Source organism: Dyadobacter sp. HNCC25DJ183 (assembly GCF_056895175.1).
On record NZ_JBXHAP010000003.1, the window covers coordinates 1 to 230,686 of the forward strand.

The 230,686-nt window shown below is 47.4% G+C and carries 186 protein-coding genes (1 of these 186 cut by a window edge); 108 read left to right on the plus strand and 78 right to left on the minus strand.

Features of this window, described 5'->3' with window-relative positions; genetic code table 11:
• Nucleotides 1-128 precede the first annotated feature (128 nt).
• The 3 genes from infB to AC1XTG_RS07515 all read right to left on the minus strand — a co-directional run bounded on the left by infB (nucleotide 129) and on the right by AC1XTG_RS07515 (nucleotide 5,088).
• Complete coding sequence (infB, locus tag AC1XTG_RS07505; RefSeq protein ID WP_056290432.1) at nucleotides 129-3,203, minus strand: translation initiation factor IF-2; 3,075 nt, start codon at nucleotides 3,201-3,203, stop codon at nucleotides 129-131.
• Between the two features lie 73 nt (nucleotides 3,204-3,276).
• Complete coding sequence (nusA, locus tag AC1XTG_RS07510; protein ID WP_056290429.1) at nucleotides 3,277-4,518, minus strand: transcription termination factor NusA; 1,242 nt, start codon at nucleotides 4,516-4,518, stop codon at nucleotides 3,277-3,279.
• Between the two features lie 87 nt (nucleotides 4,519-4,605).
• Nucleotides 4,606-5,088 (minus strand): ribosome maturation factor RimP, encoded by a 483-nt coding sequence (locus tag AC1XTG_RS07515; RefSeq protein WP_484841524.1) that lies wholly within the window; start codon nucleotides 5,086-5,088, stop codon nucleotides 4,606-4,608.
• Between the two features lie 278 nt (nucleotides 5,089-5,366).
• On the opposite strand from AC1XTG_RS07515, the gene AC1XTG_RS07520 reads away from it, so the two are divergent.
• The gene (locus AC1XTG_RS07520) at nucleotides 5,367-6,344 is read left to right on the plus strand and encodes an endonuclease/exonuclease/phosphatase family protein (protein ID WP_484841525.1); all 978 of its coding nucleotides are present in this window, start codon (nucleotides 5,367-5,369) and stop codon (nucleotides 6,342-6,344) included.
• Between the two features lie 460 nt (nucleotides 6,345-6,804).
• Nucleotides 6,805-7,890 carry a glycosyltransferase gene (locus AC1XTG_RS07525; protein WP_484841526.1) on the plus strand — a complete coding sequence of 362 codons (1,086 nt, stop codon included), beginning with the start codon at nucleotides 6,805-6,807 and terminating at the stop codon, nucleotides 7,888-7,890.
• A gap of 14 nt (nucleotides 7,891-7,904) precedes the next feature.
• Here the strand turns inward: AC1XTG_RS07525 and AC1XTG_RS07530 are convergent, their stop codons facing one another.
• Entirely contained in the window at nucleotides 7,905-8,213 is a 309-nt protein-coding gene (locus tag AC1XTG_RS07530) for a DUF4907 domain-containing protein (protein WP_484841527.1), read from the minus strand.
• 35 nt (nucleotides 8,214-8,248) lie between these two features.
• The gene (locus AC1XTG_RS07535; protein ID WP_484841528.1) at nucleotides 8,249-9,289 is read right to left on the minus strand and encodes a Kelch repeat-containing protein; all 1,041 of its coding nucleotides are present in this window, start codon (nucleotides 9,287-9,289) and stop codon (nucleotides 8,249-8,251) included.
• A gap of 470 nt (nucleotides 9,290-9,759) precedes the next feature.
• Here AC1XTG_RS07535 and AC1XTG_RS07540 point away from each other — a divergent pair, with 470 nt between their 5' ends.
• Nucleotides 9,760-11,172 carry a DUF4270 family protein gene (locus AC1XTG_RS07540; RefSeq protein ID WP_484841529.1) on the plus strand — a complete coding sequence of 471 codons (1,413 nt, stop codon included), beginning with the start codon at nucleotides 9,760-9,762 and terminating at the stop codon, nucleotides 11,170-11,172.
• 75 nt (nucleotides 11,173-11,247) lie between these two features.
• Here AC1XTG_RS07540 and AC1XTG_RS07545 read toward each other — a convergent pair whose 3' ends face one another.
• Nucleotides 11,248-12,009: an oxygenase MpaB family protein gene (locus tag AC1XTG_RS07545; protein ID WP_484841530.1), complete on the minus strand. Its 762-nt coding sequence runs from the start codon at nucleotides 12,007-12,009 to the stop codon at nucleotides 11,248-11,250.
• A 156-nt stretch (nucleotides 12,010-12,165) separates the two neighbouring features.
• On the opposite strand from AC1XTG_RS07545, the gene AC1XTG_RS07550 reads away from it, so the two are divergent.
• Both AC1XTG_RS07550 and AC1XTG_RS07555 read left to right on the plus strand, forming a co-directional pair.
• On the plus strand, nucleotides 12,166-12,624 hold the full coding sequence (locus AC1XTG_RS07550; RefSeq protein ID WP_157474893.1) for an alpha amylase C-terminal domain-containing protein: 459 nt from the start codon (nucleotides 12,166-12,168) through the stop codon (nucleotides 12,622-12,624).
• 379 nt (nucleotides 12,625-13,003) lie between these two features.
• Nucleotides 13,004-16,894, plus strand: a complete 3,891-nt coding sequence (locus AC1XTG_RS07555) for a two-component regulator propeller domain-containing protein (RefSeq protein WP_484841531.1) — start codon at nucleotides 13,004-13,006, stop codon at nucleotides 16,892-16,894.
• 20 nt (nucleotides 16,895-16,914) lie between these two features.
• On the opposite strand, the gene AC1XTG_RS07560 is transcribed toward AC1XTG_RS07555, so the two are convergent.
• From AC1XTG_RS07560 to AC1XTG_RS07575, 4 genes are read right to left on the minus strand one after another with little or no spacing between them, the layout of a single operon-like run.
• On the minus strand, nucleotides 16,915-17,313 hold the full coding sequence (locus AC1XTG_RS07560) for a response regulator transcription factor (protein WP_484841532.1): 399 nt from the start codon (nucleotides 17,311-17,313) through the stop codon (nucleotides 16,915-16,917).
• 35 nt (nucleotides 17,314-17,348) lie between these two features.
• Nucleotides 17,349-19,235, minus strand: coding sequence for a PAS domain-containing sensor histidine kinase (locus AC1XTG_RS07565; RefSeq protein ID WP_484841533.1), 1,887 nt, complete (start codon nucleotides 19,233-19,235; stop codon nucleotides 17,349-17,351).
• Between the two features lie 56 nt (nucleotides 19,236-19,291).
• Nucleotides 19,292-20,548: a sensor histidine kinase gene (locus AC1XTG_RS07570; protein ID WP_484841534.1), complete on the minus strand. Its 1,257-nt coding sequence runs from the start codon at nucleotides 20,546-20,548 to the stop codon at nucleotides 19,292-19,294.
• A 17-nt stretch (nucleotides 20,549-20,565) separates the two neighbouring features.
• Entirely contained in the window at nucleotides 20,566-21,189 is a 624-nt protein-coding gene (locus tag AC1XTG_RS07575) for a response regulator transcription factor (protein ID WP_056290398.1), read from the minus strand.
• A gap of 309 nt (nucleotides 21,190-21,498) precedes the next feature.
• Between AC1XTG_RS07575 and AC1XTG_RS07580 the strand changes: the two genes are divergently transcribed.
• Nucleotides 21,499-25,737 carry a M4 family metallopeptidase gene (locus AC1XTG_RS07580; RefSeq protein WP_484841535.1) on the plus strand — a complete coding sequence of 1,413 codons (4,239 nt, stop codon included), beginning with the start codon at nucleotides 21,499-21,501 and terminating at the stop codon, nucleotides 25,735-25,737.
• Nucleotides 25,738-25,758: 21 nt separating this feature from the next.
• The gene (locus tag AC1XTG_RS07585; RefSeq protein WP_157474891.1) at nucleotides 25,759-26,337 is read left to right on the plus strand and encodes a hypothetical protein; all 579 of its coding nucleotides are present in this window, start codon (nucleotides 25,759-25,761) and stop codon (nucleotides 26,335-26,337) included.
• A 2-nt stretch (nucleotides 26,338-26,339) separates the two neighbouring features.
• On the opposite strand, the gene AC1XTG_RS07590 is transcribed toward AC1XTG_RS07585, so the two are convergent.
• Both AC1XTG_RS07590 and AC1XTG_RS07595 read right to left on the minus strand, forming a co-directional pair.
• Nucleotides 26,340-26,915, minus strand: coding sequence for a DinB family protein (locus AC1XTG_RS07590; protein ID WP_056290607.1), 576 nt, complete (start codon nucleotides 26,913-26,915; stop codon nucleotides 26,340-26,342).
• Between the two features lie 70 nt (nucleotides 26,916-26,985).
• Entirely contained in the window at nucleotides 26,986-27,555 is a 570-nt protein-coding gene (locus AC1XTG_RS07595) for a Crp/Fnr family transcriptional regulator (RefSeq protein ID WP_056290391.1), read from the minus strand.
• A 183-nt stretch (nucleotides 27,556-27,738) separates the two neighbouring features.
• Here AC1XTG_RS07595 and AC1XTG_RS07600 point away from each other — a divergent pair, with 183 nt between their 5' ends.
• The gene (locus AC1XTG_RS07600; RefSeq protein ID WP_056290388.1) at nucleotides 27,739-28,302 is read left to right on the plus strand and encodes a sugar O-acetyltransferase; all 564 of its coding nucleotides are present in this window, start codon (nucleotides 27,739-27,741) and stop codon (nucleotides 28,300-28,302) included.
• A 6-nt stretch (nucleotides 28,303-28,308) separates the two neighbouring features.
• On the opposite strand, the gene AC1XTG_RS07605 is transcribed toward AC1XTG_RS07600, so the two are convergent.
• The 3 genes from AC1XTG_RS07605 to AC1XTG_RS07615 all read right to left on the minus strand — a co-directional run bounded on the left by AC1XTG_RS07605 (nucleotide 28,309) and on the right by AC1XTG_RS07615 (nucleotide 35,452).
• Nucleotides 28,309-30,006, minus strand: coding sequence for a hypothetical protein (locus AC1XTG_RS07605; RefSeq protein ID WP_484841536.1), 1,698 nt, complete (start codon nucleotides 30,004-30,006; stop codon nucleotides 28,309-28,311).
• A 213-nt stretch (nucleotides 30,007-30,219) separates the two neighbouring features.
• Nucleotides 30,220-32,214: a RagB/SusD family nutrient uptake outer membrane protein gene (locus AC1XTG_RS07610; protein WP_484841537.1), complete on the minus strand. Its 1,995-nt coding sequence runs from the start codon at nucleotides 32,212-32,214 to the stop codon at nucleotides 30,220-30,222.
• A 10-nt stretch (nucleotides 32,215-32,224) separates the two neighbouring features.
• Nucleotides 32,225-35,452, minus strand: coding sequence for a SusC/RagA family TonB-linked outer membrane protein (locus AC1XTG_RS07615; protein WP_484841538.1), 3,228 nt, complete (start codon nucleotides 35,450-35,452; stop codon nucleotides 32,225-32,227).
• 235 nt (nucleotides 35,453-35,687) lie between these two features.
• On the opposite strand from AC1XTG_RS07615, the gene AC1XTG_RS07620 reads away from it, so the two are divergent.
• Nucleotides 35,688-39,986 (plus strand): two-component regulator propeller domain-containing protein, encoded by a 4,299-nt coding sequence (locus AC1XTG_RS07620; protein ID WP_484841539.1) that lies wholly within the window; start codon nucleotides 35,688-35,690, stop codon nucleotides 39,984-39,986.
• 24 nt (nucleotides 39,987-40,010) lie between these two features.
• Here AC1XTG_RS07620 and AC1XTG_RS07625 read toward each other — a convergent pair whose 3' ends face one another.
• From AC1XTG_RS07625 to AC1XTG_RS07640, 4 genes are all read right to left on the minus strand, one after another.
• Nucleotides 40,011-40,925, minus strand: a complete 915-nt coding sequence (locus AC1XTG_RS07625; protein WP_484841540.1) for an LEA type 2 family protein — start codon at nucleotides 40,923-40,925, stop codon at nucleotides 40,011-40,013.
• A gap of 175 nt (nucleotides 40,926-41,100) precedes the next feature.
• On the minus strand, nucleotides 41,101-44,325 hold the full coding sequence (locus tag AC1XTG_RS07630; protein WP_484841541.1) for a PAS domain-containing sensor histidine kinase: 3,225 nt from the start codon (nucleotides 44,323-44,325) through the stop codon (nucleotides 41,101-41,103).
• Nucleotides 44,326-44,472: 147 nt separating this feature from the next.
• Nucleotides 44,473-44,868 (minus strand): response regulator, encoded by a 396-nt coding sequence (locus AC1XTG_RS07635; RefSeq protein WP_056290367.1) that lies wholly within the window; start codon nucleotides 44,866-44,868, stop codon nucleotides 44,473-44,475.
• A complete protein-coding gene (locus AC1XTG_RS07640; protein WP_484841542.1) occupies nucleotides 44,852-46,642 on the minus strand; it encodes a PAS domain-containing protein in 1,791 nt (596 codons plus the stop codon). Before AC1XTG_RS07640 ends, AC1XTG_RS07635 begins: the two co-directional genes overlap by 17 nt.
• A gap of 337 nt (nucleotides 46,643-46,979) precedes the next feature.
• Between AC1XTG_RS07640 and AC1XTG_RS07645 the strand changes: the two genes are divergently transcribed.
• The 6 genes from AC1XTG_RS07645 (at nucleotide 46,980) to AC1XTG_RS07670 (ending at nucleotide 53,784) form a co-directional block, all read left to right on the plus strand.
• Nucleotides 46,980-48,212: a DEAD/DEAH box helicase gene (locus AC1XTG_RS07645; protein WP_484841543.1), complete on the plus strand. Its 1,233-nt coding sequence runs from the start codon at nucleotides 46,980-46,982 to the stop codon at nucleotides 48,210-48,212.
• A gap of 163 nt (nucleotides 48,213-48,375) precedes the next feature.
• Nucleotides 48,376-49,098 (plus strand): DUF1361 domain-containing protein, encoded by a 723-nt coding sequence (locus tag AC1XTG_RS07650; protein ID WP_229238778.1) that lies wholly within the window; start codon nucleotides 48,376-48,378, stop codon nucleotides 49,096-49,098.
• A 42-nt stretch (nucleotides 49,099-49,140) separates the two neighbouring features.
• Nucleotides 49,141-49,872, plus strand: coding sequence for a class I SAM-dependent methyltransferase (locus tag AC1XTG_RS07655; protein ID WP_056290356.1), 732 nt, complete (start codon nucleotides 49,141-49,143; stop codon nucleotides 49,870-49,872).
• A 9-nt stretch (nucleotides 49,873-49,881) separates the two neighbouring features.
• On the plus strand, nucleotides 49,882-50,598 hold the full coding sequence (locus AC1XTG_RS07660) for a pseudouridine synthase (protein ID WP_484841544.1): 717 nt from the start codon (nucleotides 49,882-49,884) through the stop codon (nucleotides 50,596-50,598).
• Between the two features lie 40 nt (nucleotides 50,599-50,638).
• Nucleotides 50,639-51,229, plus strand: a complete 591-nt coding sequence (locus AC1XTG_RS07665) for a DUF1572 family protein (RefSeq protein ID WP_484841545.1) — start codon at nucleotides 50,639-50,641, stop codon at nucleotides 51,227-51,229.
• A gap of 191 nt (nucleotides 51,230-51,420) precedes the next feature.
• Nucleotides 51,421-53,784 carry an ABC transporter permease gene (locus AC1XTG_RS07670; protein WP_484841546.1) on the plus strand — a complete coding sequence of 788 codons (2,364 nt, stop codon included), beginning with the start codon at nucleotides 51,421-51,423 and terminating at the stop codon, nucleotides 53,782-53,784.
• Between the two features lie 48 nt (nucleotides 53,785-53,832).
• Here AC1XTG_RS07670 and AC1XTG_RS07675 read toward each other — a convergent pair whose 3' ends face one another.
• On the minus strand, nucleotides 53,833-54,189 hold the full coding sequence (locus AC1XTG_RS07675) for a VOC family protein (RefSeq protein WP_056290343.1): 357 nt from the start codon (nucleotides 54,187-54,189) through the stop codon (nucleotides 53,833-53,835).
• Nucleotides 54,190-54,393: 204 nt separating this feature from the next.
• Here AC1XTG_RS07675 and AC1XTG_RS07680 point away from each other — a divergent pair, with 204 nt between their 5' ends.
• From AC1XTG_RS07680 to AC1XTG_RS07690, 3 genes are all read left to right on the plus strand, one after another.
• Entirely contained in the window at nucleotides 54,394-55,593 is a 1,200-nt protein-coding gene (locus AC1XTG_RS07680) for a DUF4249 domain-containing protein (RefSeq protein ID WP_484841547.1), read from the plus strand.
• Between the two features lie 287 nt (nucleotides 55,594-55,880).
• Nucleotides 55,881-58,991, plus strand: a complete 3,111-nt coding sequence (locus AC1XTG_RS07685; protein ID WP_484841548.1) for a SusC/RagA family TonB-linked outer membrane protein — start codon at nucleotides 55,881-55,883, stop codon at nucleotides 58,989-58,991.
• A 12-nt stretch (nucleotides 58,992-59,003) separates the two neighbouring features.
• Complete coding sequence (locus AC1XTG_RS07690; RefSeq protein WP_484841549.1) at nucleotides 59,004-60,536, plus strand: RagB/SusD family nutrient uptake outer membrane protein; 1,533 nt, start codon at nucleotides 59,004-59,006, stop codon at nucleotides 60,534-60,536.
• A gap of 50 nt (nucleotides 60,537-60,586) precedes the next feature.
• Here AC1XTG_RS07690 and AC1XTG_RS07695 read toward each other — a convergent pair whose 3' ends face one another.
• The gene (locus AC1XTG_RS07695) at nucleotides 60,587-63,574 is read right to left on the minus strand and encodes a ligand-binding sensor domain-containing protein (RefSeq protein WP_484841550.1); all 2,988 of its coding nucleotides are present in this window, start codon (nucleotides 63,572-63,574) and stop codon (nucleotides 60,587-60,589) included.
• 244 nt (nucleotides 63,575-63,818) lie between these two features.
• Between AC1XTG_RS07695 and AC1XTG_RS07700 the strand changes: the two genes are divergently transcribed.
• From AC1XTG_RS07700 to AC1XTG_RS07715, 4 genes are all read left to right on the plus strand, one after another.
• Nucleotides 63,819-65,222 carry a glycoside hydrolase family 30 protein gene (locus AC1XTG_RS07700; RefSeq protein WP_484841551.1) on the plus strand — a complete coding sequence of 468 codons (1,404 nt, stop codon included), beginning with the start codon at nucleotides 63,819-63,821 and terminating at the stop codon, nucleotides 65,220-65,222.
• 110 nt (nucleotides 65,223-65,332) lie between these two features.
• Nucleotides 65,333-65,869 carry an LVIVD repeat-containing protein gene (locus AC1XTG_RS07705; protein ID WP_484841552.1) on the plus strand — a complete coding sequence of 179 codons (537 nt, stop codon included), beginning with the start codon at nucleotides 65,333-65,335 and terminating at the stop codon, nucleotides 65,867-65,869.
• Nucleotides 65,870-65,909: 40 nt separating this feature from the next.
• Nucleotides 65,910-66,671, plus strand: a complete 762-nt coding sequence (locus tag AC1XTG_RS07710; protein ID WP_484841553.1) for an LVIVD repeat-containing protein — start codon at nucleotides 65,910-65,912, stop codon at nucleotides 66,669-66,671.
• A complete protein-coding gene (locus AC1XTG_RS07715; RefSeq protein WP_484841554.1) occupies nucleotides 66,668-67,369 on the plus strand; it encodes a hypothetical protein in 702 nt (233 codons plus the stop codon). Before AC1XTG_RS07710 ends, AC1XTG_RS07715 begins: the two co-directional genes overlap by 4 nt.
• 1 nt (nucleotide 67,370) lies before the next feature.
• On the opposite strand, the gene msrB is transcribed toward AC1XTG_RS07715, so the two are convergent.
• From msrB to AC1XTG_RS07750, 7 genes are all read right to left on the minus strand, one after another.
• A complete protein-coding gene (msrB, locus tag AC1XTG_RS07720; protein WP_056290318.1) occupies nucleotides 67,371-67,937 on the minus strand; it encodes a peptide-methionine (R)-S-oxide reductase MsrB in 567 nt (188 codons plus the stop codon).
• Between the two features lie 86 nt (nucleotides 67,938-68,023).
• Nucleotides 68,024-69,364, minus strand: a complete 1,341-nt coding sequence (locus AC1XTG_RS07725; RefSeq protein WP_157474885.1) for a sensor histidine kinase — start codon at nucleotides 69,362-69,364, stop codon at nucleotides 68,024-68,026.
• 73 nt (nucleotides 69,365-69,437) lie between these two features.
• Complete coding sequence (gene bshB1, locus AC1XTG_RS07730; protein WP_056290312.1) at nucleotides 69,438-70,166, minus strand: bacillithiol biosynthesis deacetylase BshB1; 729 nt, start codon at nucleotides 70,164-70,166, stop codon at nucleotides 69,438-69,440.
• An 8-nt stretch (nucleotides 70,167-70,174) separates the two neighbouring features.
• Complete coding sequence (locus AC1XTG_RS07735; RefSeq protein ID WP_056290309.1) at nucleotides 70,175-71,254, minus strand: M23 family metallopeptidase; 1,080 nt, start codon at nucleotides 71,252-71,254, stop codon at nucleotides 70,175-70,177.
• Between the two features lie 76 nt (nucleotides 71,255-71,330).
• Nucleotides 71,331-72,293 (minus strand): thioredoxin-disulfide reductase, encoded by a 963-nt coding sequence (trxB, locus tag AC1XTG_RS07740; RefSeq protein WP_484841555.1) that lies wholly within the window; start codon nucleotides 72,291-72,293, stop codon nucleotides 71,331-71,333.
• 162 nt (nucleotides 72,294-72,455) lie between these two features.
• Entirely contained in the window at nucleotides 72,456-74,414 is a 1,959-nt protein-coding gene (locus tag AC1XTG_RS07745; protein ID WP_229238772.1) for an OmpA family protein, read from the minus strand.
• On the minus strand, nucleotides 74,369-74,995 hold the full coding sequence (locus tag AC1XTG_RS07750) for a 7-carboxy-7-deazaguanine synthase QueE (RefSeq protein ID WP_056290301.1): 627 nt from the start codon (nucleotides 74,993-74,995) through the stop codon (nucleotides 74,369-74,371). The genes AC1XTG_RS07745 and AC1XTG_RS07750 overlap by 46 nt, the downstream gene beginning before the upstream one ends.
• A gap of 106 nt (nucleotides 74,996-75,101) precedes the next feature.
• On the opposite strand from AC1XTG_RS07750, the gene mnmE reads away from it, so the two are divergent.
• The 12 genes from mnmE (at nucleotide 75,102) to AC1XTG_RS07810 (ending at nucleotide 91,596) form a co-directional block, all read left to right on the plus strand.
• Nucleotides 75,102-76,469, plus strand: a complete 1,368-nt coding sequence (gene mnmE, locus AC1XTG_RS07755) for a tRNA uridine-5-carboxymethylaminomethyl(34) synthesis GTPase MnmE (RefSeq protein ID WP_056290298.1) — start codon at nucleotides 75,102-75,104, stop codon at nucleotides 76,467-76,469.
• 29 nt (nucleotides 76,470-76,498) lie between these two features.
• Entirely contained in the window at nucleotides 76,499-78,163 is a 1,665-nt protein-coding gene (locus AC1XTG_RS07760; protein ID WP_484841556.1) for a S8 family serine peptidase, read from the plus strand.
• A 383-nt stretch (nucleotides 78,164-78,546) separates the two neighbouring features.
• A complete protein-coding gene (locus AC1XTG_RS07765) occupies nucleotides 78,547-78,858 on the plus strand; it encodes a hypothetical protein (RefSeq protein WP_056290293.1) in 312 nt (103 codons plus the stop codon).
• Nucleotides 78,859-78,954: 96 nt separating this feature from the next.
• Nucleotides 78,955-80,019, plus strand: a complete 1,065-nt coding sequence (locus tag AC1XTG_RS07770) for a radical SAM protein (RefSeq protein WP_484841959.1) — start codon at nucleotides 78,955-78,957, stop codon at nucleotides 80,017-80,019.
• A 30-nt stretch (nucleotides 80,020-80,049) separates the two neighbouring features.
• Nucleotides 80,050-81,234: a cyclophane-containing peptide 2OG-Fe(II) oxygenase YhhC gene (yhhC, locus tag AC1XTG_RS07775; protein ID WP_484841557.1), complete on the plus strand. Its 1,185-nt coding sequence runs from the start codon at nucleotides 80,050-80,052 to the stop codon at nucleotides 81,232-81,234.
• A complete protein-coding gene (locus AC1XTG_RS07780; protein ID WP_484841558.1) occupies nucleotides 81,231-82,442 on the plus strand; it encodes an aKG-HExxH-type peptide beta-hydroxylase in 1,212 nt (403 codons plus the stop codon). The genes yhhC and AC1XTG_RS07780 overlap by 4 nt, the downstream gene beginning before the upstream one ends.
• A gap of 68 nt (nucleotides 82,443-82,510) precedes the next feature.
• On the plus strand, nucleotides 82,511-83,074 hold the full coding sequence (locus tag AC1XTG_RS07785; RefSeq protein ID WP_484841559.1) for a hypothetical protein: 564 nt from the start codon (nucleotides 82,511-82,513) through the stop codon (nucleotides 83,072-83,074).
• 1 nt (nucleotide 83,075) lies between these two features.
• On the plus strand, nucleotides 83,076-86,747 hold the full coding sequence (locus tag AC1XTG_RS07790; protein ID WP_484841560.1) for a PKD domain-containing protein: 3,672 nt from the start codon (nucleotides 83,076-83,078) through the stop codon (nucleotides 86,745-86,747).
• The gene (locus AC1XTG_RS07795) at nucleotides 86,744-88,204 is read left to right on the plus strand and encodes a chymotrypsin family serine protease (RefSeq protein WP_056290271.1); all 1,461 of its coding nucleotides are present in this window, start codon (nucleotides 86,744-86,746) and stop codon (nucleotides 88,202-88,204) included. The genes AC1XTG_RS07790 and AC1XTG_RS07795 overlap by 4 nt, the downstream gene beginning before the upstream one ends.
• Nucleotides 88,205-88,207: 3 nt before the next feature.
• The gene (locus AC1XTG_RS07800) at nucleotides 88,208-89,185 is read left to right on the plus strand and encodes a polyprenyl synthetase family protein (protein WP_484841561.1); all 978 of its coding nucleotides are present in this window, start codon (nucleotides 88,208-88,210) and stop codon (nucleotides 89,183-89,185) included.
• A gap of 1 nt (nucleotide 89,186) precedes the next feature.
• Nucleotides 89,187-91,307: a geranylgeranyl reductase family protein gene (locus AC1XTG_RS07805; RefSeq protein WP_484841562.1), complete on the plus strand. Its 2,121-nt coding sequence runs from the start codon at nucleotides 89,187-89,189 to the stop codon at nucleotides 91,305-91,307.
• Nucleotides 91,300-91,596, plus strand: coding sequence for a hypothetical protein (locus AC1XTG_RS07810; RefSeq protein ID WP_056290263.1), 297 nt, complete (start codon nucleotides 91,300-91,302; stop codon nucleotides 91,594-91,596). The genes AC1XTG_RS07805 and AC1XTG_RS07810 overlap by 8 nt, the downstream gene beginning before the upstream one ends.
• Before the next feature lie 137 nt (nucleotides 91,597-91,733).
• Here the strand turns inward: AC1XTG_RS07810 and AC1XTG_RS07815 are convergent, their stop codons facing one another.
• The gene (locus tag AC1XTG_RS07815; RefSeq protein WP_484841563.1) at nucleotides 91,734-92,339 is read right to left on the minus strand and encodes a DinB family protein; all 606 of its coding nucleotides are present in this window, start codon (nucleotides 92,337-92,339) and stop codon (nucleotides 91,734-91,736) included.
• Between the two features lie 346 nt (nucleotides 92,340-92,685).
• Between AC1XTG_RS07815 and AC1XTG_RS07820 the strand changes: the two genes are divergently transcribed.
• From AC1XTG_RS07820 to AC1XTG_RS07910, 19 genes are all read left to right on the plus strand, one after another.
• Complete coding sequence (locus AC1XTG_RS07820) at nucleotides 92,686-93,390, plus strand: polysaccharide biosynthesis/export family protein (RefSeq protein ID WP_484841564.1); 705 nt, start codon at nucleotides 92,686-92,688, stop codon at nucleotides 93,388-93,390.
• A 37-nt stretch (nucleotides 93,391-93,427) separates the two neighbouring features.
• Nucleotides 93,428-95,773, plus strand: a complete 2,346-nt coding sequence (locus tag AC1XTG_RS07825; protein ID WP_484841565.1) for a GumC family protein — start codon at nucleotides 93,428-93,430, stop codon at nucleotides 95,771-95,773.
• A gap of 85 nt (nucleotides 95,774-95,858) precedes the next feature.
• The gene (locus AC1XTG_RS07830) at nucleotides 95,859-97,169 is read left to right on the plus strand and encodes a polysaccharide biosynthesis protein (RefSeq protein WP_484841566.1); all 1,311 of its coding nucleotides are present in this window, start codon (nucleotides 95,859-95,861) and stop codon (nucleotides 97,167-97,169) included.
• Complete coding sequence (locus AC1XTG_RS07835) at nucleotides 97,166-98,014, plus strand: hypothetical protein (protein ID WP_484841567.1); 849 nt, start codon at nucleotides 97,166-97,168, stop codon at nucleotides 98,012-98,014. Before AC1XTG_RS07830 ends, AC1XTG_RS07835 begins: the two co-directional genes overlap by 4 nt.
• 5 nt (nucleotides 98,015-98,019) lie before the next feature.
• Complete coding sequence (locus AC1XTG_RS07840; protein WP_484841568.1) at nucleotides 98,020-98,970, plus strand: hypothetical protein; 951 nt, start codon at nucleotides 98,020-98,022, stop codon at nucleotides 98,968-98,970.
• 14 nt (nucleotides 98,971-98,984) lie between these two features.
• Nucleotides 98,985-100,115, plus strand: a complete 1,131-nt coding sequence (locus AC1XTG_RS07845; RefSeq protein ID WP_484841569.1) for an acyltransferase family protein — start codon at nucleotides 98,985-98,987, stop codon at nucleotides 100,113-100,115.
• 42 nt (nucleotides 100,116-100,157) lie between these two features.
• Nucleotides 100,158-100,697, plus strand: a complete 540-nt coding sequence (locus AC1XTG_RS07850; protein ID WP_484841570.1) for an acyltransferase — start codon at nucleotides 100,158-100,160, stop codon at nucleotides 100,695-100,697.
• Nucleotides 100,694-101,308, plus strand: coding sequence for an acyltransferase (locus AC1XTG_RS07855; protein ID WP_484841571.1), 615 nt, complete (start codon nucleotides 100,694-100,696; stop codon nucleotides 101,306-101,308). The genes AC1XTG_RS07850 and AC1XTG_RS07855 overlap by 4 nt, the downstream gene beginning before the upstream one ends.
• Nucleotides 101,268-102,341, plus strand: a complete 1,074-nt coding sequence (locus AC1XTG_RS07860) for a glycosyltransferase family 4 protein (RefSeq protein WP_484841572.1) — start codon at nucleotides 101,268-101,270, stop codon at nucleotides 102,339-102,341. The genes AC1XTG_RS07855 and AC1XTG_RS07860 overlap by 41 nt, the downstream gene beginning before the upstream one ends.
• 6 nt (nucleotides 102,342-102,347) lie before the next feature.
• Complete coding sequence (locus AC1XTG_RS07865) at nucleotides 102,348-103,226, plus strand: glycosyltransferase (protein ID WP_484841573.1); 879 nt, start codon at nucleotides 102,348-102,350, stop codon at nucleotides 103,224-103,226.
• The gene (locus AC1XTG_RS07870) at nucleotides 103,117-103,380 is read left to right on the plus strand and encodes a LytTR family transcriptional regulator DNA-binding domain-containing protein (RefSeq protein ID WP_484841960.1); all 264 of its coding nucleotides are present in this window, start codon (nucleotides 103,117-103,119) and stop codon (nucleotides 103,378-103,380) included. Before AC1XTG_RS07865 ends, AC1XTG_RS07870 begins: the two co-directional genes overlap by 110 nt.
• Nucleotides 103,381-103,661: 281 nt before the next feature.
• The gene (locus tag AC1XTG_RS07875; RefSeq protein WP_056290202.1) at nucleotides 103,662-104,201 is read left to right on the plus strand and encodes a WcaF family extracellular polysaccharide biosynthesis acetyltransferase; all 540 of its coding nucleotides are present in this window, start codon (nucleotides 103,662-103,664) and stop codon (nucleotides 104,199-104,201) included.
• 32 nt (nucleotides 104,202-104,233) lie between these two features.
• Nucleotides 104,234-105,091, plus strand: a complete 858-nt coding sequence (locus tag AC1XTG_RS07880; protein WP_484841574.1) for a glycosyltransferase family 2 protein — start codon at nucleotides 104,234-104,236, stop codon at nucleotides 105,089-105,091.
• Between the two features lie 98 nt (nucleotides 105,092-105,189).
• Nucleotides 105,190-106,029 (plus strand): oxidoreductase, encoded by an 840-nt coding sequence (locus AC1XTG_RS07885; protein WP_484841575.1) that lies wholly within the window; start codon nucleotides 105,190-105,192, stop codon nucleotides 106,027-106,029.
• Between the two features lie 56 nt (nucleotides 106,030-106,085).
• A complete protein-coding gene (locus AC1XTG_RS07890) occupies nucleotides 106,086-106,328 on the plus strand; it encodes an Atu4866 domain-containing protein (RefSeq protein WP_056290196.1) in 243 nt (80 codons plus the stop codon).
• 27 nt (nucleotides 106,329-106,355) lie between these two features.
• A complete protein-coding gene (locus tag AC1XTG_RS07895) occupies nucleotides 106,356-107,252 on the plus strand; it encodes a helix-turn-helix domain-containing protein (protein WP_484841576.1) in 897 nt (298 codons plus the stop codon).
• A 104-nt stretch (nucleotides 107,253-107,356) separates the two neighbouring features.
• A complete protein-coding gene (locus tag AC1XTG_RS07900) occupies nucleotides 107,357-108,349 on the plus strand; it encodes a bestrophin family protein (protein ID WP_484841577.1) in 993 nt (330 codons plus the stop codon).
• 16 nt (nucleotides 108,350-108,365) lie between these two features.
• Nucleotides 108,366-110,285 carry a sulfatase-like hydrolase/transferase gene (locus AC1XTG_RS07905; protein ID WP_484841578.1) on the plus strand — a complete coding sequence of 640 codons (1,920 nt, stop codon included), beginning with the start codon at nucleotides 108,366-108,368 and terminating at the stop codon, nucleotides 110,283-110,285.
• 41 nt (nucleotides 110,286-110,326) lie between these two features.
• On the plus strand, nucleotides 110,327-112,864 hold the full coding sequence (locus AC1XTG_RS07910) for a glycoside hydrolase family 95 protein (protein WP_484841579.1): 2,538 nt from the start codon (nucleotides 110,327-110,329) through the stop codon (nucleotides 112,862-112,864).
• A gap of 16 nt (nucleotides 112,865-112,880) precedes the next feature.
• Here AC1XTG_RS07910 and AC1XTG_RS07915 read toward each other — a convergent pair whose 3' ends face one another.
• A complete protein-coding gene (locus AC1XTG_RS07915) occupies nucleotides 112,881-114,098 on the minus strand; it encodes an MFS transporter (protein ID WP_484841580.1) in 1,218 nt (405 codons plus the stop codon).
• Between the two features lie 186 nt (nucleotides 114,099-114,284).
• On the opposite strand from AC1XTG_RS07915, the gene AC1XTG_RS07920 reads away from it, so the two are divergent.
• On the plus strand, nucleotides 114,285-114,698 hold the full coding sequence (locus AC1XTG_RS07920; protein ID WP_162242766.1) for a DUF4345 domain-containing protein: 414 nt from the start codon (nucleotides 114,285-114,287) through the stop codon (nucleotides 114,696-114,698).
• A gap of 75 nt (nucleotides 114,699-114,773) precedes the next feature.
• On the opposite strand, the gene AC1XTG_RS07925 is transcribed toward AC1XTG_RS07920, so the two are convergent.
• Nucleotides 114,774-116,285: a glycoside hydrolase family 32 protein gene (locus AC1XTG_RS07925; protein ID WP_056290178.1), complete on the minus strand. Its 1,512-nt coding sequence runs from the start codon at nucleotides 116,283-116,285 to the stop codon at nucleotides 114,774-114,776.
• Nucleotides 116,286-116,416: 131 nt separating this feature from the next.
• On the opposite strand from AC1XTG_RS07925, the gene AC1XTG_RS07930 reads away from it, so the two are divergent.
• On the plus strand, nucleotides 116,417-117,247 hold the full coding sequence (locus AC1XTG_RS07930; RefSeq protein WP_484841581.1) for an SGNH/GDSL hydrolase family protein: 831 nt from the start codon (nucleotides 116,417-116,419) through the stop codon (nucleotides 117,245-117,247).
• Here AC1XTG_RS07930 and AC1XTG_RS07935 read toward each other — a convergent pair.
• Nucleotides 117,240-117,782, minus strand: a complete 543-nt coding sequence (locus AC1XTG_RS07935; protein ID WP_484841582.1) for a DUF4468 domain-containing protein — start codon at nucleotides 117,780-117,782, stop codon at nucleotides 117,240-117,242. The genes AC1XTG_RS07930 and AC1XTG_RS07935 overlap by 8 nt on opposite strands.
• 123 nt (nucleotides 117,783-117,905) lie before the next feature.
• Between AC1XTG_RS07935 and AC1XTG_RS07940 the strand changes: the two genes are divergently transcribed.
• Both AC1XTG_RS07940 and AC1XTG_RS07945 read left to right on the plus strand, forming a co-directional pair.
• Nucleotides 117,906-118,259 (plus strand): DUF6152 family protein, encoded by a 354-nt coding sequence (locus AC1XTG_RS07940; protein WP_484841583.1) that lies wholly within the window; start codon nucleotides 117,906-117,908, stop codon nucleotides 118,257-118,259.
• Nucleotides 118,259-118,732, plus strand: coding sequence for a DUF6644 family protein (locus AC1XTG_RS07945; RefSeq protein WP_056290165.1), 474 nt, complete (start codon nucleotides 118,259-118,261; stop codon nucleotides 118,730-118,732). Before AC1XTG_RS07940 ends, AC1XTG_RS07945 begins: the two co-directional genes overlap by 1 nt.
• On the opposite strand, the gene AC1XTG_RS07950 is transcribed toward AC1XTG_RS07945, so the two are convergent.
• Entirely contained in the window at nucleotides 118,729-120,111 is a 1,383-nt protein-coding gene (locus AC1XTG_RS07950; protein ID WP_484841584.1) for a FlgO family outer membrane protein, read from the minus strand. The two genes, AC1XTG_RS07945 and AC1XTG_RS07950, sit on opposite strands and share 4 nt — an antisense overlap.
• 155 nt (nucleotides 120,112-120,266) lie before the next feature.
• Between AC1XTG_RS07950 and AC1XTG_RS07955 the strand changes: the two genes are divergently transcribed.
• Both AC1XTG_RS07955 and purL read left to right on the plus strand, forming a co-directional pair.
• The gene (locus tag AC1XTG_RS07955) at nucleotides 120,267-120,689 is read left to right on the plus strand and encodes an organic hydroperoxide resistance protein (RefSeq protein ID WP_484841585.1); all 423 of its coding nucleotides are present in this window, start codon (nucleotides 120,267-120,269) and stop codon (nucleotides 120,687-120,689) included.
• Nucleotides 120,690-120,788: 99 nt separating this feature from the next.
• A complete protein-coding gene (gene purL, locus AC1XTG_RS07960; RefSeq protein WP_484841586.1) occupies nucleotides 120,789-124,448 on the plus strand; it encodes a phosphoribosylformylglycinamidine synthase in 3,660 nt (1,219 codons plus the stop codon).
• A 95-nt stretch (nucleotides 124,449-124,543) separates the two neighbouring features.
• Here purL and AC1XTG_RS07965 read toward each other — a convergent pair whose 3' ends face one another.
• Entirely contained in the window at nucleotides 124,544-125,002 is a 459-nt protein-coding gene (locus AC1XTG_RS07965) for a hypothetical protein (protein WP_484841587.1), read from the minus strand.
• Between the two features lie 225 nt (nucleotides 125,003-125,227).
• Here AC1XTG_RS07965 and AC1XTG_RS07970 point away from each other — a divergent pair, with 225 nt between their 5' ends.
• Entirely contained in the window at nucleotides 125,228-125,959 is a 732-nt protein-coding gene (locus AC1XTG_RS07970; RefSeq protein ID WP_484841588.1) for a uracil-DNA glycosylase family protein, read from the plus strand.
• Nucleotides 125,960-125,984: 25 nt separating this feature from the next.
• Here AC1XTG_RS07970 and AC1XTG_RS07975 read toward each other — a convergent pair whose 3' ends face one another.
• Nucleotides 125,985-126,167 carry a hypothetical protein gene (locus AC1XTG_RS07975; RefSeq protein WP_056290147.1) on the minus strand — a complete coding sequence of 61 codons (183 nt, stop codon included), beginning with the start codon at nucleotides 126,165-126,167 and terminating at the stop codon, nucleotides 125,985-125,987.
• A gap of 92 nt (nucleotides 126,168-126,259) precedes the next feature.
• Here AC1XTG_RS07975 and AC1XTG_RS07980 point away from each other — a divergent pair, with 92 nt between their 5' ends.
• From AC1XTG_RS07980 to AC1XTG_RS07990, 3 genes are all read left to right on the plus strand, one after another.
• Nucleotides 126,260-127,243, plus strand: coding sequence for a HEPN domain-containing protein (locus tag AC1XTG_RS07980; RefSeq protein ID WP_056290143.1), 984 nt, complete (start codon nucleotides 126,260-126,262; stop codon nucleotides 127,241-127,243).
• A gap of 281 nt (nucleotides 127,244-127,524) precedes the next feature.
• Nucleotides 127,525-127,764: a hypothetical protein gene (locus tag AC1XTG_RS07985; RefSeq protein WP_056290139.1), complete on the plus strand. Its 240-nt coding sequence runs from the start codon at nucleotides 127,525-127,527 to the stop codon at nucleotides 127,762-127,764.
• A gap of 159 nt (nucleotides 127,765-127,923) precedes the next feature.
• On the plus strand, nucleotides 127,924-128,448 hold the full coding sequence (locus tag AC1XTG_RS07990; protein ID WP_484841589.1) for a dihydrofolate reductase family protein: 525 nt from the start codon (nucleotides 127,924-127,926) through the stop codon (nucleotides 128,446-128,448).
• Between the two features lie 277 nt (nucleotides 128,449-128,725).
• On the opposite strand, the gene AC1XTG_RS07995 is transcribed toward AC1XTG_RS07990, so the two are convergent.
• On the minus strand, nucleotides 128,726-129,712 hold the full coding sequence (locus AC1XTG_RS07995; protein WP_484841590.1) for an OmpA family protein: 987 nt from the start codon (nucleotides 129,710-129,712) through the stop codon (nucleotides 128,726-128,728).
• A 109-nt stretch (nucleotides 129,713-129,821) separates the two neighbouring features.
• Here AC1XTG_RS07995 and AC1XTG_RS08000 point away from each other — a divergent pair, with 109 nt between their 5' ends.
• Genes AC1XTG_RS08000 through AC1XTG_RS08015 form a run of 4 tightly spaced genes read left to right on the plus strand, consistent with a single transcriptional unit; the run spans nucleotide 129,822 to nucleotide 132,154 of the window.
• Nucleotides 129,822-130,334 carry a DinB family protein gene (locus AC1XTG_RS08000; RefSeq protein WP_056290128.1) on the plus strand — a complete coding sequence of 171 codons (513 nt, stop codon included), beginning with the start codon at nucleotides 129,822-129,824 and terminating at the stop codon, nucleotides 130,332-130,334.
• 42 nt (nucleotides 130,335-130,376) lie between these two features.
• Entirely contained in the window at nucleotides 130,377-130,571 is a 195-nt protein-coding gene (locus AC1XTG_RS08005; protein WP_056290126.1) for a hypothetical protein, read from the plus strand.
• Nucleotides 130,571-131,665, plus strand: coding sequence for a 2'-5' RNA ligase family protein (locus AC1XTG_RS08010; RefSeq protein WP_484841591.1), 1,095 nt, complete (start codon nucleotides 130,571-130,573; stop codon nucleotides 131,663-131,665). Before AC1XTG_RS08005 ends, AC1XTG_RS08010 begins: the two co-directional genes overlap by 1 nt.
• Before the next feature lie 6 nt (nucleotides 131,666-131,671).
• Nucleotides 131,672-132,154: a GyrI-like domain-containing protein gene (locus AC1XTG_RS08015; RefSeq protein WP_484841592.1), complete on the plus strand. Its 483-nt coding sequence runs from the start codon at nucleotides 131,672-131,674 to the stop codon at nucleotides 132,152-132,154.
• 4 nt (nucleotides 132,155-132,158) lie between these two features.
• Here the strand turns inward: AC1XTG_RS08015 and AC1XTG_RS08020 are convergent, their stop codons facing one another.
• Nucleotides 132,159-132,752, minus strand: coding sequence for a 2OG-Fe(II) oxygenase (locus AC1XTG_RS08020; protein ID WP_484841593.1), 594 nt, complete (start codon nucleotides 132,750-132,752; stop codon nucleotides 132,159-132,161).
• A gap of 154 nt (nucleotides 132,753-132,906) precedes the next feature.
• Here AC1XTG_RS08020 and AC1XTG_RS08025 point away from each other — a divergent pair, with 154 nt between their 5' ends.
• From AC1XTG_RS08025 to AC1XTG_RS08050, 6 genes are all read left to right on the plus strand, one after another.
• On the plus strand, nucleotides 132,907-133,512 hold the full coding sequence (locus AC1XTG_RS08025; protein WP_484841594.1) for an RNA polymerase sigma factor: 606 nt from the start codon (nucleotides 132,907-132,909) through the stop codon (nucleotides 133,510-133,512).
• Nucleotides 133,513-133,585: 73 nt separating this feature from the next.
• A complete protein-coding gene (locus AC1XTG_RS08030; RefSeq protein ID WP_056290116.1) occupies nucleotides 133,586-134,680 on the plus strand; it encodes a FecR family protein in 1,095 nt (364 codons plus the stop codon).
• Between the two features lie 112 nt (nucleotides 134,681-134,792).
• A complete protein-coding gene (locus AC1XTG_RS08035) occupies nucleotides 134,793-138,242 on the plus strand; it encodes a TonB-dependent receptor (protein WP_484841595.1) in 3,450 nt (1,149 codons plus the stop codon).
• Between the two features lie 33 nt (nucleotides 138,243-138,275).
• Nucleotides 138,276-139,910 (plus strand): RagB/SusD family nutrient uptake outer membrane protein, encoded by a 1,635-nt coding sequence (locus AC1XTG_RS08040; RefSeq protein ID WP_484841596.1) that lies wholly within the window; start codon nucleotides 138,276-138,278, stop codon nucleotides 139,908-139,910.
• A 141-nt stretch (nucleotides 139,911-140,051) separates the two neighbouring features.
• The gene (locus tag AC1XTG_RS08045) at nucleotides 140,052-141,446 is read left to right on the plus strand and encodes an MBOAT family O-acyltransferase (RefSeq protein WP_484841597.1); all 1,395 of its coding nucleotides are present in this window, start codon (nucleotides 140,052-140,054) and stop codon (nucleotides 141,444-141,446) included.
• Nucleotides 141,447-141,541: 95 nt separating this feature from the next.
• Nucleotides 141,542-142,513, plus strand: a complete 972-nt coding sequence (locus tag AC1XTG_RS08050; RefSeq protein WP_484841598.1) for a hypothetical protein — start codon at nucleotides 141,542-141,544, stop codon at nucleotides 142,511-142,513.
• Here AC1XTG_RS08050 and AC1XTG_RS08055 read toward each other — a convergent pair.
• Nucleotides 142,480-143,214 carry a DNA-formamidopyrimidine glycosylase family protein gene (locus tag AC1XTG_RS08055; protein ID WP_056290100.1) on the minus strand — a complete coding sequence of 245 codons (735 nt, stop codon included), beginning with the start codon at nucleotides 143,212-143,214 and terminating at the stop codon, nucleotides 142,480-142,482. The genes AC1XTG_RS08050 and AC1XTG_RS08055 overlap by 34 nt on opposite strands.
• Nucleotides 143,215-143,309: 95 nt before the next feature.
• Here AC1XTG_RS08055 and AC1XTG_RS08060 point away from each other — a divergent pair, with 95 nt between their 5' ends.
• The gene (locus AC1XTG_RS08060; protein WP_056290097.1) at nucleotides 143,310-143,519 is read left to right on the plus strand and encodes a hypothetical protein; all 210 of its coding nucleotides are present in this window, start codon (nucleotides 143,310-143,312) and stop codon (nucleotides 143,517-143,519) included.
• 24 nt (nucleotides 143,520-143,543) lie between these two features.
• Nucleotides 143,544-144,695 carry an AI-2E family transporter gene (locus AC1XTG_RS08065; protein WP_056290093.1) on the plus strand — a complete coding sequence of 384 codons (1,152 nt, stop codon included), beginning with the start codon at nucleotides 143,544-143,546 and terminating at the stop codon, nucleotides 144,693-144,695.
• Between the two features lie 73 nt (nucleotides 144,696-144,768).
• Here the strand turns inward: AC1XTG_RS08065 and AC1XTG_RS08070 are convergent, their stop codons facing one another.
• Nucleotides 144,769-145,764, minus strand: coding sequence for a ScyD/ScyE family protein (locus tag AC1XTG_RS08070; protein ID WP_056290090.1), 996 nt, complete (start codon nucleotides 145,762-145,764; stop codon nucleotides 144,769-144,771).
• Between the two features lie 216 nt (nucleotides 145,765-145,980).
• Between AC1XTG_RS08070 and AC1XTG_RS08075 the strand changes: the two genes are divergently transcribed.
• On the plus strand, nucleotides 145,981-146,562 hold the full coding sequence (locus AC1XTG_RS08075; protein WP_484841599.1) for an O-methyltransferase: 582 nt from the start codon (nucleotides 145,981-145,983) through the stop codon (nucleotides 146,560-146,562).
• Between the two features lie 84 nt (nucleotides 146,563-146,646).
• On the opposite strand, the gene AC1XTG_RS08080 is transcribed toward AC1XTG_RS08075, so the two are convergent.
• The 3 genes from AC1XTG_RS08080 to AC1XTG_RS08090 all read right to left on the minus strand — a co-directional run bounded on the left by AC1XTG_RS08080 (nucleotide 146,647) and on the right by AC1XTG_RS08090 (nucleotide 150,892).
• Nucleotides 146,647-147,471, minus strand: a complete 825-nt coding sequence (locus AC1XTG_RS08080) for a transglutaminase domain-containing protein (protein ID WP_484841600.1) — start codon at nucleotides 147,469-147,471, stop codon at nucleotides 146,647-146,649.
• 129 nt (nucleotides 147,472-147,600) lie between these two features.
• The gene (locus AC1XTG_RS08085) at nucleotides 147,601-148,050 is read right to left on the minus strand and encodes an Hsp20/alpha crystallin family protein (RefSeq protein WP_056290082.1); all 450 of its coding nucleotides are present in this window, start codon (nucleotides 148,048-148,050) and stop codon (nucleotides 147,601-147,603) included.
• A gap of 391 nt (nucleotides 148,051-148,441) precedes the next feature.
• Nucleotides 148,442-150,892, minus strand: coding sequence for an ABC transporter permease (locus tag AC1XTG_RS08090; RefSeq protein WP_484841601.1), 2,451 nt, complete (start codon nucleotides 150,890-150,892; stop codon nucleotides 148,442-148,444).
• A gap of 295 nt (nucleotides 150,893-151,187) precedes the next feature.
• Between AC1XTG_RS08090 and AC1XTG_RS08095 the strand changes: the two genes are divergently transcribed.
• The 3 genes from AC1XTG_RS08095 (at nucleotide 151,188) to AC1XTG_RS08105 (ending at nucleotide 154,885) form a co-directional block, all read left to right on the plus strand.
• Nucleotides 151,188-153,833 (plus strand): DUF7133 domain-containing protein, encoded by a 2,646-nt coding sequence (locus AC1XTG_RS08095; protein ID WP_484841602.1) that lies wholly within the window; start codon nucleotides 151,188-151,190, stop codon nucleotides 153,831-153,833.
• Nucleotides 153,834-154,019: 186 nt separating this feature from the next.
• On the plus strand, nucleotides 154,020-154,472 hold the full coding sequence (locus AC1XTG_RS08100) for an SRPBCC domain-containing protein (protein WP_229238766.1): 453 nt from the start codon (nucleotides 154,020-154,022) through the stop codon (nucleotides 154,470-154,472).
• Nucleotides 154,473-154,495: 23 nt separating this feature from the next.
• Nucleotides 154,496-154,885, plus strand: a complete 390-nt coding sequence (locus AC1XTG_RS08105) for a hypothetical protein (RefSeq protein ID WP_484841603.1) — start codon at nucleotides 154,496-154,498, stop codon at nucleotides 154,883-154,885.
• A 25-nt stretch (nucleotides 154,886-154,910) separates the two neighbouring features.
• Here the strand turns inward: AC1XTG_RS08105 and AC1XTG_RS08110 are convergent, their stop codons facing one another.
• Nucleotides 154,911-155,375, minus strand: coding sequence for a hypothetical protein (locus tag AC1XTG_RS08110; protein WP_484841604.1), 465 nt, complete (start codon nucleotides 155,373-155,375; stop codon nucleotides 154,911-154,913).
• An 8-nt stretch (nucleotides 155,376-155,383) separates the two neighbouring features.
• Nucleotides 155,384-155,737 (minus strand): hypothetical protein, encoded by a 354-nt coding sequence (locus tag AC1XTG_RS08115; RefSeq protein ID WP_484841605.1) that lies wholly within the window; start codon nucleotides 155,735-155,737, stop codon nucleotides 155,384-155,386.
• A 94-nt stretch (nucleotides 155,738-155,831) separates the two neighbouring features.
• Between AC1XTG_RS08115 and AC1XTG_RS08120 the strand changes: the two genes are divergently transcribed.
• Genes AC1XTG_RS08120 through AC1XTG_RS08130 form a run of 3 tightly spaced genes read left to right on the plus strand, consistent with a single transcriptional unit; the run spans nucleotide 155,832 to nucleotide 158,046 of the window.
• Nucleotides 155,832-156,833 carry a quinone oxidoreductase family protein gene (locus tag AC1XTG_RS08120; RefSeq protein ID WP_484841606.1) on the plus strand — a complete coding sequence of 334 codons (1,002 nt, stop codon included), beginning with the start codon at nucleotides 155,832-155,834 and terminating at the stop codon, nucleotides 156,831-156,833.
• A 48-nt stretch (nucleotides 156,834-156,881) separates the two neighbouring features.
• Nucleotides 156,882-157,685, plus strand: a complete 804-nt coding sequence (locus tag AC1XTG_RS08125; protein WP_484841607.1) for a HipA family kinase — start codon at nucleotides 156,882-156,884, stop codon at nucleotides 157,683-157,685.
• Complete coding sequence (locus tag AC1XTG_RS08130; protein WP_484841608.1) at nucleotides 157,663-158,046, plus strand: DUF3037 domain-containing protein; 384 nt, start codon at nucleotides 157,663-157,665, stop codon at nucleotides 158,044-158,046. The genes AC1XTG_RS08125 and AC1XTG_RS08130 overlap by 23 nt, the downstream gene beginning before the upstream one ends.
• A gap of 7 nt (nucleotides 158,047-158,053) precedes the next feature.
• On the opposite strand, the gene AC1XTG_RS08135 is transcribed toward AC1XTG_RS08130, so the two are convergent.
• Nucleotides 158,054-158,809 carry a LytR/AlgR family response regulator transcription factor gene (locus tag AC1XTG_RS08135; protein WP_484841609.1) on the minus strand — a complete coding sequence of 252 codons (756 nt, stop codon included), beginning with the start codon at nucleotides 158,807-158,809 and terminating at the stop codon, nucleotides 158,054-158,056.
• Between the two features lie 5 nt (nucleotides 158,810-158,814).
• Complete coding sequence (locus AC1XTG_RS08140; protein ID WP_484841610.1) at nucleotides 158,815-162,393, minus strand: histidine kinase; 3,579 nt, start codon at nucleotides 162,391-162,393, stop codon at nucleotides 158,815-158,817.
• Between the two features lie 372 nt (nucleotides 162,394-162,765).
• Here AC1XTG_RS08140 and AC1XTG_RS08145 point away from each other — a divergent pair, with 372 nt between their 5' ends.
• The 4 genes from AC1XTG_RS08145 to AC1XTG_RS08160 all read left to right on the plus strand — a co-directional run bounded on the left by AC1XTG_RS08145 (nucleotide 162,766) and on the right by AC1XTG_RS08160 (nucleotide 167,683).
• Entirely contained in the window at nucleotides 162,766-164,631 is a 1,866-nt protein-coding gene (locus AC1XTG_RS08145) for a hypothetical protein (protein WP_484841611.1), read from the plus strand.
• An 80-nt stretch (nucleotides 164,632-164,711) separates the two neighbouring features.
• Nucleotides 164,712-165,743: a T9SS type A sorting domain-containing protein gene (locus AC1XTG_RS08150; RefSeq protein ID WP_484841612.1), complete on the plus strand. Its 1,032-nt coding sequence runs from the start codon at nucleotides 164,712-164,714 to the stop codon at nucleotides 165,741-165,743.
• A 137-nt stretch (nucleotides 165,744-165,880) separates the two neighbouring features.
• On the plus strand, nucleotides 165,881-167,287 hold the full coding sequence (locus AC1XTG_RS08155) for a hypothetical protein (protein ID WP_484841613.1): 1,407 nt from the start codon (nucleotides 165,881-165,883) through the stop codon (nucleotides 167,285-167,287).
• Between the two features lie 45 nt (nucleotides 167,288-167,332).
• A complete protein-coding gene (locus tag AC1XTG_RS08160) occupies nucleotides 167,333-167,683 on the plus strand; it encodes a hypothetical protein (RefSeq protein WP_484841614.1) in 351 nt (116 codons plus the stop codon).
• Nucleotides 167,684-167,852: 169 nt separating this feature from the next.
• Here AC1XTG_RS08160 and glgB read toward each other — a convergent pair whose 3' ends face one another.
• From glgB to AC1XTG_RS08180, 4 genes are all read right to left on the minus strand, one after another.
• A complete protein-coding gene (gene glgB, locus AC1XTG_RS08165; protein ID WP_484841615.1) occupies nucleotides 167,853-169,784 on the minus strand; it encodes a 1,4-alpha-glucan branching protein GlgB in 1,932 nt (643 codons plus the stop codon).
• A 10-nt stretch (nucleotides 169,785-169,794) separates the two neighbouring features.
• Entirely contained in the window at nucleotides 169,795-173,130 is a 3,336-nt protein-coding gene (treS, locus tag AC1XTG_RS08170; protein ID WP_484841616.1) for a maltose alpha-D-glucosyltransferase, read from the minus strand.
• 7 nt (nucleotides 173,131-173,137) lie between these two features.
• Nucleotides 173,138-175,096: an alpha-1,4-glucan--maltose-1-phosphate maltosyltransferase gene (locus tag AC1XTG_RS08175; protein WP_484841617.1), complete on the minus strand. Its 1,959-nt coding sequence runs from the start codon at nucleotides 175,094-175,096 to the stop codon at nucleotides 173,138-173,140.
• 173 nt (nucleotides 175,097-175,269) lie between these two features.
• Nucleotides 175,270-179,481 carry a two-component regulator propeller domain-containing protein gene (locus AC1XTG_RS08180; protein WP_484841618.1) on the minus strand — a complete coding sequence of 1,404 codons (4,212 nt, stop codon included), beginning with the start codon at nucleotides 179,479-179,481 and terminating at the stop codon, nucleotides 175,270-175,272.
• Nucleotides 179,482-179,675: 194 nt separating this feature from the next.
• Between AC1XTG_RS08180 and AC1XTG_RS08185 the strand changes: the two genes are divergently transcribed.
• From AC1XTG_RS08185 to AC1XTG_RS08195, 3 genes are all read left to right on the plus strand, one after another.
• Nucleotides 179,676-180,053, plus strand: a complete 378-nt coding sequence (locus tag AC1XTG_RS08185; RefSeq protein WP_056290024.1) for a response regulator — start codon at nucleotides 179,676-179,678, stop codon at nucleotides 180,051-180,053.
• Nucleotides 180,054-180,121: 68 nt separating this feature from the next.
• On the plus strand, nucleotides 180,122-184,348 hold the full coding sequence (gene treY / locus AC1XTG_RS08190) for a malto-oligosyltrehalose synthase (protein WP_484841619.1): 4,227 nt from the start codon (nucleotides 180,122-180,124) through the stop codon (nucleotides 184,346-184,348).
• 51 nt (nucleotides 184,349-184,399) lie between these two features.
• Complete coding sequence (locus tag AC1XTG_RS08195; RefSeq protein WP_484841620.1) at nucleotides 184,400-184,873, plus strand: hypothetical protein; 474 nt, start codon at nucleotides 184,400-184,402, stop codon at nucleotides 184,871-184,873.
• A gap of 37 nt (nucleotides 184,874-184,910) precedes the next feature.
• Here AC1XTG_RS08195 and AC1XTG_RS08200 read toward each other — a convergent pair whose 3' ends face one another.
• Nucleotides 184,911-186,776, minus strand: a complete 1,866-nt coding sequence (locus AC1XTG_RS08200; protein ID WP_484841621.1) for a YfbK domain-containing protein — start codon at nucleotides 186,774-186,776, stop codon at nucleotides 184,911-184,913.
• A 136-nt stretch (nucleotides 186,777-186,912) separates the two neighbouring features.
• On the opposite strand from AC1XTG_RS08200, the gene AC1XTG_RS08205 reads away from it, so the two are divergent.
• From AC1XTG_RS08205 to AC1XTG_RS08245, 9 genes are all read left to right on the plus strand, one after another.
• The gene (locus tag AC1XTG_RS08205; protein WP_484841622.1) at nucleotides 186,913-187,497 is read left to right on the plus strand and encodes an RNA polymerase sigma factor; all 585 of its coding nucleotides are present in this window, start codon (nucleotides 186,913-186,915) and stop codon (nucleotides 187,495-187,497) included.
• Entirely contained in the window at nucleotides 187,490-188,482 is a 993-nt protein-coding gene (locus tag AC1XTG_RS08210; protein WP_484841623.1) for an energy transducer TonB, read from the plus strand. Before AC1XTG_RS08205 ends, AC1XTG_RS08210 begins: the two co-directional genes overlap by 8 nt.
• Before the next feature lie 400 nt (nucleotides 188,483-188,882).
• A complete protein-coding gene (locus tag AC1XTG_RS08215; RefSeq protein WP_056290003.1) occupies nucleotides 188,883-189,272 on the plus strand; it encodes a response regulator transcription factor in 390 nt (129 codons plus the stop codon).
• Between the two features lie 14 nt (nucleotides 189,273-189,286).
• The gene (locus AC1XTG_RS08220; protein ID WP_484841624.1) at nucleotides 189,287-190,501 is read left to right on the plus strand and encodes a sugar transferase; all 1,215 of its coding nucleotides are present in this window, start codon (nucleotides 189,287-189,289) and stop codon (nucleotides 190,499-190,501) included.
• 46 nt (nucleotides 190,502-190,547) lie between these two features.
• On the plus strand, nucleotides 190,548-191,216 hold the full coding sequence (locus AC1XTG_RS08225; RefSeq protein WP_056289996.1) for a TolC family protein: 669 nt from the start codon (nucleotides 190,548-190,550) through the stop codon (nucleotides 191,214-191,216).
• Nucleotides 191,213-193,396 carry a GumC family protein gene (locus AC1XTG_RS08230; protein ID WP_484841625.1) on the plus strand — a complete coding sequence of 728 codons (2,184 nt, stop codon included), beginning with the start codon at nucleotides 191,213-191,215 and terminating at the stop codon, nucleotides 193,394-193,396. The genes AC1XTG_RS08225 and AC1XTG_RS08230 overlap by 4 nt, the downstream gene beginning before the upstream one ends.
• A complete protein-coding gene (locus AC1XTG_RS08235; protein WP_056289989.1) occupies nucleotides 193,393-194,565 on the plus strand; it encodes a glycosyltransferase in 1,173 nt (390 codons plus the stop codon). The genes AC1XTG_RS08230 and AC1XTG_RS08235 overlap by 4 nt, the downstream gene beginning before the upstream one ends.
• A 5-nt stretch (nucleotides 194,566-194,570) precedes the next feature.
• Nucleotides 194,571-194,714, plus strand: coding sequence for a hypothetical protein (locus AC1XTG_RS08240; RefSeq protein ID WP_484841626.1), 144 nt, complete (start codon nucleotides 194,571-194,573; stop codon nucleotides 194,712-194,714).
• A gap of 11 nt (nucleotides 194,715-194,725) precedes the next feature.
• A complete protein-coding gene (locus AC1XTG_RS08245; protein WP_484841627.1) occupies nucleotides 194,726-196,213 on the plus strand; it encodes an O-antigen ligase family protein in 1,488 nt (495 codons plus the stop codon).
• Here the strand turns inward: AC1XTG_RS08245 and AC1XTG_RS08250 are convergent.
• Together AC1XTG_RS08250 and AC1XTG_RS08255 are read right to left on the minus strand one after the other, a co-directional pair.
• A complete protein-coding gene (locus AC1XTG_RS08250) occupies nucleotides 196,207-196,563 on the minus strand; it encodes an Hpt domain-containing protein (RefSeq protein ID WP_162242765.1) in 357 nt (118 codons plus the stop codon). The two genes, AC1XTG_RS08245 and AC1XTG_RS08250, sit on opposite strands and share 7 nt — an antisense overlap.
• A gap of 141 nt (nucleotides 196,564-196,704) precedes the next feature.
• On the minus strand, nucleotides 196,705-197,304 hold the full coding sequence (locus tag AC1XTG_RS08255; RefSeq protein WP_162242764.1) for an FkbM family methyltransferase: 600 nt from the start codon (nucleotides 197,302-197,304) through the stop codon (nucleotides 196,705-196,707).
• Nucleotides 197,305-197,723: 419 nt separating this feature from the next.
• Here AC1XTG_RS08255 and AC1XTG_RS08260 point away from each other — a divergent pair, with 419 nt between their 5' ends.
• Nucleotides 197,724-198,548, plus strand: a complete 825-nt coding sequence (locus AC1XTG_RS08260) for a hypothetical protein (protein ID WP_484841628.1) — start codon at nucleotides 197,724-197,726, stop codon at nucleotides 198,546-198,548.
• A 12-nt stretch (nucleotides 198,549-198,560) separates the two neighbouring features.
• On the plus strand, nucleotides 198,561-199,766 hold the full coding sequence (locus AC1XTG_RS08265; protein WP_484841629.1) for a glycosyltransferase family protein: 1,206 nt from the start codon (nucleotides 198,561-198,563) through the stop codon (nucleotides 199,764-199,766).
• A 5-nt stretch (nucleotides 199,767-199,771) separates the two neighbouring features.
• On the opposite strand, the gene AC1XTG_RS08270 is transcribed toward AC1XTG_RS08265, so the two are convergent.
• Genes AC1XTG_RS08270 through AC1XTG_RS08310 form a run of 9 tightly spaced genes read right to left on the minus strand, consistent with a single transcriptional unit; the run spans nucleotide 199,772 to nucleotide 207,440 of the window.
• Nucleotides 199,772-200,623 carry a glycosyltransferase family 2 protein gene (locus AC1XTG_RS08270; RefSeq protein WP_484841630.1) on the minus strand — a complete coding sequence of 284 codons (852 nt, stop codon included), beginning with the start codon at nucleotides 200,621-200,623 and terminating at the stop codon, nucleotides 199,772-199,774.
• Between the two features lie 30 nt (nucleotides 200,624-200,653).
• The gene (locus AC1XTG_RS08275; protein WP_484841631.1) at nucleotides 200,654-201,997 is read right to left on the minus strand and encodes a flippase; all 1,344 of its coding nucleotides are present in this window, start codon (nucleotides 201,995-201,997) and stop codon (nucleotides 200,654-200,656) included.
• A gap of 15 nt (nucleotides 201,998-202,012) precedes the next feature.
• Nucleotides 202,013-202,771, minus strand: a complete 759-nt coding sequence (locus AC1XTG_RS08280; protein WP_484841632.1) for a glycosyltransferase — start codon at nucleotides 202,769-202,771, stop codon at nucleotides 202,013-202,015.
• Nucleotides 202,772-202,782: 11 nt separating this feature from the next.
• Entirely contained in the window at nucleotides 202,783-203,673 is an 891-nt protein-coding gene (locus AC1XTG_RS08285) for a glycosyltransferase family 8 protein (protein WP_056289965.1), read from the minus strand.
• 26 nt (nucleotides 203,674-203,699) lie between these two features.
• The gene (locus AC1XTG_RS08290; protein WP_056289962.1) at nucleotides 203,700-204,827 is read right to left on the minus strand and encodes an acyltransferase family protein; all 1,128 of its coding nucleotides are present in this window, start codon (nucleotides 204,825-204,827) and stop codon (nucleotides 203,700-203,702) included.
• A complete protein-coding gene (locus tag AC1XTG_RS08295) occupies nucleotides 204,811-205,404 on the minus strand; it encodes an ATP-binding protein (RefSeq protein ID WP_056289959.1) in 594 nt (197 codons plus the stop codon). The genes AC1XTG_RS08290 and AC1XTG_RS08295 overlap by 17 nt, the downstream gene beginning before the upstream one ends.
• A 3-nt stretch (nucleotides 205,405-205,407) precedes the next feature.
• Entirely contained in the window at nucleotides 205,408-205,746 is a 339-nt protein-coding gene (locus AC1XTG_RS08300) for an STAS domain-containing protein (protein WP_056289956.1), read from the minus strand.
• Nucleotides 205,747-205,752: 6 nt separating this feature from the next.
• Entirely contained in the window at nucleotides 205,753-206,910 is a 1,158-nt protein-coding gene (locus AC1XTG_RS08305; RefSeq protein ID WP_484841633.1) for a SpoIIE family protein phosphatase, read from the minus strand.
• Nucleotides 206,907-207,440 (minus strand): hypothetical protein, encoded by a 534-nt coding sequence (locus AC1XTG_RS08310; RefSeq protein WP_484841634.1) that lies wholly within the window; start codon nucleotides 207,438-207,440, stop codon nucleotides 206,907-206,909. Before AC1XTG_RS08310 ends, AC1XTG_RS08305 begins: the two co-directional genes overlap by 4 nt.
• A gap of 185 nt (nucleotides 207,441-207,625) precedes the next feature.
• On the opposite strand from AC1XTG_RS08310, the gene AC1XTG_RS08315 reads away from it, so the two are divergent.
• Together AC1XTG_RS08315 and AC1XTG_RS08320 are read left to right on the plus strand one after the other, a co-directional pair.
• Complete coding sequence (locus AC1XTG_RS08315) at nucleotides 207,626-208,543, plus strand: glycosyltransferase family 2 protein (protein WP_484841635.1); 918 nt, start codon at nucleotides 207,626-207,628, stop codon at nucleotides 208,541-208,543.
• 3 nt (nucleotides 208,544-208,546) lie between these two features.
• The gene (locus tag AC1XTG_RS08320; protein WP_484841636.1) at nucleotides 208,547-209,731 is read left to right on the plus strand and encodes a glycosyltransferase family 2 protein; all 1,185 of its coding nucleotides are present in this window, start codon (nucleotides 208,547-208,549) and stop codon (nucleotides 209,729-209,731) included.
• A gap of 21 nt (nucleotides 209,732-209,752) precedes the next feature.
• On the opposite strand, the gene AC1XTG_RS08325 is transcribed toward AC1XTG_RS08320, so the two are convergent.
• The 12 genes from AC1XTG_RS08325 to apaG all read right to left on the minus strand — a co-directional run bounded on the left by AC1XTG_RS08325 (nucleotide 209,753) and on the right by apaG (nucleotide 221,281).
• The gene (locus AC1XTG_RS08325) at nucleotides 209,753-210,121 is read right to left on the minus strand and encodes an Hpt domain-containing protein (RefSeq protein ID WP_484841637.1); all 369 of its coding nucleotides are present in this window, start codon (nucleotides 210,119-210,121) and stop codon (nucleotides 209,753-209,755) included.
• A gap of 102 nt (nucleotides 210,122-210,223) precedes the next feature.
• Nucleotides 210,224-211,237, minus strand: coding sequence for an MlaD family protein (locus AC1XTG_RS08330; protein WP_484841638.1), 1,014 nt, complete (start codon nucleotides 211,235-211,237; stop codon nucleotides 210,224-210,226).
• A gap of 3 nt (nucleotides 211,238-211,240) precedes the next feature.
• Nucleotides 211,241-212,005: an ABC transporter ATP-binding protein gene (locus AC1XTG_RS08335; protein ID WP_056289934.1), complete on the minus strand. Its 765-nt coding sequence runs from the start codon at nucleotides 212,003-212,005 to the stop codon at nucleotides 211,241-211,243.
• A gap of 1 nt (nucleotide 212,006) precedes the next feature.
• Nucleotides 212,007-212,795: an MlaE family ABC transporter permease gene (locus AC1XTG_RS08340; protein ID WP_056289931.1), complete on the minus strand. Its 789-nt coding sequence runs from the start codon at nucleotides 212,793-212,795 to the stop codon at nucleotides 212,007-212,009.
• Nucleotides 212,796-212,837: 42 nt separating this feature from the next.
• Entirely contained in the window at nucleotides 212,838-213,605 is a 768-nt protein-coding gene (locus AC1XTG_RS08345; RefSeq protein WP_484841639.1) for an EcsC family protein, read from the minus strand.
• An 83-nt stretch (nucleotides 213,606-213,688) separates the two neighbouring features.
• A complete protein-coding gene (locus tag AC1XTG_RS08350; protein WP_056289923.1) occupies nucleotides 213,689-214,750 on the minus strand; it encodes an endonuclease/exonuclease/phosphatase family protein in 1,062 nt (353 codons plus the stop codon).
• Nucleotides 214,751-214,785: 35 nt separating this feature from the next.
• Complete coding sequence (locus AC1XTG_RS08355; RefSeq protein WP_484841640.1) at nucleotides 214,786-216,822, minus strand: T9SS type A sorting domain-containing protein; 2,037 nt, start codon at nucleotides 216,820-216,822, stop codon at nucleotides 214,786-214,788.
• Nucleotides 216,823-216,830: 8 nt separating this feature from the next.
• Nucleotides 216,831-217,808: a glycoside hydrolase family 43 protein gene (locus AC1XTG_RS08360; protein ID WP_484841641.1), complete on the minus strand. Its 978-nt coding sequence runs from the start codon at nucleotides 217,806-217,808 to the stop codon at nucleotides 216,831-216,833.
• 56 nt (nucleotides 217,809-217,864) lie between these two features.
• Complete coding sequence (locus tag AC1XTG_RS08365) at nucleotides 217,865-219,004, minus strand: hypothetical protein (RefSeq protein ID WP_484841642.1); 1,140 nt, start codon at nucleotides 219,002-219,004, stop codon at nucleotides 217,865-217,867.
• Complete coding sequence (locus tag AC1XTG_RS08370) at nucleotides 219,001-219,966, minus strand: DUF2157 domain-containing protein (RefSeq protein ID WP_484841643.1); 966 nt, start codon at nucleotides 219,964-219,966, stop codon at nucleotides 219,001-219,003. Before AC1XTG_RS08370 ends, AC1XTG_RS08365 begins: the two co-directional genes overlap by 4 nt.
• Before the next feature lie 110 nt (nucleotides 219,967-220,076).
• A complete protein-coding gene (locus tag AC1XTG_RS08375; RefSeq protein WP_484841644.1) occupies nucleotides 220,077-220,850 on the minus strand; it encodes an O-methyltransferase in 774 nt (257 codons plus the stop codon).
• A gap of 44 nt (nucleotides 220,851-220,894) precedes the next feature.
• Nucleotides 220,895-221,281: a Co2+/Mg2+ efflux protein ApaG gene (apaG, locus tag AC1XTG_RS08380; RefSeq protein WP_056289904.1), complete on the minus strand. Its 387-nt coding sequence runs from the start codon at nucleotides 221,279-221,281 to the stop codon at nucleotides 220,895-220,897.
• Nucleotides 221,282-221,398: 117 nt separating this feature from the next.
• Between apaG and ung the strand changes: the two genes are divergently transcribed.
• On the plus strand, nucleotides 221,399-222,064 hold the full coding sequence (ung, locus tag AC1XTG_RS08385; RefSeq protein WP_056289901.1) for a uracil-DNA glycosylase: 666 nt from the start codon (nucleotides 221,399-221,401) through the stop codon (nucleotides 222,062-222,064).
• Nucleotides 222,065-222,124: 60 nt separating this feature from the next.
• Here the strand turns inward: ung and AC1XTG_RS08390 are convergent, their stop codons facing one another.
• Complete coding sequence (locus AC1XTG_RS08390; protein ID WP_484841645.1) at nucleotides 222,125-222,529, minus strand: Dabb family protein; 405 nt, start codon at nucleotides 222,527-222,529, stop codon at nucleotides 222,125-222,127.
• 345 nt (nucleotides 222,530-222,874) lie between these two features.
• On the opposite strand from AC1XTG_RS08390, the gene AC1XTG_RS08395 reads away from it, so the two are divergent.
• Entirely contained in the window at nucleotides 222,875-223,894 is a 1,020-nt protein-coding gene (locus tag AC1XTG_RS08395) for a zinc dependent phospholipase C family protein (RefSeq protein WP_484841646.1), read from the plus strand.
• A 35-nt stretch (nucleotides 223,895-223,929) separates the two neighbouring features.
• On the opposite strand, the gene AC1XTG_RS08400 is transcribed toward AC1XTG_RS08395, so the two are convergent.
• The 3 genes from AC1XTG_RS08400 to ald form a co-directional block, all read right to left on the minus strand.
• Nucleotides 223,930-224,451, minus strand: a complete 522-nt coding sequence (locus AC1XTG_RS08400; protein WP_056289894.1) for a DinB family protein — start codon at nucleotides 224,449-224,451, stop codon at nucleotides 223,930-223,932.
• 63 nt (nucleotides 224,452-224,514) lie between these two features.
• The gene (locus tag AC1XTG_RS08405) at nucleotides 224,515-226,290 is read right to left on the minus strand and encodes a DEAD/DEAH box helicase (RefSeq protein WP_056289891.1); all 1,776 of its coding nucleotides are present in this window, start codon (nucleotides 226,288-226,290) and stop codon (nucleotides 224,515-224,517) included.
• Nucleotides 226,291-226,721: 431 nt separating this feature from the next.
• Complete coding sequence (ald, locus tag AC1XTG_RS08410) at nucleotides 226,722-227,834, minus strand: alanine dehydrogenase (RefSeq protein WP_484841647.1); 1,113 nt, start codon at nucleotides 227,832-227,834, stop codon at nucleotides 226,722-226,724.
• A 177-nt stretch (nucleotides 227,835-228,011) separates the two neighbouring features.
• On the opposite strand from ald, the gene AC1XTG_RS08415 reads away from it, so the two are divergent.
• From AC1XTG_RS08415 to AC1XTG_RS08430, 4 genes are all read left to right on the plus strand, one after another.
• Entirely contained in the window at nucleotides 228,012-228,476 is a 465-nt protein-coding gene (locus AC1XTG_RS08415) for an Lrp/AsnC family transcriptional regulator (RefSeq protein ID WP_484841648.1), read from the plus strand.
• 146 nt (nucleotides 228,477-228,622) lie between these two features.
• On the plus strand, nucleotides 228,623-229,645 hold the full coding sequence (locus AC1XTG_RS08420) for an SPASM domain-containing protein (protein WP_484841649.1): 1,023 nt from the start codon (nucleotides 228,623-228,625) through the stop codon (nucleotides 229,643-229,645).
• A 165-nt stretch (nucleotides 229,646-229,810) separates the two neighbouring features.
• The gene (locus AC1XTG_RS08425; RefSeq protein ID WP_056289880.1) at nucleotides 229,811-230,608 is read left to right on the plus strand and encodes a ParA family protein; all 798 of its coding nucleotides are present in this window, start codon (nucleotides 229,811-229,813) and stop codon (nucleotides 230,606-230,608) included.
• A gap of 21 nt (nucleotides 230,609-230,629) precedes the next feature.
• Nucleotides 230,630-230,686, plus strand: partial view of a ParB/RepB/Spo0J family partition protein gene (locus AC1XTG_RS08430; RefSeq protein WP_056289877.1) — the 5' end (the start) only. 861 nt of this gene lie beyond the right edge of the window; the window shows 57 of its 918 coding nt (coding positions 1-57); it begins with the start codon at nucleotides 230,630-230,632; its stop codon lies off the right edge, out of view.

Genomic DNA, 230,686 nt, shown 5'->3' on the forward strand with positions numbered 1-230,686 from the left:
AGAAAGCCTTTTAGCTTTTGATGAAGGATATCGACCGATAATTTTCTGCCCGAATAATTCAAACGAAAGAGGGTGCCCCGGTTTTAAATTGAGACACCCTCTTTTATAAACGCTGACCGGCTACCGGCTTAGAGTGTTCTCTTTACTTCACGCAGCTCGAAGCTCTCGATGATATCGCCGATTTCGATGTCGTTATAGTTTTTGACACTCAAACCACATTCGTAACCATTTCTCACTTCCTGAACATCGTCTTTGTAACGTTTCAAAGAGTCGATCTCACCTGTGTAAAGAACGATACCGTCGCGGATTACGCGGATCTTATTACTGCGTTTCACATATCCGTCAGTTACGTAGCAACCTGCAATCGTACCTACGCGGCTAATTTTGAATACTTCACGAATTTCGATGTTACCAGTGATAATCTCTTCGATAGTTGGAGCGAGCATACCTGTCATCGCATCCTTAATCTCATCGATAGCCTGGTAAATCACAGAGTAGTGACGAATTTCGATCTGATCCTGCTCGGCCATTTTCTTCGCATTTGAAGAAGGTCTTACCTGGAATCCGACGATAATCGCATCCGAAGCAATCGCAAGGTTCACATCTGACTCAGAAATCTGACCAACCGCTTTGTGGATAATGTTAACCTGAACTTCCGAAGTAGAAAGTTGCAGCAGTGAATCGGAAAGTGCTTCAACAGAACCATCCACGTCACCTTTTACAATCAGGTTCAATTCACGGAAGCTGCCAATTGCCTTACGACGGCCAATTTCTTCAAGCGTAATGTGCTTGCGGGTCCGGATGGATTGCTCGCGCTGGATTTGCTCACGCTTGGTAGCAATGTCGCGGGCGTCGCGCTCATTCTCGAATACATTGAACCTGTCACCAGCTTGCGGTGCTCCGTTAAGTCCAAGAAGCTGCACCGGTGTGGAAGGTCCGGCGGTTTTCAACCTTTTACCAAGGTAATCCGTCATTGCCTTCACTTTACCATAATGCGAGCCTGCAAGAACCACATCGCCCACTTTCAATGTACCTGTCTGAACAAGGATAGTAGTTACATAACCACGTCCTTTATCAAGAGATGCTTCCACTACCGTTCCGACAGCTCTGCGGTTTGGATTAGCTTTCAATTCCAGAAGCTCTGCTTCCAGCAATACTTTTTCAAGCAACTCGTCGATACCCAATCCAGATTTGGATGAGATTTCCTGGGTCTGGTATTTACCACCCCATTCTTCAACAAGCAAGTTCATATTAGCGAGCTCCTCACGAATTTTCTCGGTATTGGCTCCCGGTTTATCTACTTTACTGAATGCAAATACGATTGGTGCACCTGCTACCTGGGCGTGATTGATTGCTTCACGTGTTTGAGGCATTACGCTGTCGTCAGCTGCAATCACAATGATAACAACATCCGTTACGTTCGCGCCACGGGCACGCATCGCTGTAAATGCTTCGTGACCTGGTGTATCGAGGAAGGTAACCTGTTTCCCGGTCTTTGTTTTTACACTATATGCTCCAATGTGCTGGGTAATACCTCCGGCTTCACCGCTCGCTACGTTCTCCTGACGGATATAGTCAAGCAGCGATGTTTTACCGTGGTCAACGTGACCCATAATTGTAACAATTGGTGCTCTTTCAACCAAGCTTTCTTCATCATCAACTTCTTCCTGAACATCGTTCTGAACCTCTTCCTCCGCAGAGATGAATGCAACTTCAAAGCCAAATTCATCAGCGATAAAAGTAATTGCTTCCGCATCCAGACGCTGGTTGATCGAAACGAACATACCCATGCTCATACAAACCGAAATAACTTCCTGAACTGTAACGTCCATCAATGAAGCCAAATCGTTTGCGGAAACGAATTCCGTTACGCGCAATACTTTTGTTTCCTCATCACCGAAGCCATTTGCATCGTTTTGGTCTGCTCTGTCACGGCGACGGCCGCCTTTTCCACCACGTGCCATATTTCTGGTGTTCCCACCGCCCATACGCGCCATTGTGGCTTTGATATTATCTGAAACCTCCTTATCAGAAACTTCTTCGCGCCTGCCACCTCTACGGTTATTGCCGGCTCCGCTTCTGTTGTTGGTGTTTGTATTGTTATTTGGTCTTGCATTTGCCTGGCCTGTTCCCGGTGCGGTTGTACCTGTTGCCGGTGTGCCCGGACGTGCTGTATTCGATGCACTTCCTTCACGTGGTCTGCCGGTGGTAGCGTCACTTGCAGCAGGTGTTGCCGGTTTGTTATCTCCTGGCACGGCAGCTCCGTCACGGATCCGCTTTCTCTTTCTGCGACGCTTTTTGTCAGCAGCAGTGTCGCTGGATGCAACAGGATCTTTCTTTTTCGCTTTATCAGAAGGAAGCTCAATCTTTCCAACTACACGCAATCCGCGCAGCTGTTCTCCGCGTGCTTCAATCAGCTCAGACCCCGCTGGCTCACTTTCAGCAGCTGCAACCGGAGCGGCAGGTGCTGGTTTGGCAGCTTCAACAGGTTCCGCGCCTGGTGCGGGTTCAGCCGCCGCAGGAGCAGATTCCTTTTCTGGTGCAGCTGCTTTCACAGTCTCAACAGGTTCAGGCGTTTTCTCTTGTTTAGGCTGTTGCGGCTCTTCAGATTTTTCAGCCACAGCTGCTGCCGGAGCAGGCTCTTCCTTAGGTTGCGCTGCCACAGGTGCGGGCGCAGTTTCCGGCTCCTTCACAGGTGCCGGAGCAGGTTGAGTTTCTTTGGCTACGGGCGCCGGCGCTGGTTCAGCTGCAGGTTTTTGTTCTTGTACCGGTGCGGGTGCTGCTTGTGCAGGTGCCTGACGTTTCTGGTCCAGATCAATTTTCCCAACTACCTTAATTCCCGGCAGGCGGTTTTCAAAAGCGGGCTGAGCCGCGGCAGGAGCTTGTGGCTCTTCTACCGGCTTTTCCTCTGCCTTCTGCGCATTGCGGAAATACAAGATTCCGTCAACATCGCTTTTAACTTTATCCTCTTTTATTTCAACAGGAGCCTCTTGCGGCGCAGCAGGTTTCTGAGACAATGACGAACGCAGGTCATCGGATTTGAAATCTTTCGCCAGAAACTCAATTTGGTCGGAATTAATTTTGGTATTCGGGTTTGTTTCCACCTTATACCCTTTGGCAGACAGATGATCCACGATCGTAGTTATTCCCACGTTCAGGATCCGTGCCACTTGGCTAAGGCGCATCATTTTATCTTCTGCCATATTAGCAATTAATAGAAAAAAAGTTTTGCATTGTGGCAGTTTCAATCACAGCGATTGATGCCGCCAATTTTTATTATTCAAATTCTTTACGAAGGATTTCCAGTACTTCTTCCACCGTAGCTTCTTCGAGATCAGTTCTTCTTACAAGTTCTTCTCTGCTCAGGGCAAGTACGCTTTTGGCTGTATCCAAACCGATCTTGTGCAGCTCGCTGATGATCCATTCATCGATCTCATCAGAGAATTCAGTCAGGTCAACGTCTTCATCATTTTGTTCTTCAACATCCCGGAACACGTCAATTTCCATTCCAACCAGCTTACCTGCCAGCTTAATGTTCTGACCGCCTTTACCGATCGCAAGCGAAACCTGGTCAGGTTTCAGGAACACCGAAACGCGTTTCGCATCCCTGTCAATCTGCATAGAGCTCACTTTCGCGGGACTTAATGCTCTGCTGATCAACAATTCAAGGTTGTCAGTATAGTTGATTACATCTATGTTCTCGTTTCCAAGTTCACGTACAATCGAATGGATCCTCGATCCTTTCATACCTACGCAGGCACCAACCGGATCGATTCTGTCATCATAAGATTCTACCGCTACTTTCGCGCGCTCACCTGGTTCACGAACTACTCTTCTTACGGAAATGATACCATCATAGATTTCAGGTATTTCTACTTCAAAAAGCCTTTCCAGGAACACTGGTGACGTTCTTGACAAGGTAATTTTAGGAGAACCGTTGTTCATCTCTACCTTGTGTATTACTGCTTTGACAGACTCTCCTTTACGGAACCGGTCTTTCGAAATCTGCTCATTGCGGGGCAGGGAAAGCTCATTTCCTTCCGAGTCCATGATAATTACCTCGTGGCGTAGCGTCTGATACACTTCCCCGGTAATCATTTCACCAACCTGATCCTTATATTTCTCGAACATGATTTCTTTTTCCATGTCCTTGATCTTTTGGATCAAAGTTTGACGGGCAGTTTGAACGAGCCTGCGGCCGAATTCTACCAGCTTTACTTCTTCTGCAACTTCTTCGCCCACTTCAAAGTCACTCTGAATCCTGCGTGCTTCTGCAAGTGGTATTTTATTGTAATCCCAGATATCCTCCGAATTGTCGTCAACGATTTCGCGGGTACGCCACATTTCAAGGTCACCGCTTTCCGGGTTGATAATCACATCGAAATTATCGTCTGTACCATATTTTTTACGAATCATCGTACGAAAAACCTCTTCTAAAACACTGATCATCGTCGGGCGATCGATGTTTTTAGAGTTTGCAAACTCCGCGAATGATTCAATTAATATTCCGCTATCCATTGCTTATTTAAAGAATATTTGCTGATACTAAGTTATACATATTATGTCATTGATTACAAGCCAGCTCCGGCATTCGGGCCTGTAAATCTATTTAAATGAAATTTCAACCAGTGCCTTTGAAATGTCGCTCAGGGCGATGTTCCGGACCAGCTCGCCGGGTTCAACAGGAACCTTTGACTTTTTCTTCGGCAGCGGCAGCTCAATTGTGATGTCCTGCTCGTTTACCTCAGTCAGCTTACCGGTTATTGCCTCACCTGTTTTCAAAGTGACTTTCAGGTTTCTGCCAATATTTTTGGTGTATTGACGAGGCAGGATCAATGGATGATCCAGGCCAGGTGAAGAAACTTCGAGTGTGTAGGCCTCAGTAATGAGATCCAGCTCTTCTAGCTGCTTGGCCAGCTGACGGCTGATAGAGGTGCATTGCTGGATAGTAATGCCCTGGTCACTGTCAACAAGTATCGTTATTTTTTGGCTAAGCTTGGAAGGTTTGTTGATGATGTCAACCAAATAACAATCACCTTTTTCCAGCAGAGGAGCCAGTAAGACTTCTAAATGTTCCTTTATTGTCATGAAAGACCTTAATGCAAATAAAAAAGGGGATTAATGTCCCCCTCAATCAATCGATCAAAATAGAATTGGATGCAAATATATAACTATTTTATCACAACTACAACTGACAGCAACTCTTCAAAATTGATATACAGTGCCTATTTTTGTGAAAATTCGATTTTGTAATGAGAGGGTTGTCAAAGTTTTTGTGGTTTCTATATAAGTGTTTTGTTTTCTACACCTTCCTTGTTTATGGATTGATTTTGTGGACTCCTTTTGACGGTTGGCTTGCCGGCTTTATGATGATGTCTTTTCCGGTCTTGATGATCGTGCACATCGTTTCTGTGCCTGTCTGGTTTTTGATGGATAGAAAGAAGGCGCTCCTGCCAATTGCCGCTGTTGCAGTCGGCTGTATTTTCCTGCCGCGCACTTTTGCATTTGGTAGTGAGGACACTGCAGAAGTTACCAGGCAAAAAACCTTCAAGGTCCTCGGCTACAATGCGCACACATTCATGCTCAACGGGGATCGGCGTAATCCGGAAACGAAGGAACAAATCGCAAGCATGAAGGAATGGATCGCTTCCACCAATGCGGATATCCTGTGCATACCTGAATTCTACGATGAAGATGTCAAGCTGTTCCGCACCACTGAGTATTTCAGCAAGCAAGGATACCGCCACTCCATCAAGTTTGAGAAAACCAGAAAGCGGGACAAAAGCCGGTATTTAGGTCTCGCGCTATTTTCAAAATATCCCATCATCAGCCAGCGTGATACTATTTTTGAGGAGCAAAATGGAATGATCCAGGCAGATATCAAGGTAGGTCAGGACACAGTGAGGATAATTGCGCTCCATTTGTATTCAATGACTTTGAATCTCAGCAGGCTGGCACATCAAAAGAAGGTGGAAGGGATGATGAGAGAAGGCAAGTTTACTGTTGGGAAAATGAAAGACGGGTTCAAAAAGCGGTCGGAAGAGTTGGTAGCTTTACAGTCCTGGGCGCACGATTCACCCTATCCCGTAGTAATTTGCGGCGATTTCAATGAGATTCCATATGGATATGTATATGGGAAATTGCGCAAAGATCTTGCAAATGCATTTGAAGAAAAGGGGAGTGGTTTTGGCTTCACTTTCAATCACATTCCATACTTCATCCGCATCGATCACCAGTTTTATGACGCTGGCAGGCTGGATCTCCTCAATTTTACCACACATAGGAACATCAAGTATTCAGACCATTATCCTATTTCAGGCACTTACAGGTTCACCGACCGATAATTTCCAACCGATACGCTTCCTGGATTCAAGAGCAGCCCGCATTTGGGGGAGCTGCATTGCCCATTCTTCTTCTCACAACCCGCCATTTAGGTAAGGCAATGCAGGTGCTATGCAACGTCTTTAGTGCCCCACAGCCACATTCACCTCATTTTCCCTCAAAAAAGCCTTCGCACCTGATACCCGGTACAGTATTTGCTATGGTCGCGTGCATTCATCAACTTAAATCATGGGGAATATGGAAAAACAAACCAACAACGATTAGGGTATTATACTGATATATACCCAGTCACCTTACACGCTCTGCCACGCATTTCTGGCACAGTGCCTTTTTCCGGCACACACCAACTATTTTCTTAAGCTATTTAAATCCTGAAGAGTTATGCAGATCCAATTACCGAGTAACCTGGTTTGTTTTTCCCATTTACGCTGGGATTTTGTTTATCAACGCCCCCAACACCTCATGAGCAGATTCGCCACTGAATCTGAAGTATATTATGTAGAAGAGCCGATTTTTGAAAAAGATGTTGTTCCCGCGATGGTAGTCAGCAGGAGGTTGGAACATCTTTGGGTTTGTGTACCCCACTTACCGCACGGACTGAGCGCTGAGCAAATCAATTTCAACATCCATAAGCTGCTGGTTTCAATGCTGGCAGACGTCGATATGTCAGATTGTATTTTCTGGTATTACACGCCCATGGCGCTGAAATTTTCAGCCGACTTCGATCCCGCCTGCATTGTTTACGATTGTATGGATGAGCTGTCTGCATTCAAATTTGCACCGGCGGAATTGCGGCAGCTTGAAAAAGACCTGTTCGATTCAGCTTCTGTGGTATTCACAGGAGGGCAGTCGCTGTACGAAGCCAAGCAGCATCAGCACGACAACATTCATCCATTCCCAAGCAGCATTGACAAGCAACATTTTCTGCAAGCACGGGAGGAATGTGAGTGCCCGGCTGATCAGGCTTCTATCGAAGGATTTAAGCTGGGCTTCTATGGGGTGATCGATGAAAGATTCGACACAGACCTGATTGCCCAGATTGCCACAATGCGCCCTGAATGGCAGATTGTATTGATTGGTCCGGTCGTTAAAATAGATCCTGCCATGTTGCCGAGAAATCCCAATATCCATTACCTCGGATCAAAGAGCTACGAAATGCTGCCCAAATACCTGGCTGGCTGGGATGTAGCCTTGATCCCTTTTCTGCTGAATGAATCGACCGTTTTTATAAGTCCGACAAAAACACCTGAGTACCTGACCGCAGGCAAGCCGGTAGTTTCAACTGCTATACGCGATGTGATCTCAGGATATGGAGTAAATGGTGCAGTGTCCATTGCCAGAAATGCAGGGGAGTTTGTACAGGTTATTGACGGGCATGTTGCCCAGCTTCCAGGAGCAGACTGGCTCAAATTCGTGGATGGTCTGCTGGAAGACAATTCCTGGGACAATACATTCAAGCAAATGAAAGAGTTGATTATCGAAAGTGCAAAATCAACGGAGATCATCGAGCTTTACAGTTCGAAACTTCCGGTGCAGAAGACTGTCTGAAACTGGGCGTAGCATTAGTACTTTACGCCCAGGCTGTCCAGCTCTTTAAGTGAAATAGTAGGTGGGAAAATGCCCTGATCAAGCTTTTGAGTGACCAGGGTACCCGTTTTTTTTGCAAGCTCTTCGGAGCGGAATCCGTTGTTACCGGGCACTCCCGGGATTGTTGCCTGCTCGATCACAGGAATTGTATCCTGATAAATCCGGTAAGCCCAGCCGGTCTCTTTCTGAAAGGTTTCGACCCTGAAAGGAGACCGGCCTTCGCCGGTGAAGCTGCTGCCTTTTTTTGAGAAAAGCAGGTAAGCTGCAACAGCGAAGGCCAGCAAACAAATTATTGTAATGATACTAGTTTTCTTCCTGATCACTGGTTATCGTCATCATTTTTAGCGGCAGTAGGATCAAATGCCCAGAAATCATCTCCTCCTCCTGTACCAGATGAACTTCCTGTTCCGAAGTAAATCAGATTACCAATTGAAAAACCTGCGGCATATCCTCTTCCCTGGCCTTCAAACTTTGCTCTCTCAACCCAGCCGTTAGATCCCGGAGTGAATTCCCAAACATCTGATTTGCCATCTCCACCGATAATGTAAGCCTTGTCTCCAAGCGCAAGTGCAATCGCATTGAATCTAGGTTCGAAGTTCTCTTTCACGTCATCATTCGGGAAATCAACGCGTGTCCATCCGCCTTTTCCGCTGCCAGCAGCAGGGTCAAAGCTGTAAATGTCGTTTGTTGCAACTGAAGAATTGCTTCTTCCGCAACCTACGTAACCTTTTCCGCCAATTGTGAATGCGAATGCACCTGCGCGTTTACCGCCGATGAAAGTCGCCATTTCAGTCCATTTATCAGTGGTTGGATTGTATTCGTAAAAATCCTGGTAGTAGTTGCTTCCATTGTAGCCCAACCCAACATAGCCTTTATTATTAACTACGAAAGATGTCGCATACTGGCGCGTTCCGGGGAAGTCAGCAATTCCTTTCCACTTGTTTGTAGCAGGATCGAATTGGTAGAAATCTTTTTTATAACCGTTGTCAATTGTTGTTACGTTGTCATAACCTGTACCAACATATGCTTTTCCGTCAATCACGAATGCAGTTGCATCATTGCGGCCTGTTCCTGGAAAGGGAGCTACCTGCGACCAAATTTTATCAGAGGCATCGAACGCCCAGAAATCCTTAACCCTCGCAACTGTCTCATTCGTGTAGCCTGTTCCCACGTAACCAACATCACCAATCACGAAACTTACAGACCTGGTCCTCGCCGAGCCACCGAAGCTGGGAAGGTCTTTACGGAACCAGTTTCCCTGTAAATCTGCCTCCGGATCATCATCCTTACAGCTGATCTGAGCAAATGCAAGTGAAGCAACTAGAATGGCTAACGAAGTCTTTTTTAAAGTATTAAACATGAAAAAATATAGTTTGACGAATTGTTACAAATGAATACTGATAAAATCTTTCAGGGCTGAGTGCCTGCGCGGATAAAGGTGTTTTTACACAAATTTTTTGCAAACATAATATCTTCAACCTGCTAAGTAAAAATAATAGGGTCTTTTTTGTCCAAAACTTTACCGGTCAGTTACTTTTAACGCAGATACGTTCAGGAATGTTGCCAGCCTCGTTCTGCGGCTTTCTTGTGACAACTTTTATGCGCATTTAGTTGAAATAGCTTTAACTGAAATCGCGTTTGTAATTAGGTCTGCCACTTTTTTGCCGGCCTTGGCGTATAGATCAAAAAGCCCTTCGAAAAGCAATACGTACTGCTCCGCTTGTTTGTTGCAAGTCACGGTCACTTTTGATAACGGCTGCTAATTGTCACACGCATATTGTAAATAAGCTTACATATGGTAGTTTTGCATTTTTTACTGTCTTGCTCTCAATGAAATTCAAGTCTGGTTATTTAAAAGGATTCTTTAAGGCCTCTCCACTGCTATTTATATTGGGAATGTCTGCTTCCATGATTGCCTGCGATCCCACAGGTGATGAAATCGGAGCATTGGTACAGCCCGACCCTGACGATTTTACCGTTGGTTTTACTGATACCGCGAGGGTGCAGCTTTCTACTGTTATTACTGATTCTGTGATGACTGGTTCGGCCGGCCGCATGCTGGTAGGACGGTTTACTGATCCTTATTTTGGGAAGTTGCAAGCCGCCAGCTTTTTCCGTCCTGCAATTAACAACGGACTGAATCTGGCTCAGGAGGCCGTTTATGATTCGTTGGTGCTATCCATGTATTATGATACTTATACATACGGTGATACCACCAAGCCGATGAACCTGAGTATTCACAAATTGCAATCAGATATCGCTGACAAAGGCGTTTATTTCAGTACAAACAGCACTCCTTACGATGCCGTGCCACTGGGTAAGGTGAAGCTTGCACCCCGGCCATTAACGAGCAAGAGATTGGTAATCAAGCTGTCGGATGTATTAGGAAATGATATTTTTTCCAAAGCCAAAGCCAATTTGATACCTTCCAACACGGAATGGATGAATCTGGTAAAAGGATTATTGATCAGAGGAGCTGCGAATGATGAAGGAGCGATCGTAGGTTTCAGGTCAGATAGCGCGGCGGTGAATATGTATTTCCATACGTCACAGGTGGATGGAATAAAGCGAGATTCAGTGGTGATACGGAACTCCGGGATTTACAATCAGGTACTTAGCGATAGGACAGGCACACAGATTGCCAACCTTCCTGTTACTAAAAGAATTTCATACCCTACTTCCCAGACTGGTAACAATGCATTTATACAAGCTGGCACGGGTATCATGACGCGCATTGATTTGCCGACGGTTCGTGACTTGCGAAATCAACAGTACATAGCGGCAAACCGGGCATTCCTGAGAATTACCCCGAAAAGATTTTCGGTGACTGACCAGTTTAAAGCGCCGCCTACACTGTACGCATATCGCGTTGACAGAAACAATGAGTTCTATCTCATATCCTCAGGTGAGGCCGGAGGCTTTCCACTACCGCTCTACACACTAGCTACAGCCAACCAACGGCCTGTTCCTGTCGCGGCACCGTACATTACCGATTTGTTTACCAACAAGCAGTATTATCTCCTGGATATCAGCTCGTATGTGACCGAGCTGTTAACCAGCGAAACAGGAGATATCGGCTCACTTGTGCTGCGCACCTCCCCATTTAATGAGCGGGCCAACCCTGCTTATCCGGCTGAAAATACTGAATTTACAAACTCATTCAATCGGTTGATTTTTGGAGATCAGCAAAGCGATGAGCCAGGCGTGAAACTGGAACTGTACTTCACCAAGATCACACCTTAATTGTTATAGTACTTAATAAGAAAGCCTTGCTGATCAATGTATTAGCAAGGCTTTTTTATTGACAGTTGTCTCAATTCAAGGCTCTATATTAAGCGCTTTGATTTCGGCCTTATACTTCTCAGGCAGGATCAGCGCTTTTAAGAGCCAATCCATTTTCAGGCTTCTGCTTACCTGATATAAACCTAACAGCGGGCTTAACAACGAGAATTTTCTGAATGCAAGGAGCTCCTTAACCCGCGGGGGAACTACTAGGGTTTGTGCTTCTAACAGGATTCTGTAACGGACGCTACCCAGGTGTTTTTTGTATTGCTTGAATAAATCATTCGTATAGTGGCTGTGCGCCAGGTTTCGTGATAAATGTTCCTGTCGCATTCGCTGCCATTCTTCAAAACTGAGCGGTAGCGCTTGTACACCCATTCGGCTCCCCACTTTGTAAAAAACATCAAAAACTTCCTGCTTTTCAACGATGGTTAGCTTCCGTTCCAGCACCTCGAAAGATCGGATCGAGTAGTCAATGAGCATGAACAGCACATCCCGATAAGCCCACTCGGGAATACTTTGGCCTCGTTTTGCTTCTACGCCCGCATGTATCGCCGCCATGGTGTCAATGGCGCGATATGCGGATTCTTTTTCAGAAAAGACAATTTTACGCGCATAAGAAACAGTGGAGAAGAGTCTTCCCAGCGGATCAGACGGAAGACGGTTTGTAAAGTACAGCCAGTCCACCGCCTTGCTGAGCGCGAATTCAGCCGCTGCGCCGGCGAAAATGAAGAGGATAGTGTCGCTCTTTCCCCATATTTGTCGCACAATCGAGTGCTTTTCAACAAAATAGTCCATACCTGTAAAACGGAAAAACCTGCCGGAAGTATCTCACATCCATTTGATAATGAGATTAAAGTCTGGTCTGGTTATTTAAATAAAACCACGCTGCTCAGCGCGAGCGTATCAGGGAAGCAAATTTACCTTCAACGCCCAACGGGCAACCAATCAGCTATGGAAATTACATCAGATTCTTCGTGGGCAAATGCACGTGACCAAGCCGCACTCAGCGGCTTTTTCGAAGAATACAGAGTTAGAAGCGCCGAAATTGAAGCATTATTATCATTAATTCAAAAACAACCTGCTCTGCAGCACGGTACCTATCACTGGCGTGCCATTTCCGAAGATGGAACAGACTTCCGGCTCTCTGGATTGTCAGACGAGCAGGATACCTGTGTACTGGCCTGGTCGCGAATTTTCGAAGCAAGTGAGATCCTGTGCGTCATTAACTTACACCGTAGGAAAGAAGCTGTCGTATACGTGACGGTCGACGATGGGCTGCATGCTTCCGGTACCAGGATGAACCGTATGCTTGGGCCCGGCTCCATTCCCGGCGAGTTGAATGTAGAAGACCGGAATGGGAAGTCCATCAGACTTACAATCCCGCCACGCGGTCTTGTGATGTATGGATAGGCCTTAGTTGAGTTGGCACAATTCAGCAATACAGGGATATGCTCCTTGAAACCGCATACAAATTTATCACTACCCGGGTGAATGGAATTAACCAGCTAGTCGAACAAAAATCTTAGTTGTGTGAGGTGAGTGATGCGCCACCAGTTGCGAGGGAAATCCGACAATTGGTGGCCTTTTTTATACTACAAATCCCGCCTTCTTCAACCTGTGCAATGCTTTCTACAACTATTTGCAATAGCGGGCCAATATCTTACAGTGAATGAGGTGTTCCGAACAATTCTAATTTATCGTAGTGTTAAAGACAAGGCTGTGATTAATCCCATTTTAACCCGTATATTTCTACAAAATCTACAAAGTAATTTTACGCTCCTCTATAAGCATGAAGCTGCGCCTTTGCCCGTTAATTTGTGCCCTGCTGATACAGTTTGTTCCGTTGCTGGCATTTACACAAGGCAGACCCATTCATTTCCGTCACCTTACTACTGAAAGCGGACTTACAGACAACAATGTCAACTGCATATTTCAGGACTCAAAAGGTTTCATCTGGATAGGTACAAATGGAGGACTTAATCGATATGACGGGCATGAATTCAAGAGCTACCAGAATGAGGAACGCGATAATACCAGCTTGAGTAACAATGCGGTGACGGGCATTGCAGAAGACAAAGCCGGAAATATATGGGTAGCAACAAGCGGCGGCGGGCTGAATGTACTTGACAAGGGCAGAAAGAAATTCAAATCGTTTCTGTCGGACTATCATCATAAGAAGACGATCGCCGGGAATTTTGTCAATCGCATTGCCTTTGACCAAAATGGAAAATTGTGGCTCGCTACCACAGGCGGGCTCGACTGTTTTGACACGGAAACAGGTACTGTACTAACCCAGTATAAATTTAATCCTGCCCATCCAGGTAGCCTGAGCGGAGATAATGTTAACACCGTTTTCTGTGACAGCCAGAACAACATCTGGGCGGGGACTTCAACAGGTTTGAACCTGCTTGATCGGAAATCGAATACATTTAAAAAATTCACTTACCAAAGCGGAAATGCGGCTTCCCTGTCAGGGGACGATGTGCGTGCGGTTTTTCAGGATTCGAGGGGAAATATCTGGGTAGGTACTTATCAGGCAGGACTCAATCTTTATCAACGGGAAAAAGGTACATTCCGCCGCTTTCGGCACGATCCGGGCAACGCGGCCAGTCTGTCGAACAACAGCATCACCAGCATCAACGAAAGCGAAGGCGAAATCTGGATCGGTACCGAAAACGGCGGACTGAATATTCTGGATGTTAATGACTGGACATTCACCACGCACCTGCACGACGAAATTGACCTGAGCAGCGTGGTCGGAAATTCGGTGGACTGCATTTACCGCGATCGCCAGAATAACTTGTGGCTGGGTGTGTTTAGCAGCGGGGTGAGCATTTATAAGAAGAGCAACGGATTTGAGCATTTCAGGCGCAATGCCTCTAAAAACAGTCTTACAAACAACGCGGTACTCTGCTTCTATGAAGACGAGGAGGAGAAGATGTGGATCGGCACAGATGGGGGAGGGTTGAACCTTTTCGATATCAAAACCCAGAAATTTATAGAGGAGCCGCGGCTCGCTTTGGCGAGGAATGCAATCAGCAGATTTGTACTCGCGATTGTACCCGACAAGCAGCAGAAGTTGTGGATTGGTACCTGGGGAGACGGCTTTGCTATTCTGGATCCAAAAACAGGTCGGTCAGAGGCATTCCGAAGCAAGAAAAATGCAGCTAACACATTGTACTCCAACAATGTTTACGCCATTGCACATACAGCTGACAACAGGGTTTGGCTGAGTACATACGGCGAGGGACTGGATGTATTTGATCCCGTGAAAAAGGTTTTCAAACACTACCTGAGTAATCCTGACGATCCTAAGACACTCTCCGATAACACGGTAGACTGCTTTCTTGTCGACAGAAAAGGCAATTTGTGGATGGGGACGGATGAAGGTCAGCTTAACCGCTACGATCCCGCTACTGATTCCTTCACTCGGTTTTCCATTTCGGAGGGCAAGCACCTGTTCAATGGCGCCATTAACAGCATTACCGAAGATAAAAGAGGCATTTTTTGGCTTGCTACGCTCAAAGGTTTGATCCGCTTTGATCCTGCAACCCAAAAATTTAAAAAGTATTCAACCAAAAACGGTCTGATCAGCAATGCGACGCAGGCTATTGTGGAGGATAATCGCGGCATGCTGTGGATCAGTGCATCGGGCGGACTTTCCCGACTGGATCCGCGTAGCGAGAAATTTGAGGTATATCCCGTAGAGTATGGTTTGCAGGGACGCGAGTACAAGCAGAAGGCTGTTTACAAAGACCGGAATGGGAATATTTACTTCGGCGGCGTAAACGGTTTTAACAAATTCAATCCCGCCGCAATCCGCCGCGATCACGGCACTTACCCCATTGCTATTACGAATCTCAGAGTATTCAACAGGAATGCAAGTGCAGTTGGCGCCATGAATATGACGCCCGTGATCGATGGCGACATTTCCGACGCAAGCAAAGTGATCTTGTCTCATGACCAGTCTTTTATCACACTCGATTATGCCGCGCTGGACTTCATTTCCACGCGCCGCAACTATGCCTATTTCCTCGAAGGTTTTGACAAGGACTGGAATTTTGTAGGTAACAAAAACACCGCAGTTTACACCAATCTCCCGGCGGGTAAATACCTGTTCAAGGTAAAAGCGCAGAATATATCCGGCGAATGGGTGACGGCGTCGCAGAGCCTTATCATCAGGGTCAGGCCGCCGTTTTGGGCTACGTGGTGGTTCCGTCTGTTGGGCTTACTCCTGATCGCTGGCATCATTTATCTGGTTTATACCATCCGTGTCAAGTCCATTGTAAAACAAAAGGCAACATTGGAGCGGCTTGTTGAGGAGCGCACGATGGTTGTGCAGCGGCAGACAGAGGAACTGCACGCACAAGCCGACCAATTACAGGCATTGAATGAAGAGCTGCAGGCGCAATCGGAGGAACTGCGTACCCAGACAGAAGAGCTGTACGAGCAACACGAAGAGGCACAGCAGGCGCGGGAGGAAGCCGAGCGGGCTAATCAGGCAAAAAGCATTTTCCTGGCGACTATGAGCCACGAAATCCGGACGCCGATGAATGGCGTAATCGGTATGACGGCGCTACTATCGGAGACGCAACTTACTGACGAACAGAAGGATTATACGAGAACAATCGCCGCCTGCGGTGAAACGCTGGTTAACGTGATCAACGATATTCTTGACTTTTCAAAAATCGAATCCGGGAAAATCGACCTGGAAGACTACGAATTCGAACTGCGGCCGAGTATCGAGGAAATGATCGACCTCTTTGCATTGACAGCCTCCCGGAAAGGAATCAGCCTGCGGTACGAAATTGATCCGGACGTTCCCCATTTCCTGGTAGGAGATAGCCTGCGGCTGAAACAGGTATTGACCAACCTGATCAGCAACGCCGTCAAATTTACAGCTTCGGGGGAAGTGACAGTACTGGCCTACCTTCATTCAGAACCCGACAGGGGACAAGTAGGGGTCGGCTTTACCGTGAAAGATACAGGCATTGGCATTCACAAAGATGGTCTTTCCAGCTTGTTTAAGGCGTTTTCTCAGGTCGATTCCTCAGTCAACCGCAAATATGGCGGTACGGGGCTCGGGCTTGCCATTTGTGAAAGACTGATCCGGTTAATGGGCGGCGCGATCCGGGTCGAGAGTGATTACGGAAAAGGCTCCTCATTCCACTTTTACATTACTACGGGCTATACCAACAAAGTTTCGGATGACCGCAAGAGCCGGATCGCGCAGCAAAGCGATGCCCGGGTGCTGGAAAGTGACTTTTCGTCCCAGTACCCGCTCCGGATCCTGGTTGCGGAGGATAATCAGGTAAACCAGAAATTCATTGGATATGTACTGAACAAACTGGGTTACGAAATCCTGATTGCGAATAATGGGCTGGAAGTGCTCACGTGGCTCGCAAAGGGGCAGTATGATGTGGTACTAATGGATGTACAAATGCCTGAAATGGACGGTTTGGAAGCCACGAAAATCATCCGCAAGGAAAATCCTTCACAACCTTACATCATTGCACTCACTGCCAATGCGCTGATTGAGGACAGGAATAAGTACCTCAGCATCGGGATGAACGATTATATGGCCAAGCCGATGAAGCTGGAAGAGATCAAGGAAGTATTAAAGAAAGCTTTTACCAGGATTCACCAGTCCCGGCTGGACGTTCTCTCCGGCCGGGTTTAGTGTAATCAAATGCGAATTTGCTAGTCCTCGTCGTCGCTGATCAGTTTATACAAATTCTCTGCATAACGATCGTAGGCAATGAAGATATCGGGCTTGACCATAAACTCCCGCGCACCCAGGCCCACGCATTTCTCCCTGGTCGAGGATACCGAGGAAGTTGAGGTAATGATCACGGGGATTTGGGGGAAATTGGCTTTTACTCCTGTGATCACGTCATACCCGTTTTTGCCCGGCATGTTGAGATCCGAAAGGATCAATTCCGGCAGAGTATCGGGTTGGCCGTTTAGCCACTCAAATAGCTGATCGCCGTTGCTGAACTCGCCTATAATGTCAAAACCTTTGAAAGCGTTGAACGCATCTGCCATAAAGAAGCGCTCATCCTCATCGTTTTCAACGATAGCCAGTTTGTACTTCTTCATATGTTTACAATTAAAGATTGTGGGGTCTGTTATAATTAGTGATTGTGGGGTAATACTACAAAAAAGGTCGTTCCATTTCCTTCTACTGACTCGGCCCAGATTTTACCGTTGTGCCGCTCAACTACCTTTTTACAGATCGCGAGACCAACACCTGTACCCGGGTACTCACTTGAAAAGTGCAGCCTTCTGAAAATCTCGAAGACCGCTTCCAGTTTCTCCCGCGGGATACCAATCCCGTTGTCGGTGATCATGAACCTGACCTGGTTATTTTCCTCTGAACACTTCACAGAAATCACCGGCGTGCGGCCCCTGGTAAACTTCAATGCATTTCCAAGCAGGTTTTGAAACAACTGAACCAATTGCACGCGGTCGCCGCGCACGCTGTCTACATCTGACTGCAACTTTACCTTTGCGCCGGAAGCTTCAACAGAATCATTCAGGTTTTGGATAGCGGCGTGGAACAGGTCCGCTACCTTAACTTCTTCCTTGATCAGGTCAGACTTGCTGATATGTGAGTAATGCAAAAGGTTATTGATCAGCTCCTCCATACGTTCGGCTGCGGCGATACCTTTTCCGATGTAGGTTTTCATATTCTGAAACTGGTCCTGCTCCACATTACGCGCCATTAAATGCAAAAAGCTCTTCACAGTCCGCACCGGCTCTTTCAGATCGTGTGATACAATGGCCGAGAACTGTTCGAGCTCTTTGTTTGCAGCCGACAGTTCGTCATTGGCAATTGATAATTCACTTGCTAGCTGCCGGTACCTGTTACTGCTTTCCTGCAAAGCCTGCTCACCGAGCTTCCGCTCCGTCAGGTCGCGGGTAACCTTTGAAAAGCCTGACAGCCTGTTTTCCTGGTCGTACACTGCGGTTATTACAATGTTGGCCCAAAACCGGGTGCCATCTTTACGAAGCCGCCAGCCTTCTTCCTCATATTTACCTACTGCCCGGGCTATCCGCAGCTCGCGTTTCGGCTTATCATTGATAATGTCCTCTTCGGGATAAAAAATGGAGAAGTACTTGCCGATCACCTCGTCTGCGGCGTAGCCTTTAATGCGCTTTGCGCCTTCATTCCAGCTCACGATCCGTCCTTTTTCGTCGAGCATGAAAATACCGTAATCGGCGACCTGCTCTACCAGTGAGCGGTACCTGGCTTCACTGTCCCTGAGTACTTCTTCGTCTCTCAGGCGACTCGTGAGATCACGCGTCACTTTCGAAAAGCCGACTAATTTATTTTGATCATTGAACAATGCAGTCAATACCACGCTGGCCCAGAATACCGAGCCGCCTTTCTTCACGCGCCAGCCTTCTTCCCGGTAAATACCCTGCTGCTGTGCAATGCGCAGTTCGTTTTCTGCTTTTTCCGCGATCAGGTCGGCGGACGTATAAAAAATGGAGAAATGTTTGCCGATCAGCTCGCTGGCAGAATAACCGTGGATCAGCTGCACGCCTTCGTTCCATGTTAAAATATACCCTTCCGGGTCGAGCATGAAGATGGAATAATCCTTAACAGCCTCCACCATCAACCGGAAACGCTCTTCGCTGGCTTTGGTTTCGAGCCAGCGGTTTTTCCGCTCCGTAGTATCGCGTAACAGCACTGTAAATCCGGAAAGCTTATTATCGCCGGCAAAAACAGGGGAGAGCGTGGCCTCGGCCCAATATCTTGTTCTGTCTTTCCGGCGCCTCCATCCCTCTGAAACCCATTTGCCATTCTGAACGGCCATGTTCAGCTCGTGCTGGAATTTGATGGTGTCTTCGTGATCTTCGTCCAAAATGAAAAACGGCCGGTTCTCAATCTCGGTCGCGGCGTAACCTGTGATCCTGCAAGCAGCCTGGTTATACGAAAGAATATGACCGGCTGCATCGAGCAGAAAGACTCCTTCCGGAAGGTTGTCAAACAAAATACTGCTGTTTGGTGTCATGCTTATTGTACTGAATGCAAGTATTTAAATGAACAAAATAGATTACAAATTCCGCTTTACTCCACTTCCGTGCTCGTCTCGGCCACGAGACTTTCCTGCAATGTGAGCCTTACCCTCGTCCGCCGCTGGTCGGATTCCATATACAGCCCTATATCCAGCAGCGACGCAATTTCCCTGATCAGTATCAGCCCGATACCCGCGATTTCCACGGTCTCCGCCAGTTCACTTTCGCCATTGGAGTGTCCGTTTGCATTAAACCATTGTACCAGGAGCGCCGGTACGCTGTTCCCACTATTTTCAAGCTCGATAAGTACCGTCTCGTTTTCAGCCGCCGCTTTGATCCGGATGTTTCCGTTACGGGTGTATTTGTTTGCATTGTCAATCAGGTTGTGCAGCACGATTCCGAGCAAATTGGAGTTGCTCATTACAGCGATTTCGGGATCAATATCAATGTGCAGCGTATTGTTTTTTGTCCTGATAATACCCTCAAAAAGCTCTGCCTTTTCCGCGACCAGTTCCGCTAAATTGACTTCATCAGAAATCGCCAGCTTCTGCTGAACAGGGATTTTGGTAAATTCCAGCAGGTTTTTTACATAGCCAAACATTTTTTCAAGCGACTGATGAAGCTCCTGGCTGTACTGCGCCACAGTTCCATAATCCTTGTTTTCCATCATCCGGCAAATCTCCTCCGAAATAATAACCAGGAAATTGAATGGGCCGCGGATATCGTGTGTAATGGACGCAACAATGCGCGACTGTACGTAAATCTGATGTTCGAGTTCCTTCTGGGATTTTTCGAGAGAAACCAGCGCCTGCTGCAATGCCCGCGTCCGTTCCACGACGGCCTGTTCAAGCAGCTTGTTTTCAATCTTGACCCGCTCCATGGCGAGCCGCTCATTTTCCTTTCGCTGGCGGCGTGCCTCGCTATCCCGTTTCAGGTAATAGGCCGCCGGAATGAGGATAATGCTCATGAGTATCCCGCGGCTTGACAGCATCAGTATCTTAATCCCCAACGGATTTTGCGCAGTCCGGAATGGAAAGTCCTTGAAAATGGGATTGAATGTAAAATAGAAAACGTTGGACAGCAGGCAGCAGCAAAGCAGCGACAGGATAAGACCCTGCCAGCGCGCAAACCTTTGCTGGATGTAATGGATGCTGTACCAGCACGCCAGACTCATTAAAAAGATGACGATCTCCGAGCCGATCAGATTAACCGGGTCCGCCCATTGACCTTCCGAAATGCGCGCGGGCAGCACGAAAAGCGGAATCGAGATGGCAACTATAATACCTGCCTTATGAAGATGCTTGTTCATTAAATACTTGGGATTACTTACTCTACTTCTCCTGCATTTATCTTCACAAACAGTTCCATGACACTTGTAACCTGTGTTTTTTCAAAAATCCTGGCCTTGAAAGTGCTGACTGTACTTCCGCTGATATTCAGCATGTGCGCAATTTCTTTTGTCCATTTCCCCTCAATTAGAAGGTACATGATTTCCCGTTCGCGGGCAGATAGACGCACTACTGCTTTCTTGCCCTGCTGCGCCTGTTCAAGCAGCTTGCTTTGTACATGCTCGCTCACGTACTTATTCCCGTTCATAACCGACGAAATAGCGGCCATGGTTTCTTCTTTTGAGGCTGTTTTGGACAGATAACCATCTGCGCCGGATTGCAGATAGCGCCGCGCATGCTGCTCTTCATCCAGGGAAGAGCAGACCAGAATGGCTGTTGCGGGATGTTTTTCCCGGATCAGCACCGGCATTTGTGTGCCCATGCCGCCGGGAATGTTGATGTCCAGCAGAACGAGATCGAATTGATGCTCACCCATTGCTCGCAGTGCTTCTTCAAAGCCTTCCACTTCATGGATGCTAACATTTTTGTCGAGCTCCTGCAGCATGAGCTTCAAACTCATGCGGATCAAAACATGATCTTCAACAATCAGCACTTTATTCATGAATCATCCCGGCAATGTCTGATTGCGGTTTATGCTTAATTGGAAAAGTCATAACGTAACCAGATAGAAAGTGAGTTTTCTGCACCAAAGTAGTACTAAAATGCAATTTCGCCAACAGGTAAGTTAAGCCGGCTCAAATCAGTGCAATTCGATTCCGGTTTAATTCCTACAACCTGACGGAATACTATCAAATGCCAATTTAAAACTGTTTAATAATTTTCCAATAGAATTCCTGCGGCTAGCTTCTGTTTGTCAGATATTTACACTTAATTCAAAAGCGGTTGAGAGAAATACCCCAACAGATCTTCTATGAAAAAATTGCTACGAACTCTTTCCTTTTTATTGCTTCCATTGCTTTCAGCCGTCCCGCTTTTTGCGCAGGTTTCTGTCGAAGGTGACATCCAGGCATTTGTCACACAAACCGGCGCGCAGGTTACCATCGACAAAGCGACCGGCTCAATTAACTTTCTTCACTTCCCCTTGCAAAACCCTTTTCAGCCCAGCGGCGGCGATGTGGCTTCCAAATCTGCCAATTTTTTCAAGGAAAATGGCAAGCTGCTGGGCATGCGGGCCGGAGAGGACGATTTCCGTTTCCGCGCCGAAAAGCAGGGTAACTTCGGTTTGCAGACAGTCACATTGGAGCAGACTTACAAAGGTGTTCCCGTGTTTGACGGACTGATGAAATTTCACTACGCCGGGAACCTCGGACTTACAACGCTGAATGGTAATTACATAGCTGACATCAAGGTTGATCCTGTTCCCACGCTCAGCCAGGCAGATGCCGAGCGTCTGGCAATCGCCTATGTCGGCGGAAAAGGTGAAAAGCCGGCAGACAGTCCGCTGAGGGCGCACAGAAGCTCCATTTATATATTTCAAAAAGGGCTTGCCCAGGGTTACCGAGGCGAAACTTTCCTGGTTTACGAAGTGGAAGTCCGTGACGATGCCGACCTCCGCGAGTTCCTGTATGTGGAAGCCCACGACGGCCGGTTGATCGAGCAATTTACAGGCACGCACGGCATTCAGCGCACCCTTTATGAACGCAGCATTTCGCCGGCCAACATGAAGTGGAATGAAGGAGACGCTTTTCCAGGTACGCTGGATGTTTGGCAGCGCTCGGAGGTAGAAACATCCGGTTTCATTTATAACCTGATGAAAAATACGTTCGGAAGGATTTCTTTCGACGGACTGGATGCGCCCATGATTACGGTGAACAACAGTCCGGCTATCTCTTGCCCGAATGCAACCTGGAATGGCGTAAGTGCCAACTATTGTACCGGCATCGCAACGGACGACATTGTAGCGCACGAATGGGCGCACGCCTACACGGAATATACAAGCGGGTTGATCTATGCCTGGCAGGCAGGCGCCATGAACGAGGCGTATTCAGACATTTGGGGTGAGACAGTAGACCTGCTTAATAATTACATGGACGATGGAGAGAGTAGCACCGCTGTCCGGACCGGATGCAACAGCTCGACGCGCTGGCGGATGGGGGAGAAGGCTAGCGTATTCAACGGGGGATTGCGCGATATGTGGTCGCCGACCTGTCTGGGCAGCCCCGGCAAAGTGTCGGATCCCGAGTTTCGATGCGGCAATGGGGATAATGGTGGAGTGCACTTCAATAGCGGGGTACTTAATCACGCCTACGCATTGCTGGTAGACGGCGGCTCCTACAATGGGCAGACGATCACCGGAATCGGACTCACAAAAGCCGCTCACATTTTCTGGCACGCCCAATCCGAGTACATGACACGGACTACCGACTTTGCCGCGCAGGCAGATATCCTCGAAGCAGCAGCTTCCGATCTGCTAGGGCAGCCTCTTACCGAGTTGTCCACCGGCACAGCCCCGGGAGGCACCTCGGGCCAGTCGATCAATAACTCGGACCTGACGCAACTTGCAAAAGTAATAGCAGCGGTGGAGCTTCGGCTGGAAGCTTCGTGCAGTTTCCAGACCATTTTTCAACCGGCTCCGGCACTCTGTGAGGGTGCAAAGCCGGGTTTGGCGATTTTTACTGAAGGTTTTGAAACTGGACTAGGCTCATTCACCACAGGATTTGCCACTACTTCGTCTTCTCTTGTCACAAAAGCTTGGGTACAAACAGCAGGTCCTGATGGTCACGAAGGAAAAACGGCATTTGCATTGAACTATGCAGGAGGCAATTGCAGTGCATCTTCTCAGGAGGGTGTAATCTGGCTGAGGAGCCCTCAGATACCGATTCCCTCGGGAACAGCCGGTAACCTTCATCTTGCATTCGACCATTACGTGGCCGTGGAGCCGGGAGCGGATGGTGGAAATATCAAATACAGTGTAAACAAGGGCGAGTGGACACTTGTGCCGGCCTCCGCTTTTACTGCAAATCCCTACAATAATGTCATTCCAAAATACCTGAATCAGAACAGTACCACCCTTAATCCATTGACAGGACAACCTGTATTTTCGGGTACGGACGACGGATCAGTTTCGGGTTCGTGGGGACAAAGTCAGATCGATCTCACTGCGCTGGGGATCCAGCCGGGCAGCTCGGTACAGTTTAGCTGGGAGTTTGGAACTGATCAATGCGGCGGTTACGACGGCTGGTATGTTGACAATATCAGTGTATTTACCTGCTCCATTACACCCGCCGTACATTTTGCCCTGAATGATGCGACGGTCAATGAAGGAGAAGGCAGTACTTCTTCCGGCTGCCTGAATTATGTTGACAAGAAGATCAAAATACAGATCGACAAAGCGCCTTCCGCGCCTGTCACGCTCACATTCAACAATCCGCAGGGTTCGGCAAAACAAGGCGCCACTGCGGACTATACCATTTCACCGGCGTCGGTAACACTGCAAGCCGGCACGCTCTCGGCAGATGTGACAGTGCGCGTTTACAATGATGCCTACGTGGAAGGTGACGAAACTGTGGATTTATCCTACCAGCTGAATGCCAATGGAGGCAATGCATTTGCAGCCAGCACGCAGCAGACTTTTTCATTGACGATCGTTGATGATGACCTGGCTCCGGGTAACTACACGGAGGAGCTGCTGTTTTCCAACTTTAACACGAGTCAGCAGGGGTGGCAGGTGACCAATGGAGGGACCAGTCTCAACACCTGGGCACTGGTATCGCCTTCCAGTCAGGCACTTGATCCTGCCGGGCGGCCATTTTTCAGAGTGATCGGAAATGATGTGGTGAGAACCGATCACGTGAGCGATGAAATACTTGAATCGCCTGCTATCAACACCCAGGGTAAGAAAAACATGGTTTTAACCTTCTCACAGGGCTGGCTGCCTTATGCCGACGGCGTGCCCGAAACGGGAATGGTGGATGTTTGGGATGGATCTGAGTGGCACAATGTGATGACAATCAATGAAGCTTCCGGTGCGTTGGGCAGTATTTTCAACGGAACCCCGGACAATCGAACAATCCAGATCCCGGATGCTTATGCCAATGTAAATATGCGGATCAGGTTCCATTTTGTCGCGCAGCTCAGCTTCCATTGGGCGGTGGACAATGTGAAGCTCACTGCTTCCAATTCCACGAATATACTTACGACCGTAAACAATGGAAACGGTGCCACTGAATACCTCGGCCCGAATGAAACCGCCGTGTTCTATGATCCCGAAAGCGGTCATATTATGGCGAAGATCAAAAACCTTTCGGCGCACGATTATGGTTGCACCACCGTCGAGGTCGACCGGGCTGGCACTGACGAAACTGCCTGGCTGGGAGATTATCAAATCACCAAAAAAACCTACAAAGTGACGCCTGCGATAAACAATCCTTCCGGGCGGTATGAGATCACGCTGTATTACAAAACGGCCGAGCTTCCTACATTTAATGGAGCCGATATCACTTCCATGGGAAAAAGCCCGGGTGCAATCGGGGCTGGTAATGTGGTCGGTACTTCTTTCGCCGAAGTGCAGGTAACTTCCGCTTTCAATACCGATCTTGCCTATACCTCGGTTTTTGATTCCGGCTTTTCGGGCTTCGGACTTTCCGACGCGCCGCCCGCCGGGTCTCTGCCCGTTACCTTGATTGAATTTTCGGGCACCCATGCCTCGGAGGGGAATGTGCTGACATGGAAAACTACTTCTGAGGTCGATAATGACCGTTTTGTTATCCAAAGCGCAACAGACGGTCGCAGCTTCCGGGAGATCGGCACAGTAAGTGGACGCGGCTCTTCTTCGATCACGAATTCTTACCGTTTTACAGATCCGGAAATGCAATTCTCAACTGTTTATTACAGATTAAAACAGCTGGATTTTGACGGTACCGCTACGCACAGCAAAATCATTGCGGTTTCTGCAGACAAAAAGCCGGAGGTTAAGTTCTTCCCAAATCCGGTGAGTTCCGAATTGACAATGGAATTGCCCGATGTGAAAGACAAGTTCGTGCAGGTTTCAGTAGTTAATGCAGGCGGTCACGTGCTGATACCTGAGCATCAAACCAGGTTGGAGAATGGGAAGGCTGCATTAAGCCTGGAAAAGCTTCCCGCCGGCATTTACCAGGTGATACTCAAAACGCAGTCTGGCAGCATCATTTCCCAGATCATAAAATATTAACCGGCTAAAATGCTTACAAACATGGAAGCACCGAACCATAGTTATCTAACAACCTCGTTCGGGATCAGGAGACTGCTTTGTTGCCTGGCCTTGCTTTTTGCATTTACCACAACTACCGGCTGCGATGATCAGGATACCGGGACGAAAAAAACGCAGGAGGTATTCTTTGAGGTAACCTACATCAATAATGCGTGGGGACATCAGTTTAAAGGGTTTTTGATAGATAAGAATGGCAAGATCCAGACCTTCGATAATCCCACGCAATGGATTATTGCCGATCCCCAGGATGGTCTCACGATGCAGCAATTCGTCGAAAATTTAGCAAAAACAAAAGAATCGAGTGTGCAGGTATCGGTTGGTGAGCTTGAACAATACGCCGCAAAGATCGGCTCGCTTGGCAATGCTAACTTTTCCAAGCCTGTGCCCGTGAGTGTCGACGGAGGGATTACGACTTACACAGCCTATCAGCTGAGTGCAGACAGGCAGCGCTACCTGCCTGTGCTGCTCATGCAAACAGGAGACCTGGAAATTCATAACCTGAACCCCGCTGCCCAGGAAACGGCGGTGTGGCTGGCTGGCCTCGCCGAAAAGGTTTATTGATTTCAGTACGCACTAAGCTCCGGTTGCAGATTCCGCATTGCCTGGCGCAGGTGCCGCCGCGCGTGTACGATCATGAATTGTAAAATGTCTCCCGTGGGTAAACGTACCCAGCTGGCAATGGAGAGGGGAATGCGCGTATGGTTTACATTCGCTGCACGCGCCTTTCTGAGCAGTTGCAGCAAGGTTTCCTGCTGTTCGAGGAACTCGGCAACTACCTGGTGTGCGTCCATGGTTTCGGCAGGCAGGTGCTTTTTGACGGCTTTCATTTTCTTCGGGCTCTTGTCCGGATCTGTGAGCTTGATAAGGTACCTGCCCAGCCAGGAGCTTTTGTAGGTATTTTCTGCGTTACCGGTGGCTGCTTTTTCAAGTTCCTTCTGTAAACGAGGCAGGTAGTATGCGCCGTAAGTGTTAAGGTGCGCCAGGCATTGCGCTATACTCCACCCGCCCGTGGCCGAGGGCCGGAGCAGTGTTGCTTCTTCAAGGTTTTGGAAATACTTCAAAGTATCACTGATAAACAATTCAGTTTCTTCTTCAAGCCCGTTGAGCCAGGGCGCTTTTTCAATGGTTGTTGCTGACATTTTCCTGCTGTTTTGTACCATGCAAAGTTGATCAGCCGGTGATTATCCGTTGTTGGTATTTGCCAAGATTTCAGTACCTGATGCTGTTGATGAACTTGCTGAAATTGGTCGGGTCCACACCGATGTAATTGGCCAGGTACTTGTGTGCGACCAGCTGTAAAATGTGCGGACTGCGGTTCAGGAGCTTCCTGAATTTCTCTTCCGAAGAATAGCATTGCAGTTCTACCAGCCGCTCCATTACACCCGACATAGCCTGCGTAATCCCCAGCCGGATCATGGTTTCGATCGCAGGTCTCTGCTGCATTATAGCGTGCAAGTCGGCGTGAGGTGCCCTGAGGAATTCTGAGGGGGTTAATGTTTCAAAATAGTAACGTGAAGGTTTTTGTAAAAACAATGCGTCCACCACGCCGCCGAATGAAGGTGAATACGAAAATACGAGCGTCGATTCGCGGCCCTGTTCATCGAGGTAGTACACCCGCTGTACTCCGCTGAGCACGAAATAGAGGAAGTTTTCAGTTTCTCCCGCGGTAGTCAGCACGGTTTTTCGTTTGGCTGAAAAAGGCTGCCAAATGGCCGCGAATGCAGCCCAGTCGGCTTCGCTTAACGGGTGAATGGCGTCAACAACTTGCCGCAACTGCATACAAAATCAGGATGAGGTTAACTGTCTGTAAATATAGCGCATTTCGAAAACCAGCCATGGATTTCAAGTTGGTCAGATGATAGAAAACCGCCACTGCGCAGTTTCTGCCTAGGTATTCAAAGGCGCGTTATATAGTTTTACAAAAACACCATTTACCTCAAACAAACTGAAAATTGCCCATTTATGAAGACAGAAAAAGAGAAAATGCTTGACGGTGAGCTCTATGTAGCACTAGACCCGGAACTGACGAAGGAGCGTACCGAGGCGCGGCTGCTGCTGCTGGAACTGAACAACAGCCGCGAAGATGAACCGGAGAAGCGTACCGAAATACTAAAAAAGCTGATCCCCAATGCAGGCAAAGATCTCTGGCTGCAACCGCCATTTTACTGCGATTATGGAAGTAACATAATCGTGGGCGACCAGGTATTTTTTAATTTCAACTGCGTTGTGCTGGATGTTACCTATGTGCGCATTGGCAGCCGCACGCTGTTCGGGCCCAATGTACAGATTTACACAGCCACACACCCGACTGACCACGTAACCCGCGCGTCGGGAGTGGAGTCAGCGAAGCCAATAACCATTGGCGAAGATGTGTGGGTAGGCGGCAGCGCCGTGATTTGCCCGGGTGTAAGTATCGGTAACCGGACGATCATCGGAGCCGGGAGCGTGGTTACCAAAGACATTCCCGACGACGTTTTTGCAGCCGGAAACCCCTGTCGCGTAATCCGCTCACTGATCCAGGAATAAGCGCCGCTATTGCAACGTAAACCCTCCACCTTTTGCAACCAGCGATTTGTCAAGAAGATAAAACTGTGTTTCACCTGAGACATCCACATCCAGGATAGCAAGCTGATATATGCCCGGCGCAAGATCATCCTTTCTCAGAAAGGTGTTGAAGCCGGGTTTATAGTAATTGCCCGTTGTCAGTATCTGCTTTCTGGCTTCCACTTTGGCATTCGCATTCATCAAATGCACCGCACCGGCCTGAACGTTTTTCAAAACCAGAAAACGGTCACTCAGCAAAGATTTGCGGAACGGTTCGTCGTTGCTGCCCACGAAGTAGTGCGTCAACAGCTCGGGCCCTTCCGTTACCATACGGGTTACCTTCCAGTCTTCCAGGTACATCTTATCAGCCGTTTTTCCGCCTGCTCCCTTCGCAAACATTTCGTTGAGTGCAGCCTCGCTGATTACAGGTTCGGGAAGGCGGAAGAAGCCTTTTTCATAACCTGGCGTCAGATAGAAGTCTGCATTGCGGGTAATGCTTTTTTCAACCGAAAACATGTCACGGTTATTTTTCCAGTTGTAAACATCGGCGAGGTAAGTCGTTTTCTTTGAGGCTACCGTCGCAGTAAATACATAATGTGCATACATCCAGTAGAAAACGCTCAGGACAGATACGGTGATCAGAACCTGCTTTTTTCTGAAAAATGAGGTGTAATCCAGGAGTATGATGTAGCAGATGACCGTCGACATTGCTGCGTAAAGCTGAAAACGGCTTGCGATTGTTGAGCCTGTCCACGACCTGAACAACGCGATCACCGCACTCGTGATGAAAATGAATGCAAATAGGGATAGCAGCTCGATAGATCCCGGTTTAACGGAGCTGGGCTTATCGAAATAAACCGCCGCTACTTTCAGCGTGAGTACCAGCATTATGCCAACGATGAAGATACCCCATAGCGCAGACCATAACTCTTTCCCTGCCCAAAGCGACATACTTGAACCAATGAATCCAAACAGGGACGAAAGCATGCTGATCAGATCAGTCGGTAAATGTCCCGCCTGCCCGCGCTCGTAGCCGATGAGGTAAATAGCAAGGCACGCGATCATGGAAATCGTAGCCAGGGTTGCCTTTTTGAAATCTTTGAAACACAAAAAGTAAAACACGACGGCAGGAAAAGAAAGTACCCCATTACCATGCGTGAATGTGGCCAGAAAGCAAAAAACCATCGCCAGCCAGAATGTAACGGTAGTCCTGCGTGATGCGAGCAAAATAGCAGTTACCGTAAAGGCAGTCAGAAAGGAATGCTGCATTCCATTGAGCGCCCAGCCTGACACTTCGTGGAACAGCGGGGTGAAAAAAAGGAACGGAGCAGGAATGAAGTAGTAGAGTGGGAGCTTGGTTTTCCTGAATTGGATATAGAGGAAAGAAAAGATGTAAATGACGTTCAATGAGACCAATACAATGTAAAACCTGAAATTCTGGTGGCCTGTGAGCGCATATTCAACCAGCGCGATAAACCGGATTGTAGTGGCTTTGTGATCGTTGAAAGTCAGAAACATTTGATGCAACACAACATCAAAGGAAAACCCGCCTTCGGAAGCAGCTTGTATAAACTGAATGATCAGGAAATCGTCCTGGAATGGGAAATTAACTGAAAAGAAGAGGTTGTAGAGTAAATATAAAGCAATAACCAGGCCGATAATCAAACCTGAAACTAAACGCGGCATACATAATTATTAAAGTGACTAGCATTGTCATGCAATATTCATACCGGGCGGGTTGAGGCTTTCTCTCCACGCGACGGGCGGCAGCTGCGAGCGGCAAACTGCGGGCGGCCAGCGGCCGAAGGTAATACATGCTGAAACAATTCAATGTGCCGGAAATGAAAAAGAGGGTCACCAGTGGTGGCAACCCTCTTTTTCAAAATAGCAATGCTGATATCAATAACCGATCGGCGCAGAGCCTGCGGTTGTAGTCCAGCCCGGATTCTGGTAAATAGGCGAGGTAGTCGCGTCTCCACCGGTGGCTGTAATTGTAAAGTGCTGCGCTGCGATCGGGCTCAGGTAATGCGCCATCGCCCACCTTGTACCCTTATACGAATCTGCATTGCTGCGGATTTCGTGTGGTCTCAGGTAAGTGCTTAATGCCGGATCTGATACCACCGCGTTGTTGGTAGTAGCACCGTAAGTAAGCTGCGCAGCAGTGTACCACGATTTCATCGGTCCCCACAATTTAAATCCTTCCACGTGGTAAGGTGTGTTGATCATCTGGTCCATTGCACGCCATCTTTTCAGGTCCATAAAACGCAATCCTTCCGCCATCAGCTCATTCCGGCGCTCGCGGCGGATATTGTACAGCATAGGGGATACCTGACGGTTTGCAGAATACGATCCCCAGTCCGAGGCTTCCTTCGTCATTTGCGTAGCTGCGACCGTTTTGTCGATATCCGTGCTCACTTTTGCACGCGCCCGGATCTGCTGCCAGTAGCTGATCGCATCTCCGTCGAGCGATCCGTTTTTCTCGTAACAAGCTTCCATATAGTTGAGGTAAGCTTCCACGGCACGGAATGTGATCGATCCCGTGTAACCGTTTCCATTGCCTGCATAAATACCATCGTAAGTCAAGCCTTTGCGGATCGAATAGCCAGTCGTGTATTTCTTCTCATAGCTCGATTCCCAGATCATAGGAGTAGGTTCGATCTCGGTAGCGTGCGAGCCCAGCGCGAGGTTGAGCAGCACATTTTTCTGACCTGGTTCTTTCAGGAAAAGATTCAGCCTGCCGTCGCGGTCTGCTCTTACATTGGTAATGTAATCATCCCCTTTATAGCCACTTCCTGCTGCATAAATCGGCAATCCGTTCGCCATTAAAAAGCTTTCGACCATACTTCTTGTCAAACCGACCGCATAGTTTCCAGCTTGTGCATTTACAGGTACATTGTGCGTAACCAGCGTGCGGTTGTACTGTCTCCAAAGCAACACCTCGCCGTAAGAAGACATGTTTTCCGCGCTGAACATATTGAAATAAGGGTTTTCATTATTGGCTGAAAGAATGATCCCTGTATTCGTTACAAGCGGCGTGCTTGAAGCCACTTCCTTGGAAGCCGCCATCGCCTGAGTCAGGAAATACTCGATCTCGCCTTCTATGCTCCCCGACGGGAAATTGTAGGATGCGCCCTCAGGCTTGGTTGCGCCCGGCCATTCAGGACCTTTGGGGACGAATGCCGTTCCTTTGAAATATTTCAGCCAGGTACCTTCATATAAAGCCACGCGCGATTTCACCAGCTGTGCTACTTTCTTGGAAATGCGGTTGGAGCCTCCTACCGGCGGGACATTCTGCATTAACAAAGCAGCCGAGTCCAGATCTGAAATGATAAAGCGGGCTACCTCGTTGCGCGGACTGCGCTTGCTCGCGGCAACCAATGCAGCCTGCTGGTCAGGTAAGGTAGTACGCAGGATCGGGAAGTCGCCCAGTGCCTGTAACTTTTTGAAATACTCAAATGCACGCAGGAAATATACCTCACCGATGTAATGGCGGATATTGGCGTCGCTGCCCGTAAGCTGACCGTTTTTCAGGCTTGGTACCACGGTTTGCAGGAAGTAATTGAGCTGGAAAATGTTGGTAAAGCCCCAGTCTCCCTCCGTTGACCCAACACGCCACAAGCCGGGCATGTATTTGTTGTCTAGCGCCGGTATCGCCATATTATCGGTGTTCGCGTCTATTCCAAAGGTGCCGAAAGACCAGTTGGCATGTGAAGGAAGCACATCTGTGTAGCGCGCCACGGCATAAGCTGCGAGCTGTGACTCTTCGTTAAGGTAAGAGTCGGGGGTAATGCTGGAAAGAGGCGCCTGATCAAGGTAATCGTTGCAGGACACAGCCACGAGCCCCGTCAGCCCAATCACGAAAGCACTTAATTTTTTATATCTGAGGAAATTCATTGTGTCTGATTTATAAGGTAATACTTAAACCTGCCGAGTAAACTTTTGACAATGGATACACACTTCCGCCTGAGCCTCCGTCGATGGTTTCAGGATCAAACATTTTCGCCATTTTGGTTTTTGTAAGCACATTCTCGCCCGAGAAATAAATGCGGAGCTTTTGAATGCCGGCCTTTTGGGTAATGGTTTGCGGAATGGTATAACCCAGTTGAAGGTTCTTCAAACGCAGGTAAGATGCATCCTGCAGGTACCGCGTCTGCGTCTGCTTGTTTTTGCTGGTTCCGAATGTTGGCCGTGGGTAATATGGATCCAGGTTTTGTCCCAGCGGGTGGTTGGCATCAGCGCGGAAGTAATCGGCATGGTCTACAAATCCTGTTGACCACCAGATATTGTCAGTAGCTCCCCAGAAGAAGTAGCTGCCCTGCCAGTAGTCGCGTTTCAGCACACCCTGAATGAATGCACGGAAATCGAAACCTTTCCAGTCCAGGTTAATGTCTGCACCAATGGTGTACCTCGGTGTGCTGTTACCGATCTTACGCTGGTCGCCCGGGTTGGCAAGGGTGTTTGCACCTGAGTTGATGATACCGTCGCCATTCAAGTCAGCGTACATAATGTCACCTGCTGCCCATTGCGAACCAAAAGCGCTTTGTCCGCCATTGGAAAGAGTTGCCAGGTGGGCGTCCATTTCTTCCTGTGACTTGGCAATGCCGAGGGTGGTATAACCCCAGATATCACCCATTTTCTGACCTTCCCGATAGCGGCCGAGATCATTTGTTTCGTTAGGATATCTTGTGATCGTCGTCTGGTAGTCGGATAGCAGCAAACGTACATTGTAGCCCAGGTAATTTTTAAGGCGATCGTTCCAGGCGATTTCAAACTCGAATCCCTGCGTTTTCAAGTCGGTGTTGTTGGTCTGCGGCACGCCGGTTCCCAGGATCACAGGCAGGGTAGGAGCGGGGCCCACCATGTTGAGCGTCTTGCGCTGGAACCAGTCGAACGAGCCCGTAAGCCTGTTTCCAAGCATTCCCCAGTCAAGACCCAGGTCATAGCTTTTGATCGTTTCCCATGTCAGTGTAGAGCTGATCAGGCCGGGCGCGCTGGCCGTATTTGGCCTGACGCCATTAATCAGCCACGATCCGTTGGCAGTACCTACCGGCATTGTTACGTAAGTCGGGTAAAAATCGGTGGATCCGTCGGCAGGTTTCTGGTTACCCAGCTGGCCGTAGGATGCGCGGAATTTAAGGGTGTTGATAAAGGAAATATTATCCTCGAAGAACTTTTCTCTCGCTACATTCCAGCCCACGGAAACAGACGGGAACAGGTTCCAGCGCTGCTCGGCGCGGTAACGTGACGATCCGTCGTAACGCAGATTGGCTTCAAGCAGGTACTTGCCGTCGTAATCGTAGTTCAACCTTCCGAAAAAGCCGGCTGTGGCCCAGCGGTGGTACAAGCCTGTTACCGAAGGAGGTACAGCGACCCCATTTGCATCGGTACCGCTCGTAGTTGCAATCGTAGGCAGCGAAGCCACTATCACTCCATTACGCTGTGCGCTCAGATTGCGGTACTTCGTCAGCTCGGTCTGGAAGCCGCCCATCAGCTTGAAGAAATGCTTGTTAGCAAGTGTCAGGCTGTATTCCGAGTACAGGTTTGCGTTGAAGTAGTTCTCCTTGTTCGCATATTCGTACACTTCCGAGTTGTTGTTGTATACGTACGGATTTCCATTGACATCGTGGTTGTACGTTTTCTGCACATCCCAGTGACGGAAGTCGTTGCGTGTGCGGTAGTTTACCTCTCCGAAAGTTTTCCAGCCTTTTACAGGTTCAAAAACCATTTGTAATTGCTGGTACAGGAAGTCGGTCTGGTTTCGGTCCTTACCTCCCTCGGCCATTCCCAATGCAGGCGATGGCGAGCTGAACAGGAATCCATTCGGATCGTAAAGCGGCAAAGTCGGCCAACCCTGGCGACCCAGGTCCTGGTAAAAACCATTCGTCAGGTTAGACGGGCGGTTGTAGTCTTCACGGATAAAACGCGTGCTGTAATTCACAGAAAGCTGGTCCGTCAGTTTGGTGTTGATCTTCGCAGTAGCTCCGTAACGTGTGAAATCATCCTGGTTGAAGCGCATCAATCCCTGCTGCCCCATGTAGTTTCCGGAGATATACACCTGCGTTTTCTCGCTTCCTCCACTCAGGCTGAAATTGTGCTCCTGAGACAGTGTTCTTTTCCTGAACATTTCCTTGTACCAGTCCACATTCGCATTGCCGTAGCCGTAACCGTCAGCCCAGTAAGCTGCATTGTTCGAGTTCACGATCACCGAATTTTGAAGGGCGCCACTCTGGTAATCGCGGATCCGCTGTAAATGCTCTGTATTGAAATGCGGCGCGCTGCCTCCATTCTGCCCGGCGTCGTTGAAATACAATGCAAAAGTGTATGAATCCATCATCTTCGGCATCAGTACCGGCGTGGTCGAGCGAAAGCTGTTATTGTAGTTGACAGACAACTTTCCTGCTTTTCCTTTCTTGGTAGTAATAAGGATCACCCCGAATGCGGCACGTGATCCGTACACAGCCGCAGCAGCTGCATCTTTAAGCACCGAAATGCTCTCGATATCCTGCGGGTTGATCGCATTCAGCGATCCTTCCATTCCATCGACCATGATAAGCGGACTGGAAGAAGAGTTACCGATCGTACCCGTACCACGGATATTGATGCTGGGGTTACTTTCAAGGGAACCGTTGTTTTGAGAAATGTTCAAACCTGTAACCAAACCCTGTAAAGCCTGGGTTGCATTACGTACCGGCCTGTTCTCGATCGCCTTTGCGTCAACCGTGGCGACCGCTCCTGTCAGGTTCACCTTCTTTTGGGTACCGAAACCAACCACAACAACTTCTTCAAGATTGTTGTTGTCGTTATCGAGCGCCACATCCAGCGAGTAAGTACCGTTTGCATTTGGGGCCAGTCCGGTCAGGCTCATCTCGCGTGCCTGGTAGCCGATGAATGTAAACACGAGCACTGCATTGTCGGCCGCATCCAGCTTATAAATTCCGCTGGCGTCTGTGATCGTGCCGGTAGAAGTTCCTTTAACGACTACGCTCACACCCGGCAATGGACCCTGAGCGTCTGTGACGGTTCCTTCCACTTTTACTGTCTGGGCATATAAGGCTGTCGACGACATCAATGCGGCTAGCATGAGCATCAACACTCCCGTCCTGCCAAAAAAATGGAGTAGTTTTCTTTTCATTGGTTAGAAATTCGGTTTGGGTAAAAAATTGGGTATTCTGGGAAAAGGACAATTATGGCATTTGTCAGAACAACTACTTACTTAGCAGATGTAAAATGACGTTTTAGCCAAATGGTCAAATAATCATTCGAATTATTCAAAATTAGAGAAGCGGGAATGTTCAAAGCGGGTGTTTTTCGTCAGATTCCGGGTGAAATCAGGCAGGCGGGTTGAAATTTTTTGAAGATTTTTAAAAATGAGGAGCAGGATAACGGGAAGCAGATACGTGAGGAGAATGGGCTGGCAATACGCAGGCGCAGAGGTGAAAAAGCGGTTTTGGTACTTGTCTTTTTTACTGATTTTTCTCAGTACAGGTCAAGGTACAAGGGCGCAAAGCAATGCGCCGCGCTTCCGTTTTGAGCACATTACGGTTGACGACGGACTCGCGCATAGTGACGCGATGACGGTCGTGCAGGGAAGCAGCGGATTTATATGGATTGGTACAAATAACGGGATAGACCGTTACGATGGCTATGATCTCAAACACTACCAGCTGCCTGCCAGTGAGCCGACCGGCGTGGCAACGAACAGGATGCAGCTCCTGTCGGTGGATACGCGGGGCAAGCTCTGGGCAGGGACAGAAAATGCGGGTTTGTATTTTTATGATCCGGGGAAAGACCAGTTTGTAAGACCCATTTACAAAGACAAATCCGGGCCTTCGGGTCAGGCTATCTTCGAGCTGAACCGCAGCAATGTGCGGTCCATCGTGATGGATAAAGCAGGTCAGTTGTGGGTAGCGACATTCAGTCACGGTGTTTTTGTTTTGACACTGGACGGTAATGGGGAGGTTGCCAGACTGAGCCGGGTGGTCCTGGGCCAATCAGGTGCAGCCAACTTTGATGCAACTTCCCTGGTCCTGAGTCCGGCCGGTAAGCTCTGGATCGGCACGCCGGGAGAGGGTCTCTGGGAGCTTGATCCCCAAGCAAAAGAGGCCGGATATGTACGTCACGCTTCCAGGAATAATCATATTACAGAAAGTGATATCCGTGTACTGAGTAAAGATAGGCGAGGTAACTTCTGGATCGCATCCAACAACTATGTGTACCGCCTGTCTGCCGGCAATGCCGGGCAAGCCGCTAACGCTACCAGGTTGCCGCAGCTTTTCCACGGGATCCAGTGCCTGTATTCCGATTCTTTCGGCCGGCTCTGGATAGGCTCCGATTTCGGGTTGAGCATGATCGAAGATGTGGACAACTACCTCGCCGCGCCAGGAGCGTCGGGTGTGCATCACTACGCACCCAAAGATACTGACCCGCAAAGCATCAACTCGGGCCGCATTCACCAGATCACGGAAGATTCCTTCGGTAACCTCTGGCTGGCAGCTTCGGCCGGAGGCGTAAATAAGATCAGGCTTCAACCCAAAGGTTTTCACCACCTTAACCGTGAGGTTTCTGAAAGAACTACCCTCAGCAACAACTTTGTCAATGCAATTGCGCGCGATGATTCCCGCGGGCAGCTCTGGATCGGTACACGGAACGGGTACTCTGTTTATGACGAAAAGACGGGCACCTACCGCAATTTCCTGAGTCGCGCTGGTGGTGGAAATGTGACGGGTACAGACGTATCGAGCTTTTGCCTGATCGATGGTCAGATGTGGATAGGCACGCGTTACGCCGGACTTTACCTCAGTGCGGCAGACGGGCAAAAAGCCCCGGTAGCTGTGCGGACAGGCACCGGCCTCATGCCCTGGAACAACATGAGCATTGAACGGATTGTGACGGATCAGCATGGGAATGTGTGGGTAGGTACCTTCGGCGGTGGATTGAACCTGTTTTCACGGACAGGCAGGTTGATCAGGAGCTTCAACCGGTTCAACAGCCCATTGCCCACCAGCGATATCAGCTTTCTGTTAATCGATCCCAGCCGGGATGTGATCTGGGCAAGTACGGCCGATCAGGGCGTACTGAAACTGGCGTACAGTGGTGGAAAGCTGCTTTTGCTCAACCAGTTCAAGCATGATCCTGCTAATATGAACAGCCTGCAGGCGGACTTCGCGTGGCCGCTGCTGCGCGACCTGAAAGGCAATATCTGGATCGGAACGATAGGCGGTGGTTTACATCGGCTATCTGTCGAAAATGGCAAAGAGACGATCCGGAGGTACCAGCACCTTGTGCCGGACAATGATGTTGAAAGTATCCTGGCCGACCCGGCAGGCAATTTGTGGCTGGCGGGTTCCGGGTTGAAGCGCTTTAATCCCGAAACCGGGGAGCTGGTGCGCTATGACGTAAGTGACGGGCTGCAAAGCAACTCTTTCAAGGTGGGCGCATCTTTTCATTCCGCCGGCGGAAACATGTATTTCGGGGGTACCAATGGGGTTACCTGGTTTAAACCCGAAGAAATTCAGCCTAATCCTGTTGCGCCGCTCGTGCGCATTACGGGGCTGCGTGTGCTGAACAAAAACCGGGACGCGACGCAAAAGCAGGCTGGCAGTTCTATGGTAAGCAGGCAGTTTTCAGAAGCAGAAGGAATTACTATCCACGCGGCTGAAAATGACTTTTCATTCGAATTTGTAGGTCTCAACTACATCAATCCCCGGAAGCAATCGTATGCATTCATGATGGAAGGTTACAGCCGGGACTGGATACAGCTTCCTGCCGGACAGCGCGTGGCCAGCTTTGCCAACCTTCCTGCGGGCGATTATGTGTTCAGGGTTAAAGCCAATAACGGGGAGGGCGTTTGGTCGAAGGTACCAGCTTCCGTGCGTGTAAAGGTACTGCCGCCCTGGTGGCAAACTTGGTGGGCTTACCTGCTGTATATCGCTGCATTTTCGGCCGCGTTGATTTGGTATAAAAAATTAAGTACCAGTCGTTTGAAGCTTGAAAACAGGCTTGCTCTCGAAAAGCTGAAAGCAGATAATGAACGTGAAATGGCCGAAATGAAGGCAGCGTTTTTTACGAGCGTTTCGCACGAGTTCCGGACTCCGCTTACGCTCATTCTCGGGCCCATGCAGGAGTTTGTCAATTCACTTTCCGAATCGGAGGCGGTGCGTGAAAAGGCACGTATGATGCACAAACAGACGCGGAAGTTGCTGGATCTTGTGAATCAACTGCTCAGCTTCCGCAAAGTGGAGTCGGGTACGATGCAGCTCGCAGCGGCAAGGCAGGACATTGCGGTGTTTATCAAGGAGATATTTTCGATTTTCAGGATCAAGGCAGACGAGCTCCGGGTTGACTACCAGCTGCATTTACCCCAACAGGAGCTGCCGCTTTATTTTGATTGCGGGAAAATGGAGGTGGTGATTACCAATCTGTTGTCAAACGCATTCAAGTATACTGCCCCGGGCGGACTGATCAGCTTGTCCGTGCGGGTTATCGGGTCGGTGGAAGGAGAAGGGGTTTGGTTGGAGCAAAAATTGCAGGATAACTACCTCGAAATAGCTGTGTCCGATACAGGTAAAGGAATTGGTGAGCAAGAGCGCGAGCGCATTTTTGATCCATATTTCCAAGCGACAAATACCCGCTCTGATATTACAGGAACCGGAATTGGTCTTGCATTGGTGAGGGATTTTGTAAAAAGACATTCCGGAGATGTGACAGTGAACAGCCGCGTAGGAGCAGGTACCACCTTCATTATCCGACTTCCATTTGGCAAAAACCACCTGAACCCGGGAGAAATCGCGGAGCCAGGTACTTTGCGTCCATTCGCGGTTGAGCCGCTTGATAGCGCGCCTTTGTCCGACGCTACAAGTATTGTGGGCAACAAGTCGCTCAAACTGCTCATCGTGGAAGACAATGCAGACCTGCTGCAATACCTCGGCGGTTTGTTCCGCGATCATTTCCAGGTTTTCCTCTCTGCCGACGGCGCGGAAGGCTGGGGCAAGGCGCTCGACATTTTGCCCGATCTGATCATCAGCGACGTGAATATGCCAGGCCTGAATGGACTGGAACTGAGCAGGAGAATCAAACAGCATTTGAAAACCGCACATATCCCTGTCATCCTGCTTACCGCACGCGCCGCTGCCGTGCAGGAGCTGGAAGGATTGGAAACTGGGGCGGATGATTACATTGTCAAACCGTTCAATGAGGATATTCTCAAAGCGAAGGTTACTACTTTGCTAAGGAACAGGAGCAGGTTGCAGGAATACTACCTGCGCCAGATCCTGCTGCAACCCACCGAGATCGTAATTCCCGACGAAGACAAGCTGTTTCTGGAAAAAGCAATGGGGATCGTGGAGGCAAACCTGACAGACAGTGACTTTAATGTGCAGACACTGGTAAGTGGCATGCACATGAGCCAGTCCGTTTTTTACCGGAGGATCAAAAGCATTACCGGTCAATCAGTGATTGAATTCATCAAAGATATCAGGCTGAAAAGGGCGGCTCAGCTGCTGCTCAATCCCCACGCGCGTGCTGCGGAAGTTGGCTTTATGGTAGGTATTGAAGATCCCAAGAACTTCCGGGTTTCCTTTCAGAAACTATTCGGAATGTCGCCGACGCAGTATGCCAAGCTGCACCGCTCAGGTGAGAAAGCGCCGGCTGTTCAGGCTGAGGATTGATTCCGGAAATGAAGAAAAGCAATGTTACTTGGCCTCCTTAACCGCATTCATGATTTCAGCCAGCGTACCGCGTACATTCATAACCATATTGCTGTTGTCGAGCATTTCGCTTTCTGACTTCACTTTGCCCGTGAACTTGTAGAGGAAACCGGTATCTTTTTTATCGGTCAGAATTTTCCAGCCGCTTTTGAGAATGCTGCCGTCGGTCACCTTGGCGTGCATGGAAACATTCTGAGTTCCTTTTGCAGGAATGCTGATTGTTTTTTCCAAAACCCCATTCATTTGTAAAGCATCCTCAATGCTGAAAACGAACGCTCCGTCACTCAGTTTTAATGGGAACAGGTTTGGATTAAAAACCTCTACTTCCACATCCATCCCTTTACTTTTCATTGAAAGTGCATTCAGGTCTACATGTTTCACCTTGATTTTAGGGATTCTCAAAGCTGGTAATTTTCTGGACACATCCATTGTGAACTTCTTTTCACCGGCAACAGGCACATCCACTTCAAAGCTAGTTGTCATCGCATAATTCGCGCTGTCGATCTTGTTATCATCAAAATGTTTCAGCACGCGGGCCATTGGTTTGGCGAGCAGCTCCATCGGCAGTGTGATCGTGGAGCTATCAGAAGACCGGATACTGATCGGTTTTTCATAACTATCCTCGATCACCTTAATGGAATCTATATAGATCACATAGTTGAGGCGTTTTGTATTGATATCAACCGGCAGCGGATTGTGTATCGTGACCTTGCTTTCCATTTTAATCCGCTCTGCATCAATATCCCGGATGTTCAGGGAGGCAACTCCGACCGTAGGGGCCAGTTTATCTCCGGCTTTTTGTTTCGTCTTGTCAGATGAAGGCGACTTCCACCACCAAATGCCGGCTCCGACCAGGACGATCAGTACCAGCAACAAGATTAACCCTTTGCTAATGCGCATATATTATCAGTTTATGAGTGATAATGATTTCGATTAATTCCGTGGCATTGATAATTTCCGTGCCATTTGAAATCAGGCGCGAACGGGAATTATTCATTGCAGCTTCATATTATTTGAAAAAGCGGCTGGAATCGAGAAAATCGTACATCAACAAACTGAAATACAGCGGTACTGGTTACAATGGGATATAAATGCTGAACGTAGTTCCCTGTCCCGGCTCACTGGCAACGGAAATGCCGCCGCCGTGATTGGCAGCAACCCTTTCACAGATAGCAAGACCGATCCCCGTGCCCGAGTACTGACTTCTGCCGTGCAGGCGCTGGAACAACTGGAATATGCGGTTGGCATACTGCTGTTCAAAACCGATTCCATTATCGGTGATATCTATCCGGTAGTACAAGGCCGAAGTCCGCGTTACGACCAGGTTTGAAGGCAGCAATCCGCCGGATATCAGGTCGCTTGAAATGCTGATCACCGGGCGGGTATCAGGTTTTCTGAATTTGATTGCATTGCTGATCAGGTTCAGGAACAGCTGGTTGAGCTGCATCTGGTCGCCCAGGATTTTGGGCAGGTCACCCACCCGCACTACTGCTGAGGTTTCGGTGATAGCCACTTCCAGGTCGCTCAGTACCTCGTTCACAACCTTGGTGAGCGATACCGTGGTGTTCATTTCATTATGTGCGGTAATACGCGAGAATGCGAGCAGGTCTTCAATAAGCTGTGACATGCGCGAGGCGGCCGTTTGCATTCGCTGCAGATAGGTTATGCCATCACCCAGCTTGTCGGAGTAGCGGCTGATCAGCAGATCGGAAAATGACCTGATCTTGCGCAGGGGCTCCTGCAGATCGTGCGAAGCTACGTAGGCAAATTGCTGCAGGTTCACGTTGGACTGCTGCAGCATATTGTTGGAAGTAGAGAGCTCCTCGTTGGTAGATATATATTCCTCATTAATGGCCGCCAGCTCTTCATTAATTGCTTCCAGCTGCTCGGTACGCTGCTGCACCAGCTGTTCCAGCGCCAGTTTGATTTTGCGCTGAGCAGTGACGTCCTGAGCTGTGCCTATCATGTAGCGCGGCTCGCCCGATTCATCGTAAAGTACCCTTCCCTGTACGTGCAGGATGCGGGCAGAGCCTGTTTGTTTCTCGTTCAGGGTATATTCCCGGTCGTAAGTTCCGTTGGCGCCGGGTTCCAATGTCCGTTCTACGGCGTCTATCACATCCTGCCTGTCGTCATCACAGATAGCGGCGTACATGGTTTCAAAGGTGATCTCTGATTTGTTTTTTACCCCAAACCAGTTTCGCAGCCTTTCCGAACAATCAACAATGCCCGTTTTCAGGTCAATAGAGTAGGTGCCCAGCTCGGCGAGCTCAATCGCGCCTTGCAGAAATGCCTGCGTTTCCTCTATTTTCTTGCGGTTAACAACATGGTCGGTCAGTTCTGTGGCCACCACGAGCACACCGAAAATATTTCCCTCCGAATCGCGCTGAGGCTGGTAAGCCAGGTTGACGTAGATCGTTTTTAATATGCCATCATAGCTGATATTCGCAGCCTGCTCCTTGGATATGAAAGGAATACCTGTGGCAATTACATTCTCAAGGAGCTTGTCGAATCCTTGTCCGTCGATTTCGGGCAATGCTTCCAGCATCGGTTTCCCGATAAGATCCTGCGGTTCCCGGCCCACCAGCTTCGCGTAGAATGGATTGGCCATGGTAAACGTCAGGTTATCTTTATGGATCATCGCAATGCCGATCGGCGACTGTTCAAACAGAGAGAGGAGCTGCATCTGGCTCTTCTCAATCTGTTTTTCAATGTTCACGCGCTCTGTCACATCGATTGCAATGTCGAGGATTGCATATACTTTTCCCTGACTGTCGTAAACAGGAGAGTAGGTGATATCATAGTAATTGTGGGTCATGACACCCTGCTGCACAATGTCAACCTGCGTTCCATAGCTTTGGTACGTCACTCCCGTGGTATATACATCGTCAAGGATTTTCAGGAAAGGTTGGCTGGCCAGCTCCGGCATTACTTCGCGCAGCGGCATGCCGACGATGTTCGCGCCTTTGCCCACAATATCAATAAATGCCTGGTTGGGTAGCTCCACCAGCAAATCGCGGCCTACAAACAACCCGATCGCTGCCGGTGCGGAGGCTATGACAGCTCTCAGCTTGGATTCACTTTCTTCCAGTGCTCTGAGCGCCAGCACCTGGGAGGTAACATCAATGGACATATTGATAATGCCGTAAATGTTGCCCTCACTATCGAAAATGGGCTTGTATGTAAAGTCAAAATAGTAAGTACCGAGCTCCCCGTCCACTTCAATGTCCACGGCTGCACTCTTGGCACTGTACGGAATGCCGGTCCGACGAATTTCGGCAAGGATATCCAGGAAAGGTTGTCCGATCAGTTCGGGCATTGCCTCACGCAAGGGTTTGCCGATCACCGTTGCGTCCTTGCCCCAGTATTCGATCATCGGCTGATTGGCAAGTTCCACAACCATATCGTTGCCTACGAACAAGCAGGTAGCAACCGGTGCCTGATCGATCAGCGCCTTGAATTTAGCTTCGCTGGCTTCCAGCTTTTTCCGGGTCTGGTACTGCCGCGTGACTTCATGCGCCATGATCATGATCTTGTCTACCTCACCTGCTTCCGTGCGGACAGGGGTATATACGAAATCAAAATACACATCTTCCAGCTGTCCGTTTCGTTCAAGCCGCGCCGGCACTCCGGTTCCGATGTAGGGTATCCCTGTATGGTAAACGTTGTGTAATAGTTCTATAAAGCCCTGGTCCTTGATTTCAGGCAGCGCTTCTTCCAGCTTCATGCCGGTAATGGACGCATTTTTTCCCCAGACCTCAAAAATCCGCTCATTGCCAAGCTCGATCACAAGGTCGGTGCCTTTCAGCAATCCCAGTGCCATGGGCGCTTGTTCTACAATGGTCTGGAAACTTCGGGCGTGTTGCTGGTGCTGGCTGAGTTCACTCCGGTTGTTAACTTCTTTGGTAATATCAATGAAAGTACCCAGCGCGCGGACAGTGCCAGGCGCCCCACCGGCCAGCAGCCTGCCTTTGCAAAGCAGCCAGCGGTCTTCCTCCGGAACAGCCGAATTGGTACGGATTTCAGCGGAGAAGAATGCAGGCAGTTCCTGGTTTTCTTTTAATGCTATTTGCTCGGAAAACGAGTCCCTTGTATCTGTATGTATCTGTGCAAGAAGCTGATTCAGATCAATGATGTCGCCACCTTCGAATGAGAAAAGTTCTTTGGTCCTGTCGCACCAGCGTACCTGGCCCGTTTGAAGATCCAGCTCCCAGGTCCCTATCCCTGCGGATTCCAGAGCAAGTTCAAGACGTTGTATTTCCAGGGCATTATCGGTGTTAAAAGGCTTGGAAGCGGTGGTCATGTACGCGTTTTTTCAAGGCAATGAAGTAAACCAAAAACTTACGGCGCACTTGCCGGCTGGTTTCAGGCAAGAAAACATTGTGCCACAAAGGCGGGATTACCAGTTTCCGTCGTGAAAGTATAGCGTAGTTTTATTAAGTGGGTAATATCAGGCTTTTTCTGCAAGGTCGGTCACGATCCGGTCGCAGTTTTCCATTGTAAGTGGTTTGGAGAGATAGCCGATCACCTGTCTGTATGCCACGGCGGGCATTACTACCCGGCCTTCCGCGGCCGAACTGACCAGCAGAATGCTCGTTTGCTCGGAGTAGGGGCGGCCCTGCAATGCTTCCAGGAACTCCCAGCCGTTCATCACGGGCATATTGATGTCCAGCAGCGCGTAGTAAGCTGTTTCCGGCTCGCAGCTGTCCATAAATTCAATGGCATCGCGGCCGTTGTTCAGGGTATGTACATTGGTGATAATGCCCGCCTTCTTCAAAAGGGTCTTGTGAAGAAAAAGTACAACAGGATCATCGTCAATGAGGAGGACCTTAACTTTCTGGTTCATGCGTTGTTTCTGCTGTATGTACAATCTCACGTATTACTTTGTCCAGCTCACATGCGGATTGGTGCACGTAATCCAAAAGGTCCTGCTGGGTTAATTCTTCATAGCCGCCGTCTTTGAGCAGGGAAACCAGCCCCATGATCCTGGCTAGCGGGGCGCGCACCACGTGTGACTGTGTCCAGGCGATCTGCGTGAGCGTCTCATTTTGCTTGTTGATCCGCTGCAGGTTCTTGCGGTATGCGGTCGCATCTTTTACATGCCCGATTGCCCTGATAGCAGTACCCTCTTCGTTCCGCAGGAAAATCACCCTGTGCTCAACAATGGCAATGCTGCCGTCGGCTTTTATGTAATCATATTCAAGGTCGATCATTTCCGTCCCGGGATCGTTCCTGGCCAGGCTTACCTGCTGCACCGCACGTTCCTTGTCGTGGGCGCAGATGTGACTTGACCACAACGAGGGATCAGGAGACGAAAATTTATGTCCGAAAATGTCTGACAATCCTTCGCCCCAGTCCACCGATTCCTGCACGATATCCCAGTCGTAAATCGCCTGGTTGGCGGCCTTCATCAGTAGTTTATAGCGATCGTTGCTTGTCTTAAGTGCATTCGATTGGTTGAGCAGATCGGTGATCTCCGTGGAATTAATAACAATGCCACCCACAGCTTCCTCGTGCGTCAAATTGGTCGCTACTGTGGAAATCCATCGCCAGCGTCCATTCACATCGGGAAATCTGTAAGGATCGATCCGCACCTTTTCACCGGGCGCCAAAGATTGAACCGTGCCCGCAATACGCGCTTTGTCTTCGGGGTGCAGATATTCAAGGAGGTTAAGGCCGATCAGTTCATCTGCATGAAAGCCCAATACGGGCAGGATGCTGTCGGCAATAAAAATGCATTTGCCTGACGGTTCCATGATACCGACCAGGTCTGCGCCTTCCTGGGCAAGTGCTTTAAAGCGTTTTTCGCTGGTGCGCAGGAGGTTTTGCTGCCGCACGCGCTCGGTAACGTCCTGGATAATGCCATTGATTGAAACGGGCTCGCCGTTTTCGTCACTTTCGAGGTGCAGCCGCTGGAAAACCCAGCGTATCTCGCCTGCCTCGGTTACAATGCGGTGTTCGTAGTCGGCTATCCCTTTTTCGGCGAGAATTTTGAAAGCTTGCTGATCAAGTAAATGGCGGTCGTCGGGGTGAAAGCATGAGCGTACGTTATCGTAGGTGGGCACAAAGGTGCCTGGATCCCTGCCGTAGATCACGTACATTTTTTCAGACCAATCTGAAATATCTTCACCCATTTTCCTGCTCCAATACCCAAGTTTGGCTATCGCCTGCGCATCTTGCAGCTTTTTTGTAGCGGCAGCCACTTCCTTCTGGGCGGCGAGGGTGGCAGTAACATCTGCGGCGAGGATCAGTTCTGCATTCCGGCCCGCATAGCGGATCTTGCTTCCCCAAACCTGCACGTCGATTATTTCGCCTGTCTTCTTGCGATGTTTGTAAATGCCCGTGGAGAAATCTTCACTGGCGGATTTGAGCTTGTTGATTGCCTCTTCCAGAACAGCGACGTGTTCGGGTGGGCGGATATCCTTGATTGTGAGGGCCAAAAACTCTTCTTTCCGGTAGCCATAATGCCTGAGCGCGGCTTCGTTTACATTCAGGACCTGGTAAGTATCAATGTCATACACCCACATGGGGAGCGGGTTCAACTCAAAGAGTACTTTATAGTTTCCATCAAACTCGATAAATCTTTCCTGCTGTTCGCCCGGACCACTCTCGAAAATCATTCGGCATTAAAAAGTTTTGCGCCCAACAAATCTTAAATATAGAATGCTAATCTTTATTTGTAGTGTCAATGTAGAATTATTTGATTAAAAAGTGATTAAAAAGGCGCATTAATTGGTAAAAAGAACAATAAGCCGTTTTCAGGGCACTCATGCCGCTCCTTTTACATTTTCGCAGGATTTTGTTATATTTGTTCAAATCAAGCGGTTTGCTGACTGGGAAATTAAAGTCAGCTCTTCTATAAACGCATCTGCCGAAACGCCGGCGGATTTTAAAAGCTGAATTTTGAATTTCGACGAATTTGAACTCCACGAGGACGTGATAAACGCCGTGGAATCTATGAACTACAAACAAGCCACACCTATTCAGGAGCAGGCAATCCCTTATATTCTTGACGGTAAAGACCTTCTTGCCTGCGCGCAGACAGGTACCGGTAAAACAGCCGCTTACCTGATCCCGATCCTGGACAAGGTGGCGCACGAATCCAATGTACATACAGGTGCATTGATCCTGGTACCTACAAGAGAACTTGCCGTGCAGATCGACCAGCAGATCCAGGGATTGGGGTACTTTGTCGGCGCAACCAGCATTGCAGTTTACGGCGGGAACAAAGGCCCGGAATGGGACCAGCAGAAAAAAGCACTTACACAAGGCGCAGATATTATTATTGCAACACCCGGACGTTTGATCGCGCATTTGCAGCTTGGCTACGTCAGTTTCAGTGACCTGAAACACCTGGTACTCGACGAGGCCGACAGGATGCTGGATATGGGCTTTTTGGGAGATATCCTCAAAATCATGAGCTACCTGCCTGCAAAACGGCAAACGCTCATGTTCTCTGCGACCATGCCTTCCAAGATCAACGAGCTGGCCAAGCGTATCCTGCAAAATCCGGAAGAAATCAGGCTGGCAGTTTCACGCCCTGCCGATAGGATCGATCAGCAGTTTTATCTGGCAAACGACGAACAGAAGCTGCCGCTCCTCATTCACCTGCTCAGCCAGGTACAAAGCACAAGCATGGTACTTTTCACCTCGCGTAAATCGACCGTGGAGCCTATCGTGAGATCATTGCGGAAGCTGGGAATGGACGCACATGGTATCTCCTCGGATTCCGAGCAGGCCGACCGTGAAATTGTTTTGAGGAACTTCAAAAACAGGCAGTTTCCGGTACTTGTCGCCACCGACGTGCTTTCGCGCGGGATTGACATTGATAACCTGAGCCACGTGGTTAATTACGATGTGCCGCGCGATCCGGAGGATTATGTTCACCGGATAGGCCGTACTGCCCGGGCTGAGTCCAAGGGAACGGCGATCACTTTTATCAATGAGCAGGACCAGAAATACGTCCTGAAAATTGAGCGTCTTTTTGAAAAGGAATTAGAGAAAAAATCCGTTACAAAAGAGCTGGGCCTGGGCGAAGCTCCTGCTTTTGAACCCAAAAAGCACAGAGCACCAGCGGCTGGTGGCAGAAAGCGGCCGTCGGGCAGTAAGGAAGGATCCGGAAAACCTTCGGGCAGCAGACCAAAACGCCGCAAACCCAAAAAAGAACATAATAACCCTTCTCAGGCATAAGTTGTTTTCAGCGTTCGTCGGATGTTAAGCGAAAGAGAAACGCAGATCTGTGATTATACCAATGTTCCTTATAATGAAAACAATGATATAACCACAGGTTGCTAATTTTCCCTTTCATTTGTCTTGCCTAATAGTCGACAGCATGAACTTAAACTAAGTACGTTTGGACCGTTTAATAGATTGGATAAGAAATTACAAGTTTAGCGTCGCCGATCCTCCTATCATCACCATGGAGGGTTTGTTCTCGCTGCTACTGCTGCTTGTTCTGAGTCTGGCAGCCGTATTTTTTCACCTGATCCGTATTCTTTTCAATGCGCCCGTTGATTTTTCAATGGACTGGAACCTGTTCCTGAGCTGGATTCCGCTTCTTATCGCATTTGTCGCAGACAGCCTTACCAAAAGATATACCGAAATTCCCGTCGGGCTTTCGCTGCTGAGCGTAACCTGGCTGGCGTTTTTCCCCAATGCGCCTTACATGATCACCGATCTCGCGCATCTAACGGTTGATTATCAGCGGGACCTTACCTGGCATGATACCATCATGCTTTTTTTCTATGCGGAAGTGAGCCTGTTCAATGGGCTGGTTTCTCTGTACTGGATCCACCGCGCATGGCGGAGGGTGTTTGAAAGGCGGCCGGCTAATATCATGCTGCTGGTTTGCCTTCCATTGGCAGGTTTCGGGGTTTATCTGGGACGTGTCAGAAGAATGAACAGCTGGGATATCATCCACGAACCCGGATTGATCGTCACCAACCTCATCGAAAGTATCATGGACCGTACTGCGCTGGTATTCAGCTTTGAAATCGGTTTGCTGCTTGGAATTTTATATCTGGTACTCTGGGGGATTATCCGTTTCAGGATCAGGTACAACAAGAAACACCAGTGATTTTCGATTAGCCTTATCAAGAAACCCTGTTTGTATTGAAATATGCAGATTTCTGAAAATGTAAAAGGATCCTACTCTTCCCAGTACGACCAGAGTACGGTAGCATGGCGCAATACCGGTGCCAAATACAAAGCGCTGAATATCGTCGAGCTTGCTAAGGGAATAACTTTCAGGAATGTGCTCGAAGTAGGTGCAGGGGAGGGTAGTATCCTCAAATGGCTGGACGAATGGAATTTCAGTCAGGACCTGAACTGCGTCGAAATTTCCGAAAGCGGCATTGAGCTGATCAAATCGAAAAACATCCGCAACCTGCGCGACATACTGCTTTTCGACGGTTACAAAATTCCGTATCCCGACAACCATTTTGATCTCGTGATCTGCTCCCATGTGCTGGAACATGTGGAACACGAACGCACGCTGTTGCGGGAGATCAAGCGGGTATCCAGGTATCAGATCTTCGAAGTACCCATTGATTTTTCATTTTACGTAGATAAGAAGGTTAAACATTTTCTTTCCTACGGGCATATCAATATTTATACACCTGCGCTGTTCCGTTTCCTTCTTGCGACCGAAAGTTTTGAAGTCAGGAAAGATATTTGTCATTTGTACCACGACGACGTTTTAAAACTTCTTTACAAAAACAACAAAGCGGCGCTCTATATCACGCAGGCCAAATATGCATTGCTGCGGCTGTTTCCTTATCTGAGAGGGATCAAGCCCAGTTCTTATGCGGTATTGACCGAAAAAACAGACAAGCAGCTATCGATCTTTTAAGCTGTTTCAATGGACGATCTTCCAATCATTTTCCGGGACGAATTCCTGATCGCTGTCAACAAACCGCACGGCTTGCTTGTGCACCGGTCTTCCATTGCCGCCGATACCGACCAGTTTGCAGTTCAGATCCTGCGTGACCAGATCGGCCAGCATGTTTATCCCGTACATCGCCTCGACCGTAAAACCTCGGGTGTATTGCTTTTCGCATTGTCCGACGAGGTAAATAGTTTGATGCAGCAGCAGTTTCAAAACGGGGTGGTTAACAAAACCTACCACGCCATTGTACGGGGCTTCACACCAGATCAGCTTGAAATTGACTATCCCCTCAAAAAGGAGAATGGGACTATCCAGGAGGCTTTCACCTCCATGCAAACTCTGCTGCATTCCGAGGTCGCATTTGAGATCGGGAAACACCCGACTTCGCGTTATTCGCTTGTTGAGCTGAAACCTACCACCGGCAGAATGCACCAGCTGCGGAAGCATATGGCGCACATTTTTCACCCGATCATCGGCGACCGGCCTTACGGCTGCAACAAGCAGAACAGGTATTTCAAGGAGCAGTTCGGAATGATGGAAATGATGCTGCACGCGTCGGAACTTTCGTTTACGCATCCTATGCTTGGAAGCACGCACACGCTTAGCGCACCTTATCAAAATGCATTTGCAGGAATGCTGGACCTGCTTGGGTTTGGTGTGGAAGTAAGTCTTAATCGTATGATTCAGTAACATCAGCGCGTTCTCAAATCACGTTTAAACAGCTTTATCAATGGAATCGAGCTACTTAACAAGTGTTTTAAAACAATTCCGGTACTATAAGCACCTGGGTGAAAAGGCTATGGCGCAGCTGCCGGAAGACAAGCTTTTCTGGCAAAATGATCAGGAGAGTAACAGCATTGCTGTAATTGTTAATCATTTGTCGGGTAATATGCTGTCGAGATTCACCGATTTTTTGACTTCCGACGGAGAGAAGCCCTGGCGGAACCGGGACGCCGAATTTGAAAATCCTTTTGCCAATGCCAGGGAACTGATGGAACAATGGGAGAAGGGATGGAAAACTCTGTTTGAGGCTATCGAGGGACTCACGGAACCCGACCTGGAAAGCATTGTGTACATACGGAACGAGGGGCACACTGTCGTGGAAGCACTAAACCGACAGCTGGCGCATTATTCCTATCACATTGGTCAGATTGTTTTTATCTGCAAAATGCTGCGCGGCAAGCAATGGGAAAGTCTATCGATACCGCGTAACCAATCGTCAAAATACAACGAAAGCAAATTCGCCCAGCAGCAAAGCCACCGCCATTTCACGGATGAGATTTTAGGAGAAAGCAGAGATACGGCTAGCGGACAGAATTGAGGTTAGTTGTGCATTGCCATCATTCATTCCGCAATCGCCCTGCAACCGAACAAACATTGTTCGCTATCGAACATTACTCTGAATACTGGTTTATGCTAAATCGCTGTCGCAGAGGTGGTTTGTGCCTGGTTGCCTTGCTGGCAAACTATTTACGGCATGGAAGCCGGGAAGTCTGATCGTCCTGGTGAAATATGATAAGCAACTACTTGAAAATAGCGTGGCGGAACCTTTCAAACAGCAGGTTTTATGCCCTTATTAATTGTGCCGGATTGTCTGTCGGTCTGGCAATTGGTATTCTGATTCTGCTTTGGGTGCAGGATGAGCTCAGTTTCGATCGCTTCAACAAGCAGGCCGAAAACATTTACAAACTTGAAAACAGGGTAGGTACAGGTGTAAGCCAGCAAATATGGTCTGGTACTGTGGCACCTATTGCCAGCTTCGCAAAAAGGGAGCTGCCGGAGATTAAAGATGCTGTCAGGCTGACCTATAATGGATACTATAACCTCTTCCGATACAAGGAAAAGCTTTTCAGCGAAGAACAATCATATTTCGCGGATCCGACACTTTTCTCCGTTTTTGATTTTCCCCTGATAGAAGGCGATCAGCGGAACCCGTTCCCGGACAACCACTCCATTGTTGTCACCAGGAGCACCGCCAAACGCTATTTTGGCAATGAGCGTGCCCTAGGAAAGGTGATTACCTGCTATACGGTTCCTTTCAAAGTCTCCGGCGTGATCAACGATTTTCCTGAAAATTCGAGCATCAAAGGCGATGTTTTCCTGCCGATTTCACTTCGCTTCAAAGACGTTTACAGCAATCGTAAAGATGGTAAAAACAGTGAAAATGACTTTCATGAGTTTGACTATACAACATTCCTGCTCTTTCGGCCGGGGACATCGGTGGGTAACCTGGCAGACAGGCTGCGGAACATACATTTGCGGAACAAACCCGATGATACCGACATCAATTACCTGCTGCAAGCATTGCCAAACGTGCATTTGTATAAATCGGATGGTTCTGCGCAAGGTATTGACACTGTGCGAGCTTTCAGCATTATTGCTCTTTTGATCCTCGCAGTAGCCTGCATCAATTATGTGAATCTCTCGACCGCCCGCTCGCTGCTCCGCTCCAAAGAAGTAAGTATGCGGAAGATCGTCGGCGCTGACAAGTCACAGCTTTTCACGCAATTCTTTGTCGAGACAATCCTGGTATTTCTGATCTCAGCCTCTATGGCAGTAATACTGGTAGCTTTGCTTATACCCGCATTCAATGAAATTTCGGGGAAGAAACTGGTGCTGAATCTGTCCGATTACCAAATCTGGCAGGTCCTTGCGGGTACCATTGTCGCTACCTTGCTCGCTTCGAGTATCTATCCGGCATTGTTACTCTCATCCTTTGAGCCCCTCAAAGCACTGAAAGGAAAGGTATCGGCGGGGTTGAACGAGGTGTTGTTCCGGAAGGTACTTGTGGTGATCCAGTTTACAGTATCGGTTATTCTCATCGCCGGTACACTTATAATCAACAACCAGCTGCAATACATCCGCTCGAAAGCACTTGGCTATGACAAAACGCACGTTCTGTCATTTGGAATGGGAAAAATGGCCGGCCACTTTGATGCAGTCAAATCAGAATTAATGGGAAAACCCGGCGTGACCAGCGTTACCAGATCCAACTTCAATGTCGTGATGGTTGGCGGACAAACGGGCAGTAACGACTGGGATGGGAAAGAACCCGGCGAAACGATGATGATGCGTTTCATGAGCGTTGACAAAAGTTTTATCCCATTTTTTAAAATGCAGCTCGTCGCGGGTGTCAACTTCTCAGATACACCAGCCGATTCCAGCCACTTTATTCTCAATGAAACAGCTGTAAAAACCGCCCGCATTAAAGATCCGATCGGCAAGAGATTTAAATTGTGGGAACGCGAAGGAACGATCGTCGGTGTGGTAAAAGATTTTCATTTTGCTTCGATGAAGAAAAAGATCGAACCTGTGATATTCCAGAATGCGCCCGAGCAAATGGGCCGGATCTATATTAAAACGACAGGCGAAGATGCTGCAAAGGCGATTGCCGCTGCACAAAGATCCTGGATGCAGTACAATGCAGATACCCCATTTCAATATGCTTTTCTAGACGAGTCTTTCAATTCTCTGTATAGGTCGGAGGAGCAAACGGGCACACTTTTCAATATTTTTGCTTCTATCGCAATTCTTCTTTCCTGTCTGGGTCTGTTCGGACTGGCTACTTTCACTGCACAAACGCGCCGGAAAGAAATCGGTGTGAGGAAGGTACTGGGCGCGGGGCTGTCGGGTATCGTCGGCTTGTTGGCCAAAGACTTCATTAAGCTGGTTCTGATCGGCATTGTCGTTGCCGTACCGATCGCCTGGTATACAATGGAAAAGTGGCTGCAGGAATTTGTGTATCGGACCAATATCAACTGGTGGGTTTTTGCACTGGCGGGCGTGCTGGCGATTGCAATAGCGCTGCTCACCATTTCTTTCCAAACTATCAAAGCTGCATTGATGAACCCGGTTAAAGCCCTGCAAAATGAATGAAAGCAGGGCTTTGAACAGTAAATTCCAGGAATAAACGGGCAAGCAAAGCTACTCAGACCAAACCGCCAATTCGTAACCGTCGGGATCGGTGAAGTGGAAGCGGCGGCCGCCTGGGAATTCGAAGATATCCTTGATGATCGTGCCGCCGGCACTTTCTACTTTCTTTTTGGTGGCAACTACGTTTTCGGAGTACAGGATCACCAGGATACTGCCATTTACGGGCTCGCCCGTTGTGAAGCCGCCATCGACAAAGTCGCCCTCGAATGCAGTGTACTCAGGGCCGTAGTCGGTGAATGCCCAGCCGAAACTCTCGGAGTAAAACCTTTTTGCCGCGGCCAGATCGCGGGAGAGAAATTCAATGTACTGGATCTGCTCGTGCCTGAGCCTTTTTTCCGGTGATTCCATGAGGTATGTATTTAAGCTTGAACCGCTAAATATAGAAAGATTGTGCAGACTGCTTTTTAAGTCAGCCGTGAATAAAGTTTCGGTAAAATAATGCTTTGCAAATCAGTAGAATACAGCTCTCTCTGTCTCACGTTGTAAAGTCACGCTTTTGCCCTGAGTCCGCTTTGTACAACTGAAAAGTTAATAAATCCGCTCTCTGCCGCTATGTTATCGCTTGTTCCAAAAGGCATTTTGAGATACTTCAATCAACATATCACACCCTTTTACGGCCTGATCCGGCTGGCTCTTTGCATGGTTGCGTCAGTTGGATTGCTGTATGTGCTGCATGGTTGTGTACAACCTTTTTCTCCGCCTGAAATCAATTCCAATAAGAGTTACCTGGTGGTTGACGGGTTTTTCAATGTAAGCACGTCGGATTCCAGCCGGATTGAACTCAGGTGGACACAGAATGTAAACCACGTAACCCAGCCCCCGATAGAGACAGGCGCCGTAGTCAGTGTTGAAGAGGAGGAGGGACAATCGTACACTTTTACGGAGCAGGCCAAAGGTGTGTACGTATTGCCTCCCGCAGTGTATAATGTATCGGGCAAGTACCGGCTCAGGATCAAGACACGGGGCGGGAAGGAATATCTGTCAGAGTATGTGGCGGTGAGCCGCACGCCTGATATCGACAGCGTAACCTACAAGCTCAATGCTGCGGGGAATGCAATGGTATTTTATGTAAATACCCATGACGCGCAAAACCGGACACAGTTTTACAGGTGGAAATTCGAGGAAACGTGGGAGTATGTTGCGACTTACTATTCTGCATTGAAAGTGGAGAACAAAAAGGTAGTGATCCGGGATGAAAATATCAACCGGTGCTGGTCCAGCCAGAAGTCGGGCAGCATTTTGCTGGGGAGCACTGTGCGCCTGAGCGAGGATATCATCAAAGATCTTCCGTTAAACATCGTACCCATCGCTACGAACAAGCTTTATATCAAGTACAGCATTCTGGTTAAGCAATATGGTCTGTCGCGGCCTGCATTTGAATACTGGACCAGTCTCGCCAAAACAACACAGGGAACCGGCAGCCTTTTTGACGCGCAGCCTTCGCAGGTTACGGGTAACATCACCAACGCGGCTGATCCCCGCGACTTCGTGTTCGGATATTTCAGCGCCTCCACCGAAGCAACCAAGCGCATTGTAATCAGTCCGAACCTGGGCGTCTTCCCCAGATGCACCGAACCCGACACGCTTCCGATTGCATGCAATGGCCGGGGAGACGTGAATTGCGGATTGAACACACCCGATATGCTGCTTAGCTACTGGGGCATTCGCGCCGACTCCGTTCTGGTGGCCAATGCATCCTGTACCGATTGCCGCCTGGAAGGAGGTACCATCCAGAAGCCGCCTTTCTTTTGAAATCACTTCTTTATATTCTCCATCAATCCTCATGCTCCTGCTGCATTGCTTAAACCTGGCGAACCAATGCAAAAGGCGATACTGCATTACATTGTAGTAGTAATGTAGTGGTGACATTTTCAAGAAAATCTTCCATTTATCAGATGTGAGGTAGTAATGTAGTAATGCATCTGCTACTGCTGTCGCAGCCCTCCACATACCTTTGTTGCTATAATAGTATTGTTACTATTTCAATAATTAATTGGGCAAATAGCATTTGTCCTGTCTACTAATTAATAAAAACATCTATGAAAAGAAAAATTGTACTATTGTGTAGCCTGTTAATGCTATACGGTATGGTGCAGAGCGCTTTTGCCCAAAGCAGGACTGTGAAGGGCAAGGTAACTGTGAAGAATGGAGGGGAGGAATTGGTAGGAGCCACCGTGTTAGTAGAAGGAACCAATCAGGCGACGATTACCGACGCCGCCGGAAATTACTCGATCGACGTGCAGCCTGAGGCGGTACTTGTCACGAGCTTTATCGGAATGGTCACTCAGAAGGTACCGGTTGGCAACCAGAGCGAGATCAACTTCCAACTGGTTGAATCAAGTGATAACCTGGAAGAAGTAGTGGTGGTAGGTTATGGTGCCCAGAAGAAGAGTGTAGTAACAGGCGCCATTTCCAGTGTGAAGGCAAGTGACCTGGAAACGATGCCTATCAACAGGCTGGAAGAAGCATTGCAGGGACGCACCTCCGGGCTTACCATTGCGGCAAACTCCGGACAGCCGGGATCGGCGGCGACGGTGCGCGTGCGTGGTGTGACTACGCTGAACAACAACAATCCGCTTTGGGTGGTAGACGGCGTGGTGGTTGATAACGGCGGTATCGGTTATCTGAACCAGTCGGACATCGAGTCCATTGAAGTATTGAAAGATGCAGCTTCACAGGCAATTTACGGCGCGCGTGCTGCAGCAGGGGTTATTCTGGTCACTACCAAAAAAGGTAAAGCAGGCGGCATTCGCATTAATTACAATGGTTATGTAGGTACGCAGGCACCTGCGAGAAAACTGGATCTGCTGGATGCGAGCCAATATGCAACGATCCGGAATGAAGCCGCAGTGGCAGCCGGACAGGCGCCTGTGTACGCAGATCCCGCTTCTCTCGGAAAAGGAACCGACTGGCAAAAGCTGATCTTCAACAACAATGCGAAGCGTCAGAACCACGAGCTGAGTATTAGCGGCGGATCGGAACGCTCCACATTCTACCTGTCGTTTGGGTACTTGGATCAGGAAGGTATTGTAGCGAGCGATATTTCCAAATACAAGCGTACAAGCATTCGTCTGAACTCAGAACACAAATTGGCAAAATGGCTCACGTTTGGCCAGAACCTGGGTTATGCGCACGATAAGTCAGTTGGGCTGGGGAATACCAACAGCGAGTTCGGCGGTCCGTTGAGCTCTGCTATCAACCTCGATCCGATCACCCCCGTAGTAGTTACCGATCCAGCCATTGCCAATGCGGCTCCTTATACCAACAAAGGTGTTCAGCACGACGCAAACGGACATCCTTACGGGATTTCTTCGGCAGTAGGGCAGGAGATGAGCAACCCGCTTGCGTATATCCAAACCCGTTTAGGAAATTACAGCTGGAGTGATAACGTAGTCGGAAATGCATATTTAATGGCAGAGCCGATCAAGGGATTACAACTGAAATCTACATTGGGGGCTAAGCTGGCTTTCTGGGGAAATGAGAGTTTCACACCGATCTCGTGGCTGAATGCAGCGTCGGTTACTTCGCAGACCAATTTCAACCGCTCGAACAACCGCCGTCTTGATTACAACCTTGAAAACACAGTGTCTTATACGCGCGCATTCGGGCTGCACAATGTAAACGTTCTGCTTGGACAGGGCGCTTACCTGGACAACAACACGACGATGACGAGCGTGACTTTCTTCAACGTGCCGGCAGATAACTTCGAAGACGCTTCGCTGAACTTCAAGGTACCTGCGGACCAGCGAAATTCCGACGGATCGGAGGGAGCGCGCCACACGGTAAGTTCGCTTTTTGCACGTTTGAACTACGATTACAATGAGAAATACCTGTTGCAGGCCCTGGTGAGAAGGGACGGTTCTTCACGCTTTGGTTCAAACCATAAATATGGTGTTTTCCCATCGTTCTCACTGGGCTGGGTGCTGTCCCGTGAAGACTTTTTCCCTGAAACCAATGCGGTTAATTTCCTTAAACTACGCGGAGGTTACGGTGTGGTTGGAAATGATGGAATCGGCGACTTTGCTTACCTGTCTACCATCGGAAGCGGCCGGAATTATACAATCGGTAACTCAGGAAGCTACATTATCGGATATAGTCCGAATGCACCTGCCAACCCTGACCTGAAATGGGAGCAGACCAGCCAGACCAACATTGGTTTTGACGCAACGATCTTCCGCAATGTGAATATCACCTTCGAGTGGTTTAAGAAAGCAACAAAGGATATTCTGCAAAATCCGCGGATACCGGGGTACGTAGGAGCGATTTCCAATCCTGCCGCCAATATTGCCGATATGGAAAACAAGGGTGTGGAACTGGAACTGGGATACAGAAAGCAGTTTGGCCAGATTGACTTCTCTGTGAACGGAAACGTTTCTTACATTGAAAACAAGGTAACCAACCTCGGAAATGGCGTAGAATACCTTTCGGGCGGCGCGAGCTTCCAGGGTGCACCTCCGATCACCCGCACGCAGGTTGGTCATGCAATCGGGTCGTTTTTCGGGTATGTCAATGAAGGTATCTTCCAGACGCAGGAGGAAGTTGACAGTCACGTAGCGGCAAATGGTAACAAAATACAGCCGAATGCAAAGCCGGGTGATTTCCGCTGGGCTGACTTGAATGGTGATGGCGTAATTACTGAAACAGACCGGACTTTTATCGGTAATCCTACTCCGAAATGGTCTTACGGTTTGACGATCAATGCGGCGTACAAAGGTTTTGACGTGGTTGTGTTTGGTCAGGGTGTGGCAGGAAATGACATTTTCCAGGGACTTCGTCGTCTGGATATCGCGAATGCAAACTGGCAGGCTGACGCAATGGGCCGCTGGACCGGACCGGGGACTTCCACAGCATACCCGCGCATTGTGAACGGAGATCCGAACAAAAACTTCCAGAACCCGTCCAGCTTCTATCTCGAAAAAGGCGATTTCTTCCGGATGAAAACCTTGCAGGTAGGTTACTCGCTTCCAGCCGCATTGATCAGCAAGGTTGCATTGAAAAAGGCACGTGTATATGTGATGAGCCAAAACCTGTTCACGCTGACAAAATATACGGGTTATGATCCTGAGATCGGCGGCAGCGTACTGAGCATTGACAAAGGGATTTACCCGCAGGCGCGCTCGTTCATGGTAGGTCTGAACATTGGTTTTTAATTGATTAACAAGATGATGATGATAAAAAATAAAAAATTCATAGCTGCATTGACATTGTTGGCGGGGTTGCAGCTGATGTCGTGCTCGGAGAGCTTTCTGGAAGTGAAGCCGAAAGGGCTGAACCTCGAATCCAACTATTACCGGAACCAGGAAGAAGCATACAATGGACTGGTAGCTATTTACGATGTGGTAGGCTGGCAGGGTGCCGGCTATGTGACCACGATAGCCACGATGAATGCTGCTTCTGACGATCACTACGCAGGTGGCGGCGGACCGAGCGATATCATGGATTTTCAGGTTATTTCCAATTACACCCTCAACCCAACCACCGGGCCGCAGGGCGAATTATGGAGAAAAGGATTCTCAGGCGTTTTCCGGGCTAATTCACTTTTGGAAAAGCTGCCGTCGGTACCCATGGACGAAACGATTAAAAAGCGCTATGCGGCTGAGGCTAAATTCCTGCGCGGGTACTTCTATTTCGAACTTGTCCGGTTGTTCAAGAATGTGCCTCTTTTTACCAAAACGGTTTCCACACAGGAAATGTACGACGTAACACAGGCGGCTCCGGCGGAAGTATATGCGCAGATTGAAAAAGACTTGTCGGAGTCAATGGCCGATCTGCCGGTGACGATCAATGCGGCTACGGAAGGCGGCCGCGTGGGGCAGGGCGCTGCGCATGCGATACTTGGAAAAGTGTATTTGTACCAACAGAAATACGCACAGGCGGCACAAGAGCTGGCTTTGGTGAATGGTACGCCGGGCGGCACCAATCCTTATGGTTATAAACTGCTTAGTAACTTTGCCGACCTCTGGAAGAGCGATAACAAGTTTAACAGCGAGTCTATTCTGGAGATTTCCTACACCAATACTTCGGCTGGTACGTGGGATTGCGTGGCTTGTACAGAGGGAAATATCATGAACATCATCACAGGCCCGCGCGGCTACAACCGCAAATCCGACGCTGCGCCCGATTACGTTTCCGGATGGAGCTTTTTACCGGTAACCCCGTCCTTATTTGAGGCGATCCACTACGACCCTCGCTATAAAGCGACCGTCGCTAACCTGGATAGTCTCGAAAAAGCCGGACTTGCCAGTTACGAAAAGGGGTACATGAACACGGGATACTTCCTCGAAAAATTCGCAGGAAGAGTTTCCAACCGCTGGACCGGCGCGGGAACACCCGAGCTGAACTTCCCTCAAAATATGTACGACACGCGCCTGGCAGATACTTATCTACTTGAAGCCGAGGCGCTCGTTCGCGGTGGTGGCGACCAAACCCGCGCAACTGCATTGCTCAGCGCCGTAAGAGCGAGGGTAGGTTTGAAGCCCGTGGCAGCTACGTTTGAGAACATCAAAAAAGAACGCAGGCTTGAACTGGCAGGCGAAGGTCACCGCTGGATGGACCTTGTCCGCTGGGGGGACGCGCCAAAAGCATTGGCATCCAAAGGCTTTGTGGCTGGTAAAAATGAAATATTGCCTATCCCATTGCTCGAAATGGAAAATACCAAAATCGAGCAGAGCAAAGAGTGGGGCGGCACGAAATAGGATTTAGCGTTATGTAGAAAGCTGAGCGCAGATGTTGCGCTCAGCTTTTTTTATGAATGTGTCCCTTTGCTATCCCTGGATTCGTCAATGTGAAAACCCAGGAAGAAGTTAAACATGTTGACCTCGGTAGGCAATTGCAGCTTCTTGCGAAGCCGGTACCTGCTTACTTCTACGCCGCGGAGCGAGATGTTCATCAGTTCTGCGATTTCCTTGCTCGACAGGTTCATCCGCAGGTAGGCGCTCATTTTCAGCTCACTGGCTGTCAGTTTCGGGTATCTCTCCTTCAATGCGATCAGGAAGTTACTGTGCACACTGTCAAAATGTTTGGAGAACTGCCCCCAGTCTTTATCCACCTTATTTTCCTCTGCTACCACCTTAATCACCCTTTTCAGGTCGTCGTTGATCTTCTCGTCGTCCGCAGTTTTGGTGATCTTGACCAGGTCTGTTTTTAGTTTTGACAGCAGTTCGGCTTTTTGTACCAGATGCATCGCCGAAGTGGCCAGGTCTGTGTTCTTATGCAGGATCTCGGCTTCGAGCTTTTCGTTTTTCAGTTTAATAATCTCCTTTTCATTTTTTTCGAGTTCCAGCTGGTGGAGGTACTGTAACCTTTGCTGCTCCTCCTCATGTTTTTGCCGCTGTCGCAAAAAGCGTTTTTCCTGCCATTCATAAAACAGGAAAGCCAATCCCAGCAGCAGGACACCGTAAGCGAGATATGCCCAGGAAGTTTGGTACCACGGCGGCTGAATGACAAATGTGTAGCCGGTGACCGGCGATTCACTACCGAAATTATTGCGTGCTTTGACATAAAACGTGTACTGGCCCGCAGGAAGGCTGGTGTACTCCTTCGCACTTTTCACCGACCAATGCGACCAGCCTGCATCAAATCCATCGAGAAAATACGAATACGCAATGCTGGATTGCTGACTGAACAGGGTGGATGAAAATTCAAAACCAATGGAGTTCAGCTCGTGCGCAATTTGCGGTACCTGGCTTTCGGTTTGCTTGTTCAGCTGGTTAACCTCGCCCAGATAACCTCCAAAAAGGACCGTATCCGACTTTGCGACCGATCGCAGCATCCTGATCTGCACGTCAATGCGGTTTTTGTTCTGCTTATATTGCTGGTAGTTAATGTGGTAAATGCCTTTTTCACTGCCCACGAGGATGTTTTTTTCATTCAAAGGCTGAATGTACTCGAAGCCCGACACGAGCTTCTGGTTCAGTTCCGGCAGGAAAATGATCTTCGGCTTGTTGCCGGATACATCCAGCACGCCCAGCTCTTTACCAGTCACAAACCACACGTTACCGGCCTGATCTTCTTTCAGGTAGCGCACGTCCACACCCTTGAAAATCTCATTGTAGTAGCTGGACGCAGCAAAACGGTCTTTTCCAGGATTGTATTCGTAAATGCCGCTTTCTGTCGCTACCAGTATCCTGTTTTTGACCTTATATACATAATTGTTGTTCAGCGAAAGCGGCAGTCCGTCTTTGCTGGTGTACAAGCGGGCCGCAGATTTTCCGTCAGGTTGCAGGGATATTTTAAAAACACCACGATAGGGGTGGGAAGTCCAGATCACATTTTCGTCGTGGGTGTCAGTGCAGAGGAAACGCGAGGCGATGTCAAAGCCACTTACCTCGCCGGACGGCCGGAATTCTGTCCCGTCATAGGCAAGAAAATTGATCCCATTGTAATTACCTACTGCTACCCGTGAAACCGGATCGATCCGTGACAGCGGCACTGCGCCCCAGAATCCATTCCGGCGTTCAATCGCAATTGCTTTATCCTGGCGTATCTCAAACATACCTTCGTGGTGCGACATCAGCAGTTTTCCATTGATCTCCGACAATCCCCAAACCTGACCGCGGGAATTTTTAACAAATGAAAATGCGCCTTTAACAAAGCTGAGATCATTGAATTCCCCCACCGGAACTGAATAAAGACCGTTGGAAGTACCTATATAGAGCCGGCCTTTGTAGATAATCGAAGCATAGCCGGCTTCATCTTTGGTAGCGACGGGGTAAATGGTCTTGACCGCATTATCATACGCGATGAAATCGATCCCATTGTCAAGCCCCAGCCAGAGATTGTGATCACGGTCGCGGAAAACACTCAGTACATTGTTGTTTTGCAGGCCATCTCCCCGCGAAAACCGGTGCACAAATTCACCTTTATTTGTAACAATATAGCAGCCGCCCAAGCTTGTGGAGAGTGCCAGCAGCTGGTCGTTGACGCGCGTGGCTCCGTAAATGCGTTCTTTCCTGATCTGGTTAATGAATGCCGATTCCATTTTTACGGCGCTGTTGCCGGAAAGCCTGTAAAGCCCCGCGTCCATTGTCACGAGAATGGTCGTATCCCGGCCCATAGGCAGCAATGCAGTACTCAGGAACTCGGCGGGCAGCTCGCTATTGGTGAGAAAAGGCTCCCAGCGTTCGTTGTTAAACCGTAGAAGCCCGTTTGTCGCATCCTGCGCTATTACCTGTCCATTCGCCGTACCCATAAAACGCCAATGCGATACAGGATTGAATGTGATTATGGATTTGTCTTTGTACAAAAAGATCTTGTTACTGGCCCTGAAAAAGACACTTCCTTTCCATGCGGTCACATTCCAGATATCGGCAAAGCTGCGGTCTTTCTCCTGAACGAGCTCGCGCAGCGAAAAATACCGGAGTACGCCTGACTGATCCGGTGAGAAATACCCAAACTCATTCTCTCCGCCGATGTAAATGCGGTTATCATCGCCCAGTTGCAGGGAACGTACTTTTGTTTTGTTGGGAAGCGGGTACACTTTCCAGTACACACCATCGAAACTCAGCAGCCCCTCGTTATTGGCAAAGTACATTACTCCATTACGCCCCTGGCGGATTGCCCAGTTCTGTGTTCCGGCCCGGTAAGCATGTTTACTATAATTAACTACTTCCGGGAGCCCGATGGTCGGCAGCCCGATGGTCGATAACGCGCCGGTCGATACCGCAGTGGTACTTTGGGCGTGTAGCGTGTTTGATAAAATCAGGAAGGTTAGAAAAAGAATCACTCGCTTCATTATCCATGTACACTGTTTCCCTCTCACTGGTTTGACGTAGTTAAAAACCGCGTCAGAAACTGTATTTTGCAAATTATAAAGGATTGTTGTAGTAATGTAGTAGCTACCTGCTAGCAGCTTTGTGCCGGCCCGGCTACATTTGGGTTCGCAATATATTACATTATTTTGTGTGTTTTTCAATACGAGGTGACTCACTGTAATCAACCGGTTACTCTTAACCTGCCGCAAGGCAACCAGCATGAAAATGACTATTCCTAAATCCTTTTTGTTGATCCTGTTGCTCTTGTCCGGCGTGCTTGCATTTGCACAAAACACAAAGAAAGCTGCGGAACTTTGGCTGACCAATCTGGACCAGTCCGTACTATTTGCGAGGCAAGCTGCACCAATCCGCTTTTCGGCCGGGAATGCATCGGGAAAGGTGATCAAAGTGGACGATCGTGAGACTTACCAGACGATCGACGGATTTGGTTTTACATTGACAGGCGGGAGCGCGTCCCACCTGATGGCGATGAGCAAGCCGGCACGCGCTGCATTGCTCCGGGAGCTTTTCGCTGTAAATGGCAATAACATCGGCATTTCATACCTCCGCCTCAGCATTGGTGCGTCAGATCTTAATGAGACGATTTTTTCATACAATGATCTACCGGCAGGTGAGACGGATCCTGAGATGAAGCGTTTTGATCTTGGTCAGGATAAAAAGGATGTGATACCGATGTTAAAAGAGATCCTGGCGATTAATCCTGCAATCAAAATCATGGGATCGCCCTGGTCGCCGCCGGTTTGGATGAAGGATAATGGAGACACGCGCGGCGGGAGCCTTAAACCTGATTCGTATCCGGCTTACGCCAGATACCTGGTCCGTTATGTACAGGAAATGAAAAAGGAAGGTATACGAATCGACGCGATCACCGTGCAGAATGAACCGCTGCATCCGGGTAACAATCCCAGCTTGCTAATGCTGGCGAAGGATCAGGCCGTATTTGTAAAAAATCACTTGGGACCAGCTTTCAGAAATGCAAAAATTGACACGAAGATCATTATCTACGATCATAACGCCGACAAGCCCGAGTATCCGATCTCTATTCTGAATGACCAGGAAGCGCGGAAGTATATTGACGGTTCTGCTTTCCATTTGTACGGAGGTAAGATCGATGCGCTTTCCGAAGTGCACAATGCGCACCCGGACAAGAACCTGTATTTCACGGAACAATGGATGAGCGCACCCGGCAATTTTGCGCAGGATTTTCCAGATCATATCACCAAGCTGACCATCGGCGCTACCCGCAACTGGGCGCGTACTGTGCTGGAATGGAACCTGTCGAGCAATCCGCAAAACCGTCCGTTCACAGACCGCGGCGGCTGCGACCGTTGTTTGGGCGGGATTACCACTGATGGGGATAAAGTCATTCGTAACCCGGCTTATTACGTGGTGGCACATGCTTCAAAGTTCGTACGGCCAGGTTCTGTGCGCATTGCTTCCAATATGGATGCGCAGCTCCCGAATGTTGCTTTTAAAACACCCGATGGGAAAAGAGTACTGATCGTCTTCAATAGCAGCGACGACCAGCAGGCTTTTCAGATCCAGGATGGGAATGCGTTTGCCTCTGCTGTGTTGAAGGCAGGCTCGGTCGGCACATTCGTGTGGTAGGAGAACTACGGAAAGATCTTATTAAGCGGCTATTTCAGGATTTTGTGTAAGCGGCGGCAACGTTTTCAGCGGGCAGCGTGTCTGTCAATTGATCTCGTAAACAGCTAGCTATGAAAAATTCTTTCCGCCTTCTCTCTCTCGTGTTGATCTGCCTCGCCTGCGTTGAGCCGAACGACAATGCGCCCAATGGCGTGCCTTTCGATGGTACGGGCTACAAACCCATTTATGCGACTGCGGACGAAGCTGCGAAGGTTCAGGTAGCTGCCGCACAGCCGCTCGTCCAGCCTGGCAAGATCTACCTTTTCGATCCCTATATTTTTGTAAATGAAACAGGGAAGGGCATTCACATTATTGATAATAAAGATCCCAAAAATCCGAAAAACCTTTCCTTTATCTCCATTACCGGCAACTATGATATTGCTGTAAAGGGAAATTGGCTGTATGCTGATAACCTGTCAAACCTGCTCGTTTTCGACATATCCGATCCGCTTTCACCGAAACTGGTGAAGACGATCAATGATGCCATTTCGGTCAATAATTTCCCGCCCTACCAGAATGTTTACTTTGAATGCGCCGACAGCAAAAAAGGCGTTGTAGCAGGCTGGGAAAAGGTCCCGATGACAACGCAGCCTAAATGCTTCAGATAACACTTCCTCTTTCAGATAAAAACTCTTTTTACATCTTGCCATGAAAAAATTAATGCCTTTTCTATTTCTGGGACTTGCCTTGCTGGGGCTTTGCATGATCCTGACAGCCTGCAATGATGGCGAAAGCAGCGTTAGTCCGCAAACCGGCACGGGCGGTTCAATGGCGCGTTTTGCAATTACCGGCAATACGCTGTACATCGTTTCCAAGCAATCTCTGGAAGTGTACGACATCACAAAAGGCGAGGCGCCTGTCAGGACGGTGCGTAAAGAAATGAATGTGGGGATTGAGACGATTTTCCCTTACAAAAACAACCTCTTCATCGGCGCCAATGACGGTATGTACATTTATAATAATGCCAATCCCGTCAGTCCGGTGTTGCTGACCAAGTATACGCACATACAATCCTGCGACCCGGTCGTGGTTCAGGACAAATACGCCTATGTGACATTGAGAAGCGGCGTTGCTTGCCGCCGGGGAAATACATTGAGCTCATTAGATGTGATAGATGTTTCTGTCCCATCCAATCCTACGCTGGTACATTCGCAGGTGATGGCCTCACCTTACGGGCTTGGTGTGTCGGGCAACAAGTTGTTTGTGTGCGAAGGAAGCAATGGACTCCGCGTCATGGATATATCAGATCCCGCGCTTCCTGTCGACAAATATAATTTCAGCGACGTTCCCGCTTATGACGTGATCGTCAGACCAAATCACCTGATCGTGACCGGCGAAAAAGGGCTGTACCAATACAAGTTCGGGAATTCGGATGAATATGAACTACTCAGTAAAATCCCGGTACTATGAAGAATATAGCTTTAATAGCACTGTTTTTGCTGATCGGTATCACATTAAGCCACGCGCAGATTAACGCGGAAAATGCAGCTAACCACGTGATCATCAAGTATTCGCCTGCCGCGATGTTCGACAGTGATAATACGATTCAGTTTGGGGTTGAAGTCCCGCTCGGAAAGAGCGGGGTCAGCTTGCAGCAGGACCTTGGATACGGACATTCGAGCTTCAATCTCTGGTACTATGAAGTGACCACAGTTCCTGATAAATCAACTTACAAAAGCCGCACGCAGCTTCGCTACTACTATTTCAGCAAGCAGCGTGTGAGAGGCTATTTCGCGGGCGAGTTTATGTACAAAAGGGTAGTGTACCGTCAAAATCAATGGGTAGGAATGGATTGTTCAGGCTCGGGCGGCTGTAATTATTCTGAAAACAAGGATGTGAAAATAGGCAGGACTGCGGCTGCGGGACATGCCCGATTGGGCTGGCAGTTCTATTTCCCCAGCCGGATGACGCTGGATCTGTTTACGGGATTCGGTCTGAGGAATATCAATGTGAAGACACTTACACCGGGATTGAAAAATGCTAGAGTGCAGTCTCCGCGAGAAATGTGGTCTGAAACAACACCAGGCACGCACTATGTTGTGCCGAGCCTGGTGCTGGGTTTTCATTTGGGCGTTGTGCTGGGCAAGATCCGCCAGGAAGGCGAGTAACTCAGCTTCCGGTATTAGCCTTTTTCTTATCAGCGTACTTTTTCTCGGCGGTTTTCGCTTTTTCAAAGTCTAGTACAACACCGTTGATGCAGTAGCGCAAACCGGTTGGCGGCGGCCCGTCGTCGAAAACGTGACCTAAATGCGACTTGCAACGGCCACACATTACTTCGGTCCTGCGCATTCCGTGGCTGTTATCCTGCGCCTCAATGATTGATTTTTTATTGATCGGTTCAAAGAAGCTGGGCCAGCCGCAGCCGCTCTCATATTTGGCGTCGCTTTTGAAAAGTGCATTCCCGCAAACTGCGCAGTAAAACGTCCCGATCTCTTTCGAATGCTCGTACTCGCTGGTAAATGGCCTTTCGGTACCTTTCAGTCGCGCTACTTCATATACCTCCGGAGAAAGGATCTTCTGCCAGTCCTGGTTGCTTTTGTTCACCGGAGCGGCATCAGAGCGGGAATATTCAGGAGCCTTTTTCTGATCAGCAGGCTTTGAAGCCGACTGCCCGTAACAGTTCTGAAGCATGAGCATCAGCACGGCAGAGGCGGCAAGTGTTACTATATATTTCATGTTGCTGATTAATGGTTTGTTTCTTTCATATATACGATAAATGATCGGATATAGTTGTGATCAAGCCATTGTTTGGGAAGTTTCTTTTATACCTGGTGCAGCGCTGACAATTGATCGGCTTGCTCAATGTCACTGGTTGCGACGGGAATCCGAAGGTAGAATTTAGTCCCGGCTCCCGGCGAGCTGGCAAAGGAGATCTTGCCGTGGATTGCGTCTGCATACTTTTTAGCCAGCACCAAACCCAGGCCGCCGGATCGGGAGGTATTCCTGAATTTGTTTTCCCAGCTTTCTATAATCGCCTGCTGGGCATTCTTGCTGATTCCAGGGCCATTGTCTGCAACACAAAATTCATGAAAAGTATCTATCCCCGAATAAGAAAGCGTGATCGTGCTGTTTTTGCCTGAATACTTTACTGCATTGTTAATGAAGTTCCTGATCACCACAGAGAAGAGGTTAGGCTCGGAATAAACAGTCAGGTGTTCAGGTATCTCGGAGTTAAGACTGATCCCTTTTTCCTTTGCAATGCCGCTGTACACCCGGAATGTTTCATCAATGGCGTCGCTGACCTTGAAATCCTGCCGGGCCACATCCGATCCCGGTTCAATGTTCCCGTTGGTTATAGCCAGCAGGTTCAGGAGCAGATTCTGCGTATTTACAACAGAATGGCTGAGTTCGGCTTCCAGCATCTTGCGCTCATCCTGGCTCAGTTCGTAGCTGCCCAGTATTTCCAGATATTTTTTCAGCGAGATCAATGGCGTTTGATAATCATGTGAAATTACCGAGATCAGCCTCGCCTTCTCCTCGTGCAGCTCGTCCAGAAGCATTGCGCGTTGTTCCGCCTTTTCCCTTTCCGCGCGGTAGCTGCCGATGATGTAGCCAAGCGTAATCAAAATCACGACGACACTGACTATATAAGTGGAACCAATGTCAATAAACCGCTGCTCGGTATTGGCATAACCTGCTACTACAAACTCCGGATGCAGGTACTCAGTTACAAGCAGTCCGCCTACGATAACAATGTTCGCAACAGTCAGGACAAGGTATTGTTTCCTGGGGCCGATCGTCAGCGACAAAAAGTACACGAGACCGAAAGACAGGAGCGTTGACCCTGATATTCCCGCACCAATGCGGTAAGAGGCTATAAAAAAGATATAGATCACTGTCATGTACAGGTTGAACGAGAGCGTGGTGCGCTCCCGGAACCTGGACAGGTAGTAGAGGAAAATCTGGAAGGGGATAAGTACAGCGGTGATAGCCGCCTCTGCGATCAGGCCGGTGAAGAGGCTGAATGCAAATACGTACAGCATTACCAGCGTTGTGGCCGTACATGCAAAATGGTAAATCCTGCTTTGAAGTGAAAACAGGTCACTATCACCTTGCAGGTACTGCCAGTATTTGGATATAAATCTGTGAATCTTGTTGATCAAAGCATTGCATTTAAACAAAGAAATTCACGTTGAAAGGAGGTGAAAAATAGCGGGTTGAAGTGTTTCCCTTCAATCAGATAAATGCGCCGATATCACGCACACCGAGCATTCTTGCACTGGTAAAGCCTTCCCCAAAATTGACACCCACCGCGTGTCCCATTTCACGCGCACGTGCAATGATAAATTCCAGGAACTCAGGAGTGGAAATGTAACTCTGCGGCTCGCCTTCAATCTGATAATCAGGTATGTGAAACTGGCTTTTGAAAGCACGCACAGCTTCTATTTTGCGATCGTGGAAGTCGGTGATATCCACAACAAAGTCAGGCTTGATATACCTGTCCTGAACAGAATGGAACACTTGTCTGGGGCGCCACGCTTCCTGCTCGTTTCCATTGTCGTCATATGTTTTCACCATTCTCAGGCCTGAGTAAAAGCAGGCGTCTGCGACCAGTTTGGCTCCGCGGCCATGATCAGGATGCCGGTCGTCGATCGCATTGGTGATCACAATGTCGGGCTGGTACTTTCGGATAAATGGAATGATCGCTTTCTGATGCGCTTCGTCGTTTGTGAAAAAACCGTCAGCCAATCCCACATTCTCCCGCACAGCTACGCCCAGTATCGCTGCTGCATCTTTACCTTCCTGAATGCGGCCTTCGGGCGTTCCCCTCGTTCCAAGCTCACCTCTTGTAAGATCAATGATCCCGACCTTTTTGCCGAGGGCCATTTGAGACAATAAAGTCCCGGCACAGCACAGCTCAACGTCGTCCGGATGAGCTGTGATGGCGAGTATATCAAGTTTCATGTTTTTGATTATTTAATGCGAAGCTTTTGTCCGATGCGCAGCGTAGAGCGGCTGGACATGCGGTTGCGGCGGGCAATGGAAGAAACGCTCACTCCATATCGTTCCGCAATAGCGCCCAGCGTGTCGCCCGGGCGTACTTTGTGTAATACAGACCGGCTGTAAGCAGCAGGTGCCGCGTCGCCGGATTCAAATTCGCTTCTGTTGGATTTGCCTCTTAAATGGTTCCAAACCGAGCTGGTCAGCAGGAAATGGTCTGATTTGATGGTCTTATTGTCCCAGTCAAAAATATGTCTCGGGTCAAATGGATTTCCTTCGTAACGGTTTTCATAGTGCAGGTGGGAGCCGGAGCTTCTTCCCGTATTTCCGCCTAACCCGATCACTTCACCAGCCTTGACAATCTGGCCTGATTCCACCATTTGTTTGGAAAGGTGACCATACAAAGTTTCAAGTCCGTTGTAGTGCCGCACAACAATGAAGCGGCCGTAGCCCGATCCGTCCCAGGCAACAATCCTGACCATCCCGTCATAAGTACTTCTTACCGTATCACCGGTTTCCAGGTCCAGGTCGGTACCATTGTGCCAGCGGCCCCAGCGGTAGCTGAAATTGGAAGTAGTAGGGGTTCTTTCCATCGGCGTGCTCCATTTGCGGTTCAGCGCCTCGTTGTATAGTGTCAGATCAACCGGCTCGTCGAATTCAAGGGGATTCAGTCCGTAGGGGTTGATTGTTCGCGCATCCCAGATCACGTAGTATTCTGCTGCTTTTACCCATTCATCACCTACCTGCAAGGAATCCACCACTTCCACAACCTCAGTCTCGCCTTCGTCAATGGTAGTGGTATCTTCGTTTACAACAGGATTAAGGGGTTTTACGGGCTCAAACTGGTTCTGAAATTTCAGGTTTGAGGTTTCCACCTGGTATTCATCTTCGGGCTGGGGAACGGTAGCCTTGGTGGTTGGTCCTTCGTTGGCGTTGTTTCCGGACTGGTTAATCTTCGGGTTTCTTCTGAATTTACCTCGCTCTTGCGCTTGCGTGTTCCATGAAATCAAACACACCATCATCAGCAAACTTACAATAAGCTTTACTTTCATATTTAAAATGGGTCAGACTACATATAAGCGGAGAGCTCCTATGTAGTCTGACTAAATTTTAGGGGTTGGGCAAAAATTAAGCTGTTGTTTCTTCGATAATCTCTTCCACTTCTCTCTCCATCAAAAAACGCTCTGCGTCCAAAGCCGCCATACATCCCGTTCCTGCTGCTGTAATCGCCTGTCTGTACACATTATCCTGTGCATCTCCGCAGGCAAATACACCTTTAATATTGGTGCAGGCACTTCCTTTTACAGTTTGAATGTAGCCGGTTTCGTCCATGTGCAGATATCCTTTGAAAATATCCGTGTTAGGTTTGTGGCCGATTGCTACAAAGAAACCGGTTACGTCGAGAAGTTGCTCCTCGCCGGTCTTATTATTTTTTACCAAAACAGATTCAAGTCCTTCGTCTCCATTCAGCTTCACAGTCTCTGTGTTCCACAGCACTTCGATATTTGGAAGCATTTCAACGCGTTTCTGCATGATTTTGGAAGCGCGCATTTCATCGCGGCGTACCAGCAGGTATACTTTGCGGCAAAGTTTTGCAAGATAGCTTGCCTCTTCCGCAGCCGTATCGCCGGCACCTACTACTACCACATCCTGGCCCCTGAAAAAGAAACCGTCGCAAACCGCGCAGGCAGATACCCCGCGGCCATTCAGCCTGTCTTCTCCTTCAATGCCCAGCCACTTCGCCGAAGCGCCTGTGGACACAATCACCGCGTCGGCAATGATTTCGTGTTTGTTATCAATGATCACCTTGTGCGGGTAGGAAGTAAAATCAACTTCCGTCGCCATTCCGTAGCGGATATTAGTTCCGAAACGTTTGGCTTGTTTTTCAAAATTGATCATCATTTCGGGGCCGGTAATTCCGTCGGGATACCCGGGATAATTATCAACTTCCGTAGTAATGGTAAGCTGGCCGCCTGGTTGGGCGCCTTGGTATAGTACAGGATTCAATCCTGCTCTGGATGCATATATAGCGGCAGTATATCCGGCAGGGCCGGAGCCGATAATTAGGCAGGAAACTTTCTCAGATGACATGGGTGACAATAACTAGCGTATACAAAAAAACGTTACAAAATCTATTCAGGATTTCACTTGAAAAAATAAGTGTGTGGAATTGAAAAGGCCTTTGCAGCACTCGTATAGTACAACATCGACAGATCAACAAAAGTGCGAAATTTAGCCCCGTAATGCAAGCTGTCAGAGAATGCGCCACTCAATGCGCCTGTTTTTCTGGCGGTTCGCTTCCGTATCATTTGCCGCTACCGGCTTTGTTTCCCCATAACCTTTTGACAAAATCCGGGGCTGTGCAATACCCGATTTGTGCAAATACTGCTGCACAGATTGCGCGCGCCGGCGCGACAATTCCATGTTTTCGCTGTCCGAACCTACATCGTCGGTGTGCCCTGAAATCTCGATTTTTACATCTTTGTTCCGGGTCAGGAAGTCTGCCATCTTGTCGAGCTCCACTTTTGATTTTTCATCCAGCTCGTATCTGCCAGTCTGGAAAAAGATGTTATTCAGGATCTCCGCCCGGTCTTTTTCTATTGCCTCCAGAGGAATTTGCAGGTCAACAAAAGATACTGAGTCGCTGACCGAGAAAGACAGACTTTTAAACAGGTACCCCGGTTTTGAAACATAAAATGCATACTCTCCTCCTTTGTTAAGCACAGCCAGGAAAGAGCCCGTACGGGCATCGGAAGTGAATGCGCCCACTTTCTCCTGCGTTTTGAGATCGAAAAGATCGATATCAGAAGCGACCGGCTGGCCCGTTTTCTTGTCGGTAACCCTGCCTTTGGCATACCTTGTAGGTACGATCATATTTTGCAGCGACTCAGGCAGGTCGAATGTATAGATGAGCGAGCGGCCTTTTCCCTTATCGGAACTGTCGTCGGTATAATAAGCGCTCTTTCCGTCGGAAGCAATGAAAAGCCCGACCTGATCTGCAACAGTATTAATGGGATACCCGAGGTTATTCGGCGCCGCCCAGATCGTGTCTGTTTTTTGAGAAATGAAAATATCGAAACCGCCCATTCCGGCTAAGCCGTCGGATGCAAAAAAGAGGGTCCGGCCATTTGCGTGAATGAATGGCGCGTTTTCATCATCGGGCGTATTGATAGCCGGTCCGAGGTTTTTCGGGGCGCTCCACTGCTTTTTATCATTTAATGTGGTAACCCAGATATCCCTTTTCCCGATTCCTTCCTTTCGTTCGGAAGCAAAATACAGGGTGTGTCCGTCAGCGGAAAGTGATGGCTGTGATTCCCAGTCGCGGGTATTCACCTGCTCGCCGAGGTTCACGGGGGTAGTCCAGTCTTTTCCCTCCTTATGTGATATGTATAAATCGCAGCTTCCATAGCCTTCGGGTCGGTTGCAGGCTGTAAAAACGAGGGTACGACCGTCAGCTGAAACACTGCACGTTCCTTCATTATTAATGGTATTGATTGCGGGTGAAATATCTTCTGGAACATCCCAGCCACTTGCGTCGCTGCCTTTTTTGCGGTTTGTTACGTAGATATTTTCATCGCGCTCCTCGGTGAGCCCCGTAAAAATCAACGTTTCATTATCGGCTGTCAAAACGGGGAAGTACTGTGTCCTGAGGAAATTGACAGTATCGCCCATTGATTTCTTCTGGATAGCCAGCGGCTTTTTGATCGCTTCTGCGGCAAATTTGGACGAGACGATCGACTTCTCGGCCAGCCTGAACAAGCTGGATTTTGGCGGAAAAAGCTTGATCGCTTTTTCGAAATAAAACTGCGCCGAATCGTAACGCTCAGCCTGGAAATGGTACCTGCCCAGCCACTGAAATCCCGGCCCTGATTGCGGCGCGTCGGGTTTCAGCCGGGTAGCAAGCGTGTAATGCTTGCGGGTAAGATCGGCATTGCGCTGCAACTCGTAGATCTGCGCGAGCCTTAAATGGGTGTCGTAACTTTGGGGAGTTTCCTGAAGTACTTTTTCAAACAGTATAATGGCCTCGCCGAGCTGGCGCTGCTGCCACGCTTTTTGCGCCTTTTCATAATTTTCTCGTCCTTTCCGGGATAGGGTAGCCTCCTGTGCCACCACTTTGAACGATCCTGAAAAACTTAGAATAACAATTAAAAAGACGGCCCAGCGCATTACGGAATGTTCATAAACTTGTGAGTTTGTAACGACATTTTCCATTTGGGATTGTCTTTGATATAGTCAATCATCAAAGGCAGCATGATATCGTGCTTACTCCATTCCGGCTGCATCAGCAATGTGCAGTTTTCGTTGACCAGCGCGGCGTGCTCTTCTGCGAAATCGAAATCACTTTTGTTGTAAATGATCGCTTTTAGCTCGTTGGCATTCTTGTAAATATCAGGGTGCGGGGTCTTGAATTTTTTAGGTGAAAAACAAACCCAGTCCCAATGCCCCGAGAACGGGTAAACGCCCGAAGTTTCGATGTTCGTCTTAAATCCTGCTTCCTGCAATGCGCTGGTAAGTGCATCCAGGTTATACATCAAAGGTTCGCCGCCGGTAATCACGGCCAGGCGGCCGGGATATTGCAAAGCGCCTTCCACAATGGAATCGATCGGGTACTTGGGATGCGCATTTGCGTCCCAGGATTCTTTCACATCGCACCAGTGACAGCCTACTTCGCACCCGCCGAGGCGGATAAAATAAGCGGCCCGCCCACTGTGCTGCCCCTCGCCCTGTAAAGTATAAAACGCTTCCATCACCGGAAGTGCTTTTGTGTAGATTGGTAAAGTTTCGGTTAACATGCCGCAAAGATACGAAAATCGAAATTGCCGATTTCCATAATCACTCGGCGCGGCATTCGTCCGCCTGATCTTTGCCCGACCGTAGATTTAGTCACATATTTGCAGGATGGATACTGTACCAATTCACCAGCAGGAAGTTATTTGCGCGTTGGCGACCCCCTCAGGAGTAGGGGCAATTGCCGTGATCAGGGTCTCGGGAGAAGGCTCTATTTCCATTGTTAACAGCATATTTAAAGGCAAGAACCTGGAAAAGGCAGACAGCCACACAGTCCATTTCGGGACCATTTCAGACGGGATCGAGGTTATCGACGAGGTGCTGGTCACTGTCTTCAAAACACCGCGTTCATTTACAAAAGAGGATTCGGTGGAAATTTCCTGTCACGGATCTGATTACATTATCAGACAGATTCTCAAAGTACTTATATCTAAAGGTGCCCGCATTGCCAAGCCGGGCGAATTCACGCAGCGTGCATTTCTGAATGGGCAGTTTGACCTGGTACAGGCAGAAGCTGTGGCTGATCTGATCGCCGCAGATTCGCAGTCCAGTCACAAAACGGCGCTGAACCAGTTGCGCGGCGGTTTTTCCAAAAAGCTTACTTCATTAAGGTCAGAGCTGATCCATTTTGCTTCGATGATCGAACTTGAACTCGATTTCGGCGAAGAGGATGTTGAGTTTGCCCAGCGTGACGATTTAAAAAGACTGATCGACTCGCTGCAAGAGACTATTGCGCCATTGATCGAATCATTTGATGCGGGTAACGCGATCAAGGAAGGAGTGCCGGTCGCGATTATCGGCTCGCCGAATGTAGGGAAGTCTACGCTGCTGAATGCGCTGCTCAATGAAGAAAAGGCGATTGTGACCAGCATTGCCGGCACAACGCGCGACGTGATAGAGGATACCATGATCCTTGGTGGAATCAAGTTCCGGTTTATTGATACAGCCGGCATCCGCGAAACAGTTGATCTAGTGGAGTCGATCGGCATAGAGCGCTCCAAAGCTGCGATGGCGAAGGCGGATATCGTGATATTCCTTTTTGACAGTGAAGAAACTTACAACGATATCAAGGTACTTGCAGAATCGCTGCCGAAAGACAAGCAGGTGTTGTTTGTTTTGAACAAAATTGACACTGATAATGGCCAAAATGTGCGTCTGCATGCATTGGACGATGATCTTATCCCTATTTCCGCCCAAATGCAGAGCGGCCTGGCGGCATTGACCACGAAGCTCATTTCGCTGGTCCACAAACAATCCGCCGCCGACACAGTAGTTACCAACTTGCGGCACTACGAACATCTTGTAAAAACATTCGACTCACTCACGGACGTAGTTAACGGATTATCACTAGGCGTCACCGGCGACTTCCTGGCGCAAGATATCCGCCTGGCGCTCCATCACCTGGGAGAGATTACGGGAACGATTGTGACGGATGACCTGCTTGAAAATATTTTCAGGAAATTTTGCATTGGCAAGTAGACTTAATAAAAATTTAGTAGCCAGTAAATATGAGATTGAAAAATTTGAAGTGTGTGTATGTAGTAATATTTTTCATATTGTTTTTGGCTTGTAAAAAAGAGGAATTACCAATTCCTCCAAAGGCTCTGACGCTTTCCATCGAACCTTCCGAAGTCAAACTGGCGAAGGAAGAGCCCTACGGCGAGCGCTTAAAACTTACCTTTCAAAACTATGAGTATGAGCCGGGCGAAGACCTGTCATTCGTATGGAGCAGTGAAAACCCAAGGATTGCCCGGGTAGATACAAATGGTGTCGTGTGGCCGGAAGGTGCTGGCGAGACTTACGTAATAGCAAAATTGATTAATGGCAAAGCCCAGGCGCGGTGTAAGGTAACGATTACAGATGGCTATGATTATAAATACAGGTTGGTACTAAAAGATAAGGGCACCACAGATCTAAATCTAAATAGTCCGGGAGCATTCTTATCAGCAAAAGCCATTGAGCGCAGGCGCAAACAAAATATAGAAGTGAATGAAACGGACCTTCCGATTTCCGCAGATTACCTTCGGATCATTCAGCAGGTAGGCGGAAAAATTGTCGCTAAAAGTAAATGGCTCAGTACCGTAAGTGTTCATTGCCAGGATCAGTTTTTGATTGATCAGTACAAGGCATTGCCATTTGTAAAAGAAGTCGTACTTGTGTGGGAAGGAAAAAGGTCCGAATCTTCCAGTACGGAAAAATATAAGGATATTCCCCAGGTAGGTTCGGTAGCCACTGATAACACCAATCCCTTGGATTATGGAACGGCCCGTAATAACATCAGTGTCAACAACGGTCAGTATCTCCATGACAAAGGGTACAGAGGAGCAGGTATTGATATTGCAGTTATTGATGCAGGATTCATCAATCTCAAAAATAATGCAGGTTTTAAAAGCGTAAATATTAAAGGAGCCAAATCTTTCATATTTGAAAATGATGATCCGTATAGCGTAGATAGTCACGGCGTATGGGTCACATCCTGTTTGGCTGCAAACGTTCCTGGTTATTATGTTGGCACAGCACCAGAGGCGAATTATTGGCTGCTGAGAACCGAGGATCAATCCTCGGAATACCCCATTGAAGAAGATTACTGGGTCAATGCCGCGGAATATGCAGACAGTGCAGGTGTTGATATTATCAATTCATCTCTTTATTACAGCACTGGATATACTTTCCCATCAATAGTATACAGCTTTAAAGACATGGACGGTAAGACCGCAATGGCTAGTCGAGCAGCCAATGTTGCCGCCAGTAAGGGAATATTGATCGTTAATTGCGCCGGAAATGAGCAGTCCTGGGTTGGGACTCCTGCTGATTCTCCAAACGTACTAACAGTTGGTTCTGTACATAAATCTCTGGAAGCCGACAGTTTTACATCGTATGGCATTACTGTTGATAATCGCATAAAACCTGATGTGATGGCTTTAGGAGGCGGAGCATCTGTGATGAATGTACTTGGAAAAAGCGAATTTCGCTTTGGTACTTCGTATGCAAGTCCTATCCTGTGTGGTCTGGCAGCCTGCTTATGGCAGGCCTATCCCAAACTGACCAATCTGGAACTGATCGATATTATCAGAAAATCCGGTGACCGGGCCAGTAATCCTGTGGTTCCTTATGGCTATGGTATTGCTAACATGGAAACGGCTTCGGCACTTGCCAGAGCAAGAGGAAAATGAAAGTGAGCGGTGAAAACCGGTTAATAATATAGTCAGATAATGTTTGAACTAACAAACTAAAATATCTACTTTTAATCCATCGGCAGCCACAATATTTCATATTAAAGTTTAGTATTGTATCGCAAAAGCTCGAATTATAATACGGTCAATGATTCTCTATTGACAGCGAGGGCCTGTTCAACCCAGCCCATGTCTACTCCGCGAATCGCATAAGCGATTTAATTTCCCACTGATTGACAAATTACCGGAATTAACAACAGCAATAATATTGCGCCAATCTGTTGTTGCCAAATACTTTCAAACGAAAGGCAGGATTCCTATTGCCTACGCAATTGCCCACCGGAAATACAAGTATCCAATAATCAACTTAAATTTTATAAACTATGTCAAAGCAACAAGTAACTCGTACTGTGCTAACCGGGAATACAGACCATCTTACCCCGGAAATGTTGAAAGAACTGCAAGAAAAGTTTCAGCTTACTGTTAAAATCCGGGGGCACGAAGATGTAGTTGATAAGATGATAGGTCAGATATCTGATGCTGCTTCGTATGACAGAACACATCCCGGTTATGACCGTTCGTACGATAAGTCACCTGGGGCGGATTTAATGGATATTCTGAAAAATAGAATCATAAATCCCGAAATTAATGTCAGAAATCTCGATCAACCCGATGCTCCGGGCGGCAACCAGTAGTACATATCTATTATTTATATCCGCGCATAAAGAACATTTGCTTTGGAAAATGTAATTGAACCAGAAAATTACGTTTGCACCGACTTGCTGATCAAGTTGGCAAGTCGGTGCAATATCAATTGCAGTTATTGCTATTGGTTTAAAGATCCGTCTGTTTATGATCTGCCCGCGATTATGACCGAATCAGTGGAAGAGGCTTTATGCACGCAATTAAAAGCACATATAAATACATATTATTTAAAAACATTTTCAATAGGTTTTCACGGTGGCGAACCGATGCTGTTTGGATTAAAAAGGTTCAGGCCCTTCATGAACAAGTTAAATGAAATAGCAATCCAAACGAATTGCAGGATCAGATATTCCATCATGACCAATGGAATATTAATTACGGAAGAGTGGATTAATTTCTTTAAAGAATTTCAAATTGGTGTCGGCATAAGTTTGGACGGACCCAGGAAATTCAACGATGCAAACAGGATCGATTTCAAAGGGAATGGAACTTACGACAGGATAACCGAAAAAATCAGGCTCTTGCAAACCAATGGAATAGAGCCGGGCATTATTTCCGTGTTCTCCACTGCGCTGAATGGGATGGAAATCATCGATTTTTTTGTCGAACAAGTGGGTGTCAAACAGTTCGATGTGTTGATTCCCGATGCAACATATAGAGATACCGTTCAGCCGATTGCGGTTTTCTATAAGGATCTTTTTGATGATTGGTACGACAGCCACGCAAATTCAGGTGTCACGATCCGGATCATTTCTTCCATGGTAAAAGGTCTTCTCGGAGGGCAGAGTAATTCGATTACACTCGGACTGGGCGCGATTACTACCGTCACTATTTCCACGGACGGAAGCATCGAAGGGCTGGATGTGATGCGCGTACTAGGCAAAGGCGCGGTGACGAGCAGTCTCAATATTCAAACGGATCCCATTCAGGCTGTGCAGGGAAATGACCTGTGGAGCAAAATCCGAAGTGCGTCTCTAAATGTCAATGCAAGGTGCAGGAAATGCGAATTTCTGAATGCATGCGGCGGCGGACCTATCGTTTCGCGCTGGTCTGCGGAGAATGAATTTGACAATGCGAGCATCTATTGCGACGATCTCAAAGAGATATTCGGCCACGTCTGGAAGCGACTCAAAGAGGATATATACGTGTAGTATCCAGGTAACAATTTTAACCAGCTGCAAATGAAAACAGTCCGGTATTCCAAAAACATTGCCTCTTTCAACAAACCTTATCCGCACCTTACTGTGGACGGCATATTGTCGGAAGATCTTACGCGAAAAATTGTCCATTGGTTTGATACAAAGGCGGAATGGCAACCACATACTTCTTCCTTTTTCAATCAATTCGATTGCATGAACCTGAGTATGGGAAGGCTCGACGGGCTGGACGGTTTGTTCAGCCGGCCCACTGTTACTTACTTCCGAAAGCTGATCGAAAAACATATGGAAGTAGATCTTAGTGAGACAAGGATTAGCTATTGTGCACATAAATTCACGCAGGGATTGGGCGTGGGGATTCATACAGATTCTCCACATGATGGTACCGAAACACACCGTCTTATTATTCATTTGAACAGCCATTTCTCTGATCGGTTTGGTGGACATCTGGTTGTGCTAAATGAAAATAATATCGGTAATATCAATAAGATTGTAAGGCCTGTTAATAATTCGGCTTTCGCATTTGAATTGTCAGACAATTCCTTTCACGCGGTATCGGATGTTGAGGAAGGAATCAGGTATTCATTGATTTATTCCTTCTGGAAAAAGGGGTTAGGTCCGGAAGTTTCCGATACCAGATTCTTGCGATCTGAATATCAATTGAAAGGGTATATCTCATTTCTAAAACAAGAAGGTGCAGATCTTGTCAACCACACAAACCGCACATTACTGGCGCATTTAATTGGCACGGCAAACATCCTCCGTAGCTGGAACGCACCTCGTTACCTTTGGCTTACAGGATTATTTCACAGTGTATATGGTACCGGTTCTTTTTCAAAGGCATTAATCGATCCTGAGAGGCGACAAGATATTGCAGAACTAATTGGTGAGGAAGCGGAAAGGTTGGTTTATATCTTTGGTAATTTAAATACCAGTCAATTTTGTCAGGATTTGTTGGCAAATGACAATTCTTTTGATACTACACTTTTGAATGGTGAATCAATGCTGATTAATACATCAGAAGTGACTTCCATTTTAATGTTGATCCTGGCAAATGAGCTTGAACAATCTTTTCACCTGGCCGTGGATCATGCGAATATGCAACAGGCTGCTGCATTAATTGAACTGATCGCTGACAGAATACCAGCAGCGCAGTACGAGCGCATTCTCAATAGTTACAACTTCAATTATTCTCATCATGTTTTATGAAATATTCAATCGAAAATGACGAAGTGATGACCGCGATACCGATCCACGGATCGGGTACGGAGAGTCTGCATGCATTGCTCAAAGCATATTCATTAAACCACATTCTGGAAATAATTCAAAACAAATCTGACTTCAACATTTCACATCGTAATTATGATCTTTTGATTAATGTATTAGTCCATGCTACTACGGAAGAATGTGTGGAGATATTCCGGTCTGTTTTCTTTATAGCCTGGTTAAAAAGGCTGAACAGAATGTTAAAGCAGCCCGGGAATGAATTAGATTCTCATTTACTATATCTGCCCATTATTTTGATAAAATACTTACCGAAATTTCCCGGTGAAAATTACCAGTGCAAAATACCGCTAGCTGATCAGTATTGTCCGATCGGGACAAGCTGGCAGGTATATACACACACCGGTTCGGACGATCTTGCCATGATCAGTGCCAACCACGACGGTTCCATTGATCTCGCAGTTGCGGATACCCGGATACATATTTCCGAAGCGTGCAAGGTGGCTGTCGTGCGTGCTGGGGGCAGCATACAGGTTGCGGAGCGCGTTTTTATCACGCGTTACCATATTGAACTGCTGAACAGCTCCTTTTTCGGCGAGTTGAGCGAGCTCCGGCTTGCGGAGGAGGAACCCTCGGAAATGGACGTGGCCGATCTGGAAGCTGCATTCACCAGGTCGCTGGACCTGATCGAAGATGTGTGGCCGGAATGTATGCCCGATATCAGCCTGCTTTTCAACGGTGTGCTGCCGATGTCCATGCCGTCACACCGCTGGAACAGTGCGTCGACCAACGAGCTTCCCTACATTTTGCAATTAACGGTACGCAAAGATGCGTGGCCGTTCCTGCTGGCCGAGTCTGTTATCCATGAATTATCTCATGTGAAAATGGATCTGTACAGGTCCATTGTGCCCGTTCTGCTGAGCGACTCAGCGAAGATTTACAAGCATCCTTGGCGACCCGATCTGCGGCCGATATCCGGGGTTCTGCTTGGCGCCCACGCATTTTTGGCAGTGTTGAAATTCTATCGGCAGGCAGCGAAAATCTGGCCTGACAATGCGCCGGTACAAAATGAAATTACGATCAGGCGCGGCGAAGTACAGGTAGCCCTGCAAATACTCGAAGAACACGCCCGGTTCACGCTTGAAGGAAATGCCATTTTCGCAGGAATGATCTCCGCATTTGGAGATAACTGATCCAGGATCGATTCAAGTGCTTTCCCGCTTACACTCGGTGTATCAGCAACCATTAAACACGATCGCTTATGTCGGAAGTTGTTTTAAATTCTTGGGAAGACCTTCAGAAAGCCGTTACCAAAATTACCATTGCACTTAATAACGACGAAAACCTGAAACTGGCAGCTGCTGTCAACCCGCTGCTGGCGCTCGCCGAACTGGGTTACCGGATCAATCCGGATATTCTGGATAAAGTGGAAGACAGGCTCCGCTTCGGCCCGGAAACGGCGGCGAAACTGGACGAACTGCGTTCAACGATCCACCGCGAGGCAGGCGGCGCATTCGATATCCGTTCGGAAAGGGACCTGAATAGGGTCCTGTTCGACGAGCTGAACATAGAAGCATTTGATCACAAAGGTTGTCCGGTCTGTGAACCGGTACTTCCCAGACGGAAAGGGGAGGCGGACGATACATTGAACACCTACGCCGGCCTGCATCCCGTGATCGGGCCGCTCCTGGCTTTCACGGAAATAGATGCCTCTGTGGCCGCCTTCGGTGACCGGTTTGCCTACAATCAGATCCGTCAGGGAAAGTATGGCAAGGATTCCAACATTCATTTGCACATCAAGCTGAAAAAGAGAAAATCGAATTGACATGGCAGATACACATGGATTTGAATTAATTATTCAAGCTTCTCAAAGCGTTGTAGTCAAAGCCTTGAAAGGAGCCTGGAAGTCAGCCGAATGTCCGGATCAGCCCGATGATGCGGGGCGTATTCCCGAGTTTATGGATATTCCGGCGGTAGGTACGATCGGAGGTTTCCCCGTGGTGGACGGACAAGTGCAGATCCCGCAGGACGAACTCGATGCTGCTTTCGCAACGGATGTAGGCGGTGTAGAGCTGATCCTGGGCATTAATGTGCAGATTGAGATCGGTAATCCGCCGGTACCTTCCGCCCGGCTGCTCGATTTTCATACAATATTGCACGCCAAGGCGCCTGTTAACACCATGCCCGGTTCGCAGAATGTAGGTATCCTGCTCGGTGATATGGTCCGTGCCAATGTGTGGGCTGTGCTGGATGCGGGGCACCCGCTGGATGCAAGTATACCGGAGCTGTTGCAGGATTACGTACATAAAGCCTACGAAGACGAGCAGATACCACATTTGATTGTTCAGAATAATGTGGCTTTTGGAGTCGGGACTTGCAGTACGACCACACAGATTTATGACGACGAGGCGAACCCTGCGCGCCAGATCCTGACTTCATTTCCTGATCCCGCAACACTGCGTATATCCATACCCGTTTATCTGCGCATGTACGCATTCATCCCGGATAGCATCGGCCCGCTGCATATCGAAGCGCCGATGGGAATTGAAACACGGCTGATCATCGACGCGCCTTTTGAGAAACATCCTGACAAATACGTAGCCCGGTTTGGCGATGTGGTACTGGCCAATGTATCCGTCGGGCCGATTGCCGGTGCCGGATCGGATATAGCCGGAAACCCCAACGAAGCGAATAATTACAACACCAATAAAGCCCGGTTTTCGGCGCTGGACCTTGAAGCGGTACTGTCTGCACAGTTGCGGAGCAAAGGCGTGACGTTTGCCAACGATCTGGGAAACAGGGAAGTTGCCATTCCTTCTTCCGCTGAAATTGAGGCTACCATTGCCGATCTGTTTTTTACAGAGCTGTCATCCAGAAGCCATATCTCGATCTGGACACCGACTGCCTCAGATGACGAGTTTGAAGTAAATAGTGTCGATGTAAAAGTGTTTTCCGACTCATTGAACATCGCCCTGAACTCAGGCGAGGGGGCCGATATTGATGCGATTACGTTCTTCATTCCCGCACCGATGGAGTTTAGTATCGCCATGAGCAAGGCTTCTCTCGAAGAAAAAATCAGCCAGGCAATTGCGGAGAACGGGTTTGACAGTTTTCCCAAACGTTTCCATGAAGACGGCAAGGATGTCGATCTCAATAGCTTGAATATATCCGTGGTCAACCACGCAATTCGCCTGACGGGCTCAGTGACTGTAATTGACGCGGTGCTGGGTTCTATTGATGTGGATGCAGATTTTACAACTAATGTGGGCCTTCACTGGGAACCCAGCGGTGTCCAGAGCGCAGAAGGTTTTCAGGAGCTCAAACACCATATCATCGGAGATCCCGATGTGGATGTGGATGAGGGCATTGCTTTCTGGATCGTTGCGATCATTCTTGCGGTCATATCATTCGGTGTTGGGGGCGTTCTGATCGGCATTATCTCCATTGTTATCATTCTGGTCGTGGAGGCAATCGTAGAAAATATCGGCAGCGACTCGCTCGTAAATGGCGTTTCTGGTGCTGTGGAAGGGATTACCGCGTGGCCGCCCGAGCTTTCCAACATAGGCAGGGTGAAAGCCGTTTTCTTTGATCCTGTCGATATTTCTGACACCGGACTGGTTCTTTCGGGACAAATGGAGGTGATCAGTAGCTGTGAAACTACGGAGGTCGTTCCTGCCACCACTGCTAAGAAGTATACCGTCAACGCCGTTCAGGCAGCCGAGCTGAAAGCACTACGCATTTATCCGCAGGCTGACTATTTCTGGAACCCCGGCGACGGTAGCGCGACACAACCCGTAAAGACTATTTTTCACGCTTACGACAACAGCGGTATTTACCTGGCCAAGCATGGATTAAAGGTCAATGAATTCGGAGGGGCTCAAAGCAGGCATTTTGGTTTGGTCAGGGTAAAAAATGTTGGCCCCACTGTGGATGCCGGGCCCGATATCACAGTCAATGAAGGCGAAATCGTAACGCTGGAAGCTTACTTTGAAGACGTTGAATACCTCGATACCCACTGGTCCGTCTGGAATTTTGGCGACGATCAGCCTACCAAAAAAGGTTTTGTCGAGGAAACCAATATCAAACCAAAATCAAAGGGTGTCACCAAAATCCATCACGCCTGGTGCGATAATGGCGTGTACGCGGTGAGTGTACAGGTGATCGATAACAATGGGGGCGTGGGCACGGCAACAAAAATGGTAACCGTACTGAATGTCCCGCCGACGGTCGTAACTCCGGAGAGAATATATGCCTACACATGCAGCCCGATAACGCTGACAGGCGATTTCACAGATCCCGGCTGGTGCGACACGCACGTAGCTACCTGGCACTTCGGCGATTGTTCGGGATTGAAAATGGCAAAGGTGGAGGGAACCAACAAGCCGCCTGCTGCCAAAGGCACAGCAGTCGCTTCCCACATCTACAAACAATGCGGCAGCTTTTATGCCGAATGTGTTGTGACCGACGATGATGGTGGTGTAGGTAAATCGCAAACCATCGTGGAGGTAACAGGGATTCAGAACGGTCATTTCAATGAAGGATTTTCATATCATCCCGCAGGAAAAGTAGCCAATTGCTGGCACCCGTTCGCCTTAGCCGGAAACCCGGCCCGTTCAGCTGCGGGACAAACAGGCGAGGCGGTTTTTTATTGTGAAAAATGCCTTGTGCTCGATGGGTTAAGCTCCCAGCGAATAGTGCTGAGTGGTGGTTCGGCAGGTATTTACCAGCAAATCAAAGCCAATCCGGGCTGGGTATATCAGGTGGAAGCGAGGTATATGCTCCAAAGCGGCAGCGGGTTTGCGAGACTTGGTATCGATCCGTTCGGACAAACGGACCCGGCGTCGCCACGGGTGATCTGGTCGAAAGGGAACACAGAGCGGGCCTGGTCGCATTTGATGCAGCGGACCTGTGCGAAGGAGAACCTTATTACGGTTTTCCTCGGTCTGGAAAGTCAGGCGGACAGGCAGGCGAACGAATGTTGTTTTGACGTGGCGGACCTGATCGCGATGCAGAATATTTCCTGTGAAACGGTCGATAAGCCGGTGCCTGAAAAGAGTACCTGCGTGGATTTCAGTGATGTGAAAGAAAAGCAGGAGCTGCCTGCTGAATGGACTTACAAACGCGTCACATTCATCTCTTCCACGGGGATGGCCAACTTTATCACGTCTTCATTCCCGCCCGACCACATTCCCTGTCTGGCAATCAGGCGCGGGCTGCTGCTCAGGTTCGGGCAGCCCGTAGAGGACCTGACGCTGGAATTCAGGTATCACCGATCCATCGGCGTCGGGATTGTCGCCAGCGATAGTGAAGGCGTGCATATCTCTAAGAAAAATGAAGAACTCAATAATCCGGCTTTCGTGGTGACCGTCGAGGGGAGTGGGATTTCCCAGGTCCAGATCGTACTGAAAGGAGAAGCCGGACTGGCAAAAGTGTGCTTTCGGAAGACCAGTTATAAGCAAGAAGAGCATCCATTTTACATTAAAACTTTGAAACAATGAACAAGGAAGAATTTCACAAACACCGGATTTTAGCCAGGTCGGTTAAAAAGGTCAATGTAGGGCAATGGCTCAAAAACCCTAATGTCGTTGGGATGGCATTTGGTCGCAGGATCGTGAATAACCGGTTTACCGAAGATCCTGCCGTGGTCGTATATGTCATGAAAAAAGTGCCGCGGGCGTTTTTACCGCTTTCACAGCTCTTACCAAGACGACTTTTCATCGGCGGGGATAGTGTGCAGGTGGATGTCGTGGAAACGGGTCCGATCTACCCGCTCGCATTTACCGGGCGCGACAGGCCGGCCCCCTCTGGCATCAGCATCGGGCATTTCAATGTCACAGCAGGAACGCTTGGCTGTCTGGTCACAGACAGAACGGACGGTTCGCTGTGTATCCTGAGCAATAACCACGTGCTGGCCGATGAAAATGCAGCTGCGCTCGGAGACAGTATCATTCAGCCGGGCTCCTTTGACGGCGGGGTCGTGCCTGCTGACGTAATCGCCACGCTGAAAAGATTTCAGATGATCAATGCGACGGGAAACACCATTGATGCGGCTATTGCCCAGGTGACAGACCGTGGGAATGTGATCAATGAAATGAAGAATAACCTGATGCCGGTACCCTCAGCCGACCACCCCGCAATTGGCTTGCTTTTCGCGGGAAGCTGCAACCGTACGATCATGAATCCGATTGATGATGTATTGAAAACATTACAGATTGATTTCCTGAACGGGAATGCCGTCGCAGCAGCAGAAATCGGTATGAACGTTGAGAAAGTCGGACGGACCACCGAGTATACGAGTTCCACAATAACGGAAATAGATGCTACTGTTTCCATCGGCTACGATTTTGGCTCGGCTACTTTTGACAATCAGATCGTCACTGCATGGATGTCCGACGGAGGCGACTCCGGATCCATTGTTTGTAGAGGCGGTGAAGGTGGAAATGAAGATAAATGCAGCGATTGTAATTCTACCCAGGCTGCAAAATCGGTGCTCCGTCGTGATATTTCCGGTGACGTGGCGACTGAAAAGGTTTTCCGTGAAAAATATCTGTCCCGGACACTGACCGGCCGTTTTGCGATTGATACCTATTTTGAAAATGAAGATCAGATCCTGCAACGCGTAGATAAGCTGAGGGCAAATAGAGAGGATACCGAATATCTGCAATACCTGTATGATAAATATGCCGATCAGGCCAGAAATATGGCCTGGAACCCGGACAGCAAGGAAACGATCACATCCGAGCACCTCAATGAGGCAAGACAGGTTCTGGGAAGGATGCAGCGTTATCTCAAAGACGACGAACAGCAGGCTGCCAAACAGCTTTTCGAGATTGCGCAAAGCTTTGAAGGCAACACCGTAAGCGAGGCTCTGAGGAAACTTGACGACGAGAAAATCTTCAATGAAGTGGTTTCCATTATTTCAAAAGTGGAATCATTGAGAAGAAAAGACTGCTGACGAATGGCTGCTACGAACTCAGAGTGGCTGACCTGCGGCCTGACAAAGGCAAGGTTGCTGTCGATCGATGATATCCTTGCTTTTCAGATTGATTCTGCAGATCGGGAATTCAGCCAGCTGGTATTGCATACGGTAAAGTTGGGCGGGAAAAAGCTCCGCCCGACTTTATTTTTGCTCGCCGTCAAAACGGGGGATTATTACGAAAAAGACCTGCTTTTCCCCGCCGCAGCGGTGGAGCTGATCCACATTGCCTCCCTGCATCACGACGATGTGATGGACCGCGCCGAGACCCGGCGTAACGAAGCCAGCGTGAATGCCCGCTGGGGGAATGTCAATGCGACTTACTCAGGAAATTACCTTTTCTCAAAGGCGATCTCAATGCTATCGGACTACAACCAGGAAATCAACCAGATCACCTGCCAGTATGTAGCCGACCTGTGTCTCGGGCAGCTCAAAGAGGCTGAAAATGCCTATAACCTGCAATTACCGGTAGACGATCACTTGCTGCATATCCGGCAAAAGACGGGTTCCCTTTTTGAACTTCCCTGCAAACTGGGTGCGATACTTTCCAATGCAGACCGCTATACTGTGGATGCGATGGTCAGTTATGGCCAGTCGCTCGGCATTGCTTTTCAGCTGATCGACGATATACTGGACCTGAAAGGCGACCCCGGGAAGACAGGGAAGGAAATCGGTAAAGATCTTCGCGAAGGCGTTTACAGTTACGCCACGCTCCATGCGCTGAATGACCCGGCCACACAGGGGGAACTCAGGCAGCTGCTGCTGATCGAGGATATGAAAAGGGACCACATCGATCGGGCCATTGTGCTGATCAAATCCAGTGGGGGGATTGCGCGGGCGAGGGAACAAGCGGAAGCATACATTACAGAAGCCACATCGGCCATCGCATTCCTGTCCGAAGGGACTACAAAACAATCATTACTCAACCTGGCTGCATTTATCCTTTCGAGGGATCATTGATATGGAAAATAATTCTTACGACGCCATTATTGTCGGAAGTGGCCCGGCAGGCTCCATTGCTGCATTGTGCATTGCCCGGGAAGGTTACCGTGTGCTGCTGATCGATAAAAGTGATTTTCCACGGGATAAAAGCTGTGGCGACGGCTTGACGCGGACATCGGCCAGGTTGTTGCACGCGCTCGGTCTGCTCGAACATTTCAGTGGGTATCAAAAAACGGGTGGTGTGCGGGTGCTCGTGCAGGATGAAGGCGAACGGAATTTTGAATATCCCGGCTACCTCGCCGAACCAGGCTACGGCCTCGTGGTACCCCGCATGCAGCTCGACCAAATCCTGCACCGGAAAGCGCTGGAAGCAGGAGCAGAGTTTAAAGGCAAAACAAGTTTCGATAGCCTGCTGTACAATGCGGCCGGCACACAGGTAACCGGCATCCGGATCAGTACGGGAGAAGAATTCTTCGCGGACATTGTCATTGCGGCCGATGGTGCTGCTTCCAAAATAGCCTATCAGGCCTCGCTCGCCAGTACGCCCCGCAACAAGCTGGGGTTCGGGATTAGGGGTTATTATGAAAATATTGAGGGATTAACCGATAAGCTGGAAATTCACTTGCCCATTCTGGACAGTTCCAACAAATACGTGCTGCCCTCGTATGGCTGGGTGTTTCCGATGGGCAATGGGAAAGCGAATATTGGCGTCGGACTTATTGAAAAAACCGAAACGGACAATATCCAGACCGTGATGGATATGTTTGTTGAAAAGCTGAAAAGAACGGATAACAGGTTTGCGGCAATGCAGCTACAGGGTAAGTTGTTCGGCGCGCCGATGCGTTTCGACTTTAATCCTGACCATACCTTTGCGCCCGGGTTAATGCTGACCGGCGACGCGGCCGGCATGATCAGTCCATTCACGGGAGAGGGGATAGGCTATGCGATTGAGACAGGGACACTTGCTTCTGAAATCTACCTGGAACAAAAGCGGGGTGGGCGGGACTTTGCTGACCTGTCGGACTATGGCAGGCTGCTGGCGTCGAGATACCAGGGTTATTTTGAAACCGGGAATACCTCGGTGAACCGGTACCACCTGGTTTGGAAGATCCTGAAAGGCACATTTCAGAACGATAAACCCTTATTCAGTGCAATCCGTCAATCCGCAGTATTTCCCGAAGGGATCGGCGAAAATTTCACACAGTACTATTTCGACGATGTTTCGGCTTATATAAACCACAACAGACACCAGCTGAAAACCGACCTGCTGGCTGTGAACGAAAACCTGATCAAGCTGACGCGGCAGGATTGGCCATTTTTGTCCAGGATGTTTACTGCGGCGCAAACCTCCTCGGGGATACCATTCCGGCCATCGCTGTTCCTGCTGCTATCCGGCTATTCGGCAAGATCGGACCGGAACAAGCTGGTCAGGCTGGCTACTTCGCTGGAGCTGGGCTTTATTTCTTCCATTTGTCACGACAGCGTGATCGAATCCAGAAATGATTCCGAGAGGAGTGCTTTCAACTGGGGAAACATGATCTCCATTCTCGTGGGCGACTTCCTGCTGAGCAAATCCTTCGAAATGATCACCTCCATGGAGAGCGTTTATGCCAAGATTATTTCCGAAGCCATCGCCACTTCCAATACCGGACTGATCCTGATGAAGAGGAAAGCGGAGACAGGCGCAGCATTCAGCATTGCGGAATATCTTGCTATTCTTCATCAGAAAAACAGCAACACATTTGCGCTTTGCGTGCAGCTGGGCAGCGTGGCCCGAAACGCAACCGTTTCCGAAACCAATGCATTGACCGCATTTGCCAGGCATTTCGGAGCAGCCTATTTTTTAGTGGAAGATACTGCCAACTACCTGCATCGAAATGATACCCCCGGTGCGAATCCTGATTCGATTTCGTATACCGGCAACCCGGAGCTCAGCCTTATGCACCTGCTTTTAATGCAGCAAGGTCAAAGCGAAGTAAATGTAAATGAGGCATTACTGGCACGCCGGTGCTGTGGTTATGCAAATGACGAAATTCAGCAGGCACTTACTCAGATAGAGAGTCTGGATAATCCAGAACTCAAAGAAATGTTGATCAATCTGTGTAAATTTATTTCAATAAAGGCTCACGCAGATGTTTAGGATAATATTAATAGGCTTCGGGCTGATGATGGGGATCTGGATACTGCAAGCCTGCAACCAAACGAAAGTAAAAATGAGCAATAGTCTGGAACACGTGAAGGAGGTTTTTCACCAGGATAAGCAGGAAATCATCGGTAAATACAATGCGACCGGAGCCGGCATTGGAAAGGAAGGCGAGGAGTACGTCATCGTGGTTTACCTGCGCGGGCCTGGCAGAGAGGAAAAAACGGAGCAATGGAAAACAGTCAAGCTTAAATTGAAGTATACTGGCGAGATGAAGGCGTTGTAAGTTCTAGGTTTTAGAAAACCTAGAACTTACATGCAAGCGACTTTGAACTGAATAGCCGCAGAGCAGCTCCCTGTTTATAGGGAGTCGCTCTGCGGCTATTCAGTTGACCGAGGTCTTTAAGTCACTTATTCTAGTGTCTACTTCGGGAACTTTGCGTCGCTTTTTACTTTGCGGATCTGTCTTAAATGCCGGTCTACGTGGCCCCATTGATAGATGTAAACCTGGTGCATGTTTCGCGGGTTGGGGGTTCCGGTTAATTCAAAATGGGCACGCATATCTGCATCTGTCTTTTTTACAAAAGCAATGTTCTGCTCGCGACGGCTCAGGAAGAATGTCAGGTTGTCTTTTCCTTTGATAAAACCAGTCGGAATGGCGATATCTGCTGCCACGTGCGGATTGGTCTCCATAATAAATTCCGAATAATAGCTGTCTGGCCGCGCCGTTTGATTGAGTTCAGGCTGCGGCTTGCTGCGTGATCCCATACTGATTTCCCGTGCCCAGATGATCTCCCACAATGCAAGGTGCTCGACAATCTGCGCGATAGACCATCGGTCGGGCGACTCTTTGAAATCCCATTGCGCTGGTGTCAGGTTCTCTGTTTCTTTGACCAGTTCGTCCCTGGTTCGGCTTAGCTGATCGATGGTGTACTGGCGGTCGGTTTCTGTCCAGAGCTTTTCCTGGGCAAAAGACGGACACGCGAGCATAATGAAGAGCAGCAAGCTGCAACATCTTGAAAGTTTCATTTCCTGTAAGTTTATAGATTTGCCCAAAACTAGACGGAAATCGAAAAGGCACTGATCAGATTGAGCCACCGGTAGACTTAATGAGCAAACGGAAAACGCTCATTGCGACGCGCTATCTCAGGATTTTAAAAAGATAAGAAAGCGTGTCCGCCTCAACCGCATTATTGCCCGCTTCGTCCGAATGTGTAGAATCGCTTAAAAAGATTGATAGTATCATTACATATGTCTTTTTAAGCAACCGATACATATGGGGAATTTGTACTTTGTCAGGTTACGATCTTTTGTTTGCTTACTTACAGTCGCTTCTGTCTCAGCCTGCGCGGTCAGCTGCATTACACCAAAGCAAATGGTGTATTTCCAGAATAGCAGTTCTGAAAACTCGATCGATTCGATCATGCAGGACTATATTCCGACGATTCAAAAAAATGATATGCTCTCGATTACTGTGGGCAGTCTCAATCTGGAAGCGAATGATCTTTTCAATACGGTAAGTCAGCGCGGGCCTTCTGTTGCTGTCAATGGCGGACAAGCTACATCGCAGCCGTACGGACATCTGGTATTTGCAGACGGCAGTATTGAAATGCCGCTGATCGGAAAGGTGCATGTGGAAGGACTGGAATTGCAGCAGGCTGCCGACACGCTTCGCAGAAAACTCAATAAATACCTCAAAGCTCCCTCGGTAGCGATCCACATCCTCAACTTCAAAGTATCCGTTTTAGGTGAAGTCAACAAGCCGGCGGTTTATACGATCACCGACGGTAAAGTAACGCTGCCCGAAGCATTGGGACTGGCCGGCGATCTGACCATCTACGGCCGCCGCGACAATATTCTTGTTGTCAGAGAGGAAAAAGGCAAACGCGCCTACACCCGCGTAGACCTCACATCGAAAGCCATTTTTGACTCCCCTTATTATTACCTCCACAAAGACGATCTCGTCTACGTGGAGCCCGCCAAAGCGCGAATGACCCACGCAGACAGAACATATCAGATTTTACCATTAAGTCTCAGCATTATTACCACTGTTTCCCTGGTGCTTTTCAGGGTTCTTTAAGCCTGCATTTATTGCCTAATAATAAACATCCTTTCTAATGGAAGAAAAAGGAAGTGGACTGTTCACTGGTAACCAGGACGGTCAGCAGAAGAAGTTCAATCTTCGTGCATACCTTTTCAGGTATTTCAAATATTGGTACCTGTTTGTACTATTTATCCCGTTGTGCCTCGCCGGCGCTTACTATTATCTCCTCTCAACGCAGCCGGTTTTTATCTCATCCACCACGTTGCTCATTAAGGATGACGCGGAGGCGAGTGGCGGTAAAGCGATCATGGATGAGATGGTGAAGCTGAACGGGAATAAGTCGCTCGAAAATGAAATGGGCATTCTCCGTTCCAAGCTGCTGATGGGGCTTGTGGCCAAGCAGCTTGGGTTGGACGTTGCCTATGAAACCGAGGATGGTTTCAGGACAGTAGACCTGTATGCACAAAGCCCGATCCGGGTGAATACGGAAATTATCTCAGAATACGCGTTCACAAATCCCTTGATTATACATACAACCGACAGTTCCGGATTCACGATCAACGACCTGCCGCAACGCTATCAATTTGGTCAGAAACTCAGGACGCAGTGGGGGCTATTTTCAGTGGAACGTGGGGTTGCTTCGCCTTACAGGGATATTTCTGTGCGTTTTCACAACCTGCCTGCCCTTACCGCAGGTATGCTGCACCGCCTGAATGTAAAGGTCCTTTATCCCGAAAGTACGCTCCTCGAACTAACCTTTGAGGATACCTCCACACAGCGCGCAAAGGATATCCTGAACAAACTGCTGGATGTATATGTGCAAAGTTCGATCAGTGATAAAAACGGCGAGGCTTCCAATACGCTTAAATTCATTGAAAGTCGTCTTAACCTGATCACAGGCGAACTGGGCGACGTGGAGAAGCATGTGGAAACGTATAAGAAAACGAGAGGATTGACCGATATCAGTGCTGAGTCGCAGCTTTATCTGTCCAATATCAAGGAAAATGACGTAAAACTGAATGAGATCAATACCAAGATCAATATCCTGGAAAGCGTGGACAGCTACGTTGAAAATCTGAAGGGTGGTACGCCGCCACCTGCCACTTACATGATCGACGACCCGATCCTGATCCTCTTGCTAACCAAATACAATGAGCTCGATCTGCAACGCGAGCGATATGCGCAGACTACCCAGGAAGACAACCCGCTGGTGGAAACGATCTCTACCCAAATGGCGCAGACCAGACAGTCTATACGGGAGAATGTGCAAAACCTGCGCCGGGGAATGGACGTTACAAAACGCAATCTTGAAACCATTAACACCCGGTTTTCGTCTGGGCTGCGCGGAATTCCTCAGAAGGAACGGGAATATCTTGGAATAAAAAGGCAGCAGACCATCAAAGAGAACCTATACCTCTACCTGCTTCAAAAAAGAGAGGAAACTGCGCTGGCCTATGCCTCCACAGTTACCGACAGCCGCCTTATCGATGCACCCATTTCTTCCTACCAGCCGATCAGACCACGGCATTCCACCATTTGGGCGGGTGCCGGAATGGCCGGAGTGGTGATCCCATTGATTCTGATCAACCTCATTTTACTGCTCAATACAAGAGTCCAGAGCAGACAAGAAATAGAAGATCTCACCCAGGCTGCCATATTGGGCGAGGTGGGAACAATGAAGAAAAAGAAGGGGCAGCGCACGTCCGAGTCGGTGTTCAAAATCGGCAGCCGGAGCAAGGTATCCGAGCAGTTCAGGGCTTTGCGTACCAACCTGCAATACCTCGGAAGCGGAAATTGCCGCATTATCATGATTACTTCTTCCATCAGTAATGAAGGAAAGAGCTTTGTCAGCGTAAATCTGGCGGCAAGTCTGGCATATACCGACAGAAAGGTAATTCTTCTCGGACTTGATCTGCGCAAGCCTTCCGTTCACGAATACCTGGAAGTGACCAACAATGTAGGTGTTACCAACTATCTGATCGGCCAGATGAATGCGCAGGACCTGATTAAGAAAACCTGGCTGCATCCCAAATTTGACATTATCCCAAGTGGTCCGCTTCCTCCGAATCCGTCCGAGCTGCTCAGCAATGGGCGGCTGGGCGAGTTGATCCGCGAGTTGCGCGCAGAATATGACTATGTTCTGATCGATACACCGCCTACCGGCCTGGTAACCGACAGCGCATTGATCGCCGAGTATGTAGAAGCCAGCCTTTACGTGGTGCGTGACAACTATACTTTGCAGGACCATCTCAAAAGTATAGCCGAACTCAAATTCTCGAAAAGATTTCCCAACCTCAGCCTCGTCTACAATGGTGTGAATTACGGCGCCGACTACGGTTACGGAAACGGACAGGGGTATTTCGACGAATCCAATGTCAAATCAGAAGCTGAGCTGGCAACCGGAAGGCAGCTGAACTAGGGCGTATAATCCTGTTTGATTGTTCGCGTATATCATCAAGCGTCAGGCTTAATCTACTCCGCCATTTAAGATCAGGCGAGAAATAATGATGAGGAAAAAATCCATAATACTACAAGTACCTGCTGTGTATGCGAGACTCATTCACCTGGCTAGGCTGGCGGCTGTGACTGCCATGTCGCAGGCGACTATTCAGGCACTGGGCTTGCTGACGGGCTTTCTGATTATCCATCTGCTGCCCGTAAAGGAGTATGCTTACTACACCATTGCCAATACGGTACTGGGCACCATGGCGCTGCTTTCTGACAGTGGTATTAACAACGGAGTAATGGCGCAGGGCGGGCGCGTGTGGGAGGATCGTGCGCAGCTGGGTGCGATTCTGGCCGCCGGATTGACGTTAAGAAAACGATTTTCGGTGATCAACCTCTGCATTTCTATTCCAATCCTGTTGTTCCTTTTACTTAGGCAGGGAGCTGGCTGGCCCGCGAGTCTGCTGATTGTCCTCGCATTAATTCCCGCCTTTGTAGCCACACTTACGGACTCTATTCTCGAAATTCCATTCAAGCTCCACCAGGAAGTAAAGAGCTTGCAGGTCAATCAATTGATGGTCGGTGCTGGCCGTTTTTTGCTGAGCGCAGGCTTGCTGCTGCTTTTTCCGTTAACAGCGGTCTCGCTCCTTGCAAACGGCATTCCCCGGGTTTACGGCAATTCGAAATTGAGGCAGCGCATGCATTCCATTGCAGACTTATCGGCGCTGCCTGATCCGGCTGCCGGGAAGGAGCTCTTGAAAACGGTCCGTCGCGTGTTGCCGCTGACTGTCTACTATGCTTATTCAAGTCAGATCGCGGTCTGGATTGTGTCCCTGTCCGGTTCGGCCTTCGCGGTTGCGCAACTCGGGGCGCTGGGCAGGATCTCCATGATTCTGAGCTTGTTCAGTATCCTTTTTGCCACGATGATCACGCCCCGCTTTGCCCGGATGAAGGCGAACAGATCTGACTTGCTGAGACGTTTTTTGCAAATATTATTGCTGCTGCTCGTGTTGATAGCAATCATCCTGTCTGCGGCATTCCTGTTTTCCGGCCAGGTATTACAGCTCCTCGGACCAAAATACACGGGGCTGGATGCTGCATTAATACTGAGCCTTGCCGCGGCTTCCATTAACCTGCTGAGCGGGGCCATGTACGGGCTTTATTCCAGTCGCGGCTGGACGATGCAGCCGATGATTTCAATCGGCCTCAATCTAAGCTGTGTATTGATCTGCATGCTTTTGCTCGATGTTTCCACGCTGCGCGGCGTGTTGTGGTTCAATGTCTGCTGTGCATTGGTGCAGATGCTGATCGCATTGGTTTTCTGTACTTACAAAATCGCCAAAATGCCCGTGACGGGGAATACAATATGATTTACGAACTCACTTTGTTCTGCATCACATTGATTTGCTTCATGGGCATTTACAATCTGCTGCTTTACATTTTGCCTGTCAGGAAAATGTATTACGATGATATCGAAAGGGCGGAAGCTTATGTTTTTTCGAGAAATGCGTTTGACCACGTATTTGTCGGCTCGGGGCTGATCGGGCACATTGATCCGCGGATTTCGGGAAAATCGTTCAACCTGTATTTTCCCTATTACGGAAGCTGTACCGGCGTACAAGTCATTGCATTATCCAATAAGATCCCAAAGGTCCTTTTCGTCGAAACGAATTTTATATGCAAAGGCACCAATGAGCAGGTAATTGCAAATCTATTCTCAACGCGTTATTTCAGGATCAAAAAAGTATTGCCTTTTATTCTGAGAAAAAACAATCCATTGAAGCTGATCAAACAAGTGCTGCGTGCTTTCAAATTGGAAAACGGATTTAATTCAACAGTAAAATCGAACACTGCACAGGTAGAAATAGAGGTATTGATCGAGCTTTTCAATAGAACACCTGATCTGCAAAAGCTGAGATCCGATATTGCCTGTTTGAAAAAGAATGTAGATATACTTTCAGAAAAAGGCTGCAAAGTAATCTTTCTCGAAATACCCATTGATCCCATTCTTTCAAATGCCAGGCTATTTCAGGTTCAATATGCAGAATTAAAGAAAACATTCCGGGAGAAACCTTATAGCTGGATACTGGATCACAAAGGCCACTACTTTCAGACGGAAGACGGACTGCATCTGACCTCGGATAGCCTGCAAGTTTTCAAGGCGCATTTACATACCGAGATTAACAAGCTGGATATACAAACCACCTCTTATTAACGATCATGAATTCAGTAGTTTGTACACTTTTCGAGGGTCACTATCATTACGGACTTGCCGCATTGATCAACTCACTCTATAAACATGGATTTAAAGGTGATTTCTATGCAGGTTACCGTGGTGAACTTCCGGTTTGGGTTAAGTCAGCCAAGAAAGAGCGGATTTTTAACTGGGATAATTGCACAACCATTTCCGTGGCGAAAGACCAGCATATTCACTTTATTCCATTGCATGTCGACTATCATTTTTGCAATTATAAGCCCGACTTTGTAATTGAATTGAGCAGCAATTTAAATCAGGAATCAGCCGGGATATTCTATTTTGATCCTGATATTGTTATTAAATGCCGCTGGTCTTTTTACGAAGAGTGGCTGAGCCTTGGTGTGCCTGTTGTGCATGAAATCACGAACAATGATATGCCGCAATCACATCCGATCCGGCAGATCTGGACCAATGTAATCAGGAACAATGGGCTGGAAGTCAAAACCAATATTTGTTCATACCTCAATTCAGGTTTTTTCGCAGTTAAAAAAGCAGACTTAGGATTTGCGTATCTGTTCAAAAAGTTCGTCGAGGTCTCGCAGCAGGATTATAAAATGGATCTGACGGATTTCACCTTCGAACTGGACCGCAGTAATCCTTTTTTCGCCAAAGATCAGGATGCATTTAATATCGCAGCAATGTGCACCGACGCGGCGATCAGTGAGTACGGGCCGGAGGGAATGGACCTTACGTCCGGAGGGAAATTAATGTCCCATGCAATAGGAACCCCAAAACCCTGGAAGAAGAAGTATTTCAGACATTTTCTCAAAGGTTCGCCACCCACAATGGCTGACAGGGAATATTGGAACAATGTAAATGATGCTATCAAACTGTATTCTGAACCGCGTCTTAAAATGGCCAGAATGGAATTGCAGCTCGCATCTTTTCTAGGAAGATTTTACAGGAAATACTAGCCCGACTCTTGAAAATGGACATTCAGTTTAAAAAAGGCCACATTCATTCACTGGACGGAATCAGGGGAATTGCGATCCTGCTGGTACTTTCCTTCCATTGCTTTGACAAAATAGACGCTTTTCCTTTTACGCTTCTTTCAGAGATCGGCTGGGTGGGTGTGGATTTGTTTTTCGTACTTTCCGGATTTTTGATCACCGGAATTCTTGTCGATACCAAAGGAAATCACAACTATCTGAAATCCTTTTTCGCGAGAAGAGCATTGCGGATTTTCCCACTTTATTATCTGACATTGCTGCTGGTATTTCTTGCATTAATAAGTCCTGGCGCGTCGGACTTCAATCCGATATTGGATATAAGACATTTAAAGAGCAGTATTTATTACCTGACGTTTACCCAGAACCTGTTATTTGCATTTAGTCACTGGGGAGTAACTGATCTACTCAATCATTTCTGGTCGCTGGCCATTGAAGAGCAATTTTATTTGTTCTGGCCATTTGTGAACCTTTATCTGGGCACCTCCAAAGTACTTGTTGTGTGCGGATTATTGATCATACTGGCCATTATTATAAGGAACCTGAATTTGAATAGCGATTTCAGTTACGTGTTTACATTGTCAAGGGTTGACGCGCTTGGAATAGGAGGGATGCTCGCAATCTTAATTCGTCAGTACACTTATTTTCTGGGCAAAGTTGTAGTTCCTGTATTTTTCGGATGCCTGGTTTTATTAATTATGTTATCCTTTTATTCTCCCAACCTGAGTTTCAGAAATCCGGCATTCATTAAGATAGGATATACTTTATTCGCGCTGCTGTTTGCTACGATCATTGTATTTGTATACGATACCAATAAAACAGGCGTGATAATTAACCGCGTGCTTTCCTGGGGAGTTCTCCGGTTTTTTGGTACTTACTCTTATGGTATTTATGTTTACCACTGGCTTCTATATCGTGGTATTTATACGCCTTTGCGCAACAAATACCTTTTTTCAAAAGCTTACATTATCCCGTTTCTTATAGTTGTGGTGCTGGTAAGTGTCGTGAGTTTTCATGTGTTTGAAAAATTCTTTTTGCGATTTAAACCGGCATTCGATTCCAGTCCGCAGCTGCGTAAAGCAGCACTTTCGAAGGTTCCGGAAATGTCCTGAGCTGGTATTCCGCTTTGTAATTAGCAATTTAAATAGAACCAAATGAGGCGATTTCTGGCAGAACTCAGGTTGTATTTCTGTAATCATTGGATTGCCTCACTGCCAAGTACCAGGCTTCGTATGTGGTATTACAGGCACATGATGCAATTTGATATTCAAAAGGGAACGAATGTATTTATGGGCTGTACATTCGATTGCACGCGGCTATTGCAGATTGGTGCCAATTCGGTGATCAATGCGAGATGCAGGATTGACACGCGGGGGGGCATTTCAATCGGAGATAATGTTTCAATTTCCAGTGATGTAACAATTCTGACGGCAGATCATGATATGCAAACGATGAACCTGGAAGGAAGAACCCGCTCCGTGACGATTGAAGATTATGTCTGGATTGGCACGAGGGCGATGATTATGCCCGGGGTTTTTATCGGAACAGGCGCGATAATCGGGGCTGGCTCCGTCGTAACCAGAAATGTACTGCCTTACGATGTAGTAGCGGGTGTTCCTGCAAAAGTGATCAAAAAGCGGCCGAAAATCAGTGACTATACCTACCATTCTTCTTTCAAAAGATTGTTTCAATGAAGAAGATATTTCAGCAACTCTGTTTCATGATCCGCTGTAAATGGTTAGGAAACCCGGCTGGCGTTTTTCGAAAAATCTACTATCGCACACAGGGAATGCACATTGGACGCAATACAAAGTTGCCGCGCATTTTCGTCACCTGGCCGCACCAGGTATGCCTGGGTAATGAATGCAAACTGGAACGCAATATTTCTTTTAAGTACGATGGGGTTTGGCAGCCGGGAAGCGCGATTGTGATTCAGGATCAGGTCTTTATCGGAAAGGATTGTGAGTTTAATATCAGTCAGGCAATCAGAATCGGCAAGTTCAGTAATGTGGCTTCGGGCTGCAAGTTTATAGACCACGATCACGGAATTGAGCTGGGTGCGCGGATCGGGCCGCAGCCTTCGATAGCCGCGGCGATAGAGCTGGGCGAGGATGTGTGGCTCGGTTGCAATGTAATTGTCTTGAAAGGAGTGCATATAGGGAACGGGGCGGTCGTAGCCGCAGGTGCGGTGGTTACAAAATCCATCCCGCCAAATGAAATCTGGGCGGGTGTGCCGGCGAGGCGAATTTCAGAAAGGATGAGTTATGGAAAACAGGAAGACCATTTTACACATTTCGGAAGTTGATATTGCTCTCACCGGCGGAATGGGGCGCGTAACGCATTACTGGAAAACTGCCTTTGAAAGCGCAGGTTATAACTTCATTCACGTGGGACCAGCGCAGATCGGGAAGGTAGCGCATAAGTCGCTGTTTGGCTGGAAAGCGTACCGGTACATGCAGCGGAACCGCATTAAAGCGGCCGCGATTATCGTGCACGAACCTGCCGCCCTCTTTTTCGTGAACCAACCGGTTCCTGTCTTCGTCGAAAGTCACGGGATTGAAAGCAGGAACTGGGAGCGTGAGCTAAAAAGCGGAATGCACGATCATGTATCCTTTAAAACAAGGTTACTCTATCCGGTCTGGCGGCTGCTGCCCTGCCGGATTGGTTTGAAATCGGCTACCAAGCTGCTGCTCATCAATAATGAAGACAAGCTGTATGCGAAAAGTAAATTCAGGAGGCGGGAAGAAGATATATACGTGTTTAGAAACGGCGCGGATGCTGCCGGACCGAGCGCGCAGCCTGAGCGTTTCACGGTACTTTTTAATGGGAACTGGATCAAAAGGAAAGGTTACGAGGTACTGGTCGAATCGGCCAGGTTGCTGCTCGGGCGCGGTATACTCGTGCATTACCTGCTGATCGGGACGGGCAAGCAGGCGGAAGAGGTACTGGGTGACTGGCCCACCATCCTCAGGCAGTTTGTCCGGGTGGTGCCCGCATTTGCCCGGGATATGGAAGCTCAGTTTCTCAATGATGCATCGGTGGTTGTCCTGCCGAGCAATTTTGAAGGCCAGCCGCTCAGCATTTTACAAGCCATGGCTGCCGGCAAATGCTGCATTACCACGGATTGCTGCGGGCAAAAGGATTTTATCGAAAACGGGAAAACAGGGTTTTTGTTCGAACCTGCAAATGCAGAGGCGCTGGCCGGGCTTATTGCAGGCTGTTTCGCAGACGAGCAGTTGACGCAGCGCGTTGGTGCAGCGGCGAAAGCGGCAGTGGCTGACAGGACGTGGGAACGGGTGTCCTCGGAGGTTGTACAATACGTCACAGATCATATCTGATATTTTATGAAAGTGGTTTTTATATGTTCGTCTGTAGAGCCGGGCCGCGACGGCGTCGGTGATTATACGCGCCGCCTTGCTGCGGAGCTCATCAGGCAGGGACATAGTGCATTGGTAATCGGTTTGCATGACAAACACCTGATCCCGGCGAGCCTGAAAGAACCTCAGCTGGATGGAGAACGGGAGGTGGAGGTGCTCAGGTTTTCAAGTTCGCTGGCCTGGGAAAAGCGCCTGGCGGCCGCAGCGCATTTTGTAGCGTCCGTCGATCCCGACTGGATCAGTCTGCAATATGTCTCTTACGGCTTCGACAGTCAGGGGCTTCCGTGGCGATTGCCGTGGCGTATCCGGCGGCTGTCCGAGCAGCGCAGGCTGCACGTCATGTTTCACGAGCTCTGGCTCGATAAGCCCGTGAACCTGAAAGAGCGGCTGCTTGCCAAGCTGCAGAAATCGGCCATTTTGCAAAGTATCCGGCAAATGCAACCGGAAGTAATTAACGTCACCATTCCTTTTAACCGCAGGCGACTGAAAGGGCTGAACTATACCGCTGCTCCGCTGGGCTTGTTCGGGAATGTGCCCGTTTTATTAAAGGATCAAAATGGCGACAGGAGTTCTGCTGTTGAGGAAAAACACATTCTCTATTTCGGGACACCACCGAAGAGCGCATTCCTGAAAAAGCTGGTCGATGACCTCGCAGATTTTTGTGCGGCCAACCGGGTGCCGGTGCGCATTACGATCGTGAGCGGTTCTTCTGAGCAGCAACAATTACCAGGTGTCGGTGTTCGCCGGCTGCACGCGGTACGAAACGCGGGATACCCTCAACAATATCCTCGAAACGCTCAACCCCAGGGACTTTTTCAGGGCCAACAGGCAGTTTATCGTACATAGAAAATCCGTGATCAGCATTCAGCAATATTTTGGCCGCAAGCTGCTGATAGGCGTTTCCTGCACCACACCTGAGCCTTTGATCGTCAGCAAGGCCAATGCGAGCGACTTTCTGAAATGGATAGAAGGGCGGCATGTTGCCCAGCTCTTCCAATAGAATATACCTGCACTGCCCGCTCGAAAGCCTCATTTGTCCCTTTCGCCAACTGCCTGTTGGCGCTTCGATCTGCACCTTGCATTTTTGTAGAAATAGTAAGTTTGCCGCGTTCGCCTCATCCGAACCGGCAAGCTTACAATGGCAAACCTGCATTTACCAGGGGTAGAACTTAGCATTGTTTCTGATCGAAATACATGCAGCGTATATACATGTATGTTAGCTGTGTTTGTCGCAGGAATTTCAGGGTCGATCGAAGGATTTCAAAAGCATTCTGATTGTATATGATGGTTAATGTAGATACCCACACGGGCCCGTCTTTTTCATTTGGCAACCGGCTGGCCAGGCTAAGTTGGTCGGCTGCGGGTATTTTTTTCAAATGGTCGCCCCGTCCACTGCATTCGTGGCGGTCTTTTTTGCTCCGCTGCTTTGGCGCAAAGGTCGGCCGCGGCGTTCACATTTATCCTGGAGTCAAAATCTGGGCTCCCTGGAACCTGGTGCTCGAAGATGAATGCGGCGTTGCGAATGGAGTGATCCTGTATAGCCAGGAAAAAATTACGATCGGGCGACGGGCTGTCATTTCGCAGGGGACGCACGTTTGCACGGGCACCCACGATTATGAGCAAAAGGGTTTTCCATTGATTACAAAACCCATTTACATTGGCGATCAGGTCTGGATAGCAGCGGATGCATTCATTCATCCTGGCGTGCATATAGGCGAAGGATGCGTGATAGGGGCACGGTCGGTGGTTAACCGGGATATGCCGGAATGGACGATTTGTTCCGGTCACCCCTGCAAACCTGTGAAGCCTAGGCTTGTTTGACAGTTAACAGTATTATTCAAAATGCATTAGCTATGGCGCTTGACCTGACTATTGTAATTCCGGTCCGGAATGAAGAAAGAAACCTGGCCGGCTGCTTGCGGGCGATCGGGAAAGACCTCGCGCAGAAGATCGTGGTGATCGACTCCATGAGCACAGACCTTACCCGCGAGATCGCTACCGATTTCGGAGCAGAAGTCCTTATTTTTGAATGGAATGGTCAGTTCCCGAAAAAGCGAAACTGGTTTTTAAGATATCATACCCCCGAAACCAAATGGGTGATGTTCCTGGATGCGGACGAATACCTTACCGAATCCTTCAAGTCGGAACTGGCGCGGGCCATTTTACAGCCGGGAGATCTGGTAGGATATTGGCTCAAATACTCCATTTACTTTTTGGGTAAGGAACTCAAAGGCGGGTACCCGCTCAGAAAGCTGGCTCTGTTCAAGGTTGGATGCGGCGAGTACGAGCGGATCGAGGAAAATCAATGGAGCCACCTGGATATGGAAATCCATGAGCACCCGGTATTGAATGGGAAAGCAGGGGTGATCGACAGCAAAATAGACCACCAGGATTTCCGCGGTGTGGCGCATTATATTGACAAGCACAATGCATACGCAAGCTGGGAAGCAGCGCGCTTTCTTAAATTATCTTCTGAAACTTTCGCACTCCAGCATTTTACATGGAAGCAGCGACTGAAATACAGGTTCTTCGCCACGCCACTGATCGGTCCGGCCTTTTTCTTCGGGAGCTTCATACTCATGGGCGGCTTTCGCGACGGGGCCAGGGGATTTACATTCGCAATCCTCAAAACCGCCTACTTTGTTCAGGTTTATTGTAAAATCCGGGAACGTTCAGCTACGGGCAATGAAATGCAGCCGATTGAGATCTGATTCTTCAATTGTTTGAATTTCGCAAGCATTGGTTTGAAGCGGACAAACACGCTGCCTGCCTTTGATGCCAACTTTGTGACAACCAAAAACACAAAGTTATGAGCACTCAAAAAGTATGGTTTATCACAGGCGCGTCCAAGGGACTCGGCCTTTCATTGGCAAAACAACTCCTTGCACAAGGACAAAAAGTGGCAGCTACTTCCCGCAATCTGTCCGAGCTGAAAGACGCTGTCGGCGTTGATAGCAGCGATTTTCTTCCATTATCATTGAATCTGACCAACGAAGCTGATGTACAGCTGGCAGTAGCCAACACCATCACTGCTTTTGGGCGGATTGATGTGCTGATAAACAATGCAGGTTACGGCCTGACGGGCGCTCTGGAAGAACTTTCGGATGCGGAAGCCAGAGCTAACTTCGATATCAATGTGTTCGGTGCATTGAATCTGATCCGTCAGGTGTTGCCTCAAATGCGTAACCAGCAGTCGGGCCACATTTTCAATATCTCTTCCATAGGCGGTTTCGCAGGTGGCTTTCCTGGCTTCGGTATCTATTGTGCCACGAAGTTCGCCGTGCATGGTTTTTCTGAATCGCTGTTTCACGAGGTGGCGCCTTTCGGAATTCATGTCACGCTGGTTATGCCGGGTTATTTCCGGACTAACTTCCTTGGCGCAGGTTCTTTGAACACGCCGCAGAAAGAAATGACGGAGTATACCAATGTACGCGAGTCACAGCAGGCGCACCAAAACAGCATTAATGCCAATCAGCCGGGCGATCCTGAAAAAGCGGCTGCTGTTTTCATTTCCGTCTCCGGGCAGGCTGCCCCGCCTTTTCATTTGTTCCTGGGCGAAGATGCATACGGACTTGCCGGGCAGAAGATCGCATTGGTGCAGCAGGAAATGGAAGCCCAGCGCGCACTTGCCACTGCTACCAACTTCTAAATCAGCCGGTACCTGCCAGCCGGCGGGTACCAATTTCATCAAACCAAAAATCACTTATGAAAACAGAAACAAGCTATATCGGAATGTGGCAGACTGCCGACGGACATATCAGGCAGCAGCTGCTCCCTGGCGGCCGCTACGACGAGGCACGCGGCAACCGGGAAAGTGCGTATACCGGCAGGTATGAAATTACGGGAGATTATATTTATTATTGGGACGATTCCGGCTTTGAAGCCGACGGCAATTTTACCGATGAAAATACGCTGCAACACGGCGGGTACACATTTTACCGCAAATGAGTTGCAGGTATATAACAATGCAAGATCATGGCAATTGAATCACTGGAAGAATTTTACCAGCACAAGTTCAACTGGATGCCCGAAAATCTGAAAAAGGACGTAGGGCATTTTAACGTGTTCAATCTGGAAGACTGGGACTGGGGATGTAATGCGCAGGTACAGTACAACCGCAGGGATTTTTACAAAATATCGATCATGCGCGGCAAGCACGTATACCATTACGCAGACAAATCGCTGGAAGTGGATGGTACCACGCTCATGTTCTTTAATCCCAGTGTGCCGTATAAGTACGAGAAGCTCACTGATAACAGCACGGGTTTCTTCTGCATTTTCAAAGAAGCATTTTTCAATGAGGTAATCCGCGGCGATATCAAGGAGCTCCCGATGTTTCAGATCGGCGCCAAGCCCGCTTACCTGCTGAATGAAGAGCAGGACAGGCAGGTTGACGCGATATTCAGAAAAATGATGACCGAAATGGGCTCGGATTATACATTCAAGTTCGACCTCATTCGTAACTACATCATGGAGATCGTGCATACTGCTTTGAAAATGAATCCATCGGAAAGTCTGTACCAGAATGCAGACGCCAACGCACGGATCACAGCGGTTTTCTCGGATTTACTCGAAAGGCAATTTCCCATTGAAACGCCCTCGCAACAACTCCGCCTGCGCTCTGCCGGTGATTATGCCGCGAGTCTTAACGTACATACCAATCACCTCAACCGGGCCGTGCGCCTGACTACCGGAAAAACAACTACCGCGCACATTGCAGAGCGGGTAGCTGCCGAGGCAAAAGCATTGCTGCTGCATACCGACTGGAACATTTCACAAATCAGTTTCTGTCTGGGATTTGACGAACCAGCCCATTTCAATCACTTCTTCAAGAAGCAAACCAGCACGACACCGGGCGCATTCCGGTTGTAGGAATTTTGCCAAAAAGCGTGGCGCATTTTATTCTGTGAGTAGCTTTGGATAAATTATCAGCATTTATCAGGGCTACTCACTCTCTTAATATAACTCCTGTTACTATGTACGTAAATCGTTACCTGTCTCCTGTAATCATCTACTTCTATTCGTGGCGGATGGTTTTATTCTCGCTCGCCACTGGATCTACCGCCATTTTTATTTATCAATACCTCGGCTGGCAGTGGGTGGCAGTTCCATGGCTGCCGGTGTCCCTGGTAGGTACGGCCACTGCTTTTTTTGTGGGTTTCAAAAACAACCAATCGTACGATCGCAGCTGGGAAGCACGCAAGATCTGGGGCGCGATCACAAACCACAGCCGGTCTTTCAGCGCGGCTGTCCGGGCATTTTCCCACAGTAATGCGGATTATGAGACCGGTGCCGAAGTGAGAAAGATCATTTACCGGCACATTGCATGGCTGTATGCATTGCGCAATTCGATGGCGAGGCGTACCAGCTGGGAACATGAAGACAGAGCCAGCCAGCGGCAACGTACTGCATTGAATCGCGTCAAGATTATTTGCGACGCAGAGATCGCGCGGCATTTACCTCCAGACGAGCTGGCGAATTTGAAAGATAAGACGAATATGCCCACGCAGCTGCTCGACTGCCAGGCCAGGAACATCGCTGCATTGCGCAAGGATGGACGCATTGACGGATATCAGCATGTTGCATTGCAGGGATTGATTTCGCAGCTGTACGACGAGCAGGGCAAAAGCGAGCGAATCAAAAACACGCCATTTCCAAGGCAGTACGCCACTACCTCCAACCTGTTCATTTTCGTTTTCATGACCCTGCTTCCATTTGGCTTGCTGCCGCAGTTTGTCGATTTGGGAGAGCGTTATATGTTTTTGCTGATCCCGTTTAATATGATCGTTTCATGGGTATTTATGTTTATGGAATACGTCGGCGATATCAGCGAGAATCCTTTTGAAGGTCTTTTAAATGATACGCCGCTGGCTACAATCGTCCGCAACATCGAGATTGATCTAAAAGAAATGCTGGATGAGGATGAGATACCGGAGCGGTTTGCGCCTGTGGCGGGGATATTGTTTTAGTAAAAAGAAGCTGATCATGAAAATGAAAATAGGTTTGTGCCTGCTGCTGTTTGTTTTTTCAAATGCTTTACTCGCACAGAAAAAACCAAATGTACTCTGGATCACCATCGAAGACACCTCGCCGCATTTCTTGGGCTGTTATGGTAATCGAGATGCAAAAACACCGGTGATGGACGCGCTGGCAGGCGCCGGGATCAGGTTTACCAATGCATTTTCCACTGGTACCGTGTGCTCCCCGAGCCGCACCGCATTGATCACAGGTGTGAAAACCTATGAAACAGGAACAGGCAATCACCGCAGCAATTACCGGCTTCCGGCAGATATGCATGGTTTTCCTTATTATTTGAAACAAGCGGGATACCACACTTCAAACAATGCGAAGACCGATTATAATGTAGCCGACGAAAAGGAGTTCATCGCCGATGTCTGGGACGAAAGCTCGGGAAAAGCGGGCTGGTGGAACCGGGAAGCAGGACAGCCATTTTTTGCAGTGTTCAATTTCAACGATTCGCATCAATCGAGAACGATGACGGATCCTTATGCCAAATATGAAAAGGAGGTGCTCGCCGAGCTTTCAGAAGAGGAGCGCATTGGTGAAGACGCATTTGATATGCCGCCCATTTACCGGGACAGTCCGGAGATGCGGAAGCAATTTGCACGCGTGTACAATTCGCTGAAACTGACGGACAAAAAGATCGGAAAGCTGCTGAAAAGGCTGGAAGATGAAAAGCTCAGGGATAGTACCATCATTTTCTTCTTTGGCGACCACGGCGAAGGCATTCCGAGAGGCAAGACAAACGGAATAGATCTGGGGTACCGTGTACCGTTCGTGATCTGGTTCCCGCCGATGTACCAGCACCTGTCGCCCTGGGGGGCTGGCGGTATCACCGACGAACTGATCAGTTTCGAAGATCTCGCCCCGACGCTGATCAGCATTGCAGGCGGCCGGCAACCCGCTTACATGAAAGGCAGAAAGCTGATCGGTCCGCAGCGGTCTGCGCCTGTGGATCACCTCATTCTATCATCCGATCGCTCCGACAACGGGATTGATATGGTACGCAGCGTGACGGACGGAAAGTATATGTACTCGCGCAATTACATGCCGTTTATGCCTGAATTGCGCTACATCAGGTATATGGAAATTGCGGATATCAAGCAGCAAATGCGGAAGGATCTGGCAGGTAAGGAGCTCAATGATTGGCAGGCCAGTCTCTTTGCGCCGAGACCGGCCGAGTTTCTTTTTGACATCCATGCGGATCCCTGGGAAACAAAAAACCTGATCGACGAGCCGCGTGCTCGTACGGTAGCCGACCGGATGCGAACAATGCTGCGCACTGACCTGACCAGCGCGCGCGATGTAATGTTTTTACCCGAATATGAAATCGCATTGATCTCGGCCAAATCCACGCCTTATCAGTTCAGGTTATCGGAAAGGGAATATGCTTTGAAGGAAATCATGAATGCAGCGGAGCTTTGCGGGAGGAGAGGGAAGAGTGTGGCTGTTCAGCAGCTGAAACTGTTATCGAGCCCGGACAAGATCGTTCGTTATTGGGCAATGCTCGGGCTCCGTGCGCAGAGTGCCGCATTATTAAGGCCTTACCAGGAAATGATTCAGCGTTCGGTAGGGGATACTTACCCGCCGGTAGCTGTTACCGCAGCTGCTATTGCTTTTGAGCTATTCGGCTACGCGCGGGCAGCTGATCTGTTGAAAAAATCAATGCGATCCGACAATGCAGAACTGGCTTTGATGGCGATCAATTACCTGCTCTACATTCCTGACAAGCAGCCTTTTATCGATACAGTGAAAGCGGTACAGAAGTCGGGGCGAACGTATGGAGATGAAAATAAAAGCCGTGCATACAAGGTGAAAGCGGGCTGTATGGACTTTTTAGGAATATTAGGGCTGGTCCCCAATACGCCTGATTACGCGGAATGACAGGATTACCAAACCCGGCTTTTTTTAATTGAATAAATAAAATGATGCGAATTTTTAAACGGAAGAAACAAAGCGTACTGCTCGGCGCTACATTTATTGCATGTACTATCCTGTTGAGCAGCCAGTTTGCAGCGGCCCAGCAGGGATTAAAAATTTGGTATAAACAGCCTGCGCGCAACTGGAATGAGGCACTGCCGATCGGAAATGGGCGAATTGGGGCGATGGTTTTTGGAGGGGTGGAAAAGGAGCTGATCCAGCTGAATGAAGAAACACTGTGGTCGGGTGGACCGGTGAACAGGAATCCTAACCCCGAAGCTGTGAAATACCTCCCGCAGGTGCGGAAGGCGCTTGAAAACGAGGATTACAAGCTTGCAGAAGAACTTACCAAGAAGATCCAGGGCCCGTTTACAGAATCGTACGAGCCGCTGGGCGACCTGCTGATCAGCCACGAGTTAAAAGGGACATCCAGTGCATACCGCCGCGAGCTGGATATTTCAAATGCATTGTCACTCACCAGCTTCACGGTCGACGGAGTAGATTATACCCGCGAAATATTCATCTCAGCGCCGGATCAGGTGATGGTGGTCAGGCTGAAAGCCAGCAAAAAGGGCGCATTGAATTTCACGGCTTCGGCTACAAGTCCGCTGGTACACAACCAGCAGGTGATCGCACCCGACCAGGTTGCTATGAAAGGCCAGGCGCCGTCGCATACCGATCCAAGCTACCTGCAATCGATGGAGATACCCGTTATTTACAATGATCCAGCGCAATGCCGGGGGATGCGTTTTGAGCTGCGCGTGAAAGTGAAGGAAAGCGACGGTCAGGTAAAAACCGACAGTGCCGGCGTGCATGTAAGCAATGCCAGCGACGTGATATTGCTCGTTTCTGCCGCTACCAGTTTTAATGGTTTTGATAAATGTCCAGATAAGGAAGGAAAGAACGAAACCGAGCTTGTGGAACGCTATCTGGCAGGGGCAGGAAGCAAAACTTTTGACATAATAAAAAATGCACACATTGCTGATTATCAGTCGCTGTTCAATCGTGTGAGTCTGGTGCTCAATGGTAACCTGGTGCAGGACAGACCCATGGACGAACGCCTGAAAAACTATGCGGAAGGCGGGAAAGATCCTGGTCTGGAATCATTGTATTTTCAGTTTGGCAGGTACCTGCTGATTTCAAGCTCGCGGCCGGGCGGTATCCCGGCCAATTTGCAGGGAATATGGAACCGGGAAGTAAGACCGCCGTGGAGCAGCAATTTTACCACCAACATCAATACCCAGATGAATTACTGGATGGTAGAAACGGCCAATTTGTCGGAGCTGCACACACCTTTGCTGGATATGATCGGAAGGATGCAGGTGACGGGTACGGAAACCGCGAAGAACTTTTACAATGCAAAAGGCTGGGTGCTGCACCATAATTCAGATATCTGGGCTACGGCGAACCCTGTCGGCGGCAGTCCGTCGTGGGCCAACTGGCCAATGGGAGGTGCGTGGCTTTGCCAGCATTTGTGGGAGCATTACCAGTTTACGGGCGACCAGGCATTTTTAACCAAAACTGCTTATCCGATCATGAAGTCGGCTGCATTGTTTTGTCTGGACTGGCTGATAGAAGACAAAAGCGGCAGACTGGTCACTTCGCCGGCAACCACGCCCGAAAATATCTTCATAGACGAAAAAGGCTACAAAGGGTCGGTTTCAGTGGCTACCACAATGGATATGGCAATTATCTGGGATCTGTTTACGAACCTGATCGAAGCCTCGGAAAAGACAGGTACCGATGCGGAATTCCGCCAGATGCTGATTGAAAAGCGTAGCAAGCTGTTCCCGATGCAAGTTGGCAAGAAGGGGAATTTACAGGAATGGTATAAGGATTGGGAGGAAGCAGAACCTGAGCACCGTCACATATCGCATTTGTATGGTTTGTTTCCCGGCCGCCAGATCTCGCCGGTATACACGCCGGTGTACGCACAGGCGGCGCGCAAAACCATGGAACTGCGCGGCGACGGCGGCACCGGGTGGAGCAAAGGTTGGAAAATCAATGTATGGGCGCGTTTGCTGGATGGAAACCATGCTTATAAGCTGATCCGCGAACAGTTGAAACTGACCGGCGTGGAAGGTACCGACTATGCGAACGGCGGCGGGACTTACCCGAACCTGCTGGATGCGCACCCGCCATTCCAGATCGACGGTAACTTTGGCGGTACCTCCGGCATAACAGAAATGCTGCTGCAAAGCCACGACGGCGTTGTTAATGTACTTGCGGCGATACCCGATAATTGGGAAACCGGTGAGGTGAAAGGCCTGAAAGCAAGAGGCGGGTTTGAGCTTGATGTTACCTGGGCGCAAGGCAGGATCACCAGGCTGGCAGTTCGCTCGAAACTTGGCGGAAACTGCCGCATTGCAGTTCCAAATGCATTGAAGCTTAATAAAAAGGCGCTTAAGGCGGCTAGCGGTGAGAATGCCAATCCTTTTTACAAAAACATACAAACAGCTGCCAAACCCGAAAAGCCCCTGGATAAGCTCTCGTTTGATTTCATGACAGAGCCAGGCAAAGAGTATGTTTTAACAGCTAAATAATCCAGTCACTCAGTCGCTATGCGGCTGAGTGTTGTTTTTCTACATTTGGAAGGAAATACGTCAATATGCCGATCAGCGGCAGATAAGAGCACACGTCAAATACATAGCTGATACTGGTTTGATCGGCCAGCTTACCCAGCAATGCAGAACCCAACCCGCCCATTCCAAAAGCAAAGCCAAAGAACAGTCCGGCGATCATACCCACTTTGCCCGGCATCAATTCCTGGGCATACACGATAATCGCTGAGAATGCAGAAGAAATAAGCAGCCCTGTACAAATGGAAAGAATGGTGGTCCAGAAAAGATTGGCGTAGGGGAGCAGCAGTGTAAATGGCGCTGCGCCGAGAATGGAAATCCAGATGATGTACTTGCGGCCGAACTTGTCTCCCAGCGGACCGCCCGCAAATGTACCCACCGCAATTGCAGCAAGGAAAATGAACAGCTGGATCTGCGCACTTTTCACACTCAGATCAAATTTGTCCATCAGGTAAAAAGTGAAATAGCTGGTCATTCCGGCCAGGTAAAAGTACTTTGAGAAGATCAGCAGCAACAAAATCAACATGGAAATGGCCACTCTCCTGCGACTCAGCCCGGTAGATACTTCCTTGATCGCTTTTGCAGCTTTGGGCAATGCTACACTTTTGTACCAGCTTCCGATCCGGGTGAGAATGAATATGGCAAGTATCGCGGGAATTGTAAACCACATCACACTCTGCTGACCATAAGGTACCACAATGAGTGCAGTCAGTAACGGTCCCAATGCACTTCCCGCATTTCCACCCAGCTGAAAAATGGATTGCGCCAGTCCGCGCTTGCCGCCCGATGCCAGGTAGGCAACGCGGGAAGATTCAGGGTGAAATACGGAAGATCCCATTCCAATTAGACTGACTGAACCAAGTATCCAGTAGTAGCTGGACGCGTAGGAAAGACTTACAAGCCCGAGCAGTGAAATGCCCATTCCCACCGCCAGTGAAAATGGTTTCGGGTATTTGTCGGTATAAAATCCCACGAACGGTTGAAGAATGGAGGCGGTAAGCTGAAATACCAGTGTTACCATCCCGATTTGTGCAAAATCAAGATGAAAGCTGTTCTTGATCAGCGGGTAAATCGCCGGGATAACGGCCTGCAACATATCATTGAGCAAATGCGCCAGACTGATTGAATACAGAACGGAGTAGGCAGTTTGCTGGGCCGCACCTGTGGTGATTCCAGCGGGAGTTCCTTTTGTCATCATAATTATTGGCAACAAAAAACGAGATTAACACCTGATTAAGCAAGGATCTTTCGAAAGGATTGGACAAATCCGGTAATCATCTTTGAATGCAGGTTGAGAAAGTAAGATCGCTGCTACGTAATGCATCCGCCAAATTGGAACGGTTTTAATGCTTTGGCGGCGAATTGTGCTTTAATCCACCACAGCATGTCAGATACAAATCGGCGCAGCAGAAGAATATTTCAGATCGTACTGTCCATTTCGGCATTGGCCCCGCTGCTCACGGGCATTCTGGGTTTATTGGGAATAGAAAATCCGCTTTACCGGAGCATAAAGTCGCCGGACTATGTGCTCCTGGATAGTAATCTCAGGTTTTTAAATGGGATTTCGGTCGGTCTGGGCATTTCCATTTACGCGATCATTCCGACTATTGAAAAGCAGGTAAGTGCATTGAGGATCATCTGCGGCGTGATTTGTTTGGGTGGTATCGCTCGTCTCATCTCGGTTTACAACTACGGGTTACCGCCCTTTCCCTTCAATTTTTTCATTCCGGTCGAGATACTGGCGCCGGTACTTTTTGTTGTTTGGCAAAATCGAATTTCGCAGGAAACAAAACGGTAGCCGTCTTCATTCTCTAATGCGCTGGAACTTGAAACTGCGCAGGATTTGCTTCTTCATATCCCGCGCAGCCGAGCTTTATAATGCAGATTTGAGTTTCGAATATTTCACGTTTGATAAGGTAGTTCCTGAAACAGACTTCACGCGTAACTCTGACATCGGCTCGTCAGGGAAAAAGATCTCCGTCATCGCGGTGAGTCCGCCGTCAGCAAAAAGCTCGATAGAAGCTGCGTCAGCAATGAGCGTGAGTGAGATGTTCTTGTCTTTCGAAATGCGTGGCGCAGTGTGTTTTACACCAAATCCTTTTTCAAAATCGACTTTGCCGGATCTGGAACGGTCGGTGTAATATTGATTAGCGGCCTTGTCGAACCCGATCGTCAACTCATTCCCGGCTTTATTGGACAACACAATACTGAAATCTGCGGCTGAACCCGCTTCAAAATCCAGCCTGAACAATCCGGTGCTGTTTTTTGCTTTGGATGTGAGGTTTGTCTCTCCTTTTACTTGCACACTTTTCTCGGAAAAGCCGCCGCTGGCAAGCAGGTCGAGCTCTTTGACAGGTACCGAAGTTAGGTGCAGTTCTTTGTCAACCGCCTTCAAACCAAGCTCCCTCGCTACTGTGTTCGCGCTGCGCCACGGGTGAGTAGGTACCTGGTTTGCGTATTGCCAGTTGCTCATCCAACCCATCAGAATGCGGCGGTTACCAGTGTTAGAAAATGTGACAGCTGCATAATTATCAGCGCCGAAGTCCAGCCATTTTGTTTCTGCCGAGTTCGATTTGAAGGTTTTTCCATCAAAGTCTCCCAGGAAATATTGTCCAGCTGAACCTTTATTCGGTCCGCCAGGATTGATGTTGACGATCAGTACCCACACTTGTTTCCCATTGTGCGTGATCGGGAAAAGGTCGGGGCATTCCCAAACGCCGCCGTGCGCGCCTTCATTTGCACCAAACTCACTTTCACGCGTCCAGTCTTTCAGGTTTGGGGAAGAATAGAACGTGATCCTGTCTTTGGCGGCCAGCGTCATGATCCACTTTTTTTGAGGCTCGTACCAGCTTACTTTCGGGTCGCGGAAGTCGGTAATTCCCGGATTCGGCAGTACAGGATTGCCGCTGTATTTAGTCCACGTTTTGCCGTCATCAAGGCTGTAAGCCAGACTTTGATATTCGTGTTTGCCTGTTTTTTGTTTTTCGAGAACGGGATTATGGTGCGTGAAAATGGCAACCAGCGGCGCTTTACCATCTTTGCCAAAGCCCGATGTATTTGCCGCATCTACCACTGCACTTCCTGAGAAAATGTAACCCAGACTGTCTGGATATAAAGCAATGGGCTGCTCTTTCCAGGCTATTAGGTTCTTGCTTGTAACGTGCCCCCAGTGCATTGGCCCCCACACTTTATCATCGGGATAGTACTGAAAAAAAAGATGGTAGGTGCCGTTGTGGAAGACCATTCCATTGGGATCGTTCATCCAGTTAGACCTGGGTGAAAAGTGAAATTGAGGGCGGTATTTTTCCTGCATATCCTGTGCAAAGGCGGGCTTTACAGCTTGGATTGCAATGAGGAAGATCAATGGGAGCAGCACTTTTTTCATGAGCGGCGAGCGTTTGGTTGGTTTGAGAAGCGGCTGGCTTTCACTTTGCTATTTACGAGAAATTTTTGTGAGATAAGTAGAATAACGGCACTTATGCATTCCTCTATTCGGTCTTGAACTTCTTTATTCCAATGAAAAAAAGTGTTTTCCTGCTGCTGTTGCTGGCGGCTGTTTGTTTTAGTGCCGCGCCGGCGAAAATAACCTGGGTGGCAATCGGCGATTCCATTACTTATTTGAACGATCACAAAGACGAAACCGGCAATCGCGTCACCAAAGGGTACCTCAGTCTGATCACCGAAAAACATCCTGATATCGAGTACATCAACCAGGGGCACAATGGCTGGACTTCCATTAATATTGCCGAAAGGATCGAGTCGCTCGGACTGGTGAAAGCGGATGTTTACACTATTTTCCTGGGAACGAACGACTGGTGGCAAGGTAAGCCGATTGGCACCATGGCCGATTATAACAACCAGAATGGCGCTTCAACCGTGTATGGTGCATTTCGGGTAATTACTAACAAGCTGCGGGATCTGAACAGGAATGCGGATATCATTTTGATCACACCCATGCAGCGCGGAGATTTTGTTTATATCAATAATGCCAAAAACAATGCGTACGGATCGTACAAGTCGAAACGCGACCAGACGCTGGAACAGGTAGCGAATGCGATCCTGGAAATTGGACTGAAAGAGAAAATGTCTGTGGTGGATTTATATCACGAAAGCGGGATGACGCACGAGAATATGGTCAATTTTAAAAGGCTGAAAAATCCGGAGAATGGCCAATATCAGAACTATACTTACCCCGATTATACCAACATTCCATTCGATCCCGAAAAAGACGAATATCCATATCCTCCGGAAGCGATCAACATGACCTACGACGGTCTGCATCCATCTGACAAAGGATATGAAATAATCGCCGATATGGTATTAGCGAAGTGGAAAGGTCTTAATTAGTATACTGCTTGATGCTGCCCAGCAGGTTGTACATCGCGGTATTGATTCCGTCGTTATCTGCTTTCAGGAGTTTGAGCTCATCTTCCATTTCACTGCGCTTTTTCTTGCTATTTTCAGCTTTTATCAGGACTTCCCGGGCTGAAATACGCTCATTGTCTTTTGCGGTAAGCCGCACCGGGCTGTGAATGGGAGATACCCCGTCGAGATTGGAGATAACCGCCTCATATTGATTGTCTGTGCAGCTGATCGTGAGATCAAAACGTACATAGGCGTAATCTGCGTGGATGACAGGCACATAGCTTGTGACGCGCAACTTGCCCGCAGCCGCATCTTCAAAAGTCACCGCATTCTGGTAGTTGCCGAAGGTTTTGGAAACCCAATCCTGCATTTTCTTGTAAATCTCGGCTTTGGAAAGTTTCGGCTGACCTGAGTCGGAATAACGGATGTTTTTTTCCTGGTCTAACGGGAACATACCGTCCTGGGCGAAGACCTGACTGACAGAAATAAGAAGGAAAAACGCGAGAATGTATTTCAAAATTTACAAGAGTTGATTGTCGGGTAAATATAGGCAAAAGGTTTCGTATAGGATTTTGGCAGTAATTAATTTCAAAACACGGATAAGTTTGGTTACATTTAAATACACTAAAATCAACGTGTTATGACTCACCTGAAAAAACTTGGCCTGGCTTGTGCAGTGTTACTCCTGGCCTCATTTACCTTTCTGCATCACGGCTGGGCCGATTACGACCAGACCAAGCCGACTGATTTTAAAACTAAAATAGAGGAATCGATTTACGAAAACCCGCACGTGCTGGCGAAAGTGAAGTACAAGAAGGATATGATCACCGTTTTTCTCGCACCCACCAGCCGCATGACCGATCGCGGGCTGACTGCGGATATGATTACCAAAGGTACCGACGTGCGACTGGTCGCTTATCCGCACAAAACAGAAAAAAATGAAATGCGTGCCGAACGCATTTTTGTGGACGGAAAGAAATTTGAGTTGCGCTAGTGGAGCTACTGGAATGGCTCGAAAAATCTTCCTGGGCTGTTGGTATCCGGCAATCTTTGTACCTGTACCCGGTATTGGAAATTATCCATATACTGGGTATAGTTATGCTAGTGGGCGCAGCTTTTCTCTTTGATCTGCGCCTGCTGGGCTATTCCAGGGACTTGCCGGTGAGTGGGATGGCAAAATATCTGCTGCCCTGGTCCCAGCGTGGACTGATCCTGATTATACCATCAGGCCTGCTGCTTTTCATCACCAATGCACAGGCGCTGGGTACTGATTTTACATTCTGGTTAAAGCTCGCATTGATTGCGGTAGCTGCATTGAATGCCTGGATTTTCCATAGGTTCATTTATAAAATCACCCAAGCCGAAGGAGAAATGACCGCACTTCCGGCGTCTTCAAGACTTTCTGCATTGGTCTCTATCTCTGTCTGGGTCGCGGTGATTGCGTGCGGCAGGTTGCTGGCTTATTAGTGCATAATTACCTCCACCAGCATATCGTAACGCGGATCGTGCAGCGATCCTTTGAGCCAGTCTCTCACAATGTATTTGAAAAAAAGCATCGGCGGCTCGTGCTGACTGATGGCAGTCTGGAAATATTCAACTGCGATGTCGGCATCGCCTAATGTTGCGTGCACAATGCCCATATCGTAATTGGAAACCACCTGCGTTTTGCTGAGCGCATTCATTTGAGTAAGTATGTCGCGCGCACTTTCATGCTCGCCCGATAATCCGAACAATGCGCCGCAGGCACTTAGGGTAATGCCATTGTAATTGATCTCCAATGCAGTTTCGAGTGCTTCCTGGGCGGCAGCGTAGTCCTGCATCGTAATCAGGTTTGCGCCGGTGATCATGTGTCCGCCCCAGAAGTTGGATTCCAGCGCCGTGAGCTTTCTTCCCTGTGCAACCGCCTTTTCGAAATTGGCCGAAAGCCAGTATACGTAACCTGCATAAAAGTTGTTGATCAGCGAGAATGGTTCGAGTTCCAGTGCTGTCCCAATCTCTTTCTCCGCCATGGAAGCGTGGCCCAGCAGGCCCCAGTACAATGCAAACTGCACGTGCAGCTCGGCAGTATTCCAGTTCAGGTCGGTTGCTTTTTTAAATGCGTTCGCCGCGCTGCCAAAATCCCATTCATAGAGCATCCGCATGCGGGCCAATGCAATGTAGCTTTCTGCAATTTCACTGTCCAGCGCAAGTGCCTGGGCTGTCGCTTCCTGCATGAAAGGCAGTGCTTTGGCGGCTGGCATATGTCTGTAAAACCACATATTCAGGTAGCAGGAGGCAATGCCGGCGTAAGCTATGGCATAAGTCGGATCCAGTTCAAGCGCTGCTTGGAAGTAGCTGATTGCTTTGTGGTACTCGTCGCTTCCGGCGAACTTGTTGTGATAAAACCGGCCGCGCAGGTATAGCTGGTAAGCGTCTTTGTTATTGGTATATCTTTTAAATGTTACGGCAGGTTCTTCGCCCAGAAGCTCCACTTTGATCGCACTCAAAATAGCCAGCGCGATTTCATCCTGCACATCAAAAATATCATCCAGCGTACGATCATATTGCTCCGACCAAACCACTGTTTCCTCAGCCGCATTCACGAGTTCCGCATTGATCAGCAACTGGTTACCAGCGCTCGACACACTTCCTTTGAGGATGTGGTTTACATTTAATTGTGCGGCTACGGAGCGTAAATCATCGCTCGTTCCCTTGAAAGTAAACGAAGAAGTTCGTCCGGTTACCTGCAAGCCCGGAACGCGGCTGAGCACGTTGATGATTTCTTCGGTAATACCGTCGCTGAAATATTCCTCCTCGGGATCATTGCTGAGGTTAACGAATGGAAGTACGGCAATGGATGGTTTCATAATCACGCTTAATTTCTTTCAATACTGCCAAGATATGCATTTTCTCAGTGTTTAAGGACTAAAATCGACAGCAGGTTGAGTGCGGAACCTGGCAGCAGGTTTGGCGGTTGTAAAAGGGAACGTTCTTCATTAATTAAATCAAAAAACGGATTTGTATGAAAATTGAGCCAATATATACCGCCAAAGCAACTGCTACCGGCGGCCGCAATGGAAAAGTGAAATCAGAAAATGGTGTCCTGGATATCGATGTGCGGGTACCTAAGGAAATGGGCGGCCCGTCGGGCGAATATCTGAACCCTGAAATGCTTTTTGCAGGTGGATATGCAGCCTGCTTCGACAGCGCACTGGGCGTAGTAATGCGTCAGGAAAAAATCACCGGCGTAACCAGCACTGTGACTGCCGAGGTAAGTATTGGCAAGATCGACAATGGCGGCTTTGGTCTGGCTGTTATCCTGGAAGTGGAGATACCAGGTGTAGAAAAAGAGAAAGCGGAGGAGCTGGTTGAAAAAGCGCATCAGATCTGTCCTTATTCCAATGCGACACGCGGAAATATCGATGTGCAGCTGGTCGTGAAGTAAGAAGTTAAGGTTGAAGGTGTTATTTCCAAAGACAGAAAAGACGTTTATCGCTAGCCAAAAAGCCAAATTAGCGTTACCTTTGCGCCATAATTCGATACCATGATCTACTTCTTTGCAGACAAACAGAACACTGTTTTTGCGGTCCAGATAGAGAGAACGCTAACAGAATCAGATACTTCCAAATTAAGCTGGCTTTTTGGCGGCGCAGAACTCCGGGATGAGCAAACCATCACGGAGTTTTTTGTTGGTCCGCGTGCCGCAATGATCACGCCGTGGAGCACCAATGCTGTGGAAATCACGCAGAATATGGATATTCAGGGTATTATCCGCATCGAGGAATTCAAGAAAGTCGATGCGGATTACGCCGGTTTTGATCCCATGCTTTCGCAGAAATACAGCGAGCTGAACCAGGATATCTACACGATCAACATTCAGCCGGAACCGATTCTTGAAATTGAGGATATTGCTGCTTATAACAAGCAGGAGGGACTTTCGCTAAGTGACGAGGAGGTTGACTATCTCAACAAACTCGCTGAAAAGCTCAATCGCAAGCTGACGGATTCAGAAGTTTTTGGCTTTTCGCAGGTCAACTCCGAGCATTGCCGCCACAAGATTTTTAATGGTGTATTTGTGATTGATGGCGAAGAGCAGCCGGTTTCTCTTTTTAAGCTAATCAGAAAAACGTCGGAAGCCAATCCAAACTCGATCGTTTCGGCTTACAAAGACAATGTGGCTTTTGTGAAAGGTCCCGTTGTGCAGCAATTTGCGCCCAAGAGACCTGATGTTCCTGAATACTATGAAATCAAAGATTTTGAATCCGTACTTTCCCTGAAAGCGGAGACGCATAACTTCCCTACGACGGTAGAGCCTTTCAATGGAGCAGCGACAGGTTCTGGCGGCGAAATCCGGGACAGGTTGGCGGGCGGACAAGGTTCTTTGCCATTGGCGGGAACTGCGGTTTATATGACTGCATTATCACGTTTGGAAGAAAATCGCCCGTGGGAAAATGGGGTAGAGGAGCGTCAATGGTTGTATCAGACACCGATGGATATCCTGATCAAAGCTTCCAACGGAGCAACCGATTTTGGAAATAAATTTGGCCAGCCCCTTATCGCAGGTTCGGTGTTGACATTCGAACATGAAGAGCAGGGCCGCAAGTTGGGTTACGATAAAGTGATCATGCAAGCGGGCGGTATCGGTTACGGAAAGGCGGATCAGGCTAAAAAATCAACTCCCGAAGTCGGCGACCAAATTGTGGTAATGGGAGGGGAAAATTATAGAATCGGAATGGGCGGTGCGGCAGTTTCGTCTGCTGATACCGGGGCATTTGGCTCAGGAATTGAGCTGAATGCAATTCAAAGATCCAATCCTGAAATGCAGAAACGCGTCGCTAATGCAGTGCGCGGGATGGTGGAAAGTGGTAATAATACCATTGTTTCCATTCACGACCACGGCGCAGGCGGTCATTTGAACTGTCTTTCTGAGCTGGTGGAAGAAACAGGCGGTAATATTGATCTTGATAAACTTCCGGTTGGCGACCCAACGCTTTCGGCCAAGGAAATCATTGGTAACGAATCCCAGGAAAGAATGGGACTCGTAATCAGCAAGGAGAATCTGGAAACGCTGAAACGCATTGCGGAACGCGAGCGTGCGCCGCTATATAATGTGGGTGAAGTAACTGGCTCACATAGGTTTATATTCGAGTCTGCGAAGACCGGCGCGAAACCGATGGACCTGAAAATGGAGGACATGTTCGGCAGCTCGCCGAAGACGATCATGGACGACAAAACCATTGACAGGAGCTATGAACCAGTGACTTACGAAATTGAGAAGCTGCATGCATACCTTGAACAAATGCTGCAACTGGAAGCGGTTGCGAGCAAAGACTGGCTTACCAATAAAGTAGACCGTTGCGTAGGCGGCCACGTGGCCAAGCAGCAATGCGCTGGTCCGCTGCAATTGCCTTTGAACAATGTGGGCGTAATGGCGCTGGATTTTCAGGGGAAAGATGGAATCGCTACTTCAATCGGCCACGCGCCACTTTCGGCGTTGATCGACCCGGCGGCGGGGAGTCGCAATGCGATTGCTGAGGCACTTTCCAACATTATTTGGGCACCATTGCAGGACGGTCTGAAAAGCGTTTCGCTCTCGGCTAACTGGATGTGGGCTTGCCGGAATGCGGGCGAGGATGCCAGATTGTATAAAGCCGTAAAAGCTTGCTCGGATTTTGCAATCAGTCTGGGAATCAATATCCCGACTGGCAAAGATTCGCTTTCGATGAAGCAGAAATACAAAGGCGACGAAGTGATCGCGCCAGGTACTGTGATTATTTCAGCAGCCGGGCATTGCGATGATATCCGTGCAGTTGTGGAGCCTGTTTTGAAGAAGTCGGGCGGTTCGATTTACTATATCAATTTATCGGGCGATACTTATAAACTTGGCGGCTCTTCATTTGCGCAAATCCTGAATAAGATTGGTACAGAAACACCTGATATTCAGGATGCGGATAAACTCAAAAATGCATTCAATACGATTCAAAGTTTGATCAAGGAAGGAAAAATCCAGGCTGGCCATGATATCGGCAGCGGCGGATTGATTACGACTTTACTGGAAATGTGTTTTGCGGATCGTGACCTGGGCGCCAGCATTGACTTGTCTGACCTGGGTGACCAGGATATTATCGAAAAGCTTTTTGCAGAAAACATAGGGATCGTTTTTCAGGCGGACGAAAGTGCAGAAGCGATTCTAGAGGCGAATGGAGTTGCTTTCCATAAAATCGGAAATGTAAACCTGGCCTCAACATTAACTGTTAAAGACGCGACCGGCAAATGGGATTTTGATATCGATCAACTGCGCGATGTCTGGTTTAAGACTTCTTATTTGTTGGATAAAAAACAAACCAAGCCGGAGCTGGCGAAAGAACGTTTCGATAACTACAAACACCACGTATTGCGCTACAAATTCCCTGCGCAGTTTGACGGCAAAAAGCCTGCAATTGACGAAACCAAACCACGTCCAAAGGCAGCAGTACTTCGTGAAAAAGGCAGTAATTCTGAAAGGGAACTGGCGAATGCGATGTACCTGGCTGGATTTGACGTAAAGGATGTTCACATGACCGACCTGATCTCCGGTCGCGAAACTCTGGAAGATATTCAGTTTATAGGCGCAGTAGGAGGGTTCTCCAATTCTGATGTACTGGGCTCTGCCAAAGGCTGGGCTGGTGCATTCCTGTACAATGACAAAGCAAGAATCGCACTCGAAAACTTCTTCAAGCGCGAGGATACCTTGTCGGTCGGAGTCTGCAACGGATGTCAGCTTTTCGTCGAGCTCGGCCTGATCAATATGGGGCACGACGTGAAGCCGAAGATGCTGCACAATGCAAGCGGCAAGCATGAAAGTATTTTCACTTCGCTGACGATCCAGCCAAACAAATCGGTGATGTTATCCTCACTGGCCGGTTCCACACTCGGCGTTTGGGTCTCCCACGGCGAAGGCCGCTTTGACTTCCCGTATACCGAAGACCGTTACAGTGTTGTTGCCAAGTACGGCTACGAAACATACCCGGCTAATCCAAATGGCTCCGGCTTCAACACCGCGATGCTTTGCGACGAAACCGGCCGCCACTTAGTGATGATGCCGCACATTGAGCGGTCACTATTCCAATGGCATTGGGCGAATTACCCAGAGGGAAGGAAGGATGAGGTAAGTCCTTGGATGGAAGCGTTTGTGAATGCTCGGAAGTGGGTGGAGAATAAATAGCTTTTGGCTATCAGCTTTCGGCAGTCGGCTTTCAGATCTTTGAAGGCCGGCTGCCGAAATACTTTAGGCCAATGGCCGACAGCCGAAGGCCGGAGTCACTTCCTCACATACACCTCCCTAATCTCCCGATCAACCCCCAAACTATCAATCTTCTCCACGCCGGTTTGCACGATGGTATCTCCATTAACACGCAGCTTGAAGTGAAAATCATGGTTTTCCCATTCACGCGCGCTGCAATATTGTAGCTTCTCGGTGTAATCGTCGCCTTTCAAAGTATAAACTCCGGCGCCAGCGTCGAAGACTGCGGTGTCACCTTTTCCCTGCCGAGTGTCGTGTTTCATGAAAGTGAAGTGCGTTTCGGTAAAGCTTTTGATCATTTCCTGATCCTTAACAGGAAAGGTGTTGATTGTGTCACCTTTTTCGATGATTTGACTGGATTGAAGTTGCCAGGTGCCGGCTAGGGTTGGTTCTTTGGTTTGGTTAGCTTCTTCGTTTTTGGAAGTACATTGGGTTGCAAGAAACAGAAGTACGAGCGCTGTTGATTTGAGGTTCACGTTTATTTAGGTTATGTTTTTTGGAAAAGTCTCCATTTGACATTCTTTACCTGCCCACATGTGCTTTCCGCCTTTTTTAGATTAGCCCGCCCATTGCACCAGCTTATTCAACATCTATGTGTTCGTCGTTTTCGTCGCGGTATCATATACATCTACAAAACTTATTTATCGGTTTCCGATCAGTCACTATCCTTCTTAAATAGGAAGTTCATTAACTCCTCTATCATGACTGCTGAATTGCTGAATACCCGTTTGCTGGAAATCTATAAAGAATACACCGACTCCGTTTACGCTGAAACCTGGGAAGATAATGTCTCGGCGCCGCTGCTGATGCATGTTTTTGATGAATACTGCGCGATGGAGAACAAAATCCTGTTTGTAGGACAGGAGACGCACAGCTGGGGGAAAATGAAAGATGAATCAAGTCCAAGAGATTTGCTAACAAAATACCGCGAGTTCAATCTTGGCAAAACGGCGGATTATGGCGACGTAAAACCTTTCCGATATCTGCGGAGCCCATTCTGGAACTTCAACCGCAGTCTATTTTATAAGGGAAATTGGCAGAATAGCGGGGTGACCAACAAAACGAATGGGTTTCTCTGGACCAATATTTCGAAGTTCGATTGCAACAGTACCACGCCGTCAGAAGCATTGCAAAATCGTAATGAGAAAGGTTTTGAATTACTGAAAGCTGAAATCTCCATTTTGAAACCTGACGTAGTAGTATTCCTCACGGGTTCCAAATATGATCATCGCATTAATAAGGTATTCAATCCAGTGCGCGAAACCATTTTGCCCGATGGCTATTTATATCAGCTTTCCACCACCGACGGTTCGCTGCCGCCACGCACTTTCCAAACCAAGCATCCCAGATCATTACTAGGCTCCCGCCGAAATAAGATGCCGAATCGGTATTGGGAGGTTTTGGAGAAGGTTGGGGAGTGTGCGTTTGGCTGATTAACTAGCAGAGAACGAAATTATGTTAATCGTCAAACTTACGTCCTCTTAATTCCGCTTCTTCGATTAACTTGGTTACTATTGCTCTTACCTGCGCTTCGGGCACCTGCTTGTTCTCCAATGCCATGCTGCCGCTCACTGATTCGGTGATCATTGAAGTGACATAGGCTTTGTGGCGGAGTTTGGCGTATTTTTCAAATAGTTTCATAATTTGAATGTAAGAGTTTGAAGCTGAGATTTTCACTAACTTCCAGTGTTTAAGTAGTTGTAAACCAAACTAAATTTTAGCTGATCAAGAATATGCAGAGAGAAAACATGATAACAGTGTTCAGTAGCATTTCTAACTGTAAGGTGATTGGAACATTGCCAAGAATACGAGGTCTATTAAACATTTGCCCGGCAAACACAAAACTGAAAGATGATCCTCGCTATGACGAAGATATAATAGGAAGGCTTGGAACTATGGTTATTAATCATTTGCGGATGGAAACATTCATCAAAAAAACTGATATGGAAAAAAAGGTGCTAAATGCATTTAACTTGGAAGATATCAGCCATGTCCCATCCATTGTATCCGACTTTCTTTTGGGATATATTAATAGTTTTTGGTTTCAGTTTGATAATAGTTTCATGCTGAAAAGTGTTTATGTAGATTCATGCTCAAGAAAGTTTGCTTTTAATCAACAACGTGGGATTGTGTCTACTGCCGACGGGCTTTCTGAGACAAAGCCTATAACTCTAGAAGCATTCCGGCAAGCAGAAAGTGATTTTCAAGTAGTTTCTAGCTGGGATGACTCAAAAGGTGCAGACATGGATCCTAGACCAGAAGTGCAAATTTTAACCTATATACCCGTTAGAGATAAGTTTTACTCTTACAACAAATTGAGCCGAGCATACTTGCTGATTACACAGGCAAGAATGAGTCAGTATGTTCCTATAAAACTTGCTTTTTATGTAATTGCATTAGAGTGTTTGTTTTCAAATGATGATAAATCAGAAGTAAATCACAAGGTTTCAGAAAGGGCGTCACATTTTATTGGTAGCAGCCCAGAAGAACGAATTGAATTATTTAAGAAAATCAAAAAGCTCTATGATGTCCGATCAAAGTTTGTACACGGCCAAAGCATTAAATCAGCTATCAAAGATTTAAGTTTACTTAGTATTGAGATAGACGAAATTCTGCGAAGAATATTTAGGAAATTGATTGATAACAAGGGAATCGTTGATACATTTTTAGGTAACCAGAACAGGCTAGATGAATATTATCTAAAAATGATTTTCTAAATTCAAATCATCGGATTTGCTACAAGGATTCTCGAGAATAGGTGTAGACCCTCAGGTGTAGCGAAGTCTTACCGTTAGAAAAATTCCCCCGCCCTCAACTTGCATCCAAACAATTTTCTCCCGAATATGCGCATTCCCAAAAAATGCGCGTAAAATGAAAAATCTCAGAAGTATTGCCCTGTTATGGTGTGGATCAGGCGAAAGCCCCAAGGCGCTTACGCGAGCGCGGGACACCTAAGACAGGGCATTTTAATTTTTTATCCATCCCAAAAAACGCGTTTATGTACAACAAACCAAACTCCCCAGAGTCTGCGGACTCGACGTGTATGGCCTACGGTCAAATGGTCAATGAATTGCTGAGTGCCAGCTCGGCCGACACTTGGTGCGAACATCTTTGGGCAATGTACGGCGGGTACGTCATCGCCCAGAAGGAATTGGGCTACGGCCCCGACGCTTCAAATGTCTTCTGGTCATTCCGTGATCTGCTGTTTTTCTTTCACGAGTTGAAGGGCAATGATTGAATGATTAGATGTGTGTTGTCACCCTGAGCGCAGTCGAAGGGTTGTGCAGCGCGCCCTTGATCGTAGCGCCCTTCGACTGCGCTCAGGGTGACAAGTCCTTGAAAAATGCACTCGCGTTCCTTTATTACTATTTTATAACATTTATTAGCTACTGAAATAATGCGGAAATTGGTTCTTTACATTGCAACAAGCGTTGATGGCTACATTGCTGCGCCGGGGGATGATCTGGCGTTTTTATCAAAAGTGGAAAAGGAAGGGGAGGATTATGGATATGCGGATTTCATTGCGGAGGTGGATACGGTGATCGTCGGCCGGCGGACTTATGATTGGGTCATGCAGCACGTGCCGGAGTTCAGCCACAGCGATAAGGAGTGTTACATTATCACGCGAACACCGCAGGAAAGTAACGGCAACATGCAATTTTACACGGGCGATATCGGCGAATTGGTTCACACATTAAAGGCGAAAGCCGGTGGCAAAATCTTCTGCGATGGTGGTTCAGAAGTAGTACACCAGCTTCTGACGCGCGGCTTGATCGATGAATTTGTCATTTCCATTATACCGACGTTTGTAGGTGATGGTATCCGGCTTTTCAAAGACGGGCGACCGGGCGGGGATTTGAAGTTAGTGGATGTGAAGAGTTTTGATACGGGGTTAGTGCAGCTTTGTTATAGGAGGGTTTAGGCGGGCGATTTGCTAGTTAGGAGGCTCCGCAGGAGCCTTTTTCCATATGTGGGAAACTCATTTTCTAGAAACAGGTAGCCCCGCTGGGGCTGCGTATGTTCATTGAAATAGGCTCCTAGAGGAGCATCCTGTTTCTAGAAAATTGATGAACCCGACTCAGGTTAGGCTCCCAGAGGAGCCTCCTGTTTCTAGAAAAGAGATGCACCCTAATTATGCCATGCTCCTGCGGAGCCTCCTGTTTATCCCGCATTCGACATTAACGCATACAACAAACCACTCACTGCTCACGCAACGATATCTCCACCCGGCGGTTTTTGCTCTTATTCTCCTCATTATCATTCGAAGCAACAGGAAAATAAGAACCTTTCCACTCAACCCGGATCTGCCCGGGGCGCACTCCGTTTGTTTTCATATAATGCTGCACAACCCGGGCGCGGTATTCTGATAATATGAGATTCAAATTCTGCCTGCCAACATTATCGGTATGGCCGGTTACCCGGGCAACCAAATGATGCCGACGTACCAATACCGCGCACACAGAATCCAGAACAAGGCGGCTGTCTTTCCGGAGATGATAGCTGCTTTGATCGAAATACAAAGTCTTCGGTGTCAGCAATTGAAGCGCGACCTGACTGTTTGTTTTTGCATTTTCATAACGAACAGACAAGAAATTAAAACCTTCATTGAGCACTACCTTTTCGTTCGAAAGGCTATTTTCAACCTCCTTTTCATTTTTGTCAAAAGTACCTGTATAGAGTGTGTACGCACCAGGAAGAACGTAGTTTATGGTTATGTTCCGGTGTTTTGGCGAGCTTACGATCGGCCTGTTCTCCTGCACTTTGCGGCTGGTATCGTCCATGAGCACTATTGACATTTTTACGCTATCAGGCGCGTCAACTTGCACGAACAGTTGACTTTTTGGGAAGATCGTTTCGTCTTCCTTAATGGCCGGGTCCAACCCGTTTTTCAGCATCGGTACCTTGATTTCAAATGTACCTTTTGCACGATTTTTCCCAATTCTGTTTACTCCAACGTTTCTTGTTTCGAATCCAGCTGCCTCAAAATTCAGTTGTCTCGTTGAGTCGGGCAACTCAAATGCAAACTTTCCGGATCTGTCCACATTAATTTTCTGCTTGCTTGTACTGAAAACTACTGTGATATTGCATTTCAAACTGGTTTGGTCGGCGACATTGTAACAGCTGCCGGAAATGCGGAGTGAATCAGAAGTGAATGCGAGAAACGACAAAATGAGCGTGGTGAGCATAGCCGTGACGATGAGTTTAGAACTTTAAGGAGAAGGAAAAAACAGGCAGAGGTTACTTGAAAGTGCTGCAAATCAGTCATATAATTTACATCGATTACAGAGTCACAACATGTTAGAAACCATCAAGGAAAGCCTCTGGCAGCAATTTGGAGCTGCCATTAATACATTAGGCAATGCAATCGAGCACTGCCCGGAAGCAGTTTGGCAAAGTAAGAAACGCTTTTTTTACATCGCCTACCATTCCATCGTTCTGGCCGACTACTACCTTACGATTCCGGCACCAGAGGAATTTCACTCGGTACTTCCTTTCTCGTTTACAGAACCTGACGAAATCCCTGACGGAGTCGTCGGAGATATGGTGCCCGATAAGCATTATACGCAGCCCGAAATGCTGGGTTATATAGAGGAGGTGCGTGCAAAGCTCCGGGACGTTGTTTTTAGCTTGTCCGAAGAGAAAGTGAGTGAGCGCTGGGTAGAGCCTAGCGGCGATATGGATTATTCAGTTTTGGAAATCCTGTTATACAACTTGCGGCATGTTCAGCACCATGCGGCACAGCTGAATATGCTGCTGCGGCAGGAGGCAAATATGCGGTCGGAATGGGTTTTCCGGGTTGAGGAGTAAGGCGTAGATTTTTTACAATATATTTGATCAAACAGAAGAGTTATGGATCGTAAAATAGCAATGGTAAGGCAGCAGATCAACATGAAAAATGGTGATCAAGCGGCAGATGACCTTGATTATTGGTTAGCAAAGACACCTCAGGAAAGGATTGCGGCAGTTACTTTTCTAGTTAGTCAAATGTTAGAGCCTTCGCAACGTATGGACAAGACTTACTTTTCTCAAAGAAATATGAAATAATGACACTGGCGACCGATTTCAAAGATTTTATTAACCTGTTAAATAAACATCAAGTCGAGTATTTGGTTGTCGGGGGGTATGCGATGGCATTTCATGGTAGGCCGCGGTTTACAGGTGACCTTGACATTTGGATCAAAGTTTCTGAAACCAATGCTGAAAAAATGCTGACTGTTCTTAAAGAGTTTGGTTTCTCTTCATTAGGTTATAGTAAGGAAGATTTTTTGAAGGATAACATCATCAATCAGATTGGTTATCCGCCTTTGCGAATTGACATATTAACATCTATCGACGGTGTAACTTTCTTAGAAGCGGTTCTGCAAAAACGAACAATTGTAATCGATTCGATTGAAGTTTCCTTTATTGGAATTAAGCAGCTGTTAGAAAATAAGACTGCATCTAACAGGCCGCAAGATATCGCTGATGTAGCTACATTAAAGAAAAGCGAAAAGGTGCCGGAACCCGATAAAGCTATTGGATCAATTCCAATCGCCAGCTCGCAAACCCTCGCCACTTACTCCCTCGCCATCATGCCCAGCGCTGCAATCCTACAGGAAGTGGCCGAAATGAAGCAGCAGTACCGCATTGCGACTGGTAAAAGCTACGGCAGCGCCAATGCGGAGGCCCATATTTCTCTTGATGGTTTTGAGGCCAGTGAAGAAGATTATCCATATGTTCTGGCAGAGTACCGCCGCATTGTATCTGAGCTCGATCCCTTTGAGATTGTCTTTTCCGGTTTCAATGACTTTGATCGAGGCAACTTTTCGGCTTTTTACGTTAAACTCACGGAAGAATCTTCTGAGGAAATTCGTAAGCGGACTGCGGTTGTAATGAAGACTTTTGACAAAAAGATCAAGAAGCAGTATATGCGAAAGTGGGCCGATGAATCTAAAAACCCGCATATGTCCATTGGGAGGCGGCTGTCGCGGGAATGGATTGCGCTGGCTTATTCAATTTTTACCACCTATGAGGCGCGCTTTCATTGCAATGCATTTGCGATCAGGAAGTATAATGACAAAAGGCGCCAGTATGATGTTGTAGATGTACTTCCGCTGCTGGGCGCTCCTGCGGTGCAGCTGGATCTTTTTCAACCCTAGCAGAAAATGTCTCCACGAATAGAGAATATGCCGGAAAAGAAACTGGTCGGTCAGCACATGCAAATGTCTTTGACTGAAAACAGGACCTTTCAGCTGTGGAGCGGGTTTATGCCGCGCAGGAAAGAGGTTACCAATGCAGTTTCGACAGACCTGATCTCTATGCAAGTTTATGATCAGGATTTCTTTTCACCAACGAGCGTATTTGAGAAATGGGCTGCTGTTGAGGTAAGCGATTTCGATCAGGTGCCGCAGGGAATGGAAACATTTATATTGCCTGCCGGTATGTACGCGGTGTTCCACTACAAAGGAACACCGGACAAATTTGAAAAAACATTCAAATGGATTTTTGGGATCTGGCTGCCATCTTCTGAATTCGATGTAGATAGCCGACCGCATTTCGAAGTGCTTGGCGCGAAGTACAAAAACAATGATCCTGAGTCGGAAGAAGAGATTTGGGTTCCAATCCGGATTAAAGATCTGATAACCTAGGTGATCACCCCACTTTCAGCCAGCCTGTAATACTCAGTCGCGGCTTGTTGGTGAGCATAACTTCATGTTCCAGCTCGCTGCTCTTGAAGAAAATGCTTTTTCCATTCGTCGGCGAAATATCTTGCAGACGATCCATATGATATATGCGCAGCTCTCCGCCATCGCCTGGCTGCCAGTCTTCATTCAGGTACATGATCATGGAATATTGCCGGCTGGGGTCACTGCGGAACTGGTCGAGGTGCTTTTTGTAAAAACTGCCCGCAGGATACATCGCATAATGAAATTCGTAACCCGTGATCCCGGTGTAACACGTACTGTTTAAATGCAAAACAAAAAGATCCATTAAGGTAAAGAACTCCTCTTCGACAGGATCATTATGCTCGCGGTCGAGCCAGTAAATCATGTCACTGCGATACAGTTTGTCGTGCAGGATGATCTTTTCGTTCCCGGTACCAGCTGATTGAAATTGGCCCTGGGAATGCAATGCAGCCAGCTTTTCTCGTAGCTGGTTGGCAAGTGCAACTTTCAGGAAATTTTCCGCTATCCCCACTTTATCATCGATGTAGCTGTCGATAAGTGTATCAAATGCAGTTTGCAATTAGTGAAGATTAGATGTGATTCCGATTGCCGGATTTAGTGAAGGTAACCTATTAAATCTAGAAAACGGATCATGCAGATTACCGGGATATTTTTTGAAATCCTGTCGGTGGAAAAAGAGAATACCTCGTCTATGTACATGTAAATATCCATGCATGTATTTCCCGACCGCGGAGCCCATTCATTTTTCCACCGACGACGCTGCGCTCTGGCTCGCTTACCGCGGCGGCGACAATAAGGCACTTGGCATTTTGGCTGAGCGGTATTTCACGACTTTGAAGCGGTACGGGTTGAAATTTATGGTCGATGAAAGTGTTGTGGATGACTGTATCCAGGACCTTTTTCTCGAACTCTGGCAAAACCGGCACAAAATCTCTCAAACGCCGTCTGTTAAATTTTACCTGCTCAAATCAGTCCGCAACAGCATTATTGAGTACCTGCGCTACCAGAAACGATTCACAAATGAGGAATCGCTGCATTGGGACACCGCTTTACCTGATCACTTCAATGCAGAATCACTGCTGATCGAGCAGGAAACGCTGGACAGTCTTGTATCGCAGGTTAATGCACAAATGTCAGATCTGCCTAAAAGAGAGCGTGAAGCACTTTACCTCCGTTATTTTGAAGACCTCAGTGTAGCAGAAATATCCGAGATGATGGGCGTCAATAAGCAGTCGGTTTCAAACTTTCTTCAAAAAGCATTGGCCAAAATCAGGACCAAGTGGCTGGTGACAATTGTACTATCTCTATTCTTTTTTTAATTTTTTTCTCTCGCGAAGGGTATCCCGGGCTATGCTATTCATAATTTCATAGAAATCATTCCAAAAGTCAAGAATGGAGATACCCGGTATGGAGATACCCGATAATGCCTTCGAATCCGTAGAGGATTTCCTGGGAAGCGCGCGTTTCAGAAAATGGGTGCGCGGCAATGCAGCGGAAGACACATTTTTCTGGCAGGAATTTTTGATCCAAAATCCCGAAAAAGTGGTGCTCTATGAGCAGGCAGTAGCTATTCTGCTGGTTGTGGGCGGAGAGCAGGTACCCGAGCTGCAAGCCAGCTATCAGGCCGGGCAGCTCAGGAAAGCACTTGAAGAGGAAGTGCCGGCTCAAAAAACCGCTTCGATCTGGCAGCTATTGCGGTGGGGCGTGGCTGCAATGCTCATTATTTCCATTGGATTTTGGTGGCAGTACGCATTCAATGAACGCCCGTTTCAGGCTGCGGCTAAATTTCCGGTAATCGCCGGCCAGGATAGTCTCTTGATAACAAAACAGAACTCCGACAGGGAAACAATGCTGGTTAACCTGCCTGACGGTTCTTCGGTGCTTTTGTCAAAAGGGAGCAGCGTTTCTTTTGATGCAGAAATGAAGGGTGATGAGCGGATTGTCCATCTGGTAGGCGAAGGTTTTTTTGAAGTTGTAAAAGATGCAAAGCGGCCCTTTTTCGTGTATGCCGACAAGCTGACCACCAGAGTAGTAGGTACCAGTTTCAGGATGAGATCTTTTCCCGGCAGCAGCGAGGCGATTGTGGCTGTGAAAACCGGGAAGGTTTCTGTTTCAAAAGGTCACCAAACCAAGGGTATGCTTTCAGCAGTGACCTTGCTGCCTAACCAGCAGATGAAACTTTTGGTACAAAACAACAAGCTGGTCTCCCGGATCACGGAGCAAGTTGCACCTGCCCAAATGTCGCCTTTACAGAAGGAAGATTTTGAATTTCGTTTCACGCCCGTGGCCGATGCATTTAAAGTACTTGAATCCAATTATGCGGTCAGGATCAGCTACAATGCAGATGAAATGCGCAATTGCACGCTTACAGCTTCACTCAAAGACGAACCTTTTCTGGAAAAGATAAGACTGATCTGTCTCGCAACTGAATCCACTTACCAGGTAGCCGGCGATCAGATTATTATCTCCGGTACAGGCTGTCCCTGAATATAACCCAACTAAAACTTCAATTCTAAACCCAGATCAATATGAATAAACCAGCCAGTTAGCCATTTCCCAACACCTTTAATCATTAACCATTTACCCAGGAAAATTTGAAATGAAAATCTACAAACCTGCTTTGACAAAGAATACCGGCAGCTTGCTTGGCCTGCAATGCATCTTGCTCTTGCTGGTAGCCAATCTCAGCTGGGCGAGCATCGGCAATGCCCAGGAAATGCTCAATCAGCGGATCAGTATCGCCATTGAAAATGAAAATATTGAAACTGTTGTTTCCAAACTCGAACAATCCGCAAAAGTACGTTTCCTGTACAGCCGCGAGATTATCCATTCAAAAAGAAAAGTCTCTTTTGCCGCACAGGACCAGCCACTTTCGAGGATACTCGACGGGATACTCAAACCATTGAACCTTAAATACGAGGTATCTGGAGATCAGATCGTACTGAAACGCCAGCTCGCCGAGAAGGAGGCTGAAACGAATGCGAAAACAAGCGCTGCATTGCCGGCGACTCCGACTGAAACCAATGCCGATATCGACATTTCAGGTAAGGTAACCGACGATGCGGGGGGCGTATTGCCGGGTGTAAGTATCCTGATCAAAGGCACTGCCCAAGGCGCGACAACGGATTCGGAAGGTAACTACAAGCTCAGCGTGGTAAGCGGCGACGCAATACTCGTTTTCAGTTTCGTAGGATATGTTACCCAGGAAATTCCGGTGGGTAACCGCAGCAGCATTGACGTAAAATTGCTCGTCGACGATAAGGCGCTCGAAGAAGTAGTAGTTGTGGGTTATGGTGTTCAGAAAAAGGCAAACCTGACCGGCGCAGTTTCTACCATTGATTCCAAAGCGATTGAAAACCGCCCTTCCAGTAACCTTTCAACGGGTTTGCAGGGCGTAACGCCTGGTTTGATCATTACCCGCCAGACAGGTCAGCCTGGTCGCGAAAACATTGCGATCCAAATCCGCGGCGCTACTTCTGCGAATGGGAATGTAAACCCGCTTGTGCTGCTCGACGGCGTGAGTGTGCCGATCAGTACCATGCAAACCATGAACCCGAATGATGTCGAGAGCATCAGTGTATTGAAAGATGCGGCAGCGGCGGCTATTTACGGCGCACAGGCTGCAGGCGGTGTAATTTTGATTACTACTAAAAAGGGAAAAGCTGGCAAAGTTACATTCGACTACTCCGGCCAGCAGGGGATAGACTGGTCTACCAACGTACCCGACAGAATGTCGCTGCTTGACGAAGCTTTGTTTTCCAACCAGGCACGGATTAACTCCGGTTCAAGCCCCGAATATACCGACGAAGAATTGCAGCGGATCCGTGACGGTGTACCTTATGTGGTTAATCCCGCCGATACTTCTTCTTATTTGTACTACAATCAAAAACCTATTGCCGACGAGCTGCTAAGGAAATTCACTTCCATGAGCACGCACAATATCACGGCGCGCGGCGGTACTGAAAAGCTCAACTTTTTGATTTCAGGAGGTTATTACAACAAACAGGGAGTTTTCAAAGTAGGCCCAGACAGCTACGACCGTTACAATGCGCGCATTAACCTGGGCGCTGAATTGTCGAAACATCTGACACTGGACAGCCGCCTTTCCTACACCCACGAATTCACAAACAGCTCTTATGCAGATGCAAATGGTAGCGGGTTGATTTACCAGGTATATCGTTTTCGTACCAGAAACCCGGCATTTACGCCCGAAGGAAGGTATAACACTTCCAACAGTACTTACGCACAGCTGGCAGAAGGTGGCTACAACCGCTACAAACGCAACTTCTTTGATGGTGTATTTACATTGACGGCCGCCAACTTTGTAAAAGGATTGCAGATCAGGGCAGTAGCCGGAACACAGTATCGTCGCGGCGATCGCCAGCGGTTCAACCGCACGGTTCCATTGTGGAGCAAGTCGAAAGTGGCTGGCTGGGTTAATCAGATTAATTCTTACAACATTGAAAACGAGCTGACTAAAAATACAAACCTGCAATTCCTGGTCAACTACGATTTCAAGATTGCTGAAAAGCACAATTTCGCACTCTTCGGAGGTTATCAGTGGGAAGAATTTCGCGAGGACTTCTTAGTATCAGGTGCTACCAACCTGGTAAGCAACGATTTGCCGACTCTTAATCTGGGGGATGACAAAACGAAAACCAACAACCAGACTATCCGTACGAATGCTTTTCAGTCAGTTTTTGGAAGGTTTAACTACAATTTTAGCAATAAATACCTGTTTGAGGCGACGGTGCGACTTGATGAAAGTTCGAAACTCGCGCCGGGGTTGCGGAAGAAGTTTTTCCCGTCAGCATCTGTGGGCTGGAACATGCACCAGGAAGATTGGTTTTCCAGTGCAATCCCATTCTTTTCCGAGTTTAAGCTGCGCGGATCGTGGGGTCGCCTTGGTGGTGCATTGGGTGATGCTATTGGTAACTATGATTATTTAAGCCAGCTGAACAGACGAAACGATCTTGTGCTTGGAGACTCGCGGACTTCCTATATTTTCCAGGGTTCCATTCCGTCGGCCAACTTGTCATGGGAAACAATCGAGACTACCAACGGAGGTCTTGACCTTGGACTTTTCCAGAACAAGCTGCAACTCAATGCAGATTACTACGTAAAGTACAACCGAAATATGCTTACTGCGCAGCAGCTGCCGGGCACAATCGGAATTGGTACGCCACGCAAGAACAATGGAGAGCTGAAATCATGGGGCTGGGAAGCAGAATTACGTTTCCGTGATAAGATTGGTGAAGAATTTAACTATTCGTTGGCGGTTAACTTTTCGGATAACAACAACAAACTGCTGAGTTTCTCGGGAAGAAATGTCGTATCAGCAGGTTATAATAACCTCATCGAAAATTATGCGATGAACACACTTTGGGGTTATAAAACGGCAGGTTATTTCACCACTAGCGACGAGGTGAAGAACTGGGCATTCCAGGATAACCGCGCCGGTGTTGGCGACGTGAAATACGTAGATCTCGACGGAGACAAGCGCATTACAGTAGGGAAGGGGACGGTTGCAAACCACGGCGACCTGGTGCTATTGGGAACTACTGCGCCCCGCTATCTTTTCGGAGTTACGCTGGGAGCAAGCTGGAAGGGATTTGACTTTACGCTGTTTCTGCAAGGTGTAGGGAAACGGAGCTACCGCGCACAAGCCGAGTCGATTGCGCCGCTACTTGTAACCTGGAAACAGGCAATGGGCATTCACAGTGATTACTGGACACCTGAAAACCAGGATGCGTTATTCCCAAGACCTTACACTGGAGCTACACATAACTACCTGTCGTCTGACAAATGGACGCTGAATGCCGCGTATATCCGGATGAAAAACATTCAGCTTGGTTATACCATACCGCTACGGATTACAGAAAAGGCCAAAATTTCACGTGCACGTGTGTTCTTCTCTGGACAGGACATTCTGACCCTTTCTGGCTTGGGCAAGTTCCAGGGCTTCTTTGATCCTGAAACGCGCGACGGCGTAGAAAATGACTATCCGTTTTTCGCGACCGCCGCATTTGGTCTAAACATCTCTTTTTAATCAATTCCGACCAACCGCATTAATTCAATAGCAATGAAAATAACATTCAAACAAACACTGCTGAGCTTGTCGCTGGTAACGATGCTGGGGGCTTGTGATGTAAACCGCCTGCCGGAAACGAATATCAGTGATATGAACTTCTGGACTTCGGAGTCTGATATCAAAGCGGCTAGTAATTACCTGTATACATTTCTACCGGGGTTTACTGTACCAAATGCAGGTAATATCACTGAGGACGTATGGTCTGACGATGCATTCGGTTTAGCGTCTAATAATATAAGTGACGGTTCCCGGCTAGCTCCGGCCACGGCGACGGGCGACTACAACACGCCTTACAACCTGATCCGCGCAGCTAACAACATCCTGGAAAAAGCGCCGCGCGCTGCTGTTACACCGGCCGTTTTGAACAGGTACCTGGCCGAGGCTTACTTCTTCCGTGCATGGGGTTATTTTTCACTGGTTCAGAGATACGGAAGCGTTCCGCTGATCATGAAAACGCTCGAAGAGAACAGTCCTGAACTAACGGAACCGGCTGCTCCCAGGGAAACGATTGTGGACCAGATTTATATGGACCTGGACTTTGCAATAGCCAATCTTCCTACTATTACTACATTGGGTACTGCGGATTATGGGCGCATTTCGAAAACGGCAGCCCAGGCATTTAAAGCAAGAGTGGGGCTCAATGAAGGTACTTTCGCCAAATTCCACGCAAAAGGCGATGCAACAAAGCACCTGAATATCGCTGTAACAAGCAGCAAAGCAGTAATCGACAGCAAAGAACATGCATTGTTTGGCAACTACTTTGATCTGTTTCAAATGGCTGGTGAGGGCAGACAGAACAAGGAGAATATCATTGTAAAACAGTACGGTGTTTCTTCTACCGAGCGTGTTGTGACGCACGCTTACTATCGCAGCTCGCTGGAAAATGGGAACGTGAATCCTACTAAAAGTCTGGCGGATTCTTACCTGATGAAAGACGGTTTGCCGCTTAGCAAATCACCACTCTGGTCGGTGCCCGATTCTTCTCACAAAGTGTTCAGAAACCGTGACACACGTATGAGCGCTACTTTCATGAAACGCGGCGATGCGATGATGACCACCAAGCCTATCTTCGATATAGCTAACCTGGTATTTAACAAGACGGGTTACATGTTCAGGAAGTTTGCGAATGTAAATGACTGGAATACACAAGCTTCTGTAATCGACCGTCCATTGCTGCGTTACGCTGAGGTACTGTTGATTTTTGCCGAAGCCACTTACGAGCTCAATGGAGCGATTACAGACACGGAGTTGGATATGTCAATTAACCTGCTGCGCGCCAGAGGGGAAATCGCCAAGCTAACCAATGCATTTGTTACTGCAAACGGTTTGAATATGCGTGAAGAAATCCGCCGTGAACGCCGGGTTGAGCTGGCGCAGGAAGGTTTCCGTTATTGGGACCTGATCCGCTGGAAAATTGCTGAGACTGAATTAGTAAAACCGGTTTTGGGGAATTTCTATTTCAAAAACGAATTTGCCGCAGCTACTGTGAACCTAGCCCCAGGCAATGTTATCCTGGTTCAGGATGCAAGTTTCCGCAAGTTTGATCCGGCAAGAGATTACCTCTGGCCGCTGCCAATCAACGAACTCGCATTGAATCCTAAGCTGGAACAGAATGCAGGCTGGTAAAGTAGAAGAGGAAGAAACATGAGCAATTTGGTTAGAGGTAATACTCCTTTCGATAAATGGGGTAAGCCTCAGGGCAAGTAAGTTGGCGAAGGGAGTATTTTCATGCTTTGTTTTAGCCGACTATCAAGATCCTGGCTGACAATGCTTTTCAACTCCCTCCATTTTATTGTTTTTTTCATTTTTACAACAACCGCGTTCTATACACTTGCAGGGCGCTGGCGCTGGGTCTTACTCCTAACTGCCAGCGCCTATTTTTATGGGTCATTTATTCCAGCCTACCTGCTGATCCTGGGGTTGATAATTGTATTCGATTACCTGGCCGGGATCTGCATTGAAAAGCTCTCAGGAATACGGCGGCGGGCGATGCTCATCGCCAGCATTGTCGTTAATCTGGGGTTCCTCGGTTTTTTCAAATATTTTGATTTCCTAAATGCCAACGTAGCGATTCTGCTGAAAACTGCGGGGATCGATTTTCACGCTGAAACATTGGCCGGGATGTACCCGGGCCTTGCATTGCCTATTGGTTTGTCGTTTCATACATTCCAATCGATGAGCTATACAATTGAAGTATATCGGGGTAAACAGCAGGCAGAACGTCATTTCGGGATTTATGCGCTTTATGTATTATTCTATCCGCAACTCGTAGCTGGCCCCATTGAGCGTCCTCAAAATATCTTGTGGCAATTTAAAACTTGTAACGGGTTTGAGTGGGACAATCTCCGCACCGGATTATGGTGGATGGCGTGGGGGATGTTCAAGAAAGTGGTAATCGCAGACCGGCTGGCATTAGTGACAGACCCGATCTTCGCGCACCCTGAAAGCCAGAATGCAAGCAGCCTGGCAATTGCCGCAGTGTTTTACAGTATACAGATCTACTGCGATTTCTCCGGCTATTCTGATATTGCGCTCGGTAGTGCTATGACAATGGGATACAGGCTGATGACAAATTTTCGCTCTCCCTATTTCTCGCATTCAATTTCCGAATTTTGGCAGCGTTGGCACATATCGCTATCTACGTGGTTTCGTGACTATGTGTACATTCCATTGGGCGGAAATCGTCGCGGGAATGTGCACACATGCATTAACCTGATGATTGTTTTCCTGCTCAGCGGGTTGTGGCATGGCGCCGAATGGAAATTTGTGATCTGGGGAGCTATTCATGGCTCTTTACTCATTGTTGGCCGGATTCCTTTCCCAGGAAGACTACCTATCCCTCCGTTAATTAGAATTGCCGGCACTTTCTCGGTGGTGACACTAGCCTGGATCTTTTTTCGGGCTCACACCACCAATGACGCCTTTTTGATCATACGCAAGCTGGCTACACCTGAAAACTGGGAGCTTCCCCACCTGCCTTTAAACGGCAACGAAACGATGTTCTGTCTGCTTCTGATAGCTCTATTGTTTGTAAAAGAATACTCTTCTCCTGCGTTTGTGCCGGAGAGGAGGAGCTTCTGGCCTTTGCTCGGTGTCGTTAGTTTTTTGTGCTATTTGTGCGGGGTATTTGGAAGCAATCAGTTTATCTATTTTCAGTTCTGATGATGAAATTCCTGACTAAGTCCGCACGCTTGATCCTTCTGCTATTTTAGGGTATTATCCTGTCAGCAGGACTTTCGGAAACTTTACAAAGGAAGTTGTACGATCGTGGCTTCATTCCTGACCAATACCGTTTTGGTGACCTTTACAACATTACTAATCTGTCTCGATTCAAAGAACTGAACTGGCAGCTGGCTGATGATTTACTTGAAAGCGACAAGCCGGTAAATCGGTCAAAAAGTACAGATCTCTTCACTATTGGCGACAGTTTCACGACAATGGATACGAGCTTTTATGCAGGGCGGCGAAACTATCACATTTGGCTAGGTACCAAAGTCGATACTGTGACACTCGATCCCTCGGTGCGGTCAATCGTGGTAATAGAGCTGATTGAGCGGACAATCCAGGAAAGGCTCAGGAGCGATTATGCCAGACTTTACATAGACCGCGGTTTTCAGGTTCGTGGAAAAAGTAAGCGGACGGTTAAAGAACATGCTGGCTTGGCGGGGTCCTTTTGGGAAAACAACTTAAACAGAGAAATTAACCAGCGGCTTGAATTCATTCTTTTCAATTCCAGCCTCGCGTTGAAGGCTAAGGAAATCAAGGCCAACCTGATGTTATCGTGGTTCGGTCGTACTCATCCTGGATCCATTATATCAAGGAATGGGGGATCGCTTTTTTACGAAATCGAAGCCAGCCCCCATAGTCCTCTGTCACCTTATCAACAACTCTCAGATGCGGATATTGACAGCGTGGTTATTCACATGAACCGCATTCGCTCGCATTACCTTCATGCAGGCTTCTCAGAAGTTTACTTCTGTTTTATTCCAAATAAAGTTACTGTATGCGAGCCTGACAGGCTTCCCCATAATCATCAAATTACCCGCATATCCAGAAATCCACGTTTGAAAGCGCCATTGTTAAACATCCATGACTACTTGCTTCCACATCCCGAATGGTTTCACAAAAGCGACGGGCACTGGAATGTGCATGGTAAGCGGCTGTGGTTGAAACGTGTTAATGGAATGCTAATCGATCAAAACCGCTCCTGGCAGCTTTCGCAGAAGTAGCTCCGGCGCTTTGTTTTGCCGAGATATTCTTTATGAAACGGAATGTTACAGCGCGGACAAATCTTTTTGGTGTGCGCCAGCCAATGCTTTTTAAGCGTATTTTCTTTCTTCCATTCCAAAAAATCAAATGAGTAGTTCCGCGTTTCTTTGATCATTTCGCGCAATTTCTTTTCTGGCATTTCGCCGATCTGGCTGAGCGGGTGGACTTTGATTCGAAACAATACCTCATTCTTAATGATGTTGCCACTGCCGGCAAATATATCCTGATCGAGCAGTGCGTCGCAGGCGAGCATTTCGGGCTGGGCTTTCAGTTTCTTCAATGCGGCTTTTGCATCCCATTTGTCGGACATCACATCTCCCGAAAAATCATAGATATCTGTCAGTGGCTCATCGAGCAGCACTACCGAGCATACATAAAAGTTGAGCTCGTGATCATCAAACAGGAGGGTCAGCCGCGGGTTCGTTTTCTTCCGCTCGTCAATCAGGTAACTCCCGAAGAGCAGAAAATGAATGCGGACTGTGAAGTCTTCAAAACAGATGAGAAAGTGCTTACCCCAGGATCTGAAATCAGTCACCTTTTGGCCAATGATCCTGTCCATATCGATCCTGGCATAACCCTCGGCGTGACGGACAGTTTTCCCTTTCAGATTGAGCGGTTCAATCTTTTCTCTCAAAATAATAATCGACGGACCTTCCGGCATAGTGCAGCATTTTGTGTTCAGCAGCAATGCTCAACAATAATGCCAGCCCGGCATACTTATTATACGTATAGCTATTGTCACCAAATTTGAAAACCATGCGCAACTTCATGATTACAATCGCTTCCACGTCCAAAGAGAACATTTTGACTTTCGAGCGGCACATTATTCAGAATGATACTTTTCCAAGCCAGTCGTATATCACCAACGTGGTGAACAGGGGAGGGCCGGAGCAGGATAAAGGTGAGGTAATTTCCATTGTGGAACTGTCCGACCAGGACGTAGCAGACTACGAAGCCCGCAGCTAACCAACTTTAATTGAACACCATTCTATGGGATTTTTCTCCAAAAAGTCTGACGGTACTGAACCATCTCAGCCTCAAAATTTTGCCTTGGAACAAAGGTATCCGTTCTACATACAGGCTCCGATGGTCTTTATCGGACTTTACCTGTTTTTCTACTTCATGCATCTTTTGCAGGAAATCATTGTGCCTTTTGCATTTGCCGGACTGATCGCCATACTGCTCAACCCCATTTACAACAGGTTGCAGAAGTGGAACATCAACAAGATACTGTCGATCGTACTCACGATCCTGCTGGCCATTCTTGTTGTTGCCGGAATTGCATTTTTCCTGTCTTCGCAAATCGCGCAGTTCGGCGAAATGCTTCCTCAGCTTAAAACAAAAGCAGTATCACTCATTCACGATCTGCAATCCTGGCTGGCTGTGAAGTTTAATGTTTCGAATGAAAAACAGACGAGTATGGTCAACGATGCATTGAATGAGGCGATGAACAGCGGTAAGACTTATGTGGGAAAAACCTTGAATACAGTGTTCGGTATCGTGAGCTTTTTCGTACTTATTCCGTTGTACGTTTTTCTGCTCCTCTACTACAAGCCTCTGATCCTCAACTTTATATTTGAGGTTTTTGACGAGAACAATTCAGCGCAGGTAGCTGAGATCTTGCAGGAAACGAAAGGTGCGGTGCAAAGCTACATTGTGGGCCTGATGATCGAAACGTCCATTATCGCCGCATTGAATTCGGCTGCGCTGCTGATCCTGGGTGTCAAGTACGGTTTGCTGCTGGGCGTGATCGGCGCGATCCTGAACCTGATCCCGTATATAGGCGGCTTGATCGCGATCATACTCCCGGTACTGATTTCATTTATCACCAAAGATGGTATCACCACGCCGCTCCTGATTGTGGGCGCGTATATGCTGATTCAGTTCGCTGACAACAATATTATCGTACCCCGCATTGTTTCGTCAAAAGTGTCGGTTAATGCATTGATATCGATCCTCATTGTTTTGCTCGGAGGTACATTATGGGGGGTAAGCGGAATGTTCCTGTCCATTCCGTTTGTAGCTGTACTTAAAATCATCTTCGACCGGATTGATGAACTGAAACCCTGGGGTAAGCTGCTCGGTGACAAAATGCCCGAGGATGCGCCCAGGCAGGTGGTCGACCCGAAAGAGGTAGGTTAGCTTGTAAAATCTGATAGGCACAAAAAAATCGCCGCCCCGTGAGGAGCGGCGATTTTTTTGTGTTTGCTGATGCTTAGTAAGTCAGTTTTTGAATGGTACCAAGCGGCATGCTGATCACATAAAACTCACGATCGCCCGTGCGTTTGATGTCTGTCGGCATCATTAGTCCGCCAAGCAATACAGTTCCGTCTTCGTTCAGTACTGCTCCTGTGAATGGAGCGAAGCCTGTTGCTCCAAAGTCTGCCAGTTTCACAACAAGTGGTTTGTTGTTGGCTGTCAGTGTAATGTGGGTCAATGTGGTAAAGCCATCTTTGTAAATGCTCACATTTCCGCTCATATCCACAGCGAAGATTTTTGCGCTGCCCGGAACAAATGGTCCGCCTGACAGCGTGCTGATCAGGAATTTACTTCCGTCGAAAACGATTCCGGTTGGTACTGCATCTACGATCGGGCCGGTGCCTACTTTAGGAAGTACTGCAAACAGGGAGATCGCTCCGGTACTGTTGTCTCTTTTGAAAATTGCATTAGCCCCCGCGTCAGCCATATAAATGTTGCCGTCGGGTCCCACAGTCATAGAGTACAGGTTGGAGTTTAAAGGAGTTGTTAACCCCAATGAACGTACCTGAGTGCCGTATTCGTGAACAATCAGGTCAGACATTGACTTCTGAGCATCTCCTGCTTTGAAGTTGGATACATCGGCGATGTACAATTTGCCTTCGATACCGTGCAGGATATAAAGCTTGCTGTCGTGGAACATCACGTGGCTGATACCTTCTGCGCCGCCTTCTGGGCCCATTACAGAGGTAAATCCGCTAGCGAATGTAGTTTTGGTACCATTTGGTGTGATCATCACAACTGCACCGTCATTATTACCGGTACCGATTTCTGACACCCAGAGGTTGCCTTTGTTATCCTTGTCCATTCCGATCGGTGCGCGCAATCCTGAAAACAGGTTGGTAGCAGTAAGCTGGGTAGGCTCCGGAATTGGTACAACGTGGTCTGTACATGCGATTACAGCGGCGAAAAGGAGCAGTGAAGCAAGAATTGAAGGCAGGAATTGTCTTTTCATAAGAAATGATTGTAGGTGGAACGTTGAATGGTTTTGTGAATGCGGCGAATGCCACGCCAAAAGTAAAGAATTTGAATCCCGCTGGTTTGACTGGTAACATTATTGAGTGACTTTCTTATTTAGCGGTCACAATAGTAAGGTTGATCAAAGCAACTATTTGATTCTGACGGCGTGTGAGCTATTTTCACGCCTATAACTACTAACCTTGGTTTTTACATGACGGAAGAAATTATCCAACCTATTCCTAAGACTTATGTCGCCATCGATGAGCAGACAAAAGAATCTGGTTTCAGTATGGCTTCGGACATACATACCTGTTCATTGTTAAAAACACTCGCTGCTTCCAAACCGGGCGGTAAATTCCTGGAACTGGGAACGGGAACAGGTTTGTCTACCTGCTGGATACTTGATGGAATGGATGCAGAATCCAGTCTGGTTTCTATTGATAATGAGGATAAGTTCCTGAAAATAGCCTCGCACTACCTGGGAGATGATCCGCGCTTGTCGCTGGTGCTGACAGACGGAGCGGAGTGGGTCGAAGCGCATCAGGAAGAAAAGTACGACTTCATCTTCGCCGATACCTGGCATGGGAAGTACCTGCTCCTCGATGAGGTGTTGGATATGCTCAATCCCGGCGGATTTTACATTATAGATGATATGCTGCCCCAACCCAACTGGCCGGAGGGACACGATGAAAAAGCGCGTAATCTTGTCAGTTACCTGGATAGCAGAAATGACATTGTGCTTACAAAGCAGGTTTGGGCCACAGGGATTATTGTGGGAGTAAAGGTGAGATAATGCGCAGCTTGCTGATGTTTAATGAAAAATGCCTGCTGAAATCCGGCAAGCATTTTTCATTAAACATCATTGTAAAACAAAGCATTACTGTTGCTGTGCCTGCTGCTGACCTGGTTCCGGTTCAAGGAGCTGCACTTCTACGTGGAGCGATTTCAATGTCGCATTGCCATATTGTGTAACCATTGCTACGTCGGCTGCGTCTCTGCCATGTGCAATTTCGATCCGGTATCCTTCGGTTTTTTCCTGCACCGCATCGAATGCATACCATTCACCGCCGATATACACTTCAAACCACGCGTGCAGGTCCATTTCCTGTAATTTGTCCAGGTATCCGACTGTCATACGGGCAGGTATGCTGAGGCTTCTGCAAAGCGCCAGTGCCAAATGGGTGAAATCACGGCAGACGCCAATCCGGTTACGTGCCAGATCCAGTGCTGTAGTAGTAGAATTGGTCACGCCGTATTGGTATTTGACATTATTGTGGATCCACTTGCGGATTTCCTCTACCTGATCATATCCGGGTACAAAATTGCCTGCAATTTCCATTGCCAGCTTGCTGATCTCGGGCAAGTCGGACTCACAATAGCGGCTCGGCAGAATGTAATGCATCACCTCGTCGGGCAGGTCGCCGATCATCATATAAGCGGGCACCGGATTTGGAATCGGCTTCGTTACATTCACCTGCGCCTGCACTTCGGTAGAAATGGTAACCTGTCCCACCGGCAGCACAAAGCGCTGGCAGGGATTTCCGTAAACATCTGTATATTCTGAGAAAGGCACTGAAGGGATGATTTCAAAACCTTCCTGAATGACCGACTGGCCTTCCTGTCTTCTTGGGCGCAACATGGTTGTTACGTTGGTGGGCGCGTATACATCGTAGGCGATGACGCTCTTACCCTTCATTTTCATAAGATCCGACTATTGAATAAGTATATCTGCTACAATCATAAATCCTGTGCCATTCAGTGAATTGGGAAAATGGGGTAGGAGATCGCACGCAGTTGGTAATGTAAAAAGGGGCCAGCGGCCCCTTTTTGATTATTGTATTTCGATTAATCTAGGTCCTTTTTGCTTGGCTTCCTCCCGTTTCGGGATCCAGAGCTTTAAGAGACCATTTTCATATTGTGCGCTGATCCGGTCTTCATCGACCACATCTTTGGGAAGAACGAATGTTCTCTGGAAAGATTGGTAGCTGAACTCCCTGCGCGAATAATTGTCTTTGTTATCCTCCTGGTTTTGTTCCTTCACCGAGGAGATCGTAAGCGTATTGCCGTCGAGGCGAATGTTGAAGTCTTTCTTGTCCATTCCCGGCGACGCCATTTCAACTTCAAAGTTGTCATCGGTTTCGCGGATATTCACCGCGGGAATTGTGGTACTTGTCGACGAATAATTGGATTGGTTCCAATTGAAAAGATCGCGACTTAAAAAGTCATCAAAGAAGCTTGGAAACACTGGGAACGTATCCCGGTTCTTTCTGATCAGTGACATAATTTACCTCGTTTTTAAGTGTTAAATAATAAATTATCTAAAAAGTAAAATGAAGTATTTTACATTGAATCCCCTATAAAGAAAACCCTGTGCCAGCCTATGAAATCTGAAAAATTGACATTCCCGAACCAGACATTTTTTCAGGGGAGTTTATGAGTGAATGAGTTTATGAGTGAATGAGTGAATGAGTGAATGAGTGAATTTGTGAATGAGTGAATGAGTGAATTTGTGAATGAATGAATGAATGAATGAATGAATGAATGAATGAATGAATGAATTTGACTGGTAATGAATTATCTACTCATAAACTCATAAACTCATAAACTCATAAACTCTAAACTCCAACTCGCATTCACTCATTCACTCATTCACTCATTCCCCCTTCTCCTTCTCATTCCCCCTTCAACACCTTCGCCGGGTTCATGAGTGCTGCTTTGATGGCTTGTGAACTTACTGTTGCGAATGCGATGATGATTGCGGCTATTCCGGCTACGGCAAACATCCACCACGAGATTTCGATTTTATAGGCAAAATCATCCAGCCAGTGACTTATGCCATACCACGCGATCGGCGAGCCGATTGCGATGGCGATGATGACCAGCTTTATGAAATCCTGTGAGAGTAAAGCGACGATACTGCCGACCGTTGCGCCCAGCACTTTTCGTACGCCGATTTCTTTGGTACGTTGTGCAATGGTATAGGAAGACAAGCCGAAAATGCCCAGTGAGGCGATCAGTACTGCCAGAAGCGAGAAGAAGCTGGAAACCTGGCCGAAAATCCGGTCGTCTTTGTATTGCTCATTGAATTTTTGATCCATAAAAAAGTAGTCAAAACGGTTCCCCGGAAAGAAGTCCTGGTACTTCTGCCTAACCAGGTTCACCGTTTTCTCTACGTCCGAACTTGCCACTTTGACAGAGAAGAAGCCGCTTAAAGTGTAAAAGGGTGCGAATACGATTGGTTCGATAGCATGTTTCAAGGATTGCTGATGGAAGTCGCTGACTACGCCAACAATCTCCCATTCTTTCCCATTTAAAGAAAATTTCTGGCCGGTCGCTTCTTCTGCATTGTTAAAGCCGAGCAACTTGGCAGCGGAAAGGTTAAGTATTGCATTCTTGACTTTCTGAGAGTCCTGGTTGGAGTCGGTCGGAAGGAAATTTCTGCCAGCCAGCATTTTGATACGGTAAGTTTCAAAGAAATCTGCGTCAACGGGCATCCTGCTGAATGTAACACCTTTACCTTCGGTGGCGCCCACGCGCATGATGTTGAAGCTCCTGCTCAGCCTGTTTCCGAATACATTTGCCGAAGAGCTCGCTGCCTGAACCTGCGGGTAGCGCCGAAGCTCTGTCTTGAAGCTGTTGATCCGGTCGATGGAAGTAGAATCCCAGCGGGTCAGCTCGGGGCCGCGTACTACCAGCACTTGCTCCATATTGAACCCAAGGTTTTCTTTCCGCATAAATTCGAGTTGTTTGAATACAATGAATGTGCCCACGATCAGCACCATTGAGGCGGTATACTGGAACACAACAAGCGATTGCCGTACCCAGATCCCGTTCGCAGAACGTTTGAAACTGCCTTTCAAAACACTGATCGCCCTGAAACCCGATAAGGCAAATGCGGGATAAAAACCGGATAATAATGTGCCGGATACAAATACCAGCGCAAGTATCCACGCCATTGCCGAACCTCCGAATCCCTGCCCCGTGAGCAAATCAAACGATAGCGGCTTCTCGATAAGCTGGTTGAGGTATGGCTGGAAAAGTAATGCAAGCACAATGGCGAGTACGAATGCAAATGCATTAAGTAGCACCGATTCAGACAGAAACTGTAAAGTAAGTTGTCCCGAGGTCGCCCCGGCTACCTTGCGCACACCCACTTCGCGGGCCCGTTCCAAGGAGCGGGCGGTGGACAGGTTAATGTAGTTGATCCAGGCAATCAGGAGTATAAATGCAGCGATGATCAGCATAGTCCAGACAGCCTTTCCGTTATTCACCTGCCCGATTTCATATTCATAATCAGAATAAAGGTGTGCCTTGTTAAGGGGCTGCAGATGAAATTTCTCGACACTGCCTGAAACCTTATCTCCTTTGAAGTAACGGTCACTGAATGCAGGTAGCTTCTTTTCCAGTGCGGCCGCTTCTGCGCCCTCCCGCAACTTGATATAGTGCCACATATCCGAGCTTTCCCAGCTGGTATTAACCCAATCTCCCCAGCTGCGCGCCAATGTTTGATAGGACATTAACACAGAAAATTTCAGGTGTGAGTTAGCCGGAATATCCTTCATGATCCCCGTGATCTGGTAGGGCGCTGTATCCAAATCGATCAGTAACGTTTTGCCGATCAGTGCGGGATATTGTGACGGACCTGCATTGAAGATTCTCTTCGCATTGCTCTCGGAGAGTACAATGGAATTCGGCGCTTTCAAAGCTGTTTCGGGGTCGCCGGCAACAAGGGGGAATGTAAAAAATGTCAGGAACCCGGCATCTGCATAAAGGCCTTTTTCCTCATAGATCTTCTGGTCTTTCCGCAGCTTGAATGTACCCGGATTGGAAATGGTCGTATAACTTTCCACCTCATTATAATCTTTCGCCAAAGCAGGAGCGACTGCGGGGTAGGTTATCGTGCCGTGTTGTATCAGCTTGCCTTGCTGAAAGCGGTCATTGGCAACCCGGTAAATCCGGTCTGAATCACTGTGAAACTGATCAAAACTCAGCTCAAAACTGACATACTGAAGGATAAGCAGACAAGCCGTAATGCCCACAACGAGGCCAGTCAGGTTGACGAATGTGAAAGCTTTGTTCTTCCACATGTTCCGAAGCGCAATTTTGATGTAGTTACTAACCATAATGATGGAATTATAGAAAAAGAATTATCCACTGCCAACAATTAACAGCTAAGGCTAAGAGCCAATCGCTAACAGCTAAAAGCCCTTCCCTAACAAATAAATGCCAGCTACTGCAAACCGTTCATACGTGGCTGAAAGGCTGATTTCGTCAATGCGCGTTGTTCGGATGCGGACAAAATATTTTCCGGGCGAACATCATTTTAGAGTAGTTATAACTTATTTTCAATTTTAAATTCAACAAATACCTTTAATCACCTGGCCGGCTTTCGCCGAGCTGACTGCATTTCAATCGTTTATGTTAAAAATTACATTCAGCCTGTTTTCTGCATTCCTGCTGCTTTGCTGGAATGACTGGAATACCGGGCGCACTGAAAATCCTGAAACAAGGAAAATGCTGGTAAAAGCCGACACACTTCCCAATGCCACCAGCTGGCCTGAAGAACTTGATGTCACACCATTTGCCGGTCCGCAACTGACACCAAGTCCTGCCTGTCTCGCAGTAGCGGCCACGGGTGAAGTGTATGTGGGCGTTGATATGATCGGATCATTGGGAAAAGATCCCGGAAAAGGTAGTATCGTGCGGCTGGTGGATGCTGATAATGACGGCAAAGTGGATAAGCACACGACCTTCGCGAAAGTGGACGATCCGCGTGGGATCATTTCAATGGGCGATCAGCTTTTTGTACTGCATACCACGTTTGCAGATGGTAAAGCGTCGGGTATGGCGCTGGTTGTATTTGAAGATAAAAATCACGACGGACTGGCTGACGGACCTTCCACTACTTTGATACAGGGAATTAGTAATCCTAAATTCCTGCAAAGCCGCGGAACCGACCATGCTACCAATGGAATAAGAATGGGGATCGATGGCTGGATTTATATCGCGGTGGGTGATTTCGGATTTCATGAGGCAGTGGACCGTTCGGGTAAAAAGCTGACACAGCTTGGCGGAGGAATCGTGCGGGTTCGTCCGGATGGAACTGAAATGGAGGTTTATACGCATGGTATGCGCAATATCTACGATGTGGCGATTGATCCTTACATGAACATTTTCACACGTGATAACACCAATGATGGCGGCGGCTGGAACATTCGTTTCAGTAACCAGATCCAGTCAGGAGAGTACGGTTATCCCGTTTTGTTTAAAAACTTCACCGAAGAAATCATTCCTGCATTGATCGATCTGGGCGGCGGTTCCGGAACAGGTTCTTTGTTTATGGATGATCCGAACTGGCCTGCGAAGTACAACCGCGTCCCTATGATGGCCGACTGGGGCCGCAGCCAGATATATGTACATCGTGTGCAGCCTGACGGAGCTACGTTTACCCAAAAGGAGGAAGAGTTTATCAAGCTGGCACAAGTAACAGACCTTGACATTGACGCTTCGGGGCGCGTTTACCTGGCTGCCTGGGATGGCGCGGGATATTCTGGTAACCCAAGCAAAGGGTTTGTTGTCCGGGCTGTTCCGAAGGGTTGGAAGTACAAAGCATTCAAGGATGTCAAGAAGTCGAATGTCAAAGAACTTGAAGCACTGTTGAAATCAGAAAGCGCTGTGCAGCGGCTGGCTGGTCAGCAGGAGCTGCTGGCACGCTTCCCAAAAGATGCGGCGAAAGTTTCGTTGAAAATCGCGGAAGACAAGTCGCTTCCACTTTACGTTCGGGTAGCGGGAATCTATACTTATGCACAGGCGGCTGGGAAGGACGCAGTTGGTAGTTTGGTGAAACTTACCGACGACAATGCAGTACGCGAATTTGCACTGCGTGCTTTGGCTGACAGAAAGCCAGCTATTGAGAGAGTACCTGTTGAACCGTTCATAAAAGGAATGAAAGACAGCTCGCCGCGCGTGCAGGCAGCTGCAACCATCGGATTAGGTAGGTTGGGGCGCCCAGAGGCGGCTTCTGCATTGCTGTCGGTGAAGGTACCATCGTCTTTTGTGTCACCTGCAAAAGGAACCGAAGGTCCGCACGCGACACCTAACTCCGCCATTGTTCCCCCGCATTTAGCGGTTCGCGCGCTGGTTGCCATCAATGCGGTAGATGCTTGCGTACAGGCGATTGGTAGCGAAAATACAACACTTGCACTTTGGGCGCTGCGTTATATGCACGACCCCAAGGCGGTTTCCGGACTGATAGCAGCTTACGATAAGGCCAAAGATGAAGCGCTGAAAAAGCAAATCCTGACAACACTGGGCAGGCTTTATAAAGAAGAGGCGCCTTACGACGGATCCTGGTGGTGGAGTACCCGGCCCGATACACACGGTCCGTACTACAAGGCTGTAACCTGGGCTTCATCGGATGAGATCAAACGTTTTCTGATGCAGCAATGGAGCAAGGCAGATGAGAATGGAAAGAAATTTTTTGCTGACTTGAATGGTCGCCAGCGAATGGGAATTGACGAATTCGGCGGAGAGGATATTGTGGTCGAAAAGCAAGAGTTGAAGATCGATTTGACCAAAATCCAGAATAAAAAAGGACAGGTTGGAGAAAACTCCATTGAAGATGTAATGCTGGCTATTGCAAAGATCGAGGGTGACCCGGCGCTTGGAAAAACTTTGTTTACCAAGCAAGGTTGCGTGGCTTGCCATAGCATCAACCGCAACGGGCCATTGAAAGGACCTTATATGGGGCAGATCGGCTCGATCATGAACCGCGAACAGATTGCAGAATCGATATTGAAACCCAATGCGTCGATCTCTCAGGGATTTGCATCGGTACTGATTACGACCAAGGATGAGAAGAGCTTTATGGGATTTGTTTCTGAGGAATCCGCTGAAAAGCTGGTACTAAGAGATATTACCGGCGCCGTTTACACCTTTAAAGTTTCAGATATTACGTCGCGGAAGGAAATGGAAACCTCAATGATGCCTCCCGGGCTGGCGAACGAGCTATCTTATGAGGAATTTGCTTCGTTGGTTACATTCCTGTCGCAACAGAAAAAGTAGTTAGATAGCTAAGATAAAATAATTCAACCCTCCATTCAGATATCTTTATGGAGGGTTTTTTGTGTCTTGAAACGACTATCATTTCTTCCCAAATCAGGAAAGAACCGAGAACGCTGGCCTGGCTTTTGTAATCAGTCAGGCACTATTAGGTTACCACAAGATTTTTGAACTAAAACTTTGATCTCAATGGAAAGCATGAAATTGGAAAGCAAGGCTGCGATACAGATCGCCAAAACGCCTCAGGAGGTTTATGATGCAATTGTTGATCCTGTGCATATGGTGAATTATTTTATCGCCGATAGCAGCGGACATATCCGCGAAGGCGCCAGGCTGACGTGGCATTTCCCGGAAACGGACGTGGATGTTCCTGTGATGATCGAGAAAGTAACTGACCATCAATTTATCTCTTTTTATTGGGGTGAGGAAGGAAATGAGACGCTGGTGGAGATTACACTGGAACCGCTTGGAGGGACAACGATCGTGCGGATTACTGAAAAGTTTATGGAAAATACGCCCGAAGGAATCGATTGGCTCAGGGGCAATACCGAAGGCTGGGCTTACTTTCTGGCATTCCTGAAAGCCTATCTTGAACACGGTGTTAATCTTCGAAAAGGTGCATTCGACTGGCGTTTTCAATAGCCAGGACCAACCAGAGCTCAGCTATGAAACTTACTATTTTATTGGCGCTTTCTTTGGCAGCTTTTAATAGCAGCGACAGAAATGCAGCACCCGACTTCTCTAAAATCAAAGGCAGGTTTGTTTTAAATGAGGCAAACTGTGCGGGTTTCGAGTTTTTCAGCGACAAAGAAGTGATTTGGCGCAATGAGATAACCTGCCAGGATCCGGATACATTGCTTATTCATTGGCTGGATGACAAATCATTTTTGATGAAAGATAAACAATCGCCCAATGGGGCCAAGAACTGTCCACCGCGCAATTGGTATTATGTGGTTACACAGTTTGATGGTAAAAACCTGGTCTTACAGGAATTATGGACGGGGTGGGGTGAGTACAGGAAAGAAAATCTGAAACTGACCAGAAAGGGCAAGTAGTTAGTTTATTTTGTTGCTATCTGCATCAAAATATTCTCAAATAAGGCCGCGTTGCGAGCGGAGAAAATGGCCAGGGTATTGCGATGAAGATGATGATTGCTGCTACGATATAGCAAATGGTCATGATCCTGAATTTGGCCAGATCGGTCTGCTGTCGTTTAGCCGCAGATGATCCAATAGTGATAATAATGACGGCTATCGTCATTAATGTAATGTGCAGTATTCCGAAAAAGACGAAGTCGAAATGCTGTATTGCTTCTTTGAAATGGGAACGGAAGTAAGAGATGAACGGGCTGTTGAAATACAACAAGTACCCGATCATCATCTGAATGTGCGAGAATGTGGCAGTGCTATGTCGCAGCGAATCGTCTCTCCTGGTAAACTCTTTTGCTCCCCGCCATCCTCGAATGCCCCGGTAGATTTCTATTAATAAGGTAGTTACTACAAGCCAACGGGTAATTGAATGTGCAATGAGCAGAATCGGGAACATGAAGTTGATCAGGGTTTTTTACGCTTTCTGGTTGAATCTGTTCTGATCGTTTCGCCGGGGTTCAACGTCCTTACTTTCTTTCTGACGGTATAGCTCGTCGTAGTATCTGCATCCGGGCGACCGGTGCTGCTGCGCCCGTCGATTGTGCCTGTGGTACTCACAGATCCATCATCCTTCAGGATTGGTCCGGATTCGGCATTAGAGGAATCTTTCAGGATGGCAGTCACATCTGATGAATCTTTTTTGGTCTTCTTGAGGCTCGTCCTCGTTTCGGTTGTGCGCTCGGTATACCTCGATTTTTGCGAAAACGAGTTTGAAGCAGTAATTAACACAAGTGCTATAATGAATGAAAACGCTTTCATAATTTTCTTGTTTAGTTATGTTGACGGATAATTCCTGATTTTACTTTAACAACCTTCAAATATTATTCCACCATCAATTTATAGACAACAAATCATGAAAGCAGTTTTTTTAACAGAAACGAACCAGCCGCTGATCATCAAAGAAGTAGAAAAGCCGGCCCCAGGAGCTAACCAGGTGTTGGTAAGGCTGCAATTTTCTGCTTTGAACCACCGCGACGTGTGGATACAAAAAGGCCGCTATGCCGGTCCAAAATCAGGACTGATACTTGGTTCAGACGGGCTTGGCGTTGTGGAGGAAGCAGGAGAGCATGCGGATCAGAGCTGGGTCGGGCAGAAGGTAATTATTAATCCAAGTCACGACTGGGGTGACAACCCTGCTGCTTTTGGCGAGCATTTCAAGATTCTGGGAAACCCTGAGCCAGGTACATTCGCTGAGTATATCGCCGTAGATGAAAAGTACATTCACGCCAAGCCAGCACACCTCACTGACGAGGAGGCAGCCGCATTGCCTTTGGCCGGGGTAACTACTTATCGTGCATTGTTTACCAGGGCAGTGGTGCGGCCAGGCGAAAAGGTACTGGTAACCGGCATTGGTGCAGGTACCGCACTGCTCGCACTGCAATACGCGATCGCAGCAGGAGCCGAGGTGTGGGTTACTTCCAGTTCGCAGGAGAAAATGGAGCGTGCAAAAAAGCTGGGGGCTCTCGGGGGGTTCAATTACAAAGACGAAGATTGGGTTTCAAAGGCAAAAGAAGCAACGGGCGGCTTTCATGTAATCGTCGACAGTGCGTCAGGTGAGGGTTTTATCAACCTGATCGACGCAGCCCGGGCTGGTGGAAGGATTGTGTTTTTTGGTGGTACCGGCGGTGCAATCGGCAATATCGCGCCTAACAAGATCTTCTGGCGCAATCTGTCCATTCTGGGTACAACAATGGGAACTTTGGAAGATTTCAGCAACATGCTCGCATTCACAAGCGCGCACAACATCAAGCCCATTGTCGATAAGGTATATCCAAATCTTGCAGATGCACAAGACGCCCTGGACTATATGCACCAGGGAAAGCAGTTTGGAAAGATCGTTTTGACAAATCAGTAGTCAAACGGGCCAAATTTTCTATATTGACGTTTTCAAAATATGGTTCCTATGGAGAGGAATACGAGTTTGCCGGAGTTGCGGACAGTGAATGTGATCCGATATCTTACCCCGCTGAGAGAGGGTGGGTCGCTGCCGGCCATTGCAGAGGCGGACGATGATTTTTTATATGTATTGAAATTCCGTGGAGCAGGGCAGGGAGTCAAAGCCCTTATTGCTGAACTGATTGGCGGAGAAATTGCGAGATTTCTTGGACTTAAAATACCGGAAATCGTTTTCGCTGAGCTTGACGAAGCATTTGGCAGAACGGAGCCGGATGAAGAAATTCAGGATCTGCTGAAAGCAAGCGTCGGACTCAATCTGGCGATGCATTATCTCTCGGGTTCAATCACTTTTGATCCGCTTGTAAGCAGGATCGATGCACATCTTGCATCCCAGATCGTTTGGCTGGACTGTTTTTTACTGAATGTGGACAGAACTGTGCGCAATACGAATATGCTCATCTGGCATAAGGAACTCTGGTTGATAGACCACGGCGCGTCCCTGTATTTTCATCATTCCTGGAATAACTGGCAGGAGCAGGCAGAACGCCCATTCCTGCAAATTAAAGATCATGTTTTGCTCAAATTCGCCAGTGAGCTTGAAGCTGTAGATGCGGAGTTTAAGCAGCTCCTGAACCCTGATGTAATTACTGATATCGTATCTATGATTCCCGGCGAGTGGCTGGTCAGAGACACACCTTTTGAGTCCGAAGAGGAGCACCGCAATGCTTATACCGAGTTTCTGACACGGAGACTTCAACATTCCAACATATTTGTAAAAGCCGCCTCCGATGCAAGACAAGCAGCTGTATGAGTATGCCGTTCTGCGCGTTGTGCCGAGGGTAGAGCGCGAAGAGTTTATCAATGTGGGAGTAGTTCTTTACTGTTCAGGCCGGCAGTATCTTGATGTAATTTTTGATAACAACCTTGCCAGACTGAATGCATTCAATGCAGAGCTTGATGTAGAACAAATTCAGGCGTACCTGCGCGCATTCAGACAAATTTGTGAAGGCCGGAAAGAAGGCGGGGCGATCGGCAGCTTGCCGCTTTCTTCCAGGTTCCGGTGGCTCACTGCTACCAGGAGTACCGTTTTGCAAACGTCAAAAGTACATGCGGGCTTTTGTGAAGACCCGCAACAGGCATTAAGCCATCTATTTAATCAACAGGTCGGTTGACAGCCTGTTATTTCAGTTTCAGGTACTGCTGAACAGAGTCCTTCTTACGACGGGAAATCTCGATCCGTGAGCCGTCAGTGAGTAACACAAACTGGTTATTATGTGTGACTTGCTTGATGTATTTCGGATTGACGAGGTGTGATTTGTGCGTACGTATGAAGTTGAACTCACACAGCATTTCATCAAAATGCTTCAAAGTTTTGCTGGATAAAAATGGCCTCTTTCCGATCAGGTGAATGGAAGTGTAGTTCTTGTCAGCTTCCAGGCGAAGGATTTCGTCCAAAGTAAAAAAGAACACACCTTCGCTGGAAGGTACCGCAAGCCTGAAATCTTTGATCTCTTTTTTTTCTATGTTTTGAACGAGGTTGTCGTAAAGTTGCTGATTGTTCTGCTGCGATTTCTGTTTGAGTTTTTCCAAATGCCGGTCAATAGAAGCCTGCAATTCTTCCGGATCAACAGGCTTTAACAGGTAATCCAATGCACTGAACCGGATAGCCTGAATGGCGTACTGGTTGTAGGCCGTTGTAAAAATGATGTCATAGCTGGGGTTTTTACGGAGCAGCAAAAAGTCAAATCCATTCTGATGTGGCATTTCCACATCGAGGAACACAATGTCGGGCATAAAATCATTAAGAACATTCAACCCGCCTCTAACCGAATCAGCATGGCGGATCTCTACATTCTCTTTGACAAAATTGATCAGGTAATGCGTGAGTACATTACGTGCTTTTTGTTCGTCGTCAATAATGAGCGCTTTTATCATAACGTTTATGTATTACTTAACAAGGTTGAAAGTTCGATTACTACCAGGGTACCTTCGGGATTTCCCTCCGGGTCATATTTGTCGATGATCTCTACAGAAGCGTGTTGCCCCTGTCTTTCAAGTAAGTCAAGCCGGTCTTTTGCGATTTGCAGACCTTTGGATTTGTGCCGCTTTGCCTTGCTGTTATACTGCTTTATTTCCAGTGATTTCTTTCTGCCAATTCCGTTGTCTTCAATCAGGCATCTGAAAATGTCGTCATCCATTCGCTCAAAAGTGATGGTAAGCTGCCGGTCGCCGTCTTTGTGCATGAGTCCGTGCCAGAGTGCGTTTTCGACGTAAGGTTGCAGGAGCATGGAAGGAAGTACAATTTCTTCTGCTTCCAGATCTTCGTCAATGATGATCTCATAGGTAAAGCTTTGCTCAAACCGCATTTGTTCGAGTTCGAGATAGAGTTTAAGTACATCTTCCTCTTCCTCAATTGTCACCAGGTTTCTATCGGAGTTGTTCAACACCATCCTGAATAGGCGTGAAAATTTGTTGAGGTACTTGCTCGCCTCACCATATTTTTCAGTGACAATGCATTCCTGAATGCTATTGAGGCAATTGAATACAAAGTGCGGGTTCATTTGGGCGCGTAGCGCCATTAATTGACTCTCCGCCAGCATTTTATTGATTTCCAGGAGCATAATTTCCTTTTGCTGTGCCTGTTCTTCGGCTTGTGCTTCCGCGATTTTTGTCGCACTAATAGAAGCAATCGTCATCAAAGCACGCGCGTGTTCCTGGTTGAAAAAGGCACGTTCACTATGCTCGGAATCAACGACGCCGAGTAACTTACCGTCGTGTAATATCGGCACTGCAAGTTCGGACAAGCGACGTTGATCGTCAACGATGTAGCGCTTGTCCCTGGAAGTATCCTTCACGATTACCGGCCTCCGGGTAGCCGCTGCGGCACCCACAATTCCCTCACCGATTTCCAGTTCCAGCGGGTTCAGTATTTCATGTTCTTTGACATTCTTGGTAGGTCCGTACGCGGCTTTTTGAACCAGTTTATTCTTGTCCGCGTCCCAGAGATAAACCACGCAATCTTCAAAACGGAGCTGGGTAATACAGTTTCTTGCGATATCCCAGCAGATTTCACTTACTGAATTTTCTCCGTATACAGAATTAGCAAAGTAGTCGATGGTCTCGTCAAATGCCATTTTACGCCTCCTTCGCTGGTGACTGTCGATGAGGAAGTGCATTGTGAACGCGAAGAATGTTGCAGAGAAAAAGGCAAACCACCAGGTTTGCCACCACTGTGCTCTCACGCGCACACGCATACTTGTAAACGTAGGCATCCACTTCCCATTCTCATCCGTGCTCCTGACTCTGAAAGTATATAAGCCTGGCTGTAAATTATTATAAGAAGCTGTCAGGTTCCTCCCCGCAGTGATCCACGAGTCGTCCAATCCCCCCAACTGGTAGCTGTATTGTAAGCTCGGGACATCGCGGTGATTGGGAGAGGTATATTGAAATGTAATGAAGTTGTCGTGCGGTGCAAGTTCAAGATCTGCAAGCTTGTGGTAACTGGATACTTCTTTTTCAAAAACACGAACAGAAGTAATGCGCGGCGCTTTCTTGATTGGGATTGTCGAAAATTTAAATGGATCGATCACCACAACATGATCAAGCATAACCGCATACACCTTTTTCTGATAGGAATAAACATAATTCCAATGATCCTGCAGCGTCTTTCCAAGATCGACATTAACCCTTGTAATTTCCTTGTTGTAAGGTTTGAAGAAAAGAAGGCCGTCTGCATTAGCGGCCCAAATCGAGGTCTGCGCATCGATTGTGAGGCTGGAAATATAGTCGAATGGAAAACCGTTACCGGTGTTCAGGCTATCTATCATCCTTCCATTTTGCGCTATCTTCAATATCCCACGGCCGTTAGTGGCGCACCAGATTATACCATTGTCGTCCTCCACCATGGCTGGTACATAAAACTGGGAGCTGTTTGGGACCGGAACGCGCGAGAACTTATCGAAACGTTGACTATACCGGATGAAGCCGGATTTGTTCATTGCAAATAGCAGATCCCCATTTTTCAATTTCAGGAAGCTTTGACACCTCATGTATTCGAAAAGCCCATGCGCAGGATCCTTTCCATCGAAACGATCGAGTTTGTCGGTGAGCGGATCATATCTGTAGAGTCCGTCCATCTGAAACCAGATACACCCTTTAATATCTTCAAAAACAAAGTTGGGGATAGGTTGGAGCAGACTATTTTTTACTTTGTCGAATTTTTGAAGCTTATCCGAACCTGATTTTAAATAGTAAATGCCGTCATTTCCTGCAAACCACCAGGCGCCACGGCCTTTTGCAGACAGTACAAACCTGTTTTTGCGAAGATCCTCTTTCGCGGTGACTACATAACGTTTATAGGTTTTATGGTTTGTGTTGTAGAAAATGATACCATCTTCCTTGGCAGCTACAATTGTGTCGCCAACTACAACAATCGAATTTGCATGCGCAAACCCTGTATCCAGAAAAAAATCAAAGCTCGGTAGCTTGTAAATGGACCGGAACGGGGCCTGTACCTGGTTTTTACTAAGTCCGTTGATCGTTGCCAGCCAAATATTGCCTTCTTCGTCTTCCAATGCATCATTGAAATGTCCGTAAGCAATGGAGTAGGGCGCATCCTGGCTGTACGGGATCTTCTCAATTTCCCGGTTCGGATATTTAATATACGCAGCATACATCCAGGTAGAAATCCACAGCCGATCCATCTTGTCGATGAAGAGGTAATTACATCCGTCGGTAATTTTGGTGTCGCCTAGCTTGTCGTATGTTTTAAGTTGATTAGTAGCGGGATTCCAGTAAGAAAGCGATTTCGGTAGTGTCGAGCTAAACCAGAGATTCTGTTTTTTATCAAGTACAATCGCTGTCACAAAGGTCTGGTCGAAAAATGCCAGCTTCAATGGATTGTTCGTTCTGTCGAAAATGTGTTTGTTTTCCAGGTCTACAAAAGATGGGTTTGCCCCGCCGATCCAAAAGCCTTTCCGTGACGCATCCCAGCAGAAAGCAGAGATACCGGAGTAAGAGAAGTCCGTCGCATCAAGTACTTCCAGAAATGGAAATACCTCCTTCGCATTTACAGCGGAGCCTTTTTGCACAATATACAACGCGTTAGCAGATACGATCCAAAGTCTGTTATTTGAGTCTCTCTTAAAGGACAGTACATCTTTTCCCGCCAATATCTTGAAACGCGGATCTTTCTGAAACCTGCCTAATCTTTTATCAAAAGTGAAAAGTCCCGTTGAAGTTGCTACAAGCAGCCTCTCGTCATTGTCAAATGGGATAATCGCATTTACAAACAAATCTTTTTGCCCATTCAGTCCCGGATATCGTTTGATAAAATTTCCATCAAAGCGGTTCAAAGAGTTTGCTGTTCCGATCCAGACAAGCCCGTCTTTATCCTTGTAAATGCATCTGACATGCTTGGAGCTTAGCCCGGCCTTTTCATTCAGATTTTGAAAAATGAACTGGGCACTTAGTGGGGAAGAAAAGAGCAAAAGGCAAATAGTTAGGTAGATAGTGCGCATACCAGAAATGGAACAGTTACGTCATTGTAATTAATGGTAGAACCACCACAAAACGGAGATACGATTAGTGAATGGTAGTGTTCGGTTATTTTAAGGAGACAAGAATTGATAACCGTAATACATGAAGTACAAACCTGCTGATCTCTACCGAAAAACTACTCTGAACTTCATTTTAGCAGAAAATGCCATTAAATCACTGAATTGAAACCGGTAATTCAATATAACACTACACCTTCCAATTTCTCCATCATATTTGAATCAGTTAAGTCATGACAGGCAGCCTGGCCCGCTGTCACCCGGCCGGATTTAAAACACCCGCCAACTCTCCAATCACAACCGTTATGAAAATTTTGAACTTAAACACACATGATTATGAAACGGGTTATTTTACTAACACTTTCCATCGTGCTGCTGAGCATAGGGTTAGCCCATGCTCAAAGCATTCCATCCACAGGTGATGGTGCCCTACCTTGCAGGTTCAATTGTCAACCGAACGGATGGTATAATGGTTGGTTTTCAAGCGTATCCAAGGCCGGAGGCGAGTTCCCGTGGAGCGGTGCTCCACTACCCGCGCCACCATCAAATTCGGTTGGAGCAGATGGTGGTAAATACTTTGTGACTGCATATTCTTCCAATACGATTGAAATGGGTGCTTATGCATTTATGACAGGTCTCATCCCCGGCCGCAAATACACTGCTAAATGTTATTTGATGTCAGCGAAAGCTGAGTTAGAGAGCGGGATGTCAGATTATGGTGAACAAGGTACGATTAGCACAGTAGGAGCTGCTACGACAATCAACTTTACTAACGGCGGCCCTTTTGGTTCAAACGTCAACCAATGGGTGGAAGCGACTTTGAAATTTACTGCGCAATCTGATAAACAAACATTATCTTTTTCAGCTGAAACACATACAGACAAAGGTGGCTTTATCAATCTGGATTTGAGAGGTGAGTGGCTGACGGCGGATCTATGTGACGCCGGAACCGAGCAGGTTAATGTAAATGCAGTTATAAGTAATATATGCCCCGCAAATACAGCTAACCTAAACTCGGCTCTTCTTTATCCAAATGATTTACCTCCTGGAAATAATGCCTTCATTTGGTATACAAATCCACAGCATACTGGCTCTCCGGTATCGAATCCTGCCGCTGTCCCCGCTGGAACTTACTACGCTTTCATTACGGATGTTGTCAATGATTGCTATAATACTAATATGTCCATCGCGAAGGTAACAGTTGGAATAAACAATTGTCCTACGTGTAACGCTGGTACATCGCAGGTCCAAGTGAGTTCGACAATATCCAACGTTTGTCCAGCTACCACGGCAAATCTAGCCAATGCTGTAACTGGTCCTATACCTCCTGGCACATCGGTGGTATGGTACTACACGCCGAATCATTCTGGTGTGCCAGCAATACCTGGCAATGCAGCTGCTGGCGTTTACTATGCTTTTTTCTATGATTCAGTAAATGGTTGTTACAATACAAACAATTCAACTGCCAAAGTAACTGTAACTATCAACCAGTGTCCTGCATGTGCAGCGGGCAGCAGTGCAGTTCCGCTTAAGGCAACTTCGGGAGAAATCCTTTGTCCAGCGACATCTATCAATCTGGTTTTACAATTCTTCAATGGTCTAATTCCAAGCGGTACAGAGTTGAAGTTTTTTACAAATCCTAATCACACGGGAATTCCTCTTAGCAACGTCAATGTGGGCGCCGGGACATATTATGCATTTTACTACGACCCTGCTAAGAATTGCTATAACCAGGATGTTTCAACAGCGAAAATTGATATTACTTACCGGAAATGCGTGGATCTTACTCCAACACTGATAATTAATGGATTGAGCTTTTCGGAGGGTGCGAGCAGAGATTTCGTAGTGAAGTTGTACGAAATAAATAATCGCGAAACCAATGGAAATGCATCATTCAGGATTACGAAAGTGGGCGGTTTTAACATCACTTATCCAACAGAAAATACCATATCCAATGCAGGAGGTGCGATCCAAAATCAAAATAAGAACTGGACATTTACGGAAAGTGACAACTTTATTACAGCGACTTCTAGCGTCCCTATACCTGCAAACGGAAATGCTACAATAGGGTTCAAAATTCAGCGTAAACCTGGAATCTCGAAGGGCTTAACACAAAATATTACTCCTACTATTCTCACTGGTGCCGGAGGTGATTCGAATTCTAAAAACAACAATTCAGTTACAAGTGTTTCAACCAACTGAAGTCGACAGCTCTTCACCTGAAAGTCGTTCAGGTGAAGAGCAAAATTTGGCTCTTCTTTTATCATTTTAAAACTATCTCTATGAAAACCAAAACATTACTAAAAGTATTTCTCGGCTCATTGCTTTCAATTCCCGCACATTCTGTGCTGGCTCAGGATGTCAGCATTAACATGACGCCAATGCAGCCTTCGATATTAAACAAGACGATGGGCTCTGTTGAGATAAAAATTTGCAACGAGGATCCTGATCCAACGCTTACAGCACCAGCAAACAGATTATGGCCGCTGGTTAGCTTCCCAGACAACCTAACAATTAATGATGTTGTCAATGAAGATGGAACTCCGGTTACCGGGTTCTCCGTTGAAACTATTACCAATGATCCAGGCGATCACAATGTTCGCGTTCTGTATACGCTACCGCTGCCTAACGCCGAGTGTGTTAAGTATTACATCCGATTCACTGGGAACGAAGTAGGAACCGGCGTTATAACAGCAACACTAGCATTCAAAGATGGCCCTCAGACTCCCGGTAACCTGACCGGTAATGATAACAGTACAGCAACCACGCCGGTAGAGATCAACCTTCCGGTTAAGCTGCAAGAATTCAAAGTAACCAAAGAGGGCACATCCGCCCAGTTAAGCTGGGTTACCTCCGAGGAAGTGAATAGCGAAAGGTTCGATGTTCAGAAAAGTAATGACGGTAAAAACTGGAAGACCTTTGAGACCGTCCAGGCTCTTGGAGAAAGCAAAGATTCTTACACTTACCAAGCCGTTGATAACGCGCCATTCTCAGGTGAAAACCTGTATCGCTTGCACATGATTGATAAAGATGGTACCAGTGCGTATAGTGGTATACGTAATGTACATTTCGAAGGAACGCCAATGTCTTTATATCCAAATCCCGTATCCGACGAGCTGATCTTAGATATACAAGATTTAGCAAGTGTTTCAAGCATCCAGATGTTTGATTTGAATGGGAAGGAAGTGTACAACTCCGGTGCAAGTCCGAAGAAGACCATCAATGTTCGTCGCTTGCACGCAGGTGCTTATGTTGTGCGTATTAAAGGTGTAAACGGAGATGAAACAAGCTCTAAAATTCTTGTTGTGAAGTAGTTTGCTTGTGTTTTGCAGGAGGTTGCTCTGTGTGTGGGGCAGCCTCTTTGTTAAAGCTTCAATACAAAATGGAATTGGCGTAACCCTCCGCTATTTTCCTATCACTAACACCTACGATTTACTCGCTAAAATTCAATATGAAAACAAAGTTCTTTTTTATAATTGTGCAGCTCTTAACGTTTCTTGGAGCTTCTGCTCAGGATGTGAAGCCTACGTCTCAGGGGAGTACCTGCCAATATTGTATGCCATCAAACGCGTGGATTAATGATGCTTCAGCTATTTCGTTCAGTTTGTCCGACGAGACAAACTATGCCGGCTTGGCAGGTCAAGCATGGAGTCCTTCGCCAGATGGCCCGGCACCTTCATTTCTGGGATCTTTTCTATCTGCTCAGGGGTTGCCTAACGCTCCCGCAACTTGTCATACCAGCTTGACAGGGCTTACTCCGAACAAGACATACTACTTGCGCTATCATGTAATGTCGTCTAAAAGAATAACCGATGCAAGCTACGGCGAGTCAGCTACAATCGAGCTGGCAACTGTTTCCAATGGAATTGCTACCCCGTTTATAAGTCAAACTACCACCTTCACAGCAGGTGTCAATACAAGTAAATGGATCTCAAAGGTGCTAAAATTTACACCATCATTGTCTAATGTAAGACTAACCTTTACTGGTTCTGCTTCATTCGGCGGATTTTTAAATCTGGACATTGGATTTAATGCACTAACAGAATGTCTGGCGGGAACAGAGCAGGTTAGCCTTAGTGCGGCCACTTTGCAAGCTAAATGTGCAGCAGGGGCAGACCTGACCGCTCTGGTGCAATCAGTAATTGGTAATAATGAAGAAGTTGTGTGGTTTACAAATTCTAACCATACCGGTGTGAAATACAGTGATCCTAAATCTGCAGTTCCTGGGGTTTACTATGCATTTAGATTCCACAAAATTCTTGAATGTTACAATACAGACAACTCTACAGCGCAAGTTACCGTAACGGCACCTCAGCAGGTGCCAATTAGCACTGACAAGGTTACAAATACATGTCCATTTCAATTTGTAGATTTAAATAGCTTGTTTACTGGCTCGATTCCCGCCGGCGCTTCCCTCGAGTGGTTTACAAATGAGCAACATCTTGGTCAGCCGGTAAGTGATGTAAACACAGCTACCTCGGGTACTTACTACGCGTTCTATCATTATCAGGCACAAAATTGCTTTAACACTGATAAATCTACTGCCTCAGTTACAGTTACAATCAACCCTCCTGTGCCTGTAAAGTCTACTGAAAGCCAAATTGTTTGTCCTAAAACTACAGTTAATCTGGTTACAGAGTTTTTCCAAGGATTGATTCCGCAAGGAGCCGAGTTAAGGTTCTTCCCGAACGCTACCCATTCAGGTAGTCCTATTTCGAACATGAATGTCGGCGCAGGTACGTATTATGCTTTTTACTACTATGCAGCTAATAATTGCTATAATCAGGATGTTTCTACCGCGAAATTAGAGGTCACTTACATGAATTGTCCCGATCTTTCACCAACTGTCGGTATTTGAGGCGTTAGTTTTACCTCTGGTGCTCAAAGGGATTTCGTTGTCAATTTGTTTGAGATCAAAGGTGGTACCACGGCAGGTACTATTTCGCTCCGGATAACTAAGCCTGGTGGCTTTACAATAACATACCCGCTTCAAAGTGGAACATCTAATGTGCCAGGGGGAGCTGTAAATGAAAATTCAAAGTGGACGTTTACCGAAAATGATAATTTTATAACTGCTACTTCTCAATCTGTAATTTCTCCAAACGGAAAGGCAGTAGTTGGATTTAAGATCAAACGCAAGGATGGTATAGCAAGCGGAGTAACTCAAAATATAAACGCTACAATTCTAACGGGAGCAGGTGGTGATAGTGATTCTAGTAACAACACCGTTATCACAAGTGTTTCGACTAACTAGCTTTGATCTTAGATAAAGCTTTTAATTATTTATAGTATGACGTTTTGCTCAAATGAGAATACATGAGTTTCTATTTAAACTCAATAGTGTGTGAGTAGTACATATTAAGGCTACCTCAATAAAGAGGTAGCCTTATCTATTTACAATCGTCTAATTGTATTTACGCTGATTACAACCAGTCAAATCCACGGTCATACTTCAATACCACGATGGCCAACGGTGGAAGCGTCATTGGTATGGAATGCATCTTTCCGTGTTTCGGAATTGGGTAGCTTTCTAATTCTTCTCCGCAAAGCAGGTCTGAGCCGCCATATTTCAGGTTATCCGTATTGAAAAGCTCTTTGTAGTAGCCTGGTTTTGGTACACCGACCCGGTAATTGGTGCGGACAACCGGGGTGAAGTTTCCGATAAAAATCAGCTCTTCCCCTGGTATATTGCCTTTCCTGATCCAGCTCAACACGCTGTTTGTGCTATCCTGATTATCTATCCATTCAAAACCTTCACTTGAAAAGTTCTTCTCGTACAATGCCGGTTCTGACTGGTATAACGCATTCAGATCTTTGAGCACCAACTGAATTCCCTGATGTGACGGATTTAAATTCTCATCCCAATCCAGACTGAAATCGTGGCGCCACTCGTGACGTTGCGCGAAGTCTCCGCCCATAAAAATCAGCTTCGCGCCGGGATGACCGAACATGTAACCATACAGAAGCCGCAGGTTAGCGAATTGCTGCCACTGATCACCAGGCATTTTATTAATCAGCGAATATTTACCATACACAACCTCGTCGTGCGAGAGCGGCAAAGTAAATTTCTCCGAAAATGCATAGTGCATGCTAAAAGCCAGCTGTCCCTGGTGAAAAGGTCGGTATACCGGGTCTTTTTGGAAGTAAGATAAGGTATCATGCATCCAACCCATCATCCACTTCATGTCAAAACCCAGTCCGCCGTTTTGGGCAGGCTGGGTCACTCCCGGCCACGCCGTTGATTCTTCTGCAACAGTAAATACATCAGGATAATACTGGTGTACTGCCGAGTTGAACTCTCTGATGAAATCAATCGCTTCCAGGTTTTCCCTTCCGCCATATTGATTCGGGATCCACTCGCCTTCATTGCGGGAATAGTCCAGGTATAGCATAGACGCAACTGCATCAACGCGCAGCGCATCAATGTGAAATTTATCGAGCCAGTAAATGGCGTTGGAGATTAAAAAAGCCCGGACTTCATTTCTTCCGTAATTGAAGATAAAGCTCTTCCAGTCAGGGTGAAATCCTTTCTTTGGATCTGCATGTTCGTACAGGTGGGTTCCGTCAAAGTAGCCAAGTCCGTGCTCGTCAGTAGGGAAGTGAGATGGTACCCAGTCGAGGATTACGCCGATACCCGCCTGGTGCAGCGCATCGATGAGAAACATAAAATCCTGTGGCGTCCCGTATCTGCTTGACGGCGCGAAATAGCCCGTCAGCTGGTATCCCCAGGAGCCGTAAAACGGATGTTCCATCACCGGCATGAACTCCACGTGTGTGAAACCCATATAGCTGCAATACTCAGGAAGTTCGGCCGCCAGTTCGCGATAGGTCATGAAACGACCTTCTTCCTCGTGCACCCGACGCCACGAGCCCATGTGTACTTCATAGATGGAGATAGGCTTTTCCAATGGAGAAGATGCTTTTCTTTCCTGCATCCAATTTTCATCACTCCATTGATAAGACAAATCCCATACAATGGAGGCAGTGCTCGGAGGCGTTTCCCAGTGATACGCATAAGGATCGCCTTTTTCAACCTGGTAACCCGAATGCGAGACAATGAAGTATTTATAATACTCTCCATTGCCTACCCCTGGCACAAATCCCTCCCAAACGCCAGAACCGTCGGTTCTGACATTCAGAGGATTACTTGTCCTGTTCCAGCCATTGAAATTTCCGATAACCGAAACCTCTCTCGCATTTGGAGCCCAAACAGCGAAATAGGTTCCGCTTTGTCCATCTACTTCTGCGATATGTGAGCCTAGTTTGTTGTAAGCGTGATAATGCGTGCCGCCCTTAAACATGTCAATGTCGAAGTCGGAAATTCTTGCAAACGAGGTACTTTGAAGATCAGTCATATTTGCTTGTTTATACAATCGCCGGATCATTTTTTTTCAATATGGATTTGATTCCTCTCAGAGGTACCATTACCCACGATGGCCGGTTGTTAACTTCATAATTGAGCTCGTAAATCGCCTTTTGCAACAGGAAAGTCTGTAACAGAATGTCCAGGTCCTGCTTGCTCGCAGGTATGATCGGGTTGTCTTTGACCGTTTCCAGATATGCTTTCATGAAAAAGCCGCTCATGTAATGATACCATTGCTCCACATAAGGGATCAGTTTGCCGATATCTTCTTTTCTGATCTGGTTATCCAGGAAGAGGCTACCATAAGCTGCGTAATGGAAAGACCGTAACATGCCGGCGACGTCTCTCAATGCCGAGCGTTTCAACCGGCGTTCACTATAGCTTCTGGCAGGTTCACCCTCAAAATCAAGAATGACAAAATCCTTTCCTGTAAACAGTACCTGACCAAGGTGATAGTCACCATGAATCCTGATCTTAGAAGTATCTATCTTGTGCGAGTACACCTTTTTAAGTTCTGCCAGAATTTCGTCTTTCATCTGCAAAACCTTATCAGCCTCTTCTTTCACCTCAGGCGATAGTTTTTTCGCATTGCGGCTCAGGCTCTGAAAAGCTACCCTCACCAGCGATTGCAGCGAAGAATATACCGACCGCTGATAGTGAAGAGAAAATTCTTCCGGCTTGAAATCTTCCGAAGATTTGTCAGAAGCCAGCGCTAAATGCATTTCTGCTGTTCTCACTCCCAGCAATGCAACCTGTTCTGCAACGGGCACATCAAGGAGCGTCTTCAACTCGTCAGGGATATCTTCGTAACCAACCGGCTCTGTAAGTGTTCCCCTTAATTCCGGCAGCTCAACTACATCTCCTAAAAGGATCTTTTCATTGAAGCTATCCAGTCTGTCGAGCATATTAGCCCAGGCGTCTGTCGCATTGGTGACCATTTCCTGCATCATACCCAATATCATAGAGCCATTTCTATGCTTCCATTCAATGGCACCGACGTAAGCCGGAATATTTGGGAAATGCGCCTTGTGCGTCAGGTGCTGGGTTATCTCAACATCAGGATTGATCGCGCGATCAACTTTTCTGTAAAGCTTGAAGAAGTATTTCCCGTCGTAAGTAACAGAGGTATTACTTTGTTCACCCGAAAGTACACGCGGCTTTACGCGCTCGGTTTCCTGAATGTGCGCAGCCAGACCTGCATTACCAGTGAAAAGGATCTCGCTGTCTTTCGCGTGGATCTTTTCATTAGTAGCCATGTTGGTGATCAAAGCCTGCTGCATTTCGAGACCGTACATCGCGTCAAACAACACGCCTTCTTCTTCATCTTTTATCGCGATCCTGGCCACAACTGCCTGCGGGCAATCCTCTTTCACCTTGTAGGAGAAAGGCTCTTTTCCAAATGCCAGCGGGAGCTGATACATTTCCGGCAGATCGTTCTGGTAAGTCGTTTCGAGCAGCAGAATGTAGGCAGGTGGATTATCTCCAAGCGGCATCACTGCGTGCGAAACGATCTTCACGCTGTCCAAACCTTTTCCTTTACCGCCAAACCACCTCATTTTCATCAGGTATGAAGGCAGGAAGGTATTTTCCAGCATATCCACAACCTCTGGTTCTATCAGGTCGCTCCATTTGTCAAGCTGCAACAATGGAAGTTCGTGTACTTCGTCGAGTTCGGGATGTGTTTTCTGTAATACAAAGCATTGACAAGCATAAGCTTCCAGCGTGAAGAAATACGGTGTATTATCCTTAACAGAAGGAAATTTGTTCTTACTATAAATTTCGACTGGCTGAAATCCCTTGTACTGGTCAAGATCCAGCTCAACAGGCTGCGGGAAGCGGGATAAATTGGCAATCACGAGCATTGTCTCGTCCTGAAAAGTCCTCGTAAACGCCAGTACCTTCGAGTTTTCCGAGTTAAGGAATTGAATATCGCCACGGCTGAATGCTTTGTACTTTTTCCGGGTACTGATCGCCCGCTTCATCCACCAGAGCAGTGAGGATGAGTTGCGCGATTGCAGCTCCACGTTCACAGCCTCGTAATGATATTGCGGGTCAAGAATGGTCGGTAAATAAAGACGCTGCGGGTTTGCTTGTGAAAATCCTGCATTCCTGTCCGGGCTCCATTGCATAGGTGTTCTCACACCGTCGCGGTCACCCAGGTAAAAATTATCTCCCATTCCGATCTCGTCACCATAATAGATAATGGGCGTTCCCGGGAAGGTAAATAGCAGCGAATTCAGCAACTCTATTTTCTTCCGGTTATTCTCCATCAATGGAGCTAACCTGTGACGAATACCGAGGTTAATGCGCGCCTTGGGATCTTTTACGTACACTTTGTACATGTAGTCCCGCTCTTCGTCAGTCACCATTTCGAGGGTCAGCTCATCGTGGTTTCTCAGGAAGATACCCCATTGACAGTTATCCGGAATAGCTGGTGTCTGATCAAAAATGTCGGTGATGGGGTAGCGATCCTCCATTTGCAGCGACATAAACATGCGCGGCATAATAGGGAAATGGTAATTCATCTGGCATTCGTCGCCGTCGCCGAAGTACGCGGCAGAATCCTCCGGCCACATATTCGCCTCCGCAAGCAGCAGGGTGCCCGGATAACGGTCATCTACATACTTCCGAAGCTTTTTAAGGTATTCGTGTGTTTCAGGCAGATTTTCGCAGTTGGTACCATCGCGTTCAAACAGGTAAGGTACCGCGTCCAGACGGAAGCCGTCAACACCCATTTTACACCAGAAATTGATGATCTTGAAAATCTCTTCCTGAACCTGCAGACTGTCATAGTTCAGGTCGGGCTGGTGATGGAAGAAACGGTGCCAGTAGTACTGTTCTGCCTCGCTGTCCCACGTCCAGTTTGATTTCTCGTAATCCTGAAAAATGATCCTCGCATCTTTGAATTGCTTCGGATCGTCAGTCCAGACGTAAAAGTTTCGGTGATCGGAGCCTTTCGGCGCTTTTCTTGCCCGTTGAAACCATGGATGCTGATCCGAAGTGTGATTGATAACCAGCTCAGTGATAACCTTTAGACCACGTTTGTGTGCCTCTTTCAGGAATGCTTTAAATTCATGAAGATCTCCATAGGAAGGATTAATGCTGTAATAATCAGCAATATCATATCCATCATCCCGCAAAGGTGAAGGGTAAAATGGGAGCAGCCAGATTGCTGTTACGCCCAGATCCTGTAAGTAATCGAGCTGTTCCATCAGGCCCTTGAAATCTCCAATACCATCGCAGTTTCCATCCTTAAATGCCTTGATGTGCAGCTCGTAAATGATTGCATCCTTATACCAATGCAGGTTCTTTTCAAGCACTCCGTTCTTATATTCCATGGTTGTCTCAGTTGAGTGGTTCGATTTTAAAAATGTGTGCCGGCATCTCGTAAGGGTTCATTTGCACGTAATTGTACTCTCCGTGCCAATCGTAAAGCTCACCGCTCAGCATATCGCGTACACGGTAACTTTGCTCCCAATGCATGCCCAGTTTGTGCAGGGGTACTTTGATGTTCGCACCCTGCGTATTAAAGAAATCAAGGTTCACCGCAATGATCAGCAGGTTGTTACTGAGCGGATCTGCTTTGGTGTAGCAGATAACCATATCATTACTGGTTTCGGCGAAGTTGATGTTCCAGGTAGTTTGCAGCGCCGGATTCTCCTTCCTGATCTTATTAACCCTCGTGATAATTTCTCGTGTACGGCTGTATCTGTCCCAGTCCCAATGCTTGATCTCGTACTTTTCGTTATCGGTATATTCCTCTTTACCAGGATGCGGCGTGTTGACACCATATTCGTAGACAGGCCCGTATAAACCGTAGTTTGAAGAAAGGGTAGCCGCCAGAATAAACCGCGTGATATGCGCATTCTCGCCTCCTTCTACCAGGTGGTGCGGGAGGATATCCGGTGTATTTGGCCAGAAATTAGGGCGGAAGTAGTACTGCTGATCTGTTTTCGTCAGTTCATTCAGATACTGCTCAATCTCCCATTTACTGTTCCGCCAGGTGAAGTAGGTATACGATTGATTGAAGCCGATTTTGGCCAATCTCTCCATGACGCGGGGACGTGTAAATGCCTCTGCCAGAAAGATAATCTGCGGGTTTTCCTTTCGTACTTCGCCGATCATCCATTCCCAGAAGCCGAATGCTTTTGTATGCGGATTGTCAATGCGGAATATATTCACGCCTTTTTCTATCCAGAACTCGATTACGCTTTTCAGCTCCTGCCAGAGATTTTCCCAATCCTGCGTTTCGAAATCGAAAGGAAGGATATCCTCATACCTTTTGGGAGGGTTTTCTGCATATTGCACAGTGCCGTCAGGGCGCCACTTAAACCATTGTGGATGTTCTTTCACATAAGGATGATCAGGCGCGCATTGATATGCAATGTCCATAGCGACCTCAATCCCCAGCTTTTTTGCCTCTGTAACGAGTTCAACGAAATCCTCGATTTCGCCCAGCTCGGGATGTACGGCTTTGTGGCCGCCCAGCCTGTTGCCAATCGCCCAGGGCGATCCCGGATCTGTTTCTGAAGGTACCAGCGAGTTGTTTTTTCCTTTTCTTTTCATCTCGCCTATCGGGTGGATAGGAGGGAAGTACAATGTGTCAAAACCCATTTTGGCTACTTTCGGAAGCAGCCTGGTAACATCCTTGAATGTACCGTGACGTTCAGGCTCCGGTGATGCGGATCTTGGGAAAAGCTCATACCAACTGCTGAATGCGGCTTTTTTTCTCTCCACTTCCAGTTGGAAGGTTTTTTGAAAGACTGTAATGCGATCCGTATACCTGATTTTCGACATAGCAGCCGCAATCTCGTCACTGATCGCCAGGTTCACCGCCGCCTGATGGTCGGTGCTGTTGTTAAAGAATGCAATCCATTGCTGAAAATCCGCGGTATCCTGGCTGTTAGCCAAAGCGCTCGCTTCTTCAAGCAATTCTATACCGATTTTGATTTCAACAGCTATATCCTGGTGTGCGTCGTATTTTTTGACGAGCCCTTTTTTCCAGGTAGTAAAATGATCAATCCAACCTGTAAATTGATATTGATAAAAGCCCTCTTTATCGGGAGACCAGGTTGCTTCCCAATGATCGTTGCCGGTGAATTGCATCAGGACTTCATTCCAGTTTTCTTCGGATTCGTGCTTGTAAATTACAGCGGCAGCCACCACGTCGTGACCGTCACCAAACACATCAGCCGAAAAATCAATGCTCTCACCTATGGCACGTCTTGCCGGGTATTTTCCAGCCTCAACTTGGGGACTAACATTGGTGATTACCACGCGTTTTCTTCCGTCCTGGTTGCTCATCGATCTTATTTTTAGTTTCTCATTTTGCTGAATGGACTATCAAGCAATCAAAATCATGCCTGCAGAAATGGTTTTTTACAAACCCATCCAGGCAAAAGTATACGTTTGACGGACATTGTGTACGTATACCATTTTGAAAATGAAACTTTTAACCTGCTTATCGGTTAAATAGATCAGTTGAGGTCGGAGACCGTGTAGCGCTGCTGGTAAACGCGCTGTAATGCAGATTTTATTTCCTCATATCGCAACGGCTTGGCTATATAATCATCCATTCCGGCCGAAAGACAGATCTGCCTGTCTTCCTGCATCGCGTTCGCGGTCATAGCGATAATGTAAGGTTGCGGGCCTGGTTGCCTGCGGATAATGCCCGTCGCTTGCAGCCCATCCATTTCCGGCATCTGGATGTCCATGAAAATGAGATCGTAAGCGTTTTTTGCAGCTTCCACAGTAGCTTCTTTTCCGTTTCTAGTCACTACGGGCTTATAGCCGAGCTTGGAAAGCACCGTTACAAACAACTTTTCATTGATCGCATTGTCTTCCGCCATGAGGATCGTGAGGGGGTATTCGGCAGCGAAGCTCGTTGCTAGCACATTTTGCGCAGTTGCTTTGGAGTCAGAGGTAGTAACCTGTCTGGAAAGCTGTTTTCTGACCACTTCACCGAGCTTCTGGTGTTTCACCGGTTTGGTCAAAACAGAAGAGAATATGCCGGGATAGTTCTTGCGCGTCTCATCGCCCATTGAGGTAAGCAGCACGATAGGCAACTCGGGATACCTGCCCCTGATCTGCTGGGCAAGCTCTACGCCGGTCATACCAGGCATGTTCCGATCGGTAATTACCAGGTCTATTTTGTGTTCGGCATTCAGCATTGAAAGCGCCTCCTGCCCCGATGATGCCAGCACAGGTACCAGTTTCCAGTATTTAAGCTGTGCTTCGATGATGCGGAGATTGGTTTTGTTATCGTCAACAACCAACACCTGTTTGCCCGCATTTTCGCTTCCGTCTGTTGCTTCTGAAAGCTCGCCGGTATCGAGTCCGGCCGTAGTTTTGATAGTGAAAAAGAAGCTTGTGCCTTTCCCAGGCTCACTTTCTGCATAAATTTCTCCGCCCATTAATTCAGTCAACCGCTGGCTGATTACCAGGCCGAGACCGGTACCGCCATACTTGCGGCTATGTGACGAATCCACCTGCGAGAATGCTTTGAAGAGCAAATCGAGCTTTTCATGTTCAATACCGATCCCGGTATCCCGAACCTGGAATTTTAGTTTGAATTCGGGAGTTTGCTGCGCCGGGCTTTCCCGCGTTACATTCACGAGGATTTCCCCTTTATGCGTGAATTTTACAGCATTGCTGACCAGATTGATCAGGATTTGCCTCAACCTGAGGTTGTCCCCGATAATCTGGGAAGGGATATCAGGATCAATCTGGTACACCAGGTCCAGGCCGAGATCAGCCGTTTTTCCGGCGAAAATCCCAAGTACCTCTTCAATGCATTCGTGCAGGTCAAAGGATTTATGTTCGAGCTCCATATTGCCCGACTCAATTTTCGAGAAGTCCAGAATGTCGTTGATCACGGTCAACAAGCCATCGCCGCAACTGATGATCGTCTGGGTATATTCAGACTGCTCTTCTGTCATCTCGGTTTGTGAAAGCAGCACCGCCATTCCTAGGATCCCGTTCATCGGCGTGCGGATTTCGTGGCTCATTGTGGCCAAAAAGACACTTTTTGCCTGATTCGCTTTTTCGGCTTCTTTTCTTGCCTGCAGTTCGTGAATGTTCTTCTGCTGCAAATCTTCATTGAGCTGGTGTAAATTAGCTGCTTGCTCTTCCAGTGCCTGTTTCTGTCGCACAACTTCTTTGGTACGCTGAAATACCTTTCGCTGCAAAACCTGCTTCTGATTTTTTATAACCTTTACCCTTGCTTGATAAAGCAGGTAAATGCATGCCGCAGCAACAAGCAAGCCCAAAATCCGGAACCACCACGTTTGCCAGAAAGGCGGGATAATGTGCAGCCGGATCGATGTACCCGTTTCATTCCATACGCCGTCATTGTTGGAAGCTTTGACGTGGAACAGGTAATCGCCGGGGTCAAGGTTGGTATAAGTCGCTTTTCTTGTCGTATTGGAGAAGATCCAGTCTTTGTCAAACCCTTCCAGCTTGTAGGCGTATTTGTTTTTGCGGGGTAATGTGTAATTCAGCGCCGAAAACTCGAACGAAAGCATCAGGTCTTCATGAGAAACGGTAATGTCCCGCGTCTGGGTAATGTGCCTTGACAGCACCGAACCATCGCCTACATTCACCGACTGATTGAAGATCTGAAAATCTGTAACATAGATCGGCGGGATGAATTTATTGTAACGAATGCTGTCAGGATGGAAGATATTAAGTCCCGTTTGCCCGCCAAAATACATCTTCCCGGATTTATCCTGATAGCTCGCCATCCTGTTGAAGGAGGTTCCCTGCAAGCCGTCGCTGATATCGAAGTTGCGGACACTTTTGGTAACAGGATCAAATCTTGACAAACCATTATTGCTGCTGATCCACAACATTCCGTGCGTATCTTCCAGAATGCCCCAGATCAGGTCGCTGGGAAGCCCGTCGCGCTGGGTGAATGAGGTAAAGACCTTCGTTTTTGTATTTAAAGAATTCAAACCCCCGTTGGTACCGACCCACAAATTTCCCTTACTGTCTTCCAGCGTACAGTTAACGAGGTTGTTGCTGATTGTCTTGCGGTTTTTCGGGTTATGTACAAAACGTGAAAAGGTGTTTGTTTTTTCATTGTAGAGGTTCAATCCTCCTCCTTCCGTGCCCAGCCAAAGCCGGCCGGCTTTGTCCATATATACAGAAGGTACCACGTCATTACTGATCGTTTCTGGATTGCGAGGGTCATTTTTGAAGGTAATGTAAGAGTAGTCGGCTTTGCTGAACCGCAGCAGTCCGGCGGAGCTCCCGATCCAGATGTGCCCTTTGCGGTCGTCGACCATGGCGTAAATATTCGCGGTAATCGGTTTGAGGCTGCGGTTATTATTCAGGTTGACAAACTTCCCGGTGGTTTTGTCAAAGAAGCTTAATCCGCCTTTGTAATTCCCGATCCAGATCTTTCCTTCCTGGTCCCGGATCACGGAGGTGATAAAGTTGCTGGCAACGGATGCATTGTTTCCAGGCACGTGCATATAATGTTTGAAGCTGCCCGTTTCGGGGTCCATTACGTTGACCCCGCCGCCGTCGGTACCCAGCCACATTTGTCCGGTCAGGTCTTCGGCAAGAGAAAGTACATTGTCGTTGTTCAAACCCTGCTGTACCGCCCCGCTGCCTCTGAACCTGCTGAATTTAAGCGGTTCATGATCCAGGATATTCACACCTCCGCTGAAAGTACCCACCCACATCGTGCCGTTTTTATCACAAAACATCGAGTAGATCGATCCATTATTGATACCTTCTGCATTGGCTTTGCTGAATGCATATTTTGTGAAGGTTTCGTCTTTTTCGAGAATGTTGATACCCCCGTTCCGCGTGCCTATCCAGAGTCGGCCGGCTTTATCTTCTTCAAAAGACAGAATATCATTATGTGAAATGCTCTCAGGCCTCGCCGGATCATTGCGGAACTTCTTGAAAGTCCCGTTCAGCCGGTCGAGCATATTCAGCCCGCCGCCTTCCGTAGCGATCCAGAGATATTGATTTCTGTCTTCATAAATGCTGTTGATCTCACCCGGACCCAGTGAGGTTTTGTCCGCAGGATTGTGTCGGTAATGCGTAAACTTGCCGGTTTTAGGGTCGAGTTTGTTTAATCCGCCCGACAATGTTCCAGCCCATACCATTCCTTCACTGTCGGCAAGCACACTTCTTACGTAACTCTGGCTGATCGAATTCGGATCCGTAGGTTTGTGTCTGTAATGCGAGAAGCGCTTTTTTACAGAATCGTAAAAACTCAGCCCGTCAGCGGTCCCTATCCAGATGCGGCCCGACGGGTCCTGTGCAATGGAGGTGACTTTGTTGTTCGCCAGGCTTCCTGCATTCCCGGGGTCGTGACTAAAATTGGTGAAACTGTCCAGCTGGTAATTGTAAATGCTCAGCCCGCCATCATTCGTCCCGATCCACAACTTTCCTTTATTATCCTCGAATAATGCCGTAATGTAGCTGTGGGGGATACTTTTAGGATTTTGCGGGTCGTGACGGTAAACCGTAAACCGGTATCCGTCGTACATATTCAGTCCGTCCTGGGTGCCAAACCACATGAAACCGCGCTTGTCCATGACAATGCAGTTCACATTATTCTGAGAGAGGCCCAGATTGGTCGTAAGGTGGCGAAAAGGACGATTTCTGGCTTGGGCGCTGGAATCGGAAAATGCAAACGTGAGTATAAAACAAAGCAGCAGAGGTATTTTCATTAGCAATCAGCACCTAATTAGTATTAGTCAGACATTTCAGGGGAGGGATAGGCGTTAGAAATTGTACATCGGTCTCCTTTTGTTAACTAATTCTACAATTACACTTAAATGTAAAACAAAAATTTATTTTTCTACATTTATTGTTCTTTACGTCTGGCAGAAGGTTTTGTTATGACCCCAATTTCCCTGCATGCATGGAATTCATAATAATTGATGATAGCGTATTCGACCTGTTCACACAGGAGAAGCTACTGCTGAAAAGCGGGTTGGCTTCCAGTGTGCTTACATTCAGCTCGGCTGAGCTGGCGGAAGAGTACCTCGTGCAGCAGAGTCATGAAATGCCGGAGACTGTGATATTGCTCGATCTGCAAATGCCCGGTCTGAACGGCTTCCAGTTTGCTGAACATTACGGCCTGCTTCCTGCCGGAGTAAGAAACCGCATCAGGCTCTTCATGATTTCTTCCACCGTCGACCCAAACGATTTCGCCGAGGCCGAGAGCAATCCATTTATCATCAGGCTGCTACCCAAGCCGCTGGACCTTGTTTTATTGAGGTCGCTGCTGCAAGCGTGATTCAATGCTGCGCTGAAACTGTCTGGCATAATATTTAAAGGGCAGGGTCAGATCCAAAACAGCATTTTATGAATCATCCTGCATCTACTTATCGCATACAGTTCAATAATACATTTACATTTAAAGACTTCGAAAAACTGATTCCCTATTTCCGGAAACTGGGCGTTGGTACTATATATGCTTCGCCTATCCTGGAATCTACACCGGGAAGTACACATGGATACGACGGGGTGAACCCGGCCGATATCGATCCCGAGCTGGGTACGCTAGAACAGCTAAAAGAGATCAGTAGCAAGCTTCATGAAGGAAACGTCGGCTGGTTGCAGGACATTGTTCCCAATCACATGGCGTTCCATTCCGATAATCCGTGGCTGATGGATGTGCTCGAAAAGGGAACGCAGTCACGCTACGCATCTTTCTTCGATATCGCTTGGAATAACCGGCTCTTCAAAGGCAGGATTATGGTGCCTTTTTTGGCAAACGATCTTGCAGAAGTAATTGAGAGCGGAGAATTACAGCTGGTTTATACCAATAATAGGCTGATGCTTGAATTTTCTGGCGGCGCCTTCCCGCTCAATCTGAGATCTTACCAGCGCATTTTTTCTGTGGCAGAAAATGATCAGCCGCAATCGATGCAGCAGTTTGTGTCGCAGCTGAAAGAAATCCATGAAGTAGAAGATCCGAATGTGTTTTCGGAAAGGTGGAACGAGCTGATGTTACAGCTTGCGTCTTTATACAAAAATGAGCAGATCAAAAAGTACATCGACGAGACCCTGGCGCATTTTAATGCGCGCAAAGAGCTGTTAACAGAAGTAGCCGATTTGCAGACTTACGTGCTTTGCCACTGGCAGAAAACAGAGGAGCAGATCAATTTCCGCCGCTTTTTTACGGTAAACGGGCTGATCTGCCTTAACATGCAGAACGACGAGGTTTTTGACGAATACCACAGACTGACCAAAGAGCTTGTAAAAGAAGGCGTGTTCCAGGGATTGCGCATCGACCACATCGACGGGCTGTTTGATCCCGATTTATACCTTGATAAACTAAGGAATGCGGTAGGAGAGGATACTTATATTATTGCTGAAAAAATCCTTGAAAAAGAGGAAGATCTGCCGGAAAACTGGCCTATTCAGGGAACGACGGGCTACGAGTTTCTTGCGATGATCAATAACCTCCTGTCAAATCCGGAGGCGGAGAAGACATTTGATGCATTCTATCAAAAGCTCGTGGCTTCCGACAAGCCAATTCATGACCAGCTTCTAAGTAAAAAGTCGGAGATACTGTACGGGCACATGGGGGGCGAGCTTGAAAACCTGTACCAGCTATTTATTGAGCTGGAACTTGCAACCAACGCCGAACTGGAAGCCGCCGGGAAAGGAAACCTGAAAAAATTCATCGGCGAATTCCTGGTGCATTGTCCGGTATACCGGTATTACGGAAACCAGATGCCACTTTCAGAACCTGAAACTGCGGCGTTGAAATCCATTATTGAAGAGGTAATTGAATACCATCCGGATCTGGCCAAACCAGCGGAGCTGTTTGCAAAGTGCATGATTGAAACGCCTGGTGAACAGGAAGATGAAGAATACAATGGCCGCGCACTTGAATTCTACCAGCGTTGCATGCAGTTTTCCGGTCCCCTGATGGCGAAAGGTGGGGAGGATACCTTGATGTATACCAACAATCGCTTTATCGCACATAATGAGGTAGGTGATTTTCCAGACCGGTTTGGCGTGACTGTAAAGGATTTTCATCACTACATGACCAAGCGCCAGCAAAAGTGGCCGCTGGCATTGAATGCAACTTCTACCCACGATACCAAACGCGGCGAAGATGTGCGTGCGAGACTGAATGTGCTGACAGACCTGGGCGAAGGCTGGCTTGAAAAGGTAGAGCAATGGCGTAAGCTGACTGCTGATCTCAGAGAAGGAGGGAAAGGTCCTGATGCAAACGACGAGTACCTGATTTACCAAACAATAACCGGTGCGCATCCGATGCCCGGTGAAGACGAGGATGATTTTTCAAACAGGCTGGCCGAGTACCTGCAAAAAGCTTTGCGGGAAGGAAAAGTAAACTCTTCATGGTCGGAGCCGGATGAGGAATATGAACAGAAAGCAAAAGATTTCGCGGCTGCATTGCTGAAAAGCGACAGCGCTTTTTACAAAGATTTTCAGGGATTTTTGGGCGATATAGCAGATTATGGCCTGATCAACTCACTGGCACAGGTACTGCTCAAATTCACGCTTCCGGGTATCCCGGACGTTTACCAGGGCTGCGAGTTGTGGGATTTTTCACTCGTCGATCCCGACAACCGTCGCGCGCCCGATTTTGAAAAGCGTACCAAATGGCTGAACGAACTGGAAAATTACGAATCTGACCGCCTGCTGGAAAAGCTATGGGACGAACGATATAATGCGAAAATCAAGCTGTGGCTTACTGCGCAGCTCTTCCATTTGCGCAAGGACGAAGCCCATATTTTTAAGGAGGGACATTACATTCCATTGAAAACCAGGGGCGAATACAAAAACCATTTAATGGCTTTTGCCCGGAAACACAAGAAGGATTACTACGTGGTAGTGATTCCAATGCACATTGCGGCGCTCTGCAAGGAACAGCAAACATCCTTTTTCGAGATAGACTGGAAGGATACCAGCGTGGTGTTGCCTGACGGACTTGCACCGGAATGGCTGGATGTTTTGACACAACAAAAAGGGGAGTGGCAAGGCAAACTGGTTCCATCGGAGGTGTTTGGTAAGTTGCCATTTGGTTTGCTAAAAGGGTCAAAGCCGGATAATGAGCGTAAAGCTGGTGTATTACTGCACATTACCTCTCTTCCTTCTCCTTTCGGGATCGGCGACCTGGGTCCTGAGGCATTTGCATTTGCCGATTTTCTGAACAAGAGCAACCAGCGTATCTGGCAGTTATTGCCGCTCAATCCGACTGAACCTTCACAGGCGAATTCGCCTTACAGCGCCGTATCAAGCCGCGCGGGAAATCCATTGCTGATCAGTCCGGAACTGCTGGCGGAGGAAGGTTTGCTTGATGCTGAAAGTCTTTCCGACTTCCATATGGACGCGTCAGAAAAAGTGGATTATGAAGAAGCAAACCGGATTAAGACGGAAATTCTTGAAAAAGCTTTTGCGGCATATAAAGAGCAGGACAAAGCCGGTGACCAGCAATCTTACAATGATTTTTGTGAACAGAATGCAGAGTGGTTGCAGGATTTCGCGACCTATATTGTATTGAAAACCCAGCACGACGGTACGCCCTGGTACGAATGGCAGGACCAGTTCAAGATGCGCGACGAAGCTGCTATCAAGGAAATTGAAAGTACGCAGTCGGAGCTTATTGAGTTTGTTAAATGGCAGCAGTTCATTTTTGACAAGCAATGGAAAAGCCTGCGCGAATACTGCAACAATCTGGAAATTAAGCTGCTGGGTGACATTCCATTTTACGTAAGCTACGATTCTGCCGATGTTTGGGCGAATAAAGAGCTGTTTTGCGTGGATAAATCGGGTAAGATCACCGGAGTGGCTGGTGTGCCGCCGGATGCTTTTTCTGACGATGGTCAGCTTTGGGGAATGCCCGTGTTCAACTGGGAGGTTGTTGAGAAGCAGGGTTACCAATGGTGGATAGATCGTTTGAAAAAGAATGTGGAGTTGTTTGATCTTGTCCGGCTAGACCATTTCCGCGCATTCGCTGATTATTGGGAAGTACCTGGTGATGAGAAAACTGCCGTAAACGGGAAATGGAAGCTTGGACCCGATGCGGCGTTTTTTGAAAAGATCCAGTCTGCGCTGGGTAAGCTGCCCTTTATCGCGGAGGATCTGGGCGAGATCGGGCCGGAGGTGTATAAGCTGCGCGATCAATTCTCATTGCCGGGGATGAAGGTACTTCAATTTGCATTCGATGAAAACATGCCGCAGTCGGACCATATCCCGCATAATTATGCATTCAACTTCATTGCGTACACCGGTACGCACGATAACAATACCACGCGCGGCTGGTTTAAGCAGTCAGCTGAGGAAGGTGTGAAAGAAAGACTGGAACGCTACACCGGCAAGGAAGTGACCGAGGAGAATGCGTACGCAGAAATGGCGCGGCTGATCTATCAATCTGTTGCCAAGATTGCAATACTGCCCATGCAGGACGTACTCAACCTGGATGAAAGTGCGAAGATGAACGTACCGGGTTCGAATGAGGACAACTGGGCGTGGCGGTTACTGCCTGATCAGTATGGTGAAAAGGACCAGCAGTTCCTGGCCGAGCTGGCACAATTGTACAACCGTGATTAGTTTTTGGCCCACATACCTTTTATTTTGTGGGCCCAATCCTGTTTTATATCAATGAGAAATCCCGTTTTTCCGTCTTTGCTGACGCTCTTTGCACTGATTACATTTCTGATTTCCTGCAACAACACGGCCGGAGATTCAAAGGAAGCTGCTGAGTTTCTTACTGCTGCTCCGAAGTGGAAAATAGATGAGATCAGGGTAAATGATGCAGTTACATTTGAGAATGGGAAAATGACGCAGCAATTCGGCGGGATTGATTTTCAACGTTACATGGAGATTGTTGAAATCTGTAAAGACGGGAATTTTGAAGGCGTATTCAAGGGGGAATCCAAACCGTTCAAGCTGCAATGGAAGTTGAATGAAAACAAGATCACGGTTGGCCTGCCCGGCGCGCCACCTTCGCCCGGCGACTGGACAATCGCTCCGGGCGATGTCGATGAAAGTTCATTTATCATGAAAACCCAGAGCACCGCCTACGACTACCCGAACGTTACCAAAATCGCATTGAAGTTCAGATCCTTAAAATAAAAAGAGAGAGAGCCCGATCAGGCTCTCTCTCTTTTTATTACTCCTTGATTGCAGTTTCCTTCGGGTCTTGTAAAGACTGCGCCGTTTTTACAAGCTGCACGAATTCAGCCCGGTAACCTTCACTGTCTTTCCCCAATGCATTTTGCGCCTTGCTGATCACATCTCCGTAAGTAGCTTCGCCTTTGAACTCCGAATCTCTGAGCAATAGGCCGAACTCGGCAACTGCTGCGGAGAACCTGAGGTTCTCTGAACAGCTTGCAAATGGACGCGAGCTGTTACCTACCGGCAGATCAAACAACTTGCTTTTCTCGCTGTCAGGCTCTTTGTAACGAACTTTGATCGTGAGCATTTCGTCTGTTTTTCCAGTTGCTGAAATGTTGTTTTTCTGGTATTTCAGCGGATCTGTTTTTGGTAGGTATTCGCTGTTAAATCCTGCCGGAATAAGCTCGTAAATCGCAGTGACAATGTGCCCAGCGCCCATTTCTCCCGCATCTTTCTTATCATCGTGGAACTCCTCGTTTTTGAGTGCCCTGTTTTCATAGCCGATCAGCCTGTAACCCTGCACGTGCAAGGGATTAAATTCAATCTGGATTTTAACGTCTTTGGCAACCGTAAATAATGTACCGCCAAATTCGTGCACAAATTCCTTTTTTGCTTCCTGCAGGTTGTCTATGTATGCATAATTGCCATTTCCTTTGTCGGCCAGCGTTTCAGCCAGGTTATCTTTGTAATTGCCCATTCCAAAACCCATTACGCTGAGGAAAATGCCGCTTTTCCTTTTCTGCTCGATGAGCCGCTGCAAGCCTGCCTCGCTGGAAACACCCACATTAAAGTCACCGTCTGTCGCCAGGATCACGCGGTTGTTGCCTTTGCTTATAAAATGTGCTGCGGCAAGATCATAAGCGAGCTCGATGCCCTCACCTCCCGCGGTAGAGCCACCTGCTTCCAGATTGTCAAGTGCATCCTTGATTTTCGACTTTTCACTTCCCGAAGTAGGAGGTAAGATGACGCCTGCGGCGCCGGCATAAGCAACAATGGAGATCTTATCTTGCTCCCGCAGCTGGCCCACCAGCAATTTGAGCGCCTGCTTCACCAGCGGGAGTTTGTTTTCATCATTCATTGACCCGGAAACATCCACCAGGAACACCAGGTTGGAAGCTGGCAGATCTTGTACAGCTACTTTTTTCGCCTGCATACCGATATGCAATAGTTTAAGTCCCTTGTTCCAGGGGGAGTCAGTCAGTTCCGTGGTAAGCGCAATGGGTGCATCGCCTTTTGGTTGCGGGTAGTCGTAATCAAAGTAATTAATCATTTCCTCGATCCGCACTGCGTCAGCAGGAGGGAGGTTGCCGTTGGTGAGGTACCGGCGGATATTGCTGTAAGAAGCCCGGTCCACATCTGCGGCGAAGGTAGTAACTGCCTGCTGGCCTGTTACCTGAAAGCCATTTTCGTTGATCAGCTTATAAGATTCATTTGTGACATCTGTCAGCGGACTGCTGCGCCGCATTACATTGGAAGATGGCAATGGGGCGGACATTCCTGCAAATTGAGGACTCACCTTCTTTACGGCTTGCTCGTAAGTGCCGGCAGTTAGTCGCTGCTTATCGAAGTTAGCCTCTGCTTTTTCCATCATAATATCCAGGAAAGAGGAGGAGGTGATCGTAACCAGCTGCGTTTTAAATCCCGGAGCTGCTACTTGGAGCGGTTTGGTGAAATCGGGAATGGAAATGGTGAATTTTCCCTGCTGATCGGTGGTAGCAATTGTTTTGCTGCCGTCGAGGGAAATGCGGGCGCCTGCTACCGGCTGATTATTAAAGGTTACCTGCCCCCTGATAACCTTGTTGGGTACCACGGCAAAAGCACTTAGGAATAAAGCGAGGAGTATTACGATCTTTCCTTTCATGGTTAATAAAGTTTTAGTTTATTGACTGGATGCAGGCCGGAAAGTTTTTCCATAAAAGTTTTCAGAATTTTTATGGAAAAGAGCCGCGGCTTGCATCCAGGAGTTAGTTGAATGCATTTTCTTCAAGCATATTCATGTGAGGTTTTTAAAGGTTTTTACAAAAAAGCATCAGCATCCGCTTACGGAGCCTGAGCTGCTGGAAGCGTACCGCGCATCCGGCGACCTCAGGCTGCTGGGCACTTTGTATGAACCTTATATGGATGCCGTTTTCGGGATTTGTTTCAAATACCTTAAAGATGATAACCGCTCAAAAGATGCAGTAATGCAGATTTTCGAGAAGCTTGTGAAAGATCTGAGGGTCCATGAAGTGCAGCATTTCAGCAGCTGGCTGCATTCGGTGGCCAGGAACTACTGTTTAATGCAGCTGCGTTCGGCAAAAGTGTTTGTTCCAATAGCGGAGCATACGGAAGAGGCGTTGGAGCAGCTGGCGGGAGTTGATTCCGGGGAAACGGATATGTTTGAGGACAAGCAGCTGGTGTCGCTTGAAAAGTGTATTGCAACCTTGTCGCCCGAGCAAAAGCTGTCCGTAAACTTGTTTTATATGGAGAGCAAATGTTACCGGGAAATTGCCTCGGAAACGGGATTTGGTTTAGAGAAAGTGAAAAGCTATATCCAGAACGGGAAGCGGAACCTGAAAATTTGTATGGAAAGAAATGGCTGAGTTTAATCAACGTTCCCCCATTAACCTGAAAGATTTTGCACGCTACCAGAGCGGCGAAATGTCTTTTGAGGAGCAGCATACTTTTGAGAAGCGGCTTCTCTCTGATCCTGCATTTGCGGAGGCTTATGAAGGATTTGCATTTCTCAATCCGACCTCTGCCCAAGCCGAAACGCTCCATGCCGAACTGGCTGCTAAGCTGGCAGCAAGAACTGCGGAGAATGGGTCACGGAAGACCAGTTTATGGACTTACGCCTCGGCCGCATCCGTCATCATTACCGCAGGTATCCTGTGGATTGTTGTGACCAAAGACAACACCGTCGAAACAGTAAGTAAGGCTCCTGCGCCTATTGAACAGCCGGTAATCAAGCCCGCCGGCCCGGTGCCAGATGCAAACGTAAATGCAGCGCCTATTGCAGCAGCTCCCGAACTGCCCGGGAAAAAGCAGCGCCCCGCGCGGAGACAGGCTGAGCAACTTTCGGCGAAGCCAGAGCCGCTTGTCGCTGCTGCACCATCTTTAGATGAGAATATCAGCACTGATTCTGATTTTATTAAAGCCAGAGTGGCTGTGGTTGAACCTGTACCTTCCGCATTTTCTGCTCCTCCTTCTTCCATTCAGTCGCTGGGAAGAGCGGCTCCTGCGAAGCTGAGCAGGTCTTCGTCGCGGCTTGTTTCTGATGGTGCGGTGAGTGAACATTCCGATGCATTGTCAACTGATAAGCCGCAGCCAAAGGCAGGCTGGCAACAATACCTTTCCTACATTCAGCAAAATACACCCGCTTTTGAGGGGAGCGAAACGGTGATCGTCAGCTTCGTTGTAAAAGCCGACGGGACACTTGCTGATATTAAAGCCACCGGCAAATCATCCCTTCATTCTTCTGCTATCGATGTTGTACGTAAAGGTCCGGCATGGACTCCGGCGAAGCAGAATGGCAGTCCGATCGACGCGACTGCTGAGGTAGCGATTTACTTCCACGCTTCCAAATAATCCGAACAGCCTCAACTGGTTACATTTTACGTAGAATTAATTTGCAAAATTTTTTCAAATTCTGCCGGGTATTTTTTGTGATGTAGTTCCCAGTGCATAATTTTACTACCTACTCTCTACAACTCATCTCTCTTTAACCATAATAGCTTGCTATTGTCCTGAATAACTTAGAATTAACCTAAACAATGAATAAGGACAGTAGGAATGAACAAAACCAGTGTAATACAATTGAACTTACTGTTTTGTTATGAAAAGTATTATGACTAAATCTACAAAATAATTCCATCTGATACTTAGGCATGAAGTCAACTAGTTTGAGCGCATACTTCGATGAATTCTGATGGTTTAACCAACACGTTTTTAGATCTATACCAGCATTTGATTCATTTTTTACATCACCATGGACATTAAAAGAAGTTTGTTGATCATCGACGACGAGCCGAGTATCACCAAAATATTAGAGCATTTTTTAAAGAAAGATTTTAACGTTATCATTAAAAGTGACGGTTCAGAGGGTATGCTTTGGCTGGAAGAAGGCAATCACGCCGATCTGATCATTGCGGACCTGCATATGCCCAACCTGAGCGGAAAGGAATTTTTGAAAGTGACCAAAGCGAGTAACCTCTACTCAGAGATACCCATCATCATCCTGTCCGGCTCCGACGAGAGCAGCGAGCGTATCCAGTGCCTGAACCTGGGAGCGGATGATTTTATGGTGAAACCATTTAACCCGATGGAGGTACACGCCAAGATCAATGCGATACTCCGCCGCGCCAAACGATACTCCTAATCAGTTTAGAAAAGATGGAAACTGCAAGCGAAATCCAGACGCCGGGCGCTGAGACGAAGTCTTACACAGCTCAGTTCAGGGTTATGTACCTGAACGTCGATTTTGATCATTACATTAATTTCACAGAACGCTTCGCCGATTCCCTGCAGGTAGAGTATTTCAGCAGCCGCGAGAACCTGCTTGCTGCACTCCAGGAAAATTTTCCGGCAGACGTGATCATAGCGCACGAGAACAGCGGCGGCATTGAGCTGCTGGATTATATCCGGAGCTCTGCCGGTTTTGGCAATATCCCGTTTGTACTCATGGTCGACAAGCTGACGCGCGCGTCCATCGAAACTGCACGTCAGAAGCACGCAGACGATATTTTCTCTGTCCGCTTCGACGATGGGGACCTGATCACCAGGATTAAGTACTTCAAGAAAAGACAGTGGTATGTTGCCAACAAGGCACTGCAGAAGATTGGCGACCAAAGTGCGCATACGCCTTTATGGAAGCGTAGTATTGATATCATCACCACAGGCACGGCTGTCCTTTTGCTGCTGCCGGTGTTCATTATTGTCGCCATCCTGATCCGCCTGGATTCGAAAGGGCCTGTTTTTTACAAATCCAAAAGGGTGGGTAGCGGTTACAAGATTTTCGACCTCTACAAGTTCCGCACCATGCGTACCGATGCAGACCAGCAAATCCGCAAAATGGCCGCATTGAGTATGTACAACAAATCGACGGAGCCGGTACAGCAGATGGAACACAGCGGGCTGTGCGCGGAGTGCCAGGCCGGAAACCAATGCAAAAGCCTGCTGTTCCACGATGGTAAGGAAATCTGCGAAAAGCTGTACCACTTCCAAAAGGAGCAAAAAGCCGCATTTATGAAGTTCCAGAACGATCCTAGGATCACGCGGTTCGGCCAGTTCCTGCGCAATTCAAGTATCGACGAGCTTCCACAGCTGATCAACATCCTGAAAGGGGATATGTCGCTGGTGGGCAACCGGCCGCTGCCGCTTTATGAGGCTGAAAAAATGACGACCGACGATAAGATTTTCCGTTTTGCAGGACCAGCCGGCTTAACTGGACTGTGGCAGGTTACCAAGAGAGGAAAAGGAAAAGCAGATATGTCGGAAGAGGAGAGGACGCAGCTTGACATTACTTATGCGAAGGAGTTTTCATTTAAAATGGATATGCAGATTATCCTGAAAACCTTCCCCGCACTTTTACAATCCGAAAACGTTTAGATACCTCCCCGACCCCTCCTGACTACTACTCACTTAAATTCTCTCAATGAAATATTTCTGCTCACTATTAATTTTCCTGATCTCACTGGCTCCCGCAAAGGCACAAAATGCATTGTCGGACGAACTTTCCTTTCCCTACTTAGAGAAGCTGGTTGAGATCGCCAAGAAAAACTACCCTAAGTTGAAGCTATATCAGTCGCGGGTTGATGCAGGCACTTACAATGCCAAAAAGTTGAAGCTTTCCTATTTTGAAATCCTTTCATTCTCCTATCTGTATAGCCCGGATCGGCTGGCGAGCTCCATTAATCCCAATTTCCTGAATGGATACCAGTTTGGCTTTTTCGTGAACATCGGCTCGCTGCTGCAAAAGCCGGCTTTGATCAAGCAGGCAAAAAGCGAATTGCAGGCTGTTGAGCACGACCGTGACACATACATGCTGAACCTGGAAGCCGACGTGAAGCAGCGTTACATTGCTTATGCGCAATACAAAGTGCTGCTGCGGATCAAGGCAGATGCATTGCACGATGTGGAAGCATTGGCCGAAGAGCTCAAATTCAAATACGAAAAGGGCGAAACCACGCTGGAAGAGTATAGTAAAGCGCTGGTGGTCATTTCGGACAGGCAGCAGGCCAAGGTATCGGCGGAGGCAGATGTGCTTATCTCTAAAAGCGCGCTGGAAGAATTATTGGGACAAAAATTGGAAGACATCAAATGACAGAGCTCTCGCAATTTCTGAGAATACTATATAAAAATAAGTTCGTACTGATCTTTGTTCCGCTGATCACAGTTGTGGCAGCGTACTTTTTGGTGAAAGCGCTTCCCGACCAGTTCAAATCGCACGGAAGCATTGCAACAGGCTTGGTTGACAAAACGGAGCAGGGTTTGATGAGCAGCGGCACTGAGCAGGATTTCGAGATTGCCAGGAAGTTTGACAACATCATACAAATGATGTCGCAAAAGAAGGTACTCGATCAGGTTTCTTATCAGTTACTGCTTCACGATCTGAAAGCGGCTGAGAAGGATGATTTCAGATCGGCTTCCAAAGACTTACAGGCACTGGACCAAAATGCCCGCGCCCAGGCTGTGAATGTGCTTACGCAAAAGTACAAGACACAACAGGAGCTCTCGCCAGCGGTTCCGCAGGAGAAGAAGTTGCTGGCTATTTTGAAGGACATGGGCTACGACGCCGAGTCTGTGCAGAAGAAGCTGACCATTTTCCGACTGTCCAACAGTGATTTTATAAACATTGAATACGAGTCGGACGATTCACAAATGGCATCGTTTGTGATCAATACGCTTAGCAGCGAGTTTATCAAAATGTACTCTGCCAGGCTGACGGATACTTACAACCGTACCATCAGCTTCCTTGCCGATTTTCTCGAACAAAAAAGAATGGCGCTCCGCGTTCAGATGAACGGATTGCGTGATTATAAGATCAAGAACCGGGTTTTGAACCTGGACGAACAGGCAAAAAGCTTGTACGGACAAATGGCGGAGTTTGAGCTGAGAAGAGAAGTTGCCAAGAAAGATGTGATTGCGTACGGTGTGGCGATCCGGAATATTGACAATCGATTCAGTGCGAATGATCGCAAATACTTCGAAAGTGCGGTTTCGGGCATTAACCAGAGCATTGTCGCCACAAAACAGCGGCTCCGCGCGTTGAATGAAGCTTATGTAAAAAGCAACTTTGACCCGAAATATAAAGCTGGGCTCGACTCGATCCAGACCAAATTGTCGGCACAGATTAACGAGTCTACTGACAGGTATGTGTACAGTCCGCTCTCGCTCAAGGAGAACCTGGTTACCCAAAAGCTGACCATGGAAGTGGAGCGGGACCTCGCGGCGAACAGTCTGGCAACTATTGAAGCAGAGCTGAAAACGCTGAACAACAAGTTCGACGGCCTGGTACCCAATGAAGCACGGGTGCAGGAGTTTGAAACTGCGATTGATATAGCAGGCCGCGAGTATATGGAAGCATTGCAAAAATATAACGATGCGCGGCTGGCGTCGAGCTTTCCTGTAACACTCAAAGTCGCGGAAAAAGCACTTCCAGGTGTAATACAGCCTTCCAAAAAGATCGTTTTGGTTATACTGTCAGGAGTGATCAGCTTCGCATTTTGCTTGTTTATCCTCTTTATCCTTTACTTTTTCGACTCATCGATCCGGTACCCGCAGCAGCTTGCCAATGCGACCGACCGGCCGGTGCTTGGTTTTGTTAATCAGCTCGGAGGTGGTTTCCGTATCAGTGAGTTGCAGAATGAGCATACGAGTGAGGGTAAAATCGAATTATTCAGGAACCTGATCCGCTCCATTCGCTTTGAGCTGGACAATGAATTTCCCGATCCAAAGATCCTTTCGATCACCAGCCTTTCGGAAGGAAGCGGAAAAACTTTGCTTACATTGAGCCTTGCGTGGGCATTTTCCAAGATCAACAAAAGGGTGTTGATTATTGATGGAAACTTCAATGCAGCTGATATCACGAAGCTTAATACAGGCTCGCGGTACCTGGAAGATTACCTTACCAAAGGAGACACGGTCACGACTGCTGCGCATGGTTCGATTTCGATCCTGGCCAATAAAGGTGGTGATGTTTCGCTCCTTGAACTCGCCGATGAAACGAGGATCAAGGAAGCACTGGCTACATTGAAAACACAATATGATACCATCCTGGTGGACGCAGGTTCACTCGTGTCGATGAACAAAGCCAAGGAATGGATCACATTCTCAGATGCGGTTGTGGCTGTTTTTGAAAGCGGACACAGTATTTCTTATGACGACCGTTCAAAAATCGAGTATCTGAAAGGTCTCAATGGAAAAATGGCTGGCTGGGTATTAACCGGCGCGCAGGATATTTTGAAACAATCGGGTAGGGTCTCCAAACACGTGGCGGAATGACAATAGTCTGGTTCTTATGGTGGTTATGCCAGATGGCGATCGGCTTTTACCTGATTTTTCCGGTATTGCTGCTGATGTTTAATCTGTTTACCAAAAAAGAAGAAGCAACCGGGAAACCTGAGAAACACCCCGAAGCAGATTACGCGCTGATTGTAGCGACCTATGAGCAAACCCAGCAGTTGCCGGATGTAATTGCTTCCATATCAAAACTTAACTATTCCAATTACCTGGTGTACGTGGTCGCTGACAAATGCGACGCGTCGGGATTGAACCTGGAAAGTGACAGGGTAATCGTATTGCACCCGCCGACTGTGCTGGCGAGCAATACGCGTTCTCACTTTTTTGCGATCAACCATTTCAGGAGAGCGCACGAGCGGCTTGTCATTATCGACAGCGATAATATCGTAGATCCGGAGCTGCTCAACGAGCTGGATGTTTGTTTCAATGACGGCTTCGTGGCGGTTCAGGGTGTACGTAAAGCAAAGAACCTCGACTCGGTTTATGCGTGTCTGGACGCTGCACGCGACATTTACTACCATTTTTATGATGGTCAACTGCTGTTTGAAGCGGGCTCGTCGGCGACACTTTCGGGTTCCGGAATGGCGTTTACGGTAGCGTTGTACAAAGAGGCGCTCGGCAATCTGGATATAGTGGGTGCGGGTTTTGACAAAATACTTCAAAAAGAAATCATCACGCGGAAGCACCGCATTGCTTTTCGGGAAGAGGCTGTGGTGTGGGATGAAAAAACTTCTGAATCAACTCAGCTTGTTAACCAGCGCTCGCGCTGGATCAATACCTGGTTCAAGTATTTTAAGTTTGGATTTGATCTGATTTTCAGCGGAGTAAAGAACCTGAACTGGAACCAATTCCTTTTTGGGTTTGTGCTTTTGCGGCCGCCCCTTTTCATTTTTCTGATTATCTCAGTACTGTTCATGCTTGTGAATTTTTGGATCGATCCATTGATGAGTGCGTGGTGGCTGGCAGCTTTGCTCACTTTTGTGGCCGGGTTCCTTGTTCCGTTGTTTGACAGTTCGGTTGACAAACGCATTCTCCGCTCGCTTACTTCCATTCCGGTTTTTATGTATTATCAGGTGCTTTCGCTGCTTAAAGCGCGAAAAGCGAATAAGATTTCAGTTGCAACCAAGCACAATTACCGTAAAGCACCCTGATCAGGATGAAAGTATTCCCTTCTCAAAAAGCCAAAAAAAAGTCGAACGATCCTGAACTCACACAACTTCAGACGCTCACGCGCACAATCGCGCTCATCATCGCATTTGTCAGTGTATTTGTTTTCTTTTTCAAGATCCTGTTTTTCTAATACTTACCATATTGAAATACGAATTATCAGCTGAATCAGAGAGGCGCTCTATCCGTTTGCCCATTATCGATAAGGTAAGTACGCCGGTCGGTATGGTGCTGCTGGCTTTGGCTGCGATCGGGTTGGGGCTTGCTACAATTTATGGTGGAATGGTCGCTGGCCTGATGGTGCTGGTGGCGATGGTCGCTATTCCGGCGGTGTATGCAGTGGTTGTTTACCCGATATTCGGTATTGTGGTGCTGCTGATCATGGGCTTTTTCCTCTTTTTTATCCTGCGGTTCGGTATCAATTTCCCGCTCGGAACGTTGATGGACGGACTGGAAGCACTGCTGATCGTCGGTTTTCTGATCAAGTTGAAACAAAAAGGAGACTGGAATATCAGTACATTCAAGAATCCGGTATCCATCATGATATTGGTATGGATCGGTTACAATCTGATCCAGGTGGCAAATCCCTGGGCTGAGTCCCGGCTGGCCTGGGTGTACACGGTGCGGTCTGTTGCGGCAGTTACGATCATGTATTTTGTTTTTGTATACTACCTCCGATCCGTCGAAGCAATTCGTATCGTGCTGAAAACCTGGCTGGTACTTGCAGTTTGTGGTGCAATATATGGTTTCAAGCAGGAATATATCGGCATCGCTCCGCAAGAGCTCGCCGACTTATGGAGCGATCCCATGCAGGTGAGCCTGTTGTATATCAATGGCGCGTGGAGAAAATATTCGATTTTTTCTGACCCGGTTTCTTTTTCTTACACCATGGTCGGCGCCAGTCTGATATGCGTCGCCTTATTGTCGGCCAGACAAAGCCTGGCCAAAAGGATTATCCTGGTTGTAATGATCGGGGCATTTCTTCTGGCGATGCTCTATTCCGGAACGCGGGGTGCTTATGTGCTGGTACCCGCTTCGCTGATACCGTTCGCATTACTGAATTTCAGTAAAAAGATTATGTTTGCTTCCTGCGTGGCGGCCGTTTTTATCATAATCCTGATCATTATCCCCACCTCAAATCCGACGATCGCGCGCTTTCAAACTGCATTCCGGCCTTCCGATGATGCATCTTTCAATGTAAGAAAGGCCAACCAGAAGAGAATACAACCTTACATTTTGACACACCCCATTGGCGGTGGATTGGGATCAACCGGTGCCTGGGGTGCACGATTTTCGCCGAATTCTTTCCTGGCAACTTTCCCGCCTGACAGCGGTTACATACGTGTGGCTGTCGAGCTGGGCTGGATCGGCTTACTGATCTTTTGTTTTTTAATGTATTCGGTATTAAAAATGGGGATCAATAACTTTTACCGCATTAAAAATCCGGAACTAAGAACCTATTGTCTCGCGATGACTTTGGTTATTTTCTCACTTAATATCGGCAACTTTCCGCAGGAAGCTTTGGTGCAATTTCCTAATAATATCCTTTTTTACATTGCAGCAGCTATTGTGCACACAACCTATCTGATTGATAAAAAGGAAACAGCAAAAAGTGTAAAGGGAAATTATTGATCAGATTTAAGAATTTCCAAACCTGCATTCGATTCCAATTCCAAATCTGCAAGCTGAATCGCAAGATCCGGGACAGTTTCATTTCTTTTCAAAGCGGATTCAATTTCCTTGTATTTGGCAGCGGTATTAAGTAGCCCGACTGAAAACAGAGAAGATCTGTATTTATGAATGGATTGTTTCAGCATGTCAAGATCACCTGCTTTGCAATTTGTTCTGATACTGTCAAGCTGGATAACAGTTTCAGATTCAAACATGCTGATCAATTCGCTTTTTAATTCGGCATCTCCGCCGGTAATTTCCTGCAGATAAGCAAAATCAATCAATGAGGTTTCGTCGTGTGAGTTGTTCATTGCGGGGTACATTTTTTCGAGGGGTTATTCATAAGTAAGTTGCTGATCTGTGATCAGCATTATTTACAAAGCTAACACTATTATAGCAATCTGCCAGAACACGTTGGCTTTTCCAACGAACATCCTCAGTTATTATTCGGCTCAGCCGTGAATAAAAAAGAAGTTGCCCGCCGGCAATGAATCCGAGATCTGCACCGGTTCTATTGATTCGGTATTTTCGTTAAAAACATAGGACTTATATCCGAAACCACCCAGGAGGGAAAATACTTGCGTGCGGTTATCATTTTGCCATAACTCGCAGTAAATCATAGGCTTGTTGTTCTCTAAAACTTTCAGCGACCCCTTAAATACTTCAAGTTCAAAGTTTTCTACATCGATCTTGATCGCATTGATATTTGTCTCGGTAGGGTAGAGATCGTCCAGCTTTTTCAATGGGACCTGGTATACAACCCCTTTTTCATTCGCTCCCTCTTCATATGCTTTGCTCAATCCCTGCATCCGAGAATTTCCGCGCTCTGGCATGATCATCTTCAAAGTTCCCGACTCACTTCCCAATGCAATATTGAACAGTTTTACATTTTTCAGTTTCAAATAACGGACAACCCTTTCCAATGCAGAAAAATTTTCAGAAATGGGTTCAAATGCGTGAACCTCTGCGTTGGGATGGTGCTTTGCGAGCGGCGCTGCGGTAATTCCAATGTTAGCACCGATATCCAGTATGATACCGTCCTTTTTAATCATTTTCAAAAAGTATAAAAATTCCCGTTCGTATTTTCCAGCCTCAATGGTTTTAATTGAGTATAAGGAAAATAGGAAGAGATAATTTTTAAAAGACAGTGTTTTTTGAAGCAGATATCGTATAAGATTTTTCATGGCAATTAATGTAATGTCAAGCTAGATCGTTGCTGATGATTTTTGGGTCGAGACTACCCTTTCTAAATTTAGCACTTTTAGCCCAAGTTTGCTAAACAGGATCTAATTCTTGTGTATTTTTACTGGTGGAAGGTAAGAGTTATGAACCCTTTTTCGGATCAGGAATTTCAACCATGTTAAACAAAATACTGAGTTTCTTTGTCTTGATCAAATACGGGAAATTACCCCCGGATCTTAGGTACTTTTATCGCCATACGTATACTTGCAAGTTGGTCCAGGTTAAGTATTTGTTAAAAGATTATATTTTCCGACCCAAATACAAAGAACTTTCATTCGAGGGCGAGTTTGCGTGTGAACTTCAATTTGTTCTCCCATTTGCATATTGGCATTATAAAAACGGTACACTTAAAAGTACAAGTGCCCCCAAGTACACCAAAGAACTCTATTTTTTTTCGCCACAACATACCGAAGAATTCGATATCAGAACGGAGCCGGGTAACAAGAACTTTGAAATGCCGCGCGTGCTCTACAGCCAGGATTATAATATGTCCAAGTGGCTGCCGGTACCACTGAAAGATGTTTATAAGAATGATATTTACATTTATGATAAGCCAATTGTAATTATAGCAAACCGCTATAATATGGAATGGGATGGCCCGCCGGTAAGCTTTTACAGCATCGAGCTTCTGGAATTTATAATTTCTTCACTTACAAGTAAGTATACCATTATTTACAATCGTCCCCGCCCCGAACAAATCACTATGGACAACAGCGAGGTGTATGATTTGAAGGAATATGAGTGGCTCAAAATAAATCATCCTGAGGTTATCTTGATGGAAGATCTTTATAGAGAAAATAAGGGTAAGGCCAACAATTTCAATCACTTGCAGTTTATGGTATATGCCAATGCAAGCAAGTTTATATCCATTCATGGTGGAACTGCAACCCTGGCAAGTTACTTTGGAGGGACCAATCTGATCTTCTCCAGGAAGGGACCCGAGCATCATTTTAAGTGTTTTCAGAAGTTATATCCGCAATTCTCCGGAGCTAAGATCCTGCATGCAAAAACAGATGAAGAAGTCCGGAATTATGTAAATGAATTTTTTGTCTGAAAACGATTGGTGATGAAATTAGAGGGACAACAATTGATCATTTTTGGCTTGCCCCGGTTTGATTCAAAAATCGAATCGACGAATTATACAATCGCCAAAATGCTGGCTCGTGATAATCAGGTTTTTTATGTGGAACATCCGTTTACCATAAAGGATTATATGCGTCTCCGCAATGAGCCTGAGAATGAGAAACGTAAGGGATATCATGATGTGTTTGATGATAAAGTAATTGATACGGATAACCCTAATTTCAAGGTCATTATTCCGCCCGTTTTATTATCTATTAATTTTTTACCCGAGGGATTTTTATTCCGGTCTTTGCTGAAAGTTAACGAACTGCTGATCCGCGCCAAGCTTAAAAGGGTTATCAGGAAATACAATATCAAGGATTTCATTTTCATTAACTCCTTCAATTTCCATTATCCGGGCTTAATGGACGGGCTGCATCCGAAATTGGCCGCTTACCATTGTGTTGACCCGATCATTGTTCCATTTGATGCGCGTCACGGTCAAGTTTCTGAAAACCAGCTGCTTCGGAAAAGCGATATCGTATTTTGCACAGCCCGCCAGCTTTATAATCAAAGTAAAAAGCTGAATGCAAACACCTACTTTATCCCTAATGCAGCCGATGTAACCCACAGCCAGAAGGCGCTGGATCCAACATTGCCGGTCGCGTCCGTTTTGAAAGATATCAGGAAGCCCGTCATCGGTTATTTTGGAAACATCGAGCGACGCATGGACTATGTGATGCTGGAAGAAGTGATCAAAATGAATGCGGATAAAAGCTTCGTGTTCGTAGGACCGATGGATAAATCGTACATACCGGACTGGTTCTTCAATGCGCCTAATGTTCATTTCACAGGCAGCGTACCTTATTCTGAAATGCCAGCTGTGATCAAGGGATTTGATGTGGCGCTACTTCCGTTTAAGCGGGATGAAGTGAGTGCTACCATTTTCCCATTGAAGTTGTTTGAATACCTGGGTGCAGGTAAGCCGCTGGTTTCCATTAACTTCAATGATGATTTGAAGGAATTTACAAAGGCTTCCGTCGCATTTTGTTCAAATGCAGCCGCATTCTCGGAAGCGATCAATGAAGCGTTGAAGACGGACAGTGAGGAAAAAAGACAGGCGCGAATTCAGGTTGCTGCGGATAATACCTGGGAAAAGCGGGTTGCGCAAATCTCAGAATTGCTAGCCGCCGAACTCGCGAAAAAGTAATTCAGCTACAACTTCTCGATTTCTTTTGGTGCTTTTGAATGCAGGTTGAAGAGCAATCCTTTGATCTCTTTCACAACCCGCTTTGTAAAAAGACTTACAAAACTACCGTCCCTTTTCAAGGTCCGCGCGCCTGTCCAGGCACGTGAGCGGTTTGCTTTTACCTGCTTGATTTTTCCGTAACTCATTAATGCATAGGCGAGCCGGCCGTCTTCGCCACGCACGTTCTTCATTACAAAGCCGATTTTCAATGCTGGTTCACGAACAAATCCCATGCTGATCCCGTAGGTATTCAGGTAGGGGCGGTTCAAGTGACGATATTCTGCAATCAGGTCTTTCGCCGTTTCCAGTACCGAGAGTTGCCAGCGGGAATAACCCTCTTCGCTGATGAAAGAATATCTGCCGTAAACACATACCACTCCGGGTTGTGTGAGTACCTGCATCATATCGTCCATCCAGAAACTCGGGTAAAAACAATCTGCATCTGCCAGGAGAATGTACTTGCCGCGTGCATTTTCGAGTCCGAGCTGGCGCGCCGGTCCAGGTCCCTGTATTTCCTGGAAAACTGTCCTAACGTGCAGGCTGTCAATCGTTTCCTGTGTTTTGTCCGTCGAGTTATTATTGACAACCAGTATCTCGAATGGAAATTTAGTCGCCATATCCGACAGCGTTGCCACGCAGCGAAGCAGGTTAACTTCTTCATTCCAGGCCGCAATCATCACGGTGACCAAAGGCTCCGCTGCTTTTTTCGAATCCAGCCGCTGGTTGATTTCAGCAAAAACCTGGTCGGGGATTTGGTCGAAAGCAGTGTAGGGATAGTTGTATTTTTCCAGCCAGTCCGGGTTTTGAAAGAATGACATTGAATGCGGCTTTAAGACAGTTAGCAGAAATCAGGTAAATCTTGGCTTAATATACTTGGCAAAAAACTCAGGGTAAAACTTAAATGCGTATATAAATGTATGAAGCAGGTTCACATGTAAAATGCGGTTCAGGATCGTTTGCGAGATAGCAAAATTGACAATGTTCGAGATCAATGTCGCATAAGCAGCACCCATTACGCCCATTCGCTTAATCAATATGTAATTGAGGCCCAGGTTAATAACTGCACTGAGCAGCACCAGTGCAAATGTAATTTTCGGTTTGCCGATAGAATCAAGGATTGTACCGAACTGCCTGCCAAAAGGGATCAGAACACAGTATAAGACGGTTACTTTCAGGATCGGGATCGTCTCCGTGTATTTATCTCCTGCTATAAAGCTGACCACAAATTCAGGGAACAAAAACAGGAAAAGCAGGGCAGGAATCAGGATTGCGAGAATGGTACCTACCGATTTTTCATACAAATATTTAATCGCTGCTTCCCCCTCAGTGGCCAGTCGCCGGGCACTTTGCGGAAACACAATCACTGCAATTGCATTTGTGGGAATGTCGACCAGGTTCATAATACGGACTGCAATATTGAATGCGCCAGAAGCCGCAGGAGAGAGCAGCGAACCCAGCATCATTTGATCGATGGTACTTGAAAGAATGGAGCCAATGGAAGTCCCAAATGCGTATTTACCATAATTCAGCAGCTTTTTCACCCATTCTCCTGTGATTTTCAGCGTGAAATTGAGCAGGTCTTTGACGAAGAAATATTCAAGACAAATAGCCAGGAACAATGCAACCGCCTGCACATACACCAGCTCAACAAGCCTGATTTTTACGTTGAAAAAAAAGCAGAAAGCGAGAAAACAGAAGAAAACACCCGACTTGACGAAGTTGGTTATGAAGATCCCGTTGAATCGGAAGTTGGCTTGTTCCATCCAGTGAAACTGCGACAGAATGCCGGAAAAAAGATACACAATACTATAAACCCAGAAGAGCGGCACAATATCGGGCGAGTTCCAGATCCTGCCCAGGTAGGTCGCCAGCATCAGGTTTACAAGGATACAAACCAGGGTCAAACCGCCACTCAATGCAAATGAGGCGGAGAGGATCTTGTCGTGCTCTTCGGGTTCGCTGAATGATAAATACTTGATCAATGCATTCTGGATCAGTCCGCTACGTACCATTTCGAAAATGGTGGTTGTTGCGGCAAAGAGTGTCCACACCCCGAATGAATGCTTGTCGAGCATCCGCACCATGAGGTAAAATCCGCCAAAGCCGAAAAGTACACCCGTGAGGTTTTGCAGTACATTGATAATGCCTGATTTAAGCCAGTACTTGTCGTTTCCCTTTTTCTCAGTAGCCATAAATACAGGCCGACACTAGGTCAGGTAATCGTAGTTGAATTTCAAATGCCGGTATAAATGCCGGGAAAGGGTGACGAATGGGTTCTCTGTTTCGCGCCAGTAATTTCTTTTAACTGTGCTGGGCTCGGCGGAGGAATTCACCTGATCGAAAAGAGTGGTGTATTCGTCGAAAAACAATGCCTTTCCCTTGTTTTTGAGGACTGACATCATCATCCGATATTCGGTAACTTCAACTTTCAAACCCTCAGGATAGCGGCCAAAACGCTCAAAAAAGTTGCTCCTGCGCAAGTGCGGGTGGTCACTGTAATAGTAGAACTTCTTGTAGCCGGGATTCCAGATACTGAATACCATATCAGAAAACCCGCTTTTGTAAGGTTTCAGATACGGATATTTGAAGTAGGCATAGAAGCGGACAAAATCTAGCTCTTTCCGTTCCTGCATAAACCCGAATGCGCTTTTGAGCTTGTCCGGGAAAATCGCCTGCGGAACAAAATCCTCCTGCACGTACAGCGTGTAAGGTGTTTTGACTGCGTCCTGACCTTTGTTGATGTTGTTACCCAGCCCCCGGTTTTTCGGTGTAGTTACCAGCTCAAAAGTGTAGGTGTCTTTAAGCGAGTTGATGTAGGTAATGTGCTCGGGTTTACTGCCGTCATCGGAGACAACAATATTCCCGAACCGGCAGCCAAGATCCTCAAACGATTTCAGTAGCCTTTCCAGGGAAGTGCTTCTGTTGTAATGCGTGACGAGTAAAGTTATTTCATCGAAACTATGCATCTGAAAGTATTCTATTTGAGGTATCCCGATACGATTTTCCTTAATTTATTGTAAGCTTTTCTGCTTAGTCTCACCCAGTCAGGAACCGGCTTGTGGTCTTTCCAGGGAGTCATTCTCAGGTATTTGTAAAATTCGTCCTTATAGGCAGGGTTGCAATTGTAGGATTGAAAAATGGGCTTGATATCGAGGTAGTGAATCAGCCACGGATCTTTGATTTCCAGCACAGCGAATGTATTCCAGCGCTGGTCGAGCACTACCCATTTATTTACCAAAACCACATTCAGACCGTACTGGTCGGGGAAGCTGGCGGAGGCAATATTGTCGTAAATGCATTGGATAACCTTGTTGGAAATATCCTGCGCGCGCCACTGGATCGGGTCCACGAGCAGCATGCCTGCATTGAAATAAGGGGTTTGCGGATCAAAGCCGAGTTCTTTGTAATTAGGAACACCGCCCCATTCACTGCTTACTACTTTGGCCAGATCAGGTACCGCCGCGAACATTTTATCCTGCAAGTCGGTGTGCCACAGTTTTGAAATATCCTCTTTCAAAATCATATCCACGTCCAGGTACAGGAAACGTTCGGTTTCCTTTGGGATAATGTAGGGAGCAAAAAGCCGGAGGTAAGTAGTGATCGGGAATGCCGATTTATCTACCGGGATTTTCACATTCGGCGGGATCACGCTGGCAGTTTTATGCCAGTACATCGTCGTTACTGCCGGGTTGCTGGATGCAAGGATCTTCTTCTTGCTGGACTCAGAAATGCCGTCGTCGATGATGTACAGATCAATTTTCTCGTGCGTTTTGTGATTCATCTCGATGGATTTGATCAACGCGCCAAGCAGAATTGCATAGTGGTTATCGGTTGCAACGACGATCGTGATTTTGTCTTTAATGCTCATACATTAGATATTAAACTGGCGAACAATTAGGGTGTTTTCAATTCAGGTTCCTTGCTGTTTTTATTGACCCGGGCTTTTGGCTTGTACGCAAACCGCATTTCAATATGCTTGTAGGTCCAGGCGGAGAAAAAGTAGATGATGAGAAAGTTGAGTATGAAGAGATAGGAGTACGCGGTTTCGGGAAATTTCAGAACGCGTATGAATGCGACATTGAAAAGGCTGATCATCAATGCGTGGCACATGTAAATCGAGTAGGAGTACTTGCCCAGGTTATGCAGTATGCCCACGCTTTTGAGCATTCCTGACAATGCGCCTTTTTCAAATGCGAAAATGTAAATGCAAATGAAGAAAAGCACTTCATAAACAAGCCCGATCTCCTTCAAGGCAGCTCCTGCGCAGATCATCGTGATAATTGCAGCAACAGCCAAAACTTCCAACACGGAAAACAGGGGAGAAGAAAGGCGGGATACAGTATCGTAGCTGAGCCTGAAAACATTCACGCAGATCGCCCCCAGAAAAAAGCCGATAATCCCTCTCAGGAAACCGTAATCGAATGTAAAGTCTATTTTGAAGCTGTTCTGGACTGAGATGAGTGCAATGGTTGCGAGCAGTACAATGGCGGCGTAGAACCAGTTTTTGATTTTTTGTAAACCCATTACAAAGACAGCCAGCGTTAGGAATGCAAACACAATGTAAGCAACCATTTCAGCGCTGATCGACCAGCTGGGTATGTTCCAGCTCACATCTTTCGGGTCAAAAAGCGGGGTTGAATTGAGGAGGAACAGTGAGGTAATGAAGGTGTAAATGTTATTGTCGGGATCTGCCGGATTGTTCACCTTCACATAGGCTGTCATGGATTTTTTTGCAAACTCGATGGCGACAAAAGTGAGCAGCATGAATAAATGCAGCGGATAGATCCTGAAAAAGCGCTTTTTAAGGAACAGTTTTACTTCTCCACCTGATGAAATAGCCTGGTAGCTGTACGCGATCACAAACCCGCTGAGCACGAAGAAGAAGTCAACGAACATATCTGAATTTTCGACGAAGCTGTTGTTGATGATCGGCGTGGCTGCAAAAGGGCTCAAATGGAACAGAAATACCATCGACGCGAACAATCCCCGGAAAATATCAAGTACCTCAAACCGATGCTTCATTGCCGTCTGGTTTCAAATTAAAGATGCACCTAAAAGTATTCGTCCCTGTTTGTGACTCGTATTCGTATTCAAATGCGTCCGAAGCTTTTGTCAGGATCAGCAATCCGAAATGTTCGGTCGTCAATTCTGAAATCATCGGGTTACCGCTGCTTTCCATTTCTTCCACTGAAAAAACAGCCCGCGTGGTGCTCGGTGCACTCAGCCGGAGTGATTCAATCCCGTTCTGGTATATTTCGAATTCCACCGGCGGCGTAATGCTTTCCAGCGGCCACGAAACCTTTTTTCCGCCATTTTCCAGCTTAATCGCAAGTGGCAGGCCTTTATCCGCCTTTTCCAGCACAAGCTTCTTCTGATCATTCACGATCAATACTGCGCATTCAGGCACGCCCGAATGTTTGATCGCGTTCGTCAGCAATTCCGTCATTACCCATTTAAACCTCGACCTGACATCTTCCGTCAGATCATTCGTTAGCACTCTACTCTGCTCCACATAGTCCATACAGCTATTCAACATGTCTGAAATCTCCTGCAGGTCGCATCTGAACACCTTCTCAAACTTGTTGCGCGTTTCCATCATCCTTTACCGAAGCGTTTCCAATGCAGTTTGATGGTCTTTATAAATCTTGAAAACCTTATCCATTCTAATCAGTGTCAATAAGTTATGTACATCCGGTTTAAGGGATACTAGGTATATATCGATATTCCGGGGCAATGCATATTTAAGGGCTACAACGAGGCTTCCCAGGAAGGAGCTATCGATGTAATTGACGTTTTCAAAACTCACGATGATCAGCTTGGCACCATTTACCATCAGGCTGATCATTTCTTCCTTAAACAGTTCCGAGTTTGACAAGTTGGCTTCTTCCGGCAGGATTGTAACCTGAATGACGCCGTCTACTTCATTGGTATGTAATATCATTTTAGCTTATAATTTTTCAATAAAAATAATGCTGGCATCGTCCATCTGATTCGTATCGTCGATGATTGCCAAAACGTACTTTCGGATGAGCTCAAAGCTCTGTGCCTGACCGAGATAAGGGCTTATTTTTTCAACAAAAAATGGATAGTCGCTCTTCTTTGAATTGTTGGAAGGGATATCGATCATCCCGTCTGTAAAGATGGCAAGCTGGTCTCCCGGCTGCATCTGAATGGACTGTTTATCGTACAAACCTTCTTCCAGCAAGCCCAGCAGCAGCCCGGAGGATTGTACTGTGTCAATGCGCCGGGTAGATGCCTTAAAGCCGATCAGCGGAAGGTCCCCTGCGCCGGTATAATGCACTTCGCCGGTGTGGCTGTCGAGCAGCAGCAGTGAAAGGCTGGAAAGAATGTTTTGCAGACTTTCATCCAGGCAGATCAGTTTATTGATCTTTTGAACAATCAGGTCGAGCTCAAAATCTTTGTCGAGCACGCAAAAACGGATCGCAGCACGGATATAGCTCAGGAAACCGAAGGTGAAAAACCACGCTTTCCATTTCTTACCCATGATATCTCCCAGGAATGCGAAACAGTACCGTTCGTCCACCTGGACAAAGTCTATAAAATCGCCGCCGGGATAGCCTCTGAACCCTTTATGCCAGAAATGTACCCTAAAACCGGGCAGGTCGGGCTCGCGTACCGGGATGGATTTTACATTCAATGCATCCGCCGCGATTTTCAACTCACGCACCGAACGCACATGCTCATTTTGGAGCGACTTGATGATGTTGTTCAACTTGGAAATGATCACCGGAATCGGCGTTTCCTTATTGATAAAATCAAGCGCGTACATATTCAAACCTTCGAGTACCAGTGAATTATCGGTAAATGAGGTAAGGAAAACGAAAGGTATCTCGTTGATTTTCGGGTTCATCAAAACGGCTTGCCTGAAATGAAACCCATTCATTTCGGGCATGTCGTAGTCGGAGATAATGAGGTCCGGGATTTCATTCGCCAGGAAATCAAGCGCGCGTTCCGCCGATTCGCAAACGGCGCACTCATAGCCAGCTTTCCGCAATGCAGATTCTATTACCCTGCCAAACAGCAGACTATCTTCCACCAGAAGGATCTTCTTAACACTTGTCGGCGGATCCGGGAACGTGATCATTTCTTGCTGAAGTTTAAAACAATCAGGAGAACTCCTCCAAATATGATCATCAGCGAAACCAGATCCATGATCGTTACGCCGTCATTGATATTGAAATAAAAAACGGTGGCAATTTCAAAACTGGGAGGGGCAGGCATGATGATCATAGCAAATCCTGTGGTGATCAGTAAAAATCCTAGAATCAGCATTACGACAGTCTGCAATCCCTTCCGGGCCGGACTGCTGCCTATAATCCTGTTATCGACCGGGTTTTCTGCCAGCAGCTTTTCTAGACCTTCCAGCAGGTCCTCGCGTGACAGCGTATCCTGATCCAGCGCTTCGTAGGGCGCCAGCCTTTTTCTCGCGGCTTCTGCCATTCGGAAAGCCTCCGAAATGCGCTCCTCAAATTCTTGCGCCTGCCCGCTCTCCACATTGGCGTGACCAATCAGGCGAACTATTTCGTCAACCTTCGCTTCTAAAAGCGCATTTTCCGGTACCTTTTTGGAGGGAATGCTAATCGGCCTGATTTCCAGCAGACGAGGAATTTTCACTTATTTGACGCGGATTTTGGATAAAGGAGGTTCGGTATTGCAATTACTTGCATTTGCTCAACAAAACCTGCGGTCTGAAACAACAATTTGTTAAAGCTATATTTTTATTATTACTTTTGAAATAGTTCTACAAAACAACAAAAATATTCCCTCTTTCCGAACACTTTCCCGCAGTCATTTTTAGAATGAAAACAGTTTCCATTGTGACGGTTAATTTTAACCAGCCTCAGGTTACCGAAGATCTGCTCAGATCACTTGAAGAGGTTAATAATTATCCTGACCTGGAAATCATTGTGGTTGATAACGGAAGCACAATCGACCCGGTACCTGCCTGGAAGCCACGCTATCCGCACGTGAAATTTATCCGCTCTGAAAAGAACACCGGATTTGCAGGAGGGAACAATATCGGGATTGCACAAGCGACCGGTAACTACCTGTTTTTGATCAATAATGACACCGAGGTTACGCCGGATCTGATCAGAAAGCTCGTCGCTCAGCTGGAAGAGAATTCGAGAATCGGAATGATCTCTCCGAAGATCAACTACTTTGATCACCCGAAGATGCTGCAGTACACCGGCTATACCCCAATGAATTATTATACTGCCCGAAATGCTTGCATTGGCCAGTTTGAAGAGGATAGGGGACAGTACGATTCGCTCAGCGGAGAAACTGGCTATGCGCATGGTGCGGCCATGATGGTGCGGCGCGAAGCAATTGAAAAGACCGGTTTAATGGCGGAAAATTACTTTCTGTACTATGAAGAGCTGGACTGGTGCGAGCGCATCAGGAAGGCGGGCTATGAAATTCATGTAGACTTATCTGCATTGATCTACCACAAAGAGTCCGTTTCAGTCGGAAAGAGAACTGCATTGAAAGAGTTTTTCATGAACCGCAACCGGATTCTCTTCATCCGGAAAAATGCACCCGGACTTACCTTCTTCATTTTCTGTTGCTACTTTCTCCTTACAGTTGCCCCGCGAAATATCTTCAAATACATTAAAAACAAAGAGTACAGCTTTATTCCCGTGTTTCTGAGTGCAATTACCTGGCATTTCACTAACAAGGCGGACAGCAACAACCTGGGTTTTAATTTGAAACGTTAACATATGGAACTCCTCTTCTGGCTCAGCCTTTTCGTCGTTTTTTACACGTTTCTTGGCTACGGTATCGTGCTGTACATTCTGGTAAGACTGCGCAGGATTATCAAAGGAAACCGGCCGGTACCCGGTTTCGATCAGGACTTTCCGACATTGACGCTGATCATTGCTGCGTACAACGAAGAGAGCATCATTGAAGAGAAGATCGCCAATACCTTACAGCTGTCATACCCCGCAGACAAACTGAGCCTGGTGTTCGTTACAGATGGTTCGTCGGATCGTACGCCGGAACTGGTAGCCGCTTACGACCAGATCAAGCTGATGCATACACCGGTGAGAAGCGGTAAAATCCTGGCCATGCACCGGGCAATGAAGGAGGTGAATTCCGAGGTAGTTGTTTTTACCGATGCAAATACTTTCCTCAACAAAGACGCATTGATGCTGATCGCAAGGCACTATGCCGACCCGACTGTAGGCGCAGTGTCCGGCGAAAAACGCGTACAGCAGGAAGAAGTTTCGGATGCAACTGCCGGGGAAGGCTTTTACTGGAAGTACGAATCGACATTGAAGAAATGGGATTCAGAGCTTTATTCGGTCGTCGGGGCGGCAGGAGAATTGTTCAGCGTGCGGAATTCCCTTTACACGGATGTGGAGCCCGATACTATTCTCGATGATTTTATGATTTCAATGCGCATTGCCCAGCAAGGTTACCGCATTATCTACGAGCCTGCTGCCTACGCTTCGGAGCTTTCGTCGGAAGATATCAAGGAGGAGCTGAAACGAAAAGTGCGCATTGCTGCGGGCGGGATACAATCCATTCTGCGGCTCAAAAAACTGCTGAACCCGTTTCATTCGCCCCTGCTGTCATTTCAGTACATCAGTCACCGCGTACTCAGGTGGACAGTCACACCTTTTCTGATGATCCTTTCATTTGTACTTAACATCTGGATCGTTGCCGATGGAGGCGGGTGGTTTTACAGCCTGATCCTTGCCGGGCAGGTTTTCTTCTACGGCGCGGCACTGCTGGGCTGGTTGCTCGAAAAGCGGAAAATCAAGGTGAAAGCCTTGTTCGTTCCTTACTATTTCTGCGTGATGAATTATGCGGTATTGGCAGGAATACGGCGGTATATCAAAGGCTCACAAAGCGCGGCCTGGGATAAGTCCCGCCGGAAAAGCGCAACTGCTACTTACTAGTCTTTGCCCGTAAGCCTGTAATTACATTGCTTTAAGGCGAGCTGATTCTTCTTCCAGAATAGGCAGGAAAACATTGATATCCGTGTTGATCTCCACGTACATGTTCATGAGTGTGTCATTGGTTTCATTGTCTTTAATGGCGCGTTCCAGGATCTCGACGCGCGGGCGGATACCTGTCAATCCCGCCATTGTAAAAGAGGGCTTCAATCCGTGAACAATGCTTGCGGCTTCTTTTTTATTGTCGGTTTCAAGTGCCAGCTCCAATGCCCGCCAGCGCGGAAGGGAATCGCTCAGAAATGCGTCAAAAATCATGTAAAGGATGACCGGATCGTCTCCATAAGCCTGATCAATATAGGCGAGGTCCAGGGCTGGATTAAGGTTTAAAGCCATTATTTCTGAGTTAAAAGTATTCCGGATAAGAGGTTGGTTGAGGTAAAAGTAAACGTGCAAGGATACCGCTGGTAACCCTTGCACGTCGCAAAACTATAACAATTATTGATTTCCTTCTGCTTTTGTTTCTTCTTTTGCAGGTTGTTTCGCTTCTTCTTTTGCCTTCTTCTTAAAGTACCTGCGGAACAGGAAGTTAGACCTTAAAGCGGTCATATTTTCATCCAGTTTTTCAGTGCTGGTTTCCAGGTTTTGAAGGGTTCCTTTCAGGTTTGCTGCCGTAGTTTCGTCGTGCAGTAACACACCGATTGGGCTGGTAGTGTTTGAGTTAAGTTCTGCACTGGCTGTTTTCAGGTTGTTAACCATCACATTCGCAGAAGAAACTGTCTCATTCAATCTGCCGATTGTTCCGCGCAGGTCTCTCATGATAACTGTATCGGTTGCAAAATCATTTGCCAGTCCACCTTTCTGGTTCAATTTCTGAGAAAATCCGGAGAGGGAAGCGGTCATTGCCTGCGCATTAACAGAAGCCTTTTTCAATGAGGCCAGGGTTTGGTCCACATCGTTGTAAAGCCGCTCGTCGTTCAGAAGCATACCCACGGTTCCTTTTCCTTCCAGGATGTTCTTGCTGATCGTTTTGAAGGCGCTGGTTATCCCGAGCAGGTTTCTGTTGTTTTCGGATAAAACCGCTAGCATTTCCTCGGTACTCTCTATTTTTTCTACAACCAGCTCGTCGCCGTCTTCCACAGAAGGTACCTTTTGCGTGCCGCCGTAAATGACAATGATCTTATTTCCGATCAAACCGTCCGTGCTGACCTTGGCTTTTGCATTCTTGCGGATAAACTCCTGAGATTTTTCTTCGATGTTCAGCAGCACCTCTACCCGCGAGTTACCTAAAAAGCGAATGGACTTAACTGTACCGATCTTCACCCCCGAGTACCAGATGTTGTTGCCGGGTTTAAGCCCGTTCACGTCATCAAAAATGGTTTTGACACTAATGGTGGAAGAAAATACCTTTTTCATACTCCCGATCGTGAGTATTCCGACTACAAAAATCAGAATTCCTATTATTACAAACAGGCCAACGGTGATAGAGCGTCTTCTTGTTGATGTTTCCATTATTTACTGAATAAAATTATAGTCGTAAAAACTCTTGATTCTCTCTTCTTCTGAACTAAATACCTCCTCGAATGTGCCTTGTTTCACGAATGTCCCGTCAAGCAGCATTGCTATTTTATCCCCGGTCGCGCGGGCACAGGTAAGGTCGTGTGTGATGATGATCGAGCTGGTGTGGTATTTTTCTTTTACCTCGTTGATCAGCTCGTTAATTTCCAGACATGTGATCGGATCCAGTCCGGCAGTAGGTTCGTCGTAAAGCATGATTTCCGGTTTGAGGATCAATGTCCTTGCAATACCGATCCGTTTACGCTGCCCGCCTGACAATTCCGAGGGTACCTGGTTAATGGTCTGTAGAAGGCCGACCGCATCCAGTACATATTCCACCTGCTCGTTGATCTCCGCGCGGGTCAGGTTCGCCACATTCCTTACGAGCGGGAATTCAAGGTTTTCCCTTACGGTCATACTATCATAGAGCGCACTGTTCTGAAAGGAAAAGCCGATTTTCATCCGCAATTCCCTCAGTTCTTTTTCATTGAGCTGAGATACTTCTCTGCCCAAAACAATGCACTTGCCCCGATCCTGTTTAAGTAGGCCGGCTATGATCTTGATCAGTACCGACTTACCAGTTCCGGAGCGGCCCAGTACCACCACGTTTTCACCTTTTTCGACCTTCAAATCTACTCCGCGAAGCACATGCAGGCTCCCGAAAGACTTGTGAAGGTCTTCGATGTCGATAACCGGCGCTTCTGGCTGAGTTACTTCTTCCATTTTATATCCTGAAATAATTAGATACCTGAACAATGATCACTTCCTCGATAAAAATGAGGAACATCGAAATTACCACAGCCGAGTTGGCTGCCTTTCCAACTCCTTCCGTCCCCTTACTCGCATTGTAACCCTGGTAACACCCCACAATCCCGATTGTGAAACCGTAAGCAATTGCTTTGGCGAGTGAAGTGAAAATATCCAGAAAGGTTATCTGCTCGAATGCGCTTTCGAAGAATGCAATAAAACTCGTTCCTTCATTGAGTGTTACATTGAGGAACGCGCCCAGCAAGCTCACGAGCGTACAGTAGAACATCAGAATGGGAATGGCGATGGTGGAAGCGAGCACCCTTGTCACCACCAGGAATTTAAATGGGTTAACAGCCGATACTTCCATCGCGTCGATCTGCTCGGTAACGCGCATCGAACCCAGCTCAGCACCGATGCTCGACCCGATTTTACCGGCGCTTATCAATGCAGTTACGAGCGCAGCCAGCGCGCGGACGATAGCAATAGCAACCAGTGAAGGCAGCCAGGATACCGCGCCGAATTCGGCCAGCGAGGGCCGCGACTGTTTTGTAAATACCATTCCGGTGATAAAGCCCGTCATTCCGATCAGCAGCAGCGACTTGTTTCCGATCGCGTAACATTGCTTCACGATCTCCTGAAATTCCATCCGGCCTTTGAAGACTTCGCGGAAAAACCTGATAAAGAATACGTAGCCATTATAAACCGCCAGGAAGGCTGAGTCTAAACCTTTTGTGTAAACGTGTTCCCTTTTCTTTGTGCTCATTCAATTTTTGGCAAAGTGACTTTTGTGTTTCGTTGCTTCTTTTCAGATGCTCAATGGGATAGCTGGTTTAGCTCCCGGCAGCGATCTCTCTTCAAACCACCTCATTCTGTATGCATTCATAGCTGTTTTTCCAAGTTTGTCCAGCAGGCGATAGTTTACGATCACGCCCACTGCCGCTCCGATACCCGGAATCAGCTGCGCCATTTTCGCAAGATCAATATAATCGCGGTATTCTTGCTGAAAGGTTTTCCAGTCGAACTGATGGATATCATCTGGCAAAAACTGGCTTTTGATTTGCCAGTCCTGCATTTGGCTGAAAACGTGCTGCCGTTGTTTCTGGCTTGAAAAAGCAAGCTGGAAAACATGCAGGATAAAAAGCCGCTCTTTATAATCGTTTACAGGCCGGCCGTACAGCGCGGCGATCTCGAAAAGCAGTTTCAATTTGATCCCGATCAGAATGGGGAACTCGGCGAGTGCAAGCAGGAAGCCGCCTGCGCCGGTGATACCACCTTCCGCAGCACTGGCTTTTTTATAAAATTCAATGCGTTTCCTGACTTCAGTTTCAATTTCTTCCAGGCTGTGTCGCTCCCGGGGAATGCCGGTTGTGAACTCCGCGCCGGTGAGTACCGCACGGATCATCTGTTTGATCGTAGCAGTAATTGCCTGATGAACCTTATCCGGGATGATATTATTGATTTTGTCCTGAACAGCCTTCGAAGTCCGATCAACAAAGTTCGGCCGCTTCTGCATTTTGTGCTGCCACTTCAACAGTTCAAGTCTGGTATTTTCCTCGTATGTGCTGAAATGCATATCAGTCAAAATCAAGATCGGGAAGGATAGAGTACGTTAACAATTCGAATTTGATCTTGTTTAGCAAAAATCATTCCAAATCATTACTCAGTCTCCTTACTGATCTTTTCTTCGGCTAATTCAAGGTCTTCTTTGTCTGGTTCCGGCTCTTCCTGCTGCTTTTCTGCGGCAGGTTCATACTGGAGTGAAATCAGGATCGGGAAGTGGTCGGAGGAAAAGTTTTCCAGTCTTTTCAAATGGATCAGTTTGAAGTGCGTGGTGCAAAAAACGTGATCGAGGGGAAATCTCAGGAAAGGGTACCTCGCATGGAAAGTATTGAAGAAGCCGCGACCTTCACGCGGGTCGAGCGTTCCGCTGATTTTCTTAAAAAGCTGCGTTGTGTATGACCACGCCACGTCATTCAGGTCGCCCACTACGATCGTGGGAATCGGGCATTCTTTTACTTCTTTGGCTACCAGCAACAGTTCTTTGTCGCGCTCGGTGGAGTACACATTTTCACCCGGTACCGGTGGGGTAGGGTGCACGCAATGCAGCTGGAAATTCTTGCCTGAGGGCAGTTCTACGCAGGTTTTAATGGAAGGTATCTCTTCATCCACCAGGTGCCGGACTTCCGTATCCATTAGTTTAAGCCGGGAATACAGCAGCATTCCATACGTATTTTCGAGTGGAACAAGCTGCTGGTAAGGGTAGCTTTTTGTAAGCTCTTCGGTACCTTTTCGCCAGAATTCGTCTGTTTCAAGCAGCAGTATAATGTCCGGATTGTACTTCTTCAACACTTTCAGACAGCCTGCTATATTCTTGTTATGCTGGTACACATTGGAAGAAATAATGCTCACCGTATTATCAGGATCATTCCTGTCTGCTTTCAGCAACGTACGTTTGGACAGAAAAGTAAATGGAAAAACCTGGTAAACGAGGTAACCAGTATTCAGCAGCAATACTGCCACGACGCCGATCTGAAAAGGTGTAGAAATCCTGAATAGCGCCAGATAAAGGATCAGGATCAGTACGTTGAGAAAAAGCTTTTGTAACCTGGGATATTCGAAAACTCTGAATGCCCAGAAATCATTTCTGACCAGCGGAATCAGGGAAAAGAGTACAATAATTGCCCCGGCAATTTCCAGGCCTGTTTGAAGAGAATGCATGTTGAGTTAATTCACGATGGTATCTATATGTCGGGCTATTGTACCCAAACTTTCTTTGTCCATTCCTTTTCACCGGCTTTCAGCCTGATCAAATGAATGCCCTGGACCCCGCCAGGTACTGTAATAATGGTTTCTGTTTCATTCCGGACAGCCTGTTGCGACAATGCGTGTCCATTCATATCTAAAAAGCTGATTTCACCTGTAACTGATTTGTTGAACTTTACGCTGAGGCGGTCATTTTTACGTGCCGGGTTCGGGTAAACTGAAAACAGCTCGCCCCGATCCTTCTCTACGCCGAGGATAACAGGCATTTCAATCTCAGCGAGTCCATACTGGTCGGATTCAGCGAGTTTGTTCTCGGCTTTGAGCCGGTATATGATTTTATCGGCATGATTGGGCTTATCAACAAACTGGGTTGTAACCGAGTCAAGTACTGCAATGCGGCTGAACGCGGAGGTGCCTTTCAATTGCCGCTCCAATACGTACTTATTTGCTCCTTCTACAAGTTGCCAGCTGAGCTTTACATCCGTGTCACCCTGCTTTTCAGCTGTCAGAACAGGCTTTGACAATGCAGTTCCGATCGGTACATTGTAGAAAGTAAGCGCGCGCATTCCTTTGCTGTTCCTGATGTAAGGCCCGGTAAACGGAAAGTAGGGGCCGCCCTCAGGAAGGTACATCGGCAGGTAGTTAATGCTATTCGCTCCCTGCGGACCGCTAAGTTCAAGCAGGATTTTGTTGCCTTCGGCTTTTCCTGAAGTTACCATTCCTGATCCCCAGTCCAGGTAAAAGAAATCTTTCATTTCCAGGTTTACGCCGGAAGCAGTGCGGTAAGTTGTCGGGTAAACCAGCTCCTGACCTTCGTCAAACACCAGTACCAGCTGTTTTTTTTCCTGGGTTTTATAAAAAACCTTTTTAAGCGAAGGAGAGAGTATGTTGGAAGTGTCTGTGGAATTGTAAAAATCTTTCAGGATAATCCTCGAAAGCTCGAACCCGCTCTGCTGATTGCCCGCCCGCCCATAATGCAGCCCGTCGAATTCGGCCGTTCCTACCGTCGCAATTGTGGTGATCTCATTGTAAATATCAGGAAGCCTGCGCTGATAATCTCGTATTTCAGCACCGGTTGGGGAGGGGAAATAAATGATATCGATCTGGTAAATGTAAATTTTTTGAAGGTTGGGCAGATCGAGTTTCAGGTTCTTATGCAGGTGATCAAAGTTGCCGGGCCAGTTAAAGGCTTCGTGGTAAGCTTCTGTCTCACCTTGCCGGAAAATGTATGATTTAGCTGCGTTGACAAGTCCGCCTTTTTGCAGCCGGTAAAGCATTCTGCCGTATCCGGTATTCAGGTCCGCCGGATTGTTCTCGTTGCGTTTCGCATGATCACCCACAGCCGACCAGTGAAATCCCGCATTGATCAGGCAGTTCGGAATGCCCGATTTTTGCATTACCTGCTTCTGGATTTCAAAACCCATCGTACCCACACCATTTTGGTAAAGGTTCATATTGGAGTACGACCAAAGCGTATCCGCGGGGTTGTAGGGCACTGTATTGAGGTTGTCCGTGATCCTGCCAAAAGTGCGGCAAAAGCGCGTTGTATCTGGTTCTGTGAAGAATCCGGTGGAGTTAGATTGTCCCGAGACAATGTACACGTCTCCACTCACGACATCCTTTCTGTTAACCACCAATACAGAGTCCGCTCCTTTGCATACGTACACTGCAAAATTATATCCTGCGAGCTCCGCCTTGATCTTCGTTTCGGTTGAGAACTTACCTACTTTGCCGCCTCCCGTATATTGCAGATTAGCTTTCAGATACTTGAAATGCGCATTGTTTCTGGTTACCTGTACCGAAACATAGTCCCAGCCGGATACTTCGACGATTCCGGAGATCGGAATGTTTGCTTCACTCTTCTCGTCACGAGGGTACAGCTGATAGTCCTGCGGGAGCTTTTCGAATACGACGGAGAAAAACCTTTGTGCATGACCAGCACCTGCGCTTCCGAGGAGAAACACGAGAACAAGAAGGAATCCGGGCCACTTTCGTCCGGGCTCAGTGTTGCGGTGAAGCAAATTCATCGACTGAATTATTTGATTTTAACTGGCTTTACACCCTCAAAGGTAATTTTGACCGGATTGATAAATCCCTTCTCGTCAAATGTCATCGCATCAATGCAGGTTTCACGGTGATTTCCATCCGTTTCTGTCAGCGGTCTTCTGTGGTAAACGATATACCATTCGTCTTTGCCTGGTACCTGGATCACCGAGTGGTGACCGGCGCCGGTGGCCACTTTCGGGTCTTGCTGCAATATCTTGTCGACACGCTCGAACGGCCCGAAAGGAGAGTCTGCGATGGCGTAAGCTACCGAGTAGTTCGGTCCTGTCCAGCCACCTTCCGACCACATGAAATAGTATTTTCCATTCCTGATGAACATAAACGGACCTTCCACGTAGCCTTTCGGGGTTACCTCGCGGAATGTACTTCCGTCCTCAAAGGGGATAAAGCCGGTGAAATCCGGTTTCAGCTTGGCTACATTGCAATGCCGCCAGCCGCCATAAAAAAGATAGTACTGTCCGTCTTTGTCCTTGAAAACGAACTGGTCAATCGGTTGTGCTTTGTTGTGGAATTTATCGATCAGCGGTTTGCCGAGGTGATCTTTGAATGGACCTTCCGGTTTATCGGCAACTGCCACGCCTATTCCGCCCAGCTCGTTATCGCTTTGAATGTCATTTGCTCCGAAGAAAAAATAGTATTTCTTGTCCTTCTCGATAATGGAAGGCGCCCACATAGCGCGTTTTGCCCATTTAATGGATGAGGTATCCAGGATATTCTCGTGCTTTTTCCAGTTTACAAGATCTTTGGATGAAAATGCGTCGAAATGCACCTGCTCTTCGTATGGAGCAGAGTATGTCGGGTAAATCCAATAGGTTTTGTCGAAGATAATTCCCTCAGGATCTGCATACCAGCCTTTAAAAACAGGGTTTCCTGCGGCTTTTTTCGCAGACTGGGAAAACGAATAGGTACTCAGAATGCAGACCAGGATTAAGGAAAGATAGTTTTTCATCAGAAGTTAACAGGCGTAAGTTTTAACCCGGGTAAAGTTCATAATTTTTACCTAAATTAATATGCCTCCCCTGCGCCGCCGCCACCAAAATTTCCTCCGCCGAACTTAACTCCCGGATCTGCCGGTAGATCCCCGAGGCTTTCAGCAACCAGAATAGCTTCCAGATTGGCAAATCTCCTGCGCTTACCAGGCTGATCGGAAATACCGTGACGAGGTGTTTTCAGGTAACTGATCAATGCGGCCGCCAGTACGATCAGCAGCGCTCCTGCAATGGTAAGTTCCTGAGAAAGGGGTAGTTCAAAAAAGTACATCCGGTAAGTAAACACGGAGGCGACAATTCCCAGTAAGCCGGTGACAAATAATATTCGGTCGTGTTTTTTCAGGCCAAAGTAAATGTAAGCCACCGGGATTGCTGCTGTAAGGAAGTAGAAGAGGTAGGAAAAACTAATTTCCGCAGAAGCAGGTAAATCGTTCAGCATTGCATTGCCTTCGCGGACAACGAAATAATTTCCACAAACATAAAACACAGCCAGCGAGAGCGCCTCCACGATTTGCTGACATTTGAGGTAATAAATATCATTGTTCTTCCTGACAGAATAATAGATACCAGCAGCTACGATCATCAAAATAAACGGAAGGAGAGCCTTGCCGAGAGGGAACCCGATGAATGTGGAGCCAACCAGTATGAGGAGCACGAAGAAGGCGGCAGTAGTAACGAAGAGGTCCGCGTATCTTAAAACAGAAGGGATAAGGAACAGCAATGTAACAATGCAGTAGACTCCCGCAGGCGCACTTTCAAAAAGCAGGAAAACAGGCGTTGATGCAGACAGTAATGCGGCATACAAAAGTGCATTGTCTACACCCGAATGGAACAGTTTTCTCTCCCTGATCAATACTTCCAAAGCGGAGGTAAAGCAGGCGGCGCAAAACAGGCTCAGTAGCGAAAGTGTGGCATCGGAGCCCTCACCGATGAAGAATATGGAGACAAAGCCGCCGAAAAATGCGCAGGAAAGGAGCCCAAAACAGAAAAGTCCGATCGTTACGAATATACCGGGCCGGTAAAATTCGCTCGTAAAATTCGCATTAACCGCTTCCAGCTGACTGGCTGTAAGAAGGTTTTTGCGAAACCATTCGTGTGCGGTTTGCTTAATGTACTTGTTTTGAACCCAGAGATTGTTGTAGGCTTTCATCATCATTTAATCCCCAGAAATTTTTTGTAATTGAGCAGGAACAGGATTACACCAATGCTGGAAAATGTGAAATAAACCGTTGCCAGTCCAAACACCAGTTCATTGCCCACCAGCTTTGCGAGCAGGTAAGTGACGTGAACATAGCCGTAAACGATGCCCATCAGAAGAAACAGCAGCGAATGCACGCGGCGGGCTGATAAGATGAAGAACACAGCAAGTGTGATACCAAACAGGAAGAAAACGAACAGCGGCTCCATTGTAAATGCACCTGCTAACGTTGCTATAAACGCCAGATTTCCACCGAGCAGCAGATAGGTATTTGCGAAGTGAGCTTTCCAGCTTTTCAGGTTAGATATCCATGCGAAAGCCACCAGCAGCACACCCAGCAGCGTAGCCGACCAAACCAGCCTCCCATCGGTAAAATCGCTCTTTGCTATTACCGAAAGCGGTGCAATCGTCAATCCAAGCCAGGACGCGAGACCCGTTATCGCCATGGAAAGTACGCCGGTATGGTCGAAACGGTAAGCAGTTACGAAGAATAATAGGGTGGGTAACAGTACCGCAGCACCGTATTTTGTTCCAAAAAGTGTGTATTGAAATTGGAGATACCCTTCCAATGCAAGAAAAAGCATGCACCCGATCAGCAGTGTGTAGCTGACAAACTTGTTGGGATTATGGACTTCATCCAGACTGAAAGGAACGCGGTGTTTGTAGGTGTACCAGAAGCAAATCACCATCAGGATCGCAATCAATGCGATGATCGCCTGGTGACCAATCGTATCAATGTTCTCGTAAATCAGAATACCCAGTCCAGACGTGAACAGCAGAATGCCGAGATAGAGAATGGAACGCAGTTCCCAGTGAATGGAAAATGCTTTGTCAGCTTCAAAAGAATGGATTGTATCCGCCTGCTTGTTGGAGATAATGCCTTTGCTGGTTAATGCATTCAGAACCTCTGTTGTAGTCATTTTGGTAGAGCGGCGAAGTGTGCTTCAAATTAGTAAGTTTCGAAAGCGAAGATCCGTATGCGCCGAGTTTAATTATTTCCCGGTTGTCTCCAACTATCTAAGGGTATATACTACATGCGAAGCACAAAATCTTCTTTCACTTGCTCCGCTCTGAAAAAGACAATGCCCACCCAGAAAAGGTCGATTGTGACAGTTACACTTGGATGTGCCTTGATGTAATTCCAGGCGGCAGTCATTTCTTCTGACCAATAAATATCATCAAAAATGAAAACAGAGTTGTTGTGCGCGTAAGGCAGGCAGTCTTTGAAATAGCGGACAGTTGGTTCGTAGCGGTGATTGGCGTCAACATACAAAAAGTCAATCTTCTGATCGAGCATGCATAGTTTCTCCGGCAGGGTTTGGTCAATGTTACCCAATACAATCTCAATGTTCGCAGCGCCCATACTTGCAAAATGTTCACGGGCCTTTGCTGCTGTCTGTGGGCAGCCTTCGAAGCTGGTGATGCGGGCGGCCGGGTTTGCTTTGGATAGATAGAGCGTGGTAAGTCCTAGCGAAGTACCCAGTTCTACTATATTTTGTGATTGGAAATTTTGAATTAAACGATAAAACAGACGGCCGAATTTTTCAGGCTTTTCTGCATTTCTGGTAATCGTTTTGATTTTACGCCTGTTCGATTTATTAACCCGGGAACCCGCACCCAGGTCCACGATCTCGATCACTTCTGTGGATGAAAGCAGCTTTTTCCGGAGTGCTTTAATCTTCTCATAGTCTTCATTACGGTCTTTAACATTGATTACACGGTTGTAAAGATCAAACACAAATGGCGAATGGATCGCATGTGCATTTCCCGAGCGGAAGAGGTACTTGAAGTAAGCGGCAATCAATGGATGAAATTTAAATAATGAAGAGGGTAGCTGCGATAAACCCGCTAGTTAAGGCGGTAGGGAGCTACCAATGAGAATGCAGGAATGATAACCCGGAACTGGCGGCCGTCGAGCACGCGCTCCATCAGGTAAGTTCCAGCCATCTTTCCCAAATCGGTTTTAAGATTGCAGCCTGATACATAATCATGTACATCTCCGGGTTCGAGAATGGGTTGCAAGCCTACAATGCCTGCACCTTCCACTTCGCGCACGGTTCCGTTTGCATCGTGGATCAGCCAGTGCCTGCGTAAAAGCTTCACTGTGTGCTCACTATGATTTTCAATCAGGATTTTGTAAGTGAAAACATAATGGTCCTGACCTGGATTGGAGTAGTCCGGCTGATATTCTGTCAAAACGGTGACTTTCACACCATCTGTCACTTTAGAAACCATATGGATTGAGGGTGTTGGTAATTAGCGGTACTTCCATGTAAACGAAAATAGCAATCAAATACTGATAAAACCAAATCAAAAACATATAATTTGGGTGGCGAAACTAAAGACTAAAATATGGATGTAAAGATAGAGCCTTCGTGGAAAGAGAAACTGCAGGGAGAGTTTGAGAAGCCTTATTTTGAAACGCTGACCGCATTTGTAAAGGAGGAATATAAGACCAAACAGATCTTCCCGCCGGCAAAGCAAATATTCAATGCCTTCAATTTTTGCCCGTTTGATGAATGCAGGGTAGTAATACTGGGCCAGGATCCTTATCACGGTCCCGGCCAGGCGCACGGACTTTGTTTTTCGGTGAACGACGGGGTGAGGATACCACCTTCTCTCGTTAATATTTTCAAAGAAATTCAGGATGATTTGGGAAAACCCATTCCCAAGAGCGGCAATCTGGAAAGGTGGGCCAAGCAGGGAGTATTGCTTTTAAATGCAACATTGACCGTTCAGAGCGGTCAGGCAGGTTCACACCAGAACCGTGGCTGGGAGCGCTTTACCGATGCTGTGATTAAGTGCGTTTCGGATGAAAAAACGAATGTGGTTTTTATGCTCTGGGGAAGGTATGCGCAGGATAAAGGGGTTGTTATTAATGCAAACAAGCATTTGATCCTGAAAGCAAAGCATCCGTCACCTATGTCAGCTAACAGCGGTGGCTGGTTTGGTACGCATCATTTCAGCCAGGCCAATGCATATCTGGAATCAAAAGGGCTTGAACCTATTGAATGGTGAAAAAAAAAGAGTCGGGATGCCCGACTCTTTTTCCAATTTTCACTCCTATTACTATTGTTATTATTTTACAATATCTGAATTCATTTCAAGAACCTTGTCCCAGTGTGCCTGGTTGGTTTGAATGAATGCTTTCCGATCTGCATTGGCAGCATATTGCTGTGCACTTTCATCCGTACGGAAAGTCAGATAATGGATTACGTCAAATTCATTTGTGCTTCCTTCGGCTTTCTGAACGCGGCCTGCTGAGTAAGCTACCAGGTCTTTTACCGAGCTCTTCATGGAAGCGAAATCTCTTAAATGCTTTTCAATATCTTGGGAAGTAACTCCTTCTTTGAATTTGATGCAAACTACTTTCTGCGTTTCCGCTGGTCTGTGCGGAACGTAAGCTCCGTAAATAATCAACATAAATACGCACAGCGCAAAAACGGGAACCAGGTAACCCAATGTTTTATTTCTTGTCTTCATTTTATAGCAGAATCAATTAAGTCAATGATAATCTTGATGCTACAAAGGTAAAACAATATTACTTAATTGTATTATTTATATATAAAATATAACTTATTTTGCAATTTATACAATAGGAAAAAGGATCATTAACCTGTCAGCTGATTGTCAGAATAATCTTTGGCAAGTGACTTTATAGCCGCTGTCTATATTCACCTGCTACAATGTTTTGTTTCGGTAAATTTTGCCTGCTAAAATTTGTAGAATAAGTAAACTCAGCTTCAAAATCAAAGATTAAGTGACCTAAAAGTGCAGAGTGCGTCAAAACGGGTGTTGTAAGCTGCTTAACAACCATCCAAATTTTATATGGACGCATTATTTTTCAGATTGAAGGGGAAATCAGGAATTTTCAGCTTTGTGCTTTGTTTAATGCTGCTTTTCAATCAGCAGAATGCATTTACGAATGCTATTCAGGTGTATAAACCGCAATGGGGATTTTGGGCGCACAAAAGAATAAACCGGATGGCAGTTTTCCGCTTGCCAGCTGCAATGCAGGTTTTTTACAAAAAACACATCGATTTCATTACTGAGAATGCTACTAATCCGGACAAAAGAAGGTATGCGGTAGTAGGCGAAGCTGAGCGGCACTACATCGACCTGGATATGTACGGCGACAGTGCATTGAAGATTTTGCCAAAGTTCTGGCAGGCAGCGGTAGTTAGATTTGGCGAGGATAGTCTCCGTAAGCACGGCATTGTTCCGTGGCAGATACAACTATCGGCATACCAGCTCACCGAAGCTTTCAAAGAGAAGAATGCAGCGAGGATATTGCGTGTGTCTGCTGATCTGGGCCACTACGTAGCAGATGCGCATGTTCCCCTGCATACCACCCGCAACTATAATGGACAATTAAGCAATCAGGAAGGGATCCATGGTTTTTGGGAGTCAAGGTTACCTGAGTTGTTTGCTGAGGAATATGATTTATGGATTGGCCAGGCTACGTACATGGATCGCATTGCCGAGAAAGCCTGGGTGACCATCGCTGCATCGCATGCGTGCGTTGATTCAGTGTTTTTGTTTGAAAAAGAACTGACAGAGCAGGTTAGAAAAGATGCCAAGTACAGCTATGAACTTCGCAATAATGTACTTACCCGGAGTTATTCAAGGGAGTTTTCCGAAAAATACCACCGGATGCTTCAAGGTCAGGTCGAGCGGAGAATGAAAGCTTCCATTGAAATGGTAAGTGATCTTTGGTACACCTGCTGGATCAACGCTGGGCAGCCGGATCTAAAGTCGCTTGTAAATCCGGTACAGGCAGCAGAGACGACGCAGGAGGAGCCGCAAACCGAACCAGTCAAGAACGTGAGGCAGGAAGGGGATAATTAATGCAACCGAACACTTCTGTGACAGGCAAGTTATCTCTAGATCTTTTCTCCGGCCATTAATACCTTCGCTGTCACCAATAATTGTCCCAAATGCCGTTGGGTATGCTCTGCCGCATGAAACAACAAGCCCAGCTGAGTGGAAGGGATCATTGCGCGGCCGACATATCTGATCTCCGACAATGTAGTTTCGTCCGCTTGTTTCAGCTGATTGATTGCCATGTCGACCTGATTTTTAAATTGCTGCAATAGGAAATGAAAAGAGATGCTTTCCTGCGGTATACCCTCGTTTTTGAGGTATTCCATCTGGCTTTCTGTTAAAGATTCCTGTCTGGCGTAAGTGAAAAGCCGGTCTAGCACACCGGTGAGGTGCTGCAAGTGAAAGCCGACCGAAGCGACGCCCGCCGGTTTTTCCCACAATAATGAAGCAGGGAACTGAGGCGCGATGGCGGATAATTCTTCAACAGCCTGCAATAATGCATGTGCTACGGGCTGCAACGCGGGCGTAAGATCGGGCAGGGGGCCACGCAGCCAGACTTCCAGATTTGATTTTGCATTCATCTGCCCAAGGTAAATAAAAAAAGGGGCTTGTTGAAGGCCCCTTTTACGAATTGTTAATTCTGATTATTTCGCGATATCGATCTGAACAGGCTTGCCTTTGATGGTGTTGCCGTCCATTGCGCGAAGTACAGCACGAGCATCACGCTCAGGTACGTCAACGAATGTGAATTTGTCATAAATGTCGATCGCTCCGATGGTTTTTCCAGGAATGTTAGCTTCTCCTGCAATGGCACCAACAATATCTTTCGGCATAATATGGTCTTTTCTGCCAAGGCTCAGGAACAAACGAGTCATGCCCGCTTCCGGTGCAGACTGGCGACGTGGCTCACCGTCACGGCTACCTTCCGGGCGACGGAAGTCACCTTTTGGTGCATAGCGGTCAGTGCTTCTGCGGTCACCTTCTCTTCTGTCTCCGCCTCTTTCAAAACGGCTGCCAGTTGAGCGTCTTTCGAAACGGTCACCACCTTCACGACGGCCACCATCGCGGTCACCGCGTCTTTCTTCCCAAGCCAGGTTAGCGTCGGCGTACTCATTTTTCTGAACACCCATGATCTGCTTCGCCATGGCACCTACAACCTGCTCAGTTGTATAACCAGCGTGGTTCAGCATTTCCAGAATGTCGCCGAAAAGCTCCTGATCGTCGCCTTCCTGGATGGAAGCTGAAATGCTTTCAACAAAGCGTGCTTTACGAACACCAACGATATCTTCATAAGAAGGAATAACTCCTTTTTCGATTTTTACCTTGGTATAGCCTTCAATTGATTTCAGACGATATTTTTCGTCGCGTGCAACCAGAGAGAATGCTTTTCCGGACATTCCGGCACGACCTGTACGGCCGATACGGTGTACGTAATATTCTTCGTCAAGAGGGATATCGTAGTTGATCACACCATCAAGACCACTAACGTCGATACCACGGGCAGCTACGTCAGTTGCAACAAGAATAGTAGTTACACCAGCTTTGAATTTGCTCATTACATTGCTTCTCTGCTGCTGGCGCAAATCGCCGTGGATACCTTCCGAAGCATAGCCTCTTAATTGAAGATCTTCCACGATCTCGTCCACTTTCCTTTTTGTATTACAAAAAACAAGCAGTGATTTCAAGTGGTGCATATCGATCAGGCGGGTCATAACTTCAACTTTCGCCTGTGGTTTTACTTCGAAGTAAACCTGTTCGATATTCTGGTTAGTCAGCTCGTTGCGGACTACCTTAATAAGAATAGGATCATTCAAAAAGCGTTTTGTGATCGACATAATCGGCTTCGACATAGTAGCCGAGAACAGGATAGTCTGACGATCTTCCGGCATATCAGCAAGGATGCTTTCAATATCCTCACGGAATCCCATATCCAGCATTTCGTCGGCCTCATCCAAAACCATCATTCTGACTTCGTCAAATTTCAGTGTTTTGCGTTCCATATGGTCCATTACACGACCGGGAGTACCTACTACGATGTGGACGCCTTTTTTCAAAGAGCGGATTTGTCTGTCGATGGAATCTCCACCATATATAGCTTCGATCTTAATACCGCGCTGAAATTTAGCTAGGCGACCGATCTCTTCCGACACCTGCACTGCCAACTCACGGGTTGGGCAAAGGACAAGTGCCTGAACTGCATTGCTGGTAAGGTCAATTCTTTCAAGTACAGGAATACCGAAAGCGGCCGTTTTACCGGTACCGGTTTGCGCCTGACCAATTACGTCAGAACCTTGCATTACGGCCGGGATTCCCTGTGCCTGAATAGGAGAGGGTTTTTCAAAACCCATTTCTGTAAGGGCTTTCAGGATATTCTCAGAGAGACCAAGCTCTGAAAAAGATTCAATTGTTTCAGTTGTCATTATCTGTTTATTAGTATTATTCTGGTTGGAAAAATCAGCTCTGCTGCATTGGCAACTCTGGTTTTGTCGAAACAAAAATAAACCTGGACTAAAACAGTTATTTCTTATTCAGACAAATGGCCTCTGTCGTAATGACGAGAGCTTACATGAAAATTTAAAAAAAGGGATTGCGCACAGCCCACCACAAACCATCCGTGGGGCTCTGCATTTGAACGGTTGTCTTTACCGGCGATTAGAGGTCGGTTGCTACTTTTAGATTAATGCCTGACCGTATGAAGCAGAGAAGCGAACGGATGTTCGTTAATTTTATGCAAAAGTAAGAAGATTATTGGAAAACACAACCTGCGCTAAAAAACTAATTGTAATATTTTTAGAAAGTAAAAAACCTGACAGATCGATCTCCGTCAGGTTTGCTTAGCAGGTTTGTCAAATCAGAACAATTCTTTCACATCTGTATAGGGTAGGTTCCATGCCTCAGAAACACCCTTGAACACTACTTTTCCATTCACTACATTCAATCCTTTCCTGAGTTCTTCATTGCGGGTACAGGCTGTTTTCCATCCCTGGTTTGCCAGCTGAAGTGCATAAGGCAAAGTTGCATTTGTCAAAGCCAGTGTAGATGTATAAGGCACGGCGCCAGGCATGTTGGCAACACAATAATGCACTACTCCGTCCACTTCATAGATAGGGTGCTCGTGTGTGGTTGCCCTGGAAGTTTCAAAACAGCCGCCCTGATCAATTGCCACGTCGACCATAACGGTACCGGGCTTCATGAGTTTGAGCATATCCCGGGTAATGAGTGAGGGCGCTTTTGCGCCGGGGATCAGAACGCCGCCGATAATCAGGTTTGCACCTTTAACTAACTCACGGATATTGTATTCGTTCGACATAACTGTATCGACATTCGCGGGCATAATATCTTCCAGGTAACGCAGGCGCGGCAGGCTGATATCCACAATAGTCACATTTGCGCCGAGGCCAGCCGCCATTTTCGCTGATTGCGTGCCCACGATTCCGCCGCCGAGCACAAGCACATTCGCCGGCTTCACGCCCGCTACTCCGCCCAGCAGGATACCGAATCCACCCATTGGTTTTTCAAGATACTTGGCACCTTCCTGTACGGCCATTCTGCCGGCAACTTCGCTCATTGGTACCAGCAATGGAAGACTTCTGTCCGTTTTCTCTACAGTTTCATAAGCCAGGCAAACTGCCTTTCTTTCCATCATCGCGTAGGTAAGAGGCTCTGATGAGGCAAAGTGGAAATAGGTAAAGAGGAGCTGTCCTTCTTTGATAAGTGCGTATTCACTTTCAATCGGCTCTTTGACTTTGATAATCATTTCGGCGATCGCGTACACTTCTTCAATCGTAGGCAGAATAATGGCACCGGCGCCTGCATATTCCTCGTCGCTGAACCCGCTTCCTTTTCCTGCCTCGGCCTGAATGTAAACTTCGTGGCCCTGCTTGCGGAACTCGGTAACCCCGGCCGGGGTCAGCGCGACGCGGTTTTCGTTGTTTTTAATTTCTTTTGGAACACCAATGATCATGTGAATAGTGGTTTGGGATTTTGAATTGCAGGAAAGGCGTCAAAATTAGAGTGTTATGGAAAAAGACACCAGAAATCTGCTTTAAGACAGAAAAGAAAACTAATTTTATGCCAGCCGGCAAGAAAAAATCCTGCCATTTGCCCTTTCTGGAAGTCGGCAATCAGAAAAAAAAACTATATGCAACCTGACGCTACGGACCGCAAAATTCTGGCATTGTTACAAGACGATGCCCAGCTTACCATCAAAGAAATAGCGAGCCGGATCAACCTCTCTGTTACCCCGGTTCACGAACGCATCAGAAAGCTTGAAAAAGAAGGATTTATAGATAAATATGTGTGTCTCCTGAACAGGCGCAAGCTTGGCAAGAGCCTCGTTGTTTATTGTAATGTTACCCTCGACAAGCAGCGTAAGGAAAGCTTTGAGGACTTCAACCAGGCGATAGTGAAAATGAGCGAAGTACTGGAATGTTCGGTCGTGTCAGGTAACTTTGATTATATGCTGAAAGTAATCGTTGAGGATGGGGAAGCATATAATCAATTCTATCAGCAAAAACTTTCTGCATTGAAAAGCGTGTTACACATCAGCAGTTATTTCGTAATTTCAGAGATAAAGCATACTACTGGAATTTCAGTGGGCTATTAGTAGTTAGCTATTAGCTGTTAGCTTCTTTCGGTTGCTACCGTTGGGAGCGGTCCATTAATGTTCACTGATGACATATTTATCAACTATATAAGCCAAGAGCTAACAGCTAATAGCCAAAAGCTTTAAGCCAGTAGCTTGTCCAACAAATGAATAAAAACTTTAAGGATGGACTGAATTTAATGTCGAAGGTGACGCCCAGACGTGCCTGGAATGCAATTCAGATATTGAGCAGCTACTTTTACTCAAAAATGACAGGTAACCCGGTTCACTGGGGTATGCCAATAGCCATTTCTTTCGAGCCTACTACATCGTGCAACCTGCGCTGCCCGGAATGCCCCAGCGGCCTCCGCTCTTTCACCCGGCCGACCGGAATGATGGAAGAGCAGCTTTATAAAAAGACAATCGACGAGCTTGCCGATACGCTTTTGTACCTGATTTTCTATTTTCAGGGAGAGCCTTACCTGCATCCTAAATTCTTTGAGCTGGTACAATACGCTCACGATAAGGGTATTTACACGGCTACTTCCACGAATGCGCATTATCTCACGGATGAGAAAGCGAGAAAAACGGTGGAATCCGGCCTGGATCGGCTGATTATTTCCATCGATGGAACGACGCAGGACGTTTACCAGCAGTACAGGGTAGGAGGTAACCTCGAAAAGGTACTTGAAGGAACACGCAATATCATCAAATGGAAAAAGGAGCTCAATTCGAGCACGCCGCACGTGATTTTCCAGTTCCTGGTCGTAAAGCCGAATGAGCACCAGATAGAGGAAGTGAAGAAGCTGGCTGAGGAAATGGGTGTTGACGAGGTGGGATTGAAAACCGCCCAAATTTACGATTATGAAGAAGGTTCTGAACTTATTCCCACGATTGACAAATATTCCCGCTACCAGAAACATGACAACGGAAGTTATTCCATCAAGAATAAATTCGTCGATCATTGCTGGAAAATGTGGCATTCATGCGTGATTACCTGGGACGGCGCTGTGGTGCCCTGCTGCTTTGACAAGGATGCCGAATACAAGCTGGGGGATATGAAGCGACAAACTTTCCGACAGCTCTGGCGCGGCAAGAAATACGAAGACTTCCGGGCGTCGCTGATCCGCTCTCGTTCCGAGATTGAAATGTGCAAGAATTGTACTGAGGGAACGCAGGTTTGGGCGTGAAACATAGGGTTACAAGTGGCTCGTTTCCATTTCTAATTAAATAATAATCTACCCTAATTAATTGATTATAAATACGCTGAATGTTTTAGGCAAATCTGCGTGGAACATTTTTTGGTGAATTGCCCTGAATAACTGAAATTTGAAATCGGTAACACAAAAGGATACATGGGCAAAGTAATTGCAATTGCGAATCAAAAGGGAGGAGTAGGAAAGACGACCACCGCTATCAATTTGGCCGCCAGTTTGGCTGCACTGGAATTTCGAACTTTAATCATTGATGCTGATCCACAAGCTAATTCCACTTCCGGTCTGGGTTTTAACCCGCAGGAAATGGAAAACAGCATTTACGAATGCATGGTGGAACAGGCAAAAGCTTCCGAAATTATTCTGGAAACCGATTTTCCAAACCTGAATTTACTGCCTTCACATATTGACCTGGTTGGTGCTGAGATTGAAATGATCAATCTGAAAAACCGGGAGAACCGAATGAAAGACGCGATTGCGGAAGTTCGGGACAACTACGATTTCATTATCATCGACTGCTCACCTTCACTTGGTTTGATCACGATCAATAGCCTTACAGCTGCGGATTCGGTTATCATTCCCGTTCAATGCGAGTACTTCGCATTGGAAGGTCTCGGTAAGCTGCTCAATACGATCACTATTATCCAGTCCAGACTGAATACAGGCCTTATCATAGAAGGTATATTGCTGACAATGTACGATTTGCGTTTGCGTTTGTCGAATCAGGTTGTCAATGAAGTTACCAATCACTTCGAATCACTCGTCTTCAATACCATTATTCCAAGAAACGTCCGGATCAGCGAGGCTCCGAGCTATGGTATCCCTGTGATGGCGCAGGATTCTGATAGTAAGGGTGCAGTAAGTTACCTGAACCTGGCAAGAGAGATATTAAGTAAAAACGGTCTGCTATCCTCGGATAAAAAACTAGGGGTCAACTAATAACGATCAAATAGCTAAACGATGGAGAACAGCAGCAAGACCAAAAAGATGACAGGGCTGGGGAGAGGTTTGGGAGCT

What these genes read in the sequence shown, in the direction of transcription:
- AC1XTG_RS08140 (WP_484841610.1), bottom strand. Translation starts at nt 162,393, where the DNA reads ATGCGCACTATCTACCTAACTATTTGCCTTTTGCTCTTTTCTTCCCCA.
- AC1XTG_RS07795 (WP_056290271.1), top strand. Translation starts at nt 86,744, where the DNA reads ATGAACAAGGAAGAATTTCACAAACACCGGATTTTAGCCAGGTCGGTT.
- AC1XTG_RS08390 (WP_484841645.1), bottom strand. Translation starts at nt 222,529, where the DNA reads ATGAAGACAAGAAATAAAACATTGGGTTACCTGGTTCCCGTTTTTGCG.
- AC1XTG_RS07900 (WP_484841577.1), top strand. Translation starts at nt 107,357, where the DNA reads ATGTACGTAAATCGTTACCTGTCTCCTGTAATCATCTACTTCTATTCG.
- AC1XTG_RS08315 (WP_484841635.1), top strand. Translation starts at nt 207,626, where the DNA reads ATGAAAACAGTTTCCATTGTGACGGTTAATTTTAACCAGCCTCAGGTT.
- AC1XTG_RS07880 (WP_484841574.1), top strand. Translation starts at nt 104,234, where the DNA reads ATGGCGCTTGACCTGACTATTGTAATTCCGGTCCGGAATGAAGAAAGA.
- AC1XTG_RS08270 (WP_484841630.1), bottom strand. Translation starts at nt 200,623, where the DNA reads ATGTCATTCTTTCAAAACCCGGACTGGCTGGAAAAATACAACTATCCC.
- AC1XTG_RS08015 (WP_484841592.1), top strand. Translation starts at nt 131,672, where the DNA reads ATGTCTCCACGAATAGAGAATATGCCGGAAAAGAAACTGGTCGGTCAG.
- AC1XTG_RS07520 (WP_484841525.1), top strand. Translation starts at nt 5,367, where the DNA reads ATGATGATGTCTTTTCCGGTCTTGATGATCGTGCACATCGTTTCTGTG.
- AC1XTG_RS08345 (WP_484841639.1), bottom strand. Translation starts at nt 213,605, where the DNA reads ATGCATTTCAGCACATACGAGGAAAATACCAGACTTGAACTGTTGAAG.
- msrB (WP_056290318.1), bottom strand. Translation starts at nt 67,937, where the DNA reads ATGAAATATATAGTAACACTTGCCGCCTCTGCCGTGCTGATGCTCATG.
- AC1XTG_RS08155 (WP_484841613.1), top strand. Translation starts at nt 165,881, where the DNA reads ATGAAAACAAAGTTCTTTTTTATAATTGTGCAGCTCTTAACGTTTCTT.
- AC1XTG_RS07610 (WP_484841537.1), bottom strand. Translation starts at nt 32,214, where the DNA reads ATGAATTTCCTCAGATATAAAAAATTAAGTGCTTTCGTGATTGGGCTG.
- AC1XTG_RS07575 (WP_056290398.1), bottom strand. Translation starts at nt 21,189, where the DNA reads ATGAATAAAGTGCTGATTGTTGAAGATCATGTTTTGATCCGCATGAGT.
- ald (WP_484841647.1), bottom strand. Translation starts at nt 227,834, where the DNA reads ATGATCATTGGTGTTCCAAAAGAAATTAAAAACAACGAAAACCGCGTC.
- AC1XTG_RS07970 (WP_484841588.1), top strand. Translation starts at nt 125,228, where the DNA reads ATGACTGCTGAATTGCTGAATACCCGTTTGCTGGAAATCTATAAAGAA.
- purL (WP_484841586.1), top strand. Translation starts at nt 120,789, where the DNA reads ATGATCTACTTCTTTGCAGACAAACAGAACACTGTTTTTGCGGTCCAG.
- apaG (WP_056289904.1), bottom strand. Translation starts at nt 221,281, where the DNA reads ATGGTTTCTAAAGTGACAGATGGTGTGAAAGTCACCGTTTTGACAGAA.
- AC1XTG_RS07910 (WP_484841579.1), top strand. Translation starts at nt 110,327, where the DNA reads ATGATGCGAATTTTTAAACGGAAGAAACAAAGCGTACTGCTCGGCGCT.
- AC1XTG_RS07840 (WP_484841568.1), top strand. Translation starts at nt 98,020, where the DNA reads ATGAATTCAGTAGTTTGTACACTTTTCGAGGGTCACTATCATTACGGA.
- AC1XTG_RS08025 (WP_484841594.1), top strand. Translation starts at nt 132,907, where the DNA reads ATGTATTTCCCGACCGCGGAGCCCATTCATTTTTCCACCGACGACGCT.
- AC1XTG_RS07540 (WP_484841529.1), top strand. Translation starts at nt 9,760, where the DNA reads ATGAAATTCAAGTCTGGTTATTTAAAAGGATTCTTTAAGGCCTCTCCA.
- AC1XTG_RS07660 (WP_484841544.1), top strand. Translation starts at nt 49,882, where the DNA reads ATGGACGATCTTCCAATCATTTTCCGGGACGAATTCCTGATCGCTGTC.
- AC1XTG_RS07570 (WP_484841534.1), bottom strand. Translation starts at nt 20,548, where the DNA reads ATGAACAAGCATCTTCATAAGGCAGGTATTATAGTTGCCATCTCGATT.
- AC1XTG_RS08305 (WP_484841633.1), bottom strand. Translation starts at nt 206,910, where the DNA reads ATGATCACGTTCCCGGATCCGCCGACAAGTGTTAAGAAGATCCTTCTG.
- AC1XTG_RS08125 (WP_484841607.1), top strand. Translation starts at nt 156,882, where the DNA reads ATGGAGAGGAATACGAGTTTGCCGGAGTTGCGGACAGTGAATGTGATC.
- AC1XTG_RS08070 (WP_056290090.1), bottom strand. Translation starts at nt 145,764, where the DNA reads ATGAAAAGACAATTCCTGCCTTCAATTCTTGCTTCACTGCTCCTTTTC.
- AC1XTG_RS08255 (WP_162242764.1), bottom strand. Translation starts at nt 197,304, where the DNA reads ATGATTAAAAAGGACGGTATCATACTGGATATCGGTGCTAACATTGGA.
- AC1XTG_RS07830 (WP_484841566.1), top strand. Translation starts at nt 95,859, where the DNA reads ATGATGAGGAAAAAATCCATAATACTACAAGTACCTGCTGTGTATGCG.
- AC1XTG_RS07625 (WP_484841540.1), bottom strand. Translation starts at nt 40,925, where the DNA reads ATGCGCATTAGCAAAGGGTTAATCTTGTTGCTGGTACTGATCGTCCTG.
- AC1XTG_RS07990 (WP_484841589.1), top strand. Translation starts at nt 127,924, where the DNA reads ATGCGGAAATTGGTTCTTTACATTGCAACAAGCGTTGATGGCTACATT.
- AC1XTG_RS07975 (WP_056290147.1), bottom strand. Translation starts at nt 126,167, where the DNA reads ATGAAACTATTTGAAAAATACGCCAAACTCCGCCACAAAGCCTATGTC.
- AC1XTG_RS07875 (WP_056290202.1), top strand. Translation starts at nt 103,662, where the DNA reads ATGATGGTTAATGTAGATACCCACACGGGCCCGTCTTTTTCATTTGGC.
- AC1XTG_RS08200 (WP_484841621.1), bottom strand. Translation starts at nt 186,776, where the DNA reads ATGAAAGGAAAGATCGTAATACTCCTCGCTTTATTCCTAAGTGCTTTT.
- AC1XTG_RS07995 (WP_484841590.1), bottom strand. Translation starts at nt 129,712, where the DNA reads ATGCTCACCACGCTCATTTTGTCGTTTCTCGCATTCACTTCTGATTCA.
- AC1XTG_RS08080 (WP_484841600.1), bottom strand. Translation starts at nt 147,471, where the DNA reads ATGAAAATGAAGGGTAAGAGCGTCATCGCCTACGATGTATACGCGCCC.
- AC1XTG_RS07675 (WP_056290343.1), bottom strand. Translation starts at nt 54,189, where the DNA reads ATGGAATCACCGGAAAAAAGGCTCAGGCACGAGCAGATCCAGTACATT.
- AC1XTG_RS08100 (WP_229238766.1), top strand. Translation starts at nt 154,020, where the DNA reads ATGGAAAGCATGAAATTGGAAAGCAAGGCTGCGATACAGATCGCCAAA.
- AC1XTG_RS07790 (WP_484841560.1), top strand. Translation starts at nt 83,076, where the DNA reads ATGGCAGATACACATGGATTTGAATTAATTATTCAAGCTTCTCAAAGC.
- AC1XTG_RS08350 (WP_056289923.1), bottom strand. Translation starts at nt 214,750, where the DNA reads ATGCATTCTCTTCAAACAGGCCTGGAAATTGCCGGGGCAATTATTGTA.
- AC1XTG_RS08095 (WP_484841602.1), top strand. Translation starts at nt 151,188, where the DNA reads ATGTTAAAAATTACATTCAGCCTGTTTTCTGCATTCCTGCTGCTTTGC.
- AC1XTG_RS08110 (WP_484841604.1), bottom strand. Translation starts at nt 155,375, where the DNA reads ATGTTCCCGATTCTGCTCATTGCACATTCAATTACCCGTTGGCTTGTA.
- AC1XTG_RS07815 (WP_484841563.1), bottom strand. Translation starts at nt 92,339, where the DNA reads ATGAAACTTTCAAGATGTTGCAGCTTGCTGCTCTTCATTATGCTCGCG.
- AC1XTG_RS07895 (WP_484841576.1), top strand. Translation starts at nt 106,356, where the DNA reads ATGGCAATTGAATCACTGGAAGAATTTTACCAGCACAAGTTCAACTGG.
- glgB (WP_484841615.1), bottom strand. Translation starts at nt 169,784, where the DNA reads ATGACTGATCTTCAAAGTACCTCGTTTGCAAGAATTTCCGACTTCGAC.
- AC1XTG_RS07635 (WP_056290367.1), bottom strand. Translation starts at nt 44,868, where the DNA reads ATGAACCAGAAAGTTAAGGTCCTCCTCATTGACGATGATCCTGTTGTA.
- AC1XTG_RS07655 (WP_056290356.1), top strand. Translation starts at nt 49,141, where the DNA reads ATGCAGATTTCTGAAAATGTAAAAGGATCCTACTCTTCCCAGTACGAC.
- AC1XTG_RS07980 (WP_056290143.1), top strand. Translation starts at nt 126,260, where the DNA reads ATGCAGAGAGAAAACATGATAACAGTGTTCAGTAGCATTTCTAACTGT.
- AC1XTG_RS08090 (WP_484841601.1), bottom strand. Translation starts at nt 150,892, where the DNA reads ATGGTTAGTAACTACATCAAAATTGCGCTTCGGAACATGTGGAAGAAC.
- treY (WP_484841619.1), top strand. Translation starts at nt 180,122, where the DNA reads ATGAATCATCCTGCATCTACTTATCGCATACAGTTCAATAATACATTT.
- AC1XTG_RS07825 (WP_484841565.1), top strand. Translation starts at nt 93,428, where the DNA reads ATGGAAGAAAAAGGAAGTGGACTGTTCACTGGTAACCAGGACGGTCAG.
- AC1XTG_RS07600 (WP_056290388.1), top strand. Translation starts at nt 27,739, where the DNA reads ATGAAGACAGAAAAAGAGAAAATGCTTGACGGTGAGCTCTATGTAGCA.
- AC1XTG_RS07940 (WP_484841583.1), top strand. Translation starts at nt 117,906, where the DNA reads ATGACTCACCTGAAAAAACTTGGCCTGGCTTGTGCAGTGTTACTCCTG.
- AC1XTG_RS08295 (WP_056289959.1), bottom strand. Translation starts at nt 205,404, where the DNA reads ATGATGGAAACGCGCAACAAGTTTGAGAAGGTGTTCAGATGCGACCTG.
- AC1XTG_RS08185 (WP_056290024.1), top strand. Translation starts at nt 179,676, where the DNA reads ATGGAATTCATAATAATTGATGATAGCGTATTCGACCTGTTCACACAG.
- AC1XTG_RS08150 (WP_484841612.1), top strand. Translation starts at nt 164,712, where the DNA reads ATGAAAACCAAAACATTACTAAAAGTATTTCTCGGCTCATTGCTTTCA.
- AC1XTG_RS07760 (WP_484841556.1), top strand. Translation starts at nt 76,499, where the DNA reads ATGAGATTGAAAAATTTGAAGTGTGTGTATGTAGTAATATTTTTCATA.
- AC1XTG_RS08060 (WP_056290097.1), top strand. Translation starts at nt 143,310, where the DNA reads ATGCGCAACTTCATGATTACAATCGCTTCCACGTCCAAAGAGAACATT.
- AC1XTG_RS07890 (WP_056290196.1), top strand. Translation starts at nt 106,086, where the DNA reads ATGAAAACAGAAACAAGCTATATCGGAATGTGGCAGACTGCCGACGGA.
- AC1XTG_RS08220 (WP_484841624.1), top strand. Translation starts at nt 189,287, where the DNA reads ATGGAAACTGCAAGCGAAATCCAGACGCCGGGCGCTGAGACGAAGTCT.
- AC1XTG_RS08275 (WP_484841631.1), bottom strand. Translation starts at nt 201,997, where the DNA reads ATGGCTACTGAGAAAAAGGGAAACGACAAGTACTGGCTTAAATCAGGC.
- AC1XTG_RS07865 (WP_484841573.1), top strand. Translation starts at nt 102,348, where the DNA reads ATGAAAGTGGTTTTTATATGTTCGTCTGTAGAGCCGGGCCGCGACGGC.
- AC1XTG_RS08240 (WP_484841626.1), top strand. Translation starts at nt 194,571, where the DNA reads ATGAAAGTATTCCCTTCTCAAAAAGCCAAAAAAAAGTCGAACGATCCT.
- AC1XTG_RS07680 (WP_484841547.1), top strand. Translation starts at nt 54,394, where the DNA reads ATGTTATCGCTTGTTCCAAAAGGCATTTTGAGATACTTCAATCAACAT.
- AC1XTG_RS07930 (WP_484841581.1), top strand. Translation starts at nt 116,417, where the DNA reads ATGAAAAAAAGTGTTTTCCTGCTGCTGTTGCTGGCGGCTGTTTGTTTT.
- AC1XTG_RS07595 (WP_056290391.1), bottom strand. Translation starts at nt 27,555, where the DNA reads ATGCAGTTGCGGCAAGTTGTTGACGCCATTCACCCGTTAAGCGAAGCC.
- mnmE (WP_056290298.1), top strand. Translation starts at nt 75,102, where the DNA reads ATGGATACTGTACCAATTCACCAGCAGGAAGTTATTTGCGCGTTGGCG.
- AC1XTG_RS08075 (WP_484841599.1), top strand. Translation starts at nt 145,981, where the DNA reads ATGACGGAAGAAATTATCCAACCTATTCCTAAGACTTATGTCGCCATC.
- trxB (WP_484841555.1), bottom strand. Translation starts at nt 72,293, where the DNA reads ATGTCATCTGAGAAAGTTTCCTGCCTAATTATCGGCTCCGGCCCTGCC.
- AC1XTG_RS07550 (WP_157474893.1), top strand. Translation starts at nt 12,166, where the DNA reads ATGGAAATTACATCAGATTCTTCGTGGGCAAATGCACGTGACCAAGCC.
- AC1XTG_RS07705 (WP_484841552.1), top strand. Translation starts at nt 65,333, where the DNA reads ATGAAAAATTCTTTCCGCCTTCTCTCTCTCGTGTTGATCTGCCTCGCC.
- AC1XTG_RS08175 (WP_484841617.1), bottom strand. Translation starts at nt 175,096, where the DNA reads ATGAGCAACCAGGACGGAAGAAAACGCGTGGTAATCACCAATGTTAGT.
- AC1XTG_RS08115 (WP_484841605.1), bottom strand. Translation starts at nt 155,737, where the DNA reads ATGAAAGCGTTTTCATTCATTATAGCACTTGTGTTAATTACTGCTTCA.
- AC1XTG_RS07555 (WP_484841531.1), top strand. Translation starts at nt 13,004, where the DNA reads ATGAAGCTGCGCCTTTGCCCGTTAATTTGTGCCCTGCTGATACAGTTT.
- AC1XTG_RS07845 (WP_484841569.1), top strand. Translation starts at nt 98,985, where the DNA reads ATGGACATTCAGTTTAAAAAAGGCCACATTCATTCACTGGACGGAATC.
- AC1XTG_RS08040 (WP_484841596.1), top strand. Translation starts at nt 138,276, where the DNA reads ATGAAAATAACATTCAAACAAACACTGCTGAGCTTGTCGCTGGTAACG.
- AC1XTG_RS07715 (WP_484841554.1), top strand. Translation starts at nt 66,668, where the DNA reads ATGAAGAATATAGCTTTAATAGCACTGTTTTTGCTGATCGGTATCACA.
- AC1XTG_RS08035 (WP_484841595.1), top strand. Translation starts at nt 134,793, where the DNA reads ATGAAAATCTACAAACCTGCTTTGACAAAGAATACCGGCAGCTTGCTT.
- AC1XTG_RS07700 (WP_484841551.1), top strand. Translation starts at nt 63,819, where the DNA reads ATGACTATTCCTAAATCCTTTTTGTTGATCCTGTTGCTCTTGTCCGGC.
- AC1XTG_RS08045 (WP_484841597.1), top strand. Translation starts at nt 140,052, where the DNA reads ATGCTTTTCAACTCCCTCCATTTTATTGTTTTTTTCATTTTTACAACA.
- AC1XTG_RS07915 (WP_484841580.1), bottom strand. Translation starts at nt 114,098, where the DNA reads ATGATGACAAAAGGAACTCCCGCTGGAATCACCACAGGTGCGGCCCAG.
- yhhC (WP_484841557.1), top strand. Translation starts at nt 80,050, where the DNA reads ATGAAAACAGTCCGGTATTCCAAAAACATTGCCTCTTTCAACAAACCT.
- AC1XTG_RS07545 (WP_484841530.1), bottom strand. Translation starts at nt 12,009, where the DNA reads ATGGACTATTTTGTTGAAAAGCACTCGATTGTGCGACAAATATGGGGA.
- AC1XTG_RS07630 (WP_484841541.1), bottom strand. Translation starts at nt 44,325, where the DNA reads ATGACCACCGCTTCCAAGCCTTTTAACACCGATAATGCCCTGGAAATA.
- AC1XTG_RS07590 (WP_056290607.1), bottom strand. Translation starts at nt 26,915, where the DNA reads ATGTCAGCAACAACCATTGAAAAAGCGCCCTGGCTCAACGGGCTTGAA.
- AC1XTG_RS08265 (WP_484841629.1), top strand. Translation starts at nt 198,561, where the DNA reads ATGAAATTAGAGGGACAACAATTGATCATTTTTGGCTTGCCCCGGTTT.
- AC1XTG_RS08300 (WP_056289956.1), bottom strand. Translation starts at nt 205,746, where the DNA reads ATGATATTACATACCAATGAAGTAGACGGCGTCATTCAGGTTACAATC.
- AC1XTG_RS08215 (WP_056290003.1), top strand. Translation starts at nt 188,883, where the DNA reads ATGGACATTAAAAGAAGTTTGTTGATCATCGACGACGAGCCGAGTATC.
- AC1XTG_RS08325 (WP_484841637.1), bottom strand. Translation starts at nt 210,121, where the DNA reads ATGGCTTTAAACCTTAATCCAGCCCTGGACCTCGCCTATATTGATCAG.
- AC1XTG_RS07780 (WP_484841558.1), top strand. Translation starts at nt 81,231, where the DNA reads ATGAAATATTCAATCGAAAATGACGAAGTGATGACCGCGATACCGATC.
- AC1XTG_RS07735 (WP_056290309.1), bottom strand. Translation starts at nt 71,254, where the DNA reads ATGAAAGTAAAGCTTATTGTAAGTTTGCTGATGATGGTGTGTTTGATT.
- AC1XTG_RS08195 (WP_484841620.1), top strand. Translation starts at nt 184,400, where the DNA reads ATGAGAAATCCCGTTTTTCCGTCTTTGCTGACGCTCTTTGCACTGATT.
- AC1XTG_RS07535 (WP_484841528.1), bottom strand. Translation starts at nt 9,289, where the DNA reads ATGTTTAATACTTTAAAAAAGACTTCGTTAGCCATTCTAGTTGCTTCA.
- AC1XTG_RS07950 (WP_484841584.1), bottom strand. Translation starts at nt 120,111, where the DNA reads ATGAAACCATCCATTGCCGTACTTCCATTCGTTAACCTCAGCAATGAT.
- AC1XTG_RS07750 (WP_056290301.1), bottom strand. Translation starts at nt 74,995, where the DNA reads ATGTTAACCGAAACTTTACCAATCTACACAAAAGCACTTCCGGTGATG.
- AC1XTG_RS07565 (WP_484841533.1), bottom strand. Translation starts at nt 19,235, where the DNA reads ATGACACCAAACAGCAGTATTTTGTTTGACAACCTTCCGGAAGGAGTC.
- AC1XTG_RS07710 (WP_484841553.1), top strand. Translation starts at nt 65,910, where the DNA reads ATGAAAAAATTAATGCCTTTTCTATTTCTGGGACTTGCCTTGCTGGGG.
- AC1XTG_RS08135 (WP_484841609.1), bottom strand. Translation starts at nt 158,809, where the DNA reads ATGATAAAAGCGCTCATTATTGACGACGAACAAAAAGCACGTAATGTA.
- AC1XTG_RS08395 (WP_484841646.1), top strand. Translation starts at nt 222,875, where the DNA reads ATGGACGCATTATTTTTCAGATTGAAGGGGAAATCAGGAATTTTCAGC.
- AC1XTG_RS07855 (WP_484841571.1), top strand. Translation starts at nt 100,694, where the DNA reads ATGAAGAAGATATTTCAGCAACTCTGTTTCATGATCCGCTGTAAATGG.
- AC1XTG_RS07585 (WP_157474891.1), top strand. Translation starts at nt 25,759, where the DNA reads ATGGAAGCACCGAACCATAGTTATCTAACAACCTCGTTCGGGATCAGG.
- AC1XTG_RS08250 (WP_162242765.1), bottom strand. Translation starts at nt 196,563, where the DNA reads ATGAACAACTCACACGACGAAACCTCATTGATTGATTTTGCTTATCTG.
- AC1XTG_RS08105 (WP_484841603.1), top strand. Translation starts at nt 154,496, where the DNA reads ATGAAACTTACTATTTTATTGGCGCTTTCTTTGGCAGCTTTTAATAGC.
- AC1XTG_RS08055 (WP_056290100.1), bottom strand. Translation starts at nt 143,214, where the DNA reads ATGCCGGAAGGTCCGTCGATTATTATTTTGAGAGAAAAGATTGAACCG.
- AC1XTG_RS08365 (WP_484841642.1), bottom strand. Translation starts at nt 219,004, where the DNA reads ATGATGATGAAAGCCTACAACAATCTCTGGGTTCAAAACAAGTACATT.
- AC1XTG_RS07955 (WP_484841585.1), top strand. Translation starts at nt 120,267, where the DNA reads ATGAAAATTGAGCCAATATATACCGCCAAAGCAACTGCTACCGGCGGC.
- AC1XTG_RS08085 (WP_056290082.1), bottom strand. Translation starts at nt 148,050, where the DNA reads ATGTCACTGATCAGAAAGAACCGGGATACGTTCCCAGTGTTTCCAAGC.
- AC1XTG_RS08360 (WP_484841641.1), bottom strand. Translation starts at nt 217,808, where the DNA reads ATGAAAAACTATCTTTCCTTAATCCTGGTCTGCATTCTGAGTACCTAT.
- AC1XTG_RS07985 (WP_056290139.1), top strand. Translation starts at nt 127,525, where the DNA reads ATGTACAACAAACCAAACTCCCCAGAGTCTGCGGACTCGACGTGTATG.
- AC1XTG_RS07695 (WP_484841550.1), bottom strand. Translation starts at nt 63,574, where the DNA reads ATGAAGCGAGTGATTCTTTTTCTAACCTTCCTGATTTTATCAAACACG.
- AC1XTG_RS08400 (WP_056289894.1), bottom strand. Translation starts at nt 224,451, where the DNA reads ATGAATGCAAAATCAAATCTGGAAGTCTGGCTGCGTGGCCCCCTGCCC.
- AC1XTG_RS08180 (WP_484841618.1), bottom strand. Translation starts at nt 179,481, where the DNA reads ATGAAAATACCTCTGCTGCTTTGTTTTATACTCACGTTTGCATTTTCC.
- AC1XTG_RS07560 (WP_484841532.1), bottom strand. Translation starts at nt 17,313, where the DNA reads ATGAAGAAGTACAAACTGGCTATCGTTGAAAACGATGAGGATGAGCGC.
- AC1XTG_RS08425 (WP_056289880.1), top strand. Translation starts at nt 229,811, where the DNA reads ATGGGCAAAGTAATTGCAATTGCGAATCAAAAGGGAGGAGTAGGAAAG.
- AC1XTG_RS08235 (WP_056289989.1), top strand. Translation starts at nt 193,393, where the DNA reads ATGACAATAGTCTGGTTCTTATGGTGGTTATGCCAGATGGCGATCGGC.
- AC1XTG_RS07670 (WP_484841546.1), top strand. Translation starts at nt 51,421, where the DNA reads ATGATAAGCAACTACTTGAAAATAGCGTGGCGGAACCTTTCAAACAGC.
- AC1XTG_RS07810 (WP_056290263.1), top strand. Translation starts at nt 91,300, where the DNA reads ATGTTTAGGATAATATTAATAGGCTTCGGGCTGATGATGGGGATCTGG.
- infB (WP_056290432.1), bottom strand. Translation starts at nt 3,203, where the DNA reads ATGGCAGAAGATAAAATGATGCGCCTTAGCCAAGTGGCACGGATCCTG.
- AC1XTG_RS08370 (WP_484841643.1), bottom strand. Translation starts at nt 219,966, where the DNA reads ATGACTACAACAGAGGTTCTGAATGCATTAACCAGCAAAGGCATTATC.
- AC1XTG_RS08030 (WP_056290116.1), top strand. Translation starts at nt 133,586, where the DNA reads ATGGAGATACCCGGTATGGAGATACCCGATAATGCCTTCGAATCCGTA.
- AC1XTG_RS08225 (WP_056289996.1), top strand. Translation starts at nt 190,548, where the DNA reads ATGAAATATTTCTGCTCACTATTAATTTTCCTGATCTCACTGGCTCCC.
- AC1XTG_RS08065 (WP_056290093.1), top strand. Translation starts at nt 143,544, where the DNA reads ATGGGATTTTTCTCCAAAAAGTCTGACGGTACTGAACCATCTCAGCCT.
- AC1XTG_RS07860 (WP_484841572.1), top strand. Translation starts at nt 101,268, where the DNA reads ATGGAAAACAGGAAGACCATTTTACACATTTCGGAAGTTGATATTGCT.
- AC1XTG_RS07820 (WP_484841564.1), top strand. Translation starts at nt 92,686, where the DNA reads ATGGTGTATTTCCAGAATAGCAGTTCTGAAAACTCGATCGATTCGATC.
- AC1XTG_RS07800 (WP_484841561.1), top strand. Translation starts at nt 88,208, where the DNA reads ATGGCTGCTACGAACTCAGAGTGGCTGACCTGCGGCCTGACAAAGGCA.
- AC1XTG_RS07665 (WP_484841545.1), top strand. Translation starts at nt 50,639, where the DNA reads ATGGAATCGAGCTACTTAACAAGTGTTTTAAAACAATTCCGGTACTAT.
- treS (WP_484841616.1), bottom strand. Translation starts at nt 173,130, where the DNA reads ATGGAATATAAGAACGGAGTGCTTGAAAAGAACCTGCATTGGTATAAG.
- AC1XTG_RS07515 (WP_484841524.1), bottom strand. Translation starts at nt 5,088, where the DNA reads ATGACAATAAAGGAACATTTAGAAGTCTTACTGGCTCCTCTGCTGGAA.
- nusA (WP_056290429.1), bottom strand. Translation starts at nt 4,518, where the DNA reads ATGGATAGCGGAATATTAATTGAATCATTCGCGGAGTTTGCAAACTCT.
- AC1XTG_RS08420 (WP_484841649.1), top strand. Translation starts at nt 228,623, where the DNA reads ATGAATAAAAACTTTAAGGATGGACTGAATTTAATGTCGAAGGTGACG.
- AC1XTG_RS08280 (WP_484841632.1), bottom strand. Translation starts at nt 202,771, where the DNA reads ATGCATAGTTTCGATGAAATAACTTTACTCGTCACGCATTACAACAGA.
- AC1XTG_RS07620 (WP_484841539.1), top strand. Translation starts at nt 35,688, where the DNA reads ATGAGGAGCAGGATAACGGGAAGCAGATACGTGAGGAGAATGGGCTGG.
- AC1XTG_RS08285 (WP_056289965.1), bottom strand. Translation starts at nt 203,673, where the DNA reads ATGAGCATTAAAGACAAAATCACGATCGTCGTTGCAACCGATAACCAC.
- AC1XTG_RS07605 (WP_484841536.1), bottom strand. Translation starts at nt 30,006, where the DNA reads ATGCCGCGTTTAGTTTCAGGTTTGATTATCGGCCTGGTTATTGCTTTA.
- AC1XTG_RS07785 (WP_484841559.1), top strand. Translation starts at nt 82,511, where the DNA reads ATGTCGGAAGTTGTTTTAAATTCTTGGGAAGACCTTCAGAAAGCCGTT.
- AC1XTG_RS07920 (WP_162242766.1), top strand. Translation starts at nt 114,285, where the DNA reads ATGTCAGATACAAATCGGCGCAGCAGAAGAATATTTCAGATCGTACTG.
- bshB1 (WP_056290312.1), bottom strand. Translation starts at nt 70,166, where the DNA reads ATGAAACTTGATATACTCGCCATCACAGCTCATCCGGACGACGTTGAG.
- AC1XTG_RS07640 (WP_484841542.1), bottom strand. Translation starts at nt 46,642, where the DNA reads ATGATTTTCGAGAGTGGTCCGGGCGAACAGCAGGAAAGATTTATCGAG.
- AC1XTG_RS08290 (WP_056289962.1), bottom strand. Translation starts at nt 204,827, where the DNA reads ATGAAGCATCGGTTTGAGGTACTTGATATTTTCCGGGGATTGTTCGCG.
- AC1XTG_RS07690 (WP_484841549.1), top strand. Translation starts at nt 59,004, where the DNA reads ATGATGATGATAAAAAATAAAAAATTCATAGCTGCATTGACATTGTTG.
- AC1XTG_RS07645 (WP_484841543.1), top strand. Translation starts at nt 46,980, where the DNA reads ATGAACTACAAACAAGCCACACCTATTCAGGAGCAGGCAATCCCTTAT.
- AC1XTG_RS08145 (WP_484841611.1), top strand. Translation starts at nt 162,766, where the DNA reads ATGAAACGGGTTATTTTACTAACACTTTCCATCGTGCTGCTGAGCATA.
- AC1XTG_RS08415 (WP_484841648.1), top strand. Translation starts at nt 228,012, where the DNA reads ATGCAACCTGACGCTACGGACCGCAAAATTCTGGCATTGTTACAAGAC.
- AC1XTG_RS07745 (WP_229238772.1), bottom strand. Translation starts at nt 74,414, where the DNA reads ATGGAAAATGTCGTTACAAACTCACAAGTTTATGAACATTCCGTAATG.
- AC1XTG_RS08010 (WP_484841591.1), top strand. Translation starts at nt 130,571, where the DNA reads ATGACACTGGCGACCGATTTCAAAGATTTTATTAACCTGTTAAATAAA.
- AC1XTG_RS08320 (WP_484841636.1), top strand. Translation starts at nt 208,547, where the DNA reads ATGGAACTCCTCTTCTGGCTCAGCCTTTTCGTCGTTTTTTACACGTTT.
- AC1XTG_RS08120 (WP_484841606.1), top strand. Translation starts at nt 155,832, where the DNA reads ATGAAAGCAGTTTTTTTAACAGAAACGAACCAGCCGCTGATCATCAAA.
- AC1XTG_RS08330 (WP_484841638.1), bottom strand. Translation starts at nt 211,237, where the DNA reads ATGGAAACATCAACAAGAAGACGCTCTATCACCGTTGGCCTGTTTGTA.
- AC1XTG_RS08130 (WP_484841608.1), top strand. Translation starts at nt 157,663, where the DNA reads ATGCAAGACAAGCAGCTGTATGAGTATGCCGTTCTGCGCGTTGTGCCG.
- AC1XTG_RS07615 (WP_484841538.1), bottom strand. Translation starts at nt 35,452, where the DNA reads ATGAAAAGAAAACTACTCCATTTTTTTGGCAGGACGGGAGTGTTGATG.
- AC1XTG_RS07905 (WP_484841578.1), top strand. Translation starts at nt 108,366, where the DNA reads ATGAAAATGAAAATAGGTTTGTGCCTGCTGCTGTTTGTTTTTTCAAAT.
- AC1XTG_RS08405 (WP_056289891.1), bottom strand. Translation starts at nt 226,290, where the DNA reads ATGACAACTGAAACAATTGAATCTTTTTCAGAGCTTGGTCTCTCTGAG.
- AC1XTG_RS07805 (WP_484841562.1), top strand. Translation starts at nt 89,187, where the DNA reads ATGGAAAATAATTCTTACGACGCCATTATTGTCGGAAGTGGCCCGGCA.
- AC1XTG_RS07850 (WP_484841570.1), top strand. Translation starts at nt 100,158, where the DNA reads ATGAGGCGATTTCTGGCAGAACTCAGGTTGTATTTCTGTAATCATTGG.
- ung (WP_056289901.1), top strand. Translation starts at nt 221,399, where the DNA reads ATGGATGTAAAGATAGAGCCTTCGTGGAAAGAGAAACTGCAGGGAGAG.
- AC1XTG_RS07685 (WP_484841548.1), top strand. Translation starts at nt 55,881, where the DNA reads ATGAAAAGAAAAATTGTACTATTGTGTAGCCTGTTAATGCTATACGGT.
- AC1XTG_RS08355 (WP_484841640.1), bottom strand. Translation starts at nt 216,822, where the DNA reads ATGAATTTGCTTCACCGCAACACTGAGCCCGGACGAAAGTGGCCCGGA.
- AC1XTG_RS08005 (WP_056290126.1), top strand. Translation starts at nt 130,377, where the DNA reads ATGGATCGTAAAATAGCAATGGTAAGGCAGCAGATCAACATGAAAAAT.
- AC1XTG_RS07885 (WP_484841575.1), top strand. Translation starts at nt 105,190, where the DNA reads ATGAGCACTCAAAAAGTATGGTTTATCACAGGCGCGTCCAAGGGACTC.
- AC1XTG_RS08230 (WP_484841625.1), top strand. Translation starts at nt 191,213, where the DNA reads ATGACAGAGCTCTCGCAATTTCTGAGAATACTATATAAAAATAAGTTC.
- AC1XTG_RS07835 (WP_484841567.1), top strand. Translation starts at nt 97,166, where the DNA reads ATGATTTACGAACTCACTTTGTTCTGCATCACATTGATTTGCTTCATG.
- AC1XTG_RS08335 (WP_056289934.1), bottom strand. Translation starts at nt 212,005, where the DNA reads ATGGAAGAAGTAACTCAGCCAGAAGCGCCGGTTATCGACATCGAAGAC.
- AC1XTG_RS08000 (WP_056290128.1), top strand. Translation starts at nt 129,822, where the DNA reads ATGTTAGAAACCATCAAGGAAAGCCTCTGGCAGCAATTTGGAGCTGCC.
- AC1XTG_RS07925 (WP_056290178.1), bottom strand. Translation starts at nt 116,285, where the DNA reads ATGAAAAAAGTGCTGCTCCCATTGATCTTCCTCATTGCAATCCAAGCT.
- AC1XTG_RS07525 (WP_484841526.1), top strand. Translation starts at nt 6,805, where the DNA reads ATGAGCAGATTCGCCACTGAATCTGAAGTATATTATGTAGAAGAGCCG.
- AC1XTG_RS07580 (WP_484841535.1), top strand. Translation starts at nt 21,499, where the DNA reads ATGAAAAAATTGCTACGAACTCTTTCCTTTTTATTGCTTCCATTGCTT.
- AC1XTG_RS07765 (WP_056290293.1), top strand. Translation starts at nt 78,547, where the DNA reads ATGTCAAAGCAACAAGTAACTCGTACTGTGCTAACCGGGAATACAGAC.
- AC1XTG_RS08340 (WP_056289931.1), bottom strand. Translation starts at nt 212,795, where the DNA reads ATGAGCACAAAGAAAAGGGAACACGTTTACACAAAAGGTTTAGACTCA.
- AC1XTG_RS08210 (WP_484841623.1), top strand. Translation starts at nt 187,490, where the DNA reads ATGGCTGAGTTTAATCAACGTTCCCCCATTAACCTGAAAGATTTTGCA.